This is a genomic window from Marinobacter sediminum, assembly GCF_023657445.1.
GTDB lineage: Bacteria > Pseudomonadota > Gammaproteobacteria > Pseudomonadales > Oleiphilaceae > Marinobacter > Marinobacter sediminum_A.
The window spans coordinates 2,064,849-2,290,194 of record NZ_JAGTWY010000001.1 but is presented as its reverse complement, the minus strand read 5'-3'; the positions used below and the strand labels follow the sequence as shown (position 1 = coordinate 2,290,194).

Annotated in this window: 221 protein-coding genes and 1 pseudogene (2 of these 222 only partly in view); 107 read left to right on the top strand and 115 right to left on the bottom strand. The window is 56.7% G+C overall.

The genetic code is table 11. The features are described from left to right. The 6 genes from KFJ24_RS10905 to KFJ24_RS10880 all read left to right on the top strand — a co-directional run. Positions 1-1,388: the 3' portion of a sensor domain-containing diguanylate cyclase gene (locus KFJ24_RS10905; protein WP_250831115.1), read on the top strand. Its footprint begins 133 nt before the window's first position; 1,388 of the gene's 1,521 nt are visible here — the last part of the coding sequence; its start codon lies off the left edge, out of view; it ends in the stop codon at positions 1,386-1,388. A gap of 111 nt (positions 1,389-1,499) precedes the next feature. Beyond that, positions 1,500-1,934 carry an SRPBCC family protein gene (locus KFJ24_RS10900; protein WP_250831114.1) on the top strand — a complete coding sequence of 145 codons (435 nt, stop codon included), beginning with the start codon at positions 1,500-1,502 and terminating at the stop codon, positions 1,932-1,934. Positions 1,935-2,097: 163 nt separating this feature from the next. After that, entirely contained in the window at positions 2,098-4,011 is a 1,914-nt protein-coding gene (locus tag KFJ24_RS10895) for a CocE/NonD family hydrolase (RefSeq protein WP_250831113.1), read from the top strand. 300 nt (positions 4,012-4,311) lie between these two features. Next, a complete protein-coding gene (locus tag KFJ24_RS10890; protein ID WP_250831112.1) occupies positions 4,312-5,184 on the top strand; it encodes a hypothetical protein in 873 nt (290 codons plus the stop codon). A 126-nt stretch (positions 5,185-5,310) separates the two neighbouring features. Then, positions 5,311-5,766 (top strand): DUF4112 domain-containing protein, encoded by a 456-nt coding sequence (locus KFJ24_RS10885; RefSeq protein ID WP_250831111.1) that lies wholly within the window; start codon positions 5,311-5,313, stop codon positions 5,764-5,766. 178 nt (positions 5,767-5,944) lie between these two features. Then, positions 5,945-6,940 carry an NADP-dependent oxidoreductase gene (locus tag KFJ24_RS10880; protein ID WP_250831109.1) on the top strand — a complete coding sequence of 332 codons (996 nt, stop codon included), beginning with the start codon at positions 5,945-5,947 and terminating at the stop codon, positions 6,938-6,940. Here the strand turns inward: KFJ24_RS10880 and KFJ24_RS10875 are convergent. From KFJ24_RS10875 to KFJ24_RS10855, 5 genes are all read right to left on the bottom strand, one after another. Further along, positions 6,937-8,835, bottom strand: coding sequence for a PHA/PHB synthase family protein (locus KFJ24_RS10875; RefSeq protein ID WP_250831108.1), 1,899 nt, complete (start codon positions 8,833-8,835; stop codon positions 6,937-6,939). The genes KFJ24_RS10880 and KFJ24_RS10875 overlap by 4 nt on opposite strands. Positions 8,836-8,929: 94 nt before the next feature. Continuing rightward, positions 8,930-9,673, bottom strand: a complete 744-nt coding sequence (gene fabG, locus KFJ24_RS10870) for a 3-oxoacyl-[acyl-carrier-protein] reductase (RefSeq protein ID WP_250831107.1) — start codon at positions 9,671-9,673, stop codon at positions 8,930-8,932. 124 nt (positions 9,674-9,797) lie between these two features. After that, a complete protein-coding gene (locus tag KFJ24_RS10865; protein WP_250831106.1) occupies positions 9,798-11,015 on the bottom strand; it encodes a polyhydroxyalkanoate depolymerase in 1,218 nt (405 codons plus the stop codon). A gap of 217 nt (positions 11,016-11,232) precedes the next feature. After that, positions 11,233-11,661, bottom strand: coding sequence for a VOC family protein (locus tag KFJ24_RS10860; protein WP_250831105.1), 429 nt, complete (start codon positions 11,659-11,661; stop codon positions 11,233-11,235). 84 nt (positions 11,662-11,745) lie between these two features. After that, positions 11,746-12,189 carry a YtoQ family protein gene (locus KFJ24_RS10855; RefSeq protein ID WP_250831104.1) on the bottom strand — a complete coding sequence of 148 codons (444 nt, stop codon included), beginning with the start codon at positions 12,187-12,189 and terminating at the stop codon, positions 11,746-11,748. A gap of 112 nt (positions 12,190-12,301) precedes the next feature. On the opposite strand from KFJ24_RS10855, the gene KFJ24_RS10850 reads away from it, so the two are divergent. The 7 genes from KFJ24_RS10850 (at position 12,302) to KFJ24_RS10820 (ending at position 17,397) form a co-directional block, all read left to right on the top strand. Next, positions 12,302-12,661 carry a hypothetical protein gene (locus KFJ24_RS10850; protein ID WP_250831103.1) on the top strand — a complete coding sequence of 120 codons (360 nt, stop codon included), beginning with the start codon at positions 12,302-12,304 and terminating at the stop codon, positions 12,659-12,661. A gap of 145 nt (positions 12,662-12,806) precedes the next feature. After that, positions 12,807-13,151, top strand: coding sequence for a PBPRA1643 family SWIM/SEC-C metal-binding motif protein (locus KFJ24_RS10845; protein WP_250831102.1), 345 nt, complete (start codon positions 12,807-12,809; stop codon positions 13,149-13,151). Positions 13,152-13,163: 12 nt separating this feature from the next. Next, positions 13,164-13,595 (top strand): DUF3010 family protein, encoded by a 432-nt coding sequence (locus KFJ24_RS10840; protein ID WP_250831101.1) that lies wholly within the window; start codon positions 13,164-13,166, stop codon positions 13,593-13,595. Positions 13,596-13,773: 178 nt separating this feature from the next. Continuing rightward, positions 13,774-13,974 carry a DUF1656 domain-containing protein gene (locus tag KFJ24_RS10835; protein ID WP_250831100.1) on the top strand — a complete coding sequence of 67 codons (201 nt, stop codon included), beginning with the start codon at positions 13,774-13,776 and terminating at the stop codon, positions 13,972-13,974. A gap of 9 nt (positions 13,975-13,983) precedes the next feature. After that, positions 13,984-14,844 carry an efflux RND transporter periplasmic adaptor subunit gene (locus KFJ24_RS10830; RefSeq protein ID WP_250831099.1) on the top strand — a complete coding sequence of 287 codons (861 nt, stop codon included), beginning with the start codon at positions 13,984-13,986 and terminating at the stop codon, positions 14,842-14,844. Positions 14,845-14,857: 13 nt separating this feature from the next. Next, complete coding sequence (locus KFJ24_RS10825; protein ID WP_250831098.1) at positions 14,858-16,954, top strand: FUSC family protein; 2,097 nt, start codon at positions 14,858-14,860, stop codon at positions 16,952-16,954. Between the two features lie 134 nt (positions 16,955-17,088). Continuing rightward, on the top strand, positions 17,089-17,397 hold the full coding sequence (locus tag KFJ24_RS10820; RefSeq protein ID WP_250831097.1) for a hypothetical protein: 309 nt from the start codon (positions 17,089-17,091) through the stop codon (positions 17,395-17,397). 9 nt (positions 17,398-17,406) lie between these two features. Here KFJ24_RS10820 and KFJ24_RS10815 read toward each other — a convergent pair whose 3' ends face one another. From KFJ24_RS10815 to KFJ24_RS10765, 11 genes are all read right to left on the bottom strand, one after another. After that, positions 17,407-18,168 carry an MBL fold metallo-hydrolase gene (locus KFJ24_RS10815; RefSeq protein WP_250831096.1) on the bottom strand — a complete coding sequence of 254 codons (762 nt, stop codon included), beginning with the start codon at positions 18,166-18,168 and terminating at the stop codon, positions 17,407-17,409. A 9-nt stretch (positions 18,169-18,177) separates the two neighbouring features. Continuing rightward, complete coding sequence (locus KFJ24_RS10810; RefSeq protein WP_250831095.1) at positions 18,178-19,065, bottom strand: alpha/beta fold hydrolase; 888 nt, start codon at positions 19,063-19,065, stop codon at positions 18,178-18,180. A 27-nt stretch (positions 19,066-19,092) separates the two neighbouring features. Further along, a complete protein-coding gene (locus tag KFJ24_RS10805) occupies positions 19,093-20,538 on the bottom strand; it encodes a glutamine synthetase family protein (protein ID WP_250831094.1) in 1,446 nt (481 codons plus the stop codon). 29 nt (positions 20,539-20,567) lie between these two features. Continuing rightward, positions 20,568-21,404 carry a creatininase family protein gene (locus tag KFJ24_RS10800; protein ID WP_250831093.1) on the bottom strand — a complete coding sequence of 279 codons (837 nt, stop codon included), beginning with the start codon at positions 21,402-21,404 and terminating at the stop codon, positions 20,568-20,570. 3 nt (positions 21,405-21,407) lie between these two features. Next, positions 21,408-22,481, bottom strand: coding sequence for a putative urea ABC transporter substrate-binding protein (locus KFJ24_RS10795; RefSeq protein WP_250831092.1), 1,074 nt, complete (start codon positions 22,479-22,481; stop codon positions 21,408-21,410). A 67-nt stretch (positions 22,482-22,548) separates the two neighbouring features. Next, the gene (locus KFJ24_RS10790) at positions 22,549-23,118 is read right to left on the bottom strand and encodes a hypothetical protein (RefSeq protein WP_250831091.1); all 570 of its coding nucleotides are present in this window, start codon (positions 23,116-23,118) and stop codon (positions 22,549-22,551) included. Next, positions 23,115-24,056 carry a hypothetical protein gene (locus tag KFJ24_RS10785; protein ID WP_250831090.1) on the bottom strand — a complete coding sequence of 314 codons (942 nt, stop codon included), beginning with the start codon at positions 24,054-24,056 and terminating at the stop codon, positions 23,115-23,117. Before KFJ24_RS10785 ends, KFJ24_RS10790 begins: the two co-directional genes overlap by 4 nt. After that, positions 24,053-25,105 carry an isopenicillin N synthase family dioxygenase gene (locus tag KFJ24_RS10780; RefSeq protein ID WP_250831089.1) on the bottom strand — a complete coding sequence of 351 codons (1,053 nt, stop codon included), beginning with the start codon at positions 25,103-25,105 and terminating at the stop codon, positions 24,053-24,055. The genes KFJ24_RS10785 and KFJ24_RS10780 overlap by 4 nt, the downstream gene beginning before the upstream one ends. 300 nt (positions 25,106-25,405) lie before the next feature. Next, positions 25,406-25,708, bottom strand: a complete 303-nt coding sequence (locus KFJ24_RS10775; RefSeq protein ID WP_284709179.1) for a 2OG-Fe(II) oxygenase — start codon at positions 25,706-25,708, stop codon at positions 25,406-25,408. 60 nt (positions 25,709-25,768) lie between these two features. Then, positions 25,769-26,389, bottom strand: a complete 621-nt coding sequence (locus tag KFJ24_RS10770) for a flavin reductase family protein (protein WP_250831088.1) — start codon at positions 26,387-26,389, stop codon at positions 25,769-25,771. A gap of 58 nt (positions 26,390-26,447) precedes the next feature. Further along, positions 26,448-27,008: a nucleoside 2-deoxyribosyltransferase gene (locus tag KFJ24_RS10765; RefSeq protein WP_250831087.1), complete on the bottom strand. Its 561-nt coding sequence runs from the start codon at positions 27,006-27,008 to the stop codon at positions 26,448-26,450. 379 nt (positions 27,009-27,387) lie between these two features. On the opposite strand from KFJ24_RS10765, the gene KFJ24_RS10760 reads away from it, so the two are divergent. Next, entirely contained in the window at positions 27,388-28,350 is a 963-nt protein-coding gene (locus KFJ24_RS10760; RefSeq protein WP_250831085.1) for a homocysteine S-methyltransferase family protein, read from the top strand. On the opposite strand, the gene KFJ24_RS10755 is transcribed toward KFJ24_RS10760, so the two are convergent. Next, positions 28,340-28,585 carry a hypothetical protein gene (locus KFJ24_RS10755; RefSeq protein ID WP_250831084.1) on the bottom strand — a complete coding sequence of 82 codons (246 nt, stop codon included), beginning with the start codon at positions 28,583-28,585 and terminating at the stop codon, positions 28,340-28,342. The two genes, KFJ24_RS10760 and KFJ24_RS10755, sit on opposite strands and share 11 nt — an antisense overlap. A gap of 197 nt (positions 28,586-28,782) precedes the next feature. Between KFJ24_RS10755 and KFJ24_RS10750 the strand changes: the two genes are divergently transcribed. Continuing rightward, positions 28,783-29,637 (top strand): LysR substrate-binding domain-containing protein, encoded by an 855-nt coding sequence (locus tag KFJ24_RS10750; protein WP_250832619.1) that lies wholly within the window; start codon positions 28,783-28,785, stop codon positions 29,635-29,637. A gap of 7 nt (positions 29,638-29,644) precedes the next feature. Here KFJ24_RS10750 and KFJ24_RS10745 read toward each other — a convergent pair whose 3' ends face one another. Continuing rightward, entirely contained in the window at positions 29,645-29,848 is a 204-nt protein-coding gene (locus tag KFJ24_RS10745) for a DUF3185 family protein (RefSeq protein ID WP_250831083.1), read from the bottom strand. 177 nt (positions 29,849-30,025) lie between these two features. Here KFJ24_RS10745 and KFJ24_RS10740 point away from each other — a divergent pair, with 177 nt between their 5' ends. Then, positions 30,026-30,400 (top strand): hypothetical protein, encoded by a 375-nt coding sequence (locus tag KFJ24_RS10740; RefSeq protein WP_250831082.1) that lies wholly within the window; start codon positions 30,026-30,028, stop codon positions 30,398-30,400. A gap of 22 nt (positions 30,401-30,422) precedes the next feature. On the opposite strand, the gene KFJ24_RS10735 is transcribed toward KFJ24_RS10740, so the two are convergent. Further along, a complete protein-coding gene (locus KFJ24_RS10735) occupies positions 30,423-31,550 on the bottom strand; it encodes a hypothetical protein (protein WP_250831081.1) in 1,128 nt (375 codons plus the stop codon). 116 nt (positions 31,551-31,666) lie between these two features. Here KFJ24_RS10735 and KFJ24_RS10730 point away from each other — a divergent pair, with 116 nt between their 5' ends. After that, positions 31,667-32,047: an STAS/SEC14 domain-containing protein gene (locus tag KFJ24_RS10730; RefSeq protein ID WP_250831080.1), complete on the top strand. Its 381-nt coding sequence runs from the start codon at positions 31,667-31,669 to the stop codon at positions 32,045-32,047. A 66-nt stretch (positions 32,048-32,113) separates the two neighbouring features. Here KFJ24_RS10730 and KFJ24_RS10725 read toward each other — a convergent pair whose 3' ends face one another. Continuing rightward, positions 32,114-34,135, bottom strand: coding sequence for an oleate hydratase (locus KFJ24_RS10725; RefSeq protein ID WP_250831079.1), 2,022 nt, complete (start codon positions 34,133-34,135; stop codon positions 32,114-32,116). A 222-nt stretch (positions 34,136-34,357) separates the two neighbouring features. Here KFJ24_RS10725 and KFJ24_RS10720 point away from each other — a divergent pair, with 222 nt between their 5' ends. The 12 genes from KFJ24_RS10720 (at position 34,358) to hypE (ending at position 44,701) form a co-directional block, all read left to right on the top strand. Continuing rightward, positions 34,358-34,681: a hypothetical protein gene (locus KFJ24_RS10720; RefSeq protein ID WP_250831078.1), complete on the top strand. Its 324-nt coding sequence runs from the start codon at positions 34,358-34,360 to the stop codon at positions 34,679-34,681. A 114-nt stretch (positions 34,682-34,795) separates the two neighbouring features. Continuing rightward, entirely contained in the window at positions 34,796-35,929 is a 1,134-nt protein-coding gene (locus KFJ24_RS10715) for a 4Fe-4S dicluster domain-containing protein (protein WP_250831077.1), read from the top strand. Beyond that, the gene (locus KFJ24_RS10710) at positions 35,926-36,396 is read left to right on the top strand and encodes a cyclic nucleotide-binding domain-containing protein (RefSeq protein WP_250831076.1); all 471 of its coding nucleotides are present in this window, start codon (positions 35,926-35,928) and stop codon (positions 36,394-36,396) included. Before KFJ24_RS10715 ends, KFJ24_RS10710 begins: the two co-directional genes overlap by 4 nt. After that, on the top strand, positions 36,393-37,217 hold the full coding sequence (locus KFJ24_RS10705; RefSeq protein ID WP_250831075.1) for an FAD/NAD(P)-binding protein: 825 nt from the start codon (positions 36,393-36,395) through the stop codon (positions 37,215-37,217). The genes KFJ24_RS10710 and KFJ24_RS10705 overlap by 4 nt, the downstream gene beginning before the upstream one ends. Before the next feature lies 1 nt (position 37,218). Continuing rightward, the gene (locus KFJ24_RS10700; protein WP_250831074.1) at positions 37,219-38,001 is read left to right on the top strand and encodes an oxidoreductase; all 783 of its coding nucleotides are present in this window, start codon (positions 37,219-37,221) and stop codon (positions 37,999-38,001) included. After that, positions 37,991-39,280, top strand: coding sequence for a Ni/Fe hydrogenase subunit alpha (locus tag KFJ24_RS10695; protein ID WP_250831073.1), 1,290 nt, complete (start codon positions 37,991-37,993; stop codon positions 39,278-39,280). Before KFJ24_RS10700 ends, KFJ24_RS10695 begins: the two co-directional genes overlap by 11 nt. After that, the gene (locus KFJ24_RS10690; RefSeq protein ID WP_250831072.1) at positions 39,273-39,752 is read left to right on the top strand and encodes a hydrogenase maturation protease; all 480 of its coding nucleotides are present in this window, start codon (positions 39,273-39,275) and stop codon (positions 39,750-39,752) included. Before KFJ24_RS10695 ends, KFJ24_RS10690 begins: the two co-directional genes overlap by 8 nt. Further along, positions 39,745-40,026 carry a hydrogenase/urease maturation nickel metallochaperone HypA gene (locus KFJ24_RS10685; RefSeq protein WP_250831071.1) on the top strand — a complete coding sequence of 94 codons (282 nt, stop codon included), beginning with the start codon at positions 39,745-39,747 and terminating at the stop codon, positions 40,024-40,026. The genes KFJ24_RS10690 and KFJ24_RS10685 overlap by 8 nt, the downstream gene beginning before the upstream one ends. Next, positions 40,023-42,359: a carbamoyltransferase HypF gene (gene hypF / locus KFJ24_RS10680; protein ID WP_250831070.1), complete on the top strand. Its 2,337-nt coding sequence runs from the start codon at positions 40,023-40,025 to the stop codon at positions 42,357-42,359. The genes KFJ24_RS10685 and hypF overlap by 4 nt, the downstream gene beginning before the upstream one ends. Further along, positions 42,332-42,559: a HypC/HybG/HupF family hydrogenase formation chaperone gene (locus KFJ24_RS10675; protein ID WP_250831069.1), complete on the top strand. Its 228-nt coding sequence runs from the start codon at positions 42,332-42,334 to the stop codon at positions 42,557-42,559. Before hypF ends, KFJ24_RS10675 begins: the two co-directional genes overlap by 28 nt. After that, positions 42,556-43,662 carry a hydrogenase formation protein HypD gene (gene hypD / locus KFJ24_RS10670; protein WP_250831068.1) on the top strand — a complete coding sequence of 369 codons (1,107 nt, stop codon included), beginning with the start codon at positions 42,556-42,558 and terminating at the stop codon, positions 43,660-43,662. The genes KFJ24_RS10675 and hypD overlap by 4 nt, the downstream gene beginning before the upstream one ends. Beyond that, positions 43,655-44,701: a hydrogenase expression/formation protein HypE gene (hypE, locus tag KFJ24_RS10665; protein ID WP_250831067.1), complete on the top strand. Its 1,047-nt coding sequence runs from the start codon at positions 43,655-43,657 to the stop codon at positions 44,699-44,701. Before hypD ends, hypE begins: the two co-directional genes overlap by 8 nt. Positions 44,702-44,717: 16 nt before the next feature. Here hypE and bhcD read toward each other — a convergent pair whose 3' ends face one another. From bhcD to bhcA, 4 genes are all read right to left on the bottom strand, one after another. Then, a complete protein-coding gene (bhcD, locus tag KFJ24_RS10660; RefSeq protein WP_250831066.1) occupies positions 44,718-45,722 on the bottom strand; it encodes an iminosuccinate reductase BhcD in 1,005 nt (334 codons plus the stop codon). A 66-nt stretch (positions 45,723-45,788) separates the two neighbouring features. Then, positions 45,789-46,952, bottom strand: coding sequence for a 3-hydroxy-D-aspartate aldolase BhcC (bhcC, locus tag KFJ24_RS10655; protein ID WP_250831065.1), 1,164 nt, complete (start codon positions 46,950-46,952; stop codon positions 45,789-45,791). Positions 46,953-46,978: 26 nt separating this feature from the next. After that, on the bottom strand, positions 46,979-47,941 hold the full coding sequence (gene bhcB, locus KFJ24_RS10650; protein WP_250831064.1) for a beta-hydroxyaspartate dehydratase BhcB: 963 nt from the start codon (positions 47,939-47,941) through the stop codon (positions 46,979-46,981). 29 nt (positions 47,942-47,970) lie between these two features. Next, positions 47,971-49,140 (bottom strand): L-aspartate--glyoxylate aminotransferase BhcA, encoded by a 1,170-nt coding sequence (gene bhcA, locus KFJ24_RS10645; RefSeq protein ID WP_250831063.1) that lies wholly within the window; start codon positions 49,138-49,140, stop codon positions 47,971-47,973. Between the two features lie 297 nt (positions 49,141-49,437). On the opposite strand from bhcA, the gene KFJ24_RS10640 reads away from it, so the two are divergent. Beyond that, the gene (locus KFJ24_RS10640; RefSeq protein ID WP_250831061.1) at positions 49,438-50,202 is read left to right on the top strand and encodes an IclR family transcriptional regulator; all 765 of its coding nucleotides are present in this window, start codon (positions 49,438-49,440) and stop codon (positions 50,200-50,202) included. Positions 50,203-50,290: 88 nt separating this feature from the next. Here the strand turns inward: KFJ24_RS10640 and KFJ24_RS10635 are convergent, their stop codons facing one another. Further along, complete coding sequence (locus KFJ24_RS10635) at positions 50,291-51,010, bottom strand: spondin domain-containing protein (protein WP_250831059.1); 720 nt, start codon at positions 51,008-51,010, stop codon at positions 50,291-50,293. A 14-nt stretch (positions 51,011-51,024) separates the two neighbouring features. Further along, the gene (locus KFJ24_RS10630) at positions 51,025-51,723 is read right to left on the bottom strand and encodes a spondin domain-containing protein (protein ID WP_250831058.1); all 699 of its coding nucleotides are present in this window, start codon (positions 51,721-51,723) and stop codon (positions 51,025-51,027) included. A gap of 211 nt (positions 51,724-51,934) precedes the next feature. Here KFJ24_RS10630 and KFJ24_RS10625 point away from each other — a divergent pair, with 211 nt between their 5' ends. Both KFJ24_RS10625 and KFJ24_RS10620 read left to right on the top strand, forming a co-directional pair. Beyond that, complete coding sequence (locus KFJ24_RS10625) at positions 51,935-52,318, top strand: DUF2750 domain-containing protein (protein WP_250831057.1); 384 nt, start codon at positions 51,935-51,937, stop codon at positions 52,316-52,318. Positions 52,319-52,605: 287 nt separating this feature from the next. After that, positions 52,606-53,571, top strand: a complete 966-nt coding sequence (locus tag KFJ24_RS10620) for a zinc-binding metallopeptidase family protein (RefSeq protein ID WP_250831055.1) — start codon at positions 52,606-52,608, stop codon at positions 53,569-53,571. Between the two features lie 152 nt (positions 53,572-53,723). On the opposite strand, the gene KFJ24_RS10615 is transcribed toward KFJ24_RS10620, so the two are convergent. Beyond that, positions 53,724-54,731: a zinc-dependent alcohol dehydrogenase family protein gene (locus tag KFJ24_RS10615; protein WP_250831054.1), complete on the bottom strand. Its 1,008-nt coding sequence runs from the start codon at positions 54,729-54,731 to the stop codon at positions 53,724-53,726. A gap of 82 nt (positions 54,732-54,813) precedes the next feature. Beyond that, positions 54,814-56,307 (bottom strand): M17 family metallopeptidase, encoded by a 1,494-nt coding sequence (locus KFJ24_RS10610; RefSeq protein WP_250831053.1) that lies wholly within the window; start codon positions 56,305-56,307, stop codon positions 54,814-54,816. Between the two features lie 142 nt (positions 56,308-56,449). Between KFJ24_RS10610 and KFJ24_RS10605 the strand changes: the two genes are divergently transcribed. Together KFJ24_RS10605 and KFJ24_RS10600 are read left to right on the top strand one after the other, a co-directional pair. Next, positions 56,450-57,331, top strand: coding sequence for an alpha/beta fold hydrolase (locus KFJ24_RS10605; protein WP_250831052.1), 882 nt, complete (start codon positions 56,450-56,452; stop codon positions 57,329-57,331). A 66-nt stretch (positions 57,332-57,397) separates the two neighbouring features. Then, positions 57,398-58,096 (top strand): crotonase/enoyl-CoA hydratase family protein, encoded by a 699-nt coding sequence (locus tag KFJ24_RS10600; protein ID WP_250831051.1) that lies wholly within the window; start codon positions 57,398-57,400, stop codon positions 58,094-58,096. Here KFJ24_RS10600 and KFJ24_RS10595 read toward each other — a convergent pair whose 3' ends face one another. Beyond that, complete coding sequence (locus KFJ24_RS10595; RefSeq protein WP_250831050.1) at positions 58,097-60,256, bottom strand: LemA family protein; 2,160 nt, start codon at positions 60,254-60,256, stop codon at positions 58,097-58,099. A gap of 243 nt (positions 60,257-60,499) precedes the next feature. On the opposite strand from KFJ24_RS10595, the gene KFJ24_RS10590 reads away from it, so the two are divergent. From KFJ24_RS10590 to KFJ24_RS10580, 3 genes and pseudogenes are all read left to right on the top strand, one after another. Further along, positions 60,500-61,150 carry a dimethylsulfonioproprionate lyase family protein gene (locus KFJ24_RS10590; RefSeq protein WP_250831049.1) on the top strand — a complete coding sequence of 217 codons (651 nt, stop codon included), beginning with the start codon at positions 60,500-60,502 and terminating at the stop codon, positions 61,148-61,150. 32 nt (positions 61,151-61,182) lie between these two features. After that, positions 61,183-61,377, top strand: a pseudogene (locus KFJ24_RS10585) (hypothetical protein); the annotation flags it as partial. Positions 61,378-61,425: 48 nt separating this feature from the next. Beyond that, positions 61,426-62,463 carry a threonine aldolase family protein gene (locus KFJ24_RS10580; RefSeq protein WP_250831048.1) on the top strand — a complete coding sequence of 346 codons (1,038 nt, stop codon included), beginning with the start codon at positions 61,426-61,428 and terminating at the stop codon, positions 62,461-62,463. 97 nt (positions 62,464-62,560) lie between these two features. Here the strand turns inward: KFJ24_RS10580 and KFJ24_RS10575 are convergent, their stop codons facing one another. After that, on the bottom strand, positions 62,561-62,833 hold the full coding sequence (locus KFJ24_RS10575; protein ID WP_250831047.1) for an alpha/beta fold hydrolase: 273 nt from the start codon (positions 62,831-62,833) through the stop codon (positions 62,561-62,563). 182 nt (positions 62,834-63,015) lie between these two features. On the opposite strand from KFJ24_RS10575, the gene efpL reads away from it, so the two are divergent. Beyond that, complete coding sequence (gene efpL / locus KFJ24_RS10570) at positions 63,016-63,582, top strand: elongation factor P-like protein EfpL (RefSeq protein ID WP_250831046.1); 567 nt, start codon at positions 63,016-63,018, stop codon at positions 63,580-63,582. Positions 63,583-63,600: 18 nt separating this feature from the next. Beyond that, on the top strand, positions 63,601-64,785 hold the full coding sequence (locus tag KFJ24_RS10565) for a YbfB/YjiJ family MFS transporter (protein ID WP_250831045.1): 1,185 nt from the start codon (positions 63,601-63,603) through the stop codon (positions 64,783-64,785). Positions 64,786-64,811: 26 nt separating this feature from the next. Here the strand turns inward: KFJ24_RS10565 and KFJ24_RS10560 are convergent, their stop codons facing one another. Further along, a complete protein-coding gene (locus KFJ24_RS10560; protein ID WP_250831044.1) occupies positions 64,812-66,854 on the bottom strand; it encodes an alkyl/aryl-sulfatase in 2,043 nt (680 codons plus the stop codon). 129 nt (positions 66,855-66,983) lie between these two features. Further along, positions 66,984-67,451, bottom strand: a complete 468-nt coding sequence (locus KFJ24_RS10555; protein ID WP_250831043.1) for a hypothetical protein — start codon at positions 67,449-67,451, stop codon at positions 66,984-66,986. Positions 67,452-67,625: 174 nt separating this feature from the next. On the opposite strand from KFJ24_RS10555, the gene KFJ24_RS10550 reads away from it, so the two are divergent. After that, positions 67,626-68,117 carry an acyl-CoA thioesterase gene (locus tag KFJ24_RS10550; protein ID WP_250831042.1) on the top strand — a complete coding sequence of 164 codons (492 nt, stop codon included), beginning with the start codon at positions 67,626-67,628 and terminating at the stop codon, positions 68,115-68,117. Between the two features lie 76 nt (positions 68,118-68,193). After that, the gene (locus KFJ24_RS10545) at positions 68,194-68,961 is read left to right on the top strand and encodes a hypothetical protein (protein WP_250831041.1); all 768 of its coding nucleotides are present in this window, start codon (positions 68,194-68,196) and stop codon (positions 68,959-68,961) included. On the opposite strand, the gene KFJ24_RS10540 is transcribed toward KFJ24_RS10545, so the two are convergent. Beyond that, complete coding sequence (locus tag KFJ24_RS10540) at positions 68,942-69,394, bottom strand: Lrp/AsnC ligand binding domain-containing protein (RefSeq protein ID WP_250831040.1); 453 nt, start codon at positions 69,392-69,394, stop codon at positions 68,942-68,944. The two genes, KFJ24_RS10545 and KFJ24_RS10540, sit on opposite strands and share 20 nt — an antisense overlap. A gap of 160 nt (positions 69,395-69,554) precedes the next feature. Here KFJ24_RS10540 and KFJ24_RS10535 point away from each other — a divergent pair, with 160 nt between their 5' ends. Continuing rightward, entirely contained in the window at positions 69,555-73,067 is a 3,513-nt protein-coding gene (locus KFJ24_RS10535; protein ID WP_250831039.1) for an NAD-glutamate dehydrogenase, read from the top strand. Positions 73,068-73,237: 170 nt separating this feature from the next. Beyond that, positions 73,238-76,867: a bifunctional proline dehydrogenase/L-glutamate gamma-semialdehyde dehydrogenase PutA gene (putA, locus tag KFJ24_RS10530; protein WP_250831038.1), complete on the top strand. Its 3,630-nt coding sequence runs from the start codon at positions 73,238-73,240 to the stop codon at positions 76,865-76,867. 14 nt (positions 76,868-76,881) lie between these two features. On the opposite strand, the gene KFJ24_RS10525 is transcribed toward putA, so the two are convergent. The 10 genes from KFJ24_RS10525 to KFJ24_RS10480 form a co-directional block, all read right to left on the bottom strand. Continuing rightward, positions 76,882-77,826, bottom strand: coding sequence for a biotin-dependent carboxyltransferase family protein (locus tag KFJ24_RS10525; protein WP_250831037.1), 945 nt, complete (start codon positions 77,824-77,826; stop codon positions 76,882-76,884). Further along, positions 77,816-78,508, bottom strand: a complete 693-nt coding sequence (gene pxpB / locus KFJ24_RS10520; protein ID WP_250831036.1) for a 5-oxoprolinase subunit PxpB — start codon at positions 78,506-78,508, stop codon at positions 77,816-77,818. Before pxpB ends, KFJ24_RS10525 begins: the two co-directional genes overlap by 11 nt. After that, positions 78,505-79,239, bottom strand: a complete 735-nt coding sequence (locus KFJ24_RS10515) for a 5-oxoprolinase subunit PxpA (RefSeq protein WP_250831035.1) — start codon at positions 79,237-79,239, stop codon at positions 78,505-78,507. The genes pxpB and KFJ24_RS10515 overlap by 4 nt, the downstream gene beginning before the upstream one ends. Before the next feature lie 31 nt (positions 79,240-79,270). Further along, complete coding sequence (locus KFJ24_RS10510; RefSeq protein ID WP_250831034.1) at positions 79,271-80,578, bottom strand: TRAP transporter large permease; 1,308 nt, start codon at positions 80,576-80,578, stop codon at positions 79,271-79,273. Beyond that, a complete protein-coding gene (locus KFJ24_RS10505; protein ID WP_250831033.1) occupies positions 80,578-81,096 on the bottom strand; it encodes a TRAP transporter small permease in 519 nt (172 codons plus the stop codon). Before KFJ24_RS10505 ends, KFJ24_RS10510 begins: the two co-directional genes overlap by 1 nt. A gap of 63 nt (positions 81,097-81,159) precedes the next feature. After that, positions 81,160-82,125: a TRAP transporter substrate-binding protein gene (locus KFJ24_RS10500; protein ID WP_250831032.1), complete on the bottom strand. Its 966-nt coding sequence runs from the start codon at positions 82,123-82,125 to the stop codon at positions 81,160-81,162. Positions 82,126-82,180: 55 nt separating this feature from the next. Then, positions 82,181-82,996 carry a putative hydro-lyase gene (locus tag KFJ24_RS10495; protein WP_250831031.1) on the bottom strand — a complete coding sequence of 272 codons (816 nt, stop codon included), beginning with the start codon at positions 82,994-82,996 and terminating at the stop codon, positions 82,181-82,183. A gap of 66 nt (positions 82,997-83,062) precedes the next feature. Beyond that, on the bottom strand, positions 83,063-83,995 hold the full coding sequence (locus KFJ24_RS10490; RefSeq protein ID WP_250831030.1) for a LysR family transcriptional regulator: 933 nt from the start codon (positions 83,993-83,995) through the stop codon (positions 83,063-83,065). Between the two features lie 180 nt (positions 83,996-84,175). Next, the gene (locus tag KFJ24_RS10485; protein WP_250831029.1) at positions 84,176-84,766 is read right to left on the bottom strand and encodes an HD domain-containing protein; all 591 of its coding nucleotides are present in this window, start codon (positions 84,764-84,766) and stop codon (positions 84,176-84,178) included. A gap of 13 nt (positions 84,767-84,779) precedes the next feature. Continuing rightward, positions 84,780-85,550, bottom strand: a complete 771-nt coding sequence (locus KFJ24_RS10480; protein ID WP_250831027.1) for a class II aldolase/adducin family protein — start codon at positions 85,548-85,550, stop codon at positions 84,780-84,782. 125 nt (positions 85,551-85,675) lie between these two features. On the opposite strand from KFJ24_RS10480, the gene KFJ24_RS10475 reads away from it, so the two are divergent. After that, positions 85,676-86,371 carry a Crp/Fnr family transcriptional regulator gene (locus KFJ24_RS10475; RefSeq protein WP_250831025.1) on the top strand — a complete coding sequence of 232 codons (696 nt, stop codon included), beginning with the start codon at positions 85,676-85,678 and terminating at the stop codon, positions 86,369-86,371. Positions 86,372-86,440: 69 nt separating this feature from the next. On the opposite strand, the gene KFJ24_RS10470 is transcribed toward KFJ24_RS10475, so the two are convergent. Further along, on the bottom strand, positions 86,441-86,971 hold the full coding sequence (locus KFJ24_RS10470; protein WP_250831023.1) for a hypothetical protein: 531 nt from the start codon (positions 86,969-86,971) through the stop codon (positions 86,441-86,443). A gap of 260 nt (positions 86,972-87,231) precedes the next feature. On the opposite strand from KFJ24_RS10470, the gene KFJ24_RS10465 reads away from it, so the two are divergent. Further along, on the top strand, positions 87,232-87,813 hold the full coding sequence (locus tag KFJ24_RS10465; protein ID WP_350455589.1) for a LysE family translocator: 582 nt from the start codon (positions 87,232-87,234) through the stop codon (positions 87,811-87,813). A 13-nt stretch (positions 87,814-87,826) separates the two neighbouring features. On the opposite strand, the gene KFJ24_RS10460 is transcribed toward KFJ24_RS10465, so the two are convergent. Then, a complete protein-coding gene (locus KFJ24_RS10460) occupies positions 87,827-88,537 on the bottom strand; it encodes a lytic transglycosylase domain-containing protein (RefSeq protein WP_250831021.1) in 711 nt (236 codons plus the stop codon). A 111-nt stretch (positions 88,538-88,648) separates the two neighbouring features. Further along, the gene (locus KFJ24_RS10455) at positions 88,649-89,170 is read right to left on the bottom strand and encodes a YHS domain-containing (seleno)protein (RefSeq protein ID WP_250831020.1); all 522 of its coding nucleotides are present in this window, start codon (positions 89,168-89,170) and stop codon (positions 88,649-88,651) included. A gap of 14 nt (positions 89,171-89,184) precedes the next feature. Between KFJ24_RS10455 and KFJ24_RS10450 the strand changes: the two genes are divergently transcribed. The 3 genes from KFJ24_RS10450 to KFJ24_RS10440 all read left to right on the top strand — a co-directional run bounded on the left by KFJ24_RS10450 (position 89,185) and on the right by KFJ24_RS10440 (position 91,988). Then, positions 89,185-89,712: a shikimate kinase gene (locus tag KFJ24_RS10450; protein WP_250831019.1), complete on the top strand. Its 528-nt coding sequence runs from the start codon at positions 89,185-89,187 to the stop codon at positions 89,710-89,712. Positions 89,713-89,780: 68 nt separating this feature from the next. Next, positions 89,781-91,343, top strand: a complete 1,563-nt coding sequence (locus KFJ24_RS10445) for a BCCT family transporter (protein ID WP_250831018.1) — start codon at positions 89,781-89,783, stop codon at positions 91,341-91,343. Positions 91,344-91,511: 168 nt separating this feature from the next. Further along, complete coding sequence (locus KFJ24_RS10440) at positions 91,512-91,988, top strand: hypothetical protein (RefSeq protein ID WP_250831017.1); 477 nt, start codon at positions 91,512-91,514, stop codon at positions 91,986-91,988. A gap of 28 nt (positions 91,989-92,016) precedes the next feature. Here KFJ24_RS10440 and KFJ24_RS10435 read toward each other — a convergent pair whose 3' ends face one another. From KFJ24_RS10435 to KFJ24_RS10425, 3 genes are all read right to left on the bottom strand, one after another. Beyond that, complete coding sequence (locus tag KFJ24_RS10435) at positions 92,017-92,661, bottom strand: DsbA family oxidoreductase (protein WP_250831016.1); 645 nt, start codon at positions 92,659-92,661, stop codon at positions 92,017-92,019. Positions 92,662-92,723: 62 nt separating this feature from the next. Further along, a complete protein-coding gene (locus KFJ24_RS10430) occupies positions 92,724-94,076 on the bottom strand; it encodes a dicarboxylate/amino acid:cation symporter (RefSeq protein ID WP_250831015.1) in 1,353 nt (450 codons plus the stop codon). Positions 94,077-94,198: 122 nt separating this feature from the next. Then, positions 94,199-94,894 (bottom strand): pseudouridine synthase, encoded by a 696-nt coding sequence (locus tag KFJ24_RS10425; protein WP_250831014.1) that lies wholly within the window; start codon positions 94,892-94,894, stop codon positions 94,199-94,201. Positions 94,895-94,948: 54 nt separating this feature from the next. Between KFJ24_RS10425 and KFJ24_RS10420 the strand changes: the two genes are divergently transcribed. The 5 genes from KFJ24_RS10420 to rarD all read left to right on the top strand — a co-directional run bounded on the left by KFJ24_RS10420 (position 94,949) and on the right by rarD (position 100,075). Continuing rightward, complete coding sequence (locus tag KFJ24_RS10420; protein ID WP_250831013.1) at positions 94,949-95,185, top strand: TIGR02647 family protein; 237 nt, start codon at positions 94,949-94,951, stop codon at positions 95,183-95,185. Positions 95,186-95,248: 63 nt separating this feature from the next. Beyond that, positions 95,249-95,983, top strand: a complete 735-nt coding sequence (locus KFJ24_RS10415) for a TVP38/TMEM64 family protein (protein WP_250831012.1) — start codon at positions 95,249-95,251, stop codon at positions 95,981-95,983. Continuing rightward, positions 95,980-98,175, top strand: a complete 2,196-nt coding sequence (locus tag KFJ24_RS10410) for a hypothetical protein (protein ID WP_250831011.1) — start codon at positions 95,980-95,982, stop codon at positions 98,173-98,175. Before KFJ24_RS10415 ends, KFJ24_RS10410 begins: the two co-directional genes overlap by 4 nt. A gap of 102 nt (positions 98,176-98,277) precedes the next feature. Then, entirely contained in the window at positions 98,278-99,165 is an 888-nt protein-coding gene (locus KFJ24_RS10405; RefSeq protein WP_250831010.1) for a DMT family transporter, read from the top strand. 19 nt (positions 99,166-99,184) lie between these two features. Next, entirely contained in the window at positions 99,185-100,075 is an 891-nt protein-coding gene (gene rarD / locus KFJ24_RS10400) for an EamA family transporter RarD (protein WP_250831009.1), read from the top strand. A gap of 14 nt (positions 100,076-100,089) precedes the next feature. Here the strand turns inward: rarD and KFJ24_RS10395 are convergent, their stop codons facing one another. From KFJ24_RS10395 to KFJ24_RS10385, 3 genes are all read right to left on the bottom strand, one after another. Next, the gene (locus KFJ24_RS10395; protein ID WP_250831008.1) at positions 100,090-100,980 is read right to left on the bottom strand and encodes a haloalkane dehalogenase; all 891 of its coding nucleotides are present in this window, start codon (positions 100,978-100,980) and stop codon (positions 100,090-100,092) included. 48 nt (positions 100,981-101,028) lie between these two features. After that, positions 101,029-101,766 (bottom strand): maleate cis-trans isomerase family protein, encoded by a 738-nt coding sequence (locus tag KFJ24_RS10390; RefSeq protein WP_250831007.1) that lies wholly within the window; start codon positions 101,764-101,766, stop codon positions 101,029-101,031. Positions 101,767-101,840: 74 nt separating this feature from the next. Beyond that, a complete protein-coding gene (locus KFJ24_RS10385) occupies positions 101,841-102,899 on the bottom strand; it encodes a GlxA family transcriptional regulator (RefSeq protein ID WP_250831006.1) in 1,059 nt (352 codons plus the stop codon). Positions 102,900-103,019: 120 nt separating this feature from the next. On the opposite strand from KFJ24_RS10385, the gene KFJ24_RS10380 reads away from it, so the two are divergent. Next, on the top strand, positions 103,020-103,925 hold the full coding sequence (locus tag KFJ24_RS10380) for an alpha/beta fold hydrolase (protein WP_250831005.1): 906 nt from the start codon (positions 103,020-103,022) through the stop codon (positions 103,923-103,925). On the opposite strand, the gene KFJ24_RS10375 is transcribed toward KFJ24_RS10380, so the two are convergent. Continuing rightward, positions 103,922-104,434, bottom strand: a complete 513-nt coding sequence (locus KFJ24_RS10375) for a DUF2244 domain-containing protein (protein WP_250831004.1) — start codon at positions 104,432-104,434, stop codon at positions 103,922-103,924. The genes KFJ24_RS10380 and KFJ24_RS10375 overlap by 4 nt on opposite strands. Positions 104,435-104,594: 160 nt before the next feature. Between KFJ24_RS10375 and mtgA the strand changes: the two genes are divergently transcribed. The 3 genes from mtgA to KFJ24_RS10365 all read left to right on the top strand — a co-directional run bounded on the left by mtgA (position 104,595) and on the right by KFJ24_RS10365 (position 106,194). Beyond that, the gene (gene mtgA, locus KFJ24_RS10370; protein WP_250831003.1) at positions 104,595-105,296 is read left to right on the top strand and encodes a monofunctional biosynthetic peptidoglycan transglycosylase; all 702 of its coding nucleotides are present in this window, start codon (positions 104,595-104,597) and stop codon (positions 105,294-105,296) included. A 21-nt stretch (positions 105,297-105,317) separates the two neighbouring features. Next, the gene (locus KFJ24_RS18255) at positions 105,318-105,425 is read left to right on the top strand and encodes a Solitary outer membrane autotransporter beta-barrel domain (protein ID WP_350455574.1); all 108 of its coding nucleotides are present in this window, start codon (positions 105,318-105,320) and stop codon (positions 105,423-105,425) included. Positions 105,426-105,531: 106 nt separating this feature from the next. Continuing rightward, positions 105,532-106,194 (top strand): NAD(P)H-binding protein, encoded by a 663-nt coding sequence (locus tag KFJ24_RS10365; protein WP_250832617.1) that lies wholly within the window; start codon positions 105,532-105,534, stop codon positions 106,192-106,194. Positions 106,195-106,216: 22 nt separating this feature from the next. Here the strand turns inward: KFJ24_RS10365 and KFJ24_RS10360 are convergent, their stop codons facing one another. From KFJ24_RS10360 to KFJ24_RS10350, 3 genes are all read right to left on the bottom strand, one after another. Further along, complete coding sequence (locus tag KFJ24_RS10360; protein ID WP_250831002.1) at positions 106,217-106,837, bottom strand: LysE family translocator; 621 nt, start codon at positions 106,835-106,837, stop codon at positions 106,217-106,219. A 94-nt stretch (positions 106,838-106,931) separates the two neighbouring features. Then, complete coding sequence (locus tag KFJ24_RS10355) at positions 106,932-108,599, bottom strand: GMC family oxidoreductase (RefSeq protein WP_250831001.1); 1,668 nt, start codon at positions 108,597-108,599, stop codon at positions 106,932-106,934. Between the two features lie 42 nt (positions 108,600-108,641). Further along, positions 108,642-110,153 carry a CoA-acylating methylmalonate-semialdehyde dehydrogenase gene (locus KFJ24_RS10350; RefSeq protein ID WP_250831000.1) on the bottom strand — a complete coding sequence of 504 codons (1,512 nt, stop codon included), beginning with the start codon at positions 110,151-110,153 and terminating at the stop codon, positions 108,642-108,644. Between the two features lie 186 nt (positions 110,154-110,339). Here KFJ24_RS10350 and KFJ24_RS10345 point away from each other — a divergent pair, with 186 nt between their 5' ends. Next, complete coding sequence (locus tag KFJ24_RS10345; RefSeq protein WP_250830999.1) at positions 110,340-111,308, top strand: LysR family transcriptional regulator; 969 nt, start codon at positions 110,340-110,342, stop codon at positions 111,306-111,308. On the opposite strand, the gene KFJ24_RS10340 is transcribed toward KFJ24_RS10345, so the two are convergent. The 6 genes from KFJ24_RS10340 to KFJ24_RS10315 all read right to left on the bottom strand — a co-directional run bounded on the left by KFJ24_RS10340 (position 111,258) and on the right by KFJ24_RS10315 (position 117,778). Next, positions 111,258-112,031 (bottom strand): ZIP family metal transporter, encoded by a 774-nt coding sequence (locus KFJ24_RS10340; protein WP_250830998.1) that lies wholly within the window; start codon positions 112,029-112,031, stop codon positions 111,258-111,260. The two genes, KFJ24_RS10345 and KFJ24_RS10340, sit on opposite strands and share 51 nt — an antisense overlap. An 8-nt stretch (positions 112,032-112,039) precedes the next feature. Further along, positions 112,040-112,324 (bottom strand): SelT/SelW/SelH family protein, encoded by a 285-nt coding sequence (locus KFJ24_RS10335; RefSeq protein ID WP_250830997.1) that lies wholly within the window; start codon positions 112,322-112,324, stop codon positions 112,040-112,042. Between the two features lie 198 nt (positions 112,325-112,522). Further along, the gene (locus KFJ24_RS10330; RefSeq protein WP_250830996.1) at positions 112,523-112,975 is read right to left on the bottom strand and encodes a hypothetical protein; all 453 of its coding nucleotides are present in this window, start codon (positions 112,973-112,975) and stop codon (positions 112,523-112,525) included. Positions 112,976-112,998: 23 nt separating this feature from the next. Continuing rightward, positions 112,999-114,684: a L,D-transpeptidase family protein gene (locus KFJ24_RS10325; protein ID WP_250830995.1), complete on the bottom strand. Its 1,686-nt coding sequence runs from the start codon at positions 114,682-114,684 to the stop codon at positions 112,999-113,001. Between the two features lie 63 nt (positions 114,685-114,747). Further along, a complete protein-coding gene (locus KFJ24_RS10320; RefSeq protein ID WP_250830994.1) occupies positions 114,748-115,809 on the bottom strand; it encodes a PA0069 family radical SAM protein in 1,062 nt (353 codons plus the stop codon). A gap of 91 nt (positions 115,810-115,900) precedes the next feature. Next, on the bottom strand, positions 115,901-117,778 hold the full coding sequence (locus KFJ24_RS10315; protein ID WP_250830993.1) for a methyl-accepting chemotaxis protein: 1,878 nt from the start codon (positions 117,776-117,778) through the stop codon (positions 115,901-115,903). Between the two features lie 105 nt (positions 117,779-117,883). Here KFJ24_RS10315 and KFJ24_RS10310 point away from each other — a divergent pair, with 105 nt between their 5' ends. Then, on the top strand, positions 117,884-118,660 hold the full coding sequence (locus tag KFJ24_RS10310) for a TSUP family transporter (protein ID WP_250830992.1): 777 nt from the start codon (positions 117,884-117,886) through the stop codon (positions 118,658-118,660). 13 nt (positions 118,661-118,673) lie between these two features. Here the strand turns inward: KFJ24_RS10310 and KFJ24_RS10305 are convergent, their stop codons facing one another. Then, positions 118,674-119,339 carry a hypothetical protein gene (locus KFJ24_RS10305; RefSeq protein WP_250830991.1) on the bottom strand — a complete coding sequence of 222 codons (666 nt, stop codon included), beginning with the start codon at positions 119,337-119,339 and terminating at the stop codon, positions 118,674-118,676. A 190-nt stretch (positions 119,340-119,529) separates the two neighbouring features. Here KFJ24_RS10305 and KFJ24_RS10300 point away from each other — a divergent pair, with 190 nt between their 5' ends. Further along, on the top strand, positions 119,530-120,186 hold the full coding sequence (locus tag KFJ24_RS10300; RefSeq protein ID WP_250830990.1) for a protein-L-isoaspartate(D-aspartate) O-methyltransferase: 657 nt from the start codon (positions 119,530-119,532) through the stop codon (positions 120,184-120,186). Positions 120,187-120,210: 24 nt separating this feature from the next. Here the strand turns inward: KFJ24_RS10300 and KFJ24_RS10295 are convergent, their stop codons facing one another. Both KFJ24_RS10295 and KFJ24_RS10290 read right to left on the bottom strand, forming a co-directional pair. Further along, positions 120,211-121,017: a DUF1338 domain-containing protein gene (locus KFJ24_RS10295; RefSeq protein WP_250830989.1), complete on the bottom strand. Its 807-nt coding sequence runs from the start codon at positions 121,015-121,017 to the stop codon at positions 120,211-120,213. Beyond that, the gene (locus KFJ24_RS10290; RefSeq protein WP_250830988.1) at positions 121,007-122,128 is read right to left on the bottom strand and encodes an arginine N-succinyltransferase; all 1,122 of its coding nucleotides are present in this window, start codon (positions 122,126-122,128) and stop codon (positions 121,007-121,009) included. The genes KFJ24_RS10295 and KFJ24_RS10290 overlap by 11 nt, the downstream gene beginning before the upstream one ends. A gap of 116 nt (positions 122,129-122,244) precedes the next feature. Between KFJ24_RS10290 and KFJ24_RS10285 the strand changes: the two genes are divergently transcribed. Both KFJ24_RS10285 and KFJ24_RS10280 read left to right on the top strand, forming a co-directional pair. Beyond that, on the top strand, positions 122,245-122,673 hold the full coding sequence (locus tag KFJ24_RS10285; protein ID WP_250830987.1) for an Lrp/AsnC family transcriptional regulator: 429 nt from the start codon (positions 122,245-122,247) through the stop codon (positions 122,671-122,673). Between the two features lie 347 nt (positions 122,674-123,020). After that, positions 123,021-124,703: an AMP-binding protein gene (locus KFJ24_RS10280; protein WP_250830986.1), complete on the top strand. Its 1,683-nt coding sequence runs from the start codon at positions 123,021-123,023 to the stop codon at positions 124,701-124,703. Between the two features lie 108 nt (positions 124,704-124,811). Here KFJ24_RS10280 and KFJ24_RS10275 read toward each other — a convergent pair whose 3' ends face one another. Continuing rightward, positions 124,812-125,006, bottom strand: a complete 195-nt coding sequence (locus KFJ24_RS10275) for a hypothetical protein (protein ID WP_250830985.1) — start codon at positions 125,004-125,006, stop codon at positions 124,812-124,814. Between the two features lie 133 nt (positions 125,007-125,139). Between KFJ24_RS10275 and KFJ24_RS10270 the strand changes: the two genes are divergently transcribed. After that, the gene (locus KFJ24_RS10270) at positions 125,140-126,039 is read left to right on the top strand and encodes a LysR family transcriptional regulator (RefSeq protein ID WP_250830984.1); all 900 of its coding nucleotides are present in this window, start codon (positions 125,140-125,142) and stop codon (positions 126,037-126,039) included. A 5-nt stretch (positions 126,040-126,044) separates the two neighbouring features. On the opposite strand, the gene KFJ24_RS10265 is transcribed toward KFJ24_RS10270, so the two are convergent. Then, positions 126,045-126,701 carry a lysozyme-like domain containing protein gene (locus tag KFJ24_RS10265; protein ID WP_250830983.1) on the bottom strand — a complete coding sequence of 219 codons (657 nt, stop codon included), beginning with the start codon at positions 126,699-126,701 and terminating at the stop codon, positions 126,045-126,047. Between the two features lie 152 nt (positions 126,702-126,853). On the opposite strand from KFJ24_RS10265, the gene KFJ24_RS10260 reads away from it, so the two are divergent. Both KFJ24_RS10260 and KFJ24_RS10255 read left to right on the top strand, forming a co-directional pair. Further along, on the top strand, positions 126,854-127,684 hold the full coding sequence (locus KFJ24_RS10260) for a DUF2059 domain-containing protein (protein ID WP_250830982.1): 831 nt from the start codon (positions 126,854-126,856) through the stop codon (positions 127,682-127,684). A gap of 118 nt (positions 127,685-127,802) precedes the next feature. Continuing rightward, positions 127,803-129,005 (top strand): M24 family metallopeptidase, encoded by a 1,203-nt coding sequence (locus tag KFJ24_RS10255; RefSeq protein WP_250830981.1) that lies wholly within the window; start codon positions 127,803-127,805, stop codon positions 129,003-129,005. On the opposite strand, the gene KFJ24_RS10250 is transcribed toward KFJ24_RS10255, so the two are convergent. Together KFJ24_RS10250 and KFJ24_RS10245 are read right to left on the bottom strand one after the other, a co-directional pair. Then, the gene (locus KFJ24_RS10250) at positions 128,978-129,928 is read right to left on the bottom strand and encodes a succinyl-CoA synthetase subunit beta (protein WP_250830980.1); all 951 of its coding nucleotides are present in this window, start codon (positions 129,926-129,928) and stop codon (positions 128,978-128,980) included. The genes KFJ24_RS10255 and KFJ24_RS10250 overlap by 28 nt on opposite strands. Continuing rightward, positions 129,928-130,206 carry a peptidylprolyl isomerase gene (locus KFJ24_RS10245; protein ID WP_070964993.1) on the bottom strand — a complete coding sequence of 93 codons (279 nt, stop codon included), beginning with the start codon at positions 130,204-130,206 and terminating at the stop codon, positions 129,928-129,930. The genes KFJ24_RS10250 and KFJ24_RS10245 overlap by 1 nt, the downstream gene beginning before the upstream one ends. A gap of 183 nt (positions 130,207-130,389) precedes the next feature. On the opposite strand from KFJ24_RS10245, the gene KFJ24_RS10240 reads away from it, so the two are divergent. The 4 genes from KFJ24_RS10240 to KFJ24_RS10225 all read left to right on the top strand — a co-directional run bounded on the left by KFJ24_RS10240 (position 130,390) and on the right by KFJ24_RS10225 (position 134,407). Then, positions 130,390-131,976, top strand: a complete 1,587-nt coding sequence (locus KFJ24_RS10240) for an ABC-F family ATPase (protein WP_250830979.1) — start codon at positions 130,390-130,392, stop codon at positions 131,974-131,976. A gap of 38 nt (positions 131,977-132,014) precedes the next feature. Further along, positions 132,015-132,578: a DUF1415 domain-containing protein gene (locus KFJ24_RS10235; RefSeq protein ID WP_250830978.1), complete on the top strand. Its 564-nt coding sequence runs from the start codon at positions 132,015-132,017 to the stop codon at positions 132,576-132,578. Between the two features lie 178 nt (positions 132,579-132,756). Then, a complete protein-coding gene (locus KFJ24_RS10230) occupies positions 132,757-133,488 on the top strand; it encodes a spermidine synthase (protein ID WP_250830977.1) in 732 nt (243 codons plus the stop codon). 16 nt (positions 133,489-133,504) lie between these two features. After that, positions 133,505-134,407 carry an NAD-dependent protein deacetylase gene (locus KFJ24_RS10225; protein WP_250830976.1) on the top strand — a complete coding sequence of 301 codons (903 nt, stop codon included), beginning with the start codon at positions 133,505-133,507 and terminating at the stop codon, positions 134,405-134,407. Between the two features lie 4 nt (positions 134,408-134,411). Here KFJ24_RS10225 and KFJ24_RS10220 read toward each other — a convergent pair whose 3' ends face one another. Together KFJ24_RS10220 and KFJ24_RS10215 are read right to left on the bottom strand one after the other, a co-directional pair. Then, positions 134,412-135,824: a sodium-dependent transporter gene (locus KFJ24_RS10220; protein WP_250830975.1), complete on the bottom strand. Its 1,413-nt coding sequence runs from the start codon at positions 135,822-135,824 to the stop codon at positions 134,412-134,414. 84 nt (positions 135,825-135,908) lie between these two features. After that, on the bottom strand, positions 135,909-137,009 hold the full coding sequence (locus KFJ24_RS10215) for a Leu/Phe/Val dehydrogenase (RefSeq protein ID WP_250830973.1): 1,101 nt from the start codon (positions 137,007-137,009) through the stop codon (positions 135,909-135,911). 620 nt (positions 137,010-137,629) lie between these two features. On the opposite strand from KFJ24_RS10215, the gene KFJ24_RS10210 reads away from it, so the two are divergent. The 3 genes from KFJ24_RS10210 (at position 137,630) to KFJ24_RS10200 (ending at position 139,307) form a co-directional block, all read left to right on the top strand. Continuing rightward, positions 137,630-138,172: a hypothetical protein gene (locus KFJ24_RS10210; protein ID WP_250830972.1), complete on the top strand. Its 543-nt coding sequence runs from the start codon at positions 137,630-137,632 to the stop codon at positions 138,170-138,172. An 89-nt stretch (positions 138,173-138,261) separates the two neighbouring features. Next, complete coding sequence (locus tag KFJ24_RS10205) at positions 138,262-138,999, top strand: AzlC family ABC transporter permease (RefSeq protein ID WP_250830971.1); 738 nt, start codon at positions 138,262-138,264, stop codon at positions 138,997-138,999. After that, the gene (locus KFJ24_RS10200; protein ID WP_250830970.1) at positions 138,996-139,307 is read left to right on the top strand and encodes an AzlD family protein; all 312 of its coding nucleotides are present in this window, start codon (positions 138,996-138,998) and stop codon (positions 139,305-139,307) included. The genes KFJ24_RS10205 and KFJ24_RS10200 overlap by 4 nt, the downstream gene beginning before the upstream one ends. Positions 139,308-139,324: 17 nt before the next feature. On the opposite strand, the gene KFJ24_RS10195 is transcribed toward KFJ24_RS10200, so the two are convergent. Beyond that, entirely contained in the window at positions 139,325-140,095 is a 771-nt protein-coding gene (locus KFJ24_RS10195) for a DUF3750 domain-containing protein (protein ID WP_250830969.1), read from the bottom strand. A 205-nt stretch (positions 140,096-140,300) separates the two neighbouring features. On the opposite strand from KFJ24_RS10195, the gene KFJ24_RS10190 reads away from it, so the two are divergent. Beyond that, positions 140,301-140,516 carry a dodecin gene (locus KFJ24_RS10190; RefSeq protein WP_250830968.1) on the top strand — a complete coding sequence of 72 codons (216 nt, stop codon included), beginning with the start codon at positions 140,301-140,303 and terminating at the stop codon, positions 140,514-140,516. Here KFJ24_RS10190 and KFJ24_RS10185 read toward each other — a convergent pair. From KFJ24_RS10185 to KFJ24_RS10175, 3 genes are read right to left on the bottom strand one after another with little or no spacing between them, the layout of a single operon-like run. Beyond that, positions 140,503-141,174, bottom strand: a complete 672-nt coding sequence (locus KFJ24_RS10185) for a hypothetical protein (protein ID WP_250830967.1) — start codon at positions 141,172-141,174, stop codon at positions 140,503-140,505. The genes KFJ24_RS10190 and KFJ24_RS10185 overlap by 14 nt on opposite strands. A 48-nt stretch (positions 141,175-141,222) precedes the next feature. Next, positions 141,223-142,389, bottom strand: a complete 1,167-nt coding sequence (locus tag KFJ24_RS10180) for a GNAT family N-acetyltransferase (protein ID WP_250830965.1) — start codon at positions 142,387-142,389, stop codon at positions 141,223-141,225. 57 nt (positions 142,390-142,446) lie between these two features. Next, on the bottom strand, positions 142,447-142,821 hold the full coding sequence (locus KFJ24_RS10175) for a hypothetical protein (protein ID WP_250830964.1): 375 nt from the start codon (positions 142,819-142,821) through the stop codon (positions 142,447-142,449). Positions 142,822-142,998: 177 nt separating this feature from the next. Here KFJ24_RS10175 and KFJ24_RS10170 point away from each other — a divergent pair, with 177 nt between their 5' ends. Next, positions 142,999-143,685: a response regulator transcription factor gene (locus tag KFJ24_RS10170; protein ID WP_250830963.1), complete on the top strand. Its 687-nt coding sequence runs from the start codon at positions 142,999-143,001 to the stop codon at positions 143,683-143,685. After that, on the top strand, positions 143,682-145,001 hold the full coding sequence (locus tag KFJ24_RS10165; RefSeq protein ID WP_250830962.1) for a sensor histidine kinase: 1,320 nt from the start codon (positions 143,682-143,684) through the stop codon (positions 144,999-145,001). The genes KFJ24_RS10170 and KFJ24_RS10165 overlap by 4 nt, the downstream gene beginning before the upstream one ends. On the opposite strand, the gene KFJ24_RS10160 is transcribed toward KFJ24_RS10165, so the two are convergent. Beyond that, the gene (locus tag KFJ24_RS10160) at positions 144,960-145,169 is read right to left on the bottom strand and encodes a hypothetical protein (RefSeq protein WP_250830960.1); all 210 of its coding nucleotides are present in this window, start codon (positions 145,167-145,169) and stop codon (positions 144,960-144,962) included. The two genes, KFJ24_RS10165 and KFJ24_RS10160, sit on opposite strands and share 42 nt — an antisense overlap. A 15-nt stretch (positions 145,170-145,184) precedes the next feature. On the opposite strand from KFJ24_RS10160, the gene KFJ24_RS10155 reads away from it, so the two are divergent. From KFJ24_RS10155 to KFJ24_RS10140, 4 genes are all read left to right on the top strand, one after another. Next, a complete protein-coding gene (locus KFJ24_RS10155) occupies positions 145,185-145,790 on the top strand; it encodes a YigZ family protein (protein WP_250830958.1) in 606 nt (201 codons plus the stop codon). 78 nt (positions 145,791-145,868) lie between these two features. Beyond that, entirely contained in the window at positions 145,869-146,396 is a 528-nt protein-coding gene (locus KFJ24_RS10150; RefSeq protein ID WP_250832615.1) for a DUF4136 domain-containing protein, read from the top strand. Between the two features lie 37 nt (positions 146,397-146,433). Continuing rightward, positions 146,434-146,790 (top strand): translation initiation factor Sui1, encoded by a 357-nt coding sequence (locus KFJ24_RS10145; protein ID WP_250830957.1) that lies wholly within the window; start codon positions 146,434-146,436, stop codon positions 146,788-146,790. 140 nt (positions 146,791-146,930) lie between these two features. Next, positions 146,931-148,184 carry a D-amino acid dehydrogenase gene (locus KFJ24_RS10140; RefSeq protein ID WP_250830956.1) on the top strand — a complete coding sequence of 418 codons (1,254 nt, stop codon included), beginning with the start codon at positions 146,931-146,933 and terminating at the stop codon, positions 148,182-148,184. A gap of 71 nt (positions 148,185-148,255) precedes the next feature. Here the strand turns inward: KFJ24_RS10140 and KFJ24_RS10135 are convergent, their stop codons facing one another. The 15 genes from KFJ24_RS10135 to KFJ24_RS10065 all read right to left on the bottom strand — a co-directional run bounded on the left by KFJ24_RS10135 (position 148,256) and on the right by KFJ24_RS10065 (position 162,106). Beyond that, a complete protein-coding gene (locus tag KFJ24_RS10135; protein ID WP_250830955.1) occupies positions 148,256-149,899 on the bottom strand; it encodes a fatty acid--CoA ligase in 1,644 nt (547 codons plus the stop codon). Between the two features lie 154 nt (positions 149,900-150,053). Then, complete coding sequence (locus KFJ24_RS10130) at positions 150,054-150,335, bottom strand: pyrimidine/purine nucleoside phosphorylase (protein ID WP_070965058.1); 282 nt, start codon at positions 150,333-150,335, stop codon at positions 150,054-150,056. A gap of 67 nt (positions 150,336-150,402) precedes the next feature. Next, complete coding sequence (gene mnhG, locus KFJ24_RS10125; protein ID WP_250830954.1) at positions 150,403-150,813, bottom strand: monovalent cation/H(+) antiporter subunit G; 411 nt, start codon at positions 150,811-150,813, stop codon at positions 150,403-150,405. Beyond that, positions 150,806-151,078: a monovalent cation/H+ antiporter complex subunit F gene (locus KFJ24_RS10120; protein WP_250830952.1), complete on the bottom strand. Its 273-nt coding sequence runs from the start codon at positions 151,076-151,078 to the stop codon at positions 150,806-150,808. The genes mnhG and KFJ24_RS10120 overlap by 8 nt, the downstream gene beginning before the upstream one ends. Before the next feature lie 8 nt (positions 151,079-151,086). Then, positions 151,087-151,560, bottom strand: a complete 474-nt coding sequence (locus tag KFJ24_RS10115) for a Na+/H+ antiporter subunit E (protein ID WP_250830951.1) — start codon at positions 151,558-151,560, stop codon at positions 151,087-151,089. Beyond that, complete coding sequence (locus KFJ24_RS10110; protein ID WP_250830949.1) at positions 151,557-153,071, bottom strand: Na+/H+ antiporter subunit D; 1,515 nt, start codon at positions 153,069-153,071, stop codon at positions 151,557-151,559. Before KFJ24_RS10110 ends, KFJ24_RS10115 begins: the two co-directional genes overlap by 4 nt. After that, positions 153,068-153,415, bottom strand: a complete 348-nt coding sequence (locus tag KFJ24_RS10105; protein WP_250830948.1) for a Na+/H+ antiporter subunit C — start codon at positions 153,413-153,415, stop codon at positions 153,068-153,070. The genes KFJ24_RS10110 and KFJ24_RS10105 overlap by 4 nt, the downstream gene beginning before the upstream one ends. A 34-nt stretch (positions 153,416-153,449) precedes the next feature. Next, complete coding sequence (locus KFJ24_RS10100) at positions 153,450-153,875, bottom strand: Na+/H+ antiporter subunit B (RefSeq protein WP_250830947.1); 426 nt, start codon at positions 153,873-153,875, stop codon at positions 153,450-153,452. Further along, the gene (locus KFJ24_RS10095) at positions 153,872-156,181 is read right to left on the bottom strand and encodes a putative monovalent cation/H+ antiporter subunit A (protein ID WP_250830946.1); all 2,310 of its coding nucleotides are present in this window, start codon (positions 156,179-156,181) and stop codon (positions 153,872-153,874) included. The genes KFJ24_RS10100 and KFJ24_RS10095 overlap by 4 nt, the downstream gene beginning before the upstream one ends. 115 nt (positions 156,182-156,296) lie before the next feature. Further along, entirely contained in the window at positions 156,297-156,629 is a 333-nt protein-coding gene (locus tag KFJ24_RS10090; RefSeq protein ID WP_250830944.1) for a Na+/H+ antiporter subunit G, read from the bottom strand. Between the two features lie 42 nt (positions 156,630-156,671). Continuing rightward, positions 156,672-156,941 (bottom strand): K+/H+ antiporter subunit F, encoded by a 270-nt coding sequence (locus KFJ24_RS10085; protein ID WP_250830943.1) that lies wholly within the window; start codon positions 156,939-156,941, stop codon positions 156,672-156,674. Further along, entirely contained in the window at positions 156,938-157,426 is a 489-nt protein-coding gene (locus KFJ24_RS10080) for a Na+/H+ antiporter subunit E (protein WP_250830942.1), read from the bottom strand. Before KFJ24_RS10080 ends, KFJ24_RS10085 begins: the two co-directional genes overlap by 4 nt. Then, positions 157,426-158,943, bottom strand: a complete 1,518-nt coding sequence (locus KFJ24_RS10075; RefSeq protein ID WP_250830941.1) for a monovalent cation/H+ antiporter subunit D — start codon at positions 158,941-158,943, stop codon at positions 157,426-157,428. The genes KFJ24_RS10080 and KFJ24_RS10075 overlap by 1 nt, the downstream gene beginning before the upstream one ends. Further along, positions 158,940-159,305, bottom strand: coding sequence for a Na+/H+ antiporter subunit C (locus tag KFJ24_RS10070; protein WP_250830940.1), 366 nt, complete (start codon positions 159,303-159,305; stop codon positions 158,940-158,942). Before KFJ24_RS10070 ends, KFJ24_RS10075 begins: the two co-directional genes overlap by 4 nt. Then, positions 159,305-162,106: a monovalent cation/H+ antiporter subunit A gene (locus KFJ24_RS10065; RefSeq protein WP_250830939.1), complete on the bottom strand. Its 2,802-nt coding sequence runs from the start codon at positions 162,104-162,106 to the stop codon at positions 159,305-159,307. The genes KFJ24_RS10070 and KFJ24_RS10065 overlap by 1 nt, the downstream gene beginning before the upstream one ends. A gap of 365 nt (positions 162,107-162,471) precedes the next feature. Between KFJ24_RS10065 and KFJ24_RS10060 the strand changes: the two genes are divergently transcribed. Beyond that, positions 162,472-164,523 carry an NADPH-dependent 2,4-dienoyl-CoA reductase gene (locus KFJ24_RS10060; protein WP_250830938.1) on the top strand — a complete coding sequence of 684 codons (2,052 nt, stop codon included), beginning with the start codon at positions 162,472-162,474 and terminating at the stop codon, positions 164,521-164,523. A 47-nt stretch (positions 164,524-164,570) separates the two neighbouring features. Here KFJ24_RS10060 and KFJ24_RS10055 read toward each other — a convergent pair whose 3' ends face one another. Both KFJ24_RS10055 and KFJ24_RS10050 read right to left on the bottom strand, forming a co-directional pair. Continuing rightward, the gene (locus tag KFJ24_RS10055) at positions 164,571-164,738 is read right to left on the bottom strand and encodes a hypothetical protein (RefSeq protein WP_250830937.1); all 168 of its coding nucleotides are present in this window, start codon (positions 164,736-164,738) and stop codon (positions 164,571-164,573) included. Between the two features lie 108 nt (positions 164,739-164,846). Further along, entirely contained in the window at positions 164,847-165,833 is a 987-nt protein-coding gene (locus KFJ24_RS10050) for a GlxA family transcriptional regulator (RefSeq protein ID WP_250830936.1), read from the bottom strand. A gap of 110 nt (positions 165,834-165,943) precedes the next feature. On the opposite strand from KFJ24_RS10050, the gene KFJ24_RS10045 reads away from it, so the two are divergent. From KFJ24_RS10045 to KFJ24_RS10015, 7 genes are all read left to right on the top strand, one after another. Then, positions 165,944-167,746 carry an acyl-CoA dehydrogenase gene (locus KFJ24_RS10045; protein ID WP_250830935.1) on the top strand — a complete coding sequence of 601 codons (1,803 nt, stop codon included), beginning with the start codon at positions 165,944-165,946 and terminating at the stop codon, positions 167,744-167,746. Continuing rightward, complete coding sequence (locus KFJ24_RS10040; RefSeq protein ID WP_250830934.1) at positions 167,746-168,525, top strand: crotonase/enoyl-CoA hydratase family protein; 780 nt, start codon at positions 167,746-167,748, stop codon at positions 168,523-168,525. Before KFJ24_RS10045 ends, KFJ24_RS10040 begins: the two co-directional genes overlap by 1 nt. Positions 168,526-168,646: 121 nt before the next feature. Continuing rightward, positions 168,647-168,904 (top strand): hypothetical protein, encoded by a 258-nt coding sequence (locus KFJ24_RS10035; RefSeq protein WP_250830933.1) that lies wholly within the window; start codon positions 168,647-168,649, stop codon positions 168,902-168,904. Positions 168,905-168,996: 92 nt separating this feature from the next. Further along, positions 168,997-169,290, top strand: a complete 294-nt coding sequence (locus KFJ24_RS10030; RefSeq protein ID WP_250830932.1) for a hypothetical protein — start codon at positions 168,997-168,999, stop codon at positions 169,288-169,290. A 173-nt stretch (positions 169,291-169,463) separates the two neighbouring features. Next, positions 169,464-171,488 (top strand): PhoX family protein, encoded by a 2,025-nt coding sequence (locus tag KFJ24_RS10025; protein ID WP_250830931.1) that lies wholly within the window; start codon positions 169,464-169,466, stop codon positions 171,486-171,488. Positions 171,489-171,705: 217 nt separating this feature from the next. After that, the gene (locus tag KFJ24_RS10020) at positions 171,706-173,346 is read left to right on the top strand and encodes a methyl-accepting chemotaxis protein (protein ID WP_250830930.1); all 1,641 of its coding nucleotides are present in this window, start codon (positions 171,706-171,708) and stop codon (positions 173,344-173,346) included. A gap of 69 nt (positions 173,347-173,415) precedes the next feature. Next, entirely contained in the window at positions 173,416-173,781 is a 366-nt protein-coding gene (locus tag KFJ24_RS10015; protein WP_250830929.1) for a DUF4870 family protein, read from the top strand. 617 nt (positions 173,782-174,398) lie between these two features. On the opposite strand, the gene KFJ24_RS10010 is transcribed toward KFJ24_RS10015, so the two are convergent. After that, positions 174,399-175,715, bottom strand: coding sequence for an MFS transporter (locus KFJ24_RS10010; protein ID WP_250830928.1), 1,317 nt, complete (start codon positions 175,713-175,715; stop codon positions 174,399-174,401). A gap of 195 nt (positions 175,716-175,910) precedes the next feature. On the opposite strand from KFJ24_RS10010, the gene KFJ24_RS10005 reads away from it, so the two are divergent. Genes KFJ24_RS10005 through KFJ24_RS09995 form a run of 3 tightly spaced genes read left to right on the top strand, consistent with a single transcriptional unit; the run spans position 175,911 to position 178,868 of the window. After that, a complete protein-coding gene (locus tag KFJ24_RS10005) occupies positions 175,911-176,750 on the top strand; it encodes a 23S rRNA (adenine(2030)-N(6))-methyltransferase RlmJ (RefSeq protein WP_250830927.1) in 840 nt (279 codons plus the stop codon). Between the two features lie 34 nt (positions 176,751-176,784). Continuing rightward, positions 176,785-178,056 carry a hypothetical protein gene (locus tag KFJ24_RS10000; protein ID WP_250830926.1) on the top strand — a complete coding sequence of 424 codons (1,272 nt, stop codon included), beginning with the start codon at positions 176,785-176,787 and terminating at the stop codon, positions 178,054-178,056. Between the two features lie 11 nt (positions 178,057-178,067). Continuing rightward, positions 178,068-178,868, top strand: a complete 801-nt coding sequence (locus KFJ24_RS09995; RefSeq protein WP_250830925.1) for a mechanosensitive ion channel family protein — start codon at positions 178,068-178,070, stop codon at positions 178,866-178,868. Here KFJ24_RS09995 and dctP read toward each other — a convergent pair. Beyond that, the gene (gene dctP, locus KFJ24_RS09990; RefSeq protein ID WP_250830924.1) at positions 178,845-179,942 is read right to left on the bottom strand and encodes a TRAP transporter substrate-binding protein DctP; all 1,098 of its coding nucleotides are present in this window, start codon (positions 179,940-179,942) and stop codon (positions 178,845-178,847) included. The genes KFJ24_RS09995 and dctP overlap by 24 nt on opposite strands. Before the next feature lie 97 nt (positions 179,943-180,039). Between dctP and KFJ24_RS09985 the strand changes: the two genes are divergently transcribed. Then, positions 180,040-180,948 (top strand): DMT family transporter, encoded by a 909-nt coding sequence (locus KFJ24_RS09985; RefSeq protein WP_250830923.1) that lies wholly within the window; start codon positions 180,040-180,042, stop codon positions 180,946-180,948. Next, complete coding sequence (locus KFJ24_RS09980) at positions 180,938-181,216, top strand: GIY-YIG nuclease family protein (protein WP_250830922.1); 279 nt, start codon at positions 180,938-180,940, stop codon at positions 181,214-181,216. Before KFJ24_RS09985 ends, KFJ24_RS09980 begins: the two co-directional genes overlap by 11 nt. Here KFJ24_RS09980 and KFJ24_RS09975 read toward each other — a convergent pair. Continuing rightward, positions 181,194-182,087, bottom strand: a complete 894-nt coding sequence (locus KFJ24_RS09975; RefSeq protein ID WP_250830921.1) for an alpha/beta hydrolase — start codon at positions 182,085-182,087, stop codon at positions 181,194-181,196. The genes KFJ24_RS09980 and KFJ24_RS09975 overlap by 23 nt on opposite strands. A gap of 78 nt (positions 182,088-182,165) precedes the next feature. Between KFJ24_RS09975 and KFJ24_RS09970 the strand changes: the two genes are divergently transcribed. Then, positions 182,166-183,197 (top strand): alpha/beta hydrolase, encoded by a 1,032-nt coding sequence (locus tag KFJ24_RS09970; protein WP_250830920.1) that lies wholly within the window; start codon positions 182,166-182,168, stop codon positions 183,195-183,197. Between the two features lie 19 nt (positions 183,198-183,216). Next, the gene (locus KFJ24_RS09965) at positions 183,217-183,873 is read left to right on the top strand and encodes an OmpA family protein (RefSeq protein ID WP_250830919.1); all 657 of its coding nucleotides are present in this window, start codon (positions 183,217-183,219) and stop codon (positions 183,871-183,873) included. 74 nt (positions 183,874-183,947) lie between these two features. Here the strand turns inward: KFJ24_RS09965 and KFJ24_RS09960 are convergent, their stop codons facing one another. Both KFJ24_RS09960 and serA read right to left on the bottom strand, forming a co-directional pair. Then, positions 183,948-184,250, bottom strand: coding sequence for a hypothetical protein (locus KFJ24_RS09960; protein WP_250830918.1), 303 nt, complete (start codon positions 184,248-184,250; stop codon positions 183,948-183,950). A gap of 207 nt (positions 184,251-184,457) precedes the next feature. Continuing rightward, complete coding sequence (gene serA, locus KFJ24_RS09955; RefSeq protein ID WP_250830917.1) at positions 184,458-185,687, bottom strand: phosphoglycerate dehydrogenase; 1,230 nt, start codon at positions 185,685-185,687, stop codon at positions 184,458-184,460. Between the two features lie 192 nt (positions 185,688-185,879). Between serA and KFJ24_RS09950 the strand changes: the two genes are divergently transcribed. Then, positions 185,880-187,283 carry an FAD-binding oxidoreductase gene (locus KFJ24_RS09950; protein ID WP_250830916.1) on the top strand — a complete coding sequence of 468 codons (1,404 nt, stop codon included), beginning with the start codon at positions 185,880-185,882 and terminating at the stop codon, positions 187,281-187,283. Then, positions 187,283-187,960, top strand: a complete 678-nt coding sequence (locus KFJ24_RS09945; RefSeq protein WP_250830915.1) for an SIR2 family NAD-dependent protein deacylase — start codon at positions 187,283-187,285, stop codon at positions 187,958-187,960. Before KFJ24_RS09950 ends, KFJ24_RS09945 begins: the two co-directional genes overlap by 1 nt. A gap of 122 nt (positions 187,961-188,082) precedes the next feature. On the opposite strand, the gene KFJ24_RS09940 is transcribed toward KFJ24_RS09945, so the two are convergent. The 5 genes from KFJ24_RS09940 to KFJ24_RS09920 all read right to left on the bottom strand — a co-directional run bounded on the left by KFJ24_RS09940 (position 188,083) and on the right by KFJ24_RS09920 (position 192,770). Next, complete coding sequence (locus KFJ24_RS09940) at positions 188,083-189,393, bottom strand: ABC1 kinase family protein (protein ID WP_250830914.1); 1,311 nt, start codon at positions 189,391-189,393, stop codon at positions 188,083-188,085. Between the two features lie 47 nt (positions 189,394-189,440). After that, a complete protein-coding gene (locus tag KFJ24_RS09935) occupies positions 189,441-190,103 on the bottom strand; it encodes a fumarylacetoacetate hydrolase family protein (protein ID WP_250830913.1) in 663 nt (220 codons plus the stop codon). A 24-nt stretch (positions 190,104-190,127) separates the two neighbouring features. Beyond that, entirely contained in the window at positions 190,128-190,670 is a 543-nt protein-coding gene (locus tag KFJ24_RS09930) for an adenine phosphoribosyltransferase (protein WP_250830912.1), read from the bottom strand. 30 nt (positions 190,671-190,700) lie between these two features. Further along, on the bottom strand, positions 190,701-191,999 hold the full coding sequence (locus tag KFJ24_RS09925; protein ID WP_250830911.1) for an NCS2 family permease: 1,299 nt from the start codon (positions 191,997-191,999) through the stop codon (positions 190,701-190,703). A 153-nt stretch (positions 192,000-192,152) separates the two neighbouring features. Then, positions 192,153-192,770 (bottom strand): trimeric intracellular cation channel family protein, encoded by a 618-nt coding sequence (locus KFJ24_RS09920; protein WP_250830910.1) that lies wholly within the window; start codon positions 192,768-192,770, stop codon positions 192,153-192,155. Positions 192,771-192,969: 199 nt separating this feature from the next. Between KFJ24_RS09920 and KFJ24_RS09915 the strand changes: the two genes are divergently transcribed. Further along, positions 192,970-193,536 (top strand): BLUF domain-containing protein, encoded by a 567-nt coding sequence (locus KFJ24_RS09915; protein ID WP_250830909.1) that lies wholly within the window; start codon positions 192,970-192,972, stop codon positions 193,534-193,536. A 164-nt stretch (positions 193,537-193,700) separates the two neighbouring features. Continuing rightward, entirely contained in the window at positions 193,701-194,681 is a 981-nt protein-coding gene (locus KFJ24_RS09910; protein ID WP_250830908.1) for an NADPH:quinone oxidoreductase family protein, read from the top strand. A 174-nt stretch (positions 194,682-194,855) separates the two neighbouring features. Here KFJ24_RS09910 and KFJ24_RS09905 read toward each other — a convergent pair whose 3' ends face one another. The 7 genes from KFJ24_RS09905 to KFJ24_RS09875 form a co-directional block, all read right to left on the bottom strand. Beyond that, complete coding sequence (locus KFJ24_RS09905; protein ID WP_250830907.1) at positions 194,856-196,685, bottom strand: long-chain-acyl-CoA synthetase; 1,830 nt, start codon at positions 196,683-196,685, stop codon at positions 194,856-194,858. A gap of 18 nt (positions 196,686-196,703) precedes the next feature. Continuing rightward, complete coding sequence (locus KFJ24_RS09900; protein WP_250830906.1) at positions 196,704-198,674, bottom strand: acetyl/propionyl/methylcrotonyl-CoA carboxylase subunit alpha; 1,971 nt, start codon at positions 198,672-198,674, stop codon at positions 196,704-196,706. Positions 198,675-198,717: 43 nt separating this feature from the next. Continuing rightward, positions 198,718-199,539 carry an enoyl-CoA hydratase/isomerase family protein gene (locus tag KFJ24_RS09895; RefSeq protein WP_250830905.1) on the bottom strand — a complete coding sequence of 274 codons (822 nt, stop codon included), beginning with the start codon at positions 199,537-199,539 and terminating at the stop codon, positions 198,718-198,720. 154 nt (positions 199,540-199,693) lie between these two features. After that, entirely contained in the window at positions 199,694-200,854 is a 1,161-nt protein-coding gene (gene atuD, locus KFJ24_RS09890) for a citronellyl-CoA dehydrogenase (protein ID WP_250830904.1), read from the bottom strand. Positions 200,855-200,965: 111 nt separating this feature from the next. Continuing rightward, positions 200,966-202,582, bottom strand: a complete 1,617-nt coding sequence (locus KFJ24_RS09885) for an acyl-CoA carboxylase subunit beta (RefSeq protein ID WP_250830903.1) — start codon at positions 202,580-202,582, stop codon at positions 200,966-200,968. Positions 202,583-202,592: 10 nt separating this feature from the next. After that, positions 202,593-203,459 (bottom strand): SDR family oxidoreductase, encoded by an 867-nt coding sequence (locus KFJ24_RS09880; RefSeq protein WP_250830902.1) that lies wholly within the window; start codon positions 203,457-203,459, stop codon positions 202,593-202,595. After that, positions 203,456-205,276, bottom strand: coding sequence for an acyclic terpene utilization AtuA family protein (locus KFJ24_RS09875; RefSeq protein WP_250830901.1), 1,821 nt, complete (start codon positions 205,274-205,276; stop codon positions 203,456-203,458). Before KFJ24_RS09875 ends, KFJ24_RS09880 begins: the two co-directional genes overlap by 4 nt. Positions 205,277-205,429: 153 nt before the next feature. Here KFJ24_RS09875 and KFJ24_RS09870 point away from each other — a divergent pair, with 153 nt between their 5' ends. From KFJ24_RS09870 to KFJ24_RS09850, 5 genes are all read left to right on the top strand, one after another. After that, positions 205,430-206,050: a TetR/AcrR family transcriptional regulator gene (locus KFJ24_RS09870; RefSeq protein WP_250830900.1), complete on the top strand. Its 621-nt coding sequence runs from the start codon at positions 205,430-205,432 to the stop codon at positions 206,048-206,050. Between the two features lie 230 nt (positions 206,051-206,280). After that, complete coding sequence (locus KFJ24_RS09865) at positions 206,281-208,953, top strand: S8 family serine peptidase (RefSeq protein ID WP_250830899.1); 2,673 nt, start codon at positions 206,281-206,283, stop codon at positions 208,951-208,953. Further along, a complete protein-coding gene (locus KFJ24_RS09860) occupies positions 208,950-209,429 on the top strand; it encodes a protease complex subunit PrcB family protein (protein WP_250830898.1) in 480 nt (159 codons plus the stop codon). Before KFJ24_RS09865 ends, KFJ24_RS09860 begins: the two co-directional genes overlap by 4 nt. Before the next feature lie 67 nt (positions 209,430-209,496). Beyond that, positions 209,497-211,392 carry a DNA topoisomerase IV subunit B gene (gene parE, locus KFJ24_RS09855; RefSeq protein ID WP_250830897.1) on the top strand — a complete coding sequence of 632 codons (1,896 nt, stop codon included), beginning with the start codon at positions 209,497-209,499 and terminating at the stop codon, positions 211,390-211,392. Positions 211,393-211,487: 95 nt separating this feature from the next. Next, positions 211,488-213,263, top strand: coding sequence for an SLC13 family permease (locus KFJ24_RS09850; protein WP_250830896.1), 1,776 nt, complete (start codon positions 211,488-211,490; stop codon positions 213,261-213,263). Here KFJ24_RS09850 and KFJ24_RS09845 read toward each other — a convergent pair. Continuing rightward, complete coding sequence (locus KFJ24_RS09845; RefSeq protein WP_250830895.1) at positions 213,250-214,545, bottom strand: EAL domain-containing protein; 1,296 nt, start codon at positions 214,543-214,545, stop codon at positions 213,250-213,252. The two genes, KFJ24_RS09850 and KFJ24_RS09845, sit on opposite strands and share 14 nt — an antisense overlap. Positions 214,546-215,070: 525 nt before the next feature. On the opposite strand from KFJ24_RS09845, the gene KFJ24_RS09840 reads away from it, so the two are divergent. Together KFJ24_RS09840 and KFJ24_RS09835 are read left to right on the top strand one after the other, a co-directional pair. Continuing rightward, positions 215,071-215,616 (top strand): cytochrome b, encoded by a 546-nt coding sequence (locus KFJ24_RS09840; RefSeq protein WP_250830894.1) that lies wholly within the window; start codon positions 215,071-215,073, stop codon positions 215,614-215,616. Between the two features lie 67 nt (positions 215,617-215,683). Further along, on the top strand, positions 215,684-216,265 hold the full coding sequence (locus tag KFJ24_RS09835) for a YceI family protein (protein WP_250830893.1): 582 nt from the start codon (positions 215,684-215,686) through the stop codon (positions 216,263-216,265). A gap of 380 nt (positions 216,266-216,645) precedes the next feature. Here KFJ24_RS09835 and KFJ24_RS09830 read toward each other — a convergent pair whose 3' ends face one another. Next, the gene (locus tag KFJ24_RS09830; protein WP_250830892.1) at positions 216,646-216,888 is read right to left on the bottom strand and encodes a hypothetical protein; all 243 of its coding nucleotides are present in this window, start codon (positions 216,886-216,888) and stop codon (positions 216,646-216,648) included. 225 nt (positions 216,889-217,113) lie between these two features. Between KFJ24_RS09830 and parC the strand changes: the two genes are divergently transcribed. Further along, positions 217,114-219,405, top strand: a complete 2,292-nt coding sequence (gene parC, locus KFJ24_RS09825) for a DNA topoisomerase IV subunit A (RefSeq protein ID WP_250830891.1) — start codon at positions 217,114-217,116, stop codon at positions 219,403-219,405. Next, positions 219,398-220,630 carry a phosphoserine phosphatase SerB gene (gene serB, locus KFJ24_RS09820; protein WP_250830890.1) on the top strand — a complete coding sequence of 411 codons (1,233 nt, stop codon included), beginning with the start codon at positions 219,398-219,400 and terminating at the stop codon, positions 220,628-220,630. Before parC ends, serB begins: the two co-directional genes overlap by 8 nt. 79 nt (positions 220,631-220,709) lie before the next feature. Here the strand turns inward: serB and KFJ24_RS09815 are convergent, their stop codons facing one another. From KFJ24_RS09815 to epmB, 3 genes are all read right to left on the bottom strand, one after another. After that, positions 220,710-222,794 carry an EAL domain-containing response regulator gene (locus KFJ24_RS09815; RefSeq protein ID WP_250830889.1) on the bottom strand — a complete coding sequence of 695 codons (2,085 nt, stop codon included), beginning with the start codon at positions 222,792-222,794 and terminating at the stop codon, positions 220,710-220,712. A 194-nt stretch (positions 222,795-222,988) separates the two neighbouring features. Next, the gene (locus KFJ24_RS09810; RefSeq protein ID WP_250830888.1) at positions 222,989-224,794 is read right to left on the bottom strand and encodes a GTPase; all 1,806 of its coding nucleotides are present in this window, start codon (positions 224,792-224,794) and stop codon (positions 222,989-222,991) included. 223 nt (positions 224,795-225,017) lie between these two features. Then, positions 225,018-225,346: the 3' end of an EF-P beta-lysylation protein EpmB gene (epmB, locus tag KFJ24_RS09805; protein WP_250830887.1), read on the bottom strand. 709 nt of this gene lie beyond the right edge of the window; the window shows 329 of its 1,038 coding nt (coding positions 710-1,038); its start codon lies beyond the right edge, outside the window; it ends in the stop codon at positions 225,018-225,020.

Below are 225,346 nucleotides of genomic sequence, written 5' to 3'. Positions count from 1 at the left end.
TGTTAGCCGCTCTTCTGAGCCAGCCTCCCCGTCGCTGGTGGCCTCTGTTAGTGGTTGTCCTGGCCTCGGAAGTTGCTGCAGACATTCCGGTGTTTACCGTTACTCAGGCTCTGCTGTTCGGTGCAATTAACATCACGGAGTGCCTGCTGGCTGCCAGCCTCATTCGTTTCTTCCTGGAACGGGAGGTGGGCTGGCACGAGCCTAAAGACCTCAGTCTTTTTCTGGTCACCGTGTTTTTTATCGCCTCTCCCATTGCCGCCCTTGGCGGTGCGTCGGTCTATTCATTCCTGTTAACCAGCGACACACCCTTCCTCACGTTCTGGCGGCTGTGGTGGATTGGTGATGCAACCGGGTTGATTATCCTGACGCCTTTGCTGCATATGGCATTCAGCCCGGGCCTGCTGCAACGAATGGCCGGGGGCACGTGGCCATGTCGCCTGGAGCTGGCCGGGGCATGGGTGGTCAGCCTGATAGCCTGCTACGTGATCTTCGTCCTGGACCTGCATTTTGAGAAGTATCTGGCCCTGTCTCCGCTGGCCGTCGTCGCCGTGCCCATATGGGTGGCCATTCGTTTTGGCACGCTGGCAGGTTCGTCTCTGGCGACTGCGGTTGCGCTCTTCGTAGCTTTTGCCACGGCCTCAGGGCTGGGCCCATTTGTTCGTGAGCAGCAAGACCATAGCGCCCTGCTGACGCAGGAATTCACGGTAGTGTTTATTGCAACGGTGTTGTTCGTTGCCGCGTTTGTGCACCAAAACCGTCGAAAATCGGGCGAGCTTCACGAGGCTCTGGTGAAGGTCAGGCATTTGAATCACGAATTGGAAGAACGGGTCCGCCAGCGTACCCAGGAGTTGTTTGATACCAACCAGCAGCTGCAAACACTGGCGTTAACTGACGAGCTGACTGGCATTCCCAATCGAAGGCGGATGAAAGCGCTGGGTGAAGAGGAAGCAAAACGCAGTGAGCGCAGCGAGCGGCCTTTCAGCGTTATCCTGCTGGATATCGATCATTTCAAACAGGTCAATGACCGTTACGGACACGCTGTGGGCGACGAGTGCCTGAAAGCCTTTGTCCGGGCCATTGCACCATCCCTGAGGTCGATCGATCGTTTTGGTCGTTGGGGCGGTGAGGAGTTCATAATTGTCGTGCCGGACTCGGATCACGTAGACCTGGTACGCCTCAGCGACAAGCTCCTGAGGTGTATCCGGGCTGTGGTAGTGACGGTTGGTGACGACCAGATAGACATGACGGTATCCATTGGTGTTGCTGAGTGGCACCACGCCAGCTTTGATAAATTGGTGTCAGAGGCTGACGATGCCCTTTACCGGGCCAAAGCGCAGGGCCGGGATCGGGCGGAGATCAATGTGCGGGGACTGCGCGTTATTGAATAGGAGTTTTTGCTCTGATGGCAGGTGTGTAATCCCAACACGGCCTCCGCAATCCGCTAGACTAGGCTTCTATCGCACGGGCACGCTTTCTGTGCCATTTATTAAGGACCCCTCATGTTTCACATTCACGTTGAGCGCACCCTCGCCAAGGACATCGACACTGTTTTTGAAGCTATCTCCGACCATGGTCGTTACGACCGGTTTCCGGGAGTAGATAAGTCCGTCCTGGTTGAAGAGGGCAGGGATGAGAAGAACGGCACCGGGGCGCTGCGGATTATCGGATCAGGACCGCTTGAACTGACCGAGCGCATTACACAGTTTGAGCGGCCGACGACCATGCATTATCGCATTGAAAAATCGAGCCCGTTTTCTGTCCTGCATACCAGGGGTGAGATCACTTTACAGCCTGATGGTGAGCGAACACGGGTGATCTGGATATCCGAAGGCCGCATGCAGACCCCATTGCTTGGTCGGCTGCTGGACAAGGTCGCCGAGCGCAGTTTTACCAAGGTCTTCAATTCTCTGCTCAAGGCTGTTGAGCGACTCTAGGCAGCCGCCTTTGAGCAAAGGCCTCATGCGCCACAACGCTGACGGGCAGATCATGCGGATCTGCTGTCTTTTCGGGCCATTGTCGAAGCGCAACGGAACATTATTTGAGTAAGGCACGTGAATCCCGGTTGGTTTCTTTGCAAAACAACAAGGAGAACAACCGATGCCTTACCGCACACGCTTTACGTTATACCGTCACCTCTTGATTCCATTTGCTCTGGCCCTGGCGGCTGCCGGGTGCGTGGAAACGAACTCTGAACAAAGCGCGCCTCAAGCCGGCGCCGCTGAACAGGCTTGTGAGAATCCGGGGGCGGGTGCGCCTCCCCAATGCAAAACGGCCCCGCCCGTGTCCTGTTCTGGCGATACCTCCACCGGGGGTGGTCGCAGCTATCCGGTAATGCTCACGTCGGCCAGCGGTGAAACCATTGCGTTCCAGGTGCTTGAGCCGATTGGTGGCGTCGACTGTGCGCAGGGTCACCCGCTGGTCCTGCATGGTCACGGTTTTGGTGGATCACGGAATACGGAGGGGTTCGAGCGCTATCGCGAAGCGGGCTTTGTGGTCATCTCCATCGACCAGCGGGGGTTCGGTGAAAGCACCGGTTCGGTCCGGGTGATGGATCCCGAGTTCGAGGGCCGCGACCTGATCCAGATTCTTGATTGGGCCGAGGCGAACCTGGATTACCTGCAGTACCGCAATGAACCCACCCTGCCTGAGGCCCTGAACCCCAATCTTGTGGCGGGCGCAATTGGTGGCAGTTATGGCGGTGGGTTCCAGCTCCTTCTGCACGGCCAGGATCCGCGCCAGAGACTCGATGCCATGGTGCCGGATATCACCTGGTATGACCTGCGGTACAGCCTTAATCCCGGTAATGTCATCAAGACGGGATGGGATCTTGTGCTGGCGGCCGGAGGCGAAGCAGGCTCCACCGGCAAGGGTAATGAGGGTCTGGATCCGATCATCCGCGAAATCCTCACCCAGGGAGCAACAATAAACCGCTTCCCGGAAGCCGGCCTCGACTTCTTTTACTATCACAGCCCGGCGTATCGCTGCACCGGCGAGCCGGTTCAGGTCTCTGATGCGCCCGGTCTGCTGAGCTACCAGATCAATCCGCCTGCATTCGATGTTCAGCCAACGTCCTACCCGGAGGTGGATGTGCTGTTCACGCAGGGCATGAAGGACACGCTCTTCAACTTCAATGAAGCCTGGCGGAACTTCGAATGCCTTAAAGCCCGTGGGGGTGATGTACGTCTGCTGACCCACCAGACCGGCCATGTACTGCCCGTTGAGGCGCCAGAGGAGTTGCAGCCAGCGGAATATGTGGATCCGACCGCAGGCTTGCTGGAAATACCGGGGTTTCAGGGGGCGGCTGGTCAGTTTGCCTGTGGCAACCTCTCGATTTCAGATGCAACGTTGAATTGGCTGGAACATCACCTGCAGGGTAAGCCGCTTGCCGGCTACTTTGATGGAACCGACACGAACGTCTGCCTGTCATTGGCGGATGGTCAGTCAGTCAGCGTGCCCATGGATACCTTTCCAGCGCCGGACCTGAAGGGCGGGGTACTTCAGGGCGCAGCCGTGGTCGAACGTGCCGTGGCCAGCGAGCTGCCGGTTGGTTCCGGGTACGAAGCGGTAGCAACCGCAGCCAACCCGCCGGCAGCGCTGGTCCTCGGGCAGGCCGGGGCGGGTGGCATCACCTTGGGCGGTATTCCCACTGCCAGGCTCACGGTGTCCGACCTGGCAGGACGTTCACACTGCGAGGAGGCGCTGGATCCCTATGCGGCGGGCTGTGACCCGATTGTGTTCGTCGGCCTCGGCAAGCGCATTTCGGGAGAAAGCCGATGGCAATTGATTGATGATCAGGTGAAGCCGGTACGGGGCCTCAAGGAAAAGGCGGTGGTCGAGCTGGTCGGTGTGGCAGAAGCTCTGGCCCCCGGCGATGAGCTTGCGTTGCTGGTTTACGGATTCCACCCACAGTACCCCGCGAGCTGGTCACGGGATGCGCTGGTGCCCTACGTCAACCTTGAGGGAACGGTACAGGTGCCGGTATTGGAGGGCGTGCTGGAAGGCGGCATGTGATCCCGGGTGCAAGTCTTGTGTTCGACCAGGGCCAGGGAGGGCCCGTGATTTTCCGGTTAACTTTGCGCCTCACAGGTTTTAGGGAATCGAAACCGTAAACCGCAGACTATACTTCAAAGGCAAGTCCGCTCCGTGTCGATGACCTGATAAGACATCGTTACTGGAAACCTACTCCACCGCTGCGCGCCTCCCGGTTTTACGCAACGCTATGCGCTGGCCTCATGCAAGGCCCAGGATTTCCGGCAGGCGACGAGCGAAACCCGTCGCAGTCAGCTGGTCTCCGGGGAACTGGAGGGCGACATGACAAACAAGCGTCGGGCAGTGCCGGGCGTTTTTGTCTGGCTCAGGGTAACGGCAACGGTAGTGGCCTGGCTCCTTCTCGTTGCTTTCATTCACCGGCTGGCACATGCGTACCAATCGGACATAGTTGAAATCCTGAACCTCCCGGCGTTCCGGATCGCAGCGACAACGTTGCTTATTAGCGCTTTGGTGTATTTCATTGCCATCAGCTTGCCGTGGGTGCCAAACCCTGGGTTTCGCAGCGTTTGCATGATCTTTGTGTGGGTGGCGCTCCTCGTTCTCGGGCACTCCCTGTCGCATATGGGGTTCCACGATGCGCAGTCCATGCTGTTCTCGATGCGTGAGGTACTTGGCCCCGCTTCGATAGTATTGCTTGTGATTGTGTATGGGGTGGTGCTCGCGATGCCTTTTCTCCCGGGCGTCGAATTGGGCCTGCTCATCATGGCCGTATTCGGTCCTGCTGGCGCTTTGGCGGCGTACGCGGCGACTCTTGGCGGACTGATACTGGCCTATGCGGTGGGGCGAGCGCTTCCCGAGCAGGTTGTTGCGAAGTTGCTGGAACGCATTGGTGTTGTTGTGCCTCGCGATGGGATGGTATCCGGCACTTTGGTCAATCACCGCCATCTGGCACTGGCTGTTTGCCTTAATTTTCCGGGCAATGCCGCGCTTGGCGGGGGCGGCGGAGTTGCGTTGCTTTGCGGCGTGAGCAGGCAGTTCAGCTTGCGCGCCTTTGTTTTAACCCTGGCGATTGCCATATCGCCGGTTCCGATTCTTGTACTGACGGGTTTGCTGAGCACAGAGCCATTAATGGAACATCACGGTTTTCTTCACGATGCACTAACGAATATCGAAGGGCTGTTCATCCACAACTGATTTTTTGTTGAGAGACCGGGACGGACTTTAATTCTGAATTACTCCACCCACTATGGAGAGTGTGTTGAGTGGGATATTGGCGGCATCCTTCGATTCTGCCCATTGGTTGTACTGTCTGGAGATGTAATGGTGAAGCCTACGGAAGCCCAGCAACTGGCGATCCTCGAGCGGCTGGATAAGTTCAGCCGGTTTACCGACAGCAGCATCAGCATTCCTTTCACCCGAGTCACAATTGGCGTAGAGGCCATTATTGGCTTGCTGCCAGTGGTAGGCGATTTCGCCGGACTGGTGTTGTCTGGCTATGTACTTATCGAAGCGCAACGAGCGGGTGCCAGCAAGGATGTGAAGCTGCGGATGCTGCGCAATATGGGCATTGATTTTCTTGGTGGACTGCTGCCAGTGGTGGGGGATGGCTTTGATGCCATCTACAAGGCCAATACCCGTAATACCCGGTTGCTGAGAAACTATCTCGAAAAACAGCTCGCGGTGGAGCCGCCTTCGCCAGCGTTTCCCTGGAAGACTCTGATCGGGTTGTCCATTCTGTTTGCCGTTATTACGGGTGGGCTGACGCTCGTTCTGTAAGCCCCCGCCGAAACACCGGTGCAGGGTGTTTGGTTGCCTGTCGTTTCTTACCTGTAACCTGTGGGCCAACGGCGGCAGGAGCACGGTTATTTCCCGGTTTGGCGTGAGTGCTACTATGAACCTAACCGTATCACTGGCCACTAAAGGTTCCATCAATCACGAAAGGAGAAATGTCTCTATGAGTACCTATAAAGCGATTAACCTGATAAAGCGGCCTGAGGCGAATATAGGGCCGGAGCTTTTCGAGGTTGTGGAAAAAACGGTTCCGGAACCCGCCGAAGGCGAGTTTGTGGTCAGGCAGACCTATATGTCCCTCGACCCCGCCATGATGGGCTGGATGAGCTCCGATACCGACAGCTATATTCCGCCAGTGGAGCTTGGCTCAGTTATGCGCTCGTCGGGCATCGGCGAGGTGGTTGCCTCCAATCACCCGGATTTTGCCGTGGGCGATCAGGTCATGGGGATGTTTGGCTGGCAGGAGATGGCTCTGTCGGATGGCACGGGCGTGAACAAGCTGGACAAAAACCTGCCGCCGGAAATGGCGCTGTCGGTATTCGCGCTCCCGGGGCTTACAGCCACCCAGGGCCTGTATGGCTGTGGTCATCCCAAGGCGGGTGAAACGCTGGTGGTGTCCGGTGCGGCCGGCTCTGTCGGCTCAATCGTAGGCCAGTTGGCCAAGGCCGATGGCCTGCGGGTCATTGGTGTGGTGGGCAGCGATGAGAAGGCGGACTGGATTGTCAACGATCTGGGCTTCGATGGCGCCGTGAACTACAAGACCGACGACCTGGGCGCGAAGCTGGATGAATTGGCGCCGGATGGCATCGACGTTTATTTCGAGAACACCGGCGGCCCGATTCAGGACTTTGTGTTCGAGCGGATGAATGCTCACGGCCGTATCGTGGTATGCGGAATGATTGCCGATTATACCTCCGCCAACCCGCGCCCCGGCCCCAACTGGATGCGTATCATCAAGAAACGCCTGTCGATCCAGGGGTTCACCATGCCAGATCACCTGCACCGGACGCAGGAGCTGATGGCCAAGCTCGCCCCCTATGTCCAGAACGGGCATATTAAATATCGGGCCCACGTTCTGGAGGGGCTGGAGTCGGCCATGAGCGGTCTTACCCTGTTCCTCTCCGGTGAGAACAAGGGTAAGTTGATGGTGAAGCTCTAAGTACTTGTGACTTTCGCAGGCGCCGGTTTCCGTTTCCGTGTCGCTGTTTTCTGACGCGGAGTTTGCCGGCGCTTGCTCACTGTCGGAGTCGGTGGCGCCGGTTCATTTCGCACATAGGCTCCGGGAGCCGGCTCGATCACCGGGAGTGCCCCTTTTTCGGCAGAGCGGGCTTCCACCTCGCCACCACCAAACTGTTCAGCCCAGGCGACCCAGTCGGGCCACCAGGAGCCTTCGAACTGTTCAGCGCCCTGTAGCCAGGCATCCGGATCCAGATTGCTGTCCTCGTTTACACGGTAGCCGTACTTCTTCCGTTCGGGGGGGTTGATGATGCCAGCTATGTGCCCCGAGCCGCCGAGGATAAAGCGTACCGGGCCGCCCAGATTGCGGGAACCCTGATAACAGGATATCCAGGGGGCGATGTGGTCCTCGATGGCCGATGCAAAGTAACTCGGCACCTTGACCTTACCCAGGTCGATCGGCGTGCCCGCCAGTTCAATACCGCCGGGCTCACGCAGCCTGTTGTGCAGGTACATGTTACGTAAATAGAAACTGTGCATGGCCGCAGGCATGCGGGTGGCGTCCGCGTTCCAGTACAGCAGGTCGAAGGGCGCGCTATCGCGCCCGAGCAGGTAATTGTTGACGAAGAAGGACCATATCAGGCTGTTGGCCCGAAGCATGTTAAAGGCGGTCGCCATGGACGCACCCTCGAGATAGCCCTGTTTGTTCATGGCTTTCTCAAGCTTGCTAACGGCGTCTTCATCAATGAACACTTCCAGGTCGCCGACCTCGGAGAAGTCCATCAGGCTGTTAAGGAAGGTCGCGCTCTTGACCCGGTCATCGCCGCGGGCCGCCAGCCAGGCCAGAGTGCAGCCAAGCAGGGTGCCGCCAATACAGTAGCCGACGGTATTGAGCTCACGCTCGCCCGTGGCTTCTTCGATGGCGTCCATGGCGGCGACAGGCCCTTCCAGCATGTAGTCTTCAAAGCTCTTGTGTGCCAGCTCCGCTCCCGGATTCACCCAGGAGACTACGAACACTGTATGGCCTTGTTCTACCCAATAGCGGATGAACGACTTTTTCTCACCCAGGTCGAGAATGTAGTACTTGTTGATCCACGGCGGGATCACCAGCAACGGCCGCCGGTGCACGGTTTCGGTGGTTGGCCGGTACTGAATGAGCTGCATCAGCTCGTTCTGGTAAATCACGTCGCCCGGGGTGTTGGCCAGATTGTCACCAACCGTAAAGGCGTCCGGGTCGGACATGCGAAAGGGCATGGGCCCCTTGCCTTCATCCAGATCACGCAGCAGGTTGGCCATGCCGCGCAGCAGGTTCCTGCCCCGGGTCTGGATCGTCGTGCGCAGCACTTCGGGATTGCTCAGGATGAAGTTGCTCGGTGCCAGGGCGTCGGTCATCTGGCTGGTGAAAAACCGCAGCTTGCGTCTGTTGTGATCGTCCAGGCCACGCACATCTTCGATGGTGTCCATGATCCAGCGATTCGACAGCAGGTAGGCCTGCTTGATGACATTGAACGCCATTACCTCATTCCAGGCCTGGTCGCGGAAGCGCCCGTCGCCCGGCTCTGGTTCTGCCACGGCCAGTGGCTTATTGCTGATGCCGCTGGTCAGCAGGCCCGCCCAGAATCTGGTGCTGTCCTTGATCAGACGCATCTGGGCGAAGATCACGGTGTCGGGCTGGGTTGCGAGCTTGCCGGTCAGGGAAACAAAGGGTTTGGTCATGCTCTTTACACTGACCGGGTTGGGCTCGCCCCCACGCAGCCTCCGCATAATCGAGCGCTTCAGAAGATGGCTTCCATGCACGCCTGCGCGCATCAGGGACTTGGGCACGACGTTGGGCTCGAATTCAGGAGGAGGCGTGATTTTAACCGGTTTTTCAGACATTTACACAGTCTCCACTACGCGGCCACTACGACCGCGAGTCTTTCAGAAACGGCGAAGGACGCATGTGTTCTATGCGTCTATCCGCGACATGGCGTTACATATACACGCCGCCGTTAACATTAATCTGCTGGCCAGTGATGTAGTCGCCTTCGGCTGCCAGGAACACAACCGCCCGGGCGATTTCCTCGGGTTGACCAAACCGTCCCATTGGCACTCGAGCAATGATCTTTTCGCGGATATTCTCAGGTACCTGGGCCAGCATTTCGGTCTCGGTAAAGCCCGGGGCAATGGCATTGACGGTAATGTTGTTTTTAGCCATTTCCAGTGCCATGGTTTTGGTGAACGCAATGATGCCACCCTTACTGGCTGCGTAGTTAGCCTGCCCGAAGTTGCCAGCCTGGCCGACGAACGAAGTGATGTTGATGATGCGACCGAACTGCTGCTCCATCATGAATTTCAACACTTCGGAACAGGTTGCGTACACGCTTCCCAGGTTGGTATCGAGCACTTCGTTCCAATCGTCGTCGGTGAGCTTTTTCATCGACTTGTCGCGGGTGATGCCGGCGTTGTTCACCAGTATATCGATGCGCCCCCACTGATCATGGACCTGACGTATCAGGTTGCGGGCCTCTGGCATCTTGGACAGATCCGCCTGGAAGGCCAGCGCCCTAACGCCGGTTGCCTCGATCTCCTTGAGGACCGCGTCTGCGTCGGACTGACGCGAGCGGTAGTTGATTGCGACATCGGCGCCGCGCTGTGCAAGCTGAAGCGCGATATGCCGGCCAATGCCACGAGAGGCGCCGGTGACAATGGCTACCTTGCCTTTGAGGTCTTGCATGACACTCTCCTTAAAATTGTATTGAGACGGAGTTTTGGTTGATTATTTTTGCTCATTTAAAACGTCACACTTGAAGCTAGCAGAGCCCCCACAACCTCACAAGAAATCAGCGCAAAGCAGCCGGTCAGGCCGCGCGGATGAAATCCCTTAAGCGCGGCGAAATGGATTCACGCCATTGGCTGCCGTTAAATACACCGTAATGGCCAACACCCGGCTGCAGGTGATGCAGGCGCCGGGATTCCGGAATATTGACACAAAGGTCCTGGGCGGCCCGGGTCTGTCCGGGACTGGAAATATCGTCCTTTTCACCTTCGATTGTCATCAGCGCGGTGTTGTGGATGGCGGCCGGATTCACCAGGCGTCCACGATGCCTGAAACAGCCCCGCGCCAGGTGGAACTCCTGGAAGACTCGCTGGATGGTATCCAGGTAATACGTTGCCGGCAGATCCATCACCGCCAGATATTCGTTGTAGAATTCACGATGGCGGGTGATCTTGTCGGTCTTTTTATCGCGAAAGGATTTGAACAGGCCGCGATAGGCACCAATGTGGCGGTCGAGATTCATGTTCATAAATCCGGCCAGCTGCAGAAACCCTGGGTAAACCTTGCGCATGGCTCCCGGATAGGGCGCGGGCACCGGGTGAACCAGGTTGCGTTTGAACCATGCCAGCTTGTGCTTGGTCGCCAGTTCACAGGGCGTGGTTGGATCGACCCGGCCGTCAATGGGGCCACTCATCAGAGCCAGTGAGCGAGGGGTCGCAGGGTGGCCGTCTTCGGCCATGATGGCGGTGGCTGCGAGCACGGGCACTACTGGCTGACAGACTGCCAGCACGTGAGTGTCGGGGCCCAGGTGGTCGATGAAATCAATGACGTAGTCGATGTAATCGTCGAGGCCAAAATCACCAGCTGACAGTGGCACCTGGCAGGCATCGCGCCAATCGGTAATGTACACGTCGTGTTCTGGCAGCATGGCCTCTACGGTGCCGCGCAGCAGCGAGGCAAAGTGCCCGGACAGCGGTGCCACGATCAGCAGTTTCGGGTCATCGGGCCGCTCCACACTGCGCTCAAAGTGTTTGAGCTGAGCAAACGGTTTGCGTTTGACAATGGCTTCACTGACGCCGACCTGCTCGCCATCACAGATGGTTGTGTGCAGATTGAAAGCTGGCTTCGGGTAGCGGCGGGTGAGGTCTCCAAACACTCCGTAGGCCGAAGCAATGCTGCGCGCCCCGGGAAGGCGGGACAAGGGGCTTAGTGGATGTCGGAGCAGCTTACTCTGAGCACCAGTCAGCATGCGTATAGGCATTAGCGCGGCGCGGCTCATCTCATGGGCAAAGTACATCATGGTATTGTCCTGCTTGAGTTCTGGGTTGCGGCATCGTCGAGCAGGTCCCTTGCCTCAGTCGCCACCTGACTGCTATTTCCCCGGCGTGGCTCCGATAGCACTGCCGCTGGAATAACGCCTGTGCTCCGGTATTTCCGGAGGCACCGTCAAAAATACACTAGCACATTTAGGGTGCCGGACAGCAATAATCTGCACTGCCCCCGCAGGCCTTTCAAACTCAGTCCTTTGCAAACAGCTGGCTCATATCCTTGAACGCTTTGAATTCGAGCGCGTTGCCACACGGGTCGAACAGAAACATGGTGGCCTGTTCGCCAACCTGGCCCTGGAATCGCACATAGGGCTCGATCACAAATTCAGTCCCCAGTGATTTCAGTCGCTCTGCAAGTGCTTCCCACTGGTCCCAGTCCAGTACAACACCGAAGTGGGGCACGGGCACATCGTGGCCATCCACGGAATTGCTGTGCGCGCTTTCCTGTGAGGCGGTTTTTGGGTGTTCGTGAATGACCAACTGGTGGCCATAGAAATTGAAGTCCACCCACTGCTCACTGGACCGGCCCTCTTCGAGTCCGAACACTTCGCCGTAGAAATTTCGGGCCGCAGCAAGGTCGTAGACCGGGATCGCCAGATGAAATGGTGAAAGGCTCATTAATTACTCCTGAATACTGCTTGTTTAGGATTGGCAAACGCCTGGTGCCAGAGCTGTCCGCGAGGGCTTGCTGCGGGAACCTTCCTATTTGGCGGTCGTGACGTATTTCAATACCTCAACAACCTGCTCCGGCGTCTGTGCCCAGGCCATGGCGGCAGCGTCTACTTCCTTGAGAGGGTGGACGATGTCGTCATTATGGAGCGTGACATAGGGGGTGCCCATTGCAGCGCAGTAGCCCGCATCAAAGGCCGCGTTCCATTGCTTGTATTTGTCACCGAAGCGGATCACGGCCAGGTCGCATTGCTCCAGCATGGTCTTGGTGCGAATGCCGTTAACCTTGGATGACTGGTGATCACGCCAGAAAGACACGTCCGGCTCGCCCAGTACGTCCCCGGCGGCATCGCTGGCCTCGTGGTTGGTGACCGGCGCGGTGAATTCCACGGGCAAGTCAGCAGCTTCCGCCCCGGCCTGAATCTGCTCACGCCAGTCGGTATGAATTTCGCCAGATAGATAGACAGTCCAGATCATGGTGGTTTCCTCAGTTGTTATCGGAACAGGCCGGCTTTACGACCACGTAATGGGGAATCGATATGATACGTGAGCGGCGGGCAGGATGCCTCTCTGAAGAAGAGGTTGTTTGGTGACCGGCATTACAACTGCTCCCGCGGCGGCCGAACCAAACAGCCTGAACCTGGCCACCGATGAGGCCTTCGGCAGGTTTGATCCGGGTGACAGCATCGGCTTTTCCCTCGGGATGGCCATCGCACTGAACCTGAACAGCTCGCTATCGTTCGCCTATGATCATCAATTCACCCGGCGGTCGTCGGTTAACAGCCGGCCAGTGCCGGGCTCTTACCTCACCACCGGCGTGCTCTCAGCAGGCAGCTCTTATGTATTCAGTGACTCCGTCTCAATGGACGTTTCCATCGGCGTCGGTGTCACCGTGGATTCGCCGGACGTGCAGCTCGGCTTCTCGTTGCCGTTCCGGATGCGTCAGTGATTTTGACTTGTTCAATGCAGGCATCAGTTTTTTCACACCTTGCTATATAACCTATCCCGTAAGCATGCTAAAAGATGTCCGCTTCAACGGCAGCCAGCGTTTCCGTGAGAGCCCGTTTTCCTCCTTAAGCCATCAGGGTTTCACTATGTCAGACAAATTTTTCTACAAAGGCCGGCAGGATGCACGCCAGCATCACACGACCTATGGCGGCTTCCAGACCAGTGCCAGTAAAAAGAGTGGCAGCAAGAAGTATCCGTTAACGCTTGTGGTTACCAGTGAAGCCCGCAGGCAGGAGATCGAAGCACAGGTTGCGGAGGCAAAGCTGTATGCGGACATTACCCTTGATACCCGAGACGGGGCAGTGGAATCCATTTCGGAGCTGACCGCACTGCTGAACAAGGGGGAGACCGTCAAGCAGGCCAAGGTTCCGTCACGTAACGATCCATGCAGTTGCGGTAGCGGCCTTAAATTCAAGAAGTGCTGTGGCTAGAGAGGCATTTACATGATCATTTGCGGTGTTGAACTGACCGGCAGCGATGCCGTTGTGTGTTTGCTGAACCTGGATCAGGGCCAGTTCAGTCTCCCGGAGTGCAAGGTACGCAAGCTGTCACTCAAGAAGAATCACACACGTGAAGACCTGTTGCAGTTTCAGGCATCTTTTGCCGAACTGATGGCCGAATACGGCGTTAAAAAGGTCGTGATCAAGGAACGGATGCCGAAAGGAAAGTTTGCCGGTGGCGCTATCAGTTTCAAGCTGGAGGCAGCCATTCAGCTCATTTCCGGTATCGAACTGGATGTTGCCCTGATCTCGCCGGCGCTCATCAAGTCCACGCTGGCCGCAAACCCGCTGCCCATCCCTTTTGCCGAGACCGGTTTGAAGGTGTTTCAGGAGACAGCCTTTACCTCAGCCTATGTGGGGCACATGGCGAAATAGCTACTGTCTGGCCTGCCACCGGTTAGAGAAACAGTCCGGGGTCTTGCAGCCTCAGTGGTCGTCAGAAAATGCCGATTGTAAGGGGGATACGGAAGTTTTCCCCGGTATGCTGCCAATTTGACTATCCTTTCTTTCAACATCTTGATTCGTCAAGTCACCATCTGACAACAAGGAATGCATGCTTCACGAGCTGGGTTTTGGCGGAATACTGTTCAGTCCATTGGTGGTGCTGATGCCGATGGCGTTTATTTTGACTGCCGTCACCCGGCTGGCTACGCATTACCTGGGTCTGCGTCGTTACATCTGGAAGGAAGCCTGGTTCGATGTTGCCGTGTTCGTGTGCTACCTGGCGGTGATTATTTACCTGTTTGGAGATTAGGAAAGCCTGATGGCAAAGCTACTGCGTGTAGGTATTACGTTGCTGGTGGTTGCGGTTGCGATTGTTGCCGGTAGTTGGGTCTGGAACTATTACCTGTACTCGCCCTGGACCCGCGATGGGCGGATACGCGCCGAGGTGATCACGGTTGCGCCGGACGTTTCCGGCTGGGTCACGCAATTTAACGTGGAGAACCACCAGGCTGTGAGCCAGGGAGAGCTCCTCTTTACCATCGATGATACGCGCTATAAGGCTGCGCTTGCGGAGGCCGAGGCCAAGGTGGCGCAAGAACGCAGCGCCTGGGAACTGGCCACGCACCAATATCAGCGCCGGCAGGGACTGTCTGACAGCCCGGCCATCAGTGAGGAAGATCAGGTAACCTACCGCATTAACATGGAGTCTGCGAAGGCCAGTTATGAACTCGCCAGGGCAGCACTGGCGACGGCACGAATTGATCTGGAACGCACGCAAGTAGTGGCGCCGGAAGACGGTACCATCAGCAATCTCCATCTGCGCCAGGGCAATTACGTCACCCAGGGGGCGGCGGTACTGTCGCTGGTGAAAGACGATTCGTTTTATGTCACCGGGTACTTTGAAGAAACCAAGCTGCAGCTGGTTCATGTGGGGCAGTCTGCCCGGATGACGCTGATGGGCGGGGGCCGTGAGCTTACCGGCGAGGTCGTCAGCATCGCCCGCGGGATTGCCGATACCAACACCAGCAGCAACGAGCAGATGCTTCCCCAGGTGCAACAGACATTCAACTGGGTGCGTCTGGCTCAGCGGATTCCGGTGGATATTAGGCTGGACTCAGTGCCTGAGGATATACATCTGAGTGCCGGGATGACGGTTTCGATTTATCTGGACGCCGAGTAGCGGGCCAGTGCCTATGCCTCCCCATCCGTTACTGCCACAACTCCTGATGCCTGGCCGGTACGCCTTGATCTTTGCCATCAAAGGCGTGATTTCTATGGCGCTGGCGTTGTTGGTGTCGATGTTTCTGCAACTTGACCGCCCCTATTGGGCGGTGGTTTCGGCGGTCTTTCTTCAGCTTCGCCCCGAAAGCGGGCTGGTGATCGAAAAGGCGTTGTGCCAGATTGCGGGTTCGGTGATTGGAGGCGGCTTCGGTATTCTGGTGCTGGCGTTCCTGACCCCTTACCCCCTTCTGGCACTGGGCTTTTTAACCCTGTGGGTCGGCCTGAACTCGGCGGCCTCTTCCATGGTTCACAACAACAACTATATCTACGCCTTCGCAATGGCCGGGATGACTGCAGGGTTGGTCGTTATTCTGGTGATGGCGGATGCCAGCACAACCAGCAGCCAGTCGGTTTTTGCCATCGCCCAGGCCCGGATCAGCGAGATCGCGACCGGTTCTGTTTGCGCCATGCTCGTCAGCCGTTTGCTATGGCCGGTGACGGTAAAGGATGGCCTGCGGGTGAATGCCCGCATGGTGATCAACAAAACGCTGGAATACCTCACCCTGGAGCTGGAGCCAGGCAGTTCCCACGAGCAGCGCCACCAGCACGCTGACGAGATTCTCGAAAACCTGGTGGCGCTCAATGACGACTCCAGCGCCGTCACCTATGAAGGCCCGGAAGGCCCTGGCCGTAGCAGGGCGGCCAATTTGTTGTGTAATAGAGTGATGTCGCTGCTGGCGGTTACCCAGATTATGGGGCGCTTTCACCGGAATCATGAAAATCTGGTGTCACCCGCCTTCAGTGAGGTGTTGAGCCAGATGCGCCGCTACTTCAGGGAAATCGCGGAAGCCAACAGCTACGAGGAGGGTTACCGCCTTGCCCATGCGCTGCGGCGGTCCCTGCTGGATCAGCGGGCCGGATACACCAATGAGTCCGCCATTGTCACCCGCCTGACCAAAACAGCACTGGAACTGGTAGGCGATCTGGTAGTGGTACTACGGGCTTATAACGCGCTGGAGAGTCGCGACCGGACGCTGCTCAAGGCATCCAAGCTGGAAACCCACCGTGATCCTTTGGTCGCCCTGATCAATGGCTTTCGTACGGCCATGATGTTTATGATCGGGGCAGTGATCTGGGTCCAGACGGCGAGCGCGGCGGCCTTGATGATCATGATCATGCCCGTTGTGTTTTCCGTGATGTTCGCCCGGTTCTCGCTGGCTGCGCTGACGCTTATTATGCGCCGGGTGCTCGTCGGCGCGACGGTGGCCATTCCTGTAGCCCTGTTCTTCGGGCTGGGGCTATTATCGCAAAGTAGCGGTGATTTTGAGCTCCTGGTTCTAATTCTGGCAGGGCCTTATTTCATCGGCTTGCTCGCCCTCGCCAGTCGTCCCACGTTGCCTTACGGTCTGGGCTTCTGTATTCCCTTCACCCTGATCACGCAGCCCAGCAACAGCATGACATTCGATGCCGAGAACGCGGTTAATATTGCGCTGGGCCTGTTTGTTGGACTCAGTATTCTCTATTGGGTGTTCAAACTCATTACCCCGCCGGACAGCCGGTTTATGCAGCGTCGTCTGCTGACATCGACGGCCCGCGATCTGACGGCGATTGACGATCACGAGAGGCCGGAAAGCTGGTTCAATGGTCGTATGGGTGAGCGCCTGCTGCGGCTCGCCAATTATGATCAGAGTTCCGGGCGCAGCGATCGTTATATGACGGATCTTGGTTTCACCGGGCTCAACATCGGGCACCTGTCCATTCGCCTGCGCAAGCTGATCCAGGATCATCGCAGCCCGGCGGTTGATGCACTTCTGCAGGAGTGGCAGCAGGCCCTGGCGGACACCTACCTGATGAGCTCCCGGGGTGAGGTCAACCCGGTGTTCCGGGAGGCCAGTGCCAGGCTGCTTCAGGCAATTCATGCTTACAGGGAACCGGATCAGAAAACGGTCATTATTGAGGGGATGTTCGAACGGCTGGCCCTGACGTTTGAGAGGACCGCGCGAACGGCGGCCGAGGCAATAGGCGAAAGCCCCCGGCATGGAGGCGTGGGGCGTAGTCAATCAGCCTGAGTAGTGATCACACTGGCCACAATGCCAGTGCCAATCACCGGCAATTCCCGGAATTGTCGGGCATGCGCGGTGCTGAGACTGGTAGTATTCTGAAAAGCTTATCCTTGTTGTTTTAATCCTGGAGATTGTTGCCTGTGAAGTGTTCTTTTCTGTTTGTCATTGCAACTGCCACACTCCTGTCTGGCTGCCAGACATCCACCTACATGAGCTCCGCAGCGACGGACGGTGATGGTGTCACCTGCAGTGAGATTTACCAGGCGTTTGATGCGTATCAGCGGGACCGGCAATCTGCGGATGCATTGGCGCAGCTGAGCAGGCTCGTAAGTCCCGCTGCTGGCAGCTATGCCGAGATGGGTGTCAACTCGGCGTCCAAGTACTACGAACAGATCAAGGCCAGTGCAAATATTGCGCTCGCCGTTCGTGGTTGTCAGCCGGTCAACTGACCGGCCGTTTCAGCGGCTATGCAGGTACTGATCAACCAGTTCCTGCAGGCGCGCCTTGCCAAAGCTGGGATCGTGGCCGCCGTGAACCACGTTGACGGGGAGTTTCCGCAATCGTTCCATGGTTCTTCTGTATGCCTGCCGGTCGGCGCCCTCGATGTCATCCAGCAATGGGCCGTCGTAGATCGCGTCACCGGAAAACAGGGTTCCGGTGGCTTTCTCCCACAGGCCGATGCTGCCAGGGGAGTGTCCTGGCAGGTGCAGGACTTCAAAGGCACTGTTGCCGAGATCCAGCACGTCGCCTTCATCGATAAGTTTGGTCGGCTCGGTCTTTGTTGCGCTAAAGGCCATGGGATCGAAGCCTTCGTGGGGGTATGCGTCGATCATGAGATCCGGCACTTCATAACCCTGGCTTTGGATAGACTCGCGCAGGCCGGCTGGCCAATGGCAGCTGCAGAGCACGGGAAAGGTGTCCGGCTGGTTTAACTGTTCGGCTTCCAGCGGGTGAATAAGGCGATGATCGAATTCATGCAGGCTGCCCACATGGTCTGTGTGACTGTGCGTTGCAACAGCAATGAGCGGCTTATCTAGAAGTTCGGCCATCGCCTCTTTCAGACTGCTGATACCCATTCCCGCGTCCACCAAAAGGTCCGCATCGCGGCCGCGAACGTGCCACATGTTGCACTGGTCCAGTCGGGCAACGTGGGGCTCCCATAGTAATGTGATTCGATCGTCTACGCGTTTTGTTTCAAACCATCGGTCGGCAATGCGCATTTTTGCTCCTCACATCAGAAAATTCATCACGGCTGTGTTGAAGGCGTCAGGCGCATCCTGCGGCAACCAGTGGGATGCACCATTGACCGCCTGAAATCGTGCGCCGGGAATCTCCCGGGCCAGTTGCTGGCCGTCCTCGGCGCTCTGCCAGGGGTCATCCATGCCCCAGAGCACGAGGGTGGGCGCTTCGATGGTGCCGTGGCGATCCACCAGTGCCATGGTCTGGTTGGCATTAAGCGCAGAGGCATTGCGGATCAGGCTGAGCTTACCTTCTTCGCTGGACCAGGGCGCCAGGATGCCGGCGCGGAATTCCGGGGTCAGCCGGGTTGAATCCGATAAGCCCATCGCGAGGCTTTCCTCCAGAGCTTCCATCAGGTCTGAGACTGGCCGTGGCTTCCAGCGCATGGGATGGCCGAAGTCGAGCATGTCATCGTCAAAGCGGTCGTAACAGACCGAATTGCAGATCACCAGCCGGTCGATCAGGTGGCGGTGCTCTATGGCCAGGATCAGACCTGCAGCCCCGCCGGTGTCATGCCCCACCAGGTCGACACTGGTGAGCCCCAGGTCCGAGAGCAGCGCCACGACCATGCGCGCCTGATCCTGAAAGGAGCGGTCAAAGCAGTCGCGCCGGTCGGAAAAGCCATGGCCCAGAAGGTCGGGAGCAATCACCCTGAACCCGGCATCCACCAGAGCCGGGATGGCCTCGTGAAACAGGTAGCCCCAGGTGGGGATGCCGTGTAGCAGAACGACGGTTTTGTCGTTGGCTGTGCCAGCATCGATATAGCGAATCTTCACCGGAACATGGGCCACAGAACCAGCGGGCAGCTCGGTCTCCCGCTGGGCCTGATAGAACGCTTCCCAGTTGTGCCAGTTTTCGGTGGCTATGGTTGAGGACATGAATAGTGTTCCGCCAGGTTTATTGGATCAGATGTGCGTCAGCTTCTGTTCCCGGTGTTCCTCGTTGATGGTGTAGAACGCGGACTCCCATTCACCCAGTTTTTGCTTCAGGTAAATCTCCTTGAAGTCGCCGAAAATCTCTTCCACGAGCGGATCGTCATCGAAGGCTTCCAGGGCATGAAGCAAAGTACGGGGCAGCAGGTGCTGGCGTTTTTCCCGCAGTGTGTTGCCCAGGGTGTAGGCGTTCTCGTTGTGCGGCGCTCCGGGGTCCATGGCCTGATCGATACCCTCAAGGCCAGCGGCAATGTGAAATGCAGCCGCCAGATAGGGGTTGCAGCTCATGTCCGGCACGCGGTTCTCAACACAGTAGCGGTTGGCCGGCAGTCGCAACATGGCCGAGCGGTTGTTCTGGCCATAGGACATCAGCACCGGTGCCCAGCTCATATCGGCCATATCGCCCTGGGCAATCAGGCCCTGATAGCTGTTGTAGGTGGGGCAGGTCAGCGCGGTCAGTGCCGGTGCGTGTTTGAGCAGGCCGGCGGTAAAGTGCAGGGCCTTGTCGGCGAAGCTCAGTCCGTAACGCTCGCCGAGCTCGCCGGGGCCGTCCGGGCCGGGCGCAAAGATGTTCTTGCCGGTCTCGATTTCCTCCAGTGAGATATTGAAATGCGCGCCGCTGCGGAAGTCATCGGCAAATGGCTTGGGCATAAACGTGGCCACGGCATCATTGTCATGGGCCAGCCGCTTGAGCATCAGCCTCAGAAAGATCAACTGATCACTGCTGGAGAGTACATCGGTGTAACCAAAATCGAACTCGTACTGGCCCCGGCCGCCTTCCTGATCGAAGGAGTAGAGGTTCCAGCCCAACTCGTCCATATACTGGGCGAGTTGATTCAGCGTATCGAGCACTTCCGTGGTTTGATTCAGGTCGTAAGCCGGGCAGACGCCCTTGAAGTCTGAACCGAGTGGCGTCAGGTTGCCGTCTTCATCCCGGCGAAGAAGGTAGAACTCGGGTTCGATACCCAGATTCACGCGGTACCCGCGCGCCTCCGCCTTCGCAACCATGCGCTTGAGAATACTGCGGCTGTCATTCGGATAGGGCTTGCCATGATAGTAGAGCTCACCCGTGAACCAGGCCTGGGTTTTGTCCCAGGGGAAGATGGTGCAGGTATCCAGGTCCGGCACTGCTGCGCACTCGTCTTCCTGGGGGCCGGTCAGCCCCATACCTTCCAGGGCGCCGACGGTGAACAACTCAGAGCCGGCACACATCTTCTCGAATTTTTCGATGGGCGTGCATTTGGCTTTGGGAACGCCATGCACATCGACGAAGGAGGCGTAGCAGTACTGCACACCAGCGTCCATCAAGGTCTTTTTCATGGCCGCGACACGGCCGTGATCGATTTCCAGATCGGGACCGACACCGGGAGACGGGCTGCCGGCGTCGATCAAACGGTTCTTAGGCGAACTTTCAGACATGGGATTATTCCAGTATCAGGTGGGCAGCGTCAGGGACGACTGCCCGAAAAGGGATAGACGGTGGGGTGACCGGCGGACTGAGTCTCGAGCGGTGCAGTCTCGGTCCGGGCTTTTATCAGCAGCGACGTGAGAGCCTCTCCCATCTCCCGCAACAGTTCTCGTCCACGTTCGGCCGTGCCTTCACTGGGTCGTCCGGTGACGCCGTTTTTGCTGGTGGCCGGCACCAGGTAGCTGAATACCGTGCCCTCCGTGCGATCCGGATCGTCCTGAACGGATGCCATGTCGCAGGCCTCCGGGTCCAGGTACAGCATCAGGTCGGTTTCGGCCCGGTTGGCGTGGATGTCCTCGCCGTCGCAGGTGAAATAGTCTTCAATCTCCCGGGTCAGGGCGTAGGAATTTACCAGGCCAATCTGGATGAGTTCCCGGTAGTCGAACCGCAGGCGGTCCACTGCCACAGACAAGGTGGCGTGGTTACCAAAATGCGAGTTAACCAGAATGATCCGGCGCCAGCCCTGGGCTACCAGCCAGCCCACCATCTCCCGGACGCTCAGAGCGAGCGTCTCGTGCAGGAGGGAGACCGTGCCAGGCCATTGTTCCGTGTGTCCGACCGACACCCCGTAGGACAGGGTCGGCAACACCGGCACACGGGCCCGGGCCGAGCCATAGGCGCAGACTGCGGTGGCAATGGCCGTGTCGGTTGAGACCGGCAGATGGGGGCCATGCTGCTCGGTCGCACCCACGGGCAGGACAACCAGTTCCTCACCCTGTTCGCGAAGCTGCTGCAAGCCGCTCCAGGTCAGACGTTCCCAGACAACTGGGTCAGCGCCGGCCAAGTCGGCCGCGCGCTGGTAGTAGCCCGAATACATGGTTTACAGCTTCCCTTCGGCCGCCATTTTTACGAACTGGTGGTCGAAGCGCATTTTGACGTTGTCTTCGTTGCCCCAGATGGAGCCATCAGGCAACTCGATACCGATGGCGTCCGGTGATTGGGCACCGGCGCCCAGCAACCCGTGCTTGAAGGAGAACTTGGTCACGAAGTCCATGGTTTCGCGCACCCGCTTGGTGGTCAGGAAGTCGAGTTTCTCCTGAGGGGTCTCGAACATGTGAGTGGCGGCCAGTTGCAATTCGAAGCCGTCCAGATCGGTTCCGGACGCATCGCCCATGTAGGTTTTGGCGGCGATGGCCTGCTCGCTGTCGCCATGCATGACGCTCATGGCCTCGAACCAGGCTCCAGTCACCGCCTTGCCCAGCTCCGGATACTTCTTCAGGGTTTCAGAGTTAACGCCCATGATGTCGAGGATTTCACCGGGGATCTGGGTAGAGTCGAATACCTTGACGGCATCGGGTTCCTGCATTGCGGTCTGGAGTTGTGGGTTCCAGAGAGTGGCAGCTTGCACGTCGTCGGTCGTGAAAGCGGTGGCAATGTCGGCATCCGAGGTGTTGACCACGTTGATGTCGCGCTCACTCAGACCGGCCATCTCCAGGGCGCGGGCCAGTGCGTAGTGGGATACGGAAAGCTCGAGCAGGTAAACATCCATACCCTTGATGTCTTCCATGCTGTCACGGCCTTTCAGAACAACAGCATCATTGCCGTCGGAAAAGTCACCGGTGATCAGCGCGGTGGTATCAACGCCTGATGCCGACGGAATGGTCAGCATGTCCATGTTGGTCATGGTGGCCCCATCGAACTCCCCGGCGGTGTAGAGGTTGATGGCTTCGATGTAGTCGTTGACCTTAACAAGATCGACTTCAATGTCGTACTTGTCGGCCCACTTGTCCATGATGCCGGACTCATCCATATAGGCCCATGGCATAAAGCCAACATAGATCGACCATGCGAGAGAGAACTGTTTCCGGTCCTCCTCGGCCTGGGCGGATGAAGCGCCAAGTACAAATAGCGCGGAGAGAACTGTAGCGGTGATGGTTCGGTTCATTAATTTCATAGTTGAACTCCTGGTTTCGAGTCGATAAAGCAAAAGGCCGAGCGCGTGCGCTCGAGGTAGGTTCATGTCAGTCCCCGGTAGCGGATGGATCTGCGATCATCCGGATGCTGGCGTAGTAATTGGGTATGTCGGCTTTCTCCCATTGCGTGAAAGGTATGAATCGCCCCGGCCATGCAACGGATCTGAAGGGCCAGTCCCGGCTGACCCAGCCAATGACTTCGTCTTCGATCAGGTTTGCCTGAGAGGCAGTGAGTCCGATATGGGTCCAGAGATAGGCTTCGGCATCATGGTTTCTGCTGGCCGTTGGATACAGGTAAAGACAGCCCAGGCAGCGTTGCCGGTCGTGGCTCAGCAGGTGATAGGCGAATGAGCTGCGGCTTGAGAATTCCCGTGCATGCCAGGCCAGGTCGGCCTCGTCCATGTCAGCGTCGAGATCATCGGGTGGCCAGTCGTCCCGGGGGCCGAAGATATGCTTGAGTTTGCTGCGGCTTTCGATCACCGCCGCGTAGTCCAGTTCGACCCATTCGGGGGCGGCGGGAACCAGCAGGGCCCACTCGCCACGCCACATCGCCGGGACCGGAAAATCATTGATCGGTAGTGGTCGGAAACCTTCGTCCCGTAAGGCGAGGGCAGTCATAACAGTACCTCGGTGTAGCGGCCAAGTGTGTTGGACTCGCGCTGGAACCATCCGTCGGCCTCCTCGCTGGATGGCGTCTCCAGGGCAAACCCATGGCTTGGTTCGATAACGTCCACCTCAAACACCCGAACCCGGTCCTGCCCGTCGAGAGAGAAGGTCTGTTCCACGCGCCTGGTGTCTTCGATCCAGTCGAACTTGCCTGCTGGGAGCAGCGGTTGGCCCACGCGGCCGGGCCGGGTGGAATGAAGTACCGTGTATCCCTGCGCCAGTGACCCCGATGCCACGGACGTTTCAAAGTCGAACAGCGGCTGCAGGCGCTCCCGGTCTCCGACGGCGCCGGCCGCCCGCTCTGGCAAAGACGAAGTGGTATCGGCGATGGGCCCGGACCGTCCCAGCACCCAGGCGGCGTGATCACCACAGATGATCAGGCCTCCGTCGCGGGGAAATCGTTGCCCTGTATCCGGGTCATACTCTTCCACCAGTCGAAGGCCAATCAGTGGTCCAGACTCCGACGGCTGCAGGCGCCAGTCCTCCACGTAGGCGCCACTGGGCGCGAACTCGATCATGCAGTTGCCAATGCGGTGCAGCTCGGCCGGTTCCGGCCAGCGGTCTGTGGTCTGCAGCGCCGTGCCGCCGTGCCAGGACATCTTTTCGTCGGTCCAGTCACAGGACGCGACCCAGCCTTCATAATTTGCCAGCACCGCCAGTTCGGTCGCGCTGTAATCCTCCAGTTCCGCTGCACGTACCTGCTCGACCCCAAGGGGCAGACGCAGGTCGATCGTGAAGTTCCGGCTCTGAAACCAGAACACGATGGTCTGGTTATCTGACTCACCGTTGGCGAAGCTGATGCAGCGGCGTCGGAAGCAACCCAACATCCAGTCCGGCACGCTGTGGCTCGGCGAATACGTGAATTGGTCGACCAGTGCTTGCAGGCTCATCGCTGGCCTCCGGCTTCCCGGCCGAAGGATGACAGCCCCTTGCTGCCTTTCGGCAATTCCAGTTCGCCACTTTCCAGGCGTTTTTTCAGGTATTGGAAGGTCTGGGCTGTCTGGGCAAAAAGGTGCTCGCCACAGACCTGGGGCTCATAACGGGCAGGGCGCTCTTCGCTGACCAATTGCGGCAGCGGTTCAATTCGAGTGTCGTAATCCAGGTTGCAGAACATGGGGAAGGCATAGCGCTCTTCAGCGACCTTGCGCACCCGGTGTGAGGTCGCGATGAACAGGCCGTTGCTGAGGATCTCCATCATATCGCCGATGTTGATCACAAAAGCGTCTTCTAACACCGGAACATCGATCCATTCTCCGGCCCCATTCATCACCTCCAGCCCTGGGGCTGTCGGCCTGAGGATGGTGAAGCACTCGTAGTCCGTATGAGCCCCGATGCCGGGCGCATCCGTCGGAATATCGGGGTTATAGGGGTAGTGAATCAGGCGCAGCTGGCTGGGCGGTCGGTTAATGTGTCGGGTGAAACTGTCCTCGGGAAGCCCCAGGGCCAGGGCAAAACCGCGGAAAAGCAGGTTGCCCAGCTCGAAGACGGCATCGTAATAGGCCTTGATGTCAGTCTTGAAACCGGCCATCTCGGGCCATTGGTTGGGGCCAAGCATTGGGCGGGCATGCTCTGGCTCGAGCATGTCGAAATTGACATCGTACGCTTCTTTCCGGTCCGGCATCGCAGCCCCGTAGAACTGCTCCTCGCCCTCGGGGACATAACCACTGTGGTTTTCCGAGCGCCCGATATACTGGCGCATTTTTTCGTCGTGGCTCTGCCGGAAGTACTCGCGGACCCTCGACCGGAAGCGATCAACCAGATCAGATGGAACGCCATGCCCGGTGATGTAAAGAAACCCCGCATCGCGGGCTGCCTCACCCAACGCCTCTGCACTGGACTGGCGCACCTTGGGGTCGGGTGACTGGAGCCCGGACACGTCCACGACAGGTAATGACTGGAACGCACTATGGCCCGTGGGCTCGGGGGTTGTTACTGACATCTCGATAACCTCGCTGTGTCAAAAGGTCATCTGGTCGTCCAGACAGTAAGGCGGCTGTCAGAGCCGTCCGGGTCGTCCCGGAAGCAAAAGCAGGAACCCGGGCATCGGGTTTCCTCCGTCACTTTCTGTAAAGCGGAATCTGTGCCAAAACGCTATGGCAGTCGGAGAATGGCTTTGTGGACAAGGGCTTGCAGATCAGATCTGAAGGGGCAGCGTCGTGCTATTTCATGGATATCAGAATGGTGCGCCTCAAAAGAAGGCAAAAGCAGGGTGAGCATGTTTCATGCTGGTGCAAACTGGTTAGGGGGTAGTCAGCGCAAAACTGAGCAGCCACCGGTTCCCTCGTTCAATTCTCGAGACCTGGTGCTGGTATAAGTCGGGGCGAAACAGGACGACCCGCCCGAACAGGTTGAAGATGTTTTTCTCACACACAAACTCGCCTCCTGATTTGGGCTGTGCAAGCACACAGTTAAGCTTGTACAAGCTCCCATGGGAGATCATGTCCAGATGAGGACCCACTTTGTGGCCTTCCGGATAACGCACCAGATAGATATTAAGGCGCTTTGACCGGAAGAGAATTCGTGTTTTTACGTTCGCTGTCATAATGACAATGTTCGCATATTCGTTCAGCTTTCGCAGCCAGGTCCTGAACTACCGGTGGTTCTATTTCGGCCGATGCATCTGAAACTTTTGTGATTCAGTCACTGTGAAGTAGTCCGCTGGCCCGCCACCACGCAGTATCGGTTCGGCCGCTGCCGTGTCGTAAACGCCATCCCGAAGCAGGTGTTGCGCGATATGTACACCAACGACCTCACCGAAAACCATCCAGGTATCCACGTTCTGCCCGTCGGCGCCCGCAAGCTGGAGTACCTGGGAAACCCGACACTCCAGGGTTACCGGGCTTTCCGCTACATGTGGCACTGAGATAACCCGCGATGGCGCCGGTGTCAGGCCCGAGAGGGCAAATTCATCAACGTCCGGCCCGACAGGGGCACAGGTTTGGTTCATGGCCTCACCGAGTGGGCGCGTTACAAGGTTCCAGCAGAACTCGCCGGTTTCCTCAGCATTACGAACGGAATCCTTGTAGCCGATGCTGGAGAATCCGACGATGGGCGGGTGGTAGTTAAAAGCGTTGAAGAAACTGTATGGGGCGAGGTTAAGCACACCGTCACGGCTCTTGGAGGATATCCACCCAATCGGACGAGGAGCTACCAGGGCATTGAAGGGGTCATGAGCCAGCCCGTGGCCATTGGCGGGTTCGTAAAAGTGGATATCGTCTGGCATAAAACGTTCCTCAAAAGGTTTATCGTCAGGTTGGATACGATGGCTATCCAGTGCGCGTTCACATCAGTTTGAGGCTGGCGGCTTTCAGTGCCTCAACGCAGCATTGAAAAACATCACTGGAAAAATAGCTATGCTCGGCTCCGGCTTGAACCGCAAAAATCTGGCCGCCAGATTCGGCAATCCCGCAGTCAATCATCAGGTTATCACCCAGCTCAAAGTCTTCAATCATATATCCGAGCGGGTCTTTGGGATTTGAACCTGCGCGCTCCCGGTAATTCCGGTTATCCAGGGTGAAGCCAAAGGCTGGTTTGCCCTGGCCGATAATATACCCCACCTCGAACACGGTGCCGGGGTCTGCACTAATGCCCCTGAACGGTGTGAGGTTGGCGATAATGGCGTCGCAGCTGTCCATCAGTTCGCGGTTTGCCCGGTAAATCCGAAACCCGTGATCCTGTTTCGATTCATGCTCCGCTAATGTCAGATCCGTGTCCAGCGGGTCTACTCCCTCGAAACCGTGTTCCCGGAGTATTCGCTTTTTCTCGGCAACAATGGCGCCATGTTCTTCACGTGAGAAGAATACTTCCGGGCCGGCCAGGTAGATGCGTTTTGTGTTGTTCAAAGGAGCTCCTAATTGGCTGCTGGCTAATTCCCACAAGCACATGCCCTTTATGTGGTCGGCAATCCCGGCCAGGTGGGCCGGCTTAACCTCTCTCGGGTTATACGCAACCAACCAAAACAGTTGAGGCCATTATGCGAGTTACGTTCAGACAAGTCATCGCTGCGTATACTCTGACAGCCCTTTCAAGCGTCGCGTTTGCAGCCGCGCACATTGCCGAGATGAAAAACGCCGGGGCTGGCAGGGCACCATCAATCAGGAAATTACTGTTACCCTCGACAAAGAAAGTGCGTATGTCTATAAATGCTCGCCTCATGCGGCTCTCAATAGCTGCGTGGTAAGCGGCCATCTTCAATCAAATGCTTAAGGAAATGAAAGCGCTATGCGATCCGTTGTGCTTCTCGATGGTGGTCTCGGCCAGGAAATATACCGGCGCGCCCGAAGCGTCAGTTCTCCGCTTTGGTCCGTCGCGGTGATGCAGGAACAACCCGAGGTAGTAACAGCGGTGCACGCCGACTTTATTCGGGCAGGGGCAAAAACCCTGTCGCTGAATACCTACGCTGCAACGCCGACCCGCTTGCGCGAGCAGGGCCTGCTGGACCAACTGGCGACCATTCATCAGCAAGCCTTTGACGTATTGGGGCAGGCGATCAGGAACACGGGTGCTGAGGTGGATATTGCCGGGTGCCTGCCGCCCTTAACCGGAAGTTATCGGCGTCAGCCCGAGAGGTCCTTTGACGATTTACGCGATGAGTACTCAACGCTAGTCCGGCTGCAGGCCGCTGCGGATGTGTTTCTCATTGAAACCATAACTAACAGCCTTGAAGCGCGGGCTGCGTGTGCAGCAGTCAGGGATCTGGGCAAACCCTACGGTGTGGCGTTTCGCCTGGAAGCGGATGGCAAGCTCAAATCCGGTGAAACCCTGGCTGAGGCGGTTGCGGCGGTTTCTCCCTACGGGCCAACCGCGATCATGTTGAACTGCTGCGATCCGGAGCTGATTTCTGCCGCGATGCCTGAACTGGTGGGTCTGTACCCGGTCGTCGGTGGTTATGCCAATGCTTTCAAGTCTGTTGAGGCGGTGGCGACTGGTGGATTAGTCGATGCCCTGGAAGCGCGGAATGATGTCTCGCCGGCAGTCTATGTAGAGCATCTGCGAAGCTGGCTAGCGGATGGTGCGAGTGTGGTTGGCGGCTGCTGTGAGATCACGCCTGGGCATATCCAGCACATTACAGACACATTCGCCGGGGAATTTGCGTTTATTCGGTTTTCCCAGCTGGGTCAGACCGACGGGAAAGGAGGGGGGGAGTTAAGACTCCCGCCTCTCCCGGATGGTTCTAATCTCTGAGCCTTCGCTTTGAACGACGTTGCTCCACGTAGGCTAATGCGTCAGTTTTCATGGGAAGGCCGAGTGCGCCGAGGAGTTCCTGCCGTGAGTATCCGAGGTCGGAAATAATCTCATCACGCTCCCCCAGGAGTGTTGATGCGATACGCCGGAATTGCTGGCGACGGGAATAGTTCTCCATCCATGAGGAGAGAGGCCGCAGCCCGGTGGTGTGATGATTGCTTCTATGAGCCAGCATTGTCGTCACCTCTCTTTGATAGTGTCTGAATTTAATTGCACCCGGTTGAGTCGAGCAAAGCGATTAACCAAGGCTTCTTGACATTAGAATGGAGATTTTTATGCCTTCAATCAAACGAAAAGAATTTAACTCTGCTTTCAGTTATGCTTAAGTGAAGTTTGATGGTTTATTTTTAGGGAAGGTTCGTTCAAGTGACTATGCCGCTGCTCGATAATGACGTGTTGAGAACCTTTGTCGCGATTGCAGAATGCGGAACGTTTACCAGTGCGGCAAAGATGGTTCACCGGACGCCTTCGGCTCTGAGTATGCAGATCAAGCAACTGGAGCAGAACCTGGGCAAGACTCTTTTTATTCGTGAGCCTCGGCAGGTCCGGTTAACCACAGAAGGTGAGGTGTTGCTGGGCTACAGCCGTCGGTTGTTGAGCCTCAACGAGGAGGCGGTCCAGCATTTCGTTGCGCCTACGCTTGAGGGTAAGGTGGGTATCGGCACATCGGACGACGTCGGCACCCGAATTCTGCCTGAAGTGCTTGCACAATTTGCCCGCTCGTATCCGGCCGTGCTGGTGAATGTTGTTGTCGGATCAAGCAAGCAAAATCTGGAGCGCCTGGATGCGGGAGAACTCGATATGGCGCTGGTCACTGTTGCCGATGGGGTCAAAAAAATTCGTGGTCAAGTCGTGCATGAGGAGCCTCTGGTCTGGGCTGCCCGGGAAGGAGCCTCCGCGTTCCAGCGGACGCCACTCCCGGTTGCCGTGGCGCATGAGGGGTGTTCCTGGCGCCGGATGACGTTACGGGCACTTGATCGGGCCAGTACACCGTACCGGATTGCATACACCTGTGAGCACTGTTCTGGCCAGGAGGCCGCCATGTTGGCGGACCTTGCCGTTGCACCGTTTCCCCTAAGTCTCGTGCGCCCGCCGCTGAAGCAGGTTGTCAGCGACAATTTGCCCGAGATCGGCTCCTATCAGCTGGCTCTGGTCCGCCGAGGATCCAACCGTCTAAACAATGCTCTCGCGAGCCATGTGAAAAGCGCGTTTGAGAGCCTGCAGTAACGCCCCTTTATTTTTTGAAGAGGGTGAGGAAGGCGCCGGCTGCGGCAGCTGCGGCGCCGCCAATCAGGTACCACATGGTTTCATCGGTAAAGCGGCCTGTGACGGTCTCGGTTAGCTGGTTGCCAACGGACTGCGTGGATTGGTAACCGAAGTAGAGCAGGGCAACACCAACCACGAGTAGAACGACACCGACGAGTTTTGAGCTTCCCATTGAAAGGTTCCTTGTAGAGTTAAGTTGGGCATCTGTTTGAAAGTACTGGGAAGCTTGACAGCAGACAGGGTACTCGGCAAGGGCATTGAGAGTGAATTGTGAGAACGCGCCCGCTTGGCGTGGCGCTGCAGAGTCTTTATCATCGCCGGCTCACGTCAACAACCCGGACAGCCTCCCATGAAGTTCCCTGCGGTTACCGTCACTCTTGTTTCAGCGGCACTGATTTTCGTGGTTTGGGAACAAACCCGGGAACAGCCAGAATCTGTCGACGCCAGTCGCTTCACGCACCTGGCCTCGGATCCGGTGGAGCTCAGTGTTGTCCTGGGTTACCTGACTGGCCAGGTTCCTGCCCTCTGTGAGGAAGCTACCGGCCACTCCAGAGGCAGCGAAGAGTTTTCTGCGTGCGTTAAAAACAGCGAGGCGCGAGAGCCTGCCTGCCGTCGGGCCATGGCTGACAGGTTCCCAAGTATTGTCGCGTCCGATGCTGTTTTCCGGGATGTCTCGATAACGATGATGGGTTGCCTGGTTCAGCAATCCGGGCTGATTGACTAGCCACTCACCTTGCTTCTTTGCGTCATAGCTCCCCGTACCCGGAAGCACGACGTCCCCTGCCACTAAGCCTGGCCAGCGTAAAGTGAGCTGCGCGCAACAACCCCATAAACAGCGGGCCCAAAAGCCAAATCAGCCAGCTACTGAGATAAATGACCGGAACCAATAGCAAAAACCAGCCCGCAAACTGAACAGCCAGCACGGGATAGCCCAGCACATCCGCAATGCCTGCAAACACGTCGCTGATAAGGCTGGGGTGGGTAATCACGAGGTAACCGGCACCGATAACCACGGGCCACTTCGCGTAGCGGGCGCTGTTCAGAACCATACGCCCACCCTGGCTTACCCGGGCTGCAAAGGCCGCCGACCGTGTGCCGCGGCTGGCGTTCCTGGTGGTCACTGCTGCGGCACGTCCCACGCGGAGAACTTTCACCGCACTGGCGAATACCAGCACGTCGACCGATGCCCAGCCAATATCGCCAGCGGTAAGCTCTTCACCTGAGCGGTAGCTGGTTTCCAGGCCGCGTATGCCACTGGTGAAAAACTGGTTCAGTCCTTCCAGCATGCGTTCCGTGACGATCCACTGGGTTTCACCCTGGGCATCCACAATGAACTGGCCGAGGAAATCATGGCCCTCACTCTCAATGAAATTGACGGCGTACCAGCCCCGTTCTTCCGGGGAAAGCTCCTGGTACTGGCCAGGCGCTCCGTTTGCGGTGTTGCCGTTATCCTCATTGCCGGAAAAGAATTGTTTGATTGCCTGGTAGCGCTGGGCAGTCTGGTTCATCAGCTCAATGGTGCCGATAGGCCGTGTCAGAAAATGATGGATCGGTGGCAGAATCATCTCCCCATAACGCCGCAGAATTTCCTGAAATTCCGGCTCCGTGCCATAGAGCGAAAACACTTTGCGGGCCATGTCCGGATAGCGAATAAATGCAGCCTGCGCCTTCAGGAGCAGCAGCGGATCGTCGGCCATGTCCAGCAGTATCGCCTGAATCCCGACCGGCTCTTGTTCGATGCCGGGGAAATCTTCCAGCATATCGCCGGCCTGGATCTGTATCAGTTTGTGCTCGATAGGAACCGGACGGGCGAACACACTGAAAACAGTCGCCAGTATCAGGGCCAGGCCACAAATTATGAAAAGTTTCTTCACGCGCTCACCAATCAACATTACCCGACAGCCGTGGGCAAATCTGGACTGTTCCGGATCTACAATAGTTAACTGTACACTGATTTGGGAACAAGGGACTCAGGAAGGAGGATCTGGAGATGAGTATAAAGCGGCATGGCGTGTCCATTGGCATTGAGAGAGTCGATGACAATGTGTTTTTGTCCTTCAAGGCACGGGGAAAGCTGACCCACGATGACTTTGGCACGATCAGCCCGATGATTGATGGTGCCCTGAGTGGGATTAAAAAGAGAAAGGTGAAAGTTCTGTTTGATGTGACAGAACTCGAGGGGTGGGAGGTCCGCGCGGCCTGGGATGATTTCAACCTGTCGTTAAAACACGGCCTGCAAGTCGATAAAATCGCGGTTTTTGGTCACAAGGTCTGGCAGGACAACATCGCGAAGGTCGGTAACTGGTTTATGGCGGGCGACCTGAAGTTTTTCGAACATGAGGCCGATGCTGTTAACTGGCTGAAAGAATGAGCTTCCGGGGGAATCTGCGGAGGTCAGCCCCGTGTAACAACGGGGCCTGACCTCTGACCTGACCTCTCAGCGACGTCGGCGCAGGTTGTCTATTGCCCCCTGAACCCATTTTTTAGCAGTGTCCAGCGTGTGGCTTTCCTCAATCAGGCCGCGCAGGGTGTCCAGTTGCTGCTCGAACAGTCCGTGCGTGCGCAGGTCAGAGGGGGTCTCGTCGGGGCCAAGGGGCAGGATGTTTTCCAGATAAGTTCCCCCCAGAATGCGACGAAGGATGCCTTCGCCCAGAAACGCCTCGTTGTTGTTCAGCGTTCGTGTTGCCCTTAACAGACGGCGGATATCGTATTGGCCGGGGTAGATGTCGGGCACCTGTTTCTTGATTCCAAGCAGGCTATAAACCCCGGTACGAGCCGTGCGAACTGAACTCTCCAGTGTGAACACGACGTCGTTGTGGGTTTCGACAAACTGACCCAGGCAGGCGAGGTTGGTTGACCCCTCCGGAACTGCCCACGGGCGATCTCCGCTGGCGCGGGGCATGAACTGGGCTGTGATGTAAGGCATCAGCGCGGTGCGGACTTTGGTGGCTGCAATCACTTCGTCCACCTGATCGATAAGGCCGAGCTGGTAACACAGCTCGGTCAGTATTTCCTTGCCAGTGCATTCTGGCATTGGCTTTTTCACATAATCGCCGGGTTTGTCCACCAGTAAGGCATACACCCAGGGCACAAGGACGTCATCAGGCTGGTCCGGAAAGTGTGGTTGGCGGTTCACGGTTAAACTCATTAACCAGGCCGAGTCGGTGAACGTGACGATGCCGCCGGTGACCGTTTTGCCAGAATAGGGATCGTTGACCGCCAGTTCCTTCAGCTTTTCTGTCAGCGGTGAGGGTTTGCAGGTCAGTGTTGCCGACTCCCATGTTGAAGCGGGTACGTCGGCGCAGAATTTCTCGGGTCGGCCAAAGACGGGGGATTTCCGGGCCAGATTCTTCCAGAGTTGCCAGCTTGAGCCAACCTGCGGGTCTGGGGTGTTCACATTCAGTTCGGGCGCCGTGTCATCATCGCCGTAGGCCGTGTCCTCGACAATGGAGCCGACAGTCACGAACACCAGATCCTGCGGATGGACGGTGATCGTCTTGTCGCCATTGCTGGTGTGACACTGGATTGCAGTGGTGGTTTTGGTTTCGCCGCTGACATCCATCTCCAGGTCAGACACGATTGTGTCGTACTGGACCCTGACACCCTTGTCCTTCAACCAGGCCATTAATGGGCGAATGAAGCTGTCGTACTGGTTGTATTTGGGAAAGACGAGCGACGTCATGTCGTTCAGTCCGTCCATCAGATGCAGGAAGCGATGCATGTACAGCTTCATTTCCAGCACCGAATGCCAGTTCTGGAAGGCAAACATGGTGCGCCAGAAGGTGTAGAAGTTGCTGTTAAGAAAACCTTCGCTGAACCAGTCTTGCACCGTGATGTCATTCAGGTCTTCTTTCCGCGCCAGAAACAGCCGCATGAGCTCCAGCTGCTGAAGCCGGCTAAGCCCCATGGTTGAAAAGTCCCGGATCTGGCCCTGTTTTTCCAGAAGCCGGGCTTTTGACCAGTTCTTGTCCGCATCATTTACGATCCGGTACTCGTCGAGCACGGTGAAAGGCTCGGGTAGTTCCAGAGCGGGTATTTCCGAGAACACATCCCAGAAATTCTGATAGGTCATCTCCATCTCGCGGCCGCCACGAACGATGTAGCCATCCTCGGCATTACCGGCACCATCCAGCGCGCCGCCCTCAATCTTCTGCTCTTCGATAATCGTAATGTTGCCCGCGGGCATATGACCGTCACGGATCAGGAAGAAGGCCGCGGACAGGCCTCCGATGCCACTGCCAATGATGTAGGCATTGCGATCGTTAACGCCTTCGGTCGGCAGGGGGCGGTGATTGACATAGCTGCCGTGCAAGTCCGCAGGCGGGAGTGGCGTGTCGACACCATTGTGTAAATGCCGGGATGAGGCGTCCGGGGTTACGTCCACGTGTTGTTCCGCCATGGCGTCAATGTGGGTTTTCAGGCGGGAGCTGTCGATTTTTGGGGTACTGTCGTGTGTCATGGTAGTTTCCTTCCTGGAGAGCTTTCTCTGGTGACAATTGACGCGCTTATACAGCGACCGGCTTTCGGCGCTGAACTCGCACGCGCTTCTGACCCGGACTGATTCATTGTTTCAGGTTGTACCATGGGCAGGCTGACGTCTGTCTGATCAGCGTCAAAAGGGCTGGGAATTCTCCATAATCCACGATGTCTTGCTTGTGTCTTTCAAAACAGGTCGCGCCGAATGTCTGAAGATCCCCTCAAAACCTTGTCCGACATGGCCAGCGATGCCCACGCGCGCATCCAGGCCACCCACGAAAACATCAATCCGGTGGTTGAAGTGCGCCGCGGCATGCGCGATGCCGGCATTCCCGCCGATGTCATGACCCTCGACTGCCTGCGCACCCGCCGGCGCATTACCCTGATTCTGCATGATGAACAGCCCGGCACGTTGCTCTATCAGTTCGTGACCATGGAAGACGAAGTTGGCGACAACTTCCAGAGTATGGTTTTGGCGGATGTCAGTGCTGGAACCCTGTTTGACTGGATGCAGGATTACTTTGGCTGACCCGTATCTTTTAACGTCTGCAGGCATTGACAGAAATCCCCTCTGAGCTAAAGCTTGTCTCAGGCAATGACTTGATGGGCGATGTCTTCATCGCCAGCGATGGAAGGTTGGGGCATGGACGATAAGGGCGATTATTCGGTTATCACTCTGGACGGCTTACAGTGTCTGCTGGATGTATTGACCGAGCGAGGTTATGAGGTCGTCGGGCCGAGGGTCCGCGACCAGGCCATCGTTTATGAAGAACTCTCCCGCATTGAAGATCTCCCCTCCGGCTGGACCGATGAACAGGACGGCGGTCACTACCGGCTGAAACAACGCGCAGATAACGCGCTTTTTGGCTATGCAGTGGGGCCTCACAGCTGGAAACGTTTTCTGCACCCACCCCGTGTTTCCCTGTGGCAGGCGACCATCAATGAAGACCAATTGCACTTTGCGCCTGTTCGGGACGACCCGCCGCGTTATGCATTTCTGGGTGTGCGCGCCTGCGAACTCGCAGCCATAGCCATTCAGGACCGAGTGTTGATGGGGGATAACGCCGATCCCCATTATCGCAGTCGCCGGGAACAGGCCTTTCTCGTCGCCCTGAATTGTTCCGAGGCTGGTGGTACCTGCTTTTGCGATTCGATGAACACGGGGCCGGATGTCAAAAGCGGATACGATCTGGTGCTCACAGAATTGCTGGGGGAGGAATCCCACGGTTTCCTGATTCAGTCAGGTTCAGAAGAAGGTGCTGCTATCCTGGCTGAATTGCCAAAAGAGCCGGCAACCGAGGCCCATCTTGCGGCCGCCAGAGGCGTGGTAGAGAGAACTCGTCGAAACATGGGTCGCAGTATGCCGCAAACGGCCATTCCTGCGCTGTTGATGGACAACCTGGAACATCCTCGCTGGGACGATGTCGCCGAGCGTTGTTTGAGTTGCTCTAACTGCACCATGGTTTGCCCAACCTGTTTTTGCACCACGGTAGAAGATACCTCTGATCTGGAGGGCGTCACCGCCGAGAGCAGTCGACGCTGGGATTCCTGTTTCAATGCCGATTTTTCTTACATTCATGGCGGGAGTGTTCGCAACTCGACCCGGTCCCGTTACCGTCAGTGGATGACCCACAAACTGGCCACCTGGGTGGAGCAGTTCGGTACGTCGGGCTGCGTCGGATGCGGCCGATGCGTCACCTGGTGTCCTGTGGGCATAGATATCACCGAAGAGGTGCGCGCCATTCAGGGTGATATCCCGCCAGGAGAACAGACATGAAAAACATCGCTCAGATTGTATGTGAACACCCGTTCTTCGAAGGCCTGAACAGCGAGTTTTGTGACCTCATGTGCGGGTGCGCCCGAAACGTCCGCTTCAATCCGGGGGAATATCTTTTTCATCAGGGCGAAGATGCGGATTACCTGTACCTGGTTCGCCACGGCCAGGTGGCACTTGAACTTGCGGTGCCGGGAAAAGCGCCGGTCAGTTTTCAGACGCTCCATGACGGCGACGTGGTGGGCGTATCCTGGGTCCTGCCCCCCTATCATTGGGCCTCGGATGCCCGTGCTATGAGTTTGACACGGGCCATTGCGTTGGACGCTCATTGCTTGCGGAAAAAATGCGACGAGGACCCGGCTTTGGGCTATGCAGTCATGAAGCGATTACTTCCGATCCTGACAAGCCGGCTTCACGCAACACAGATGCAAATTCTGGATGTTTACGGCGCTCCGGAGCAGCCTCAATGACCTCACAGGACCTTTGGGTGCCCGAGCCGGTCCGGGTTCTGAGCCGAAAGCAGGAGTTGGAGAGCACCTGGACTCTGGAACTGGAGCAGGTCGGCAAGCGGTCTTTTCTGCCGGGGCAGTTCAACATGCTGTATGTCTTCGGCGTGGGTGAAGTGCCTATCAGCCTCAGTGGCGACACCAGCCTGACAGAGAGCCTGGTTCATACGATTCGGGCGGTAGGTCCGGTCTCAAGCCAGCTCGCGGCTATGCAGCCGATGGCGGCCGTGGGTTTACGCGGTCCCTTTGGTACAGGATGGCCGATGGCTGCTGCGGAAGGGTCGGATTTGCTGTTGATTGCCGGTGGGTTGGGGCTGGCACCACTGAGGCCCGCCATCTACCACGTGTTGCGCAATCGGGAACGTTACGGTCGTGTTGTGTTGCTTTATGGAACGCGCAGCCCCGACGATATCCTCTATCGCGATCAACTGGAGGAATGGAGCAGGCTCCCGGACTTCGACGTCCACATTACGGTTGATCACGCCGGTAGCGATTGGCAGGGCAAGGTAGGGGTGGTCCCCACGTTGATTCCGACGTTGGCGTTCGATCCGGAAGACACGGTGGCCATGGTATGCGGTCCGGAAATCATGATGCGGTTCACCGCGAGCGCTTTGCGCGATGCCGGCGTTGAAGATGAAGCGATTTATCTGTCCATGGAGCGGAACATGAAGTGCGCCCTGGGACACTGTGGTCATTGCCAGTTCGGATCGACGTTTGTCTGCAAGGATGGCCCGGTGCTCCCATTTAGTAAGGTCCGTGGGCTGCTGAGTCTCAAGGAGTTCTGATATGCCCGTCACTGATCACAAACCACGCCTCGGTGTCTGGAAATTTGCCTCATGCGATGGTTGCCAGCTGAGTTTGCTCGATTGTGAGGATGAACTGCTGCGCGTTGCCGGAGTGATCGACATCGCCTATTTCCCGGAAGCGACCCGCAGCAGTATTCGGGGCACTTACGATCTTTCGCTGGTAGAGGGCTCGATCACCACTGCCCATGATGCCGAGCGTATCCAGGAGGTGCGGCGGCGCTCGCGAACCCTGATCACGATCGGCGCCTGCGCCACCGCCGGCGGAATCCAGGCATTGCGTAACTTTGCCGACATCGACGATTTCCTTGCTGCCGTCTATGCGCACCCTGAATACATTGAAACCCTGTCCACATCCACGCCAATTTCCGATCACGTGGCCGTGGACTTTGAATTGCGTGGTTGTCCGATCAGCAAGTCGCAGTTACTGGAAGTCGTCTCCGCGTTCCTGCGTGGCCGGCGACCCGTTACACCGGCACACAGCGTATGCCTGGACTGCAAACTCAAGGGCAATGTCTGCGTGACGGTAGCTCATGGCACGCCTTGCCTGGGGCCCGTGACTCACGCTGGCTGCGATGCCCTGTGCCCGTCGTACAATCGTGGCTGTTACGGTTGCTATGGACCCAAGGAAAATCCGAATGCGCCGGCCCTGAGTGAGCGTCTGGATCAACTGGGGATGAATCAGGACGAGCGCCTGCGCTTTTATCGGACCTTTAATGCATGGGCCGATCCTTTCCGGGAAGAGAGCGAACGTCATGACTCGTAAGACCATAAAAGTGAACTATCTGGCGCGGGTTGAGGGCGAGGGTGCCCTCAATGTGACGGTTCGGGATGGTCAGGTCAGTAGCGCCGAATTGCAGATTTTCGAACCGCCGCGCTTTTTCGAGGCGCTGTTGCGCGGTCGGGATTATTCAGAGGCGCCTGATGTCACCGCCCGCATCTGCGGTATCTGCCCGGTGGCCTACCAGATGAGCTCTGTACATGCGATGGAAAACGCACTGGGTATCGAAGTGGGCGGGCCGCTGCGGGCATTGCGACGGTTGCTGTATTGCGGTGAATGGATTGAAAGCCATGCTCTGCACATCTACATGCTGCATGCACCGGATTTTCTGGGTTACGCCGGGGCGGTGGACATGGCCCGGGATTATCCCGACATCGTCAAACGGGGCCTGGCCCTGAAAAAAGCGGGTAATGCCATCATGGCGCTGGTGGGTGGCCGCGAAATCCATCCTATCAATGTGCGTGTGGGTGGCTTCTATCGTACCCCGACCCGCAAGGAACTGGCGCCTCTGGCTGAAACCTTGAAGCAGGCCCGCGAGGATGCATTGGCAACGGTGCGCTGGACGGCCACCCTGGACATTCCGGAAGCCGAACGTGACTACCATCTGGTGGCGCTGCACCATCCGGATGAGTACCCCATGAATGCCGGGCGAATCATTTCCAGTCGTGGTCTGGATATCGCCGTTGAGGATTACAATCAGCACTTCGTGGAGTCCCACGTCCAACGTTCGACGGCGTTGCATTCGCACCTGCGAGAGCACGATTGCTACCTGGTCGGACCCCTGGCGCGCTACAGCCTCAATTTTGACAAGCTCTCCCCCCTGGCCCGGGAGGCCGCTAAAGAAGCGGGTCTGGGTGCCACCTGTAACAACCCATTTCAAAGCATTGTGGTGCGCAGCATTGAAGTGCTGTACGCCTGCGATGAAGCGCTGCGCCTGATAGCTTCCTACGAGGAACCCGAACAGCCTTTTGTACCACATGAGCCGAAGGCCTCTGAGGGCTTTGGGTGCACCGAGGCGCCGAGGGGGCTGCTGTTCCACCGCTATCAGCTGGATGCGGAAGGCCGAATCCTGGAGGCGCAAATTGTGCCGCCCACATCGCAGAATCAGCCCAGCATCGAAGCCGACCTGAAGGAACTGGTAGGCGGCTGGCTCCATTTGCCGGCCGATGCTCTGCGCGAACGCTGTGAGCAGACCATTCGGAACTATGACCCCTGTATCTCCTGTGCAACGCATTTTTTAAAGCTGGATGTTCGACATGAATGAATCCTTGAAGCCTGTCAGGATCATTGGCATTGGTAATATGGATCGGGGAGACGATGCGGTCGGGCCGGCGGTGGTGCAGGCGCTGCAGGGCCGGCTGCCGGAATCCGTCAGTGCCTTTGAACACAATGGTGAAGTTGCGGGGCTGATGGATTGTATGGACGGAGCCGAGGCTGTGTATCTGGTTGATGCCGCAGCAATGGGGCTGGAGCCTGGCAGCCTTCGGGCTTTCGATGCCAGCAACAAGCCCTTACCGTCACTGGGTGGTGCGTATTCGTCTCATGCGTTGGGGCTGTCCGAGGCTGTTGAGCTGGCGCGGGCCCTGGACCTGCTGCCCCCGGTGTGCCGCGTTTTTGCAGTGGAGGCCGCCACGTTTGAAGCGGGTGAGGGGCTATCGGTGCCCGTTGATGCGGCCATTCCCGAGGTAACTCAAGCCTTGCTCGATGCCATTGCACAGGAGGATGGACATGCATGAGACGGCGCTGGTCAAGAACCTGATCCATAAGCTTCAGGCGATTTGCGCCGAGGAGGGAGCAGACCGGGTTGTGGACATCGCGGTCTGGTTGGGGGCGCTTTGCCACATGTCGCCGGATCACTTCAGCGACCACTTTCGACAGGAAGCAGCAGGTACTTGTGCTGAGCGGGCCCGCTTGCAGATTGAGACCTCTGACGATATCAACCACGCCAATGCTCAGGATGTCCTGTTGCAAAGCCTGGAGCTGGAGACGGACGACGAGGCGCTGCAGTGACGCAGGATAGCACCGCCGAAACACTCCTGACTCGTTGGCGGGTCTGTGTTCGAGGCGTTGTCCAGGGCGTGGGTTTTCGCCCCTTCGTCTATCGTCAGGCTACGGAGCTGGGGCTCACAGGATGGGTTGGAAACTCACCCGAGGGTGTGGAGATTGAGGCTGAAGGTCATCCGGTGGTGTTGGAACAGTTGGTCTCCGCGTTGATACAGCATGCTCCGGCCAATGCCCGCATTGACGATGTTCACACAGAACCCGTTGCCCACCCCGGGGCGTTTCGGGAATTCAGCATCCGGGAGAGCGAAAAGCGGGGGGAGGCCTCCGCGCAGTTGCCTGCAGACTGGGCCACGTGTCAGCAATGTCTGCAGGAGTTGTATGACCCCGATAACCGACGCTACCGGTATCCCTTTATCAATTGCACGGATTGCGGCCCCCGTTACAGCCTGATTGAGGCGTTGCCCTATGATCGTGCGAATACTGCGATGAGACATTTTCAGATGTGTGGTCGTTGTCTGGCGGAATACCATGACCCGGCCAGCCGCCGGTTCCATGCCGAGGCTACGGCCTGCGCGGACTGTGGTCCGCGCCTGGCTTTTTTCCCAAGTGATGGTGACATCCTTGCGCAGGATGAGGCGGCACTGGATGAAGCGGCTGGCCGTCTGGCAGCGGGGGAGATCATTGCCTTCAAGGGACTGGGTGGGTTTCAGCTTCTGGTCGATGCCCGCAACGTGCAATCGGTTCGAATGCTGCGGGAGCGTAAAGGGCGGCCCGACAAGCCCCTCGCGGTTATGTTCGGTTCGCTGGAGTCGCTGCAAGGGGTTTGCCCGGTATCGGCGCAGGAACGCCAGTTGCTCACCGGTCCGGAACGGCCGATTGTTCTGTTGCACACACGCAACCACGGTCTGGCAGACAACCTCGCCCCGGGCAGGTCGGACCTGGGGGTGATGTTGCCCTCTACTCCGTTACATGAGCTGTTGCTGCGGGATCTGGGATTCCCTGTTGTCGCCACAAGCGGCAACAGGAACGGTGAACCGATTGCGATCGATAACGATGAAGCACGGGCACGTCTGGTCGATATCGCTGATGGTTTTCTGGTTCATGATCGCCCGATTTTACGTCCACTGGATGATTCCGTGGCCCGCGTGGCGGCTGGGTGCCCGCAACTGCTCCGCCGAGCGCGTGGCTACTCGCCGAACCTGGCTTTGCCTCTCCCTGTGCCTCCAGGGTGGGGAGCCACCGGTGGCCACCTTAAAACCACGGTGGCCCTGAGTACTGACAGTGGGGTGGTGTTGAGCCAGCATCTGGGGGATATGGACAACGCCCTGGGCCGGGAGGGCTTCGACCGCACGGTGGACAGCCTGCAAAGAATGTTTGCTACACGGCCCCGGTGCTGGGCTCACGACGGCCACCCGGATTACTACACAACACATCAGGCGCTGGAACTGGGTCCGTTGCATTGCGCTGTCCAGCACCATGTGGCTCATGTTGCCGCGGTTATGGCTGAGCACGGGCTCAGTGAGCCGGTACTGGGCGTGGCGTGGGATGGCAGTGGTTTCGGTGACGATCACACGGTATGGGGCGGGGAATTCCTGTGTGTGGGTCCTCAAGGCTACCAGCGCATGGCGCACCTGAGGCGGTTTCGCCTGCCCGGTGGCGAAGCAGCCATGCGCGAACCCCGCCGTTCAGCCTTCGGTCTGTTATACGCGTTGATCGGCGAGGAACTCACGGAGTGTGAGGCCTTGCCGCCGGTGAGCGACTTTACCCGTGCCGAGAGAAAGCTGCTGTTGCAGGCCCTCAAGGCGGGACTTAACGCTCCGGAAACCTCCAGTGTTGGCCGGCTGTTTGACGCCGTGGCCGCGCTTGCAGGAATCTGCCAGAAGGCCAGTTACGAGGGCCAGGCGGCGGCTGAGCTGGAAGCGGTGCTGGATCGTGAGAGCACACCGCAGCCATACAGGTTTGACCTGTCAGCTCCAGACACCGATCGCCCCTGGCAGGTGGACTGGGCGCCGGTGATAGAGGGCGTGCTGGCGGACATTGCCCGTGGCGCATCGGTGTCCGAGATTTCCGCGGCCTTTCACGGAGGGCTGGTGAACGTCATTGTCAGCATGGCGAAACAGTCGCAGTTATCCTGTATTGTTTTGGCAGGTGGGTGTTTTCAGAACAGCTACCTGTTGGAGTCCACCATACTGGCCCTGAAGGCCGCGGGTTTTCAGGCTTTCTGGTCGTGCCAGGTACCGGCCAATGATGGCGGTCTGGCTTTGGGCCAGCTGGCCTGGGCTAGCCGATTGAATCAAGACAGGGAGGCGCCATGTGCCTGGCCGTACCGGGACGCGTGATCAGCATTGACGGTGATGACCCGCTCACTCGTCAGGGACGGGTGGATTTCGGCGGTGTCGTCAAGTCGGTTAATCTGGCCTACGTTCCGGAAGTGCAGCCCGACGATTATGTATTGGTGCATGTGGGTTTCGCCATCACGGTCGTAGATCCGCGCGAGGCTGAACGGGTTTTCGAGTACCTGGAAATACTGGAACAATGAAATACCGCGACGAATACCGCACGCCTGAGGCGGCCCGGGCTTATGCGGATGCCATTGCCCGCATCACCACACGCCCATGGACGTTAATGGAGGTGTGTGGCGGACAGACCAACGCCATCATGCGCTTCGGGATTGACCAGCTGCTACCGCAAGAGATCTCCCTTATCCATGGTCCGGGTTGCCCGGTCTGTGTGACCCCCATCGATTACATCGACAAGGCTCTGGAAATCGCCGGCACACCGGGCGTCATTCTCTGCACCTTTGGCGATATGCTGCGTGTGCCCGGAACGCACTCGGATCTGGCCGCCGCCCGCGCCCGGGGCGCCGATGTCCGGGTGGTTTATTCGCCGATCGAGGCGCTCGCGGTGGCTCGCCAGCATCCGGGTCACGACGTGGTTTTCTTCGCGGTCGGATTTGAAACCACGGCTCCGGCCAATGCCATGGCTGTCTACCAGGCCGAGCGGGAAGGGCTCGAGAATTTTTCGGTACTGGTCTCGCAAGTGCTCGTGCCACCGGCGATACGCAACCTTCTGGAACGTCCCGGTAACCGCATTCAGGGCTTTCTGGCGGCGGGCCATGTCTGCGCAATTACCGGATACGAAGAGTATGAGCCGATTGCGCGCCGGCACCGGGTGCCGATCGTGGTGACCGGATTTGAACCGCTGGATATCCTGGAAGGGGTTTATCTCTGCGTGCGCCAGCTGGAGCGGGGCGAGAGCTCTGTTGAGAATCAGTATAGCCGGGCAGTTCGCCGCCCCGGCAACAAGCCGGCCCAGCAGGTGATGCAGGCTGTGTTTGAGGTGGTTCCCAGGCAGTGGCGCGGGATGGGGGAGATCCCCGAGAGCGGCCTCGGGTTATCGCCGGCTTATCGAGCCTTTGACGCTGAAACGCGCTTTGGTGCGGTAACCGGCCAGGATGAGGGCCGGGGGGAGTGCTCCAGTGGTGCGGTTTTGCGCGGCGAAATCCGCCCCGACCAGTGCCCGGCCTTCGGTACCCGCTGCACGCCCGAACATCCCCTGGGCGTTACTATGGTGTCTGAAGAGGGTGCCTGTGCCGCCTATTACCGCTATCGCAGACAGTCCGGAGGTCCGTCGCATGAATGAAGGCAGCGGGGATCACTGCCCACTGGCCAACGATGACCAGGAGGTTGTGAAAATGGCCCACGGTGGCGGCGGACGGGCGATGGCCCAGTTGCTCGACAGTCTCTTTCGTCCGGCATTTGATAATCCCTGGCTGGAGCGCCAGCATGACGGCGCGGTGCTGGACATGGCCGGAGCCATCGCATTCACGACCGACTCCTATGTGGTCAGGCCACTATTTTTCCCGGGCTCGGATATCGGCGCAATGGCAGTCCACGGCACGGTGAACGATATTGCCATGTGTGGGGCAGAGCCGCAGTATCTGAGCGCGGGTTTTATCCTGGAGGAAGGCTTGCCGTTGGCCATCCTGCGGCGTGTTGTCGGTTCCATGGCCGCCGCTGCCAGAGAAACGGGTGTGCGGATAGTCACCGGTGACCTGAAGGTAGTGGAACGTGGCAAGGCAGACGGTCTTTATATCAATACCGCCGGAGTGGGCCGGGTGGTGGCACCCCACCCGATTGAGCCCGGTCAGGTGAAGCCAGGGGACCGGCTATTGCTCAGTGGCGATATCGGCCGGCACGGCATTGCGGTGATGGCTGCACGGGAGAAACTTGACCTGGAATCGGCGATTGAGAGTGATTGTGCGTCGATTGCGCCGCCGGTTCTGGCGCTGCTCAATGAGGGCATAGCCATACGCTGCCTTCGGGATCTCACCCGTGGCGGCCTCGCCAGTGCATTGGTGGAAGTGGCTGAAACCGCGGGCCTGGCGGCCCAGATCCGGGAAGCGGATATCCCGGTGCGGGAAGATGTTTCTGCGGTCTGCGAGCTGCTGGGCCTGGACCCTTTGCATGTGGCTAATGAGGGCCGCTTTATGGCAGTCGTAGCGCCTGAAGATGTTGATCGGGCTATCGACATCCTCAGGCGTCATAGTGTGAGCGAAGCGACCGTCGATATCGGCCTGTTTCTGGAGGGAAACGCGGGGTTGGTCACCGCGCAAAGCCTTATTGGCGGCTCCCGTGTTGTCGACCGGCTTTCTGGTGAACAGCTGCCCCGCATCTGCTAGCGGTATAAAGCCTGCCTTATAGTGTGACCCTCTGGGCAAGCCCGCCGGCTTCGGCCAGCCTCGCAGCCTCTGATGCCACGGCCAGGTCTTGCAGACCGACGCCGGTGCCATCGAACAGGGTAATGTCTTCCTCTGATTGGCGGCCGGGGCTTGTACCGTTGATCACTTCTCCGATCGGCGTGATCTGATCCGCAGACAGGATTTTTGCGGCCACCGCATGCTGGGCCTCACCGATACTGATTGACTGGGCAACCTCATCGGTGAAAACCGTCGCCTGTGCCAGAAGCCTGTGATCAACTTCCTGCTTGCCCCTGGTATCCGTACCCATGCACGCCAGGTGAGTGCCCGGCTTTATCCAGTCAGCCTCCAAGAGCGGCTCAAAGGCGGAGGTGATGGTAATGATTACGTCCGACTGCGCTCCCAGTTCCTTTTGGGACACCCCTTCGAAGGGAATGCCTTTCTCCTCGCAAATGGCGGCCAGCCGGGCGAGGTGCTCGGGGTGGGCGTTCCATGCCACTACTTTTTCAAAGGCCCGCTGTTCAAGTGCTGCTTGCAGCTGAAACGTTGACTGATAGCCGGCACCGACCATTCCCAGCACTTTTGCATCCCTGCGGGCAAGGTGGGCAATGGATACGGCGGAGGATGCCGCGGTGCGGACGGCGGTCAGGTAGTTGCCGCCCACAAGTGCCTTGAGTCTTCCGGTGTCCGGATCGAAAAGCACGACAGTGGACTGGTGGTTGGTGAGTCCTCTGGCGGCGTTGCCTGGCCAGTATCCGCCGGACTTTACGCCCAGAACCAGTGCTTCGCGGTCAAATCCGGATTTAAAGCCGTAGAGCGCGTCGGCATGGCCGATCGCTTCACGGACAACGGGAAAATTATAGGCGCCCCCTCGGGCCATGGATGCGAACACGGCTTCGACCGCCTGAAAGGCTTCACGGCGCCCAATAACTTCCCGGCAGGCGTCTTCGTTCACGATCAGAATCTGATGCAGCTGGGACGGTTCTCTGGATGAGGTTTCCATCGTTATTCTCCTTCGGGTATCAGTCAGCCCACCCCGCTCGGGGGCCGGGGGACTCAGAAGCCTGGATCAGAACACTTTGCCGCGGGCGCTGATGGGCCAGAGGGCCTCGACCTTGCCGTTGCGAACACCAACGTACCAGTCGTGGACATTGCAGGTCGGGTCGCAGTGCCCGGGCACCAGCTTGAGTTTATCGTTCACCTTGAGAACGCCCTGGGGGTCACTGATCACGCCGTGCTCGTCTGAGCACTTGATGTACTCCACGTCGTCCCGCCCATAGATAAACGGTAGGCCGCTGTCGACCGACTGGGCCTTGAGGCCGGCATCGCAAATGGCCTTGTCGGCCTTGGTGTGGCTCATGACATTGGTCAGGATAAAAAGGGCGTTTTCCCATTCGCCCTGGTCGATACGCTTACCTTCCTTGTCGAGGATGCGGCCGTAATCGGCGTCCATGAAGGCGTAGGAGCCACATTGCAGTTCGTTGTAAACGCCAGAGTTGCTCTCGAAATAGTATGAGCCGGTACCGCCGCCTGAGACGAGTTCCGGCTCCAGGCCGACTGCTTTCAAGGCATCCACCGCGTCCTGCACCATGGCGATGGCGGCATCGAGTTTTGCCTTGCGCTCGTCGTAGGATGCCATGTGCTGCATCGCGCCCTGGTAGGCCTGGATGCCGGTAAATTTAAGGTTGGTGGCAGCATCAATGGCTTGCGCGATGGTGACAACCTCCGAAGTGGAGTTGACGCCGCAACGTCCTGCACCACAGTCAATCTCCACAAAGCAATGCAGTTCGGTGCCATGCTTCTGGGCGGCCGCCGATAAGTCCGCAACGTTTTCGATGTCGTCAACGCAAACGATGATCCGCCCGCCATGTTTGGGCAGTCGGGCGAGGCGGTCGATTTTCAGCGGATCGCGTACCTGGTTGGAAACCAGGACGTCCTTGATGCCAGCCCGGGCGAATACTTCGGCTTCAGAGGGCTTCTGGCAGCAAACGCCAATAGCGCCACCCAGTTTTTCCTGCAATCTGGCGACATCAACGGACTTGTGCATCTTGCCGTGTACCCGGTGTCGCATTCCATGCGCCTTGGCATAGTCGCCCATTTTCTTGATGTTGCCCTCCAGTGCGTCCAGATCGAGGATCAGACAAGGCGTCTGAATTTCGCTTTCATCCATGCCGATGGCGGCGGGGATGTCGTAACCAACTTCCAGTTCTTCGGGGCGTATAAAGGCTGTCATGATATGTCTCCTAATCAGATGTTGTTTTAGTTCCAGGGAAGTGCGTCCAGATCCACATTGCCGCCGGTGATGATCACGCCGACTCGTTTCCCCCGAAAGACCTCAGGATTTTTAAGGATGGCGGCCAGCGGCACCGCACAGCTGGGCTCAATCACAATCTTCATTCGCTTCCAGGTCAGTTTCATGGCGTCGATGATTTCCTCCTCGGTCGCGGTGAAGATGTCGGAGACGTAGTTGCTCACGAAATGCCAGGTCAGTTCTTTCAGTGGTACTTTCAAACCGTCCGCCACGGTATTCGGCGCATCATCGGCAATGATGTGACCGGCCTTGAGGGAGCGGGCTGCATCGTCGGCATTCAGTGGTTCGGCCGCATATATCTTCACGCCCGTAGCCTTGTTTGAAAGGGTCAGGCAGGTTCCGGAAATCATGCCACCGCCACCGATGGGCGCGATAACCGCATCCAGCTCCGGCACCTGGTCCAGAAGTTCCAGGGAGCAGGTGGCCTGGCCGGCGATAACCCTCGGGTCGTTGTAAGGGTGCACAAACTCTGCGCCGGATTCGGCCACGACCTCGGCAAAGACAGCTTCGCGGGAAGTGGTGGAGGGTTCACACTCCACGATTTTGCCGCCATAGCCTCGTACTGCATCCTTCTTGGCCTGGGGCGCAGTGTGAGGCATGACGACTGTTACCGGGATGCCGCGCCTGCCCGCCGCGTAGGAAAGCGACAGGGCATGGTTGCCGGAAGAGTGGGTAGCGACGCCGATCGCGGCTTTCTCGGCACTTAAGCCAAACACCGCATTGCAGGCGCCGCGCACTTTGAACGCGCCGGCCTTTTGAAAGTTCTCACACTTGAAGAACAGTTCTGCTCCGGTCAGCTCGTTCAGGAACCGGGATGTCAGTACCGGCGTCCGGTGAATGTAAGGTTTGATCCGCTCATGGGCCTCCAGAACATCTTCAAACGTCGGTATTTGGCTCTTTTGATCGCTCATGGTTCACCTCGTCAGTCAGCGTCGAGCGGTTATGCGGCCGTCGCGCGGAAATAGGATTGGGCGGCGCGAACGCCTTCACCCAGTTCGATGGGGTAGTCGAGATCCGCCATGGCCATCTCGATGGTTGCCAGCCCGGACAGAACCATGGTGTCTGTCAGGGATCCCAGGTGGCCGATGCGGAATGCCTTGCCGTGCATTTCACCCAGGCCAATGCCGAAGGAAACGCCGTACTTCGAGAACGCGTGGTCCGTCAGTTTGTTGCTGTCGAAACCTTTGGGCACGTATATGGCGCTAACGGTATGGGAGTAGAGTTCGGGAGACTGGGCGCACAGGTTCAGGCCCCAGGCCTTAATCGCCTGGCGAGCGCCCTCTGCCAGCCGGAAGTGACGGGCGTAAACATTGTCCAACCCTTCCTCAAACAGCATCTTCAGGCTTTCCCGCAGGCCGCAGATCAATTGCAACGGCGGCGTGTAAGGGAATCCGCCCTGGGCGTTGGCCGCCATCATCCCGCGGAAGTCGAAGAAAGCACGGGACAGACCGGCGTTTTCCATTGCGGCCAGTGCTTTCTGGCTGACCGCGAGGATAGCCATGCCGGTGATCAGCATGAAGCCCTTCTGGGAACCCGAAACGGCAATATCTACGCCCCAGTCGTCCATTTCGAAAGGCATGGAGGCCAGTGAGCTGACGCAGTCAACCAGCAACAGGGCAGGGTGAGCGCTGCTGTTCATCGCTTTGCGAACGGCGCCGATGTCACTTTTTACGCCGGTCGCGGTTTCGTTATGGGTTACCAGTACCGCTTTGATCTCTTGCTGGGTATCGGCGCTCAGGGCTCGCTGAAATTCATCCGCAGGTGCACCGCTGCCCCATGAGCATTCAATGATCTGAACGTCCAGTCCGTGCCGCTGGCACATATCAATCCAGCGATGGGAAAACATACCGTAGCGGGCTATCAGAACCTTATCGCCGGGGGACAGGGTATTGCAGATGGCAGCTTCCCAGCCTCCGGTGCCACTGGCGGGAAACAGGATGACTTCGCCCGACTGGGTTCGGAAAACTTTCTTGCAGTCCTGCAGCAGGGGGGAGAGAGTCTCAACAAAGTCCGGTGACCGGTGGTCGCTGCTTTGGACATTCATTGCGTGGCGCAGCCGGTCGGGGATATTGGTGGGCCCGGGAATAAAGATCGGGTTCTGGTCAGACATGAGGTTGCACTCCCTTCATTATTGTCATTACCGGAAGCCCCGTCGCCGTGGCTGCCTTTCCTGCTTCATGCCTTAACGATAGGCTCCCGAGTTATCTTTGCGCAATATGAGAAAATTCCACAATGTGGAATTATTGAGCGGAATAGCCGCCGTTTTTTTAACCAGTTGGTTTTAAAGAAGTAAAAATTTCTGTTGGTCATTAATAAAAATTCCACATTGTGAAATGTGTAATCCGTATTATAAAATGACCGTAGACTTACCTTGAACCTGACCTGGTCTTCTAATCCGGAGCGCCTGATGACTGATACCAAGATCGAACCACGCATTCAGGTAATTGACCGGGCCGCGTTGCTGATGGATGCAATTGGCCGTTATTCCAAGCCAGTCAAGCTGAAAGCGCTGAGCGCAGAGACCGGGCTGGCGCCGTCAACGGCCTACCGGATTCTTCAGTCACTGACCAGCAACCGGTTTGTTGAGCGGGACTCAAATGGGGATTACCGTTTGGGCCAGAGGTTGCTGCAACTGAGCAACCGTCTGCATTCGGATATTGACCTGCGAGCTGTCTCGCTCCCATACATGCAGGAATTGTGTGATCGATTGGGTGAAACCATCAATCTCACGATCCGGGAAGGTGATGTGGTGATCTATTTTGAAAAGGTCACGCCAAATCGCATGATGCATGTCAACCAGATTGTAGGCAGTCGCGCTCCGTTGCATGTCACCGCTGTGGGTAAGCTCATGCTGGGCCTTGCGGGGGAGGACGCGATTGAGAGCTACGCCCGTCGAACCAACCTGCCTGCCTACACCCGCAATACGCTGTCTTCGCTGGAGAAGCTTGAAGAAGCCTGTTTCATCAGCGTTCGACAGGGCTATGCGCTGGACAACGAAGAAGCTGAGATTGGCGTGGGTTGTATTGGTGTCCTGCTTTTTGAACAGTCAGGCAATGTAAGTGCTGGACTGTCAGTGTCTGCGCCCATCGAGCGGAGAAAAGATGAATGGATCGGTGAGTTGAGGAAGGCCGGGGAGGAGATTTCCCGGCATTTGGGGTACCGGCCCGGTTAGCGCCCCGGGGGTATGCCTGCCGAACTGTTGATAGAAAGAAGCGCCGCTGTTGAGAGCGGCGCTTCCTGTTTGTGGTTTTTTCAGAAGCCTATTGCAGCCTTTCAACCCGGACACTGGCAATCGGGTTGTCCCAGCGCTGACTTCCCCCAAGCATAGAGGTACTGAGGCCATCGTCCTGGGTCACTACGCCGGCATGGATGTAAACGGCATCTCTCACATCGTCCCGGGCGGCGTTAAAGCCCTCGGCCAGTCCGCTGGCGGCGGGCCCGGGTACAGTATCTGCAGATTCGCTGTTGGCTTCGGTGCCGGCATCGTAACTGATGGCCAGGAAGGTCTTGCTATCGCCGACCGCCAAACCGCTGAGATCCACACCGCGAACTGCTGCCACACCATCATTGGTGTTCACAGGCATTGAGGCCCAGCTCAGCAGCACCTCATCGTCGGAGCTAACCGAGGCCGAGGCCGTAATTTGCTCAGAGGCACCCGGGACGATAACACCCTGGCCGGACGCGGTGGATCGGACATTGCTATCGGCACCTGCTGCCGCTATGAAGTCACTGTTGTCTCCACCTTCGGCCAATGTCTCCAGCTCGACCGAGGCAGGTACACCCAGGGTAAAGGCCTGCCAGTCGGAACGATGAAGAACCACGGCGGCGGGGGATAACGGTTGCCCTGCGGTAAGGTTGGTGATGGTTACCTGATAGCGATATTCCCGGGCACTGGTCAGTGGGTTGTCGTTGTCAGAACTACAGCCGGCCACCAAGGCAGCCAGAGGCAGGAGTACGAGCATCTGTTTGCGAAAAAGCATGGTGCACCTCCTGTCTATTTCACTGTGACGGTCACGCGGGCCACCGGGTTCAACCACCGGTGCAGCGTGCTGACGATGTCGCTGTTGCCACCGGTGAGATCGGTATCGCCCAGATTGCCGCGGTGGATGTGTACATAACCTTCAGCCGAGCTGGCGGCACCTGTGCCATTGTTACCCAACACGGGATCCAGCGGCGGAGGTACTGGCATACCAGGCTGCCCGGGAGTGCCACTGCCGCGAACCTCATCGTTGGCTTCGGTGCCGGCATCATAAGCGTTCAGGTTGTAGGTGTAGGTGCCGGGTTCGGTGGGTACTTCCAGGTTGTTGAGTGCCAGAAAGCCATCGTTGGTAGGCAACAGCATTGCCACAATCGACAGCTGGGTATTGGCAGCGGCGTTGTCGGTATTGAGTGTGGCGGTCGCGCTAGCCCCTGGGATCAGCAGGCCAGCGGCCGGATCCTGGACTGTGGTCGCTCCGGCCGTATTCATTAGCGTGACCAGTCCGGAAATGTCGCCACCTTCTGCCATCGCCTGAAGCTCACTGGACGCTGCACTGCCAGTCTCAAACAGTGTGACACCCGCAGGGTGGGCAGTAACCAGCAGCGGGGTGAAGTACAGGCCGCGCGTCGGATTGTGTATCTCTACATCAAATTCGGCGGCCTGCGAGAGGATGGGCGCGGCAGCCAGTGCCAGTGTGATGATGACTCGTTTCATGATTCTGACTCCTGTCAGGGTTATTATTTCCAGTTTAGTATCCCTAAAGGCCGCAGGGGCATTCATCACAAAAGAGTCACGGTTCGTTCACTGTTTGGTACAGGCTGCTGCATCAGTGTTTCATGAAAACGCTAAATGGTTTCGGAGGAATACGTGATAGGCTCCCGGGCATACAGGTTCTGAGAGCAATCCATCGGAGTAGCGAAACATTATGAGCAGTGACCAGTTGACACAAATACTCGAAATGAATGGCGAAGATCGATACGACTACTTTCTGAGTGAAGTGCTCGAGGAGCGCGAGATCTGGATACTGGTCAATGCCGAGAACTTTTTTCTGAAGATTGTTTCCGAAGAAGACGGTGTGGCGCATTTACCGGTCTGGCCCAGTGCCGCGTTCGCGACGGAGTACGCGAAAGGATCGGACGATCTCTCGCCGAAAAGCATTTCCCTGCCTGACTTCTTCAAGAAGTGGGTGCCGGGTCTGACCAGGGACGGCCTGGAAATTGGCGTATTTCCGGGTGCCGACAGTACTCTCTGGATAACCGAGGCGGAAGAACTGAAGCGCGACCTGCAAGATGAGCTGTCCAGTTTCTAGGCCGGCTCACCTCCGGCCCGGTACCGCTGAACTGTTCGCCTATATGGCCGCATAGCCCCCCCACATGGGCTTCAGAATGGTACCAGTGGGATCGAATTGCAGCGGAACAGCGGCCTTGTTGAGCGGGTTGAGGGGGAGGGAATACCCTTACCGGGCCCTGAGAAGAGTTAATTGAGTTCTTTAATTCATTGAATGAGTTTGCCAAACGCCTGTACCGTGAGTGGTTACGGTACCGGGAATGATTCCCGGTCTCACGTCTCATGTCGCTCAGCTGGAGCACTTGCATCATGTTGGTATTCTCTAACCCCCTGGGTTCGGGCTCACTCTGGTTCGATAACCTGACCACCGCCGATGGTATGCCCGTCGCCTACGATCCGCAGGCGCGAGCCTTTCTTCCCATGCGGCCTTTCTGTGCAAATCGGGAAATCATCGGATGCAACTGGATTGCGCCAAAGGAAGGCGCCTTCTGCCGCTCCTGTGCGATGACTGCACTGGCACCGGATCCGAATATTTTCAACGCCATGCCTAACTGGGCTGAAACCGAAGCAGCAAAGCGCTGGACACTGGACAATCTCGGGCGCTGGCACTGGTTCCGACCGGAAGACCCCGGTACGCGCCCCGTTTTTCACATGCTCGCCGAGGGACTGACGCCGGTGGCCATGGGGCATGCTAATGGCGTGGTGACCATCAGTGTCGCGGAAGCCGATCCGGTAGTGCGGGCAACCCGGCGTCAGGCTCTTCAGGAACCATACCGCACAATGGTCGGCCATATGCGCCATGAGATTTCTCACATGCTCTGGTGGCGCCTCAGCCTGCGTGACGACTTTCTTGATGCATTCCGGGAGGTATTCGGTGATGAACGCAGGGATTATCCGGCTGCGCTCCAGTACCACTATCACAACGGGCCACCGCCCGAATGGAAGCAGTTTTACCTGACTTCCTACGCGTCTGCACACCCCCACGAAGACTGGGCCGAGACGGCAGCGCACCTGCTGCATCTGACGGACATTACGGACAGCTTTATTGCCGCGGGCCTGTCGTCACCGGAAGTGCCTGGCCCCCATTGGGACCCGTATGCGGAACCGGACACAGCCCGTCTGATTAACGTGGCAGCCTCATTGGCGATACGGGTTAATCACGTTAACCGGTCCATGGGGCTCTCGGATCTCTATCCCTTTGTGTTGTCGCAGACTGCCCAGCGTAAACTGGCGTTTGTACATGACTGGCTGCGCCGGGGGGCTCAGGGACGCTGAAACGTTAACAATAAGTTGCCCACAGAAACTGTGGATAACTTTGTTGGCAACACAAGGACAGGTGGCCCTGAGCGCCTGAAACCAGGCGCTCAGGGAATGTGACCGTTAATTGACCGGAATCGGTCGGTTAAGCGGCCCACAGCGATTTGAGATCAAAACTCCAGACAGATCTTTCCGAAGTGCTTGCCGGATTCCTCATGGCGGAAAGCGTCGGCAATCTCTTCCAGTGCAAAGGACCGGTCGAGGATCGGATGCATGTTGTTGGCCTCTATGGCGCGAATCATCTCGTGCTGATGCGCCCGGCTGCCTACGATCAAGCCCTGCAGGCGGGCCTGTTTGGCCATGAGTTTCGCCGTGGGAACTTCACCGGCGCGGCCCGTAAGAACCCCGATCAGAGAGATGTGCCCGCCAATGCGAACGGCTTCAATGGATTCCGGCAGCGTACCGGGGCCGCCCACCTCAACAACGTGGTCGACGCCCTGACCGTCAGTCAGCTCTTTGACCTTCTCTCCCCAGGCCGGTGTCGATGTGTAGTTGATGATGTGGTCCGCGCCCAGGGCAAGAAGCCGCTCCAGTTTTTCGTCTGAGGAAGATGTGGAAATCACCCGCGCCCCCATCATTTTTGCAAACTGCAGGGCAAAGATGGACACACCACCGGTGCCCAGGGTCAGCACGGTGTCGCCTGCCTTCAGGCCACCATCGACGACCAGTGCCCGCCAGGCAGTCAGCCCTGCGGTGGTGAGCGTGGCGGCTTCGGCGTGGCTGTAGCCTTTCGGCGCGTGGGTAAACCAGTTTGTGGGGCGGACCACCTGTTCTCGCGCGTAACCATCCTGGCCGTCACCGGGGGTGGTGCTGAAATTATCAATGGGTGCGGGGCCATCCAGCCAGTGGGGAAAAAAGGTCGACACCACATGGTCACCGACCTTGAATTCGCTGACACCCTCGCCTGTGGCTTCCACTACACCAGCACCATCGGCCATGGGGATACGACCGTTCTTGGTCGGGATTGCTCCGGAAACAACCGCGTAGTCGTGGAAGTTGAGGGAGCTGGCGTGAAGACGCACACGAATTTCTCCGGGCCCCGGTTCGCCTGGTTCCGGGCCGTTATCGAGGTGCAGCTGTTCGAGGCCGCCTGGTTCGGAAAGAGTAATGCGTTTCATATCAATGGCCTCCAGTATTCTTGGTTTGGACGTTATACGGGCATCAGGGTACTCGGTTCATGGGTAATCCGGCCCTGTGGGTTTACCGAGACTCACCGGCAATTCGTTTGAACCATTCGACGCCAAAGCGCACGCCGAATCCCTGAATGTCGGTAGGTATGTGCGCGAGTCCGCCCTTGTGAGTGCCAGTTGAAGCCATGTCCACGTGAACCCAGTCAACGTCCTTATCCACGAATTTCCCGAGAAACCTTGCCGCGTAGATATGATCGCCGGCTCCTGCGGTCCGGCACTGAAGCGTATCTGCGACATCAGACTTGAGGTCTTCGTCGTAATCGTCCTGGTACGGAAATGGCCAGACCCGTTCACCACAGTGCTCGCCGGTCTGGATGATGGGCTCAACCCAATGTCGCCGGTTGGTGATTGCGCCGGCCATGCGCTGGCCCAGGCTCGCGACTACTGCGCCGGTGAGCGTGGCGTAATCCAGAATGGCGCGGGGTTTTTGTCGGCAGGCGAGGGCGAGGGTGTCAGCCAATACCATGCGCCCCTCGGCATCCGTATTGATCAATTCGATGGTGGTGCCATTCAGTGCCGTAATGACATCATTGCACTTGACCGCCCGTGAGCCGATGTGGTTTTCCGCCAGGGCAAGCCAACAGTCTACAGGCTGGGAAAAATTGAGACGCGTCAGGGCTAGCAGGGTTCCAAGCGCCACGGCGCTGCCCTGCATATCGCCGTGCATACCCAGCATGCCGCCGCCCACTTTGAGGCTGCTGCCACCGGTATCGAAGCATATGCCTTTGCCAATAAGGGCAAGCGGCCGATCTTCAGCGCCCTTCAGTCGGTAACGCAGCCGTAGTATTCCGGCATCCCGGACAGGGCTGGCCTTAACCACGGATAAAAAAGCGCCGGCCCCCAGGCCTTCCAGTTGCTCCAGGTCGTAAAATTCAGCTTCCCAGCCTTCGGCCTGTGCCAGTGCTTCGGCGTATTCGCGGTAAATTCCCGGTGTCAGGTAATTCCCCGGCAGGTGGGTTAGCCATCGGGCCAGATTGTTGCCCTCGGCGGTCGCCTTGACGTAGCGAAAGTCAGCCGCCTCAAACGCGCCAAAGAAGTTCATGGCTGTCAGGGATGGTTTTTCAGCGGCTTTGTCAGAGATTTTGGGTAGCGGGAACAGGGCGGCGAAGGCCGCAGCGACCAGGGCTTCGGCCATGATGCAGGCAGCAGGTGACTGATCAAGCAGGGAGATTACATTGATCTTTTGGGAGTGCTCGGCCATCAGTGGTGCGATCAGTTTGCGCGCCTGGCTAAGGGATTTGAATCCGCTGACATCATCCGAGACAAAGGCAATGGCGGTGCGCGTGCCTCTGGGGCCGGAAATCAGTATCGGATTGGTGTCGTCGGGGAAATCAGCGAGGCGCAGTTTCAGGAAATCGTCCCAGGGGGTCTTCGCCAGGGCATTATGTTTTCCCTCCGGCACAAGGAGCACAAGGCTCACACCGGTGTCGAAATCCCAGGAAGCCGGTATGCGATGGTCTACGTCCAGCTTCAGTGCCGGCATTTGGGGGAGTTCAGGTTTCATGGTCGGGTGCTCCAGCGGTTTTGAATTTAGTCTCCTGTAAGGGTAGCTGTTATCCGTCTGGACATGGGAGGCTCACGACAATAGAGTTGGGTTTCGTTATGCAACCATATTGAATAATCCAAAACAGGGAACGGACCGGCGAATGTTTCTGAGCGATCCAAGGACACTGACCACACCTCGTGGCACCTTTACCTACCGCGATGCCGGCAGCGGAACACCGCTGGTGATGATTCATGGCTGGCCGGAAAGCTCCTATTGCTGGGAGCATGTCGGTCGTTATCTGAATGCAGGCTTCCATATTATTGCGCCCGACCTGCGCGGCCTGGGCGACAGTGAACGTACGGTCGGCAGGGAGCATTACCACAAGGCCGAACTGGCGCAGGATGTGATCAGCATGCTGGATGCCCTCGGCATCAACCGGTTTCAGCTGGTGGGGCACGACTGGGGCGGCGTTGTTGCGCAGGAAGTTGCTCTGGCGATTCCGGAACGGGTTTCGAGGCTGGCGATCATGAACATTGCCGTTATTAACAACCTGAAGGGCAACATGGAGGTTGTTGAAAAAGTGCGTTCGGGGAGTGGTAAAGCGTACTGGTATCAGCACTTCCAGCAGGCGCCGGGTATGGCGGAAGCGATGATTCCCGGAAACGAGGAAGTCTGGATCCGGTATTTTCTGAGAGGTGCGGAGCAGCCCGTACCGGAAGATTCCGTTGCCGAGTACGTGCGTATGTATGCGATCGCTGGCACGCCGGCCGCCGCAGCCAACTATTACCGTACCTTCGACAGCGACGCCAAACGTTGGGCTACCCTGTCCGATCACGTCTGGCCGATGCCGAGTATTTATATCTATGGCAATCGGGACCATGTGATCATCCCGGAGTACCTGAATCACATCGAGAGCTGCTTCACGGACATCCGGGTTGCAGAGGTAAAGGCCGGGCACTTTCTGCAGGAAGAGAAACCTCAGGAGGTTGCAGAGCATATGAATGCTTTTTTTGAGCCTGCATCGGTGGGAAAACAGGATTGAGAAGCTGCTGAGAAGGTGGCAAAGTTCACCGCAAAATTACGATAACCTGAACGAAAGGAGAGGCCGGTGACGGACCTTGTAGATTACCAATTCAATGACGGCGTCGCGACGATCACTATTGCCAACGGCAAGGCGAATGCCCTCAGCCATGAAGTGTTTGAGGCGCTGAACTCGGCGCTGGATCGCGCGGAGAGGGATGAGGCCGTGGTTATCCTGACCGGGCAACCGGGTATTTTTTCCGGAGGTTATGACCTCAAAGAGATGCAGAAAGGTCCGGATGAGGCGTCTGCTCTGGTAAGTGTGGGCTCAAAACTGACCCGCCGTTTGTCAGCCTTCCCGTTCCCGGTGATCGGCGCCTGCAGTGGCCACGCCATTGCCAAGGGTGCTTTCATCATGCTCTCCGTAGATCACCGAATTGGCATTGAGGGCGGTTTCAAACTTGGCCTGAACGAGGTTGCCATCGGCATGACCATGCACCATGCCGGTATTGAGATCGCGCGTCACCGGCTGGCTCCCGCACATTTCTATCGCTCAGTCGTGAATGCTGAAATCTATAGCCCCGAGGGTGCTGTGGAAGCCGGTTTCCTCGACGAAGTTGTAGCTCCGGAACAGCTGATGGTGCGGGCAAACGAGCTGGCGCAGCAATTCCGTAAGCTGAACATGCGGGCGCACAAGGAAACCAAGCTCAAGTCCAAGGCTGAATATCTGGCGCTGCTGGATCGTTGTATCGAGCAGGATGCCGCCAGTCTCGGTCTTAGCGGCTAATCAGTCCCCGGTCGGGAACTGTTTCGCCGCCCGGAACCGGAACAGTCTGGCCAGAATCAGGTCCGGAAACGACTGTATGCGTGTGTTGTAGATCATCGCGCTTTCGGTGAAGCTGTTACGTAGCAGGGACAGATAGTCCTCGGTCTCCGCCATGATTGTCATGAACTGACTGATCACCGCATTGTTCTTCAGGTCCGGATAATTTTCGATCCGGGCCTGCATGGCTCTCGTCACCTTCTGTTCAAATCCAATCAGTTTGTCTACCTGCCCTGCGTTATGGATCTCTGCCGGATTGGCATTGCGTAGTTGGGCGATAGCCTTCAGCAGTTGTTTCTCGTGGGCCAGGGAAGCTTTGACCACCTTCTCCAGGTTGGGCCACAAGTCGTGGCGCTGCTGGAGGATGGTGTCGATGTTGGCCCGGGCGCGATCGACTCGATTCTTCAGGAATACGATGTCGTTGTAGTGCAGGATGCCGATGTAAACGCAGAGCACCAGCGGTACTGTCAGTGCGGAAAGCAGCAGGTTGTCGGGGCTGAAATTACCATCGGCTGCAAACAGCGCCGTGGCCGCAAACAGGAAAAGGCCCAGACTGACGGCCGTGCCCACAAAGCCGCCCGCGCCACGCGCGAGCACAATGTCATCTTCCTCGTGGGTGCTGATCAGGAATGGCGCGCCATCATCCTGCTGAAGGGTAAGGCGGTCCGGCTGGCCTCGATCCAGACCCGCAAATCCCAGGCAATAGACGTTGACCAGGGTGTCCAGCAGCCTGACTGTGTAACGTCGTTCGCCGCGAGTTTCTGAATGGTGTTTTGGGTATTCGATGTTGGCCCCGTCCGGTTGGACCAGTACACGGCCCTGGTTGTCGTCAAGCCAGAAGGGCACGCATTCGGTCTGGTGTTCGATGGTGTGCCACTTTTCGTTTTTTCCGGATCCCCGTCGCTCTTCCACCTTGTAATCGAAGGCAACGCATTTTTCGTTCCGGAGCGGGTCATGAATGGGGGGGTGAAGGTCATCCACATCCACCATGCCTTTCAGTTCTGACAAGCCAAAGCTCAGACCTTTGGTGCTGCTGGTGGGTACGGCTTCAATCAGACGCTTGAACTTGACCGTGCGGATCGCGAAGAAAAGCAGTATCACGGCGAGTACCGAACTTCCGGCCGATAGCCCCCAACTCGTCCAGGTGTGCTGGAACCTGCCTCGTGGCTGGCTTTCAACGATCTGCTGCGCCCTCGCCTCCGTGCTGGCATCCAGTTCAGGCATAGGCAGGCGCTTTTCTACCACGCGCCGGAACATCCACCGGTCAAGCCATCCGCTGGTGCTTTGGCGAATGAGCTGTTGCAGGGCGGCGACGTCCGCGAGCACCAGAGGGTTGTCCCCGGCCCCGTTTAGCTGCTGATAGCGGGATTCGTAAAGGGTGGCGATGGCGGACCACTCCTGGTTCAGTTTGGCTACGCCCAGAGCGGAGAGGGTTCCCGAGATAGCGACGCACATCACCAGGACATACACCCAGAAGCGATGTATTTTGGCGGCGGTCAGCAGCAAGGCCAGGCCGAGGGCCAGCAGGCCGGTGGCAATGGAAATCCGGATGGCAGCATTGAACAGGCGGTCTCCGCCGTCTACATCCAGGGTAAAGCCTGAAACCAATGCCGGCAGGTTGAACGTGTCCAGTCCGGTGAACACCAGCTCCCGGTTTTCCCGGCTGTAGCGCCCGATGACCCTGACGGTGTCACCGGGTGTTAATGCCCATTCCGAATATATTTTTCGCCCGGTTTGCGAGCGATAGCTGCGCTCCAGGCTCCACTCGATAGCTGAGAGATCATGGCCAGGTGCAATGGTAACGGCGTCACTGGCATCCCGGAGCAGGAAGCTTCCACCCCGCTGACCGGATTCGAGTGTGCGGGTTTTTAAGTCGCCATCGGAATCCCGGTACTCCTCCTCAAGCTTGTATCGGTAATAAACGGCTTCGGTATTGGAGTAGGGAGTGATGAGCGTACCCGTGTCCTCGCCCGCCTGCCCGGCGATGACATAGGGCCCCTTGGTCAGAGCAGCAATGGGTGTCTCGGGCATACGCTCTATCTGGCGGGCCTGGGCAAGCTGGTTAAGTCCGGTTTGCATGAGGTGGTAGGAGCCAGCCAGGCAGGCCAGTGCGAGCACTGCCATAATGATACGGCCTGGCATGCTCGCAGGATTAAAGCGCCTCATGGGTGTGCAACTCTCTCTGTCGATGATTTCGGGAAAGCGGGAGTATATAACATGGGGGCCGCCTCTTATGTGCGCCCCTCGGGTTTTCCGGGTTTTCTGTTGCCCGCCGTTTCGTCCATTCTGCCTTTTTAGAGAGGCAAGACAGGTGGTCAGGCTCTGGCATCTGACGTCCGGATTGGTGATTAACTCAGGAGCGATAACGTGGATAAACTTTCCGACCATGTCGACTGGCAGTATGTATTCCGGGAATTCTGGCACCTGTACCGGTTTGGTTCGGCAGGCGGTAACCGGGTTATTCGCTCTCACCTGAAAGAAGTGCGCAATCGCCTGAACGCAGAACTGGAAACGAATCCGCGGGTGGCATTTGACCAACCGAACAGTTTGCCGGTTTGTGCCTGGTTGGGGCGTGCGATTGATAAGGGGCTGGGCGAACGCACAGCGCCAATGGTTCGCTCTTTTGTCCGTGTGTCAGGTCAGCTTACCTGGCGGTATGGTTATGAGCGCATGCGGAAGGGGCTTGCCCGGAAATACGCCTATGCCGAGTTGATGGGACCCAGTGGCCCGGTTATCAGCAATAAGCTGATTCTTGGTGTGGTTTTGTTCGCCCCCAAATGCACTTATCCGGAGCATAGCCACGACGGCATCAGTGAATCCTATATTTGCCTGAGCGGTTCAATTTCCGACAGCAACTACAGTGTGTTTACCCCGGGCTCACTGCTATTTAACCCGCCCCAGCGGGCGCATCGAATGACGACAGGGGATTTCGAACCGACCTTGCTCGCTTATGCGTGGACCGGGGATGAAGACAAGCTGGCCCACCAGAAAATGAACTTTTCATTGAAAAAAGGGTGACTCTGGGCCTGATAACCCAGGCGGTACGCGGTTTACGTCACTATGATTATGCGCCCCAGTTACCCACCGGCTATGCGGGTATGTATGTGCTCGCTCTGATTCCACCGCTTTGGTTTCGGGTGATGAATCCCCGGGTAAGGGCTTATTACCAGGGCGATGGGTGGCAATTATCCGCAAAGGAGTTTGAACAGTCGGTCAGCACTGACGATTCACCTCAAATCGTGTAACTTGAAGGGTTTACTGAGCCCTTGAATAAACGATAGAGGAGTGCCCTCGTGCCCGTGTCAGAGCAGTTCGCCAGCGATAACTACAGCGGTGTGTGTCCGCAAGCCTGGGAGGCAATGGCAGCCGCCAACCGAATGGACGAGGCGGCCTACGGCGAAGACAGCTGGACGCAACGTGCGGCAGACGGGTTGAGGGCGCTGTTTGATACGGACTGCGATGTCTATTTCGTTTTCAATGGCACCGCGGCGAATTCCCTGGCGCTGGCATCAATCGGCCAGTCGTTTCACAGTGTGATCTGCCATGAGCTGGCCCACATTGAAACGGACGAGTGCGGCGGCCCTGAGTACGCATCCAATGGCGCGAAACTGTTGTTGGGGCAGGGCGCCGACGGCAAGCTGACCCCGCAGAGTATTGAACATCTGGTGACCAAGCGCTCAGATATTCATTACCCCAAACCCAAGGCCTTGAGCCTTACGCAGGCTACCGAAGTGGGCACGGTTTATACGCCTGAGGAGCTGAAGGCTATCCGCGCCGTGGCCGATCAGTACAAGCTGAACATTCATATGGACGGAGCCCGGTTTGCGAATGCGGTGGCGGCGCTGGATGTGCACCCTTCCGAGATTACCTGGAAGGCCGGCGTGGACGTACTGTGTTTTTCCGGTACCAAGAATGGTCTGGCGCTGGGTGAAGCGGTGGTCTTCTTCAACAAGGCACTTGCAGAGGATTTCGAGTGGCGCTGCAAACAGGCGGGGCAGTTGGCTTCGAAGATGCGATTTATTTCAGCGCCCTGGTGCGGACTCCTGGAAGGCGACGTGTGGCTGGCCAATGCCCGGCATGCCAATGCCTGTGCGGAGAGACTCGCCAGTGGTCTGGAAGGTTTGCCGGGTATCGAACTTCGGTATCCAAGGCAGGTAAACGGTGTCTTCGTGGAAATGCCAGAACCGGTGCAGACAGCGCTTCGGGCCAAAGGATGGCGGTTTTATAACTTTATTGGTGGCAGCGCTCGTCTGATGTGTTCCTGGGCGACGACGACAGAGCAGGTTGATCGCTTCCTCGCGGATGTCCGGTCGTTGTTGGCCCGGTCCTGAGTCAGGCCCGATCAATTTATCATCATGACGCTGAACCCGCTGTCTGACACGGGTTCAGGTCACCTGTCCTTGCCCTGCTAACAAAGTTATCCACAGTTTATGTGGGTATCTCAATGCCGAGGTGTGACAAGAGCGCAGCCAGATCATTCGCCGAGTCATAGTAGGTAAAGGGTTCGGGCGCCTCCACCGCTGTCTGACCATGCCCCCGCTCGTCCCAGACGATGCAGCGGAAGCGGTCACGAAATGCGTCGACCTGGGGCGCGAACATCTCATGGTCCATCATTAAACCATGACAGAAGACAATCGCCGGTCCGGTGCCACCGGTATCCTCGTAGTACAAACGTTGACCATTCAGATCGGCAAAAGCCATAACTCATCCCTATTGTTGTTTGATTACGGTTAGGAGACTATCTTTATCCAAACGTGTCGGTTTTCAAGTCTGTTGAAAACGGCCGGCTATTCATACAACGGTGCATCGTGGTATCGATTGTCGCCCGCCATCGTGGTATATCAGCAGGTTTGTTGTCCCATTTTTACTCTGGAATCAAAACAATGCCAAGAGCAAGTGAAATCAAGAAGAATTCTGCGGTTGAATACGAAGGTCGTGCCTACTTTGTAAAAGACATTGAGCGCTCCGTGCCCCAGGGGCGTGCCGGTGGCAGTCTTTACCGGATGCGCATGTACGATGTGGTGACGGGGAACAAGATCGACGAGACCTTTAAAGACTCGGACATGCTGAACCTGGCAGACCTGATCCGGCGACCGGCCACCTTTTCCTATGCCGACGGCGATGAGTATGTCTTCATGGACAGCGAAGACTTCTCTCAATACAGCCTGAACAGGGACGCCATTGCCGATGAGCTGCTTTTCATCAGCGAGGACACGCAAGGCATCATGGTGATTCTGGTCAGTGATGCGCCCGTTGCGCTGGCCCTGCCGCCGACCGTTGATCTTGAAATCTCAGAAACGGATCCGTCCATCAAGGGCGGCTCTGCAACGGCGAGAACCAAACCCGCAACACTCTCTACCGGGCTGGTCATTCAGGTGCCTGAGCATATTTCCACCGGAGACTGCATCAGGATTAATGTGGAAGAGCGTAAATTCCTGGGTCGCGCCTAGTCCGAAGCAGGGAAGTCCATGAAACCAATAGAGACAATCAAGGTACTGGCTGCCAGTGTGATCGCGGTTGTAGTCATGGTGGGTATTGCCCGGTTCTCGTACACGCCGATGATCCCCGAGATGATGGAGGCCCTTGGGCTGAGTCAGTCCGTGGTCGGTATGCTGGCAACTGTAAACTACGCCGGCTACCTCACCGGAGCGCTTTTGATCACCAGGATTAGTGATCTCGGCCTCAAGGTAAGACTGTATCAGCTGGGGCTCGTTGTGGCGGTAGTCTCCACGGTCCTTATGGGGTACACCAGCAACGTCTGGTTGTGGTTTGTTCTGCGCTTTGTCTCCGGGCTGAGCACCTCGGCGGGCATGTTGCTCGGTGCTGGTTTGCTAATGAGCTGGCTGATCAAGAACAACCAGAAATCCGAGCTTGGCGTGTTCTTTTCTGGCATCGGGCTCGGAATTGTACTGACTGCAGTGCTGGCAGAGCTGATCAAGGAACCTTTCACCTGGGATCAGCAGTGGGTGGTTTATGGGCTGGTTGCACTGGTGCTGTTGGTTCCTGCCTGGCTCTGGATGCCCGATTACAGGGCCTGCGCCCTGCCTCGAACCGGGGATGCGGCTGCCGGGGATGAGCGGGGCCGGTTTATTCGGATCCTGCAGCTGGCCTACTTTTGTGCCGGCGTGGGTTATGTGGTTACGGCAACCTTCCTGGTGGCCATTGCCGAGTCCATACCGGAACTCGCTGGCCACGGCTGGCTGATCTGGCTTATTGCCGGCCTTTCGGCCACACCGGCCTGCTGGCTCTGGGACGTGTTCTCGCGCCGATGGGGGCAGTGGGTGGCACTTTATCTGGCTTACACGCTTAACTCGGTGAGTATCCTGATGTTGATCGTCAATACCAGCCTGGCCAGCGTGATGCTGAGTTCCGTGATCTATGGCATCAGCTTCATCGGTATTGTCAGCATGATGCTGGCGATGGTGGGCCGCGTGTTCCCGGAAAATCCGTCCCGGCCCATGAGCCGGCTCACCTTCAGCTATGGTATAGCACAGATGCTGGCGCCGGCTGTTGTGGGCTATCTGGCGGATGCCGAGGGTAATTACACCCACGGACTATGGCTTACCCTGGTGGTGATGGCGCTTGGCGTGGTTGCGCTTCATCTGGCACGCCGGGCCACGGAGAACGAAACGAAGCCATCCCTCTCAGGTTAACTCCGGGAGGGTGGTTTCGGGGAGCCTTATGGGGTCACGATATTGAATTTACCCTCCGGCTTATCCAGCATGCTGAAGAAACCCAGGAGGTCCAGCCTGCTTCCTTCAAAGCTGAGTTCATCACTGAACAGCATTTCCTTCAATCCGGCCTCGCCGATCAGAATGTCCACGAACAATGCTCTGGTAAGCTTCAGGGTGGCGTCGGCCGGCGTGTCGCTGCTGGTTTTACGGTTGTGCAGGACCGAGTTTCCCAGGGTTAACAGATAGCTTTCCCGTAAGTCAGTAAAGGTCACTTTGATGCTCAGGGACTCTCCTTGAGCATCGTCCGCGTTGAGTCGCACGGCCATGCTGTCGAAGAACAGCGAGACTGGCGTGTTGAGTAATACGTCTTTCATTACCGCGGGTTTGATGCCTTCTTCTGGCCCGCCATGGCGCAGCTCATAAGCGCCAGAAAGATAGAAGTCGCGCCAGGGCGCCGATTCAGCCTGATACCCGAGTTGATCGTAGACCTTTGCCAGCAAGGACGTAGCCTGTTCATTGTCTGGCTCGGCAAAGACAACATGATTCAGGAGTTCCGCCAGCCATCGGTAGGTCTTCCTGCCCTCATCTGTCTTCATGTCAGTGGCGGCGTCAAAGTCGCTCCGGGCCTTCTCCAGAATGCTGTCAGCACCGCCCATCATTTCAACGTAACGCGCTGCCGCTTCAGGCTCCGGCAAAGGGTTCAGTTTTGCAGGATTGGCGGTAAACCAGCCCATGTAGTTCTGGTATACCGCCTTGGCATTGTGGGCGACGGTTCCGTAGTAACCCTGGTTGTGAAAATCCTCTTGCAGAGCGGCGGGGAGTTTCACGCTCTCGGCGATTTCGTTGGGGGTGAAGCCCCGGTTCATCAGGCGAACGCTCTGATCATGAATGAATTTGTAGGTGTCCCGCTGTTTGACCAGGAAGTCCTGAATCCTGTCTTGCCCCCACAGCGGCCAGTGATGGCTGGCAAAGTAGACTTCCGCGTCGGAAAAGCGGTTCCGGGCCTCGTCAATGTAGGCACTCCAGATACGCGCATCGCGTACCTTGGCGCCGCGCAGGGTATAGAGATTGTGCATGTTCCGGCTGACCAGTTCGGCGCCACAGAACGCCTTGTGTTCGGGCAGGTAGAAGGTGAATTCGGAGGGGGCTTCGGAGCCGGAGACGATCTGGAAGACCATCTGGACGCCATCAATGGTCAGTTCAGTACCCGTCTTGCTGACCAGTTGGGTGGGTTCTGCAAAGCCAAAGGTGCCGAACGCCGGGCCCTTGCCGAGGCCGGTTCCCACGTGACCGCGATCATTGTGTTCCAGCCGTTTGCCATACATGTACATGGCACGCCGCGTCATTGCAGGGCCCGCTATGATGTTTTCGCTGGTGGCCTCTTCTTCAAACCCCTCCGGTGCGACAATCCTAAGGTCGCGCTTTTCCTCATCCGGGAGATGCTGGAGTACGCCCTGAACGCCGCCAAAGTGATCGATATGGCTGTGGGTAAAGATGATGGCCCGCACGGGCTTTTTGCCGAGGTGTTCCTGTGCGAACAGGAAGGCTCTGCTTGCGGTTTCGCGTGCGGTCAGCGGATCCACCAGAATCCAGCCGGTGTCGCTTTCAATGATGGACATATTGGCCAGGTCATAGCCGCGGACCTGGTAAAGGCCATCGGTTACCTTGAACAACCCATGGATGTTGTTGAGGGAAGCCTGGCGCCAGAGACTGGGATTGACTGAGGCAGGGGCATCCTTGCCATCGTCATCAATGAAATCGTATTCAGGCATATTCCAGATACCATCGCCGTTCTGATTCTCGACGACCAGGTTCGGGTCCTGGGCAACCAGGCCACGGCGCGCGTTCTCGAAGTCTTCGCGATTGCTGAAGGGCCGCTGTTCAAGTATCTCTTCATTGAATCGGCTGGTGATGTCCGTAGGGGCTGTATGGCCGGCGGCATAGGCTCCGGCTTCCTGGCCTGGTCCGGAATCGCAGCCGGCGACGCCCAGGGCAACTGCAATAATCGGCAGGATGATCTGCTTCGGGTAAATGAGTTTCGGTTTCATGGCGGGCCTGTTGTTATTGAGCAGTAGACCCTGGGAAGTTTAGCGCGTTAAAGCCTGGTCTATCGCTGTATGCAGCAACAGGAGGTTGAACAACCGAGATTTTTGAGTAAAAAATGGCTGCCAACCGGTTCAGTACGAACCGGTCTGATCTCTTGGTGCCATCTTCAGGAATACCCCCAGAGCAGCCAGAAGCAATGCCGTACTCACGATGATCGCCACCGGATAGTAAAGGTTTCCAGCGAGCTCAAGCTGGCTGTATTTGATGATCATGATCAGGCCTTCGAGGGACATCGCAACGCACACGGTTCCAATAAATCTGGGCAGTGTGCGCCTCATCATGGTGATGACATCGTGAGATTCCGATCGTCCGCTGTATTCCGAACGAATCACCATCGCCAGTTCGTAAACCGCCAGAGCAATAATGCTGCCGTTGACGCCTTTGATGAGCGCTTGCATGAGTGGCTGCCCCGACTGTATCTGGCTGACGACTTCCATGACAGTTGCACTCACCAGAGTAAACGCGAGGGCGAAAAACACCAGTGAAAACAGCCGGGCAAACAGGGCCCTGACGGGAATTGATGTCAGCATGTTGATCATTGAGCGAGACCTATGTGTCGATACGTGCAGGTACAGGCTATATATAAATGATAGTGATTTCGCTTAAAAATCGCTCATTGATCAGTAACCTTTCCGGCCCAGCCCGGCAATGAGTGTTTCATGGCGTCTGTCCTGTAGTAACCTTTGGGTAAAGCCAACGAGAGAAAGGATTCCATGTCTGAAATGCTGTCGAAACCCGTGTCCGCATCCGCCGTTGAAAAGCACGTTTACAAAGTTTTCCCCAATGACATGAATGCCCACAATACCGTCTTCGGGGGCATGATCATGGCAAAGTGTGATCGCCTGGCTCTGGTGGTTGCGGAGCGCCATTCGGCGCATGTTTGCGTAACTGCCGCAGTGGATTCCATCCATTTTCGGGCGCCTGCCAAGGGTAATGATACCCTCCTGTTCAGCCTGTCTCTTAACCGAAGCTGGGGTTCTTCCATGGAAATCGGTGCGAAAGTCGAGGCGGAGAACAGTTACACCGGCGATACCCGGCACATCCTTTCTGCGTTCTTTACCTTTGTTGCTCTGGACGAGAACGATAAGCCGGTAAATGTGCCGGCGGTTGTGCCGGAAACCGATGAGCAGCATCGCCGTTTTGAGAACGCCGAGATTCGGCGGGAAGGGCGCCTGAAAACGCGGGAAAAGCTCTCGCGGGCGTGACAGACATCCGGGGTTGTGTCGGACCACCCGGATTGCAGCTACACTTGAATCAGGCTTGGCCACACGGGAGGTGGGGATGCAGCTTCCATCAGGAGGCGCCCAGCACTACATTCTCATGTTGATTCCCACGCTGCTCCGTGAAATCGAGGAGCTGGGGCTGCCTCATATTATCCGGACTTCCGGTTTTTCCGAACGGGAGGTCACGACTCTCTACTTTGAATTCGTCTCCATCAAACGGGTGCTTCCGGCCGATCCTGAGCGAATCGCTCCGGAGATTTGGGAACACCTGCTCTATTGTGTTCAGGTGATGAGTGCCATGGTGAATGCGGCATCTCTCAGTGAGCTGGTGCAGGCCCGTGAGCAGGCGATCCGGAAGTTTTTGCCGCACGCCCGAAAAGCTATTGAGACGGAATATCGTGAACAATGCCGGGAGGGTGCGGTTGATCTCCGGTTAGCCGGGATGCTGCGTGAGAAAACCTCGCCCGAGCATTCCCGGGAGTTATGTATGGAAGCGATCCGATTGGAACGGGAGCAACGTCTCGAATCGGTCAGGGCATTGTCCACGTCATTGCTTGGCCACCACTCGGCTCATGTCGTGGAAGCCGCGAAGGCATGGGTTGTGCGGGAAAATGCTGACCCGCCGGAAGATTTTGGCGCGCTGGATCTGGTTATCCGGCTACTGGACCTGTTGAAACTGGTGCTCGCGCTAGAGGGGGATAGCAACGCCAAGGCAGCCATCCCGGGAGATTTTTCGGTGGACAACATCGTTCTGGGGATTGGCAATGCCCTATACCGCAAGGAGTTGGGCCTGCAGTCTTCCCTGGTCAGATTCCCGCATCCTTGACGTTTTCCATCACCACGAATGTGCTGGTCTGCAGCACATGTGGCAGAGCGGAAATCTGTTCACCCAGTACCTGCCGGTATTCCGCCATATCCCCGGTTCTGACTTTCAGCAGGTAGTCAAAGTTGCCTGCGATCATGTGGCACTGCTCTACCGCCGATATTTGTTTTACTGCCTTGTTGAACGCCGCGAGTGCATTACTACTGGTGTCATTAAGGGTCACCTGGGCAAAGGCAATATGGCTGAGCCCCAGCTTGGTCTGGTTGACCAGCGCGGTATAGCCCGTGATGTAGCCCTGTTCTTCAAGCCGGCGCATGCGAACCTGACACGGCGTTTTGGACAGGCCGACCCGGGAGGCGAGTTCAGTAACAGTGATCCTGGAATTCTTTTGCAGCTCCCGGATGATGGAGTGATCAATTCTGTCCAGTTCGACCATATTTTCGGTTCCTGGTTGAAGTTAGGGCTATATCAAAAGCTGAATATAATCAAAATACCTGTTATTTAAAACTATATGGGCAAAGCGACTTCCGGTACTTGAGTATACTGAGTTTACGCCAGTCGTAACCCGCAATGATGGATTCCCCCGGAGATTTCCGATGACCGATTCCCGCGCCCTACAAAAACAAACCCTGCTGGAACAGCTTACTCGCGCTTTACAGGAGCAGTCACCCGACAACGATGACTCCAGAGAACTTCGTGAAATCGTTGCCAGAATGGTGGAGGAGTCACGCTCCTGGGATGATGATTTGCATGCCGAGCTGGTCGAGGCGTATGGCGAAACGCTCGGAGGTCGCTATTCGCAGGTGTTCAGCGGCGGTTTCCCGTCCGCCTACCGTGCGCGTTTTTCAGTAGGTGAAGCCATCTCCGATATCGACCGGGTTCAGTCGATTGCGGTCAGCTCTGATGTGCCTATGAGATTTTACCAACCGCGGGACCCCTCGGAATCCGGACAGCATTTCAAACTTTACAGTCAGGGCCACCCGGTTGTGCTTTCCGACGTGATTCCCATTCTTGAGAACCTTGGAATGCGGGTGCTGGGAGAACATCCCTACCGGATTCAGCGAAGAGACGGCGAGACGTTTGGTGTCAGTGACTTTACCGTGGATGTTCACGCTCGTTGTCGTGAGACCGATCTTGAGAGCGCGAAGCCGTTGATTCAAGACGCATTTCGGGAGATCTGGAATGGCTTTGCCGAGAATGACGACTTCAACCAGCTTATTATGATCTCTGGCCTGGGCTGGCGGGAAGTCGTGCTTCTCAGGGCGTATTCACGCTATATGAAACAGCTTCGATTCGGCTTCAGCCAGCCTTTCATTGCTGAGACCCTGGCCCGTCACATCGATATTACCGCGATGCTGGTTGCGCTCTTTAGGGCCCGGTTCGATCCGGATGTGCCGTCGTCGAAACAGCGTAATGCCTCGGTCAAGAATATTGAGCAGGAAATTGAGGCGGCACTGGAGGCGGTCGCAAGCCTGGATGATGATCGCATCCTGCGGCGTTTCTACGTGCTGATGAAAGCCACGTTGAGAACCAATTATTATCAGCGCCAGGAAACCGGCGAGTTTAAAAATTATCTGGCGCTGAAGTTTGATCCATCGTCCATTCCTGATATTCCCAAGCCCCGTCCGAGATTCGAGATTTTTGTCTATTCACCCCGTGTAGAGGGTGTGCACCTGAGGGCAGGTCCTGTCGCCAGGGGTGGCTTGCGATGGTCGGACCGAATCGAGGATTACCGCACTGAAGTGCTGGGGTTGGTGAAGGCGCAGCAGGTCAAGAACTCGGTGATCGTACCCGCTGGTGCCAAGGGTGGCTTCGTTGTGAAACAGCCGCCACAGGACGGCTCCAGGGAAGCTTTTCGGGCTGAAGGTGTTACCTGTTATCAGATCTTTATCCGTGGGTTGCTGGATCTGACAGATAATCTGGACAGTGGCGTTGTGGTGCCGCCGGTTAATGTGATTCGTCACGACGATGACGATACCTATCTGGTCGTGGCGGCAGACAAGGGCACCGCGACCTTCTCTGATATAGCGAATCGACTGTCAGAGGAATACGGTTTCTGGCTGGGTGATGCCTTCGCCTCGGGCGGCAGTGAAGGGTATGACCACAAGAAAATGGGCATTACGGCTCGAGGCGCCTGGGAGTCCGTAAAACGACACTTTCTGGAAAAAGGGGTGGATACCCAGTCGGACGAGTTTACCGTCGTGGGCGTTGGTGACATGGCGGGTGATGTGTTTGGAAATGGCATGCTGCTATCCAACAGGATTCGTCTGGTTGGTGCGTTTAACCACCAGCATATTTTTATCGATCCGGTGCCTGACGCTGCGACATCTTTCGACGAGCGCCGGCGTCTGTTCGAACTCTCCGGATCAACCTGGGCTGATTACGACAGCCGCCTGATCAGCGAGGGCGGCGGTGTGTTTTCCCGGGCACTGAAGTCGATTCCGGTATCGGCCCAGATGCGGAAGGCGCTGGGCATCAAAGCCAAGAAGTTGTCCCCGAACGAGCTGATCAGTGCCCTGTTGAAAGCGCCGGTGGATATGCTCTGGAACGGTGGCATCGGCACCTACGTGAAAGCGCGGACCGAATCCCATGAAGATGTCGGTGACAAGTCCAATGACGGTTTGAGAATCGACAGTAATGAGTTGCGTTGCAAGGTGCTGGGTGAAGGCGGCAACCTTGGTGTGACTCAGCTGGGTCGTATTGATTTTGCAAGGTGTGGTGGCTCAGCGAACACAGACTTTATCGACAACGCCGGAGGGGTCGATTGCTCGGACCATGAAGTTAACATCAAAATCCTGTTGAACGACCTGGTGCATCAACAACGGCTGGCGCTTCCGGAGCGAAATCGGATGCTCAGAGCCATGACGCCTGAGGTGGCCGAGCTGGTTTTGAAAAATAACTATCGTCAGGCAATGACCCTGAGCCTGGCGGAGAGTGGAACGGTGGCTTCCGGGGACGAATATGAGCGCCTGATGAGGCGTCTGGAGACTGAAGGAAAACTGGATCGTAAACTGGAATTTCTTCCGGATGACGATGAACTTCAGGAGCGCCGGGAACGCGGTCTCGGGCTCACTCGTCCGGAACTGTCTGTACTGGTGTCCTATGCCAAAATCGAACTGAAACAGGGGCTGCTCAAGGCGTCCATTGTTCATGATCATCGGTTTGCCCCAGCGTTGTATTCCGCATTTCCCGGTTCGTTGCTGGCCGCCTTTCCCGAGGCGATTGAATCTCACCCACTGCGGGCAGAAATCTCGGCTACCCAGATTGCAAACGATATCGTCAATCGCATGGGTATCACCTGGGTCGACCGTATCCGAAACGCAACCGGGGCCGATTTTGGTCAGATTTCCGCTGCCTACCTGATCTCCCTGCGGATTCATGACGTAGACGCCCAGTGGAAGCATATTGAAGCGCTTGATGGGAGCGTCGATTGGGCGGTTCAGGCCCAGATGTTCGGCGATGCCATCCATCTGGTGACCCGAAGTGCCAGTTGGTTGCTGCATAACCGGCGCAACGACCTGGATCCCGTTGCCTGTGAGGCACATTACCAGAAGCCTCTGGCAGAGGTGGTGGCATCCAGGGAGCGGCTCGAATCGGTGATCCCTGCAAGTCGTTGGCAGGGAAGCTATGATGAGTACCTTAAACGGAAGGTGCCCGAGGGCGTTGCCGCGTGGTGTGCTTCTGCCGCAAGTCGGTACTGGCTGATGGATATAATCGACATATCCCGCCAGCTGGGCCAGGAGCTGGAATCGGTGGCCTGGGTGTATTTCCGGCTCGGTGAGAGTCTCAATCTGACCTGGCTGGACGGCCAGATGAAGGTTTTCCGGGCGAGGGGCCACTGGCAGGTTCTGGCTACCATTCATTACCGGGATGAGCTTGATCACCAGTTGCGGAATCTGACGTCGAGTGTGTTTTCCACTGATGCATCGGGTGCCCCGGGCGAGGGGGCTCCCGAGCAGTTGCTGGAGGCCTGGCGTGATGACAAGCAGCCGCTGTTGAGTCGCTGGAAACGGATGTTAAACGATATGCAAACCGCCAAAGATATGGATTGTGCTGTTTTCGCGGTTGCCCACAGTATGCTCAGAGAGCTGGCTTTGAGGGCTGGCTAACAGTTTTTGTTAAGGCGAATCGTCTAAAAATTAATTTCCATTAAGAAAATGGGTAAATTTTATTTAAGGAAAAAGCCGGAACGGTTTGCTTGACCGTTTTTTATAGGCAAATAGTCTTTGTCGATCTCGGTAGAATGCGGGAGAGACAAAACAACTGAGAGGGTACAGCTATGAGACCGCAGCAGTCACAGACTCCCGAGCTTGTCGATAGCCGGCAGGCGATACGCGACTACTACCTCGCTGATGAGCACAAGGTGATTCACGAGATGATTGCTGGCGCTCAGTTGTCCCGTGCCGAGCGTGAGGGGATCTCTGCCCGCGCGGCGGATCTGGTTCGCGGTGTCCGCAAGAATGCCAAGTCCACTATCATGGAGAAGTTCCTCGCGGAATATGGCCTCACCACCAAAGAAGGCGTTGCCCTGATGTGCCTGGCTGAGGCGCTGCTACGTGTGCCGGACAGCACGACCATCAATGACCTGATTGAAGACAAGATCACTTCCGGCGCCTGGGGCACCCACATAGGTAAAGCGTCTTCTCCGCTGATCAATACCGCGACCGTTGCGTTGCTGATGACCAGCAACCTTTTGAAGGATTCCGAGCGTAACAGCGTGGGCGATACGCTCCGTAAACTGCTCAAGCGGTTTGGCGAGCCGGTGATTCGCACCGTGGCTGGCCAGGCCATGAAGGAGATGGGGCGCCAGTTCGTCCTGGGGCGGGACATCGAAGAAGCCCAGGATGAAGCCAAAGACTATATGGCCAAGGGCTACACCTACTCCTACGACATGCTGGGCGAAGCAGCCCGAACAGACGACGACGCCAAGCGCTACTTCGATTCCTATTCCAATGCTATCGACAGTATTGCCAAGGCCTGCAAAGGCGATGTGCGCAAGAACCCCGGTATTTCGGTCAAACTGTCTGCGTTGCTGGCCCGCTATGAGTATGGCAACAAAGAACGGGTCATGAGCGAGCTGTTGCCCCGGGCCCGTAAACTGGTGAAGAAGGCGGCAGCCGCCAACATGGGTTTCAACATCGATGCCGAGGAGCAGGATCGACTGGACCTGTCTCTGGATGTTATCGAAGCGATTGTGTCAGACCCGGAACTGGCCGGCTGGGACGGCTTTGGCGTTGTGGTTCAGGCCTACGGCAAGCGCTCCTCCTTCACGCTGGACTGGCTCTATGGTCTGGCCGAGAAATACGATCGCCGCTTTATGGTGCGCCTGGTGAAAGGCGCCTACTGGGATGCTGAAATCAAGCGTGCACAGGTTATGGGCCTGAATGGCTTCCCGGTATTTACCCGTAAAGCCTGCAGTGACGTTTCGTTCCTGTCCTGTGCGACCAAGCTGCTGAATATGACCAACCGGATCTATCCGCAGTTTGCCACCCACAATGCCCATTCGGTATCGGCCATCCTTGAGTTGGCGAAGTCCGGGGGCGTGGAAAATTATGAATTCCAGCGTCTGCATGGCATGGGTGAATCGCTGCACGATGAGGTACTGAAAGCCAGTGGCGTGCCTTGCCGTATTTATGCGCCGGTCGGCCCTCACAAGGATCTGCTGGCGTACCTGGTCCGTCGTCTGCTGGAAAACGGTGCCAACAGTTCATTTGTGAACCAGATCGTTGATAAGCGCATTACGCCGGAAGAGATTGCCAAAGACCCGATTGATTCGGTCAAGGAAATGGGGAACAACATTTCCAGCAAGGCAATCGTGCACCCCTTCAAGCTGTTCGGGGAGCATCGTCGTAACTCCAAGGGCTGGGATATTACCGATCCGGTCACGGTGAAAGAGATTGATGCAGGGCGCGATGCCTACCTTGACCACCGCTGGAAGGGTGGCCCTGTGATTGCCGGTGAGGTGGCCGGTACGGAAGTCCAGATGGTGCGTAACCCGGCCAACCCGGAAGACACCGTTGGTCACGTCACCCAGGCGTCCGAGGATGACGTGAACACGGCCATTACAGCAGCTCAGGATGGTTTCAAAGCCTGGTCTGCCAGGACTGCTGAAGAGCGGGCGGAATGCCTCCGCAAAGTGGCTGATCTGTACGAAGAAAATGCCTATGAGTTGTTCGCCCTGGCCACGCGGGAAGCCGGTAAGTCGCTGCTGGATGGCGTTGCCGAGATTCGCGAGGCGGTGGATTTTGCCCATTACTATGCCAACGAGGGCGTGCGTTACAAAGATAGCGGAGACGCACGCGGGGTCATGGTGTGTATTTCGCCCTGGAACTTCCCGCTGGCCATCTTTACCGGCCAGATCATGGCGAACCTGGTAGCGGGTAATGCGGTTCTGGCGAAGCCGGCCGAGCAGACATCACTTCTGGCTGTGCGCGCTGTCGAGCTGATGCACCAGGCGGGCATTCCCAAAGACGTGATCCAGCTGCTGCCGGGCACCGGTGCCACGGTTGGTGGGGCTCTGACCTCCGACTCCCGTGTGTCCGGCGTGTGCTTCACCGGTTCGACCGCAACAGCCCAGCGCATTAACAAGGTGATGACCGAAAATATGGCGCCGGATGCACCGCTGGTAGCGGAAACCGGTGGCATGAATGCCATGATCGTGGATTCGACCGCACTGCCGGAACAGGTGGTCCGGGATGTGCTGGCTTCCTCCTTCCAGAGTGCAGGGCAGCGCTGTTCCGCACTTCGCATGCTGTATGTGCAGAAGGACATTGCCGGTCATCTGCTGGAAATGCTTTATGGCGCAATGGATGAGCTTGGTATCGGCAACCCCTGGCTACTGTCCACCGACGTCGGCCCGGTGATTGACGAGACTGCTCGAAAGAAGATCGTTGATCATTGCGACGAGTTTGAGGCCAAGGGGCGCCTGCTGAAGAAGATGCCGGTCCCGGAAAATGGCACCTTCGTGTCTCCGGCCGTTATCAGCGTCAATGGCATCGAGGAGTTGGAAGAGGAGATCTTTGGACCGGTGCTGCATGTGGCCACGTTTGCTGCCAAAGACATCGATAAGGTCGTCGATTCCGTCAACGCCAAGGGCTACGGCCTGACGTTCGGTATTCACAGCCGGGTTGATCGTCGTGTTGAGCGTATTTCAAGCCGGATCAAGGTAGGCAACACCTACGTTAACCGGAATCAGATCGGCGCGATCGTAGGCTCTCAGCCGTTTGGTGGTGAAGGCTTGTCCGGCACTGGCCCGAAAGCCGGTGGTCCGCAGTATGTCCGCCGGTTCATGAAAGGCAAGACCGTTGAGGTTGCGGCGGACTCTGGTGGCAAGAAGGTCGATGCGAAGAAGCTCCAGGGCCTTATTGGCAAGCTGGATTCGCTCAAGACTCAAAAGCCCAAAGCGCGTATTGAAGCAATGAAGCCGATCTTTGGTGACGTGCCCGCTCCCCTGGACGCCCATGCGGAAGAGATGCCGGGACCGACTGGTGAGCTGAACCGCCTTTCCAATCATGCCCGTGGGGTTGTTCTGTGCCTTGGCCCGGACAAGGCCACGGCCCTTGAGCAGGCCGCAACGGCGTTGTCGCAGGGCAATAAGGTGGTTGTTGTTGCACCGGGTGTTGAGGGGCAGGTCAACGAGGCTGCGAAAGCCGGTTTGCCAATTGTCGGCGTTGACGGGCAGTTGGAGCCAGAGGCACTGGCAAGCGCGAATGGCTTTGAAGCGGTTGTGAGCTGTGCCGAGCGACCGATGCTGCGTGAGTACCGCCTGGCCCTGGCGAAGCGTGAAGGCGCATTGCTGCCGTTGATTACGGAGCACACTCTGGACCAGCGGTTTGTGATTGAGCGTCACTTGTGTGTCGACACCACCGCTGCCGGTGGCAACGCCAGCCTGATTGCTGCGTCGGAGTAGTGGCCTGGCTGGTATCAGTCGCGACTGATACCAGCCGCTCCCTTTTGGAGGCGACGGTTAAAGAGCATTCGACTGGCTTCTGAGTCGGCTACATCCGACAGATAGAAACTGACGGATGCTCCCGGTCCTCTCTGAGCCAACTGCCCTGCGTCGAGTGCGCTCAGGCAGCCTATTTTCGGATACCCGCCTATGGTTTGGCGATCCTTCATCAGCACAATCGGCTGTCCGTCACTGGGCACCTGAATGGCGCCGTAAGCGATACCCTCCGAAACAATCCCGTTCAGCTCGGACTGAATGGCGTCGCCGCTCAGGCGGTAGCCCATCCGGTCGATGTTCTGGCTCACCTCATAGTCGCAGGAGAAGAATTTCATCCGTTCGAATGCTGAGAAGTGTCGATACTGGTAGCCAGGTATCACCCCCAGACGAAGCGGTTGACGGTAATCCGGGAGTTCACTATCTGGTACGGTCGCGACTATTGACCCTTCATATGCATCAAACTCAAGCCGGTCGCCCTTGGTCAGCTTGGCGCCATCGCCATCAAGCCCGCCGAGGCCTTCGCGACTGACGGTAGCACAGCTGCCGAGTTTGAGGGTTGCTTTGAAGCCGCCACTCACTGCCAGATAAGCCCGCAATCCGCTCACCGGCATTGTGAATTCGATCCGGTCACCCCGGCTGATCTGATACGTCTGCCAGGGCAGAACGGGCTGATCGTTAATCCGCGCTCCGAGGTCTGCTCCCGTAATTGCGATACAGGCATCCTCGTGCGCCAGCAGGCGCAGTTTGCCGAAGGTGATTTCTACCTGAGGCGCATGGAGTTCATTATTGAGCAGGCGATTCGCCCACAGGAAAGCGTGTTCATCCATGGGCCCTCCGGTAGTGACGCCGATATGCTGGTAGCCGTAACGACCGGTATCCTGGATCAGAGCCAGCATACCGGGATCTAAAACCTCAAAGCTCATCGAAGCTACCTCCCAGGTCAATGAACTCTTGCCGGTCGATGGCGCGAAAACGTACCTGGTCGCCCACCTGGACCAGCGCCAGAGACTCGCTGTCCCAATCAATCATTTTTTGCGGAGTGCGGCCGATAATCTGCCAGCCACCCGGGGTCGAACTGGGATAGATTGCTGTTTGTGTGCCGGCCAGGCCCACACTCCCGGTAGGAACTTTCAGTCTGGGAGTTGATTTTCGGGGGATGGCAATGCGCTCATCGGTGCTTCCCAGATAGGCGAACCCGGGCGCAAAACCGATGGCATACACCTGGTAGACCTGCTGACTGTGGATTTTAATAACCTCTTCGGCTGACAGCCCGGAGTATTCACAGACAGCGTCCTGATCAAGGCCAACTTCCGGGCCGTAATAGACCGGGAGTTCGACAATGCGTGACGAGTCGTCGACCGGGGCGGCGTCTGAAATCTGGTCAGTTGCAGCACTGAGCATCCGGACGATTCCGAACCGATCAACCTTCTCGAGATCATAGGACACCAGAATAGAGGTGTACGACGGCACAAGATCTGTCACCACGTCAGCCATGGAACGGTGAATGCTTTCCGTGGCCAGTTTGACCAGCCGGGCAGACTCATCGCCGATGCTGTCGCCAAAATACACGATACAGGTATTTTCGTTGACGGACTCAATCCTCATAGGGACTCGACGACCTGTCGCATATGGCGAGCGGCATCCACGGCATGGTAGCTGTCGCCGTGAATGCAGATGGTATCGGCTTTAATCGGAATACGTTTGCCCGAAATGGAGGTGACGGTTCCTTCCTGGATGATCTGAGTGACCTGCTGCTCGATCGCTTCAGTCGTCTCATGGACGGCGCCCCTGACCGAGCGTTTCACCAGTCTGCCTTCATCACTGTAGGCACGATCCGAGAAAGCTTCGAACCACACCTCGATACCGTATTCGTCAGCACGGTCCTTGACCTGTTCCCATTCCGGGGTGGCCATAACCACCAGAGGGCAGTGTGGTGCGTAGGACCGCACGGCGGACATGACGACAGACAGTGTGGTGTTGTCCACCATCATCTTGTTGTAGAGCGCGCCGTGTGGTTTGACGTACTGAATGGCTGTGCCGTGTACCTGGCAGATACCGTCCAGAGCGCCCATCTGGTAAACCAGAATAGCCTTGAGGTCTTCAGGGTGGCATTCGAGTTCCCTGCGTCCAAAGCCCAGCAGGTCAGGATAGCCTGGGTGGGCACCGATGGTGACATCCTGTGCCAGCGCCATTTTTACTGTGCGCTCCATAGTCAGGGGGTCTGATGCGTGGAACCCGCAGGCTATGTTCGCCATATCGATGTAAGGCATGACCTCTGAGTCCATTCCCTTGGTCCAGGTGCCAAAACTCTCGCCCATATCACAGTTGAGTTTCATTGCGTACCTCCAGAAAAATGCACTTGGCGCGTTATCCCTGACTCATCGTCTGCGGCAGATAGGTGACAATCTCGGGGAACCAGCCAATCAGGAAAAGCGCTGACATGATCAGCAGGAAGAAAGGCAGCGCGGCCCGCGCAACGTAGAGAATGTCCTTGCCGGTCAGGGACTGAATAACGAACAGGTTGAATCCCACGGGAGGGGTAATCTGTGCCATTTCCACAACCAGGACGATAAAGATACCGAACCAGAGCATGTCAATACCGGCCTGCTGGACCATTGGCATGACGACCGCCACGGTCAGAACGACTACTGAGATCCCGTCGAGGAAACAACCCAGAATTACAAACAGGACAGTCAAACACACCAGCAACTCGAAAGAAGAGAGTGACATGCCACCGATCCACTCGGCCAACTCCCGGGGGATGCCCAGAAAGCCCATGGAAAGAGTCAGGAAATGTGCCCCGACCAGAATCAGGCCGATCATACAGGAGCTTTTTACCGCGCCGAGCAGGCTGTCCTTGAAGCTCCGTGCGTTCAGGGAGCCGGTTACAGCGGCTAGTAGCAGAGCACCAAAGACGCCGAGAGCCGCCGCTTCGGTCGGGGTTGTAAAGCCGGCATAAATGGAGCCCAGAACGAAAATAATGAGGCCGACGATCGGGAGCAGCATTCGCAAGGCCTTGAATTTGGCCGCGAAGGATATGTGCTCTTTCTTGTCTACCGGTAACTGGTCCTTGTTCATCAGCGCCCAGATCATGGTGTAGCCCATGAACATGATGACCAGCATAAGTCCGGGCAGGGCGCCCGCAATGAACAGCCGGCCGATGGAAACCTCGGCGGCGACACCGTAGACAATCAGAATGATAGACGGAGGTATCAGGAGGCCCAGCGTGCCGGAACCTGCCAGAGTGCCTACGGCCATGCGATCGCTGTAACCCTGGGCTTTGAGTTCAGGCAGCGTCATCCGGCCTATGGTTGCGGCTGTGGCGGCAGAGGAGCCGGAGACGGCGGCAAAAATACCACAGCTGAGAATGTTTACGTGCAGGAGTTTGCCAGGCAAACCGCCCATCCACGGGGCCAGCCCCTTGAAAAGGTCTTCGGACAGACGGGTGCGGAACAGGACTTCGCCCATCCAGATAAACATGGGCAGAGCGGTTAACGACCAGCCGGTACTGGCACCCCAGCTTGAGGTCGCAAACAGCAGTCCGATCTGGTCGTTACCTGAAAGCAGCAAGCCGAGAACGCCGATGCCAACCAGGGTTAGTGAGACCCAGACGCCGAGCGCAAGCATCATAATCATGGACGCGGCCAGTACAATGGAGAGAATCGCAATATCCATTACACTTCCTCCAGATTGATCTCGTTTTCATGCTGCTGGTAGGACGGCGTGCCTTTTCCCAGGACGGCAACAAGATCGTCCAGGATAGCAATGTTGAGGGCGAGCATGCCCAGCCCAACGGGGATCTGTGGTATCCACAGGGGGATGGGGATGTAGCCATGGGAAACCTCCTCGAAGATGTAGGATTCCCAGACCATGTTCCAGCAGTAGTAAGTCATATAGCAGGCGAGCCCGAAACCGAAAATCAGTACGGCCAGTTCCTGGAAAAAACGTGTGCGCCCTGACCATTTTTGAATAACCAGAGTGACCCTGATGTGGCCGCCTTCATGAAAGGTGTAGGCAAGACCGAAAAAGGTGGAGGCAGCGAGCGCATATCCTGACACGTTTTCCGCTGACGGAATGATAAAGCCGAATATGCGGCCAACGATCTGCATAAGAATGACGACCATGATCAGAGCGATGCAAAACCCTGCCGCGTAACCGGATGCCAGGTAAAACTTGTCTCGAAGAGAACTCATGAACGATGCCTCCCACGGGAGTTCCCCCGACTATTCGGGGGAGAGCTCCTTGTGAATTAACTCTTAACGGTAGTTGGACAGAATCGCGCCCACTTCCTCGGGAGCTTCTTCTTCCCACTCCTTCACCATGATGTCGCCGATTTTCTGCAGCTCGCTCATCAGTTCATCGGATGGTTCGGAAACGGTGATACCGTTTTCTGCCAGGGTTGCAGTATCCTCTGCGGCGGTTACACGAACACCCTTCCAGCCTCTGGCCTCGGCTGCTGCCGCGGCATCACGGATAACCTGTTGCTGTTCGTCGCTCAAACGAAGGAATGCGCGCTTGTTGGCGACCACAACGTTTTTCGGAATCCACGCCTTGATGTCGGTGTAGTGGGAGAGGTAATCCCAGGCCTGACCGTTGGCACCCGTAGAGGGCGATGTAATCATGGCGTCGATGATGCCGGTACTGAACGCCTGTGGAATCTCAGGAACCTGTACCGTTGTGGGCGTGGTGTTCATCAGGTCTGCAAGACGAGAAGTTGACGGGCTGTATGCGCGCATTTTCAGACCTTCAAGGTCTTTCATGCTTTCGACCGGGGCCTTCGTATAGAGGCTCTGAGCGGGCCAGGGCACGGCATACAGCAAGGTCATGCCTTCTTTGTCCAGCTGCTTTTCAATTTCTGGTTTGGCCGCTTCCCAGAGGCGTTCGGCATCCTCGAAGGTGGTTGCGAGGAACGGAATGTTATCGTGCTTGAAGACCGGGTGGGTGTTTCCCATGATTCCGATGAAGATCTCACCGAGCTGAACCTGGCCGGTTCTTACCGCTCTTGGGATTTCCGGGTGTTTGACCAGAGACGCGCCAGAGTGAACGGTAATGTCGATGTCACCATTCGTCTCATTCTTGATCTCTTCGGCAAACTCATAGGCAATTTTGGTCGGCAGGTTTGCGTCGCCATAAGGTGTCGGCATGTGCCATTTATCGGCCTGAGCCGTTGAGGCGAAGAACGCTCCTGTTAACAGGGTCGCCGTTGCAAGTTGCTTGAACATATTGAATCTCCCCTTCGTTTGCTTCTTATTTACCTTGATAACGAACGTGCAGTGCTCAAAGCACCGCAAGCTCTTCGTTTAACCGCTCGGTGAGCAGCATTTTTCCAGGTACGTGAGTGATGGCTATGGGTGGCCGTGCGTTTTCCAGTGCAATCTGTGGGGTGACCCCGCACGCCCAGAACAGAGGCAACTCGTCGCCGTGGACAGCGACCGGGTCGCCGAAATCCGGGGAGCTGATGTCCCTGATCCCAATCAGTTCCGGGTTGCCAATATGCACGGGTGCCCCATGGGCCTTGGGAAGGCGCGTAGTGACCTGAATGGCACGAATGGCATCGGCGCCTCTGAAAGGCCGCATGGATACCACCATGTTGCCGTGGAATCGTCCGGCGGGTCTTGTTGCCAGATTCGAGCGGAACATGGAAACGTTTGCGCCTTCTTCAACATTTCTGACGGAAAGGCCTGCTCTGATCAGCGCGTCTTCGAAGGAAAATGAGCAGCCCAGGACGAAGGTCACGAAGTCGCCCTGCCACAGGCTCTGTATGTCATTTACTCTCTCTGCGCGTTCACCATCCCGGAAAATCTGGTATTCCGGGATGTCCGTTCTGATGTCGATATCGCGTCCCAGGTCAGGCAGTGCGGGATCACCGGGGCTTGAAATGCCGATCACCGGACAGGCAACCGGGTTGCTCTGGCAGTACAGGAGGAAGTCTGCAGCCCAGTCAGCAGGTAGAATCACCACGTTGCCCTGAAGCAGGCTTTGAGCCAGTCCACTGGTTGTGCCTGTGTGGGCTCCCGAACGAATACGGGAGCGCAGTGATGATGCCTGCTCAAGCAAGCCATTCTTGAAATCCGAATACTCACCTGTCTGCATGCCGGAAACCCCTGATTGAATCTTTGTAAACGTTCTATTAAAGATTATCCATGGCAGTGAAAAAGTCTAATTATGGTTTTTTACGTCATGCGATAACTTTTTGTGATCACCAGAGGTTGAATACTCTTCGGAGACTTTAACGGCGAGGTTTGCGGCCAGTTCGGCGATCGGGTTAAAAGGAACGCTGGGGTAAGACGCGGTGAATGCCAGTTGCGAGGGGGTCCAGACGGCCTCCAGCTCGACCAGAGTGCCGTTCTTCAGTTCATCCGCAATGACGCTCAGAGGCAGTGTTGAGACGCCAATGCCATCTCGGGTCAATCGTCGGCAGGCGGCCAGAGAACTGGATGAAAAAAACCGGGCAGGCAAGTCATCCAGCTCGCTGAACTTCTGGCTGATTTCCGCAAACGGTTTGGTGTTTCTGGCATAGGTAATGATCGGCCAGTTTGCCAGTTCCTCAAGCTTCAGAATCCTGTCAGGCAGGTTCAGGTCAGGGCTGGCCACCCACAGTAATGGAAAGCTGCACAGGTCCCGGTTCTCCACTTTTGGCTCGGAGACGGGACCCATAAGAAAAGCCAGGTCCAGTGTGCGATCCATCAAACCGGTGCGAAGGTTTCCGGAAACATCAACGGTTATTTCCACATCAAGGTTCGGTATTGTCTCGTGCAGTTCCCGGAAAAAAAGGGGTAGCCAGGAGTGCACGATGGTCTCAGATACTCCGAGTCTGAGAATCCCTGACAGGAGGGCAACCTTGTCAGCTCGCATGCGAAGCTGTTGCGACATGAAAATTATTTTTTCGGCATAAGGGAGTAACTCCTGCCCCTTGGTCGTTAGCATTGAGCGCCCTGATTCGCGATCAAACAGCTTGACGCCAAGCTCCTCCTCCAACGCGGCGACCCGGGTGGAGATGGCGGGCTGGGTTGTATGTTGACGTTCTGCTGCCTTACGAAAACTCCCAAGGGTGGCGACCCAGATAAAGGTTTCCAGATGTTTAAAGTTCATCGCATCTCTTTGGTAATGGGGACAGGATTCCGGTCGTAATGAAGCTGGTTGGGCTTACCGGTTGTTAAAGCATAGTTCAGGGTGGGTGATCGGGCCTTTCTTTCGCCCGGTATGGTCTTTGTACCTGGGCTTCAATGGCCTGGGCACATGAAAAAAGGCCCTTGGAAGGGCCTTTGTGGTTCAGTCAATGTTCGCATCTTTGTAAAGTGACCGCACTGGTTCGGCAAACACCTTCCTTACCATGGGCTCGAAGTACGACAGGGGCAGAGTCTCGGCGTCCGGGTCGAACGCCGGTGAGTCGTATTTGCTCACAAATTCGATGGTCTGCATGAAGTGCGGATGGTCCTTGTAGTTGTCCCGCAGGTTGCGGTCCATACCCAGGTAGTGGAAAAAGTAGTAGCCCTGGAAGATGGCATGGTGCTTGACCATCCAGTGGTTTGCTTCACTGACAAACGGCTCCAGCAGTACCGCCGCGACATCCGCATGATTATAGGAGCCGAGGGTATCACCGATATCGTGGAGCAGGGCGCACACAACGTACTCGTCGTCCTTGCCATCACGGTGGGCGAGGGTGGCGGTTTGCAGACAGTGCGTCAGCCGGTCGACCGGGAAACCGCCAAAGTCTCCTTCCAGCAGTTTCAGGTGATCGAGAATCCGGTCCGGCAATCCCTTGGCAAACTTGCCAAATGAGCGAGCGATGATTTGCCAGTCTTCTGCGGTGCCGTCTTTCATGTGGGTGAAGCTGGCGGATGGGGCGATTATATCGTTCATTGTCTTTCCTCAATCAATCCCGGAAGCCCGGATCGACGCGGTCCAGTTTGCGCAAAAGGCCTGGCCAGGCGAGTTTTCCGCCCATACCACGGGTGACCTGTTCAGCCTGCTGGCGGATGGTATCTACAATACCGGCCGGAATTGGCGTCAAGTCACGGTTGCCGGACAGTGCCTGGATCTGCACTTCGCAGGCGCGTTGCAGGATGTACATGCCCAGGAATGCATCGGCGATGCTTCCGCCTGTGGTGAGCAAGCCGTGGTTGCGCAGAATCATGAAGTTACTACTCCCCAGGTCTTTCTGCAGCCTTGCTTTCTCGTCTTCACGCAGGGCGACGCCTTCGTAATCGTGGTAGGCCAGGTTGGACAGTGGAAACAGGCTTTGTTGTGAGAGCGGCAGAAGGCCTTCTTTCTGCGCCGAGACGGCCACGCCAGAGGTCGTATGTGTGTGCATGACACAGGCGGCATCGTCGCGAACGGCATGAATGGCGCTGTGGATGGTGAAGCCTGCCGGGTTGATGTCGAAATCGTCCGGGTTGATTTTGTTTCCTTCCTGATCGACCCGCACAAGGCTGGAGGCGGTGATTTCCTCGAACATCATGCCGTAGGGATTGATCAGGAAATGGTGCTCGTCGCCCGGAATGCGAGCCGAGACGTGGGTGAAGATGAGGTCGTCCCAGCCGTAGAGTGCAATCAGGCGGTAGGCAGCCGCCAGATCGACCCGGAGTTGCCACTCCTCGGAGCTGACTTCCTCTTTCTTGGACGGCGTTGCGATACGTTCAGGCATCGTGGGTATCTCTCGTTTTGTTGGCTTGTTTTTGATGGAGCATAGTCATTAGTTTAGGCAGTTGCACGAGCACAAGACTGTCAAATCGTTTACATTCTTGAGACTGTCTTTTTGAGTGTCCGGGTATGTCTGATCTGAAAACGGTATTGCGAGCCTGTCCATTATTCGCAGGGTTGCCTGGCGCAGGGATTGCGGAAGCGGAAGCTTTGGCCCGGTGGCGCTATTTCCAGTCGGGTGAACCGATTTACGATAAGGGTTCGATGCAGTCGTCACTGTGTGTGATCGCCAACGGCACCGTGCGAATCAGTTCGGTGAATTCGGAGGGGAGGGAAGCAACGCTGATCATCTTTGGTGCTGCGGCCTGGTTTGGTGACACGGTTTTTTCACCCGGTACACCGCGGGTTTATGGGGCTACGGCACACGATGCGACCACCATCGTCGAAGTGCCCGGTGAGGGTTTCCGGCAACTGCTGGCGCGCTACCCGGAAGCCTATCCCGTGGCACTGGACCTGGTCAGTCGTCGCCTGTGGTCGGCCATGTCGATCATTGCTGATGATGCGTTGCGGGGAATCGACGCCCGGGTCGGGCGCCGATTACTGTTTTTGACCCAGATCCAGGGGTATGACGAATTCGACTCCCGACCGATGACCTTTCGGCTCACCCGGGAACATATTGCCAACATGATGGGTATGACACGCCAAGGGATTCACCGGGTTATCCAGAGGTTTGAGCGGGCAGGATTGCTGAAACTGGAGTACGGCCGGGTAACCGTTAACGACCCACGCGCGTTGCAGGCTTATCTCACGGCTCTGCCGGACTGACGTCAGTGGGATGACAGAGGCTGGCTCCTCTTGGAGAGGCCAGCATCTGTTTCGCGAGGGATATTTCCGTTACTCCGCGCTCACCGGAACCATGATGTGCGCATAGTCGGTTCCTTTCCACATGACGTATGGCCCGCCGTTATGAGGATCGGTCGGCAGGGAGTCGAGGTCTTTCGGGTCCGGGACAATAACCATCAGGTGCGGGCCTTCCTTGATCCACTGGTTGTCGTCGGTTTTGCCCTCGGCGTAGGGGTCGATGTTACTCGCTCCTTCGTCACCGGCCAGCATGTAAGATATGCCGAGCGCGGGTGATGTGAAGGGCTGTTTGTTCATCCATGCTGATGCCCACTTCTGCCAGGGGCCATCCAGGCACATGGGGGCCGTGCCTTGAAGGGTCGGCGGGGTGGGGAAGCAGACATAATTATTGCTTCCCTCCTGAAGCACATTGTTATCCCAGTCCATGACCGTGACCTGGTCGCGAAGCGAGGCAGGCGCTGCGCTCAGGGCATCGTTGAGTAGCTGACTGCTATCGTCTGATGCCACCTGGGTCGCAGGGGTTATCAGAACCAGAGCGGTCAACAGGCTTTTAGCTGTGTTCATGTGTCTGATCCTCGGTGTGTGTTGAAGTCGGATACTGCGTTAAGCAAGTATGAGCGATTCCTGTGAGACCATAGGACCGATAGACTCTTAGCGTTGACGGGAAAGCGCCAGATCGTATAAGCGTTTGTTGCTTTCGTGCTGTCGACCAAAACCCGGGAATTCATAAGGGGTTCCCGGAAAACCAATATTTACTGTGCGAGTACTGTGCTTTGTTGTCACTGAACTGGTCCCTGTTATCTGTTTTTATCCCCACCTTTTTTGTGGTGTCGATTACCCCAGGCATGTGTATGACACTGGCCCTGTCCATGGGTATCACCATTGGTGTGCGCCGGGCGCTCTGGATGATGGCGGGTGAGCTGGTGGGGGTTGCGGTCGTGGCAACGGCCGCCGCCATTGGTGTGGCAACGTTCATGTTGAAGTACCCGACGGCGTTCGCGGTCTTCAAATACGCCGGCGGGGCTTATCTTGTCTGGCTGGGCGTTCAGATGTGGCTATCCAGGGGCAAGATGGCCATGCCGGAAAGTGAGGATATGGCCGTCGTGCAGGCCTCCCGCGGCCAACTCGCCATGCAGGGTTTTGTTACCGCTATTGCAAACCCGAAGGGCTGGGCGTTTTTCGTGGCCTTGTTACCGCCATTCATTGATGGCCAGCTCCCGATGGCGCCGCAACTGACGGCACTCATCCTGATCATTCTGTCACTGGAGTTTCTCTGCCTTCAGCTTTATGCCCATGGCGGTCGAGGACTCCGCAAGCTGCTGCGGCAGGGTGGTGGTGTCCGCACCGTTAATCGTGTTGCGGGAAGTCTGATGGTGCTGGTGGGAGTCTGGCTGGCATTCGGCTGAAGGCAGCGACAGTCTAGTTGGTCGCGTAACGCTCATGAAGGATGCCGACCCGACGCACGTAAGCCTTGGTCTCGGCATAGGGTGGAACACCCCGGTAGCGGGCGACCGCCCCGGGGCCTGCATTATAGGCGGCGGTCGCCAACCGGATATCGCCGTCGAACTGTTTCAGCATTTTGGCCAGATAGTTCACCCCGCCGCGAATATTCTCGCCAGCAACCAGAGCGTTTTCGACTCCCAGCTCCCTTGCCGTGCCTGGCATTAACTGCATCAGACCCTGAGCGCCCACCGGTGACAGGGCCTTTTCATTGAACGCAGATTCTGCGTGAATAACGGCGCGCACCAGCGCGGTATCAACACCAAACTCCCTGGCGGCCGTTTTGATTTCTTTGCGATAGGGGCGGGTGAACAGGGGGGTCTTGTGCCAGTCGACATGGGAGTCAGGGTCACAGGCGTAACAGTGAAACCGAATCACATCAAAGTCTGCCGCAGCCGGCCGGATACTGCTGTAGGCGACGACTCCGTGGTCGTCCTTGTAGCGATACACGGTATCGTTGCCACTGGAGGCCCGGGGTTGAGCGTCTTTGACGTTGGTGAACTCAACGGTGCCGTCCGGATGGACAATTCGTTTGATGCTGTCTGCCTGTGCCGAAGACGCAATGAGCGTCCCACTCGCAAGAGCAAGCAGGATGAGGGCGAGGGCAGCTTTTGTCTGGCCTGGTCTCATTCGGTATCCGTGCGGTTCCGGTCAATGTTCAGAGATCGGTCACCAACCCCTGCTTACCCGAGTATACGGCTTTATCCTCGCGATGAAACCGCACGAATTGTCGGAAAACTGTTACTTTTCGAGTACTGCCGGCCAGTACTCATTGGCAAGACGAATGAAGTTGTCGGTATCCTGCAGCCAGCGAGTTTGAATCTCCTGGTTGTAGTTCAGGTAGAGCTTGCCCTCCCGGACTGTCCAGTACTCCGGATCGCCCTTGGCAAGGTAGCCCTGACTGACCGCCCAGGCACAATAGCCACCATACACCGGGGCATACTTCTCCGGGTTGGTCTCGAACTCGGTCTTGTGCTGGGCGCTGGCGAATCGCCAGGTTGTACCCAGGTACTCCGCGGTATGCTTGGATGAGCCCTTGATGGCTTTTCCAGCGTCAAAGTAGCTCACCACGTCGTATCCGCCGGCGCCGGTACTGGAGAGCAGACCGGTGTAAACCGGATCTTCGCCGGCGGCCGCGTAGCCGGTGGTGATGATCAGAAAGAGTGACAGTGCGATGGCTCGAAACATGATGTAATCCTCCCGGGTGTCGGTATAGTCTTCAGACAGATATCGACTCCAGTTGTTACAGCCGGCACCAGACATTTTTTGGAGTTCCCATGCCCCAGACTGACCCCACCCGAAACATCGTCCTGATTGGCATGCCTGGCAGTGGCAAGAGCACCGTCGGCGTATTGCTGGCAAAACGGTTGGGTATGGGCTTTGTGGATACCGATCTGCTGATTCAGGAAAAGGCCGGCCGCACTCTTCAGGACATCGTCGACCAGGAGGGCTATAAGGAACTTCGGCACATCGAGGAGCAGGTGCTTCTTGACCTGAACGTGCAGCACCAGATCATCAGCACAGGTGGCAGTGCGGTCTACAGTGCCGAAGCGATGCAGCAGCTCAAGGCAAACGGCGTTGCGGTGTTTCTGGACATCCCGCTGAAGCTGGTTATTGAACGCATTGGCGACCACAGTGCCCGTGGCATTTCCCGACGGCCGGACCAGTCACTGCATGCGCTGTTTGAAGAGCGTCTTCAACTCTACCGCCGATACGCCGATCTGACGGTGTCTGGCGAAGGCCGGAACCAGGATGAGGTTTGCGAGGCAGTCGTCAAGGGGCTTTGCTCAGATCCGGTTCGGTAGAAATACCGATAGTAACCTTATCATTGCGTGAGTAGGGTGCCCGGCCCATTCAAAAACCGGCGAGTTTCATGTCCTCAAGTAGTACAACATTTCCGCTTAAAGATGCCACTGGGCTTCAGCGATTGGGTGATCCTGTCGTGCTGGCCCTCACCATGGGGTTCATCCTGCTGTTTGTCGGGTGGTCCCTGAATGATGCCGAAGGTCTGGCAGCGGTGATTGGCGAAGGATTTGGCTGGACCGCCAAATACCTTGGTTCCTTCTTCCAACTGCTTTTGTTGTTGACCTTCTTTATTTCCATTGGTGTGGCCGTGAGCCGCGCTGGTTCAGCCCGTCTGGGCGGTCTGTCCCGGCCTGAAATCAGCACCTTCCGCTGGTTGTCCATGATTCTCTGTACCCTTCTGGCTGGTGGCGGCGTATTCTTCGCGGCCGGTGAGCCGGTCTACCACTTTGTGGTGTCACCACCGGTCTTTACCACCGAGGCGGCAACGGCGGAAGCCGTGGCACCGGCCATGGCACAGTCGTTCATGCACTGGGGCTTCCTGGCATGGGCCGTTTTGGGCTCGCTGACCGCGTTGGTGCTGGCACACGCGCATTACGTTCAGGGTAAACCCCTGCAGCCTCGCACGCTGCTGTATCCTGTCCTGGGCGAGAGGGTGATGACGGGCTGGTTTGGCGGCCTTGTCGACGCGCTGTGCGTGATTGCTGTGGTTGCGGGTACCGTTGGCCCCATCGGTTTCCTGGCGACCCAGATGAGCTTTGGTCTGCATCAACTCTTTGGTGTTGCGGATGACTTCTCGACACAACTGATCATTCTCGGGCTTCTTGCCGGTGTTTACATGACCTCTGCGGTCAGTGGTATCCATCGTGGAATCCAGATGCTGAGCCGCTTTAATGTTGTGTTGGCTCTGGTGATTGCGGCGGCCATTTTCGTGTTCGGACCCACGCTGTTTCTGACCAATACCTACCTGTCTTCCGTGGGCGAGTATCTTTCGTCATTTTTTGCGATGGCAACTGTGACCGCAGACACGGCTCCGGACTGGTGGATGAAGTGGTGGACCGTCTTCTTTTTCGCCTGGTTCATTGGCTACACGCCGCTGATGTCCATTTTTGTGGCGCGGATCTCCCGAGGTCGCAGTATTCGCGAAACCATTCTGGCTGTCGCGGTACTTGCGCCAATCGCCACCTCTATCTGGTTCACTCTGCTGGGTGGCTCCGGCATTTATCATCAGCTGGCAGGCACCTTCGATCTGACCGAGGCGCTCAACAGCTTTTCCTTTGATGTTGCCACACTGACCGTAGCAGAGGCTCTACCCGGCGGCACAATCATGGCTGCAGCTATCCTCTTGCTGACCACTATTTTCGTGGCAACAACCGGGGACTCCATGAGTTATGCCATTGCCACGGTAGGTGCGGGTCATGATGAGCCACATTACCTGGTGCGCGCCTTCTGGGGCGGGGCCATGGCTGTTATGGCCGCAATCCTGCTTTATATGGGGGCAGGCCAGATTAGCGTGTTGCAGCAGTTTATCGTGCTCACCGCCATTCCGGTGTCACTGATCATTCTGCCGTCCTTGTGGACCGGACCAAAGGCGGCATTTGCGATGGCCCGGTCTCAGGGCCTCACTGATTAGGATCAAAGCAGGTCCGGGGTCCCTAAAGCTTGGGGCCCCGGAATATTGCGTGCAACCTGCTGTTTTCAATCATTTCCTGGAATTCTTCTAAGCTCTGGTTAAGGTTCGCTAAGGTGCATGTGGCTGGGCAACGGTGCTATTGTTCAGAAAATTGTGCAGGAGCATTGAATGATGTTTAAGCCGTTAGCTTACGCGTTCGCCTTTGTGTTTGTGGCCATGTGCTCGTGGACCGTTCAGGCGGAGCCCGCGGATTCCTCCGTTGAGGAACTGAAAAGGGAGACCCGCGAGCTCGGAAACGCTCTGAAGGATTATGGCTCCGACCAGAAGGGCCAGGCAGAAGAGTCCATCAATCGAACACTGTCCGCCCTGGACCAGCGCATTGATGAGCTGGAGCAACAGCTGTCTGAGAACTGGGACGATATGAGCGAGACCGCCCGGAAACGCTCGCAGAAGAGCCTGGAATCATTGCGGGAACAACGGGAGCGTGTGCAGAGCTGGTATCAGGAGCTCAAGGCCAGTTCAGCATCAGCATGGGAACGTGCCCGCCAGGGTTTTTCCGATGCCTATGACGCGCTTGCGGAGCAGTGGGATGACACCGAGAAGGAGCTCGATAACGAGTCGGGCAAACAGGCTGACAGCATCTGACCCGCTCGTTACCATTTCCTGAGGTACCTCAGCTCTCTGAGGTAATTTCCCGGAACGCTCCGATAAGGGTGTCCGGTTCCTGTGCGCCGGATACCAGGTATTTCTGGTTGACGATGTAGGCCGGCACGGCGGAGACGCCTGCCTGCTGATACCTGGCTTCGTCTTCCCGAACAGTGTCCGCATAGCGGTCAGAAGCCAGGATTTCCCGCGCTGCGTTGCCATCGAGACCAATGGCTTCAACGCATTTAACCAGCACGTCCGCATCGGAAATATTCTCGGCGTGGCCGAAGTAGGCGTCGAAGCACGCCATCTTCATTTCCGTCTGTTTGCCCTGTTCGCCAGCCCATTTCACCAGCCGATGGGCATCGAAAGTGTTGCGGGTGTAACGCTCCTGGAGTTTATCGAAGTTAAGCCCGAGTCCTGCGGCAATCTCCATCATGTTTGCCTGGGTGGCCTGCATTTCCTCGGGGCTACGCCCGTACTTTTGGCTGAGGGCCTGGAGAATGGGTTCGCCGTCGCCGGACGGATCCGGGTTCAGCTCGAAGGCGTGCCATTCAATGTTGAAATCCATCTCGTCCTTCAGCTCTTCCATGGCCTTTTCCAGGCGGGCGTAGCCGATGGCGCACCAGGGGCAGGCGATGTCGGAAACGATATCAATTTGTACGGTTGTCATGGAAGCTCCCGGTTAAAGTGTCTTGCCTTCAGGGTACCGGAAAGCCTTGGGCATTGTCGTGCTCAGGACTCCTGGGTAGCAGGCTCGGCTGTCAGTCGGGTGCCGGACCAGTTTTCCATCAGCCGACAGGTGACCAGGTCTCCGGTAACGTTGATGGCAGTACGACACATATCCAGAATCCGATCGACGCCCATGATTAATGCAATACCGCCGGGTGGAATACCAACGGTTTGCAGCACCATTGCCAGGATCACAATACCCACGCCCGGCGTGGCCGGCGAACCAATGGAAGCCCCCACGGCCATGGCGACGACCAACGCCATGCTTCCCATACTGAGGTCAATGCCGTAAACCTGCGCCAGGAAGACGGTTGCCACAGCCTGGTACAGGGCTGTGCCGTTCATATTGATGGTGGCGCCAAGCGGGATGACGAACTGGGAGACTGAGGGGCGCACCCCGAGCTTGTCTTCAGCGGTGCGAATCGACAGTGGCATCACCGCGGCCGAACTTGAGGTCGAGAACGCGAGCAGCAAAACGTCGCGGCTGTCCTTGATGAACTGGACGGGGGGTTGGCCGGCCAACAGCTTCAGGATCAGCATGTACACTCCGAGCATAAGGAGAAGCCCCACCAGAACCGTTGCTACATAGGATGCCATGCCTAGCATGGCCTGGAAGCCTATGGTGGTAGTGAGCTGTGCCATCAGTCCGAACACCGCAAACGGAGCCAGCCTCATGGCCCAGCGCACGACGGTCATGCAGACCTGTTGCAGGGAATCCAGCAGGTCCAGCATCGGCCGCGACTTTTCCGGGGCCATGCTGACCAGGGCAATGCCGACAATAATGGAGAAAATTACCACCTGCAGCATCTGACCCTCGACCATGGCGTCCAGCGGGTTGCCCGGAAGCAGGCCAATCAGGGTTTTCGGAAGTTCGTCCACACTGGGCATGGCAGCCGTGGTGACAGTGCTTTGCTCCGCCCCGGCAGATGTTGCCAGGCCAGTCATCATGCTGCCGGGATTCATCACGCTGCCGATCCAGAGCCCTATGGACGCTGCAATAGCCGTGGTGATGACAAAGAAACCGGTGACCCGTAACCCCAGTTTTCGGAGTTGGTCCAGGTCTTCGCTGGCGGCCAGACCACGAACAACCGAGGCAATCACAAGGGGAATGACGATCATCTGGATGGTGGCCAGGAAAAGCTGCCCGGGAAAGGCCAGCCAGTTGCCGACCAGTGTGCCCGTTGCGGGCTCCACAAGGCCAACCGAGGGCCCAAGCAGGGTGCCTACAACAAGCCCCAGAAACATGCCAACCAGTACTTTCAGCCAGAGTCGTCCCTGCACCAGCCCCGACAGATAGCTACTCAGATGACGGAGTGGGCGGGGGTAGTAGTTTGAGCCGTTGCCATTGCTGGTCATGGTGATCACTCGCCCGTGGTTCGTGGTATTGCCTGCAAAAAAGCATAGTGTATTTGACAACATCCCCGGGTCTGGGAACCTGAGCTGGATCAACCTGATCGGTAAAACCAAAGAATCTGCCTTTACCGGACGGAACTGATCTCTTCTTTTGTTAGCGGGCGGTAAGCACCGGGCGAGAGGCTGTCATCGAGCCGAATGTCGCCCATTTTCTCCCGGTGCAGGGCAATTATCCGGTTGCCTACGGCATGAAACATGCGCTTTACCTGATGGTATCGGCCTTCGTAGATGGTTACCCGAGCTTCCCGCAGGCCGAGCATTTCGATCTGGGCGGGTGACGTCCAGAGCCGCTCGGGTTCAAACCAGATGCCCTCGGCAAAACGTTCAGGCGTTTCCGGGGTGATCGGGCGGGCGGTGGAGACCCGGTAGACCTTTGGTATCTTGATTTTCGGTTCGGTCAGCCGTCGCGACCAAATGCCATCATTGGTCAGAATCAGCAGGCCGGTGCTGGCCCGGTCCAGCCGGCCAGCGATGTGCAGATCGCTGTGCAGCTTGGATTCAATGAGATCCAGAACCGTTTTATGAGTGTCATCAACCGTTGCGCTCAGATAACCAGCGGGTTTGTAGAGCATGAGATAATGAACGGCGTCTCCCGCCTGGATGATCGCGCCATCTGCCTTGACCGTCGAAAACCGGTCAACTTCCTGTGCGGGTTCACGGCAGATTCCACCACTTACGGTAACCCGTCCAGCCGCAATCAGGGCGTTGGCCTGTTTGCGACTTACACCGTTCTGATTACTGAGAATTCGGGAGAGCTTCATGGAATTCGTCGACTATGCTTAGTGTAAACACAGACAATAATACGAGGAAATGCCATGCCATTCTCTGCTGATCACCTTGCCGAACTCAACCTTCTGGGTCAGTTTCCGTCCACATCTTCCCAGGAGGGCATCAAGGTTCATGCCCATTCGGCAGCGCCGGAAACGGTCAAGGCAGCCGAAAATCTGTTCAAAAGGGGCTTGATCAGCCAGAAGGATGGCGGTTACCTGACCCCTCTGGGCGCCGAGGCAGTGGAGCTTACCCAGAAACTTCAGTCCATCCTGAGCGCTTGAGAAATAAACCGGCCAGACTCTGTCATTTTGAGCGGTGAGGCGCTCCAGCGTTAGGATGAGCGCATGAGCAACTGGAAGAAATCGCCGGCGCTTTGGATGGCCGGCTGCATTGCCGGGGTGGGGGCAGTTGTTGGGCTGCTCTATGCCTTTGGTGTGCACCAGCAAGTGGTAGAGCTGTTGCGGTGGTTTGATTCCCTCGGAGCCTGGGCGGCCGTCATGTTTATCGGCATCATGGTGGTTGCTATGGTGCTTTTGCTGCCGGGCGTCTTGCTTACCACGGGCGCAGGCTTCGTTTTTGGCGTCATGGAAGGCACGGTATACGTGGTGATAGGCACGACTCTGGGGGCTGCCATCGCCTTCCTGATTGGCCGACATTTTCTGGGTGATCATGCCCGCATCTATATCCGTAACCGCGCCCGGCTCTCAATGGTAAGTGATGAGATGGCGCCCCATGGCTGGAAGATCGTCCTCCTTACTCGACTGATCCCGTTCTTCCCCGGCAAACTGTCCAATTTCCTGTTTGGCCTTACCAGCTTTTCCTTCGGCGGATTCGTGTCCGGGACTTTCTTTGGGATTATTCCGTTCTCGCTGCATAACGTGTATCTGGGCTCGCTGGCCGCAGATTTGTCCACTCTGGGCGTCCGGGAGAGCACGCGTTCGCCGTTGGAGTGGACGATATACGGGGCAGGGTTCATAGGCACCGTTCTGGCGGTTGTGTTTCTCAACCGTCTGGCCCGGCGCGCGCTGGCACGTTACAAGGTAGAGACAGAATCAACAGAAACGGAGAGCGTGGAATGAGCTGGATGAAGTGGCTGCCATGGCGTTATCTGGTCAAGCGTATGGCCCACCGACATGGTTTTCTGGATCCGATTGCCCTGTTGGGGAAACTCCACAGCTTTGCCCAGCCCTCGGAAGTCGGGGAGCCTATAGAGCTGCTGAGGGCCGGGGTTGTGTTTCATGCCCGTGGCCTGATCAACAGCCGCGTTATTCAGCACAACCTGGATTGGGTCTGGCCGTACTGGGTCGAACGGCAGTTTGACCCTGAGGATATTGCGTTTATTCCCAGGGCCTTTTCCATTACTCACATCAATCTGAGTAACCGCAACTGGACGGCCATCGGGCAGCCGGACCTGGATGAGTTGCCGATTGTCGATCCCCGTGGTTTGCTGACTGTGCTCTACGACGGCTGGTCCCTTGATGGATGGCTGTTGGCCGATGATGGCCGCTGTCTGCTGCCATCCCGGTGCAAAAGCAGCCGTCAATGGCAGGAGCTGGAGGACAGTCCCTGTGTGGTGACCGAGTCGGTGATGGATGGAATCAAATTGACCAGTCGCGCCCGGGTGGTGGTGGAAGATGGTCAACCCGTTTGCCAGTTGGTGCTGCAGGGGGAGGCCGATGTTTCCGGCTCACTGGTTTTGTCCCTGCGCCCGGCCAATCCTGAAGGCGTCGCGTTTATCCACCGGGTGAGCCTGTCGGAAAAGCGAGACGCCTGGCAGGTGGAAGATAAACAGTCTGTGTTCTTCAGTCAGCCTGCCAAAAGCCATCACGTTTCGGATTACCTTCAGGGTGATGTCCACATTCATCTCGCCGACAAGGCGGATCAGACCGCAGGCGTGTGCGATGTCGGTATGGTGACGGCAGCGGCTTTATTTCCGGTTACTCCAGGCAAGACGACCGAGCTCATGGTCACAGTGCCATTAACGAAAGGAGCGATTACCCGGGCTCAGCCCGATACCTGGCAAAAAGCGCTCGAGGGTCATGCCCGGCTGGAATGTCCGGATGACACCTGGCAGTTCCTCTACGATGCCGCAATCCGGTCATTAGTGCTCCATTCTCCGGAGGACGTGTACCCGGGCCCCTACACCTACAAGCGCTTCTGGTTTCGGGACGCCGCGTTTATCATTCACGCGCTGCTGTGTGCCGGTATGACCGATCGGGCCGAGCGAGCCCTGGAGCAGTTCCCGGCCCGCCAGCTCAAGAACGGGTATTTCCGTTCCCAGGAAGGGGAGTGGGATGCCAACGGGGAGGTGCTGTGGATTTTACAGCGATTCCAGGCGATTACCGACCGGAAACTGCCCATTGACTGGTTTGAACCGGTGAGTAAAGGTGCTCACTGGATACAGAAAAAGCGCCTTAGCGACACCCTCGACAAACCCCACGCGGGTCTGTTGCCGGCAGGTTTCAGTGCCGAACACCTGGGACCCAACGATTATTATTACTGGGACGATTTCTGGGGCATCGCCGGCCTCAAGGCGGCATCGGAACTGCTTGAGAGGGACGACCGGAAAGCCAGTGACATGTTTGCAGCGGGCGCCCGGGAATTTACCCAGGCGGTGGATCGGAGTCTCTCCAGCTGCGAGCGCCGACTAAAACGACCCGGTATGCCAGCATCCCCGTATCGACGACTGGATGCCGGTGCCATTGGCTCCCTGGCCATGGGTTACCCGACCCAGCTTTGCCAGCCTGACGATCCCAGGTTGCTGGACTGCGTCGAATTCCTGCTTGATAACTGTTTCGTGAAGGGCGCGTTCTACCAGGACATGATCCATTCCGGACTGAATGCCTACCTGACCCTGCATGTGGCCCAGGTCCTGTTGCGGGCCGGCGACCCCCGTTACCTTGAGTTGATGGACGCGGTGGCTGCTCTGGCATCACCAACAGGTCAGTGGCCAGAAGCCATCCACCCCGGAACAGGGGGCGGGTGCATGGGCGATGGTCACCATGTCTGGGCGTCGGCCGAATGGGTGCTGATGGTGCGCAATTGTTTCGTGCGGGAGGAGGGTAACCGGTTGATTCTTTGTGCCGGTGTGCCCGAGCGCTGGCTGGATCAGGATAAGCCCATACGGTTCGGGCCGGCGCCCACGAGTTTTGGCGCGATTTCCATCACCATCCAGCCCCGACCGGACGCAGCGCCGGACGTAACCTGGCATGGGGACTGGCATGTTGAGGAGCCAGCCATTGAGGTAAGACTGCCAGGTAGGTCGTCATGATGATCTGTACTGGTTGTTAAACCAGTTTTCTGTATCTGTTTTGTTTGCCTGCTAAATACTAAAGTGCCCATACTGAAAAAATACTGACTCCGGTTGCGACGCATGCGTTCATTTTTTTATTCATTCTTCGTTCCCGCTCTGTTTGTCTGGCTCTGGAGCACGGGATTCATCGGCGCCAAATACGGCCTGCCATTTGCTGAGCCGTTTACGCTGCTGCTGATTCGTATGCTGCTGACACTGGTGTTGCTGGTGGGGCTGGCCTGGCTGATGAAGACCCGTTGGCCGGGCTGGCGGGGAGCCGGTCATCTTGCTGTCACCGGTATTCTGGTCCACGGCTGTTATCTCGGTGGCGTCTATTCCGCGATTCAGAGCGGCATGGCCTCCGGTGTTGTGTCGCTGATTGTTGGTCTTCAACCACTCGTGACTGCAGCCGCGGCTGTTGTGTTCCTGAAAGAAACCGTCAGTCGCCGCCAATGGCTGGGACTGACCCTGGGGCTTGTGGGTGTGTCACTGGTGCTGGTGGAGAAGTTCAGTGGGAGTGGCTCGGGTGTGGGCTTTTCGCCCTGGGCACTTCTTTGGGCCGTGTTCGCGCTGGCGGGCATTTCTATGGGCACGGTGTATCAGAAACGGCACGGTACCGGGGCCGACCTGGTGGCGGGAACACTGATCCAGTATGGCGCCGCTGCCACCTTTTTCGCCATTGGCGCCTTTGCCCTGGAGTCCCGTGAGGTTGAGTGGAGTCTTCAGCTGCAGTTGTCCATGGCCTGGCTGGTATTGGGTGTCTCCATCGGTGCCATCCTGCTGCTAATGTGGCTTATTCGCCAGGGCGCAGCCTCCCAGGTGGCGAGTCTGTTCTATCTGGTGCCGCCGGTCACGGCGCTGGAAGCCTATCTCTTGTTTGATGAGCGCCTCGGTGGCCTGGCAATGATTGGAGGCCTGGTCGCCATCACTGGCGTGGCGCTCGTTGTTACCCAGAAAAAAACGGCATGAGCAGGAGCGGGCGAGCGCTATGAGCGATGTTACCCGCGGCGTTTGGTACGGCCTGTCTGCCTACACCATCTGGGGCTGCTTTCCGCTGTTTTTTGCCCTGTTTGAGGGGGTGCCGGCCTTTGAAATCCTGGTTCACCGGATCATCTGGTCCTGTGTGTTCCTGGCGCTTGTCATCAGTGGGTTACGCAGGTGGCCGGCGGTGCAGGCGGCACTCAGGAATCCCGCACAGCTATGGCGGGTGCTTGGCTGTGCGCTGCTGATTGCGACCAACTGGGGCATTTACATTTATTCCGTGGAATCCCGCCATGTGCTGCAGGCCAGCCTCGGCTACTTTCTGACTCCACTGGTCAATGTGGCGCTTGGAATGCTGGTGCTGCGCGAACGGATGGGGCGCTGGCAGATGGCGGCGGTTGTGCTGGCAGCCATCGGCATTCTGATCCAGCTGGTCATGCTGGGCGAGTTGCCATGGATCACACTGGGGCTGGCCATCAGTTTCGGCACGTACGGCCTGCTGCGAAAACAGGTGGTGCTGGACGGTTTGTCGGGGCTGTTCGTGGAAACCCTGTTGCTGTTGCCGGTAGGGTTGATGACGTTTGGCTGGCTTGGCTATGCAGACCTGTCCCATTACGGCGACAACTTTTACACCGGTGCCCTGCTCATGGCCAGTGGTATTGTCACCGCCATCCCACTGCTGCTGTTTGCCGGAGCCGCGAGGCGCCTGCGACTGGCTACCGTGGGCTTTCTGATGTACATCAACCCGACCCTGCAATTCTTCATCGCTATTTTGATCTTCGGCGAACCCCTGAGTCAGGTGCAGCTGGTCAGTTTCGTGGTTATCTGGATTGCACTGGGCATATACAGCTGGTCGTCCTGGCACTACCGACCGCGCGTGCCGGCAGGCCAGAACTGAGTCTCCAGCCCAAATCAGGCCAGTGTTGCCAGGAGGTCGTTGATAGCTCGGGCAAACGGCACTGGCGAATCCTCCTGAAGGAAGTGGCCGCCCTTGAGCGTGACGTGGGACTGGTCTTTGGCCCCGGGAATCCGCTCCTGCATATGGCGGTCGCCGCCCCGGAAAATAGGATCGCCGTTGCTGAAAGTGGTCAGAAACGGCTTTTCCCAGCGCTCCAGCACTTTCCAGGCGGCCCGGTTGGCCTCCGTGGCCGGGTCATTCGGAGTCATCGGAACCAGCCGAGGAAAGGCCCGGGCGCCCGCCTTGTATTTTTTGCCCGGGAACGGAGCATCATAGGCACGTAGCTCATCCGGTCCGAGTTTGCGGAACGAACCGGTATTGATGATCCGGGCAATGGGGAACCACGGGCTGTGCAGGGCGAAATTCTTCCAGATCTTGAACGCCGGGGGTGCTTTCTGATCCCCGGTAGGCAGCATGCCATTACCCACCACAATGGCGCGGAACCGATCCGGGTTTTCGGCTGCCAGTCGCAGCCCCAGCAGTGAACCCCAGTCCTGGCAAACCAGTGTGATGTCATTCAGCCCCTGTTGGTCAATGAACGACTGCATCCAGTCCATGTGTTGCTGATAGCTGTAGTTGTCGATCGAGGTGGGTTTGTCGGACTTGCCAAAGCCGATCAGGTCTGGCGCGATCACCCGATGGCCTGCAGCAGCACAAACCGGAATCATGTGGCGGTACAGGTACGACCAGGTTGGCTCACCGTGCATCATCAGGATCGGTTTGGCGTCTGTCGGCCCTTCATCTACATAGTGCATCCGCAGACCCTCGAGATCGGCGTAATGGGGTTCAAAAGGGTAGTCGAGCAGGCGTTCGAATCGGTTTTCGGGAGTTCTGACGAAATCCATGGCAGTTGCCCTGTTGTCGATTATTCCTCCGGCTGAGGCCGGGCGGCTTCAGAGTTCTGTGGCGAAGAGTGTGCCCAGTCCCTTTTGAGGCGTCAATTTGTGACACAGGCGGAGGCCCTCCCAGAAACTCACCTGATTGGCCGTAAGCACAGGTTTACCGGCTGCCACCTCCAGGTCTTCCAGCCAGTTGGCCGAGTGCAGTGCAGTGTCGGGAATCAGCAAGGCATCAGCATCCGGATGATTGTTGTCCCGGGCGAATCGCAGCACGGCATCCTTGCCCAGTGTGCCGACTTCGGCCGCCGTGACGATTCCGTGACTTGCCATACTGACGACTTCGATGTCGAAGTGTTCCAGAAACCGCTGGAACAGCTGGGCAACGTCGTTCGGATAGGTGGCGGCAATGGCCACCCGGTGGGCGTTGACTGCGCTAACCGCCCGGGCGAATGCCATGGCAGTGGTTGATGCAGGAACCTGTAACGCTTTTTCCAGGGTATCGATCTGCTCCCGTATGCCATCCAGCCCGCGTACAAAACTGGCGCTGGTTGACGTCCACATAACTGCTTCAATGCCGGAGTGCTGAAGGTGTCCGGCACCATCGATCAGCCGCTGGGGGCTGCCCATTTCTGTGAGTGCCTCAACCGTGTGGGCATCCTCGACGAAGTCGGTATGCACCACCTGTACGTCGGCAACCGGGCGTACCATCTGCGCCAGTTGTGGATAGTCGTCCTCGGCCGCGTGGCCGGGATACAGGAACCCGATGTGAGCGGTGTAGCCATTGTTGTCCATACCGTAACCATAGTCGTGAGACGGGGCGGGAGCCAATGGGTTATGGCTTGACGGAAAACCGCGCCGCCGGTGAGCTACAGAGCATCGCGACTCGCTACGGGTAGAGAGTCTGACGCAGTGGCACCCGGCGGCGTAATGCGCCCTGGTGTCACGTAGCTAAAGCGCCGCCGGTATTCCTCCATGGTGCAGCCCACGTTCCGTTTGAACAGGCGCCGGAAGGAACTGGCGTCTTCGTAACCGATATCCCAGATAATCTGGGCGGTTTGGCGTCGGGTCGACTCCAGCTCTTGTTTGGCTTCTTCGATTCTCAGGTGTTGCAGGTAACTGAGAGGCGTTTCGCCCGTGGCCTCCTTGAATCTGCGCTTGAAGGTACGAGGCCCCAGTCGTGCCCGTTGGGCCAGATCATCGATCGCGATGGCATCTGCGTAGTGTTGTTCAAGCCACCCCTGAATGCCTTCAATTACTTCATCCCGATGGGCTCGGCTGCCATAAAAGTTGCGGTAAGGCGCTTGGTCGGCTCGCCGCGCATCCAGAATCAGCAACTTGCTGCAGGCGACGGCGAGGGCGGGAGAGCCCAGCCGCTCAACCAGATAAAGGCACAGATCCATGAATGAGGTGGCGCCGCCGGCACAGATGATCTGGCCGTTATCGACCAGTAACTGCTCTGCTTCAAGCCGAAGCTCCGGATAGCGTCGCTGAAAGGCGGGGGCCGCCCGCCAATGGGTTGTAGCTACATGGTGTGTCAACAGTCCTGCTTCCGCCAGCACAAAGCTGCCAGTACAGACGCTGGCTACAATAGCGCCCTGCTCGATGGCTGAGCACAGCCAGGGATGGAGGGGGCGGGCCTGGTCCATGGCTGCATCGATGTGACGGTCACCAAGCACGGCTTCTGTGGCCGACCCTACAATGATTACATCGGCCCGGTAATCCTGCCTTCGCACGGTTGGCGCGATGGGTATGCCACTGTAGGAGTGAACAGGCTGGTCGTCGACGGTAACGATCTCGCAATCAAACGGGGGCTCGTCGCGAGGTGTGGCGCGGTCACAGAAATTGGCAGCGGCAAAAAAATCCATGACTCCGACAATGCCACTGCCATGGCAGAAAGGTAGGGCAACAACGGCAATCCTGACCATGGGAGTTGTCCGTTTCAGCATCTAGAGTGTCAAATATGACACTCCGGAACTTCATTGGCAAGTCGTAACCTGAGGGGGTAGTAAGGATGGCGCTACGCCGATACAAAACGAGGGATTGTCATGACTGCTCAATTCAAAACGCATACAGATTCAGCGACACGGCTGCCCCGAAGCGTGGTTGTTCCGCGCCAGGGCCGGCGGATTGTCGCGAAGGGCATGGCTCTGAAATTGCTACGCCGGCTGTCACCGGACGCCGCTGGAAAGGTTGTCGATAACCTGTTCTTTTCACCCCGGCGGCTCCCGTTACCGATCCCCTATGAATACCTGCTTGATGAGGCGACGAGCTATACCCAGCTTCAGTACGGTGCCTATGTCATCCCGGTATACAGCTGGGGCGATGGCCCGGTGGTAATGATGGTGCATGGCTGGTCCGGGGGCGGTATCCAGTTCGGGGCCTTTGTGAAACCTCTGGTCAAGGCGGGCTACCGGGTGGTGGTGTTTGACGCTCCTGCTCACGGTCGTGCCCAGGGAAGCCAGACCAATCTCTACGATATGGCGGATGTAATCTATAAAGTGGCTGCAAGCGTGGGGCCGGTCGAAGCTATGATCACCCACTCCCTTGGTAGCCTCGCTGCCGCGCGGGTTGTGGTTGACGGAGTCAGGGTGCAGCACCTGGTCATGCTGGCGCCGCCCCGGGATCTGGATTCAGTGGTAACGTGCTTCGGCGCTGCCCTGGGACTTCCTGCGGCCATGGTGTCGGAGCAACGCAGGCGGATGGAACAGAAATTCGGGCTCGATGTCTGGCGGCAGTTCTCGTTCGACGAGTTGGCACCGAATCTTGCCACCCATGGCCTGGTGGTGTTTGACAGCGATGACGAGTCAGTCCCGGCCAGTCACAGTGGCCGTGTCCACCGGAAATGGCCGGGCTCGGAAAAGCTGCAGACCGAGGGACTGGGGCACCACGAGTTGCTTTCGCACCCGTTCGTGGTGGAGCGAGTCCATAACACCCTGGCTACAGCCGCCTAGAACCAAAGCCCGATCTCCGGATCGGGCGCTTTCCGTTCAATCACCAGTCCCCGGGATTCCAGTAACTGAATGAGCGTGTCGGTATCCTCAATGTTCAGGAAGCTGCCCAGTGGCACATTGTTTTCCCGGTGGATCAGCTCCAGCTTGGGGGGTGTGAACGGATGACGGGGTGCATGCAGGCGCAGGCGAGCATAGTGTTTTGGTAAGGTCCATTCTGCCAGCTTCCTGGCCCGGCCCTTTTCCAGATGTATGTCGGTGTCATCAATGGTCAGCACTTCCCGCCTCTGACAGGCCCTTGAGGTCAGGTAAAATCCGGTCGCAAGCGCGGCCAGTTCCAGTCCGGCAAACGGGATGATCACCCAGGCTCCGGCCAGGGACATGCCAACGGCAATCACTGCCGAGATTGCTAACAGGCACAGCCAGATCCTGACATTGCCACGCCAGCTCAGAGAGTGATTGGGGGTCAGCAATAGCCGGATACCGTCCGGGTACTTGAGATGCTCCACCATAATCCGGTGCCTTTGAAGTCAGGCCTGTTCGGTATACGACGAGTTGCGGTAGTTCGATGATCGGGCCAGCCTGAATGATTGGTAATTCAAACAGGGGGCAAACCACGACATACTGCCCGCCTGTCTTTGATGATAGTCAAAACTCTCCGGTGATGAGACTGTGGCGCGAAAATCCCTGATTCAAAAATTCCTGAACACACTGGCATGGTCGCTGGTGGGTGCTCTGCTGTTGATCCTCGCCGTGATCTCTCTTTTCCGGTTTGTGAATCCGCCCACCTCGAGTTTCATGCTCGGTTATCGATTGGCGGAGCCGGGGCAGGCGTTGCACCAGGAATGGGTTGGTCTGTCGGACATTTCGCCCTGGATGCCACTGGCCGTTGTCGCCAGTGAAGACCAGCGTTTCCCCCATCATTGGGGAGTGGATTTCAGCGCCATACGAAAGGCGCTGGCCGAGTATACGGCGGGCGAGGGCCTGCGGGGTGCCAGCACCATCACTCAGCAGACCGCCAAGAACCTCTTTCTCTGGAACGGGCGGAGCTTTGTCCGCAAGGCGCTGGAGGCCGGGCTGGCTCTGGGTATTGACTCACTCTGGCCCAAGAAACGCATCCTTGAGGTGTATCTCAATATCGCCGAATTTGGCCCGGGAATCTATGGGGTGGAATCGGCCAGCCAACTCTATTTTGGCATTCCGGCCAGACGGTTATCCCCGGTTCAGGCGGCAAGACTGGCGTCGGTGCTGCCCAATCCGAAGGTGCTGAGTGCGATGAATCCCTCTCCCTATGTCTGGGACCGGGTGGCCTGGATTCAGGGCCAGATGTCCCAGTTGTCCGGCTTGAATTACTTGCGCGGAGTGTTGAAGTAACGGCGCTGGTCACGTCTGAAGTTGCCCGGGGATATCAGTTTTATAGACAACATATCTGTTGGCATTAACCTGAATTATGGCAGCGTGCTCCGGGGCGGCCCGCTGGTTTTGTTATTCAACGAAGGCTGATTTCCCCGACGTTTGCGGGCATCAGTTACGGGGGAATGTTAGTCTTCGTTAAAACTCTGAATGGTTGGCATCGGATCGTATGACAGGAGGCAGAACTTTGAAGGTTATGGTTTTGGGAGCGACCGGGCTGACTGGCGCCAAGGTCGTCGAAGGGTTGCTCAAGCGGTCGGAAATTGAGGCGGTGGTCACGCCGGTTCGGCGTAAGGCTGACATGGCGCACCCTAAACTGACCCAGTGTGAAGTCAACTTTGATGATATGGATGCATCCGCCGGCCTTTTCGACGTTGATGTGATCGTATGTTGTCTTGGCACCACCATTAAAAAGGCCGGTTCCAGGGAGCAGTTTCGCAAGGTGGACTACGGGTATTGCCTGAAAGCAGCCGAACTTGGCCGGGCAGCTGGTGCAAGTGCTTTCATTCTGATGTCTGCCATCGGTGCTACGTCATCCTCAACAATTTTCTATAACCGGGTAAAGGGTGAGCTGGAAGATGCTGTCCGGAGCCTGGGCTATCACTACCTTTCGATTTATCACCCGAGTCTTCTGCTGGGCGAACGTGCGGAGCAGCGGACGGCCGAGGCGCTTGGTATCCGGGTGATGCCCCTGGTTAATCTGGCACTCATTGGTCCGCTGGAGAAATACCGGGGCATTGAGGCCGCAACCGTGGCCACTGCCATGGTCAACGAAGTCTGTGCTCTGGCGACTGAACCAGTGGCGGAGCAGGTGGTTCAGGTTCGGGAGTATCCGGACATTGTTGATCTGGCAAACTAGCCAGGTTGTAAGTCAGGACGATTTATTTGCCGTTCAGGATGCCAAACACAAGTCGGCCAGCCAGGCCCACCAGAAAGGCCCCGAAGATTCGTTCGAACCAGATGGCTTTGTGCTTCAATTGCTCCAGCCACCTCGGATTAGAGAAGAGCCAGGCGACTATAAGGTACCAGGTGCCATCGATCACCATGGCTGTGGTTGCATAGCCGAACTTCGCCAGCATACTGGTATCAGTGCCGACTACCTGGCTGAACAGGGCCAGGAAAAAGACGGCAATTTTAGGGTTGAGAAAGGCAATGAGAAATCCGTCCCGGGCTGCGCTGGCCGTCGTGGGTGCATCGGGCAGCTCCGAATCACCGCTCTGTTTGGCCATCAAACCTTTTAGCCCAAGCCATGCCAGATAGAGCGCACCACCCCATTGCAGGACCGAGAATGCTACCGGGGAAGCGGTAATAATGGCGGCCAGACCCAGGATGCTCAGAAATGCATAGAGGCCGACGCCAAGGCCGTGGGTGATGGCGGTCGTCATGCCATGGCAACGTCCACCGGTCAGGGTCTGCTTCAGCACGATGGCCAGGGAAGGTCCGGGTGACATGGCGCCGAGAGCACAAATGGTGACAACGGTCAGCCAGGTGGCGAAGGTCATTGCAGAAGCATCCTTATACAGCAGATACGGGCTGCAGAGTTTAGCAGCCCGTTGCCGTCAAAAAATCTCAGAACTGCAACTAAATTGACGCGGGTTACTTGCCAGTCAGAATCCAGCCGGCCGCCTTTTCCGCAATCATCAGAGTCGGGGAGTTGGTATTGCCGCTGGTGATGGTTGGCATCACGCCGGCATCTACCACCCTAAGCCCGGATACGCCCCGCACACGAAGATACGGATCCACTACCGCCAGCTCGTCATCGGCACGCCCCATCCGAGTGGTGCCCACGGGGTGAAAAATGGTGGTGCCAATGTCACCGGCCAGCTTGGCGAGTTCATCATCGGTCTGGTATTGCAAACCGGGTTTGAATTCTTCCGGCTGGTATTGTGCAAAGGCCTGTTGTTCAGAAATTCGACGGGTAACCCGAAGCGAATCCGCGGCCACTTTCCGGTCCTCAGGGGTGCTCAGGTAATTGGGGGCGATCGCCGGTGCGTCTTTCGGGTTCTTGCTGCGAATGCGCACGGTACCGCGACTGGTTGGGTTGAGGTTGCACACGCTGGCGGTGATCGCCGGGAAGTTGTGCAACGGTTGTCCGAAGGCATCCAGGCTCAGGGGCTGAACGTGGTACTCAATATTTGCGTAGTCAAATTCTTCGGAGCTGCGGGTGAACAGGCACAGCTGTGATGGTGCCATACTCATGGGACCGGACCTGGTGAGCAGGTATTCCAGGCCGATACGGGCCTTGCCAATGAGAGAGTTCGCCATGGTGTTCAGGGTGGTTGCGCCCTGCACCTTGTAGACCGAACGAATCTGCAGGTGGTCCTGCAGGTTCTCGCCTACGCCCGGCAGATCGGCCACCACCGGAATGTCATGTTCCTTCAGTAGATCGGATGGCCCGATACCCGAGAGCTGCAATAACTGGGGGGAACCAATGGCACCGGCAGAGAGAATGACTTCCCGTGTTGCGCGGGCGAGCACTTCACCCTCGCTGGGGCGTTCTACCCTGACCCCGGTACACCGGGGCTTCTCGCCGGTCATCATCTCAAGGCCGAGAACGTGGGTCGAGTGCCAGAGGGTCAGGTTGGGACGCTTCTCGGCGGATCGCAGGAAGGCTTTTGATGTATTCCAGCGCCAGCCGGCGCGCTGGTTGACCTCGAAATAGTCCACGCCTTCGTTGTCACCTCTATTGAAATCCCGGGTGCGGGGAATACCGGCCTGAATGCACGCCTCGGCAAAGTCCTCCAGAATTTTCCATTTCAGGCGCTGACGCTCAATGCGCCATTCGCCACCATGGCCATGGTAATTGCGGTGCTCCGGATCGGCATCACCGCCGTCATCCAGCCGGTAATGATCTTCGTGACGCATGAAATCCGGCAGGCAGTTGTCCCAGTTCCAGGCATCTTCGCCGGTAATCTCGGCCCATTGGTTGTAGTCCCTGGCCTGACCGCGGATGTAGAGCATACCGTTGATGCTGGAGCAGCCACCCAGGGTCTTGCCCCGGGGGTAGATCAGTGTGCGGCCATTCAGGCCCGGGGTCGGGTCGGTCCGGAAACACCAGTCGGTCCGGGGGTTGTCGATGCAGTAGAGGTAGCCCACCGGAATGTGGATCCAGTGGTAGTTGTCCCTGCCACCGGCTTCGATCAGCAGCACCCGATTGGCGGGGTCGGCACTTAGTCGGTTGGCTAGCAGGCAGCCAGCAGAGCCTGCGCCCACTACGATATAGTCAAACTCAGGCTGTCCCTGTGCATTGTTGTTGTCGGACATCGCTGTTCTCCGGATTTTCTTTTGGTCGTTGCTGGTCCAGCGTTACTTGGCGGTTGGCATCACAAACTCGGCGCCGGCATCAATAGAGTCGGACCAGCGCTGCATGATGGATTTCTGGCGAGTGTAAAAACGCACTCCTTCCTCGCCATAGGCATGGGTATCACCAAACATGGAGCGCTTCCACCCGCCAAATCCGTGCCATGCCATCGGGACCGGAATAGGCACATTAATGCCAACCATACCGATCTGGATGCGCCGGCCAAACTCCCGTGCAACACTACCGCTTTCGGTGAAGCAGCTGACGCCGTTGCCAAACTCGTGGTCGTTGATCAGGCGGATCGCGGTAGCAACGTCCGGGACACGGACACAGACCAGCACTGGCCCGAAGATTTCCTCCTTGTAGATGGTCATCTCCGGAGTTACGTGGTCAAACAGGCTGCCACCCATCCAGAAACCTTCACCGCAACCGTCGCCGGTTCGGGCACCATCAAATTCACGACCGTCGACGATCAGCTCGGCGCCTTCCGCCACGCCTTTTTCAATGTAGCCGGTAATGCGCTCGTGTGCCGCAGCGCTGACGATTGGCCCCATCTCGGCATCCAGCTCCATGCCGTCCTTCACCTTGAGGTCGTGCGCCCGTTCGGCCAAACGCGGCACGATCCTGTCCGCGACATCGCCAACGAGCACCGCCACGCTGATGGCCATGCAGCGCTCGCCCGCACTGCCATAGGCAGCGCCGATCAGGGCGTCGACAGCCTTGTCCATATCGGCATCGGGCATGACCACCATGTGGTTCTTGGCGCCGCCGAGGGCCTGGATTCGCTTGCCATGACGGGCGCCGTTTTCGTAGATCCGGTTGGCAATCGGCGTGGAGCCAACAAAACTCAATGCCATCACATCGGGGTGTTCGATCAGTGCTTCCACGGCGGTCTTGTCACCCTGAACCACATTGAATACGCCGTCTGGCAGCCCGGCCTGCTTGAGCAGATCGGCGATCATCAGGGACGCGCTCGGGTCGATGGGGCTGGGCTTGAGGATGAATGTGTTGCCGGCGGCAATGGCCAGCGGAAACATCCACATGGGCACCATGACCGGGAAGTTGAACGGCGTGATGCCGGCCACCACGCCCAGGGGCTGGCGGGTCGTCCAGTTGTCGATACCGGTGCTAACCTGCTCGGTGTAATCGCCCTTCAGAAGCTGGGGAATGCCGCAGGCAAACTCCACAATGTCGATGCCGCGGGCAACTTCGCCCTGGGCGTCGGTGAAGACCTTGCCGTGTTCAAGGGTGATGGCTTCGGCCAGCTCATCCTTGTGAGTATTGAGCAGTTCGAGGAACTTGAACATGACGCGGGCACGGCGAATCGGTGGCGTGTCGGCCCAGCTCGGGAACGCGGCATTGGCGGCGGCTACAGCCTGCTGAACATCGTTGTGATTGGCGAGAGCAACCTGCCCCGTCACTTTGCCAGTGGCCGGGTTGAAAACGTTCTGGTTTTGTCCAGAAGTGCCTTCTGACATTTGCCCATTAATATAATGCTGGATCGTCGGGTTGCTCATTTTGGCTCATTCCTGCTCGGGTCTGTTGTTTTCTTCTATCTCTATAGTAACCGGCATTACTGGTTTTAAGTATCATTGGCGAAGAATTGATCACTCAAATTAGTGCCAGACGGCTACCAAAGCAATTGAGATTTTTAAAATCATGATATAAATATTACTTATAACCAGTTGATCAAGGAGCCAGTGATGCAATATCTGCAGGGATTACGGGCGTTTGTCTCGGTGGCCCGTGAGGGTAGCGTGTCCCGGGCGGCTGAACGCCTCCATCTCACGCAACCCGCAGTCAGTCTCAAGCTCAAGCATTTGCAGGATGACCTGGGGTTGAGACTGTTTCGAAGAAGGCCCCAGGGCCTGGCGTTGACTGAAGATGGTCAGAGTCTGTTGCCGGTGGCTGAGAAGGCGCTGGCTGGGCTGGCGGCGTTTGAGCAGAGTGCCCGCGCCCTTCACAGTACCATTCGCGGTCGCCTCAAGATCGGCACCATTGTGGATCCGGAATTCATTCGTCTGGGGGCATTTCTTCACCGGCTGGTAGCCCGGGCGCCGCAACTGGAAACCGAGCTGCACCAGGGCATGAGTGGGAGCGTTCTGGAGCAGGTCAGGAATGGGTCCCTGGACGTGGGGTACTTTCTGGCGCCACCCGGAGCCGGGCCCGGCCCGGATCTGTCAGAGCTGGCGCACCGGGAGCTGGCTCTGTTCGATTATCACGTGATTGCACCTGCGGGGTGGTCATCCCGGGTTGCCGACACGCGCTGGCCAAGCCTGGCCGCGCTGCCTTGGATTGTGACTCCGCCAGACTCGGTGCATAACCGCCTGCTGGCCAATGTGATGGAGCCCCGGGGGCTGACTCCGCATGGGGTCGCCCAGGTTGATCAGGAAGCATGCATGCTGGACCTGGTTCGTGCCGGCGTCGGCCTCAGTCTGGCGCGGGATGCCCTGGCGATGGCCGAGCGCCAGGAGCGGGGCCTGGTGGTGGTGGACGGCGTTCGGCTGCCCTGCGCCCTGAGCTTTATCTGGCGCAAGGACCGTGAGGATGAACCGGTGATCGCAGAAGCGCTGGAGGCGCTGGCCGGTGTCTGGCTGCTGGATGCCCGCAACTCATCTGGCTCAACCCAGAGTCGCATCCAGGAACATCATGACCACGAAACCACCGAGTAGGGAGAAGGTGGCCAGGGTTTTGTACGAATTCCGGTGGGTTTCGGGGATGATCTCGTTACTGATGATAAACAGCATGGCACCTGCCGCAAAGCCCAGTGTCCAGGGCATAATGGGTTCCGCGAGGCACACCAGCGCTGCGCCAAAGATGCCGCCAATCGGCTCGGCCAGCCCGGTAAGCAGGGCAACGCCAAAAGCCCGGAACCGAGAGTAGTTGATCGAAAGCAGCGAGAAAGCGACCGCCAATCCCTCAGGGATGTTCTGAATGCCGATGCCGGTTGCCAGCACATAGCCGTTTTGCACATCTCCCCCGGCGAAGCCGACACCGACGGCCATGCCTTCGGGAAAGTTGTGCAGGGTGATGGCGATAATGAACAACCAGATCCGCCGTATTTGGTACGTATCTGGCCCTTCGGGTCCGAGATTGAAGTGCTCGTGGGGCAGTTTTTGGTGGATGAAGTACAAGGCCCCCGCACCCGACAAAACGCCTGCGATCACGATCAACGCTGCAGCCCAGGTCGTACCTGCCAGACTTTCGCCATAGGCGAGGCCCGGAAGTAACAGGGAAAAGAACGATGCGGCCAGCATAACGCCAGCTGCGCCGGCGAGCATGCTGTCCTGCACGCGATCGGACAGAGTTTTTATAAAAAAGACGGCCAGTGCGCCTATGCCTGTAGCGAGGCCTGCTAAAAGGCTGGCCAGAGCTCCAAGCCAAACAATATCCACACTGTTGATCATGGCTCGGACTTTTTATCGGAATGGCCGAGTGAGCGATCCGGATCAATCTCATCACGGACCAGTTGCTTGAGCCTGGTGATTTCCGGAAATCCCTGCTGTTCCTTGCGGGACCAGATCCGTTTGCCGTTTACCCAGACTTCGAAAATTCCTCCGCTGCCCGGGTGTAGGGTGAGTTCGGCCAATTCTCCCTCGAAGGTGGTGAGCAATTCCTGCGCCATCCACGCTGACCGCATTAGCCAGCGGCACCCTGTGCAGTAATGGATGTCGACCCGGTTTGTCATGGTATCTCCCCGTTGGCAGTGGTGTTGTTCAGATGCTGCCGCATTCGCCTGGACAGTCAGACTGTGATACTCACGGCCAGTTTCACCAGACCGGGGCTGGAGCGGGCCAGTCTGGGGCCGGGCCAACGCGTACCCTCAATCAGGTTGTCCGTTTCGATTGGCGATGCAATGACGGCATTCCTTTTTACAAGGTACCGGTTAATCCGTTTTGTTTGCAGGGTACACCGAACGCGAGAGCGTCGGTTCACAGCCAACGACTTGTCTTGCCTGCTTGTGAGCATGAAGATACCAGCGTACGCCGGGGCGGGTAAAAGTCTGACCGGTTATCCTGAACTCTGTTGTTTCCATCGTCGCCGGTATGGGAGAGCCGTCGGCGTGCCGGTAGACACAGCTGGTACCAATCACCGCCGGCGTTGCGACAGGTAGCTCGACAAACCCGTCTTCGCGAACCTCTGGCGGTTTTCCGTCTACGGTAATGATCTTGAGGCAGGGACCATAGTGAACCTTTTCCAGTTCCTTCACATATTCTCTGAGACAATGCTGTGCGCTCAGAAAGACGGTGTTATTGCTGCTATTTTCCTGCCCTGGCGAAGGGGACTGGCATCCCGCGAGGACCAGCAGGCAAAGCAGGAAAGGCACTGTGCGGTTCATGGCTGCTCCTCCCGAATAATTTGCTAACGTTGAGCTGATGCGGCAACCGGAGTTGGACGATATGAGTCACCATCCGGTGTTTCCCGTAGTCTCGATATCAGGCGATTGTCCCGGTTATAGATGTCGTTGCGAAGCTGCAGCTGGTCGTTGTCATCCACCCATGCTGTCCAGTACTGAATATAGACTGGCACCGGCGCTGGAAGTACAACGGTTACTGGCTGCGACGCTGCTAAAACATCATTGATTGTTTCCTGGGACCAGTCGGGGTCCTGGGAGAGCAGGTGCTCCGCCAGGTCGAAGGGCTGCTCGACACGAATGCAGCCGGAACTGAAAGAGCGCTCGGCCCTGCTGAAAAGACCTTGTCCCGGGGTGTCATGCAAGTATATGTCGTATTGATTGGGGAACATGAACTTGACCTGGCCGAGGGCATTTCGGGGGCCCGGTTCCTGCACCAACTGGTAGGGAAAATTATTCGCGGTCAAGGAGGCCCAGTTGACCGTCGTCGGATCAATCCGCTTTCGGTTTGCACCCCAGCCCTGGTATACGGTGATATTCAGGCGATCAAGGTAGCCAGGATCCCGGATGATCAGAGGCAGCTGATCTTCAATCATCAGTTTCCTGGGAACGGTCCAGGTGGGGTTAAACACAAGATATCGGATGCGGTCGCTGAATACCGGTGTTTGCCGGAAGGGCTGGCCGACGATGACCCGTTTATTCAGGATTTCCTCGCCATTCTCGATCATTTTCAGTTCGTAACCCGCGATATTCACGATGACAAACTTGCGCCCCAGAGATTCTGGTAACCAGCGCCAGCGCTCAAGTGTGGCGTCGATTTGTCGAACCCGCTCAACCGGCATCATGTTCAATGCGGCGATGGTCTGGCGGCCAATAATTCCGTCCGGTTCAAGACCGTGCCGGGTTTGAAATGCAGAGACAAACCTCTCCAGTTCATTGCCATAGCGCTGTCGGTCGCCGTTCAAGCCGGTTGTCGCTGTTTGGTCGGGCAGGTCGCCCAGCACTGCCATTCGGTGGCGGATTTCCGGCAGGCGTTGATCCTGATCACCTGGGCGGATTGACGGCGCCGCTGCCAGAGGTAGCCATGGTTGACCAAGCAGGCGCGTTATTCTGTACCGGGCCTGGACCAGCTTTCGATAGGCTTCGTGAGACGGCCGCAACTCATCCAGTGCAACGCTGATATCTTCGCTGGCGATGGCGTTGGCCAACACCGATTCCATTTTTCTCTGCCGGCGGTTTGCTGTCCACTCGGCGTGGACGTTCTGCGGGTTCACCTTACCCTCCAGAAGGTGGGAGCCAAGCATCAGGAACGCGTCCGAAAACAGCAGGTCCAGATCTGCCTGCAGGTCTTCTGAAAGTTCATCCATGCGCCGCAGCGCCAGTTCAGAAAGCACGGCTGCATGGTAGTCATCCGGATTCAGGCCATCCTTGCTTGCCTGTTCGACCGCCTCAATCAGTTGGTGACGTTGCTCGGGGGATGTCCACGCGGGTTGATAGCCTCTAGCTTCATAGAACTCTGAGAGCGCGTGGCGGGCAAGTAACGAGTCACCAAGAATCTTGACCGGGAAACCGGCGTCCAGTGCCTCCGTTCTTGCGACGATGGCTTCATTAGCCGCAGCACAGAGCGGGAGCCAGGCGATGGTTACCGCAAAGAGCAGTGAAGCTGCATTGGCAAAAACGCTTCGTCTGGACATGGTCTTCTCCGGTCCATCCATGAACAATATCGGATGACGATTGGAATACGGTGTACCTGAATTTTACCATAACCCCATTTGTTCTCCGGCGGGTCTTCTGAATAAATCGCTTCGTAGCGATTCGGGCTTATGCAGGTTCATGCCAAGTTGCCTGGCCTTTTTCGAGAAGCGCTGGCGAATCAGATCGGCATAGGGGCCGGTACCCGTCATTCTGCGCCCGAAATCGGAGTCATAGCTTCTGCCGCCCCGTAAATCACGGATTCGGTTCATCACGTGGTTGGCTCGCTGGGGGAAGTGCCGGTGCAGCCAATCCTGAAACAGTTCGTCCAGCTCCAGTGGTAATCGCAGCATGATCCAGCTGGCACGGGTTGCGCCGGCTGATGCTGCGGCCGTTAGTATGGCTTCGATTTCCTGGTCGTTTATGAACGGGATCACTGGCCCCAGAATGATTCCGGTGGGTACGCCGGCTGACGAGAGTTGTTCGATTATTTTCAGGCGCGTTGAAGGTGCTGCGGTTCTTGGTTCCATGCGCCTTTTAAGATCATTGCTCAAGGTAGTCAGGCTGATGCTGACCGAACACAGGTTCTGGCTGGCAAGCTCCGAGAGTAAATCGAGATCCCTCAGGATAAGGGCTCCCTTGGTAATGATAGAAACCGGATGGCGATATTCCGCCAGGACCTCAAGCAGTTGACGGGTGATCCGCCGCTCGCGCTCCAAAGGCTGGTAGGCATCGGTATTCATGCCCAGAGCGATGGGTGAGACCTTGTAGCCGGGCTTGTCCAGCTCATTCCTTAATGTTCGCGCAGCATTTGCCTTGGCAATAAGCCGGGTTTCGAAATCCAGGCCCGGAGACATATCCCAGTACGCGTGGGTTGGCCGCGCAAAGCAGTAAATGCAGGCGTGCTCACAGCCACGGTAGGGGTTAATGGACTGGTCGAACGGCACATCCGGCGAGGAGTTCCGGCTAATGATGCTACGCACCTGTTCGTCCATCACCTCGGTTGCCAGTGAGTCGGGATTCAGGTCGTCTTCCGGAGCCTGATACCAGCCGTCGTCAAAGTCCCGATCCGTGGCAATGGGCTGAAAGCGGTTATGAGGATTGAGGTCGGTCGCACGTGTTTTCATGAAGGCACCAGATACTGTTTATATGTACAGTACTGGTCATGCTACCCTTGCGGCAGATGACGCGCAAGGGGTGGTGGTTTGGCGGTTGTTTCTACAGGCGGAAACCCTGAGACGCCTGGGTTAGTGAGGCGGTTTGTGCGGATAGCCGTTCGATATGGGCATTGAGTTGCTGCCGGATATCTGCAGTTTCACGGGTATGGCCATGAATCTGCTCTACTTTCTGGGCGATTTCCTCGGTGGTGGTGGAAATGCCATCGACAGAAGACACTACCTGGTTCATGTCCCCGGCCAGTTGATTGATGGAGCCGGTAATCTGGTCGATCGCCTGTGCGGCTTCCTCGGCGCTTTTCTCGCCTTCGCCGGCAGAGTGGAGCCCTTCCTTCATCATGGTTGTGATGGCAGACGTCTCCCGGTTCAGGGAATCCACAATTTCGGCAATGCCATTGGTGGCCGATACGGTTTTTTCAGCCAGTGACCGGACTTCATCCGCTACTACGGAGAACCCTCGGCCTGCCTCGCCCGCCCGGGCTGCTTCAATGGCTGCATTCAGAGCCAGCAGGTTGGTCTGTTCGGCCAGGCTGTTAATTACATCCACAATGGAGTTGACCTTTTCACCGGTTTTGCTGAGCTGGCCGATCTGGTCATGGGTTTGCTGGATGCGCTCGGCAAGAGCACTCATGCTGTCGGCGCTGCGCTTGACAACCTTTGCACCGGACTGGGCTGCACCGTTGGCGCTCTGGGCCGCTTCGTTGACGGACTGGGTATACTGGGCAATATCGATCGCGGTGTGGGAAATTTCCTGAACGGCCGTGGCTGTCTGCTCGGTTTCACCCTCTACCTGTTCACCGTTTCGGCCCAGCTGTACAACCAGGGAATCCAGCTCACCCTGGAGGCTGGACAGGGTTCTGTTGCCTTCCACAACCTGTCCGATGACGCTGGAGACATCATCCAGCATTTTGTTGGTAGCTGTGCCGAGGCGATTGAATTCGTCCCTGGTATTGCTGCCTGGTTGGAGGCGTTGGCTGAGATCACCCGAGGCGACGCGGGTCAGCAGCTCAACGACTTCGTTCAGACGCCTGACCAGGGTACGCGATGCAGCGGTCAGCGTAAGAATAAGCACAATCAGAACGGCTGCGGATGTTGCAATGATAAGCCAGGAAGACGCCGTACGGGCTTCTTCCGCCTGGGCGCTGGTGGATGCAATGATGCCGGTGCGAAGGGATTTACCCTGGCTGATAATCATTGCACGAATGTCAGCCCCGATCGTCTCAAGCCTGGTTTCAAGACCTGCAATGATCTTGACGATGTTGTCAGACTCCGCAAAAGCGTCGGCGAACCCCTGAACAGATTGGCCCATTTCGATCTCCTGCCAATCCATATCTTTAACCACTGCCTGCATGCGAGCCAATGCTTCGCGGGTTTTCTCGGCATAGGAGGTGTCGAAGGTGTCCAGGTAGTCCCGGTAATTGGAGGCGATGATGTTGATGTCATCGTTGAAGATGGAAATGCTGATTTCCCGGAGGTCACTCTCAACAATACCGGCCATTTTCGCTTTCAGACCATTGCTGTTGGTCAGGCCCAGTGTTTGGCTCAGCCCCAGCCACTCTCGCCGCAGTTCTGTATAGTTGTTGACGGCATCGTGGATTTCCGCCGCTGTTTCGGCGATGGATGGGTCTGAGAGCTTTGCCGCTGCGGTTGGCAGTTCGCCGGCCTGTGTTTCCAGCGATGCGAGTTGGTTCTGGAAGGAGTCGACCGTATCCGGAGTCAGGTTTTCGCTGAGACGATCTGCGTTAAGCCAATCGTTCATCAGGTGCAACGAAGCCGTTTCGTAGGACCTGGCCTGGCTGCGTGCTTCATACGCTTCTGACACTTTGCTGAGGCCACTCAGCGAGGCCGCTAGCGCAATAGCAAGGCCCACGAAGGTGGCTGCAATCAGGAAGGTAAACTTCTGTTTCCAGGACAGGGCCATTATTATTCTCCGGGGTTTAATCAATATCCGTCCAGTTTGTAGCTCACTGAATATATCGGCGCTATTTCAAATAACTGGAGTCAATATTCAGTAAAAAAGGAAGTTATGTCCGATCTCGGCATTGCCCAGTATGTTTTGATTGCTGTTATCTTCGTCTGGAGTGGATTTGTACGCTCCGGGCTTGGGTTCGGTGGGGCTGTTTTGTCGTTACCCTTCCTTTTGCTGGTACTCGACCAGCCTTTGATTTTCTTGCCGATCATTGCCGTACACCTGCTGGTGTTTTCTTCTTTGACCATTTGGATGAATAATCGGAAGCGCCCCGATTCAGCCGGCATGAAAACAGAGGGAACGGTTGACTGGCGTTATCTCTGGCGCATTCTTGCGATCATGATCGTGCCCAAGCTGGTCGGGGTGTTTGGCCTGATAACCATGCCTGGCGATATCCTCAGCGCCATCATCTTCGTGATTGTCGGCTTGTATTCGGTGTCCTATATCGTCAACAAACCGTTCCGAAGTGGCAGCAAAGCGGTGGATACGCTGTTTCTCATGGTGGGTGGTTATATCAGTGGTACGTCCCTGATCGGCGCTCCCCTGATCATTGCCGTTGCGGCGCAGCACCTACCGAAAGAGAAGCTTCGGGATACCCTGTTCGCACTCTGGTTTATTCTGGTTTTTATCAAAATGGGCGCATTCGTATGGGCAGGCGTCGATTTGCAACTGATTCATCATCTTTGGTTGCTTCCCTGCGCCGCGGTAGGACATGTCATTGGCCTTCGTTTCCACGACCGTATTCTTCGGGCAGAAACGCCGGTGTTTTTCCAGGTGCTCGGAACCGTGCTGCTGATTGTCAGCAGCATTGGTATGTTCAGCGTTCTGGCCTGAGGTAATGGGCCGCTTAACCGGCCCGACCAAAAACCCGCTCGAAAAATCCGGCCGATTTCACGTCTGGAACCGGCAGGTTGTCCAGCTCCTCCATTGCCTTGCGCCAGAAGTGTTGGGGGGCATCCTGGTCGGCCACCAGGCTCCGTTCTTCAGTGCTGTAATGGTTATGTTCGCCTTCCAGTCCCTTTCTCATCAATTCCTGTGTCCACAGGTAAATTGTGCCCCTGACCGTTCTTAACAGTCGGCAGTAGGCCTCGCGGCTCAGGTTGATAGCCAGTTCGGCGCTCAGGTTGATCTGCTTTTGCAGTGCCACCATGTCTTCCTTGTCGAGGAGTATCCGGTTTCCGTCTCCCTTCTTGCTGTTTACACAGATTTTCTCCAGTGCTTTTGTGCCCTCAATGAGATCGAGATGGCCGTATTCCTTTCCCTGTTGATCGTTTACTGGTGCGGGAATCCAGCCATACTGTGGGGAGCGGGCTACGATATGTCCGGGTAGGTCCCGGCGATAGGGTGGTGCGGACTCCTTGTCCTGATAACCATCGAATTCTGTGCGTAGCCATGCCGCCATTTTTTTATGGCGCAGCATCATGGCGAGGGTGATTGCTGATGGCATGATGTCTTCGAGCAGTTCGGATGATTCCCTGGTCTGCTCCTCAAGGTGATTGATGGATGCTGACATGTTTTCCTCCTTGGCAGCGGGCATGGAGCTTCTCCCGGCTGTCAGATTTTTGTTGTTGTGTGGCTGCCGAATGGTTGCCTGTCCGGCGTGCCATGTTTAAAAAGTAGACAGTGAGGGTGGGGCGCACCGTTGTAAAAAAGTTGCTCCTTTGTAACGGTCGGTAAGCGGCCTTTGATTCAGGAGGCAAGTCATGAACGAACAAGTGGATTTTGAGGCTCAGCGGGCCTCGATGGTGGATTATCAGATTGTCGCCAGGGGCATCTCTTCGCCGCTGGTGATAGAGGCGATGAGGCGGGTGCCCAGAGAAAGGTTTGTCACGCCCAGGATGATCGACTGCGCCTACGAAGATGGCCCCCTGCCCATTGGTGCCGGGCAGACCATCTCACAGCCTTATATTGTTGCGCTGATGGCGGAAGCGCTGGGCCTGGAGGGTGGGGAGCGGATTCTGGATATAGGGACAGGGTCGGGCTATGCAGCGGCAGTGCTCGCATGTATCGCGTCCCGTGTATTCAGTATTGAGCGCATTCCGGAATTGGCTGAACGGGCGGCCCACACACTGGCTGCTGAAGGCTATGACAATGTGGAGGTCCGCTGCGGCGATGGCACTCTGGGCTGGCAGGAACACGCGCCATTTGATGGCATATGCGTGGCGGCGGGTGCTCCCACTATTCCCGAAACCCTCAAACAACAGTTGGCCATCGGTGGTCATCTGGTTATTCCGGTGGGTTCCGAGCACTCGGTGCAGTCACTGCGAAGAGTTGTTCGGGTTTCGGAAACCGAATTCCACAGTGACAATTTCGGAGGCGTCCGGTTCGTGCCTTTACTGGGCGAAGAAGGCTGGTCCTGAGCCAGGGCCCTCTTCGCGAGTACCTTACATGGCTGCGTTGGTGCTCTCGAAAATCTTGTCTGCCGAGGCAGCGACAAATCCGCTGTAAAGAGCGCCGTCGGCCTTTGGATAGCGCAGGGCAAACTCGTAAAAGCAGCTGGGAATAGTTATTTCCTGGTCCGAAAACCGGACTGGCACGCGATCAGCCATGGTGGATGACTGCTCCAGCAGGTCCTCTGGTGATCCTTTCACTTCGCCTCCGGAGGCATTGACGGTATAACCGCTATCCTTGAGAAGCTGATTGATCTGTTCAACAGTCTCAAAGCGCTCCAGGTGATTAATGCTGACGGTGAAATGATTCGCCCGATAACCCCACGCTGCCATCCACGCCGCGTACTCGCTTTCCTCCAGCAGTTTCCGGTAGGTGTCGTAATCCACATCCCAATGTCGACCGGAATACAGAAAATTGTCAGCGGTGACGCTCTCAGGGGAAACCTGTGCAACCAGGTTCTTTACCGCCGCCTGCAGCTCCGGTGAACACTGTTCTACCAGCAATTCAGAAATAAAGACCTTTGGCGCCTCCGGGTCCGGATGCTCATAGTGCCGTGCATAGAGCTTCTTGGCTTCAAAGTGATATTCACCGCCCTGGCGATAGCCAAGGGTGAGAAAGTGTTCGGCGAGTGCGTCCAGTCCAACCGGGGGTAAATTGAAGGTGCGCAGTGCAATGTGATCATTGACGATGGCATCCCCCTCTTTGGCACCCAGAATTCGATGGATCTCGGCGGCCGAGGGCGTCACCGCTTCATAGCTCTGCCAGAGCTGGTCGAAAAGGGAGTTGCGATCAGTGTGCATATTGAACCTCCGGATAAATCTGTTCGATGCCTGCTGGTGCATTTTGGCTTTGGCCAACCAGGGGCAGTGCGCGGCAGATGCTGCCATTGTCCAGCCCAAGCCCAGTGGCATGGGTGCGGGGCAGAATCAGGGTTTCAGTGTTTCGCCGCGTATGAGCTGCGGTCATAACTGTGGCGCGGAAACCGGTCGTCTCAGTATTGGTTATAAGTAGGGGTGTATCAATCCATGTCTGCCGGCGGCTGCGGAATTCGGCGACCGGCGCATTCTCAGCGTAAGTCTCCACCGTCCAGATTCTGGAGTCACATATACTGCGAATGCTGGCAAGCGGACATTCTAACGTGGGGCCCGCATCGAACAGATCAACCAGGCCCTTATGCCTGAAACCCTCGCCTTCAAGCATGCGCAATGCCGGCCGGGTATGCTCGTGCACCTGACTGATTACTGCTCTGGCTTCCGGGCTCATCAGGCAGCTGTACAAAGGGTGTGAGGGCATCAGTTCATCAATGAAGTCGGTATAGCCTGCCCCGGCCAGGCTGGTAGCCGATGCGAAATCCATATCCACGAAGTGGGCTTTCACCCAGTCCCAGAAAGGCGACTGGCCAGATGCATCGGACACGCCGCGCATCTCCGCAATCACCGTGTCGGAGAAACGCTCGGGATGAAGTGCCATAAACAGGAAACGGACCCGTGACAACAGCTTTCCAGCATAGCCCTGGCGGAACTGCGGACGCAGATAAAGGGAACAGATTTCAGTGCACCCAACATAATGATTGCAACGGGTCAGGGTTTCCACGTTTCGACGCAGGCCCAGGTCCCGGGAGTGATGGGTAACCGCGTTACGACGAAAATGATAGAGCGGCCGGGAGTGTCCAACAGCGGCTTCAATGCCGGTCGTGCCCATGATTTCCCCGCTCGATTCGTCCTCCAGCACAAACAGATAGTGTTCGTCGGTGGGATGGGAGACGTTCCGGCCAAAGCTGGAAATTGAGTGTTCGATTTTCCGGGTCAGTGCATCCCGATCGGGCATCAGCGAGGTAAATCCCGGGCCTGATTCGATGGCGATCTGTTGGAGCGTGTCGAGATCTCTATGGGCAATGGGGCGAACAATCATGACCTGCGTCCTTGGGATGTTTTTGCACAGTATGAAGCTATAATCCGTCAGTTTGCAGTTTCAAAATGAGCTAAATGGTTTATGCTTTTAACGAAACGACAAAATGGATAAGCAAAATGATCGGAAAACAGGATCAGAAGCTGCTGATGTTGCTCCGGCAGAATGCGAGGGTCAGCATCACAGAGTTGGCCAAAACCCTGCATCTGTCGCGATCAACGGTTCAGAACCGTATTGCTCGCCTTGAGGCCAATGGGGTTATACGGGGCTATTCGGTAATGCTGGGAGGAGAGTTTTCGGCCAACCAGGTCGAGGCTCATGTGTCGATAAAAGTCATGCAGAAACTGACGGCACGAACCAATTCAGCTCTGGAAGGTATCAGCCAGGTATCACAGCTTTTTTCAGTGAGCGGTGAGTATGATCTGATTGCGATCGTACAGGCCCAGTCCCTGGAGGAGCTGAGCGCTGTCCTGGATGGTATCGGCAACCTTGAGGGCGTAGAGCGAACGAATTCCGCAGTGGTTCTGGAAACCCGGTTTCGCCGTTAGTAACAGGCCGTTTCAGGCCTGATCAGGAGCCCAGAAGTCCAGCATAAGCACAATAAAGAAAAGCACCGGAGCCGAACAGGATAAGGCCCCAGGCCGGGAAGATCAGGGAAGAGCGAGCGGGTGTACTCATAGTCACCTCCTAAAGTGATGCCATTGCATACGAGTCACTCTTCACTCTAGACCATCCTTGATTGATGTCACGAAACAAAGTGAGAGCCAGTTCTCAGAAGGAGGCGGATTGATCAGTCCGCTGGGTGTTGTTGTTATTGAGCACCTTGGGAATCCCGCTATTATTAAAGTATCACCCATGACAACAACACTATTACAACAATAATCAGGAGCCATGCATGGCGGTAGATCCCCGGAAACAGACATCCCTGCATTGCCTTTATTACTGGGCAGAAACCACCCCCGACAACGTATACCTGACCCAGCCGTTTGCGGACGGGCACCTAGAAGACATCACCTGGAAAGACGCTGCAGATCAGGTGTCCCGAATGGCGGGCCACCTGATCAATCTGGACTTGCCGGAGCGCAGCAACATCGCGATTCTGGGCAAGAACAGCGCACACTGGGTTCTTGCGGACCTGGCCATCTGGGCGGCCGGGCATGTGTCGGTACCCTTGTATCCGACCCTGAATGGGGATACGGCCGGGTATGTCCTGGAACACAGTGAGGCAAAACTGATGTTTCTGGGAAAAATGGATGGTACGGCGGATGGCTGGAACGACATCAAGGGGCATATCCCCGCAGACCTGCCCATTATTTCCCTGCCGATGTCGCCCAGGGACGATACGCCCAAATGGCTTGATATTGTCGCGCAGAACCAGCCGGCGGAGCTGAAAATGCCAGATCCTGATGACCTGGCGACCATGGTCTATACCTCCGGCAGTACTGGCAGGCCCAAAGGAGTGATGCACAGTTTTCGTACCATGATATCGGTGGCCGACGGGCTGCAACAGCTGTTCCCGGTGTCTTCGGATGAACGCATGTTGTCGTATTTGCCCCTCGCACACGTGGCGGAGAGGGCAGCCGTGGAAACCCAGTCGTTGTATTACGGATTTCATCTGTACTTCGCCGGCTCCCTGGACACGTTCCAGCAGGATCTGCAACGGGCCCGTCCCACGTTGTTCTTTTCTGTGCCGCGCCTGTGGATGAAGTTCTATCTCGGCATAAACGCAAAGTTACCGCCGAAAAAGCAAAAGTTGTTGTTCAGTATCCCGATTGTGCGCTCCCTGGTTAAGAAAAAGGTGCTCAAACAGCTCGGGCTTGATCACTGTCGCGCTGCGCTGACTGGCGCGGCTCCATTGTCTGCCGAGATTATCGGCTGGTATCGGGGCCTGGGGCTGGAGTTGCTGGAGGTTTACGGAATGTCCGAGAATTTCGGCTATTCCCACGCGAATCGACCGGGCCAGGCAAAAGCGGGGTCGGTGGGTATGGCTAATCCCGGTGTGGAGCATCGCATTGGCGAAGGTGGAGAAGTTCAGGTTAAAAGCCCCGGACAAATGCTGGGCTATTACAAGAACGAGGAGAAAACCCGGGAAGACGTTACCGACGATGGCTTTTTGAAAACCGGTGACATGGGCGAAATCGATAGCGATGGCTGCCTCCGTATCACTGGCCGGGTCAAGGATCTCTTTAAAACCTCGAAGGGCAAGTATGTGGTGCCGGTACCTATCGAGAACCGGTTCAACCATCCAAAGGCCGAGGTGGTCTGTGTGGCCGGTGCCAACCAGCCGCAGCCCTGCCTGATGGTGTTGCTGTCAGAGGAAGCCCGGGATGAGTTGGAGGCGGGGGGGGATCGTGAAGAACTGGACCGGGAGCTGGCGGCTGAGCTGGACGCCGTGAACGCGGAGTGCGAGGCCCATGAAAAACTGGCTTTTTTGGTAGTGGTCAGCGAGCCGTGGACCATGGAAAACGGTATGTTGACGCCCACCATGAAAATCAAACGGAATGTGATTGAGGAGTTTTACACTCGCAAGATGGACGAGTGGTTTAACGAGAAGAGGAAGGTTGTCTGGGAATTCTGATCCCCACAACGTAAAACGCCGGCGGCTCCTTGAGGTGCCACCGGCGCGTTATCAAATCCCTATGCATCTTAACTAGCCTTCCGCAGCCTGTGTGTCTTCAGATAAGGTTCAGTGACCGCCGTGGAGCTGAGTCATATCTGGAGTAACGGTTGCGGTTTTCCTGTTCCAGGAGCGCAATTTGCGGCTGATAAACTGGGCCGCCTGCTTTGATGCAGCACGGGTATGCTGGCGCCGGGCCTCAACACTGTTGTGGAGGATGCTGGACGGCAGGGGGTGTACGGTTGCGATATGGTTCTGAGTCATAACGCCTTCCTCCTTTGTATGGTGGATTGAACTAGTTAGCGATCTATCTTTAATTTCAAACAGACTATAAGGGTTCTTTTTTGCAGTTTGAATACGTTAAAATCCGTACTCATGTTGCAAATATGCAGTAATTATGGACTGGGATTATCTTCGTTTTGTACGCGCCCTGGCACTAGGTGGAACGCTTGCCAAGGCCGGGGAATTGCTGGGTGTGCACCAAACCACTGTTTTACGTCGACTTGACCAGATGGAAGAGTCGCTGGGTGTGCAGTTTTTCGAACGTAACAGGGACGGATTACAACTGACCCCTGTGGGGGAGACGGCCTTTCGAGAGGCTGAAAAACTGGCAGTTGTAATGGAAAATCTTGAGCGCAAGCTTGTAGGGCAGGACTCGGCTCCGGTCGGTAAGGTCCGGCTGGCGGCCGAGGATTCGATGATGAACGAAGTGCTCAGCCCGATCCTGGCTGAGCTGGTTCGGGAGTTTCCTGATATAGAGCTGGAAGTGTTGACGGATAATGATGTCGCCAACCTGAGCCACCGGGAAGCGGACCTCACTCTGCGTCCTGAAAATAGGCCTCAGGCGACGCTGGAAGGCCAACGGATCGCCGCCATTGAGTCTGCGGTCTACGGTTCCGCCCGGTACTGTCGACGCCACCGCGAAATGGATATTGAGAACAGGCCGGAGGATTGCCTCTGGATTGTTCCGGATGAAACGTTCAGCCATCTTGCCACGGGCCGCTGGTACCGAAAACAGCTCAAGAATGCCAGGTCATTCATCCGATGCAACAGTCTGCAATCCATGTATGCGCTGGTAAGGGCGGATGCGGGCCTGGCGGTGTTGCCTTGTTACCTTGGCGAAAGTGCCAAAGAGCTTCGCCGGTTGTCGGCTCCTCTGGAAGGGGAGAGCGTGGACCTCTGGTTGCACGTTAACCAGGACACTCAGCAGATGGCCAGGGTCCGGATCGTCATGGAATACCTGGTGGAACGGCTTCAGGCCCTTGAATCGTCGATTGAGATCAGCGTAACGCTCTGAAGGGCTCAGCCGCAGAAAGGCCAGAACTGATACCAGCGCCAGCACTGGAACTCCTGCTCGCAGGTCTTGAGCTGGATATCGTAACGGAAGGCCCGGGTTTGCACTCGGGCTGCGAGGGCTGTGACATCCGGTTTTTGGGCATAGGACTGCCGGCTAAAGCCACCTCGTCCCTCGTGGTAGGCCAGATAGAGTTTCCGTGGGTTGTAAAAGGGAATCCCTAGCTGCCGATGTGTCAGATGATTGTACCAGCCGACAAAATCAAGGGCGTGTTCCATATCCGTTCGAACGGTAAACCAGCCATCCCCGTTTGCTTCGAGGTATTCACCCCAGGCGGGATCCAGCGCCTGGGCGTAGCCATAGGCGGTTGTGGGCCGTGTCCATGGAATGAAACCCCAGAGACGGGTTCTGGGAGGCTTGGCATGGCTGCGAAAGGATGACTCGTAATAGACGAATGCCATTTGAGTGGCGATCGGCGTGCCCCACCGTCGCTCAGACTCCCGGGCATAGTCATACCAGACCGGGTGTTCCCGGAAGATCTCGCACATATTGTCAGCGTTGGCTGGCGGCCCTGGAGCCAGCAGGCTAAAACGCAGGGTTGCCCAGGTGCCAATAAGGAGCCCGAGTACCGGTAGCCCGTACCATTTTGCGCGTGATCGCCACAAATTAAAGCCTGTCTGGCGCCGCCGCCGGGGCCTGCGCCATGGCTTCCTGAATTTCCCTACCAAACTGTCATCTCCGGAGCCCATGGTTTTCTTGCTGAAATAGCGGCACACGTGTCATAAACGGGGCATCCACATAACGGGATGATAGATAAATGAAGCTTGTTACCCTAGTTAAACCTCTTTTAGTCGCTGGTCTGTTGGTTGCCAGCCCCGCCATGGCTGCTCCCGATGCACGGAAGGTTCTGGCAGTATCGCCGATTGATGACATCGTTGCCCAGTATCCGGCCATGATGAGCCAGGGTATTCGAGAAGGATTAAAGCGCAGTGGGCAGATGCCGCCCATGGTGGCAGAGACCATTGGCCATGTGGTCAGCAGTAGCTTCAGCGCCGCACAAATAGAACAGCAAATTGTGGAAGGCCTCGAGGAACGGCTCAGCGACAAACAGCTTGAAGCCGTCGGTGAATGGTATGAGACGCCGGTGGCAAGAAAGATTTCGGCGGCCGAGATTGCGGCCTCGGCACCCTCGGCCTGGCAAAACATTCAGGCGCGGGCGCCGGAACTGAACCGGAAGTACAAGGGGACCGACAGGGCCCGCATGTTTGACCGGTTTGATCGTGCTTCCCGGGCGACGGAAAGCGCAGTAGATACGACCATCGCGGTGCAGCTGGGACTGGCTACGGCCATGGCAGCGTTTAGCAGTGATTCAGTGCATTACGATCAGCTTAAACAGGGCATTGAAGATCAGCGCAGCATGTTGCGAGGGGTTGTTGGCCAGCAGGTTTATGACAGCTATCTCTATACGTATGAGGGCATTGGCGCCCAGGAAATGAATCTGTACCTGGATTTTCTGGAAAGCCCGGCCGGAACCGCATTTTCGAAAGTGGTTACCGAGAGCATTCAGCAGGCAATTACCGACCCGATTGAGTCCGTTGGTGCTCAGCTCGCCCGGTTTCTTTCTCCGGCACCAAAAGGCAGTCAGTAAACAGGGCGATACAGAAAGCTTTCATCCTGGAATGGATTTCGGTTGTTATACCTGAAAGTTGTACAACTGCGAGTTTGGGTCCACTCTTCATACTTACAGGCGACTGAGGATTGCGCCCATGGATTTCAATGCCTACCAGAAAGCGTTGCCCCCGGAGCTGCGAGGCTCCGAGTGTCCTTTTGCTGCAGAAGAGTTTGATCGGCGGCTCGCCAGAGTCAGGGAGCGAATGGCCGGTGAGGACATGGATGCCCTGTTGCTGACTGATCCTTCCGATATCTTTTACCTCACTGGCTACAGCACCTTTGAAGTATCGGTTCATGTGGCTCTGCTGGTCACCAGCTCGTCTCTGTTGCTTCAGGTTCCGTCAATCGAAATGGGACCAGCTATGGTGACAACACGTGTCGCCAGGGTCACAGGGTACCGTTGGGAAGGTATCGGCGAAGTACTGTCCCCGTTAATTGATGCGTTGAATGGTTCCGCGGATATTGTCGGTATTGATTCGTGGCACGGGTCGCTCCGACAGGGTGTTCTTGAAGGGCTGAAAGCCCGGCTATCCAGTGTTCGCTTTATTGACAGCGGCGGTCTTGTGAAAAAGATCCGTATCGTTAAATCTCCGTCGGAAATCGAATATCTCCGTCAGAGTGCGAGGATTACTGGTGAGGGTTTGAAGGCGGCTGTGGCCGAAGTGCGCCCCGGTGCAACGGACAATGATATTGCTGCGGCTGGCGCCAGGGCTTTGCTGGAGGCTGGCAGTGAATTCATGAGTATGCAGCCCATCGTGACCACCGGTCGCCGAAGCAGTGTTATTCATACCAACCATAAACGATGCCGGATCGAGCAGGATGAGCCGGTCTTTCTGGAGTTTGGGGCCGCGTGGCATCGGTACACCGCACCGATGATGCAGACGGTTGTGGCCGGAACGCCGTCAGCGGAGATGGGGCGGGTGTTTGATGGCTGTCGCCGAGTTGTTGATGCGCTGCTGGCGACGGTCAAACCCGGTGTGACCTTTGATACGGCCGCGCAGGCGGCGGAAAAAGCGCTTGCTCCCCTGGCTGACGACGTGTTTTTCTCAGGCGTGTTTGGCTACACCGTGGGCGCCCAGTTTCCCCCTTCCTGGGTAGAGGGATCGGGATTTATCGCCAGAGGTGGAAATGTTGACTTTAAACCGGGCATGGTGTTTCACCTGCCGATCTGCCTCCGTGTCCCTGGCCAGTGGGGCATAGGCTGTAGCGAAACGATTCTCGTCACGGCGCACGGAGTCGAGCCGATTACGTCCAACCCCTGGACGCTTGATCATTCAAGTCGCAATTCCAGCAGGTAAACAGTCTCTGGTTCGGACAGTCGGGTGGCAAAAAGCCCCAGTCTTCGCACGTTGTCCATGTCCATGGATCTGTGAGCCGGCGCGCTTTTGATATCCCCAAGGTCGAGGGTAAAGGTACTGAACTGCGGTTCTAGGATCAGCCGGGTGTTGTAGCGATCGTTGTAGGCGTTTTCGCCCAGGTCGTGTTCCACATCATTGACTCGCAGGGTCAGTTTCAGTGCTTCCGGGCCGGGATTATATAAAGTGATTACGAGTTTTTTGTAGCCACGCCAGTCGGCTGGGAGGTTATTGAGAGACACGCCAGAGTAGGTCTCTGTGCCCAGGTTAATCCGAAGGCTCTGGCTGTGGTTTCGGGCATGACTGATCGATGGGGTAAGCCGGCCACTCCAAAAAGGTGCGGGATCCTCCTGCTGGAAGTCGTATAGCATCGGTAGTTGGTGGCTGACTTGAAACTGCCGGATCGCGACCAGGCCTGTAGAGCCGAGTTCAACCACCAGTAACAGGGCGCTGAGGGCGGCCAGGGTGCGGGATTGGCTGTATTCTCGGGGTTGGCGGGACAGATAGGGCTGCCAGGCGAGAACCAGCCAGGTGCCGATAAGGTTTCTCAGAACGTCGTGCCAGTCCGCTTGCCGGTTTAATCCGGACTGCAGAACTTCGATAAGGATTCCCGCCAACAAAACGACAGTGGTCATTGCCAGCCACATCGACCAGCCCCTGAGCCGCCGCCATGGTTGGAGCGCAAAGGTGAATATGGCGAAAAGGCCGATATGGCCGAGGTTCCATGCTGACTTGTAAAGCGGGCTGGCTGTCCATTCCGGACCGCCGATGAAAAGTAATGGGGCAATAAAGAGAACGCCCACCACGGCCAGAACACGCAGTTGCCAGCCGCCCAGGGCGCGCTCCTGGATCGCTCCGGAACTCATCAGCTGCGGCTGGTCACTTCCAGCAGGTGATATCCGAACTGGGTCTTGATTGGTCCGAGCACGGTGTTCAGTTCGCTGTTGAATACAGCCTTGTCGAATTCCGGAACCATCTGGCCCGGGCCGAAAGAACCCAGGTCCCCGCCGTTACGGCCGGATGGGCAGGAGGAATGCTGTTTCGCCACTTCGGCGAAATCCTGGCCACCCTCAATGGCTTTCTTCAGTTCTTCACATTTTGCTTCGCTGTCTACCAGAATGTGGCGTGCGGTTGCCTGTGCCATGGTCAGTATCCTTAAATAAAATGAATGGGGACTTCAGAGGGGGAATGCTGCCCGTACCATTAGCCGGAGGCAAGCGGTTTTTATCCGTGTTTCTGCGGCCTCACGTTACCCCCTGCAAACCTGTACAATGCCGGCTTTATTTCGCCGGTGCCAGAACCGGCCCCACGTCTATAGGTTTGTTTCTTGATCTCCACCGCCAATATCACCATGCAGTTCGGGGCCAGGCCCCTGTTTGAAAATGTGTCTGCCAAATTCGGCAATGGCAACCGTTACGGCCTGATTGGCGCCAACGGTTGTGGAAAATCCACGTTGATGAAGATTCTCGGTGGCGATCTTGAACCCTCCGCCGGCCAGGTGATGCTGGAACCGAACGTTCGCTTGGGTAAGCTGCGTCAGGATCAGTTTGCCTACGAAGAGTGCACGGTGATGGATACCGTGATCATGGGCCACGAAGAACTCTGGCAGGCGAAAAAGGAACGGGACCGGATCTATTCCCAGGCCGAAATGAGCGAGGAAGACGGCATGGCCGTGGCGGACCTGGAAGTCCAGTTCGCCGAAATGGATGGTTATACCGCTGAAGCCCGTGCCGGCGAGTTGCTGTTGGGCCTCGAAATCCCTCTGGAGGAGCATGACGGCCCCATGAGTGCCCTGGCACCGGGCTGGAAGCTGCGGGTGTTGCTGGCCCAGGCCCTGTTCTCTGATCCTGATGTACTGTTGCTGGATGAGCCCACCAACCACCTGGATATCAACACCATTCGCTGGCTGGAAAACATCCTGGTGGCCCGGAACAGCACCATGATCATCATCTCCCACGACCGCCACTTCCTGAACAGTGTGTGCACACACATGGCGGATCTGGACTATGGCGAGCTGCGCCTGTTCCCTGGCAACTACGATGAGTACATGACTGCAGCCACCCAGGCCCGTGAGCGCATGCATGCTGACAACGCCAAGAAGAAGGCGCAGATTGCCGAATTGCAACAGTTCGTCAGCCGTTTCTCAGCCAACGCCTCAAAGGCAAAACAAGCCACCTCCCGGGCCCGCCAGATCGACAAGATTCAGCTGGAAGAGGTGAAGCCGTCCAGCCGTGTCAGCCCGTTTATCCGCTTCGAACAGGGTAAGAAACTGCATCGCCAGGCAGTGACCCTGAAGGATCTGACCAAAGGCTTTGATAACAAACCTCTGTTCGACAAGCTGAACCTGCAGGTGGAAGCCGGTGAGCGGGTGGCGATCATCGGGCCCAATGGCATCGGTAAAACCACGCTGCTGCAATGCATGGCCGGTGCCTATGAGCCGGATGACGGCGAGGTGAAATGGACCGATAGCGCCGAGGTTGGCTACTACGCCCAGGACCATACCGCCGACTTCGCCGAAGACGAAACCCTCACCGACTGGATGGCCCAGTGGACCACTGGCGGCGAACAGCTGGTGCGGGGCACTCTCGGCCGTATGCTGTTCTCCGGCGACGACATCGGCAAATCTGTACGGGTCATCTCTGGTGGTGAGCAGGGCCGGATGCTGTTTGGCAAGCTGATCCTGCAGAAGCCTAACGTTATGCTGATGGACGAGCCCACGAACCACCTGGATATGGAGTCCATCGAGGCGCTGAACCTGGCGCTGGAGAATTATCCGGGCACACTGATCTTTGTGAGTCATGACCGGGAGTTTGTATCTTCTTTGGCGACCCGCATTATTGAGCTTAAGGCCGATGGGGTTACGGATTTCAGTGGGTCTTATGACGACTATCTTCGGAGTCAGGGGTACCTTTAACCCTTTGCGTGGCCCTCAAATCTGTAAGAGAAGAGAACATGGCTGAGACAGAGATTATTAACGCAACCCGCAAATGGGTCGAAGATGTTGTGGTCGGCTACAATCTATGTCCGTTTGCCAAGAAGGAACTGGTTCGGAACCGGGTGCGGTTTGTCGTTTCTGAAGCCGAGACGGAAGACGAACTCCTGCAGGCCCTACATTCCGAACTCCAGCGTTTGCAATACGAGCCCGACATTGAAACTACCCTGTTGATTCATCCGGATGTATTGAAGGACTTCGCGCCCTACAATGAGTTTCTGGATGCAGCCGATGGGCTGTTGGCGTACCTGGATATGGACGGCATCTACCAGATCGCCAGTTTCCACCCGGACTACCAGTTTGAGGGCACGGAGCCGGGCTCTGCGGAGAACTATACCAATCGTTCCCCATACCCGATGCTTCACCTATTGCGTGAAGCCAGTCTGGAAGCTGCGATTGAAAGTTATCCGGACGTAGATAGCATTCCGCAAAGAAACATCGAGCTGATGGACGAACTGGGTGCTCAGAAAATGCGGAATATCCTGCTCAGTTGTATTAACGCTCCGGAGAATACTGGGGAGTAGAACAAAGAGCAGGTGGCTAGCCCCTCCCAAAACTGTGCGGAGCCATGGATGGCGGAGCTCAAGCGCCACATGGACGTGCTTGAGCGGGTTTTGGGAGGGGGTAGCCAGCTGCGATAGCACGGAGTGAACGTAGAAAAGGCCTAAGGCCAGCCACCATCGAAGACAAAGAGGCAAAACCGTGGGACTGCTTTTCGAGCAAATTGACAGCCAACCCTCCGAAATCGGCGAGATCACCCTCCGGCGCCGAAGGATTCCTGCGATTGGCGAGCGCGATATCTTCGAGGTAAAGCTCGGCGAAGAATTCCTGATGTCCAGCATGTTCGTGGATGCCGAGGTCGCCCTGTCGGACCTCGGCCTGAACGAAACCGAAGGCGACGACCTCAGTGTGGTTGTCGGCGGTCTGGGGCTGGGCTATACCGCCGTGGCTGCACTCAAGCACGAGCGGGTGGGCGAGCTGTTGATTGTCGAATACCTGGAGCCGGTCATCGGCTGGCACCAGCAGGAGCTAGTGCCGCTTGGCAAGGACATCAATGCCGATGCCCGCAGCCGCTATGTCCATGGCAGCTTCTTCGACCTGGCGATTGCCGAGCCGGAAGCCGGTGGTTTTGACCCGGAAGCTCCCGGCAAAACGTTTGATGCCATCCTACTGGACATTGATCACTCGCCCCGGGCCTTGTTGCATGACTCCAACGCCAGCTTCTATACCACGAACAACATTCGACAGATGGCCCGACAGCTGAAGCCGCGGGGAATCTTTGCCATGTGGTCCAATGAAGGCGAAGATGACGAATTCATGGCGGTGCTTCGGGAAGTGTTCACCGATGTGGCTTGCCATGTGGTGACCTTTTTTAATCCGTTCCAGAACAGGGAATCGTTCAACACCGTATATGTTGCCCGGAAGCCGGGCTGAGCTATTCGGAGTTTGTATGCCTGTGACGACGCACCGTACCCGCCCCTTCAGCTCCAGTCAGCGGCTGCCGGAGACTGATGACATACCGGTTCTGCACGAACCGGAACAAGCCGGAGGCCTGCTGGCAGACTTTATTCACCGGCATCCCGGCTTGCTCATTCTGACCGGTGCGGGTGTCAGCACGGATTCCGGGATTCCCGATTACCGGGATGGCGATGGTGCATGGAAACGCAAACAGCCGGTCCAGCATCAGGCATTCATGGAAAGCTTCGAAACCCGACAGCGGTACTGGGGCCGGAGCCTGATTGGCTGGCCGGTGATGCGTAACGCCACTCCCAACCCCTCCCATCATTACATCTCCGACCTGGAGCTGCTCAACCACAGTAACCTGGTCGTCACCCAGAACGTTGACCGGTTGCACCAGAAAGCCGGTACCGGGGCCGTTACTGATCTGCATGGCCGGGCTGACGAAGTGATTTGCATGAGCTGTGGTTACCGGTGCCCGCGGGATGAAGTGCATGACCGGTGTGCTGACCTCAATCCGGGGTTCAGTCACTACCGTGCAGACACAGCCCCTGACGGCGACGCGGACCTGGAGGTGGATTTTGGCGATTTCCGGCCGGTGGATTGTCCAAAGTGTGACGGTATCCTGAAGCCGGACGTGGTGTTCTTTGGCGACTATGTGCCGAAGGAGCGGGTTTATTCTGCGTTGGACATGCTCAAAGCGAGTGATGGCCTGCTGGTTATCGGTTCATCGCTGATGGTGTACTCGGGTTTTCGGTTCTGTCGGTACGCAAACGAGTGGAACAAGCCCATCGCCACGCTCAACCTGGGGCGGACCCGGGCGGACGAGTTGGTGGATTTGAAACTCAACGCAAGGATCGGGGAGACCCTCAAGGCCTCCCTCGATCAGCTATAACGAATCAGAGCAGATTGTAAATAAAGACGGTAGCCACAGCGACCGGCGTTATGTAACGCACGGTGATGTACCACAGCTTGAACATCGGTGCTGACAGGGACAACTCGTTTTCAACTGCCTGTCGCGACATTACCCAACCAGCAAATACCGCAACCATCAGGCCGCCCAGCGGCAGCAGGATGTTGGCGGTAAAGAAGTCCAGCAGATCGAAGATGGTCTTACCCTCAAACATTGCGATGCTTCCCAGCGGTGTGAAGTCTGACCACAGATTCAGGGACAGGATCGACGCAATGCCCAACGCCCAGCAAACGATGCCCGCGCCCAGTGTACTGACGGTGCGGTTCATGCCTTTTTGCTCTTCCAGCCATTCCACAATGGGCTCCAGCAGTGAAATGCCCGAGGTCCAGGCGGCAAAAATCAGCAGTACGAAAAACAGAGTGCCGAACAGGCTGCCCATGGGCATTTGACCAAAGGCCAGCGGGAGGGTCTGGAAAATCAGCCCAGGGCCTGCGCCTGGCTCAAGGCCATTGGCGAAAACGATCGGGAAAATCGCCATACCGGCCAGCAGAGCGACGCCGGTATCGATCACGGATACGGCAATGGAGGTTTTGGCGATGGAAATATTTTTCGGCAGATAAGAGCCATAGGCCATCATAACGGCCATACCCAGGCTCAGCGTAAAGAACGCGTGGCCAAGAGCCACCAGAATGCCCGAGGTGGAGAGTTTGGAGAAGTCCGGCTGGAACAGGAAGCTGGCGGCGCGACCGAATTCGCCGGTGGTCATGGCGTATCCCACCACAATCAGCAGCAGGACAAACAAGGCCGGCATAAGGATGCTGACGGCCCGCTCAAGGCCTCCGCGTAAGCCTTTTGCAACCACGACCATCACCAGTGCCATGAATACGGTATGCCAGGCCAGCAATGTACTCGGATCACTGAGCAGTCCGGAAAAGATTGCACCAATTGCCTCCGCGGACTGGCCGACCAATTGGCCGCTTGCCGCCGTGCCTACATAAGAAACGGCCCAGCCACCGATCACGGAATAGAAAGACAGGATCAGGAAGCCGGCGAGTACCCCGACAGCACCCACCATGCGCCAGGCTGGTTTCAGCCGGTCACGCTCAGCGATGAGTCTCAGACTGTTGACCGGACTCCGGCCTCCGCGACGGCCAATGAGCACTTCCGCCATCATGATCGGCAGACCCACAGCCGCAATACAGACCAGGTAGACAAGCACGAAGGCACCGCCACCGTGTTCACCGGTGATGTACGGAAACTTCCATATATTACCCAGGCCAACGGCTGAACCAGTGGCGGCCAGAATGAAAGCCAGGCGTGAGGACCAGAGCCCCCGCTTGGCGGTGGAACCTTCGAGCGCACCTGAATAGGTGGCGGAACCTGATTGTGATACAGACATAGCTGTCTCCTGCTTAGAACTTGTTTTTGTTTGGGAAGCAGAGGCCGCGAGTAGTCACGGCCTCAAAGACATAACAACCCGGTGTTATCCGACCTGGGTCAGACGCTCCGGGATCTCCTCGATGTGAGCCGTGTGCTTGCGAAAACGTTCTTCGGCCATTTCGTTGGCAATGGCGCCGGTGGGGCGATCACTGCGGTCGGCTCGGGTGAAGATTTCCATCAGGGTGTCACCGATGGTGTCTACATGGGCGCGGACCGTCTCGGGCGATGCCCCGTTGCGCTCGTAAAACACATCGATGATGCCGCCCGCATTGATGGCGAAGTCCGGCGCATAAAGAATGCCCCGGTCTTTCAGAGCCTGATCGTGGTCCGGGCGCTCCAGCAGGTTGTTGGCGGCGCCGGCCACCACGGTGGCTTTCAGTTGCGGAATACTCTCGTCGTTCAGCACCGCCCCCATCGCGCAGGGCGCAACCACATCCACGGGCAGGTGCAGGATATCCCCGGCAGAGGCGGGCGTGGCGCCCAGTTCATCCACAGCGCGCTGCATGTTGTCGGCAAAGATGTCGTATACCCACAGTTGCGCACCAGCCTCTTTCAGGTGCCGGGCCAGACGAAAGCCGACGTTGCCGACCCCTTGGATGGCCACCTTCAGGCCTTTCAAATCATTCCGCCCCAGCTTGTGCCGGACGGCAGCTTTGAGCCCGATGAAGGTGCCATAGGCGGTGGCTGGTGACGGGTCACCGCTGCTGGGCTGGCCATCAAAGCCAATGCGCTCGGCGATACCGGCGACGTGCTGTGTGCGCCTGCCCATGACCTTCAGATCCGGTACGCTGGTGCCCGAATCCTCGGCCGCAATGTACTGACCGCCCAGGCTTTCCAGGTGTTTGCCCATGGCTTCGAGCAGGGCTTCGGTCTTGTGTTTGCGCGGATTACCGATAATGACGGATTTACCGCCCCCCAGATCCAGATTGGCCAGGGCAGACTTGTAGGTCATACCCCTGGACAGGCGAAGTACGTCGCGCAGTGCCTCTTCGTCGGTAGCATAGGGGAACATCCGGCAGCCGCCGAGGGCGGGTCCTCGAGAGGTGTTGTGGGTCGCAACGATGGCTTTCAGTCCGGTTTCCGGGTCACAGAAAAAGGACAGGTGTTCGTGGTTGTCGAACTCGGGATGGCTGAATACGTTCATGGCGTTTCACCTTTCTTCCTTAGCCACCGCTACCCTTGTGGGGCCTGCGGCAGCCGGGATTCAGTTTGTCATCAGGACGGCAGACACACTCAGTCGAAAAGGTGGCTGGCGATGTCGCGGGCTGCTAACTGTGAAGCTGCAATTCGGGGCCGGGCTGGCCTTTGGAAACGGAAAGAGTCGGTAGCGGTCGACGGGCACGATTGCGCTGGACGCATTCTGCCCTGGGGGCGTGCTGAATATGGCATGTTGAAATCCTCTCCACCTGGGCCGGATCTCGGCGTGAGTGGCTGTGTTATTTTTGTCGTCCGGCTTGTGGCCGGCGAGTTGATTTCATGCGTCCGTTTTCCGGGTAAGGAAATGCCCTTTCAGGGTCGGACCGGAGTAAATTAGTGTCTTTTGACGTTAACGTCAACGCGCAAAAGTTAATCAATACGAATGAGAGGGGACAAAGTGCCGCAAGGCTTTGGGCCGCGGCGAGAAAAAATTTAGAGGAAATGGCTATATTCCCGCTGTTGTTATCGTGAATCGTTTTCACGCCTTCGGCACTGGCAGCACCCGGCTGCGTTATACTCGAAATGAAAGCTGTGGTTGCCCGCTCGGGTTGAGCGAAGGAGGGAATCATGAAACGGCTTTTCTATCTGGTCGATTCTATCGACAGCGTTGAGAGCATTTCCGACGATCTACACAAAGACGGCATCACCAACTGGCGCTTTCACATTGTCAGCAAGGATGAGGCCGGGCTTTATACCCACCGCCTTCATTCCGCCAGTGTTCTGGATAAGACCGATCTGGCCCGGTTCGTGGAACGCGGACTGATCATCGGCGGCCTGTTTGCCCTTTGCTTTGTATTACCACTGGCACTTTGGGGTGGCCTGGACTGGCCGGCGTCCGCGTTTGTGGCGATGGGCGTATTCATGGTGCTGGCCGGCGGTTGGTTAGGTGGCTTTGGCGGAATTGGCACCGAAAACTATCGAATCAGACGTTTCCACAAAGACATTGAAGCCGGGAAATATCTGGTCATGGTGGATGTGTCGGGGGCTCATGTGAAGCAGATGGAAGCGCTAATGGCGCAGAACCATCCGGAAGCGGCCTTGCAGGGCGAGGGCAGCAGCTTCAACAACCCCTTTGCGGCTGCAGACGGTCGGGTTCATGTGTTGCATTAGTGCACAAGATAGGACCTTAGTCTGAGGAAAGCGGCAAACTTCGGTAATTACCTATACGAGATCGGGGGGATCTACCTTAGCTTCCCCTGATGTCTGTCGCTTCCTATTCTTACCAACTGCAATCGCAAAAGATCCGTCAGGAATTTGTGCGGCTTTTTCCCATCTCCCTGTTTGTGGTGGCGTTTGGTGCTGCGTTCGGTTTGGCGGCTACCCAAAGTGGCCTGCTCCCGCTGGAAGCATTGCTGATGAGCATCACGGTGTTCGCCGGCGCCTCGCAGTTCGCTGCCACGGATATGTGGGGAAGTGAGGTCTCGATCCTCCCATTGATGGCTGTTGTGTTTGCCATCAACTCCCGGCATTTGCTCATGGGCGCGTCTTTGTACCCCATGCTGAAAGATCTTACTCCGGGCAAACGGTATGGTCTGCTGTTGCTGCTAACGGACGCGAACTGGGCAGTATCCGCCCAGGATTACCAGAACGGGAAGCGAAATCTGGAAGTCATTCTGGGTGGCGGGCTGGTGCTCTGGCTGGCCTGGATTGTCGGAACCTGGCTTGGGGTCTACTTTGGCGGACTGCTACAGAACCCCAAGAGCCTCGGGCTGGATATGGTGCTGGGCTGCTTTATGCTGGCGATGGCCCTCGGTGGCAAAAAATCCCCCCGGGTTCTGGTTGCCTGGACGGTGGCGGCGCTGGCGTCCCTGGCAGCATGGAAATGGTTACCACCGAATACCCATGTTGTGGCGGGTGCCCTCGCCGGCGGCTTGGTCGGGTACTTCTGGCTGGACAAAAAACCGATTAATGCCGCGGCCGAGGGAGACGATGCATGACCATTGAAACCTCAACAGCCGGTGTTCTGGCCCTGATTGCCATCATGGCTTCCGTCACCCTGGTGACCCGCTTTGGTGGCGTATTCATTATGTCTTTCCTGCGGATAAGCCCCCGCATCGAGAGCTTCATCAATACCATGGCCAGTTCGGTGCTGATCGCCATTGTCGTGCCCATGGCTTTCTCGGGTGACGCGGGTGCGATTGCCGCGCTGTCTGTTACTACCGTCACCATGCTGGCGCTCAGGAAACCGTTGCCGGCGATTAGTGCCGGCATAGCGGCGGCCGGCTTGGTACGTTACCTGTTTTAGGCATTTCGAACCCTTGCCTAGTGAGTGGCCTCATACACAGGGTTGGTGTTGCGCAGACCCAGTTCGCCGATACCGGGCAGCTTGATGCCGAGGGCCAGAGGGTTTACCCCCAGTGACAGGCCCAGAATGTTCAGCTCCAGGCCTTCGCGAACGCCCGCAAGCAATCCGAAATAGCCACCCAGTGAAAGCTGATAGCCAGCACCGCCGGGAACCGCAGCGAATACACTGTTTCCAAGGTAGTCCTTGCCGATGGCATTGCTGGGCAATGCAACCTCCAGTCCCGGTACTTCACGTATCACCCATGCAATAAACGTATTGCTGTTCGGACCGGGCCAGGCTTCGTACTCGGTGGGGTAGGGGTAGGCTTTCACAGCCTCATAGATGGCCGGAATCAGTTTTTGGGCCTCTCCGCCACGAATGTCCGCATAGAGCTCGGGTTCGGCGCCATACCATCGCCTGTCCGGCTCGCCTGGCCGTGAATTCACCACATAACGCCGCCATCCGGTGACCTCGTGTACCCGATACTCACTGGCACCCTTTTCCTTGGTCGCAATCCATGTATGAACTGCGAAGTAACCTCGCCAGCTCCAGGCGCGCGCTCCGTATACCTGGACAATGGCTTCCTGGAACTGTTCCGGGCGAGGTGCAATCCCTGCGCTGTCCCGGCTTGCGGTTTGCCAGCTTTCCGCACCCTGGAGGCTGCCGCTGGTGGCGAGGAGCAACGGGCCGGCCAGAAGCAGGAAAAGACCGCCGAACAACCAGGCGGGGTACTTGAAGGCACGTTTCATATCGGGATCCCGGTACTCGAATAACTACAGACACTAAAAGACCCGGTTACAGGGAACAAGTTCCGTGTACTTGGTGACTGTTGGTAATCGAAGATACGTTTGGCTGGCATTGCCGGATTGATGACAGCGTGTGTGAACGGTTTGCCGGGGTCCGGCTTGTCTTCTAGGATCAAAGTAACAGTCATCATCGATCAGGGGTGCCGGTATGTCGGATCATCATGTTTACAAGAAAGTGGAAATAGTCGGCTCGTCCAAAAAGAGTATTGAAGACGCGATTGAAAATGCTCTCGAAGAATGTGGCAAAAGTATCCGTAATATGGAGTGGTTTGAGGTAGTGGAAACCCGCGGCCATATTGTTGATGGCAAGGTTGGTCACTACCAGGTCGTGATGAAAGTCGGCTTCCGGATTAAGGAGAGCTGACGTTGATTACCCGAGCCCTGATCGCGCTGGCGAGACGATTCATCAGGTCCCGGGCGTCGCCTTCGTACAAGGCGTTGCACTTGTCCTGCAGCACCCTACGGTCATGATCAGAGGGTTTCGTTGAAACTTCCTTGAGAAGATCGAGGTATTGGCACGCTGCCAGGTGTACCTTTATTTCAGTATCAATGAAGCGCGTAACCAATTCCGCTACGGTCTCGTTGCAGAAAGGCCGGTTGCGGTTTAGCAGGTTTCGGGCTTCCAGTGCTGCGTTGCGTGTTTCAAGCCGGAGCTCCCCGGGAGCTTCTCCGCCTTCTACTGCCCGTAAAAACATGCCCAGCCGGTCGTGGAGGTGCCAGACCTGAGGCCAGATTCGGTCATAGGCCTCCTTCTCGGCCAGGTAACGGGCGGTATCGTTCTCCGGGACTGCGGCAGAGTGACTGTCCGGGGTCTGTCCATTGAAATGGCTTACCCGGAGATCATCCACTTCCCGGCCGAGCAAGCCGGTTTTCTGGCGCAGGGCTTCAACTTCCCGTCGGGTATCCGTCCCGGCTCTTGCTGCAAGCCACAAGGCGATGACTGCTATCACCAAGGCGCCAGCTGATAGCAGAAGTGGCAGGTTCTCTCCGGCGAGAAAACTGAAAAGTGGGTCCGCATCCATGGTATCTGGCCCCCGTCAAAAGCCTGCTTTGGACTTTCAGTATAGAAGCTAATCACCGTTCTGTTCCCGAAATGGCAAAAGGGAACCTGCCTCTTCAAAATAGCCCAGAACCTGTTCCGCTTCGTCCTCCGTGAAAGCCTCTATGGCTTCACGGAAACCAGGGTGGGCAATGCCGTGCCATGAGTGTGTGATGACCGGCTCGAAACCGCGTACGAGCTTGTGCTCGCCCTGGGCGCCCGCGTCGAAATGTTGGAGGCCAAGCTCGATGGCAAGCTCTATGCCCTGGTAGTAACAGGTTTCGAAATGCAGGTGGTTGTACTCGTCAATACAGCCCCAGTAACGACCATAGAGCGTTTCTCCTCCGGCCAGGAAAAGGGCGCCGGCAATCATCTCGCCGTCACGGATGGCCATGGTCAGGTGCAGGTGCTCTGGCAGGGTCTCGCGCACCAACTCGAAGAAGCGTTTGTTGAGGTAAGGGCGCTGTCCCCGTTTCAGGTAGGTTGCCTGGTAAAACACGTAAAAAGCGGCGAGCACATGATCTGGAATATCCTGGCCTTGAAAGCGGGCAAAGGTGATGCCCTGTTCTGCTACTTGTCTGCGTTCCTTGCGGATGGATTTGCGCTTACGGGAGGTCAGTTCCGCAAGGAAGTCCTCGAAGCTCTTGTAACGACGGTTGTGCCAGTGAAACTGACAGCCAATCCGGTGCAGCTGATCATCGTGCTGTAAGAGTGCCTGGTCTGCGCTGTCCGGGAACAGGAGGTGCCACGAGTGAGCACCCAGGTGCGAAATCAATGTGTCCAGCAGGTCGTGAAGCCGCTGGGCGCGAAGTTGTTCGCGGAGTGTGTCATTCAGGAGTAAACGCGGGCCCTGGGATGGGGTAAACGGAACAGCAATCAGGAGCTTTGGGTAATAATCCAGGCCATAGCGTTGATAGGCATCGGCCCAGGCCCAGTCAAACACATACTCTCCCATGGAGTGGGATTTCAGGTAGGCGGGCGCGAAGCCGGCCAGTTCACCTCCAGTCCGGAAGATCAGGTGGCAGGGTTGCCAACCGGTTTCAGCTCTGGTGCAGCCAGACTGCTCCAGAGCCTGAAAGAATTCATAGCGGAGAAAAGGATTATCCCTGCCTGCCAGTTTCTCCCAGTCAGCCTGGGGAATATCGCCAATGGACTGGCAGGTTTCAATGGTCAGGGACTGCAATCCGGGTTCGGGCATGGTTCGGGCGACTCCTTGGGACACTCCCGATACCATACGCCAGAATCCGGTTTTTGATCACTGCTTCATGTTCTCGCAGCGCTTTTCGAGTTTCTCTTGCCACTTTTCCATGCGGCTCTGGTTCTTCTCGCGTCGCTCTTCATGGATCTGATTCCAGATCTCACGCTGTTCATCGTTCAGTTTCAGTCGGTCAGCCATTTCAGTCCGTCGTGCTTCCATTTTGGCGCGGCGTTCTTCCTGGTCAAAACGACCTTTGCCCTCTCGGAAGTCTTCGCACATTTGTTCCATATCGTGTTTGCCGTGATGATTACTACGGTGCTCCTTACCGCTGTATTCGCCGCCATGATGGTTGGCCAGGGCGAACGGAGTGGCAGTAATCAGTGCAGAGGCCAGGATGCCGGCGGCTATGATTGAATGCTTGCGTTTGTTCATGGTGTTTCCTCGTTTTGACGGCCGCATCTGCGGCGCTGGATCATTCGCAGCCATAATAGCGACGGAGTCCGTCAACGAGCGTCAGCCCCGTGTAAAGGTTCTGCAAAGGAAATTTCCCTGAATCAGCAGCTTGCGGGAGGCGTGTTAGACTGCACGCAGTGAATACGGAGGCTGGCTATGCAGAATCGGGTACTGCTCGTAGAAGATGATGACGAATTGCGGGAATTGTTGGCCCGTTACCTGACAAATCAGGGATTTACCGTGCGTGAAGCGGCCAACGGCCGGGATGGTCTGGCACTGGCGCTGGGACAGGGCTGCGATATTGTGGTTCTGGATATCATGCTCCCTGATATCAGTGGCCTGGAAGTGCTACGCGAGCTGCGCGCGGAAACCCACTTGCCGGTTGTGCTGCTCACCGCCCGGGGCGATGAAACAGACCGTATTGTGGGATTTGAGGTTGGAGCCGACGATTACATTCCAAAGCCCTGCAATCCCAGAGAGCTGGTTGCCCGCCTGCAGGCGCTCCTGCGACGTATTGCCTGGGACCAGAAAACCGAAGTGAACGCTGCCCGCGTGTACGGGGACCTGAAAGTGGAACCTGGTCACCGCCGTATTCTGCATAACGACTGCCCACTTGAATTGACCGCCACCGAGTACGAAGTCCTGCAGGTATTACTGGCTCACGCCGGCAGCGTGGTTCGCAAAACCGATCTGATGCAATGGGCTCTGGGAAGACGGCTGGAAGCCTATGATCGAACATTGGATATGCACATCAGCAACCTGCGGAAAAAACTGGGCAATGAAGACCCGCCCCGAATTGAAACCGTCAGGGGGTTGGGTTACAGCTATCGGGTGCCGGTGTGAAAAAACGGATGATGTTCCCGCTGTTCTGGCGGATTTTTCTGTCGATCTGGCTGGCGATGGCGATTACGGTCGTCGTCAGCAATCTGGCCACCAGAACCTTGCTGGACCGGGAGCGGCAGGCCATTGAGCGCCAGGTTGGCTTGCGGGAGCTGGCTCTGGAAGCCATTCGGGTTCGGGAAACTGAAGGTCGGGGCGACGCCTGGCGGTTTCTGAGAACCCAGGGTGAACGCCTCGAACTTCGTCTTATTCTGATTGAGCGGGATAGGCATGATGGGCGTTTGCCTTCATTCATTCGCGACCGTATGAAATCTGGCTGGTACCCCCAGAAACCCGCCGTGATTGACGTAACGGATAACTATAGTTTGGTTGCCTGGCCACGTGTAAACGGGGAGGGTTGGCTGGATCCGAAGTTTTTCCGTTTCATTGAATTGGGCCTGGCATTCGTGCTCATTACCCTGGCATGTTGGTGGATTGCCCGCATGGTTTCGCAGCCACTGAAACACATGGAAAGCACCGCGCAAAGGATCGCGGGTGGCAAGACGTCGCTGCGGGTCAGTGACAAAATCGCCAGTCGCCGTGATGAAGTCGGTCAGTTGGCCGCGGCTTTCAACGCTATGACCGAGCAGCTTTGCAGTCTGCTGGAACGACAAAAACATCTTCTGCGGGATATCTCCCATGACCTGAGAACGCCGCTCACGCGACAGCGTATTGCGATCGAACTTGCGAGCGACAGTGGCGCCGACGAACAGCTAATCGCGAGCATCCTGCGCCAGAACGAACGTCTGGAAGCCATGACCTCTCAGATCCTGACTCTGTACCGGGTTGCTGATCAGGGCGGGGATTTCGAGCGCGAGGCGGTGAAACCGGTAAGCCTGGTCAATCACGTCTTACGGGATGCGGCTGATTACGCAGAACACCAGGGTGTGGACTGCAAGCTTGTGGCTGAGTCGGATATGGCGAATGTTTCGGTGCTGGGGGATGCCGGTCTGCTGCAGCGGGCGTTCGACAATATTCTGCAGAACGCGCTGGACCATACCCCGCCCGGTAAACAGGTCCGGATCAGGGCATCCGTGTCTGATGGCTGGGTGAGCATTGATATCGTGGACGAAGGGCCGGGGGTTGATGATGAACTTGTGCAGCACCTGTTCGAGCCGTTCTTCCGGGCTGACAAGTCACGGGGTGGAAAGGGCTGGGGCTTGGGTCTTGCAATTGCCCGGGATATCATCAGCGCTCACGATGGCGAGATTCGGGCGGTCAATGGCCAATCTGGCGGGCTAAGGGTTACGGTTCGGTTGCCGGTGTTTACGATCGCCTGATTTCGCTTCTTCCTGCAGATCGTCATCACCCGGTTTGAGCTCGACAGCGCCGGAGAAGTCGATGCCCTCCTGCAGTTCATCCTCATCGAAGCGGATTCCGCAGGCCGCTTTTCTGATTTTTGCTGGTTTGGCAGTTCCAGGACTGCCGTTTTCACCGTCAGCTGACATAAGGTGCCCCGACCCATGAGTAAAGATTACCCCGTCCCGGCAGGATACCTTGAGCGGGAGACGGAAGTGAAGAAAAGCCGTTTTATTGCTCGTGTTGCACCGGTCAGCTCGAGGGAAGAGGTAAAAGCCTGGTTGGATCAGGCTCACCGTGACCACCCCGATGCCCGCCACGTCTGCTGGGCCTATCAGATTGGTCGACCGGGTTCTGCGGCAGAGGCGGCCATGAATGATGATGGTGAGCCTTCCGGTACGGCCGGAAAGCCGATCCTGAGTGTGATCCAGCACAAGGACATGGGTGATGTTCTGGTCATGGTCATCCGATACTTTGGGGGCATCAAGCTCGGTGCAGGCGGCCTGGTCAGGGCTTATGCTGGTGCCGCTGAAAGTGTTCTCTCTGCGGTTGAGCGAGTGGTCCAGAAGCCCGTGATCACCGCCACGGTAACCATGTCGTTCGCCGATGAGCAGCCCTTGCGGCACTGGTGCGAGGTACACGGTGGCGTTGTCGAGCTGGTTGATTATGGCGCCGTAGTGACTGCGACAATCTCTGTGCCTGAGGATCAGTCTGATGATTTTGGTGCGTTCTGTGAGGCCCAAAAACTGGATTACAGTTTTGAAAGATGAGGGATCGAAAGGGCATCGCCGCGCGTGTCGTGTGCGTATACTGAGCGTATAGGAACTCGATAACAGGAAGAACTCATGATGCGTTTTCTGATGATGTCCGTGATTGCTCTGGTGCTATCGGGTTGTGCCAGCAATGTGGTCACGGATTACAACTCCTCCGTGGTGTTCGGTACTTACTCATCCTGGGCTTTTGCTCCGAATGCGGGCAACTCCTCATTCGTTTCACTGGATGGCAACCGGGTGCAGGGTGCCGTCGAGCGGGAACTGAATCGCAAGGCATTGCGCAAGGTGCCCGAAGGCGAGGCTGATCTGCTGGTGAACTGGCAGATCGTGGAACAGGAACGGCTGGAGCAGTCCGGACTGGGTCTCGGGTTCGGTTTCGGCACTGGCAATTTCGGATGGGGACTCTCAGCGCCTCCTCCTATTCGTCAGATTCAGGAAGGTAAACTTGTGGTGGAACTCGTGGATACCAAGACCGACCAGATCGTCTGGCGCGCTGCCAGTCGTCGCTACCTCAATGAAAGCCAGTCCCCCGAGACTCGCCGTGAGCTGATTGATGAGGTGGTCGCGGAAATGTTTTCCAAGTACCCTCCGGGCCTTGATTAATCATGACAAGGTTAAGAGCAGAGAGCACGGAGAGGAGATGAAAAAACGATCTGAAGGCGGCCTGGTTTTTTCCACCGAGCAAGGGCGGATGTGCCCGGACTGTCGTAACCCGGTATCCGAATGTACCTGTGGACATCCCTCTCGCCCAGCCGGTGACGGTGTTGTGCGGGTTAGCCGGGAAACCAAGGGGCGCAAAGGTAAGGGCGTGACCCTGGTGACAGGTATTCCTCTGGATGACAAAGAACTCAAGTCGTTAGCCAAGGTATTGAAAGCAAAATGCGGTACTGGTGGCACGGTGAAGGACGGGGTTGTGGAGATTCAGGGCGATCAGCGCGATATCCTGGTTCCGCTTCTGCAAGCGAAAGGCTGGACGGTCAAGCGGTCCGGTGGCTGAGGGGTAAGGCACGCAATCGCTTGCTGCTCACGCTACAATAGCCTGCTGAGCATATATTCTGTTTACAAAACGACTGGAGCCTGATTGAAGAAGGCTGGATTCTTTTCCGGGCCTTGGGCTCGCTTTGACCGGAGGCAAGCATGCATATACTGGTTTTAGGTGCGGGTGTGGTTGGCACGACCACCGCCTGGTTTCTGCAGAAGCAGGGCCACCAGGTAACGGTGATCGACCGACAGAATCAAGCCGGATTGGAAACCAGTTACGCCAATGGGGGGCAGGTCTCGGTTTCTCACGCGGAGCCCTGGGCCAACCCATCCGCCCCCCTGAAAGTTCTCAAGTGGCTGACCCGGCCTGATGCACCGCTGCTTTTCCGCCCCCGTTTTGACCCGGCCCAGTGGCGTTGGGCCATCGCCTTTCTGACCGAGTGCACGTCTGCAAAGGCAGCACACAATATCCGCCAGATGGTTAATCTTGGCAGCTACAGCCGAAGCCAGCTTCAGGCTCTGCGTAAAGATGCGGATGTCGAATACGACCATCTGGAGAAAGGCATCATTCATTTCTACACCAATCCCGCTGAGTTTGACGGCGCGATAGAACCGACCCGGATCATGCAGGAACTGGGCTGCGACCGGCAGATTATTGATGCTGATCGAGCCATTGAGCTGGAGCCGGCGCTGAAGCCGATCAAGAACAGGATTGCCGGTGCCACCTATACCTCGGAAGATGAGTCCGGTGATGCCCTGATGTTCACTCAGAACCTCGCGAAGCGCTGTGTCGAGGCAGGTGTGGAGTTCCGGTTCGGCACCGAAATCCTTGGCTTCGAGCATGCCGGAGATCGCATTCTGGGCGTCCAGACCATCAGGGAAGGCCGCCACGAAACGTTGCGTGGTGACTCCTATGTTCTAAGTCTTGGCAGCTATAGCGCAATACTCGCCAGGAAGATCGGGCTGTTCCTGAATATTTATCCGGCCAAGGGCTACTCGATTACGGTTCCAGTCAACAATGAAGAGGCGGCTTATAACGTCAGTCTCACTGACGACGAATACAAGCTGGTGTTCTCTCGACTTGGTGACAGTCTGCGTGTGGCTGGCACGGCGGAATTGAATGGGTATAGCCGAGACCTCAACCTTAGCCGTTGCCGCGCTATTGTACGCCGTACGGCTGAAATCATGCCGGAGGCGGGACTCTGGGATCAGGCAGAATTCTGGACCGGACTGCGCCCGGCTACTCCCTCCAATGTGCCATACGTTGGCAAGAGCCACTTCGCCAACCTCTACCTGAATACCGGCCACGGCACTCTGGGCTGGACTCACTCCTGTGGTTCTGCTGCAGCACTGGCGGATATCGTCGATGGCCGCAAGCCGGAGGTGGATTTTACGTTCTCCGGTGTGTGATGTTCCCACTGAAACCAAAAAGGCCAGCTACATGAGCTGGCCTTTTTGGACTGAATGAATTCAGGCAAAGGTTACTTTAGCTGGTCCCGGATCAGCTTCTTGTTGATCTTGCCAACACTGGTCTTGGGAATATCCTCAACGAAATCCATCTGCTCAGGGATGGCCCACTTGTTGATTTCACCAGCTTCAACAAACTTTTTCAGGTGATTCTGGATATCTTCCAGACTTGCCTGCTCTCCTGGCTTAAGCATCACAAGTGCGTGCGGACGTTCTCCCCACTTCTCGTCGGGTACACCGACTACGGCTGCGCCGGCGACGGCCGGATGCTGACTGATCAGGTTTTCGAGGTCCAGTGAGGACAGCCATTCACCGCCGGTCTTGATCACGTCCTTGATGCGGTCCTTGATGACCAGTGTGTGGTCAGGCTCCATGGATGCGACATCACCGGTGTGTAGCCAGCCACCTTGCCACAATTCCTCACCCTTCTCTTTTTCCTTGAAGTAGCTCTGGGTCAGCCAGGGCGCTCGTGCCACCACCTCGCCTTTGGCCTCACCGTCGTGGGCAACTGGCTTGCCGTCCGGGTCGAAGATATCAAGCTCCACCATGGGCGCTGCAATGCCGGTCTTGACCCGTGTGGCAGTCTGCTGCTCCAGTGGCAGTTCCATGTCTTCCGGGGTCAGATGGGTAGCGCTCAGCAGTGGGCAGGTCTCGGACATGCCGTACGCGGTGTACATGTGAATGCCGAGCTTGGCACCGGCGTCGCACAGTCCCTTGGTCAGGGCACTGCCGCCGATCAATACATGCCAGTTGCTCAGGTCTGCGGTTTTAATGGATTCGGTCGCCATCATCATCTGCATGATGGTCGGTACGCAGTGAGAGAAGGTGACCTTGTGCTCCTTAAGCAGGTCGACCAGCAGTTCCGGTTCATACCGGCCTGGATACACCTGTTTGATGCCCATCATGGTGGCGGCGTAGGGAACGCCCCAGGCATGAACGTGGAACATGGGAGTAACCGGCATATATACCGAACTGGAGCGAAGAAGCGGCATTTCATCGTGCGCAGAGAGTGAACCGGTCATCGCCAGTGTGTGGAGAACCAGCTGCCGATGGCTGAAGTAAACGCCTTTCGGGTTGCCAGTGGTGCCGGTGGTGTAAAAGGTGGTTGCGACACTGTTCTCGTCAAAGTCCGGAAAGTCGAACTCTGTGCTGGCGCTGGAGAGCATGGCTTCGTATTCGCCGGCAGTCTCCAGCTTCGTGGACTTGGCGGATGCCTCATCGGTGAGCTGAATATAGGTTTTGACTGTTTTGATTTCGTCTTTGACTGAGTCAAGAATCGGCAGGAAATCATCGTGTACCAGGACCACATCGTCTTCGGCGTGGTTCATGGTGTAAACGATCTGATCCGGTGAAAGGCGTATATTAATCGTGTGCAGAATCGCGCCAATCATTGGGACTGCAAAAAAACACTCCAGATAGCGGGGGGTATCCCAGTCCATCACAGCCACGGTGTCGCCTGCTTTTACGCCCGCATCGGTCAGGGCGTTGGCCAGGCGATGAATGCGTTCTACCAGGTCGGTGTAGGTGTACTTGCTGCGATTGGCATACACGATTTCCTGATCTGGCGAGTAGCGCGGACCGGATAGCAGAAGTTGCTTGATCAGCAGCGGATACTGATAGGCATTATCCGCCGGCGGGAGAATTCGGGTCTGTGCCATCACTTGCTTCCTCTTTCTCAGTTGTTGATGTTATCGCGAGAAACAGAAGTAAATCTGACACAGATTGATTGAAACGTGAACCTTGGGTTGTGAAAAAAACCAGAATTACCCGGCATTTAAATGAAACGCCGGGTACGCTCTGCGAACGCTTATGTTATTCGTAGGTGCAAAGGTAGGCTGTATCAATATCTGTTTTTGCCTTGAAGCTGGATTGACCTGCGACGTCGAAACTTTCGCCTGCGCCATAGGTCATCCATTCTTCAACGCCCGGCAAAAGCACCGTCAGGGCGCCGCTGATCACCGTCATGGTTTCTTTTTTGCTGGTGCCGAACTCGTACTCGCCCGGGCTAATCACGCCAACGGTGGCTGGCAGGGTCGAGGTCTGAAAGGAAATGGACTTGGCCTGGCCGTCGAAATATTCATTTACTTGCAGCATACGCTGGGCTCCTCAGAAGAGTTTGGGAGCCTACTATACGGCAATTTTATACACTTCCAATGACAATTCATTGGTCAGAGCCGTCCTGTGCCCGAGGAGCGGTAGACCTCGCCGTTCTTTCTTCTAGTCCGCTATAAAGCTTGTGGCTGTCGGGATCATAGCGCTCACGCAGCTCGTCTTTGGTTGTCCCCCCCCATAGCTCTATGCCAGTGAAATAACCTGCCCTGCCTATGACATGAGCTGCAATCGGTGCAGTCAAAAGAATAAATACGATAAAAGCGACCGCCCTTGCGACGACAGCGCTGTCTGCAAAGTGAAGCGCAACACCGGCCATGGTGAGCATGGCACCCAAAGCGCCTGCTTTGGTGGAGGCATGCATGCGGGTAGGCAGGTCAGGCAATCGAACAATTCCGATGGCCGCAAGAACCATGAAAGAAGCCCCTGCCAGCAGCAGAATAGAGACGAAGATTTCACTCATTCTTGAGACCTCCCCGTTCCAGGAATCTGGCGAACCCAATCGCCGCAAGAAAGGCTGTCAGGGCGATGACGATTGCGACATCAAGAAAACTGGAGACCCCGGTATCAATGGCGTGTACTCCGACGTAGCCAACCACAACGGATGCAATCAGCTCCAGCGCGACGACCCGGTCAGCCAGGGAAGGGCCGCGGGTCAGCCGGATGAACGCAAAAAGCAGCGCCAGAGACAGCATGAAATAGACAACATTGATTGCAACGTCAAGCATGGCGGCCCCTATCGCATTACCTTCAGGATTCGGTGTTCCAGTTCCCTCAGGTCATTTCTGAGTTGCTCCTCGTCCTGAAGAAACATGGCGTGGATGAACAGCACCTGCCGATCATCGGAAACATCCAGGCTTAGCGTACCCGGAGTCAGGGAGATAACACTGCTGACAAACATAATCTCCATGTCGGTCTTTGCATTGAGAGGAAACGCGATCACACCGGGCTTCATATGCCAAACCGGTGTTGCGACATCGTAAGCAACCCGTACGTTTGATTTCACCAGCTCTTTCAGAAAAAAGAACAAAAAAGCCAAAACCCGCGGAATCCTGCGGGAGTATCCATTTAACGCGGGTACCTGCTTCTGCAGTACCATGAGTGCGATGTAGCCAAAGCAAAAACCTGCCAGCAGATTCATGGCAGTGACGCTGCCACTGAGAGTCACCCAGGCCAAAGCCAGCAGCAAATTCCAGAAGAGACCGATCACTTCGACTGCCCTCCAAGAACTGCTTCAATATACAGTTGCGGGTTCATCAACTGGTTGGCGGCCGTTTCGGCGAGCACGTAAACAGGCTGACCATAAAGACCAATGATCAGTGTACACATGGCGAGACCCACGACAGGCACATAATAGGCCCAGTTGTGTTTGTCTTTGACGTCGCCATTGAGCCTGCTCACATCCGCCACATGTTCCGGGACCTTTTTCCAGAACACTTCTGCCCAGATCTTGATCATCGAATACAGTGTCAGCAACCCCACCAGCAAGGCGATAGCTGTGATGACATATTCGCTGGCTTCAAGGCTTGCACGCACAACAATGAACTTGGCGAAAAAGCCGGACAAAGGCGGAATACCGGCGAGCGACAACGCCGGAATCAAAAACAACAGGGCCAGGTAAGGACGCTGACGGTAAACACCACCCAGATCTTTCAGTTCATAGCTGCCCAGCAGGCGATAGGTGATGCCGCTCACCAGGAACAGGTTCGTCTTCACGATGATGTGGTGCATGATGTAAAACACCCCACCAATCAGAGCCAGTGGCGTGAAAAGGGCAAGGCCCAGAAGCATGTAGCCAATCTGACTGACGATATGGAAAGACAGAATCCGGCGGAACTCAAACTGTGCCGCGGCCCCGAGCACGCCCGTCAGCATCGTGAGGGCGGCGGCCCAAAGCAGTATGGTGTGGGTGTACGCGACATCCTGTGTGAAAATTAACGTGAATACCCGATAAAGCGCGTACACCCCGACCTTTGTAAGCAAGCCCGCAAACAGCGCCGAAACCGCGACCTGAGGGGTGTGGTAAGAAGCAGGGAGCCAGAAAAACAGAGGGAACGCCGCCGCCTTGATGCCGAACGACATCATAAACATCAGGGAAACCACCGTAACCATCCCGGGATCTTCAACGCTGTTTAATTTTTGGGCGATATCCGCCATGTTCAGGGTACCGACCATGCCATAGAGCAAACCCACGGCAGACAGGAAAATGGCAGATGAAAACAGGTTCAGGGTCACATACTTGATGGCACCCTCCATCTGAGCGCGCTCCCCGCCGAGGGTTAGCAATGCAAACGAAGCGAGCAGCATCACCTCAAACCAGACGAACAGGTTGAATATATCACCGGTAAGGAAGGCTCCGGCTACCCCGGCAAGTAACAGGTGCATCAGTGGGTAATAGCCGAATTTTTCGTGGCCTCTCGGCGTTGAGGCGAGTGAATAGATGGCGATGGCGAGGCCGATAATGCCGGTGAGCACGATCATGATGGCGCCAAGCATGTCGGATACAAGTACGATGCTGAATGGAGCAGGCCAGCTGCCCATTTCCGCCACAAGAAAACCTTGCTCGATGGTCGAGCGCATCAGCCACACTCCGGATCCGAGCAAAAGCCCAGTGGCAATGACTGCAAGCATGCGCTGTAAGCGGACGGAGCGCCAAAACGCCAGGGACAGGGCACCGGCGGTCAGTGGTATCAGGATCGGGAGAACGAGTTCCGGGTTCAAGTATCCGTATCCTTCATCTTGTCAAGATCATCGGTTCCAACCACTTCGTATGCACGCCGGATCAGAACCACTGCGAAGGCCAGTACGCTGAATGCAATCACGATCGCCGTGAGGATGAGCGCCTGGGGTAGAGGGTCAGCCACTGCCCCGACGACTTCGTTTGCGCCGTCAGGAATGAGTGGCGGTGCGCCTCGTGTCAAACCTGAGACTACGAAAATCAGCAGATTCGCTGCATTGCTCAGAATGATCAGACCGATGACAAGTTTTACGATGGAGCGCCTCAGCATCATATAAATGCCGGCAGCAAAAAGGACACCAACGACGTAGGCCATCATGGTTTCCATCGAGGCTCTCCCTCCTTGCAAAATGGTATTCGCGTCATTCTTCAGACTCCATCAGACCGATCACAAAGGTCATTAGCGTGCCCAGGACGGCCAGGTAGACGCCAATGTCGAAAACCAGCACGGTTGATAACTTCAGATAGCCTTCACCGGGTAGCGGAACTTCCCACCAGTGAGCGGTGAGCATGGTCTGGCCAGACCATAACGCGGGGATGGTCGAGGCCAGGCCAAACAGTAATCCAGCCGCCAGAAGATCTCGTGGACTGACGCGCAGTATCTTGCGAGTTGATTCAGCCCCGAAGGCGAAGGCATAAAGCACGAAAGCGCTTGCGGCAACCAGCCCGCCGATGAACCCACCGCCGGGTTCGTCGTGTCCGCGCAGGAGCAGGAACACTGAAAACATCAGTTGCAGCGGCATGATGGCCAATGCTGCGGTGTGAAGAATGAGGGTGTTGGATTTCATGGCTTGTGCTGATCCTCCGCCCTGAGCTTGATCATGGAGTAAACCCCCATGGCGGCAAGGGCCAGAACAAAGATCTCCCCCAATGTGTCCAGTTGCCGGAAGTCCACCAGAATCACATTGACTATGTTCTTTCCGAAGGCCAGGCCATAACTGTTCTCAATGTAGTAACTTGAAATGCTGTCAAAGTACTGGATATCCAGCACGGCTAGCATGAGCAGGGTCATGATCACGCCTGCAAACACTGCGACCGCCAGGTCACGGTAACGTTCCCACGGGGATGAAAGATTGACGAACGGTGGAAGTTTGAAGAGCACCAGTACCAGTAGGATGACGGTGAGAGTCTCAACGAGGAGTTGGGTAATTCCCAGATCCGGGGCACTGAAGTGGATGAAGATCAACGCTACCCCGAAACCGAGTACACCGACGGAAGCAACCGATCCGAGCCGGGACCTGGTGACACTGGCAAATACGGTCGCGGCCACGATTAGAAGTGCGATTCCAAATTCGTAAAAATAGCCGTCGCTGAAATCAAAATCCAGATGGAAGCCGTGCCGGGTAAGCAGCGTGTAGCCGGTCGCGCCGAAGGTCACAAGGACGGTGATCAGCAAATAGATCCCGAGAACACCATTTTGCAGCAGCCGTGTCTGCCAGTTTGCTACCTGGGTAATACCGAGCATGAAACGGAAATATCCTGCCTCCGGGCCAACGCGGCTGCCAGCGGTGTTAATGGCATAGAGCGTCGGTTGGAGCCGCTGCCAGGCATAAAGAAGTAATGATCCTCCCAGCAGGCTGGCGGCAGAAAGCATCAACGGGACATTAACTCCATGCCACAGAGCGAGGGAGCTCTGCACTGTGCTGCCATAAACTGAGGAAATCGCCGCATCCAGCACGGAAGTTGCGGGCAGAAACGGCGCTATGCCGAAGATCAGGGCAATCAGGGACAAGACAGCCGGGCCAACCAGCATGGCGAAGGGAGCATCATGGGGTTGTTTCGGGGTGGTTCGGGTTGGCCCGAAAAAGGGCTTTATAAACACCAGGCCAGCCACGGTAACGACCAGAATTGACGAGGCGACAGCAGCCGCCAGTAGTCCCCAGGACCACAAGGGCGAATTGATCAGCGACTCAAACATTAATTCCTTGGCCACGAATCCAAAAAGTGGCGGGAGACCTGCCAAAGACAATGCAGCCAGACAGGTAATCATTGCGGTCTTGGGCATGCTGCGCCAAAGGCCACCCATTTTCGTGATGTCTTTGGTGCCGGTTTCATGGTCCAGTGCACCTGCGAGCATGAACAGCGCACCCTTGTACAGAGAGTGAGCGACCAGGACACAGATAAAAGCCGTGATTGCCAGTTCCGTTCCAACCCCTATCAACATGGTGAGGGTGCCCAGAGCCATCACCGTGGAGTAGGCCAGAACCTTTTTGATGCCGGTGCTGCTGAATGCCAGGTATGCGCCAGTGAGCATGGTTGCCGCACCAAAAATCACCAGCGCATAGCTCCATGGCACCCCCTCACCCATGGAAGGATTCAGGCGTGCCAGCAAATAGATACCGGCCTTGACCATGGTTGCAGAGTGCAAATAGGCCGAAACCGGAGTCGGCGCGGCCATGGCGTTCGGAAGCCAGAAATGGAAAGGCACTTGGGCTGACTTGGTAAACGCACCTATCAGTATGCAGACGACGGCAGCGAGGTAGAAGCTGTGTTCTTGAATCGGTAAATCTGAAGCAAGAATTTCAGAAAACGAATAACTGCCGGTGATAAAGATCAGCAGGATCAAACCAGCCATTAAAACCAAGCCGCCGCCCGCTGTGACAAACAGGCCCTGGAGGGCACACTTTCTCGCCTCGGCATCTTCATGGTTGAAGCCGATCAAGATGTAGGAGGTGATGCTGGTTAGTTCCCAGAATACGAAAAAAGTTATGAGATTATCGGACAACACCAACCCGAGCATCGAGGCCATGAACGACAACATGGTGACGTAGAACCTGGCGAGATCCTTATGACCTTTGAGGTAAGAACCGGCATAGATAAGGATGAACGTGCCGATACCACTGATCAGCAGAGCAAAAACCAGAGACAGACCATCAACCATGAAATCGAGGGATACCCCGAGGCCGGGCATCCACTGGTTTTCAATCAGAAGGATTTCACCATCGCTGATTGCGGGGATCAGACTGGCAAAATACGCGGTAAGCAAAGCCGGCAGCAGTGCCAACACCCAGCCGATGTAGTGGCCTGTCACACGATGAAGCGCTGGTACAGCGACCGCCAGCAGAAAACCGGATAGCACAGCCAGTAACATCATTCGAGGGTGCTCCTTTAAGACCCAAGCTAAAACGTTCTGCAGTTAACGGCGGTTTAAATCAGAAGTCTTGTATACGATTCCATGGCACAAAAAGTTCTAAAAATTCTCGGATGACTCATTGATCCCAGGGGTAGCCCCGAGTATTTTCTGTGGTTTTGACCTTCAAATGCATGGCGGCTTTCGCCAGGAAGTTGGCACTTATGGGCGCGGTCATGAACAGAAAGGCCGTGATCAGGATTTCTTCAATACCAATGCCTTGTCCAAGCGTGCTGAAGTAGATCACTGAGCTGATCACGATGGCGCCTACTCCAACCGTGGTGGCCTTGGTTGGTCCATGCAGGCGTGTAAAAAAGTCCGGGAGGCGGGCGAGGCCAATGGCGCCAATCAGGGTAAACGCACCGCCGATTAGCAGCAGCAGGCAAATAGCGTATTCAGCGAACGGGTTCATTCAATGTTTCCTCCAGGAGCGGGGGTTGTGCTTGGCATGGGCTTACTCAATGACACTGCCCCGTTTCAGGTATTTTGCCATGGCGACGGTCCCGACAAACCCCATAACGGCAATAAGCAGGGCAGCTTCAAGGTACATCCGCGTTCCTAGCGTTATGCCGAGTAGAATAATCAGCGCGATGGCGTTGATGTAGAGTGTGTCGAGGGCCAAAACTCTATCCGGTGCGTCCGGGCCTTTGATCAGTCGGTACACGTTCAAAAGCGCAGCCAATGTGACCATGGCAATGGTGATGTAGAGAGCGGTAACCATCATTGGAACATCTCCAGCAGAGGCTTCTCGTAACGGTGTCGAATCGTGTCGACGACTTCCTGATCATCTTCCGCGTCAAGCGCATGAATCAGCAGCAGCTTGTTGTCATCGCTGACATCAGCGCTCACGGTGCCGGGCGTCAGGGAAATGGTGCTGGCCAAAATGGTGATGGCAAGGGGGTGCTCCAGCTCCAGGGGATAACAGATGAACGCAGGGCGCGCCTGGCGCGGGCCGAGTATGAGTTTTGCCACTTCGACGCTGGCCACGACAATATCCCAGACTACTCGCAACAGGTACGCGGGCATTCGCCAGGCCTTGATGAATGCTGGCGGATCAGGCCAAAAACCCTGGGTCATCTGCGGTATACCCCACGCCAGGATTATGCCCAGTACGACACTGCCGCCGCTGATACCATCACTCAGAAACTGCCAGGTGACAAAAAGGATCAGGCTCAGCCAGGGCTGGGGAAAACTGAGGCGATCAAGCATTAGCTATCCTCCCTGACCATGGGCGTTTGCAAAATTTCGATATAGGCATCGTTATTGTGCAGCTGCGCCGCCGTTGCATCGGTGTAACGTGTAATAGGTCCGGCGAGCACAACCATCACCACCGCCAGTGCGGTAAGTGCGCCGGCTGCAACAGAAATCCGGCCGTTGAGCGGGTCCGGTGTTTCCAGATGGCCATCGACCGTGCGCCAAAAAACAATGCTGCCAGCGCGACTATAGGCGATAACGGTCAGGAAGCTGCCGATCAGAAGTACTGACCAGAGCCAGGCCATCTCGGTTCCCGGCTCAACGGATTGTAGGATCAGTACCTTGCCGAAGAAGCCACTCAGGGGTGGCAGGCCCGCTGCAGCAACGGCCCCAACCAGGAACAGGACACTGAGGAAGGTGCGGTTCTGCATTTTTGGCGCGGTAACAATACGGTCCTGGGCCGAGCCGCGCTGGTTAGCTACCAGCTCCGAAACAAGGAACAGGCCACCAACCGTCCAGGTGGTGCTAAGCAGGTAGAAAAGAGCAGCGGACAGGCCGGCTTCGGAGCCAAGTGCAATCGGAGCCAGCAATGTGCCTACAGAAATGATGACCTGCCAGGCGACCAGTGTTTTCAGACTGCCGGATCCCAGCGCGCCGATAACACCCATGGCAAGGGTAGCCAGGGCAATAGGGAAGAGCCAGTCCATGCCGAGATTGGCGAGCTCGCCGGCATCGTCGCCGAAAATCAGCAGATACACCCGCAAAATGGCGTAAATGCCAACCTTGGTCATCACTGCGAACAGGGCAGCGACCGGTGCGGTGGCTTTTGAATAGGCCCGGGGAAGCCAGAAGCAGAGGGGCAGGATAGCGGCCTTCAGACCGAATACCACCAGCAACATCATGCCACCGGCCTTGACGATGTTCAGGCCTTCGCCGGAAACCTGGGGTATCTTGACCGCCAGATCTGCCATGTTCAGGGTCCCGGTGACGCTGTAGATCATGCCGACACTGATCAGGAACACCGCAGAGCCAACCAGGTTCAGTACAACGTAGTGCAGGCCAGGAACGGTTCTTACCGTGCCGCCGCCATGCATCAACAAACCATACGAGGCAATAAGGAGCACCTCGAAAGCAACAAACAGGTTGAACAGGTCACCGGTAAGGAATGCAATGTTCAGGCCCATTAGCTGGAACAGAAACAGCGCGTGGAACTGGCGATTGCCCTCGTCGGCACCGCCGATAGAATAGATGTGACAGAACAGGGCCAGAACGGCTGTCACGATCAGCATCAGGGCGGCAAGGCGGTCCAGCACAAGGACAATCCCGAACGGCGGCTGCCAGTTGCCAAACGCATAGATCCGGTAGCTGCCGTCGTCCGCCAGTACCAGAAGCACTATGGCAGAAACCAGCATAAGGACTGTCGTAGCCAGTGCCAGTGTCCGGCGCAGACTGATGGGGGCATAGCCCATGAGGGCCTGAAGAATGCCGCCTAACAGGGGAATCAGAATAGGAGCGGTAAGCCAGTGGTTCATTTACCGGTTACCTCCCCTTCTTCCGGAGCGGGCGATTTGTAGGGTTGTTCTCCATCCACGTGGTCGTCCTCGTTGTCTGCCAGGTTACGCAGAGACAGCACGACAACGAACGCAGTCATTGCAAAGCCAATCACGATAGCGGTCAGTACCAGCGCTTGTGGCAGCGGATCTGAATAGCTAGCTGCGGTGCCGATGACCGGCTGCTGGCCCGTTGCCAGGCGTCCGCTGGAGAACAGAAACAGGTTCACGCCGTAAGACAGCAGGGTCAGGCCAACCACCACTGGGAAGGTGCGAGCCCGCAGAATAAGATAGACGCCGGATGCCGTCAGGGCGCCAATTACCAGTGCGAAAACAAGCTCCATTACGCACCCTCCTTTTTACTCTTGATGGCGGAGTGGGGAGACAGTCGGCCGATACTTACCAGTGCAAGCAAGGTTGCTCCTACAACCGTCAGATAGACGCCAAGGTCAAATACCAGGGCAGAGGCAACCTCGAACTTGCCTACCAACGGCCAGGTTATGTAATCGAACGTGGATGTCAGGAACGGATAGCCGAAGGCGAAGCTCCCGGCGCCGGCAATGGTCGCGAACAGCAGTCCCAGACCGATTACGTTGTGATAGCGGAAAGAAATTCTGTCCTCGGTCCAGTTCATGCCGGCGGCAATGTACTGGAGGATCAGCGCAACCGAGGTGACCAGGCCAGCGATGAAGCCACCGCCAGGCAGATTGTGGCCCCGGAGGAAAATGAACGCGGACACCATCAGTGCCAGCGGCAGCATAGGCCTGGCAATCAATCTCAGCATTAGCGGGTGGGCATCCCGTGTCCAGGCATGGCCCTCGCCATCGCTTGGCGGCGGTGTCAGGGCTGTGTTCTTGAGCATGGCGTAAATGCCCAGGGCTGCAATGGCGAGAACGGTGATCTCGCCCAAGGTATCGAAGCCCCGGAAGTCCACCAGAATCACGTTGACCACATTAGTGCCGCCACCGCCGGACTTGCTGTTTTCCAGGAAGAAATCAGAAATTGAACTGAAGGGTTGGGTCAGCATGGCCAGGCTGACCAGTGTCATGCCAATGCCGGCGGCTGCAGCAATGGCAATATCCCGGAGCCGACGACCCAGAGGTGTTTCAATTGGCGTCCAGCTAGGCATGTAGAAGATTGCCAGCATGAGCAGAACAATGGTCACAACTTCGACGGAAAGCTGGGTCATCGCCAGGTCCGGCGCCGAGAAACGGGCGAACGCCAGGGCCACAACCAGCCCCACCACGCTTAGCAGAACCAGCGCGTAGAACCGCTGCCGGTGCAGGGCCGCAGTTGCCAAGGCGCAAAGGATCAGCACACCGGCGGCGATAGCGGTTGGCATATCCACCGGACTGAGCCCGTTTTCGCCAACAAAGATCCCCAGACCAAGAAGCGGCATGGCGGCCACCGCAATGGCACTAACGACAAGCAGCATGACGTATCGCTGGAGTGAGCCATTCTCCATGAGCGTAGTAATCCTGTTCGCCAGATTAACCAGTCGCAACACGACCGCTTCGAATACGGCTTTCTCATCAACTTCCTTGAACCGCGCGTGGAAATCGAAAAAGCGTTGACGCTGGCTGTACATGAGCAAACCACCGAAAAACGCCAAAAAGCTCATGAACAGTGGAAGGTTGAAACCATGATAAATCGCAAGGGTGTATTCCGGCACATCACCGCCAAGCGTTGCTGAGGCTGCCATGAAGAGTAGCGGCCCAACAGAAATGGCGGGGAACAGGCCTACCATGATGCAGGCAAACACCAGGATTTCTACTGGAAACTTCATGTAGCGCGGCGGCTCATGAGGCGGGTAGATCGGAAGATCCACCGGCTTACCGTTAAAGAACACATCGTGAATAAATCGGGCCGAGTAAGCCACTGCAAATATACCGGCGAGGGTTGCGACGATTGGTGGCAGCCACGCCCAAAGTCCCGGGAGGTTTAGCTCCAGTGACTCGGCGAAGAACATTTCTTTGCTCAGGAAACCGTTCAGCAGAGGAATACCGGCCATGGATGAGGCGGCCACCATGGCCAGAGTTGCGGTGTGAGGCATGTAGCGCCACAAGCCATTGATACGACGCATATCCCGGGTGCCGGTTTCGTGGTCGATGATACCGGCGGCCATAAACAGGGAGGCTTTGAAAATCGCATGGTTAATCACGTGGAAGACCGCCGCAACGGCCGCAAGCTGGGTACCCATGCCGAAAAGCAGGGTTATCAGGCCCAGATGGCTTACTGTTGAATGGGCCAGGAGGCCTTTCAAGTCGTGCTTGAACATGGCGACGTAGGCGCCAATCAGCAGAGTGGCCATGCCGGTAAAGCTGACCATATAGAACCATTGTTCCGTTCCCGCCAGCGCCGGATAGAGCCGGGCCATGAGAAATATGCCGGCTTTGACCATGGTAGCCGAGTGCAGGTATGCCGAGACAGGCGTTGGTGCCTGCATGGCGTGGGGTAGCCAGAAATGGAACGGGAACTGGGCGGACTTGGTGAAGGCGCCGAGCAATACCAGGGTGAGGGCTATTGGATAAAGCGCATGGGCCTTGATCTGCTCACCGGCTGCCAGAACGTCATCGAGTTCAAAACTGCCAACAATGTTGCCAATGATTAGTATGCCGGCAAGTAGTGCAAGTCCGCCACCGCCAGTCACCGCCAGAGCCATCCGCGCGCCACGTCGGGCATCCTGTTTGTGGGTCCAGAAACTGATCAGCAGGAATGAGGTGAGACTGGTCAGTTCCCAGAAAATCATCATTAACAGTAGGTTGCTGGAGAGGACGATACCCAGCATTGAGCCTTTGAAGCACAGCAGCAGGGCGTAGAACTTGCCCACATTCTCGTGAGCTTTTAGGTAATAACGGGCATAGAGAATGATCAGCAGCCCGATGATCAGGATCAGCAGGGCGAACAATAAAGACAGTCCGTCCAGTCTGAAACTGAAGGACAGGCCAAGTGCCGGCAGCCATTCATAGCTGTGCAATACCACGCCGCCATCGGCAAGCGTTTCCCAATGGGGGAAAAGGGCTGCGAGTGCAATCAGTGCGGGTACAGAAGATGCGACGGCAATCGCCGTTCTGCCGCCCTGGGCGAATAGGGGTGCGAATATTGCACCCAGAAAAGGCAGTAAAGCAACCAGCGGTAGCGACATCGCAACCTCTTTATGGGTTCTTAATTATAAGTGGGTGGATACAGGTGTTTGCCTGAGTCTAGTCTCCGGCGAGCTCTCATGCATAATCCGATGACTTACGTTCATTACGGGGCTCGAGCGCGCGGTGAGATCAATCAGCAATGGGCGGGCGGATCCGGAAAGTACGGAAGACGGCCCCGGTGCCGCGCGATGTCAGCGGTAATGGGTGGGCGCTTGAAATGCATGCAGCCGAAGGACCTTTCGGTCATGGTTGCTCCGTCAGTCGAACTTGAAGGTCGATCATACGTGGCCCATCCCGAAGGTCAAGTCAACTTGCCATTGATCAAGTGTATAATCGTCATAAAATTTCCTGAGGTGACATTAAGATGGCAGCTTACCCGAATCTGTTAAAGCCATTGGACCTGGGCTTCACCGAACTCCGGAACCGTGTGCTGATGGGATCCATGCATACGGGCCTGGAAGACCGGTTCTGGAATATTCATAAACTTGCCCGCTATTTCGCGGAGCGGGCTGAGGGTGGTGTTGGCCTGATGGTGACGGGTGGATACTCGCCGAACCTTGCCGGGCAGCTCGCGCCACTGGCTTCCACCATGAACAACCGGGCCACCGCGCTTTTGCACCGGCATGTCACAGGTGCGGTGCGCGAAGCCGGCAGCAAGATCTGTCTGCAACTGCTGCACGCCGGGCGCTATGGTTACCAGCCATTGATTGTTTCCGCCTCCGCCACCAAAGCACCGATCAGCCCGTTCAAGGCGAGGGCGCTCTCGGCGAAAGGTGTCGAAAAGCAGATCGGTGATTTCGTCAATGCTGCAAAGCTGGCGAAATTTGCCGGCTATGACGGGATCGAGGTGATGGGGTCCGAAGGTTACTTCATCAACCAGTTTCTCTGTGAACGAACCAACAAGCGGACCGACAAGTGGGGCGGGTCGTACGAAAACCGCATGCGTCTGCCAATCGAAATCGTGCGTCGTATTCGTGAGGCCGTGGGCCCGGAATTCATCATCATTTACCGGCTATCGATGCTGGATCTGGTTGAAGGTGGCCAGACCTGGGATCAGATCGTGACACTCGGCAAGGCTATAGAGCAGGCCGGAGCCACCATCATTAATACGGGTATCGGTTGGCACGAGGCGAGGGTTCCAACCATTGTCACCTCCGTTCCGCGGGGCGGTTTTGCTGATGTGACGGCAAAATTCTATGGCGAGGTGGATATCCCGGTCTGTACCACCAATCGAATCAACACTCCTGAAAAGGGCGAAGAAATCCTGGCTGCGGGCAAGGCCGATATGGTGTCGATGGCCCGGCCGTTACTGGCGGATAGCGAATTTGTGCGCAAGGCCGAAGAAGACCGTGCCGATGAAATCAATACCTGCATCGCCTGTAATCAGGCGTGCCTGGACCATGCCTTTCAGGCCAAGCGGGCCTCCTGTCTCGTTAACCCGCGAGCCTGTCATGAAACCGAACTGGTCCTGACCGTGGCGCCAGTGGCCAGGCGAGTAGCCGTGGTCGGTGCCGGGCCCGCGGGCCTTGCAGCGGCAACAACCGCAGCCAAACGTGGACACCGGGTCACGCTGTTTGACGCGGACGGGCAAGTCGGTGGTCAGTTCAACTACGCCAAGCGGATTCCGGGCAAGGAAGAGTTCTATGAGACCTTGCGTTATTTCCAGCGCCAGATCGAGTTGCTCGACATTAACCTTCGACTCAATACCCGAGTCGACTCCGACCTCCTTGGCAGTGGCGATTTTGACGATGTGATTATCGCCACGGGTGTGAAACCTCGTATGCCGGATATTCAGGGAATTGATCACCCCAAAGTGCTTGGCTACCTTGATGTGTTGCGTGATAACAGGCCGGTCGGCAAAACCGTGGCGGTTATCGGCGCCGGTGGTATCGGGTTCGATGTCAGTGAATTTCTGACTCATGATGCCAGCCATCACTCCGAGGGCGAGCAGGTAAGCGTGGCAGACTGGCAGTCCGAGTGGGGTGTTAACCCGGAATTCGAGGGTCCGGGTGGGCTGGCGGAGCGAAAGCCGGCCTCGTCACCACGCAAGATCTATTTGATGCAGCGTAAAACCGGCAAGGTTGGCGCGGGTCTCGGGAAGACGTCCGGATGGGTCCATCGCAGCAGCCTGAAGCATCGGGATGTCGAAATGCTTCGGGGATGCAGCTATGAACGAATTGACGATGCCGGGCTGCATATCACCGTTGCAGATAAAGATGGCAAGGTTCAGGAAAGCAGGGTGCTTGAGGTAGATAACGTGGTCGTCTGTGCCGGTCAGGTGCCTTACCGGGAACTTTTCGATCAAATCGAAGCAAACGGTACCCGGGCCCACCTGATTGGCGGTGCCGACGTGGCTGAAGAACTGGATGCGAAGCGGGCAATTCGCCAGGGAACGGAAGTTGCCGCGAAGATTTAGCAGAAATGGCCCTGAAATAACCAGTTTCTGACGCTTTACGTCACTTGTTACCGGATGATGGATTTCAGGGCGTTGGAAATGGCTTCGGCCTCTGCCTCAAGGACCTGGCATCGCAGGCTGTTGCCCTGCTGAAGGGCCCGGGAGAGCTGTTTCTGCTTCATGTCATAGAGCCGGCTGAGAATATCGGTCTGGCTCTGTTTCAGTGGTGCGTTCATGGTTTACCTCTCCACTTTTACACCTATGTCGACAATATTTACGTTTGCCGTCGGATTTCGGTCTTTCACCCGTGAGCGATGCATAAGCCGGGCCATGTGTTAGCGGAGTTAACGGCCAAAGCGCGAACGGTAGGCTCCGGGAGCAAGGCCGGTGTGTTTGCGGAACAGCCGACTGAACGAACTCACGTCCTCATAGCCGACAGAGTGGATGATTTCGTCAATCGAAAGCCGGGATGTCTCCAGATGATGACGAACATGCTCTACGCGAAGCAGCTGCAGGTAGGTGTTGGGCGTATCTCCGGTTGCTGCCTTGAATCGCCGCAATAAGGAACGCTCGCTCAGTCCTGACTGCCGGGCCATCTCCTTCAGGGCAATGGTTCGTGCAAAGTGTGTGTCCAGCCAGTCCTGCAGTCTCAGCACCGTCGTGTCGGAGTGGTAGCGTTTTGCCTGCAGCGCACTGTAAGGGGCCTGGCTGGTTCGCCCGGCATCGATGACAAAGGCCTTCGCAAGTTGGCGTGAAACCTCCGGTCCGGCATACCGTTCCACCAGATACACACCAAGATCCCACCAGGCCATCCCGCCGCCGGCACAGGCAATATCGCCGTCAACGGTCACCAGCTTTTCTGGCCGGCAGATAACCTCCGGGAAGCGCTGCCGGAATTGATTGCTGAAGCCCCAGTGGGTTGTTGCCTCCTTGCCATTGAGTAACCCCGCTTCTGCCAGCAGAAACGCGCCGGTACAGTTGCTGGCCAGCAATGCCGGAGAGGCATCCTGCCGGGACAGCCAGTCGATCAGCTTCTGGTTCTGGTCCAGCACGTCCGGGATTGGCGCACCAATGGTTGGCACAATGATGACATCGGTGGAAGACTCACTCCCCGGGGCTTCACCCCAGCTGCCATCGGCCAGGAGTGTGATGCCGTTGATGCAGCGGCATGGCGCTCCGGTCCGGGTAAGCAGGCGGGTCCTGAACATCGGTTCCGGCTTTTCATCGTGGATACGCGCCCAGCTCACGCCGGCCAGGCGGAAGAGGTCAATGATCCCGGTAATCGCGCTGGCAAGAGCGCCATCAAAGCCAATGATTGAAACCGTATACATGGGATTCTCTGCACTCAAGTGGCGGTATCCACCAATATTATGTCATAAATGCCGGTTTTCTATCCTCAGTTCCTGTGACACTCTGTGGGCAATTAACGGGAGAACCAAGCATGACCGACACTCTGATCGATCGCCGTGATCTGGCGTTCCAACTCTACGAAGTCCTCGATACGGAAGCTCTGGCTGAACGCGAGCGCTTCAACGAGCATAGCCGCGACACCTTCGACGCTGTCATCGAAACCGCTGACCGCATGGCCCGAGACAAGTTCGCAACCCACAACAGGGCAGCAGACAAAGACGAGCCAAAGTTTGTTAATGGCGCTGTAGAAATGATTCCGCAAGTTAAAGAAGCCTTTGACGCCTACGCGGAAGCCGGTTTTATTGCCGGCCGTTACGATTATGATGTGGGCGGGATGCAGTTGCCGGAGTCGGTCATGGCGGCGTGCAATGGTTTCTTCACTGCGGCCAACGCGGGTACCGCTGGCTACGCCTTTCTAACCACTGCGGCGGCCAACCTCATTCGTGTGTTCGGTAATGGGCAGCAACAGGCTACCTTCTTGCCGCACATGCTCTCCGGCCGCTTCTCCGGCACCATGGCGCTGACTGAACCCCATGCAGGCTCTTCACTTGCAGACATCCGTACTTCGGCAACGCCGACCGAAGAGGGGGATTACCTGATCAAAGGCGCCAAGATCTATATCTCCGGCGGCGAACAGTCGATTACCGAAAACATCGTTCACATGGTGCTGGCCAAGATCAAGGGCGCTCCTGCCGGAGTGAAGGGTATCTCCCTGTTCATCGTTCCCAAGTTCCTGGTGGACGAAGACGGCAATCCCACCGAACGCAACGGCGTGAACCTTGCGGGCCTGATTCACAAGCTGGGTTATCGTGGTACCACCTCCACCGCACTCAGCTTCGGCGACGACGCGCCGTGCCACGGCTATCTGGTCGGCGAGCCACATCAGGGCCTGAAGTACATGTTCCAGATGATGAACGAAGCCCGCGTGGGTGTGGGATTCGGTGCTGCCGTGATTGGCTACCGCGGCTACATGCACAGTCTCGAATACGCCAGGGATCGCCTGCAGGGCCGAAAGCCATCCGAGAAGAACCCTGAGGCACCCCAGGTTCCCATTATCGAGCACGCCGATGTTCGCCGCATGCTGCTGGCCCAGAAAGCCTACAGCGAAGGCGGTCTGGCGCTTTGCCTGTATGGTGCCCGCCTGATGGATGACCAGCATACCCACCCCGATGAACAGAAGCGCATGGAGGCGGGCAAGCTGCTGGACCTGCTGACGCCGGTCATCAAGGCCTGGCCTTCGGAATACGGACCAAAAGCCAATGACCTCGCTATCCAGGTTTATGGCGGTGCCGGTTACACCCGTGAATACCCGGTGGAACAATGCTGGCGAGACAACCGGCTAAACCCCATCCACGAGGGTACCAACGGCATCCAGGCGCTGGATTTGCTCGGTCGCAAAATCTGGCAGGATCAGAGCCACGGCTTACAGTTGCTTATGCAACAGATGCAGGTCGATCTCGAAGCCGCCACAACCGACCGTTGCCAGCAGTGGGCCCTTTCCCTGAGCGAAACCCTTCAGCAGGCGGTAAAAGTCACCCAGAGCCTCGGTAAATCCCTGATGAGTGAAAACCCCGACAAGGTTCTGGCCAACGCTTCCTGCTATCTGCACCTGTTCGGACATATCACTGTGTCCTGGATGTGGCTCCGCCAGGCCAATGCCGCCGAAACGTCGCTGGCTGCCGCCAGTACTGACGATGAGCGCAATTTCTATCAGGGCAAGCTACAGGCGGCCCAGTACTTTTTCCACTGGGAGTTGCCAACAGTAGCGCAGGATCTGGTGTTGCTGAAAAACCAGGACGATACCTGCCTGAACATGAAATCGGAGTGGTTCTGATGACTCTGGTCAAGGTTGAAAAGCAGGGTCACATCCTGCTGATCGGCCTCAATCGGCCGGATAAGATGAATGCCATGAACCGGGCGATGTACCACGAAATTGCGGCGGCCTATTACCAGCTCGAACATGACCCGGAATTGAGGGTTGGCCTGCTGTACGCTGAAGGAGACCACTTCACCAGTGGCCTGCAGTTGGATGACTGGGCAGAAGTCTTCGCTGATGGTTCCGGCATCGAGCCGCGCGACGGCGAGCTCGACCCGTTTTACGTCACCGGCGATGCGCTGAGCAAACCGGTGGTTTTTGCTGCTCAGGGCATCTGCTTCACCTGTGGCGTGGAAATGATGCTTAACACCGATATCCGGGTCGCTGCCAAGGGGACCCGTTTCGCCCAGCTGGAAGTCAAACGGGGCATTTTTGCCTGTGGTGGTGCCACTATCCGGCTGCCACGGGAGATCGGCTGGGGCAACGCCCAGCGTTATTTGCTGACTGGCGACGAGTGGACCGCCGATCAGGCCTACCAGTGGGGATTGATCCAGGAGCTCGTTGAGCCGGGTGAGCAGTACACCGTTGCGCTGGCTATTGCGGAAAAAATTGCGAGGGCAGCGCCACTGGGTGTTCGCGGCAGCCTGAAGTCTTCAAAGCTCTCGGTCACTGACGGCCAGGAAACCGCGAAGCAGCGTCTGTTCCCGGACCTGAAGCCCGTGATGGCGAGTGACGATGTAAAAGAAGGCATCAAATCGTTCCTCGAACGACGGGATGCGGTATTCAGGGGGCGTTAAGGCGTAGTGGCGAAATCGGGATCTCTGGGCCAGACTCTCAGGGACGACCTATGAAAGTTTGTCTCGGCAAGTTGGGTTTAAAACGATAAAACACGAACTCGACCACAGGGATAGATTGGCCATGACAACATCCAGTTTGTCGTTCGCAATTGCGAATTCCTCAGTTCAGGATCTGCTTCGCCAGTACCTCACTTCCGGCAGGCTGGCGGAAGTGGTCTACCGGGACAGTGCCGGCCAGATTTGCATGGTCCACGATGTTATCCGGGACCTTTTCAGCCGGGCTGGCCAGGATTTTATCCTCCTGAGCCGGGGTAATATGGTGGGCATCGACCATGTGCTCACCATTGATGGCGAGAGCCTTCCAGTAAGTCACTACTAACTAAAGAGTAATTGGCCCGTAATTGTTTGTGGCAGGGAATGACCGTAACCTTGTCGGCCGTTGTAAAGACCGACCAACAGAGGGATATGGTGATGAACAAGTTCACAATAGGCACATTGGCATTCGTTATGAGTCTGGGTCTGGCTGCCTGCAGCTCAGAAGACAAGGACGGTATGGATGTAGAGCAGGCTGCCGATAACGCCGGAGAGATGATGGAAGATGCCGGTGACGCCACGGAAGAGACCGTCGAGGAAGCGACCGGGCAGGATGAAGGCGCTCTGGGCGAGCTTCAGGAAGGTGCCGAGGATGCGGGGGACGAACTGAGTGATGCTGCCGAAGAGGCTGGCGACTCCATGGAAGAGGGTTATGAGGAAATGACTCAGTAATTCCGTGTCCGTCTTCGGTGCGAGGTGGTTCCTCGCGCCGATACCTCCTCTAATTCCGGTGTTGTAAGAAAACATTAACCGTTCTGTCTTTTATCTGTTTAACGACTGTCACACTTCCCACCGAAACTGACCTCTCAAAAACATCAACCCGATAGCTTTGAGAGAGGCATTCCATGGCCAAGCACGACCTCGATCCGAATTACCTGGATCCCAACTACGAGCCGATAGTAAATCATTCCGACAACAGCCCTTTTCATGAAGTTCTGGCTGCACGCCTGCAGCGCCGTACGTTGATGAAAGGCAGTGTCGGCGCAGCACTGGCCAGCATCATGGGTGTTGGTTTCGCCGGTTGTGGCAGTGATGGCGACAACGGCACGACTAGCGCTAATGCAGCGGCAACTGACCTTGGCTTCAAGGCAGTCCCGACCTCCAACGCCAATGAGGTGGTTGTTCCCGAAGGCTACTCCTCTCAGGCATTCCTGCCATGGGGTACGCCAATCACTGGGTCCTACCCGGAATTCCAGGAGGATGCCTCCAACTCCGGTGCCGAGCAGGAGCAGCAGGTTGGCATGCACCACGACGGTATGCATTTCTTCCCGATTGACCAGAAGGCCGGTGGCAAAAGTTCCACCGAAGGATTGCTGGTGATGAACCACGAGTACATCAATCAGGGCGCTTTGCACACCCATGGACCTACCAACGCAGTGGACAATGGCGGCGTTCGTCCGGCCGATGAAGTTCGCAAGGAAATTGCGGCCCACGGTGTTTCCGTTGTGCATATCAAACGCGACGGGGGTGGGACCTGGGACATCGTGTTTGGTAGCCCGTTTAACCGCCGTATTACCGGTAATACAGAGATGGATATTCGTGGACCGGTTCGCGGTTACGAAAAGCTGTTCACCAGGTATAGCCCGGACGGCACAAAAACCCGCGGCACTCTGAACAACTGTTCCATGGGGCCAACACCCTGGGGTACCTATCTGGCCGCCGAAGAGAACTGGCACGGTTACTTTGCTAACGGTGCGAACTCCCAGCCGCGCGAGCAAACGCGCCACGGCGTGGGAAGCTCGAGTCGATACGACTGGGAACTGGCCGAAGGCTCCGCTGATCAGTACATACGTTTTGACATAACCCCGAGTGGTGGTGCCGCGACCGGGGATTATCGTAACGAGGCCAATACCTACGGCTACATGGTAGAGATCGATCCGTTCACCCCTGAGAGCAAACCCCAGAAGCGCACTGCCCTGGGCCGCTTTGGGCACGAAGGCGTGATCTTTGCGCCGGTGAAGGAAGGTGAGCCTGTTGTGTGCTATTCCGGTGATGACTCCCGTTTCGAGTATATCTACAAGTTTGTTTCATCCAAGCCGTATTACGCGGCTACTGCCGGTGGCTATTTGCTGGATGAAGGTACCCTGTACGTCGCACGCTTTAATGAAGACGGTTCCGGTGACTGGTTGCCGCTTTCGCTTAATGATGCAGGCTTCGCTGCGAAGGTTCAGGCGGTTGAGGGCACCCTGGTCGGCGAAGTTCAGTTTGATGGTTTCGCGAATCAGGCAGACGTGCTGCTGAACAGTCGTCTGGCGGCCGATATCGCGGGTGCAACTACCATGGACCGTCCGGAATGGGGTGCGGTTGACCCAAACAGTGGCGATGTGTATTTCACACTGACCAACAACTCCAACCGGGGTAAAGACGGTTATGATGGCATTAACGCCGCTAACCCGAACGAAATCAACCGTACCGGCCATATAATCCGCTGGGCTGAAGAAAGCAACGACCACGCTGCCGTGACGTTTAACTGGGATATTTTTGTCTTTGCTGGAGAGCAGGGCACTGAAACCGTTGTTAACGGTGAAGTCCTGGTCACCCTTGACGACGACAATATCTTCAACAGTCCGGATGGCCTGTGGTTCGATTACAATGGGCGACTTTGGATCCAGACCGATGGCTCTGATGCCGCGCCATACCAGAACAACATGATGCTGGCGGCAAACCCTGTTACGCGTGAGATCAAGAGGTTCTTCGTTGGACCACAGGGTTGCGAGGTAACCGGTGTATCAAGCACCCCGGACGTCAGAACCATGTTCGTGAACATCCAGCATCCGGAGGCGGACTGGCCGTTCGGTACCGAGGGCAGTCATCCACGCGATGCGACAGTGATTGTCACCCGAGTTGATGGGGGTGTCGTCGGCGTCTGACTGCCGCGTTAACTACAGTCAGTTGCCGCAAACCTGGCGGGTTCTGTAACCGGACCCGTCGGGTTTGCGGTTTTTTGTTTCAGAAATACTCAGGCCCGCCGATATCCTGAAAGGATGAACTAAAGTATGAGTTATTAGCTTACATCAATTCTATACGCTCCTTACGGGCCTTAAATAACAGAATGATGATTGAGACAATAAAAACGATGAGGTTGTTATGGCTTTACTCGATCGGGCGGCGATTTTCTGGGGGCTGGCAATTGCAGTCATTGTCGCCATTGCCTGTGTATTGGTGGCGCCTATGTTAGGACTTGAGCCGGCATCTTTACTCATTGGTCTGATAGTGGGGCTCGTGGTTGCAGGAGGGTTCCTTGTTTTTCGGGTGTTGGAGCCTGTCGAACAGGGGATCAAGAGTCTCAACGACGGTTCGCTCGCAGACGATCACCCGCTTCAGAAACAGTGTGCCGGCCTGCTCTCGGATGCCAGGGCAGGCCGTGCCCTTGTCCAGACCCTTTCGGGCAGTGCCGATCAGAATGCAATTTCCGCGGCCCAGGTGTCTTTCTCGGCGGATCAGTTGAAGCTGCGACTTGATCGCCAGGTGCAAGAGACCGCCCAGATGGCGGACTACGCCGGCCAGATTACGGAGACTGTCCGGGAGTCTTCCGGACAGGCAACCGAAGCCGCAACCATGGCGCATCAGGCCAGTGTTACCAGTGCTGAGGGCCGGCAGGCCCTGCTCGATGCCATCGAGAGTGTGCGTCTGGTGCATCAGCAGTCCGGCGAAAACCTCAAGCTGATTCAGGAGCTGAACGAGAAATCCAACAAGATTCAGGGTGTAACTACAACCATTCAGGGTATTGCGGAACAGACCAACCTGCTTGCCCTTAATGCTGCGATAGAGGCAGCGCGTGCTGGCGATCAGGGACGTGGGTTTGCCGTAGTAGCCGACGAAGTACGTCAGCTGGCGGGCAGGACGGCCCAGGCCACCGGTGAAGTTGCCGAAACCCTGCAGGAAATCCGTTCCGATACCACTCTGATTGTCTCCCGGATCGAAGACCTGGCCCAGAGTGTGGAAGAAGGGCTGAACTCCGTGGAAAATGTGGGTGAGCGTCTGGATCAGATCCGGGATCAGTCTGATCGGGTTCAGCAGCAGGTGGAAAGAATCGCGGAAATTGACCAGAACAACGAGCAGAGCCTGGAGCAGGTATTCTCAGCTATCGAAACCGTACGCGACCAGATTTCCGAGAGCGACACCAGTGTCGCCTCCCTCGCCGAACAGGCAGCGACCCTTATGGAGCTGGCGGAAAAGGCCAATGCATCTTTTGCGCTGAACAGTGATGCCAGTTACCACCGTTTTTTTTACGACCAGGCCAAGTCCGGAGCAGAGCAGATCGGGGCCCTGTTCGAAAACGCGATTCAGGAGGGCAAGCTCTCCGAGTCTGCGATGTTTGACAAAAAGCGGGATCCGATACCGAACACTCATCCGCCTAAATATACCAGTGCCTTCGATAAGTTCACCGACCAGTATCTGCCATCTGTTCAGGAGCAGGTGAAGAATTCCAACGATGCGCTGGTTTTTGCTATTAGTGCAGCGCCAGATGGCTATGTGCCCACTCACAATCGGGACTTCGCCCATGCCCCAACCGGCGACCCCAAGGTGGATCTGGTAAAGAGCAGGAGCAAGCGGCTGTTTAACGACCGTACCGGCATCCGTTGTGGAAGCCATAGCCAGGATATGCTCCTGCAAACCTACCGCCGGGATACCGGTGAAATCATGCATGACCTGTCAGTGCCAATCTACGTGAATGGCAAGCATTGGGGTGGTTTCCGTCTCGGTTATCGTCCGGAAAATCACTAACGTTTCAGGGCCTTCCGGCATGCGGGGCTGTGCTAGACTCGGGTTAGACTTTCAGAAGGAGACACTCTCTTGGCCGATCCCGAATACATCCCTGCAGATTCTGATCCTCTGGCTCGCCGTTCGGATCCCGCGCGCAACCTGGCAGTGGTGGTTTATATCCTTCAGGCACTCTCGTTTTTCTTGGGTGGGATTACCGGCCTGGTTGGCGTGATTATCAATTACGTCAAACTGGATGATGTCCGTAACACCTGGATTGAACGGCATTTCCAGTGGCAGATTCGCACCTTCTGGATTGGTATCCTCTGGACGGTGATCGGCATCGTAACCGCGCCCCTCATCATTGGCTGGTTTATCCTGTTGGGCATCTCAATCTGGATTATCTACCGTATTGTCAAAGGCGCCCTGGCGCTTAACGAGGGCAAGGCACCGATCTGAAATTTTATCGAGGATTGGGTGACCTAAAAAAGAACCGCAGAATGCGGCTCTTTTGCATTTTTATAATGAACTCACGTAGCTCAGTGCTATCAGGCTGAACAGACAGAACAGAGCGGCTCCAATGACTCGGTACCGGCGTCCCGGTTGCGGCAGGTTCCAATATTCCGGGGCTTCATAGGATTCGCGCTGACTCATTGGTTTACCACCCCTAACGTCCAGGGTATGGCCATCGTTTCCGCGCAAAGCCCACAGTTTGTTTTTTTGCATGTTTCCGAATCGTGGACATGAACCTTCGCCAGTCCCTGGCTTTTCCTGCTGTTGACGCCTCTATATAAATGTATGTGTTGGGCGAGGGCTTTTGAAGCACCGGCCGGTTCAGGAAAAGGGCCCAGGTCAGCCGTCTCACGGGTCAGGGCAAACCAGCCGATTGGCGTTTTTATTAGGCGTGTCAGATGTTCTTCAGGGATAACTGTGTCAGTTTTCATTTATCCACCCTCGCAAAAAGCATGTTGCCAGTCATGGGACAGCTCCCTGTCTTTTGTTGTAATCCGTTAGCTCGCCATCGCTGACACGGGTTTGAGGGATTAAGGTTCCATGGGTGGCTTGGCTTTTCGGGCCTACTCGTCCGTGGTCACCTCTTTCAGACGCACGGCACTGAACATCCCTGCCAGACCCATCAGTCCCAGAACGATGATAACCGCCACCTCCGATATCATGGATATGATGGCGGTCAGGCCTCCGGTAATGAGCAGTAAAATTCCGATGACCGTGTTGCTCACGGCAGTGTAATCAGTACGTTTGTTACCGCCCGCCATATCCACCAGATAGGTTTTGCGGCCCAGTCTTACTCCGGCATGAGCGATGCTCAGAACGAAAAATGCAATTGGATAGAACCAGACGCTGCCGATGTCCGTCCCGACAGAAAGTGCTGTAAAACCGACGATCAGGCACACACCGCTGGCCATGGCAGCACCACGTATCATGACCCTGCGACTGGATGTGTCCGCGGCCCAGCCCCAAAAGCTGGCGCTGAGAGAACTGGCTAGACTGCTGGCCAGCAGGAAAATGCCTAGCATCCAGCCAGTATCAGTCTCTTTCTGAGCAAGAACCACAAAATAGGGCGACGCCAGGGCCGAGCAGAGAAGCAAGGCCCGGGTGATCACGAAATTTCTGAAGGGGACATCGTCACGGAGCAGGGACAGACTGCGGAACGCCTCGTTGATGGCATTGCCGCCGCCGCCGGTTTCGCCCTCGTATTCCTGTACCCCGGCAAACAGCAAGCCTGCAATGACCCAAAGGATACCGGCTAAAAGCAGAAGTACGGTGTAAAAGGCGATCGTCGGGTCGCCCCTTTCCCAGAACAACAGGGCGGTCAGAACAACGGTTGCCGTGCCGCCGATCGTGGATGCAAGCCCCCCAAGCCTTCCCCGGCGGGTTTTGGGAATGCACTTGCCCTGAACATCTTTCATGGATACCGAACAGAATCCCCGGGCCAGCGAAAACACGATGAGGGCGGCAACGATTCCGGAGCCGGCGGCGTACCCCTCAAAAAACCAGACGCTCCCCGCAATAGCTGCAACACTGGCCGCCTGCCCAAAACTTCCAAGGGTCCAGAACCATTTTCGGACAGGTTTGCGGCGCACCCAGGCCGCAATGACCATCTGCGGGACGAGGGAACCGGACTCCCGGATCGGAACCAGCCAGGCGACGAGGGCCGGGGCGCCAACCGCGCTCATCAGCCAGGCGAGCACTGTTTTCGGGCTGATCAACAGGTCGCCGAGCTTGGTAAGGACGTTGCTGGCCAGAATCAGGAAAAAATTCCGGGGGACCTCCCGGCAGGCTTCCTCGGGGATGTCCTTGCAGACCCGGGCGTCCTCTTCATTGGCAATGAGGCCATAGAGCTGGTCGATGGTGTCTTTGTTCTGCTTGGGCAAGCCGGCGTCCTCGGTGCAAGTGTGAGTCAAGGATACCAGCACGCATGGTACCCCCTGAACCCCGTTTTACGGCGGTGTTTCCGGGGCAGACTTGTGTGATGGTTTCACTGCCTTTGCAGGAGGCGGGTCAGCCGCTGGCTTGCCTGGCGTCTGTTCATCGGGCCTAATGAGCGTCCGTAATGACGGAGCCGATCTATGCTGAGTTATCTGCATGCTTTCCATGCCGGCAATTTTGCCGATGTCCAGAAACACGCCGCCCTCACTCTCACGCTGTCCATGATGCAGGCCAAGGCGTCCGGTATCGCCTGTTTTGATACCCATGCGGGTAGCGCGATTTATGATCTGGACAGTGAACGGGCGAAGAAAACGGGTGAAGCCGATACGGGCGTCCAGAGACTGTGGAATGTTAGGGGGCAGGTGCGCTCCGGGGACTGGCAGCCTTTGCTGAAAGTGTTGTCAGAACTGAATGCCGGAGAAGGAGAACTGACGGTCTATCCTGGCTCGCCGGTCTGGTTTCGCGACTTCCTCAGGGACGATGATTCTCTGACAACTTTTGAACTGCATCCCGCAGAGGGTGATCAGCTTGCAGGCTGGGCCTCAGCGCAGCGCGTGCGTGTTATGAGGGAAGACGGTCTCAAGGGGTTGCTGAAACAGCTGCCACCGAGGCAGCCGCGGCTGCTGGTGCTGGTTGATCCCTCGTATGAGATCAAGTCCGATTACGCCGATGTGGCCTCAACGTTGCAAAAGGCATGGCAAAAGTGCCGCCATGGCGTCTATCTTATTTGGTATCCGATACTTTCCAGTGGCCTGCAGCAGGATTTGAAAGATGCTGTCCAGAACAGCTCTGTGCGCAAGGTGCTGTGCAGTGAGGTCCACCTGAACAACCCTCCGTCAAGGGGGATGACCGGCTCTGGCATGCTGTTGGTGAATCCCCCCTGGGGATTTGATGAGCGGCTATCCGCTATGATGGAAGATATTTCCGGCAGCGATGGCCTGGATGTGCGACACCAGCTTGATTGGCTGGTGCCGGAGTAACCACGTATCGTCGATCATTGCAGGAGCAGATTGTTTGACGGAAAAACAGCTTTTACCAACGGAAACTCCCTGCCTTCCCGGTGGCCTGATCCCGATGGACCAGTGGAAGCTGCCCGAAACGTCGGTTCGACGCTCAATCAAAGGAGCAATTCGCCATATTCTGTCCCAGCTTCGGGCGGGTATGTCGTCGGATGAAGAGCCCTTTGAAAGCCTTGATGATTTGCCGGTGCTTTCGGAGTCCCTACGCCGGCGTGTTGCTCCCGAACCTGACTTTTCGATCCAGGCCGCGGCCCTGGCTCAGGGCCTGGAGCAGATGAATGCTGACAGAGCGATAGTCCGTGATGTTGCGTTTCTGGTTGCTCCGCCTTTCTCCGGGATCCGTGAGGCACTCGTCCGCTTCCCCTGGCTGCACTCTGGTAGAGAGTCGGCATCGCCTGCGGACTGGTCGATCATCGCGCCGCCGGAAAACCTTTTGCTGGACGAGGATGAGGCTCGAAACTTTTGGGACGAGCAGGATTTGTCAGAACCCTGGGTGATTCCCGAACTTGCTGATTTCTGGCTGCGTCATATCTCCGGTCTGTCTCTGATACGGGAGTTGTTTCGGAGAATTTCCGCCCGTGAAACGGGCCGGGGAGTGGTCGGATGTTCCAGTTGGTGCTGGCAATTCTGGGAAAGCTATTTGCCCGAGGCCCACATGTCGCCCAGCACTCTTGCACCTCTGAATGCCAATTACCTCGGTATCTGGTTGGAATACCTGTCGCATCGCAATGGAAAGTTGCCTGTTAGTGCCAGAATGTCGAACGATGGCTTGTATGTCCTGCCCCCGCAGGATGAAAACGGTGACAGCAAGCCCAAACAAAGCGTGTTCCTGCGCGATCTTGCTGCCACCTCCCGAGGTATTCACGGTGTGGCCCTCGCTATCTGGCGGAGCGCACTGAGGGGTCGTCCGGAAGGCGATAGCGAGGCTGGAGAGCATCAGGAAGGCGCGGAGGGCAGAGGGCAGTCTCCGCATTGCTGGGTCGTTCCGCTGGATCAACTGAATTCCCCGGCCATGCCCCACAGCAACGACCGGACTCTTGGTTTCATCCTCCATGCCTTGCTGCTTCATGATGGCCTGGGGGAGGCGTCACTGTCTCTGGTGACCGGATTGTCAGCACATGAGTTGAGTCACGGGCTTTCAAGGTTGGCGCGCGCTGAAATCATAGTGCGTGGGGAGTCCGGAGGTCGCTGGCATGTCACTGCTTTGGGGTATCTGACAGTCAGGCGACACCTGAAAAGCTGGGGGTTCCCGGTTGATAACTTCTGAGGGTCGCCACCATGGGTGATTTTGGATTGAAAGAAGCCTTCTCCTCGATAACGTCTCAGGCGTTGCTCTATGCGCTCCTGGTTATCGCCGTCGCGTTTGTGATTATTTTTCTCATTCAGAAGCTGTTGCCGAGACTGGCTTCAAAAGTGAGCGGCAAGCCACGACTGTATCTACTTGCGCTGGTGCCCCTGCTTCGGTTGCTGATCATTATTGCCACCATCTTTGTCGTGGTCCCAATCCTGGTGGAACCCTCGGTTGAGAATATGGTTGCTATCTTTGGTGCGGTGGGTCTGGCGCTCGGGTTTGCGCTAAAGGATTATGCCAGCAGTCTGATTGCCGGTATCGTCACGCTCTATGAAATGCCCTATCGTCCGGGCGACTGGATTGAGGTAGGCGGCAAGTATGGTGAGGTGCGCTCTATTGGGACCAGGGCTGCGGAAATTGTTACTCCAGACGATTCCGTTGTCATCATGCCCCACGGCCATCTGTGGAGTGCCTTGATCGCCAACGGCAACGACGGTACGGACAATCTGATGTGCGTAGCCGAATTCCATCTCGAGCCCAACCACAACGTCCGCCGCGTACTGGATCTGTTGCGGGACGTAGCGTATACCTGCCCATGGACGAAAACCGGGCAGCCCATTGTGGTCGTGGTGGCCAACGAGCCGTGGGGTATGCACTATCGCCTGAAGGCCTATCCGCTGGAGCCCAGAGAGCAGTTCCGCTTTACGGCTGACTTGATCGCCCGGGGCGCCGAGGTCCTTGCGGGAGAGGGTGTCGGCTTTGTTTCAGCCCCCGTCACCGGGCGCTGAGTCAGCTTGTTGTGCTTCCAGCTCGTCGACCATCGCCATAATGCGATCCAGAATTTGCCCGCCCAGCGGGTCTGTTTGATCAACGTAGGTCTGCCTGACAGCCTGGCTTTTTTCCCTGAAAGCCGCGCGTTCCTCTTCGCTTAGCCTTACAACCTGCAACTGACCACCTTCCAGCATGCTTTGAAGACGCACCTGGTTTAGCTCCGCCTGGGTTTTCCAGGCTATTTCGCCAACGCCTTCAAGGGCTTCAGTGAGCCATTGTTTCTGTTTGCCCGGTAAATCGTTATACCAGTCCTGATTCGAGACAACCGAAGAAATGAACTGGGTCGGACGGGCCAGGGTCAAGGTGCTCTGTACGTCGTAAAAGTCCATCTCCTCAATCGCAAAGATCGGATTGCTCTGAGCATCGATGTTGTTCAACTGAAGGTCTGTATAAACCTGGGAATACGGAACCTGGCTGGGTTCCGCGCCGTAGGCCCGATAGGACAGGGTAGCTATATTGGAAGTCATGGTGCGGATACGCAGACCCTTGAAATCCTCCGGTGACCGTAACGGTTTGTTGGCAGTCCACGCCATCCACCCTTCAGGGACAAACGCCAGCAATTTCAATTGCTGACTGGCGTAGGCCTCATCGAACAGTGCCCGGAGTTCCGGGCTGGCAAGGAGCTGGCGGTTTACCTCTTCGTTATCTGACAGGAGATAATGCAGAGTGAATACGCCCGCCTCGGGGACCTCGTCCGCCAGGTGGCCGGGAGAAGCAAAGGCGAGATTGACCGAACCGTTCCGGGCCAGCTCTGTCAGTTGTTCCGAAGTGCCCAGAGAGCCATAGGGGAAAATATCGAGCTCGACCTTGCCGTCGGAATGCTCCTCAATTCGCTCCTTTAGGGCTTCAGCATAGGCGTGTTGTACACTGCCCTCTATTTCTTCCAGGGCAAAGCGCCAGGTGACGGGGTAATCGGGTGGCGAGGTCTCCGGCGTGGCGCTGCTCTCCTCGGACGGTCCGCTCTCGGAGCAGCCTGCCAGGGTGAACAGCAGGGTTGCCAGGAAGGGAAGCCAGAGGCTGGTAATGCGCATGTCCCGTTCTCCAGGGCCGGGGGTGAATGACGGATTGCCGCTAAAGTAACACACATGGGCAGCCGCCTTCCTGCCCAAACGTAACGGAGTTTCGACAATGGCAAACCAGAAGCAGGCGATGCTGTACGGACTTGCGACAGTCCTGCTTTGGTCTACCGTGGCTACTGCATTCAAACTGGCGTTGCGGGATCTGGCCCCGGTTCAGATGTTGTTGATTGCCTGCGCATCTTCTGTGGTGGTGATGGGACTGATTCTGGCATTCCAGCGCCGGTGGCACCTGGTTTTTTCGCTCAGTGGCCGACAGTATGCCCAGTCTTTCGGTATGGGCCTGATTAACCCCTGCCTGTACTATTTTGTGTTGTTCGGTGCGTTCGATCGCTTGCCGGCCCAGGAGGCCCAGCCCCTGAATTACACCTGGGCCCTGGTACTGGCTTACCTGTCTGTGCCTTTTCTTGGCCAGCGTCTCCGTAAACTGGATATCCTCGCCGGACTTGTCTGCTATGCCGGCGTGGTGGTTATTGCCACCCGAGGAGCAGTGACCTCCCTAAGCTTCTCGGATCCTCTTGGGGTTTCTCTCGCCATCGGCAGTACGCTGGTATGGGCTTCCTACTGGATCATTGCAACGCGGGATACGCGAGATCCGGTGGTGGGGTTGTTCCTCAACTTTCTGTTTGGACTCCCGGTTATCGCATTGATTTGTTGGCAGACGGAAGGCTTTAGTCTGCCCTCGGGCACTTCGCTGGCTGCTGCGGTTTATGTTGGCGTATTTGAAATGGGCATTGCCTTTGTTCTCTGGTCCTACGCTATGAAGAAGGCAGAAAACACTTCCAAGGTCAGTAACCTGATCTTCATCTCACCGTTCCTGTCGCTGGTCTTTATCTACTTCATTCTGGGGGAGCAGATACTGCCCTCCACCTACATTGGACTGGTGTTGATTATGGCGGGCCTGTGGCTGCAGCAGAAGAAGGTGCATGATCGGGAGCAGGCGCTGGCCCATGAATCCTGAATGGTCTGTGTACATGGTGCGGACCGTCAAAGGTGCGTTGTATACCGGTATCACCACTGACGTGGAGCGCCGGTTTGCCGAGCACCAGACCGGTGCCCCGAAAGGGGCGCGAAGCCTCAGGGGGAAGGGCCCGCTGGAACTGGTGTTCCGGTCGGCTGTGGGCGATCGAAGCCGGGCATCACGTCTTGAATGGCACATCAAGCAGTGGCCACGTACCCGCAAAGAGGCACTGGTCCGGGGGGAGCTTAGTCTGCCAGATGATGTTTGATGTGCGCGCCGGCCGCCGCAATGGCATCGGTGGCCCGGTCGAGCTGACCGCTATGCACCTGAAACACGTGCCAGAGACTGTTAAAGACCTCAAGGGTTGTCTGGACGTCGTCCCGTTTGGCTAAACTGGCAAGGCGCTCGGCATCATTGAGAAGGATTTCTTCGCTGCCGACCTGGATTAGCAACGGAGGCAAATTAGTAAGATCTCCGAATGCCGGCGAAATCAGCGGGTTGGTGAGTGATTCGCTGCCAGCGTATAGCTTGGCAGCTTTCTCTGTCCACGGGGCCTGAAGCACGGGCTCGCGCTCCGGAGAGTAGAGTTGCTGCTGGGTCAGGTCGATCCAGGGTGAGAAGACGGTGATTGATGAGGGGAGTGGCACTTGCCTGTCTCTCAGGCGCATGGCCAGGGCCACGCTCAGTCCGCCACCGGCGGAGTCGCCGGCGACCGCAATCTGTCCAGGCTGGAATCCCTGTTCCAGTAATGCCATGTAAACGGTTTCGGCATCGTCCAGGGCGGCGGGAAAAGGGTGTTCCGGCGCCAGCCGGTAATCCGGGACAATGACCTGACAGCCGCTGACTTTGGCAAGGTGGCCAGTGATGCCGCGGTGGGTGCTTGACGAGCCGATAATATAGCCGCCACCGTGTAGGTAGAGGATCGCGCCATTGGTGTTTTCGCCAAAGGTACTGCGTGTTGCCGGGACGCCGGAGATTGTATCCCTTTCAAACCGGCAGCCTCGGGGGGGCGTGGAGCTGCGATAGGCCTGAGTGATCAGCGTTCTCTGAAGAGCCACCGGGACGGCCGGAGTGAGGAAGGGTCGTACCAGGCGCATCATGGTCGTGCGCAGTGTGGCCTCAAGAACTTGTTGCAGCATCTGTGTTCTACCCCCGCTATGGGTTAGGATTGCAGTTCAAAAACTTATTCATCAACCATGACAGGCGTTTAACTCTACGTGTACTGGAAAACAGATACCATAGAAATTCCGGATTGGGACAGACACTCCCTGCTTGAGCGGCTTGAAGCCTTCGAACCTGCCTGCAAGCGGGACTTGAGTCATGAGATGGTGGCCTACTGCCGTTTTTATGGTCTGGATCTATGGGTAGAACACCCGGATGTGGCTTATCATCAGGGATACGTCGAGGCCGGACGCCATCAGGTTATGGTGCATTATTACCGGTTGCCCGACACCTGCGGTGAGCGTGGAACAGTCTTTATTCTCCATGGGTACTTTGATCATGTGGGACTCTACAGTCAGTTGATTGACCGGTGTCTGGGTGCCGGCTTTGACGTGCTTGCCTATGATCAGCCAGGGCACGGGCTGTCGAGTGGAACGCCGGCGTCGATCGGCAGTTTCCTGGAGTACCAGGGGGTTCTCGCCGATGTGATGGCGCATGTGAAGGGAAAAGTAAGGGACCCCTGGTTTGCCGTAGGGCAGAGTACGGGAGGCGCAATCCTGATCGATTATTTGTTGTCCAATCATCATTCCCGGGACACATCTGACTTTCGGAAAGTCGTGCTGCTTGCGCCGCTGGTAAGGCCCATGGGTTTCCTGGGGGCTAAAATTTTACACAGTCTGGTGAAACCATTTTTCACCCGCTGGCGTCGGGTCTTTGGGGCAAACAGTGGTGATACCCGCTTTTTGCAGTTTCTCCGGGATCATGATCCCCTGCAGGCCCGGGCAGTACATGTAGATTGGGTCAGCGCATTGCGCAAGTGGGTGCCCCATATTGAATCTGCGCGTCCGGTGGACTTTCCTGTTACGGTTGTTCAGGGCGAGAAAGATCTGACGGTGGATTGGGAACACAATCTACGGATAATCCGAAATAAATTTTCCTCTGTGGAGGAGCTCAAAATTCCGGACGGGCGTCATCATCTGGTGAACGAAGCCCAGGATTTGCAGGCGACGGTATTCAATACCATCATTGATACATTCATGAATGAGACGGCTCGGCCTTATGCGGAAGCAGAGGGATGCCGGGAATAACCAGGTACAGGAGAATGCTGTGAAGAAAACAGTTCTTGCGTTTGTGATTGCTACGTTCACTCTGAGTGGTTGCATGACCTATGACCCGTATACGGGTGAGGAAAAAACTTCAAGCGCTACCAAGGGTAGTATTATCGGTGCTATTGGCGGCGCAGCAATTGGGGCAGCAACCTCCAGTAAAAGTGATCGTGGCAAAGGTGCCCTGATCGGTGCGGCCAGCGGTGCAGCTATTGGCGGTGGTATCGGTTACTACATGGACAAGCAGGAAGCAGAACTGCGCCGTAAGCTGGAAGGTACCGGTGTGCGTGTGGTCCGTAATGGAGATCAGATTGAGCTGGTAATGCCTGGCAATATCACCTTTGATCTGAACCAGTCTTCCATCAAGCCATCCTTTTCCGGCACCCTTGAATCGGTATCACTGGTGCTGATGGAATATGACAAGACCATCATTCAGATTGAAGGTCATACTGACAGCTCAGGTTCCGATAGCTATAACCAGCTCCTTAGTGAACAGCGGGCCAGCTCGGTTCGGGACTTCATGCTGAACCAGGGGATTGAGCCCAAGCGTACCCGGGCCGTTGGCTATGGCGAGCGCTATCCTGCTGCTTCCAACGATACGCCTGCAGGACGTGAGCAGAACCGTCGCGTTGAGCTGACGCTGGTGCCGATGCAGTAATTGGCCCGTGGCCCGGCGTGTCCGGGGCGAAAAAAAAGCGCCGCCACCAGAAGGTGACGGCGCTTTTTTGTATCCTAGCCTTGTCGGCGGCTGCTGTCGTCGTTGTCTGACAGCCAGCTGTCGATCTGATCTTTTATTCCCGAGAGTTTGTCTTCACCCGATTCTCTGATTTCGGCCAGCTTGCTCACGGCGGAATCGATGTTGTTCTCCAGATCCTGGATTTTCTCCGAAAACTGCTTCTGGATCTCGGCTTCCGCCTGCTCGTCCTTCGCTTCGGCTTTTCGGGTCTCGGCATCCTGCTTCAGTTTGTCGACCTGTTTGCGCCAGGCATCAGTCTGAGTCTCAAGCTTTTGCTGCAGTGAATCTTTCAGTGACATAGTGCTCTCCTTTGGCGACACGTTGAAATTTAACGCGCGGTAAAAAATACTCCTGTACTACGCAATAACTGGACTCAGCAGCCGTAATATCAAGGCGTGGGCAGATTAAGGTTTTGTCAGGACAGGTTTTGACCGAAAGGCAATTAAGGTTCGGGGCATAAAAAAACCGGAGCAGACTGCTCCGGTTTTTTTAATCGCGGGTGCGGATCAGAAAAGCACACGGCAGCGAATTGTGCCTTTTACCTGGAGCAGCTTTTCAAGTGCCAGCTCACCGTAGGCCTTGTCCACATCAACCACAACATAACCAATGTCTTCCTTGGTCTGGAGGTACTGGCCACAAACGTTGATGCCATTCTCTGAGAACACCTGGTTAATCTCGGACATTACGCCTGGTACGTTCTCATGAATGTGCAGCAGGCGATGCTGGTTCGGATGAGAGGGCAGGGCCACTTCGGGGAAGTTTACAGAGGAGACTGAGGTGCCATTGTCACTGTACATCGCCAGCTTTTCTGCCACTTCCCGACCGATATTTTCCTGGGCTTCGATGGTGGAGCCGCCCACGTGAGGCGTCAGGATAACGTTGTCAAACTCTCGCAGCGGAGAGACGAATTCTTCTTTGTTGGACTTTGGCTCGACCGGAAACACATCGATGGCGGCGCCCAGGAGTTTACCGCTCCCGAGAGCGTCGGCCAGGGCGTCGATGTCGACCACGGTGCCGCGGGAAGCGTTCATCAAGACAGAGCCCGGCTTCATTTGCGCCAGCTGCTCGGACTTGAACATATACTTGGTGGCCGGGGTTTCCGGAACATGCAGGCTCACCACGTCGGCAATGTTCAGCAGCTCCTGCATGGTACCTACCTGGGTGGCGTTACCGATGGGCAGTTTGGAAACCACATCGTAGAAATAAACGTCCATGCCCAGGCCTTCAGCCAGAACACTGAACTGGGTGCCAATGTTGCCATAGCCAATGATGCCCAGTTTTTTTCCGCGGATTTCATAGCTGTCCTTGGCGGACTTCAGCCATTCACCACGGTGCGCTTTGGCATTTTTCTCGGGAACGCCACGCAGGAGCAGGATCGCCTGAGCCAGTACCAGCTCGGCCACACTCCGGGTGTTAGAGAAGGGTGCGTTAAAAACCGCGATACCGCGGCGGGTGGCAGCCTGCAGGTCTACCTGGTTGGTGCCGATGCAGAAGCATCCCACTGCCACAAGCTTCTTGGCAGCTTCAAATACTTTCTCGGTCAACTGGGTGCGCGAGCGAAGACCTACGAAGTGCGCATCGGCAATCTTCTCAATCAGGTCTTCCTCGGCCAGCGAGTGAGTCAGATACTCGATGTTGGTGTAGCCTGCAGCGTTCAGGGTATCAATGGCAGATTGATGCACGCCTTCCAGCAGCAGGATCCGGATTTTGCTCTTTTCGAGAGACGTATTTGACATGGGCTTGCTTCCGAACCTTTCGTCACGTGAAATGACCTGTGACCAGTGATCGTCAGGGCTGGCTCACAGAACAGGGGCGGTATGATACCATAAACATAGAATTTCACAGCGCGCCGGATAGCCTTAATCAACTGCCCTGGCAACGGCCAGGTTTCAGGCTGCCGGCCCAACCTTGATGAGACAGACGCATTCATGAATTCCGAACAGATCATTGCTTCCCTGAAAGAGCTGGTTGCCACCGGTGCCGCGGCCGGAAAAGTGCTGACCGATCCCGCTGATCTTGAAAACTATGGCAAGGACTGGACCCGGATCTATCCGCCGAAGCCACTGGCGATTGTGCTGCCGAAGACCACGGAACAGGTCCAGGCACTGGTAAAGTTTGCCAATGAAAACCAGGTGGCACTTGTGCCCTCGGGTGGCCGCACGGGCTTGAGTGCTGGCGCGGTTGCGGCCAATGGAGAGGTGGTGGTTGCCTTCGACAACATGAACCAGATTCTGGATTTCAACGCCAGCGACCGGACAGTGCGGTGTCAGGCGGGCGTTGTGACCGAACAGCTTCAGAACTTTGCTGAAGACAATAGCCTCTATTACCCGGTGGATTTCGCGTCGGCTGGCTCCAGTCAGCTTGGTGGCAACCTTTCCACCAACGCAGGCGGTATCAAAGTGATTCGTTATGGCATGAGCCGTGACTGGGTGGCCGGACTGAGGGTGGTGACCGGCAAGGGCGATATTCTCGATCTGAACAAGGAACTTGCGAAGAACAACACCGGGTACGACCTGCGTCATCTGTTCGTCGGAGCGGAAGGCACACTGGGCTTCATCACGGAAGCGACCATGAAGCTGTCACGAAAGCCGGACGATCTGACCGTACTGGTGCTGGGCCTTAACGACCTGACTAACACCATGGATGTGTTAAAGGCTTTCCAGAAGCAGATCGACCTGACTGCCTATGAATTCTTTTCGCACGAGGCCATGGGGCATGTTCTCGCCCATGGCCAGGTGCAAGCTCCGTTCGAAACCGAGGCACCTTATTACGCGCTGCTGGAGTTTGAGGCAGTATCCGATCAGGTGATGGACGACGCCATGAGCCTCTTCGAGCAGTGCGTGGAAAACGGCTGGGTACTGGATGGCGTGATCAGCCAGAGTGAAACCCAGGCTCAGAACCTGTGGCAGCTGAGAGAGCGCATTTCCGAGTCCATTGCCCCGCGCACGCCCTATAAGAATGATGTCTCTGTGGTGGTTTCCAAGGTCCCCGGTTTTCTGCAGGAAATTGATGCAGTCGTGACTGAGCACTACCCGGATTTCGAAATTATCTGGTTTGGCCACATTGGCGACGGCAACCTGCACCTGAACATTCTCAAGCCAGAAGACATGGCAAAAGAGGATTTCTTCGAAAAGTGCCAGCAGGTCAACAAGTGGGTGTTCGAAATTGTCGAGCGGTACCAGGGCAGTGTCTCTGCCGAGCACGGTGTGGGCATGACCAAGAAACCCTACCTGCAATACACCCGCAGCGATGCGGAGATGGCCTACCTGAAGGGCATCAAGCAGGTGTTTGATCCGAACGGCATCATGAACCCCGGGAAGATCTTCGACTGATGCAGGAACATATCGTTGTACTGACCGGCGCTGGCATCAGCGCCGAAAGCGGTCTCTCTACTTTCCGCGACAACGGCGGCCTGTGGGAAGAACACAGTGTCTACGATGTGGCAACACCGGAAGCTTTTGCCAGAAATCAGGAGCTTGTTCTGCGGTTTTATAACGACCGCCGCCGCCAACTCGAATCGGCACAGCCCAATCAGGCCCATCGCCTGCTGGCAGAACTCGAGGCTCGATACCGGGTGACCATAGTCACCCAGAACGTAGACGATTTGCATGAACGTGGCGGGTCCAGCACGGTGATTCACCTTCATGGTGAACTCACCAAGGCCCGAAGCTCCCGCTACCCCGAGCTGATCTACGACATTGGTTACCGTGAGATCCAAGCCGGAGAAACCTGTGAGCGGGGCGCTCAGCTTCGTCCCCACATCGTCTGGTTTGGTGAAGAGGTGCCGATGCTGGAAACCGCGGCGGATATCGTGCGCACTGCCGACCATCTGCTTATCGTCGGCACTTCGCTGCAGGTATATCCGGCGGCCGGACTGGTCTACGAAGTGGATATGGATGTACCCATCACCGTGATTGATCCCGGTGAACCCGCTTCCTTATCCCGTGCGAGGGTTATTCGCAAAGGTGCCGGTGAAGGTGTTCGGGACTGGATTCAAAGTCTGGTGTGAATTCGGTGCATGGAGGTCTATTGGGGAGGGCCTTCCAAAACTGTGCGGAGCCATGGATGGCGGAGCTCAAGCGCCACATGGACGTGCTTGAGCGTGTTTTGGAAGGCCCTCCCCAATAGACCTCAGTCCTCGAGCCCGAGATATTCCCCCAGCTCTTCCCGAAATGCCGCTTGAACCCCCAACCGCTTCAGCATCCAGTAATGCCCCGCAATCATCCGGTCAATGAAGATGCTCTCTACCGGCGGCTTGAAGTACTCAAGATATTTGAACACCGTGCTGGTCTTGGCTGCCACATGTTTGTGGATGTCTGACTGTGCAAAATCGTAGGGTTTATCCTGATCGAAGGGAACAATCAGAATATCCCGCCACATGGCGTAATAGGCCTGGTCCACTGCAGGCTGATTTTCTACCCGGGCTCCCAGGTCGATCAGGTGACGGTCCAGCGCCTGGTAGTCTTCCTGTAGCGCCGCAATGAGCGCCTTACGGTAGGCTTCGACGATTTCCGGCTTCAGCTTTTTCACGCAGCCAAAGTCGTACATGATGATTGAGCCGTCGGGACGATAGGCAAAGTTGCCTGCGTGGGGGTCACCGTGGATGCACTGGAACCGGAAAAGCTGGTCGGCCATGGTGGTGAAAATCCGGTGGCCAATCAGGTTGATGGTTTCCTGATCATAGTGCTCCGGTGTGACCTCACTGACATGATCACCCTCTACCAGCTCCAGAGTCAGAATCCGGCGTGTCGAGTGGCTGTCGATCACCTCGGGGATAATGACCCAGTCGTCTTTCTCGTGAAACCTGCTGAAAAGTCTCAGGTTCTCGGCTTCGTTTTCATAATCGAGTTCTTCTTTCAGACGCTCCCGAATCTCACCAAACAACTGGTCGACCGTTTCCTTCGGCATTTTCAGCAGCCCGCCGAGCCTCAGGGCCATTCGAAGCTGCTTCAGATCCGAGTCGCAGGATACATCCACACCGGGATACTGTACCTTCACGATCACATCGGTACCGTTGTAGAGCCTGGCGCGGTGTACCTGGCCGATGGACGCTGCGGCATAGGGCGCTTCCTGAAGGTATTCGAAAAGCTCAGAAACAGGCTTGCCCAGCTCCGATTCGATCTGCCCGACAATGATTTCGAATGGCATGGGCGGGGCTTCTTTCTGAAGCTTTTGCAGGGCATCTGAGAATTCTTTTGGCAGAAAGTCCTGGGTCTGCGAGGCGATTTGCCCGACTTTCATGACCGCCCCCTTGAGTTCGCCAAGCGTGTCCGCGATCTGGCCAGCCATCCGGGTGTAGTTTTCGCTCTGGGCGCCCTGATCATTTTCGCTTCGGAAAACACGACGAGCTCGCTCGCCCGCATATCGGCCGGCCACGGAGGCTGTCATGCCTGCGAGTTTCAGGAATCGTCCGCTGCGGGAAGTAACCGGTTTCTTTGCCATGCCAGATGTACGTCCTTAACCGGATATGGGTTTGCTGTTGCTGAACGTTAAACGACTTTGGTTTCGACGAACAGCAGGTCTTCCATTTCCAGCGAGAGTGTTTGGCCGGATTGAAGCGGGCCCACGCCCTTGGGTGTGCCGGTCAGAACCACATCCCCGGGCTGCAGCGTGAACAGACTGCTGATGTGTGCAATCAATGGGACAACGGGGTTGAGCATATCCCGGGTGTCCCCGGTTTGCTGACGATTGCCGTCGATATCCAGGGTGAAATGAATGATCTCTTTGCCAAGCTTTTCCGCAGCCACAAATGGCGACAGAGGGCAGGCGCCGTCGAAAGCCTTGGCCCGCTCCCAGGGCTGACCTTTTTCTTTGAGCTTGCTCTGGATATCCCGGAGAGTCAGGTCGAGTGCCAGCCCATAGCCAAGAATGGCGGCTTCCGCTTCGCTGGCAGAGGCATTGGTCAGGGGGCGGCCAATAAGGACGGCCAGTTCGGTTTCAAAGTGAACGGAGCCGCGATCACGGGGGAAATCAAGGGGGCGGGTGATATGCACCGCTGCTGTTGCAGGCTTGATAAACAGCAGCGGCTCATCCGGAACCGGGTTGTCCAGTTCCCGCGCATGTTCCGCGTAGTTGCGGCCAATACAGACAATCTTGCCAAGCGGAAGATGCACCGGAGTGCCATCTTTCCAATGGTGTTGGTAGTCCTGCATAGCCTTCTCCTGTTTGCCTTGGGTCTATTCCCCTTCGAACGAGCAAACAGTATAAACCTGAAGCCCCTCCTCCTGAAGCTTCCGGGAGCCGCCGAGATCGGGCAGGTCAATCATCGCTGCAACCTCAACGATCTCCGCGCCAATCCGGCGGATCAGACGGGCCGCCGCCAACATGGTACCGCCGGTGGCGATCAGGTCATCCACCAGAACCACCTTGTCGCCTGATTTGAAGGCGTCTTTGTGAAGTTCAACGGAGGCGGTGCCGTACTCGAGCTCATAGTCCTCGACCAGGGTGTCAAAGGGCAGCTTGCCTTTCTTGCGGACCAGTACCAGTGAGGCGTTGAGCTCGTACGCCAGGGCAGAGCCTATGATGAAGCCGCGGGCATCGACTGCTGCAACGGCATCAATATCATGACCATGATAGCGGTGGACAAAGGCATCGATCAGCTTTCGAAATGCTGTTTTGTCCTGAAGGACCGTCGTGATGTCCCGAAAGGCTACGCCAGGCTTTGGCCAGTCCGGCACAGTGCGAATGGCTTTTTTGATGCTTTGCGAAAAATAATCCATGACAGATCCGGTAATCGTTCTGGACGCGGCTCAGGCCGCGTCCAGGAAGATGAATTTCAGAACGAATACAACGGCGATGGTGACGACGCTTGGGTTCAGGTCAGACCACCGGCCACTCAGTGCTTTCACAATGGCATAGGTGATGAAGCCCAGCGCAATGCCGTTGGCGATGGAGAAGGTCAGCGGCATCATTAATGCGGTAACCACTGCCGGCGCAGAGTCGGTGATGTCGTCCCAGTCGACCAGCTTCAGGCCGCTGGTCATCAGCACGGCTACATACAATAACGCAGGCGCTGTGGCGTAGGCCGGGATGATGCTGGCAATCGGAGACAGAAGCAGGCACGCCAGGAACAGAGCGGCTACTACGACAGCCGTAAGACCGGTCCGGCCACCAGCGGAAATACCGGCTGTGGATTCAATGTAGCTGGTGGTGGTGGATGTACCCAGCGCGGCGCCGGACATGGTCGCTACGGAGTCAGACATCAGGGCGCGGCGAAGTCGTGGCAGCTTGCCATCCTTATCCAGCAGGCCGCCACGCTGGGCCGCGCCGATCAGTGTGCCGGAGGTGTCGAACAGGTCCACGAAGAGGAACGCGAAAACAATGCTGATCATGCCCACGTTCAGGGCACCTGCGATATCCAGCTGCATAAAGGTTGGCGCGATGCTTGGCGGCGCGGAAACAAACCCCTTGTATTCCACCATGCCGAGCATCATCGCGATGACCGTGACAGCAATGATGCCGATCATTACCGCACCGGTTATACGGCGAAAAGACAGGGCGCAAATCAGCACAAAACCACCAAAAAACAGCAGGCTCTCAGCGGTCTTGATCTCGCCCAGGCCAACCAGGGTGGCAGGGTTATCTACCACGATACCGGCATTTTTCAGGGCGATCAGTGCCAGGAAAAAACCGATACCGGCAGAAATGCCGAAGCGCAGGGACATGGGGATGCTATTAATGATCCACTCACGGATTTTGAAAATGCTCAGCAGGAAGAAGATGAGGCCTGACAGGAACACGGCCCCCAGTGCGACCTGCCAGCTGTAACCCATGCTGCCGACGACGGTGAAAGAGAAAAAGGCATTAAGCCCCATGCCCGGCGCCAGGGCAATCGGGTAGTTGGCCCAGAGGCCCATGATCAGGGTGCCGATGGTGGCCGCCAGACAGGTGGCGACAAACACAGCACCGAAGTCCATGCCGGTGGAAGACAGGATGCTTGGGTTGACCACGATGATGTATGCCATGGTCAGGAAGGTAGTGATGCCCGCAACCAGTTCTTTACGAACAGTTGTGCCGTGGGCCTGGAGTTGGAACAGTCGTTCAAGCATGACGGGAGTCTGCCTCTCAGGATGCCAAAAGTTGGGGTTAGGGAATCAGTGTCAAACGGAAAACGTGGATTGCGTGAAAAAACGGCAATCTTACCGACTGTGGGCCTTCAGGCCAAGGGATGATTGACAGTTTGCTATTAATGAGGTGCCAATTCAGCGCTGTTTGGGATCTCGCTGCAAACGGATGTCGAAGCGCACCGCCAGCATGCGGACGGACGTTATAAACAGCAGTCCGATCGTTAGCGCTATGACGTCGTTGGCTAGGTACCACTGGCAGACGAAATATAGCCAACAGCCGGCGAAGGAGATAGACGCATAAACCTGGTCCTTCCGGAATATGTAAGGGACTTCGTTGCAGAGGGTGTCGCGAAGTGCGCCGCCGAAGGTGCCGGTCATGACGCCCAGCAGTGAGGCGATGAACCAGGAGTGGCCGAGATCCAGGGCCAGTTGTGCACCCAGAATTGAGAATACTCCCAATCCGATAGCATCCGGGAACACGATTCGTGAAGCCCGGATTCGTGCGGCCCGATTCCAGTAGCTGAAGACAATCGCCAGGGCGAGGATCAGAATTGGCTGCTCTTCATGCCTGATCCAGTACACCGGGTGGTTGTCCATGATCAGGTCCCGCAAGGTGCCACCGCCCAGTGCGGTGATGAACCCGATGGTAAATACCCCCACCGGATCCATATTTTTGGAGCGTGCGGCCATCATGCCTGAGATGGCAAAGGCGACGATCCCAATCATTTCAAGCAGGTAGATAATATCGAACATGGTAAACCCTGAGGGGGATTACAGAGGGCAGTTTTAACGCTAAAAACGAGTGGTCGAAGAATAGCGGAAAACAGCTTTTGATTCACCCTGGGGAGCTGCTCAGTTGGTTCGTCTATTACGTCATCTGTGATCCATCACGACATACCCGGACGTATCTTGCATCCAGCTTACATTTAGTCTGGTTTACGGAGTTTCTGATATGTCCCTGATGCGTCTGGCTTATGCCAGTGAAGCCACGTTCGAAGCCAAGCCGGTGGAACAAGGTGTAGAACCCCACGTGGCCCGGATTCTTATGACCTCCCGTCGAAATAACGGCAAAAGCGATCTCGTTGGAGGTCTCTACTACGGGGACAATCATTTTTTCCAGTACCTCGAGGGTGAGGAGGAGGATGTCCGGAAAACCTACGCACGAATTCAGGGAGACAGCCGACATCGTAATATTACCACGCTGATCGAGGAGCCTCTTGAAAATCGGACGTTCAGCAACTGGTCCATGAAGTATGTGCCGCTTTCCTCGGATGTTCGCCGGTTCCTGGAACGCCATGGCCTGGAAAGGTTTGATCCTGCGTCGTTCACTTCAAGACAATGTGAAGAAATGATCGAGCTGGTCCGAAATTCCAGCCAGGGCGATAAGCTGGTTAACTACGATAGCGCCGCGATGTCGGGCGCGAAGGTGCAGGCGTTTTCTCCCGGCCTGCGAGCGGGGCTGCTTGTTGCGGCAGCGTGCCTGATGGGCGCTTTATTCTATGCCGGCTCACTGCTTTAGGCCGCAAAGACCACGTATAAATGCGGCTTATAAAATTGGATAAAGGAACTTTATTTGCTTCATGGGGCGAGTCTGTTTAGCTTGGTGGAATTCGGAAAACGGGCAGGTCTCTGTCTGGCCAGATTCAAACAACGCCAAACAACAACGTCGTTACAGGAGTTTCCATGAAAGCCATCCTCTGCAAAGAATATGGTCCGGCTGAAAAGCTGGTTATTGAAGATGTGCCAAGCCCTGAAGTCAACGGACGCGGTGTTAAGGTGCGCGTCAAAGCCGCCGGCCTGAACTTCCCCGATACTCTTATCATCGAAGGTAAATACCAGCTCAAGCCCACCATGCCGTTTTCGCCGGGCGGAGAGATGGCGGGCGAAGTCATCGAAGTCGGGGAAAAGGTAACCCGGTTCAAGCCGGGTGATCGTGTTGCAGGTTTGACCGGTTACGGATCCTTTGCAGAGGAAGTGATTGTCCCTGAACAGAACCTGTTGCCGGTACCGGATGGCATGTCGGATGAGAAAGCCGCTGCCTTCACTATGGTATACGGAACCTCCTATTACGCACTGAAGCAGCGTGGGAATCTGCAACCGGGAGAAAGCCTGCTGGTTCTTGGTGCCAGTGGTGGTGTTGGTCTGGCCACTGTGGAGTTGGGCAAGGCCATGGGGGCACGTGTAATCGCAGCGGCGAGCTCTGCGGAAAAGCTGGCGATTGCCAAAGAAGCTGGCGCTGATGAACTTATTAACTACACCGAAGAGCCTTTGAAGGAAGCGGTCAAGAATCTGACCAAGGGCAAGGGTGTGGACGTTGTTTATGACCCGGTAGGTGGTGATTTCACCGAGCAGGCATTGCGTGCCATGGGCTGGAATGGCCGTCATCTGATCATCGGTTTTGCGGCCGGCGAGATTCCGAAGGTTCCGGCCAACCTGACGCTGCTTAAGGGCTGCTCTGTGGTTGGTGTGTTCTGGGGTAGCTTTACCCAGCGCGAGCCGGAGGCCAGCGCCCAGAACATGATGGAGCTGATGAAGCTTTACGCCGAAGGCAAGATTGATCCTAAGATCAGCGCAGTGTTCGAGTTTGAGGATTACGCCAAGGCTTTGGGGGCTCTTACTGAGCGTCGTGCTACCGGTAAGGTGGTGCTCAAGGTCGGCTCCTGAGTCTGCTCCGGATCGTAGCCTGTTGGACCTGGTGGTAACGCCATGTCGGGCAGGCCTTCCCAAAAACCGCTACGAGCACGTCCATGTGCGCTTGTAGCGGTTTATGGGAGGGGGTTCCCACCAGTGCAGTCCCCACTGATCTATCAGGCTAGGGCCAAAACATCCCTGCCAACATCAAAAGCTGACCTTTCCACCATCTATATCGGCAACCAACTCAGGCGTCAGCCGCGTATAGCCTTCGGTTTTTGGTAACCAGGCAAACACCTCTTCGTTGTTCCGGTCCAGTGAGTAACCCGCTTTCTGGATATCCACCTTACGGTATTTGAAGGTCCCCGTTTTCTCGATGGCGCGGGTTATCCGCACGAACACGGGAATAGCGTAGGCGGGCAGGTTGGCCTTGAGGTAGGCGAACAGTTTGTTGACGTCAAACTCGCTGCCATTGCTGTGTGGCACCAGCGTCACCATCCCCGCCTTACCGTTGGTTTTCGGGATCTCCACGCCATAGACAATGGCTTCTTCGACCATGCCGGAGCCGTCAATGATGTTTTCCACTTCGTTGGTGGATACATTTTCACCTTTCCAGCGGAAGGTATCGCCCATGCGGTCGACAAACTGAAGGTGGCAACAGCCGATTTCTTTCAGGACATCTCCGGTGTTGAACCAGGCGTCGCCTTTCTTGAATGCATCGCGGAGGATGGATTTTTCCGTGGCCTCTTTCTGGGTGTATCCCTCAAATGACCACTTTTTCGTGATCTCGCCAATCAGCAGTCCCGGTTCGCCCTTGGGCACTTCTTCCGTAAAGCCTTTTTTATTACGGATGGGATCTCGGGTGCCTTCGTGGAATTTCACCAGTTTATAGGGAGCTGTGGAGAAGCCAACGGTGTTGTCCATATTGAAGAAGTTACTGAAACCAATGTTGCCCTCGCTCGAAGCGTAGAGTTCGGCCACGGTTTCAATACCGAAACGTTCCTTGAACTCCTTCCAGATCGAGGGGCGCAGGCCGTTGCCGATCATTTTGGTCAGGCTGTGATTGCGGTCCTGATCGCTGGCTGGCTGGTTTAGAAGGTAGCGGCAGAGTTCGCCTACGTAGCCGAATGTGGTGGCATGGTAGCGGCGCACGTCGTCCCAGAAGGCGCTGGCGGAGAATTTACGGCGCAAGGCGATGGCCGAGCCTCCGGCCAGAACAGAACCCCAGCACACCAGCAGAGCCGTGCCGTGGTAAAGAGGCAGGGTACAGTAAAGAACGTCCTCGGGTTCCATAGCGAGAGACATCAGGCCGAAGCCACCATAGGCCATGATGAACTTGCGGTGTGAGCCGGGGGCGGCCTTCGGCAGGCCGGTTGTGCCCGAGGTGAACAGATAGATCGCGGTGTCACCCATTATGGGTGGGTTGCTGAGAATGGGGTTGTCGCTGTTGAACGCGCTTACCTTCTCGGCCATGTTGAGAAAGCCGTCAGGAGCATCGCCAAAGGCGTTCATGGTATTCGTGTCGGCAAGGAACAGGAAGGGGTTGGCGTGGCTGGTGGTCAGGTCCGCCTTGATGCTGTCAAAGGGCTCAGTGAGTTCCTCACCCACCACCACCATTTTGGGTTCTACCAGGTTTATGCTGTGCTCAAGTACCTTCCCTTTCTGGGAGGTATTGAGCATGGCGCAAGCCACGCCAAGCTTGGCTGCGCCAGCAACAACGGCCAGGAGTTCCGGGCGGTTTTCCAGAAAGACAGCAATCGAATCCCCTTTGGCCAGTCCCTGGTCCCGGAAAAAGTGGGCAATGCGGTTAGCCCAGGCATTGAGTTCGCTCCAGGTGATGCTGCGATCCTCAAAGAGGACGGCGGGCCGATTGCCGTATTTTTCGGCATTGCGTTCAATCAATGTGCCAAGGGTGAGTTCGCTTCTCTCATTTTTTACCGCGTAGTAGTAAAAGCCGCGGGCGATGAAGGGGAGGCGCCGAAGCACGTCAGGAAGACGGCGTGCAATGTCGAGGGCGTTTATGTTGTCTTGGCTCATGCTCTTTCCGCAGGTTCGTTATGGTTGTGTCTTCTGTTCGGCCGGCTGCTCGGCGGTAATTTCAACCAGTAACTGGCTGCGTCTCACCTGATCACCTTTGTTGGCGAAGACCTGGCCAATAATGCCATCGCGGTCTGCCTTGACCGGATGCTCCATTTTCATCGCCTCAAGTATGACCAGTGCCTCGCCCTGACGCACACTTTGGCCCGGCTCCACCAGTACTTCAATGATACCGCCGTCCATGGATGCCTGCACACGGCCACTACCGGCAGCGTCTGCGCCGGCTGCCGGCTGATGGGTCACGTCCCGAACCGACCATGATCGGCCAGACGTCTGCAAATAAAGGGAAACGCCTTCGCGGTGATACTGGCAATGCTGACGGACGCCGTTGTCGATAATGCACAGTAGGCCATCCTGCTGACTCTCAAGAACGAGGTCATGCCGGGTATCATCCATGGTGAAGGTCAGTCGCTTGCCGGTCCGGCTGACCAGGAGCTCAACGATGGTGTCGCCGCTTTCAAGCTTCATCGGTGTCATGGTTGCTGGTGCATTGCTCCAGGCGGTCTGGCCCGAAGTGCCATGATCGAGCACGCAGGCAGCCAGGGCCAGTTCACGAATATCGGGTTTCTGCGGCTGGAGTGAGGGGTCGTTGCTGAATCCCTGTTGCAGGAACGCGGTCGTGGCTTCGCCGGCACCGAAGGTTTCATCGGCGATGATGCGGCTGAGAAAATACCGGTTGGTAGTGACCCCGAACACAGTCGTATCTTCCAGTGCACGGATCAGGCGACGACGGGCTTCATCGCGATTTTCACCCCAGGCGATGACCTTGGCCAGCATGGGGTCATAGTGGGGCGTGACGGTATCGCCTGAGCGTACACCGGTATCGAAGCGCAGGCCTTCGCTCTCGGCGGGTTTAAATTCATAGAGGGGGCCGGTCTGAGGTGTAAAGCCGTTGGCGGGGTCTTCGGCGTAGAGTCGCACTTCGATCGCGTGGCCGTTCAGTTGAATCTCTTCCTGCCGCAGGGGCAGGGTGCGGCCCTCAGCGACGGCAAGCTGCCAGGCTACCAGATCCTGACCGGTAATGAGTTCGGTGACCGGATGTTCTACCTGCAGCCGGGTGTTCATTTCAAGGAAATAGAAGTTGCGCTCCTTGTCGACCAGAAACTCCACCGTGCCTGCACCCTCGTAGCCGCAAGCCAGGGCCGCCTTCACCGCAGCCTCTCCCATGGCTGCGCGAAGTTCCGGGGTTACATACGGGGAAGGGGCCTCCTCGACTACTTTTTGATGCCGGCGCTGGACAGAACAGTCCCGTTCCCCGAGGTACACCGCATTGCCATGGCGATCTGCGAACACCTGAATCTCCACGTGGCGGGGTTCGATGACGGCTTTTTCCAGGATCAGCTCGTCGTCGCCGAAGGCCTGTTTGGCTTCGGAGCGGGCCCGTTTGATATTGTCTGTCAGTTCTGACTCATGGTTCACCAGGCGCATGCCGCGGCCACCGCCACCGGCGGAGGCTTTGATCATGAGCGGGTAACCGATGTCAGCTGCGGCCGCGATAAGCTCGTCATTGCTGGCATTGTTACCTTCATATCCGGGAACCACCGGCACGCCGGCTTGCTGCATGGCAATCTTGGAGCGGCGCTTGCTGCCCATCAGTTCAATGGCTCCGGAAGGCGGCCCGATGAAGACCAGACCGGCTTCCTTACAGGCGTTCGCAAACCCGGCGTTCTCGGAGAGGAAGCCGTAACCCGGATGAATGCAGTCAGCGCAGGTTTTGCGGGCAGCGTCGATAACGGCTTCCGCGTTCAGGTAGGAAGCAGCAACCTGCGCCGGACCAATGCAGACGGCTTCGTCGGCCAGTTCGACGTGAAGGGATCGGGCGTCTGCCTCGGAGTAGACGGCCACGGTTCGGTATCCAAGGGCCTTGGCGGTGCGAATAATCCGAACCGCGATTTCACCACGGTTGGCAATCAACAGTTTACTCAGCATTTTGTTGTTCTCTTCCTTGGGTGCAGGTCCGCGAGCTCCGCAATCATTCAGAATCGCCTGCCCAGGCTGGCGGACGCTTCTGCATGAATGCCATGGTGCCCTCGGCGCCTTCGCTGCCACGGATGGCTTCGGAAAATTTCTCTGCGGCGCTGTCGAGCAAGCCGCTCATGGATTCCTCACCCACCCGGTGGAGCAGGGCTTTGGTTTCTGCCGTGGCGGCCGGTGCGCATTGGCGAACACGATTCAGTGCCTGTGTGAGCATTTCTTCCAGCCCGTTTTCCGATTCTGCAGCCTGGTGAACAATACCCAAACGGCACGCCTCGCCTGCGTTGACACGCAACCCAAGAAGAGCCAGGCGGCGTGCCTGGGTGAGCCCGATTCGTTCGACCACAAAAGGGGCAATCTGTGCGGGAATAACGCCCAGGGAGGTTTCTGGCATGCCAAATTTCGAGGTAGGCCCTGCAAGGGCAACATCAGAAACGCATACCAGGCCGAAACCACCCCCCATGACCGCACCCTCGGTCACGGCGATGACGACTTTGGAGGATTCGTTGACCTGCTGGATCATCTGGCCAAAGGCCCGGTTTAGTCGGTAAAACGGGTCAGCTTCGCCCTCGGCGGGCTTCTGGCCTCGGGCGCCGGCCATGTCTTTGATGTCGCCACCTGCACAGAAATGCCCACCGGAACCGCGAATGACGACAGCGCGAATGTGTAGATCGGATTCAACTTGTGAAAACACCGTCGACAGCTCCGCTACCATCTGCAGACTCATGGCATTCCGGACGTCCGGGCGGTTAATGGTGACGAACAGAGTCGGGCCCTGCTTTTCCAGAAGTAGTGTTTCGCAATGAGGTAAAGATTCCATAAAACGACTCCACGAGTGATATCTGGGGCCGGTAGCTCGGTGTTGCTTTCCAGGACCGTTGAGGGCCATGGATGGCCCGAATCGAGCCCTACAGGGACGTACTCGAGGGCGTGTTCTGGAAAGCAACACCGGGATGCCGGTCTTGCACCACGGTTCAGTCTTTCCGTTTGCCGGGCAGTGTCCCCATAAGCTTGCAGATGATCCCCAACATGATTTCATCGGCCCCGCCACCGATGGAAACCAGGCGAACATCCCGGTGCGCGCGGGAAATCGGGTTGTCCCACATGTATCCCATGCCGCCCCAGTATTGCAGGCAGCTATCCGTCACTTCCCGCCCCAGCCGTCCTGCTTTCAGCTTGGCCATGGACGCAAGCCTGGTGACGTCCTTGCCTTCGATGTGAAGCTCGCAGGCCTGATAGGTCAGGGCGCGCAGGGCTTCGACTTCGGTTTGCAGTTCAGCCAGCCGGAAATGAATCACCTGGTTGTCGATCAGTGGCTGGCCAAAGGTCTTGCGCTCGCGGCAATAGTCGATGGTCTGGTTGATGCAGTTCTCCAGTGCCTTGATGACGTTGGCGGCACCCCAGAGCCGTTCCTCCTGGAATTGCAGCATCTGCATCATGAAGCCGGTACCCTCGGCACCGATGCGGTTGCGCTGGGGAACGCGGACATCGTCGAAGAAAATCTGGGCGGTTTCCGAGGAGCGCATGCCGAGCTTGTTCAGGTGCGGGCTGAAGGAAATGCCGGGGGATTTCATGGGCACGACAATCAGCGACTTGTTCTTGTGGGGCTTGTCATCGCTGGTATTGGCCAGAAGACAGATGAAGTCTGCTTTCGGGCTGTTGGTGATCCACATCTTGGAGCCGTTGATGATGTAATCATCGCCGTCTTTCTTTGCGGTGGTTTTCATGCCGGCCACGTCGGAACCTGCGCCCACCTCACTTACGCCGATACAGCCAACCATGTCACCGGCGATGGCCGGAGCCAGGAAGTCCCGCTTTAGTTCATCCGACCCAAAACGTGAAATCGCAGGGGTACACATGTCGGTCTGTACGCCGATGGCAAGCGGCACCCCGCCGCAATGAGCCATGCCCAGTTCTTCCGCGGCCACCAGGTTGTAGCTGTAATCAAGGCCCATACCGCCATATTCTTCCGGTTTCTGGATGCCGAGAATGCCGAGTTTGCCGAGTTTCTTGAACAGTTCGTGAATCGGGAACTCACCGGCTTCTTCCCATTCGTCGCAGTGAGGGTTGATTTCCTTCTCCACAAAATCGCGAACGGTTTTTCTCAGGGCTTCGTGTTCGGCTGTGAATTTCACGTTCTTGTTCTCCTGGTTGTTAGTTCGTGCTTTTTTATTTTGGGCACGTTTTTTAGCTGGGGCGGCAGGGGCGAGGGACCCCCAATGCCTGAAAATGGGGCGTTGCCCGGCTCACAGGCGGGCAACGCCAAACGTGTTAGCCCGCAACGGCCGAACCTCTGCCTCCCGACAAACATCCAGCACCAGCGCCACAACACGCCGGGTGTCCCGGGGATCAATCAGTCCGTCATCCCATAATCTCGCGGTGCCGAATAAAGCGGTAGAGCCGTCTTCCAGTTTTTTAGCCGTCGCCTGTTCCAGAAAATCCAGCGTTTTCGGGTCAGGCTCGATTCCGCTTCGGCGCTGTTTGTCTTCAGCCACGATGCGCATTACTTTTCCGGCCTGGGCCGGCCCCATAACGGCGGTTCGGCTGTTGGGCCAGGCGAAGATAAAGCGCGGGTCCAGTCCGCGCCCGCACATGGCATAGTTACCTGCACCATAGGAACCGCCGATCACAATTGCGACTTTTGGCACGCGGCAATTGGCCACGGCCTGAATCATTTTTGACCCGTGTTTGATGATCCCGTTCTGTTCGGAGTGTGTGCCCACCATGAAGCCGGTGGTGTTATGCAAAAACAGCAGAGGGGTGCCGGCCTGGTCGCAGAGCTGGATAAACTGTGCAGCTTTTGCCGAACCGGCGGGGGTAATCGGACCATTATTGCCGATGATGCCCACCGAATGCCCTTCGATGCGGATGGTGCCGCACACCGTTTGATCGTCGAATTCATTCTTGAAGTCCATGAACTTCGAGCCGTCGGCAATGCGTGCCAGGATCTCGCGGACGTCATAGGGCTTTTTGGCATCGGAAGGAATAACGCCCAGTAGCTCGTCCGCCGGGTAAAGCGGTTCTTCCCACGACAGTTTCCACCGGGGAGGCAGCTGTTCGTTCCAGGACAGGGCTTCCATGACGTTGCGCGCCTGGCGGATACCATCGGCGTCATCTTCTGCCAGGTATTCGGCGGTCCCGGCAACCTGCGCGTGCATTTCCGCACCGCCGAGTTCCTCGTCGGTGGCGACTTCGCCCGTTGCAGCTTTCAAAAGCGGAGGGCCGGCCAGAAACATCTTGGCTTTGCCACGTACTGCAATAACATAATCCGACAGGCCTGGCTGATAAGCGCCACCGGCGGTGGCGTTACCGTGCACGACAGTCACTTGCGGAATACCGGCTGCGGACATGCGGGCCTGATTGGCAAAGCCCCGGGCACCCTGTACGAAAATGTCAGTGGCATAGTTAAGATTGGCACCACCGCTTTCAGAAAGTGACACCACCGGCAGTTTGTTTTCTGCAGCGATCTGTTGCAGGCGCAGGGTCTTGTCCAGGCCTGCCGGGGTAATGGTGCCGCCCTTGATGGCGCTGTTGCTGGCAACCACCAGGCAACGAATACCACTGACGATGCCGATGCCGGCGATGATGTTGCCGCCAGCCAGACTGCCATCCTTGTCGTCGTGCATCTTGTAACCGGCCAGTGAACAGAGTTCCAGGAACGGTGTGCCCCGGTCCAGCAGGCGGTTGATGCGATCCCTTGGGAGCAGTTTGCCGCGCTTGATGAACTTTTCACGGGCGGCTTCGGCCAGGTCCAGAACCTTTTGCTCCACCTCCCGGAAGGTTCGGGTATGGGCATCCATGGCATCCGTGTTGGCCCGGAATTCGTCAGACTGGGGATTCACGCTGGTTTCCAGTACTTGCATGGTGGTTTCCTCAGTCCTCGCTCAGCACTTTTGGTGTTGTCGCCCGGTGAAACCCGTTGAACGGCTCGTTGTTCTTCGCTTTCGGGAAAGGCCACACGCGCCCACCCTGGGAGGCGGCGCCATCGATACGCAGGCAATCACCGCTGATAAACGCTGCGCCGGGGCTGAGCAGAAAGCAGATGGCGGCGCTGACTTCCGATTCGGTGCCCATGCGCTTGATGGGCACGTTGTCGCCCAGGCTGCGAATCCACTGCTTCATGTGTTCCGGATAGTTATCCATGCCACTGGAGGCAATCCAGCCGGGTGCCACGGCATTCACACGCACACCGGATGCACCCCATTCCACTGCAGCGGTCTGGGTGAAATTCACCATGCCAGCGCGGGCGGCACCAGAGTGGCCCATGCCGGGCATTCCGCCCCACATATCGGCGACGATGTTGACGATGGCGCCGCCGGTCCTGGATAGCGCCTGGGTGTAAGCTTCCCGGGCCATCAGGAAGCCGCCGGTCAGGTTGGTACGGACTACCGTCTCCCAGCCCTTCTGGTTAATACCGGCCAGGGGCGAGGGAAACTGCCCCCCGGCGTTGTTGACGACGCCGTTCAGGCCACCATGTTCGGAGATAATCGCTGTTACGGTCGCCTTTACCGATTCCTCTTCCCGGATGTCGCACACGTGGGCGGTGGCGAGGCCGCCATCCTCGATAATCTCGGCTTTCACGCTCTCTACTTTTTCCGACTTTCGGCCAACGAGCGCGACCCGGGCTCCAAGGGCGGCAAGCTCGTGAGCGGTACAGCGGCCAATGCCGGAGCCACCGCCAGTTACGATAAAGACCTGATCCTTGAAAAGGTCAGGATGAAAGATGGATTGATAGCTCATGACTGCTGTCCTTTCTCCAAAACGGCCTGGCTGATGGGAACGGGGAATTCGAGAAGCTGCTGGGCAAAAGCCTTGCCCTGAGGATCAATGCGCAGGCTGGCGACGCCGCCGCCACCGAGGCTGTGTTCCAGCAGGTAATTGAAAGCATGAAGGCCCGGCATTGCCCAGCGAGTGACCTTGCCAGTCTCCGGATTCAGGGTATGGGCCATCCACTCGGTGACGGCCGCCTCGGTAAGAGCCGCTTCCAGAAATGGTACAAAGTCCGGGTGGCGGGCAATGACACCGATGTTGGTGTGGTCGCCTTTGTCCCCGCTGCGGGCCCAGGCCAGGTTGACCAGCGGAACGGTGGTATCGGTTTCCGGTTTTTCCGGTACGTCTGGCTCTGCAGTAAGCTGGGCTGCGTCAAAGCCACCGTCGAGTGCGACGGTAACCGGCTGCTTTTCGCCCGCCAGATCCATGGATACGGCCACCTCGGCTTTAGGCACGAGGCAAGAATACAGTCGGATCTTGGGCCACACGGTGGGCCGGCCACCAACGATGCCGGTGATGCCTGGCGCCATGCCAGTGGCGGCCTGGGCTATTTCACGGGAAAACAGTACCAGCGCCTCTTTCTTCGGGTGTGCGGTACTGATCTTGACCACGACCTCCCGGCAATCGTGCATTCGGCTGTGGTGGCCATAGGTGGCTTCAGTGCCGAGCAGCTCGACGCTGGTTTCGGAGTAGTCGGGCAGGCCCCGTTCACTGAACAGTCGGGATGTTTTCGTCAGGATGGCGTTGGCAACTTTCTGTGCCTTGGCCGGGGCATTCATACCAGCCAGCAGGAAGGTAACCGTGCACTTGAAACCGTCGGGCCAGGTGCCCGAAACCTTGTAACTGTTGGTGGGCGGCAACCCCTTCGCACCCCGGACAGAAACCTGGTCGCTTCCGGTCTCCTCCAGTGAAACGCCAGTGAAGTCACAGGTAACGTCCGGCAACAGATACGCCCGGGGATCGCCGATCTCATAGACCAGTTGTTCTGCCACCGTGCCCCGGGTTACCTGGCCGCCGGTATTTTCCGGTTTGGTGAGAATAAAATCACCGTTTTCGCTGACTTCGGCAATCGGGAATCCCATATCGGCATAACCATCAGCCACCTCTTCCCAGTCGGTAAAGTTGCCGCCGGTAGATTGCACACCGCATTCAAGCAGGTGACCGGCGAGGCTGCCCTGAGCCAGCTTGTCATAGTCTTTCCAGTTCCAGCCGAATTCGTGGACAAGTGGTGCCAGCACCAGCGCGCTGTCAGCCACACGACCGGTGATCACGATGTCCGCACCCTGCTCCAGGGCGGCTACCAGCCCGGGAGCCCCCAGGTAGGCGTTCAGGCTGACCATCATCGGTGGCATGGGCTGGCCCGTGGACATTTCGATAACGCCTGCATCGCCAAGTTTCTTCTTTTTCGCCAGCACATCGTCGCCCAGAACCAGGGCGATCTTCATATCAACGCCCGCCTTCTCGCAAAGTGCCTGGAGCGCATCGCGGCAGGCTATGGGATTCACGCCGCCGGCATTGGCCAGAACCCGGATCCCTTTCTCTTTAATCTCCGTGAGCAGAGGGCCCATGACGGTCTGCACGAAATCCCGGGCATAGCCCTGAGATGGATCCTTCATTTTTTGTCCAGCGAGAATGGACATGGTGATCTCGGCCAGGTAGTCCGCCACCAGGTAGTCAATGTTGCCCTTGCGGATCAGTTGCGCTGCCGCAGTTTCGGTATCACCCCAGAAAGCGGCTGAACAGCCGATACGGATGGGTGACGCGGTATTGTTGTCGGAATCTACCATCTCTGTTTGCCTTGTTGTTCTTTCGCCGGCCTGAGGTGTGACTGATCGGCACGGTGCTCTAAGATAAAATGACAATACCAAGCAAGCGCTTGGTTTGTAAACAGGGGAATGTGAGGTAGTATTATTGGTCTGTTTCGACTGCTGGAAACCTCCGTGAATCAAACCGATATTCTGCAAACACTGATCGCTGAAAACCTTGTCTCCGACCCCAATGGCGCCCGCGGACGGTTGTTGAAAGAAGCAGCCCGCCTTTTCCGTGACAAGGGCTATGAGCGTACAACTGTCAGGGATCTCGCAGCAGCAGTTGGTATTCAGTCGGGCAGCCTGTTTCATCATTTCCGAACCAAGGAGGAAATCCTGAAGGCTGTCATGGTGGAGACCATCCGCCTGAACACGGCTCTGATGCAGGCAGCCGTGGATGCTGCCGGCTCTGCAAGGGAAAAGTTGCGGGCGTTGGTGCGGGCCGAACTGGAGTCCATCAATGGCCAGACTGGCGAGGCAATGGCGGTGCTGGTGTTCGAGTGGCGGAGTCTGTCGGAGGTATCTCAGGCGGACGTACTCGAACTGAGAGACATCTACGAGAAGCTCTGGATCGATGTTCTGGAGTCATTGAAGCAGGAAGGGTCTCTTGTAGCAGATCCGTTTGTGGTGCGCCGGATGCTGACGGGTGCCCTGAGCTGGACGGTTACCTGGTATAAGCCCGGGCGTGGTGGGCTGACTCTGGACGGGCTGACTGATGAGGTCATGGCTATGATGGCCTTGAAGCGCGTCTGATGATTCTGCCGCTGGCGGTCATGGGGTCAACCCTGTGACTGGTTGCCTTTGTGCCGATGCTTTTCTACGCGCTGTAACCTTTTATTGATATGCTGAAAGCCGTCGGCCGGATAACCTGCCGGCGGCTTTTACCATCCGGGGCTGGAGGCTTGGCGTATTGGTTAACACTCGGTAAATAAACCGGGTGACAGGTTGATGTATGCTTTGTCAAAGCGCGGGGAATGTTGAACATGCGGGCAAAATCAGGCAAAAAAATAGCCCTCAGAGTGGTAGGCGCCGCCAGCATCTTCGCGGCTCTAGCCGGGTGTGGTGGTGGCTCTGGTGGTGATGTCGACTCTGTCGACTTTGCCCTGTCCGGTCTCATTGATATTGAAAGCGGAACCCGGGTGGATAGTGACAGTGCTGATGTGCTGGCGTTAACTGGAGCACCACTTGGCAATTCTCAGCTTTTACCTCAGGAATATATCCTGGCCGGTTATGTCAGTGCTTCAGCGGACAGCTACCCGGCCATAAACGGATTGGCAGACGCCAGTTACTTTGCGGATCCGGACGATGAGTTTGCCATGCGCCTGCTTGCGGGCCAGACAGTTTCTTTGCAGGCCTTTGCTACCCGTGAGGGCGTTTCGTCTCTGAGCTTGTCCCTGTTGGATGATAATGGTGTCATCGCCTCGGCTTCCACTACGAGCCAGACGAACCAGGTAAGCGTTTCACTGCCTGATACCGCCGCTGACGGGACATACTCGGTTCTGGTTGAGGCCGTCGGCGTAAATCCCATGCTCTATATCCTTTCCACGTCGGTAGCCGACACCGTCAATGGCCTGTCGTTCCGCTGGGCTGATTATGATTTTGTTGAAGGCGAGGCCATTGTGGCTTTTCAGAATGGCTCCGGTAGAGTGTCTGCGCAATCACTAACGGCCCTAAACAGTGTTGAGCTCAAACAGGAGCTGGCTCCGGGGGTCTGGCAGATACAGTCGCGAGTTCAATCCACGCTTGGCGCGCCGAATGGGAAGTCAGCGACGCTGAACTGGATTCGGGGGCTGAAGAAAGAGCCGGAATTAATTTCCGCGACGCCGAACTACCGGATGCTGACGATGGAAACACCCCTGGATGAGCCCCTTTATCCGGAACAGCAATGGCACTATGGTTTGTTGAATGCTCCGACGGCCTGGCAATTTGCTACTGAAGGAGGTGCGGGCGTTACGGTTGCGGTCATGGATACCGGGTTGTTTTCCAGCTCCCAGGGCTGGCATAGCGACATTTTGGCTAACGTTCCCCCGCAGTTGCCAGCGGGTACCGATTTTGTCTCCGCAGAGTTTGATAATGATGGTGTTCCCGGGCCAGACAATGATCCAACGGATCCAGGAAATGATGTGGGGAGTAGTGTTTATCATGGTACCCATGTTTCCGGTACCGTTTCCTCTGTGGTGAATAACTCTGGTGGAGCTGGTGTCGCCTATCACTCCACAATGCTGCCCGTTAGGGTTCTGGGTGAGGGCGGTAGCGGTTCGTCGTCCGACCTGCTCCGGGCTCTGCAGTGGGTTGCCGGGCCTGAAAACGGGTCGCCTCTGGCGGATATCGTCAATCTGAGCCTTGGTGGTTTGCCCTATATCCAGTCCTTGCAGGATGCCATCAACGTGGCAACAAACCGCGGAGTCATTTTTGTCGCAGCGGCCGGTAACTCCGCGACAGATGTTCCCTCCTATCCGGCCGCTTTCAACAATGTATTTGCAGTTAGTGCTGTTGATGGTGCAGGGGAGTTGTCTTCCTATTCCAACTTCGGCAGCTGGGTCGATTTGGCTGCGCCGGGGGGTGACGCCAGTCGTGACGGCAACGCGGATGGCCGCGGTGATCTGGTCGTCAGCACCAGTGCCAGCGTAATTGACGGAACTCTTCGAGAGACATATATCGGTCTGCAGGGCACTTCCATGGCTGCCCCCCACGTATCTGCGGTGGTGGCGTTGATGAAGAACCTGAATCCGGCGCTCGGTTATGCTGACATCAATGCGTTACTGATGGCTGGGGATTTGACAGTAGCGACGTGTGATGCGGAGCCATGCCCCCGGACAACCCGGCTCGGGTGGGGATTGATGGATGCCGGTAAATCGGTTCTGGCCGCCTCCAGTGCTGTTATTCCGGACATTCTCACGGCAACGCCCGCAATCGTGACTTTATCGTCTGAAGGCGTGCTCTCTGCAGTCGTTGCTCTGGAGGTCTATGGCGCAGATCCCGGTAATATTACCATCGATTCAGTATCGGTCCCCCCTGATTGGCTAATCCTCGATGCGGCCCCTTCGCCTGGTGACACCGGCACGACTTTTGAGGTTGCAATGACCCTCGACCCGGATGCTCTGGAACCTGGCATTTCCGAGCGAGCCACCATCTCTGTGGAGTACACCAGCGACCAGCCCCGTACTCTTGAGATTCCGGTAGTGGGGCAGCAAGTGACCGATCAGCAGGCCCGGAATGCCGGCCGGCATTTCGTTCTTCTGGTCGATCCCGATCCTGAGGGGGATTTCTACAACACTGTGGCCCAGGTGAGCGTGGTCGCAGAAGACGGCCAGTACCCATTTGCTTTTGTGCCTGATGACGGCGTGGAGCCACGATCACTCAATGAGGTTCCGCCAGGGAACTATATTCTGGTTGCGGGAACCGACCTGGATAACGACGGACTGATTTGCCACGCAGGTGAAGCCTGCGCCGAATACCCCGTTGCGGGGCTCCGGGAAGAAATTTTGATTGAGGCAGGTCAGTCCGTTGAGGGCGTTCGCATGACAACCAGTTACGCCCGACCGTCCATTTCCGCTGCCTCTCCTGGTCAGTTACCGAGGCCCGATTTCAGGGGATACCGGTTACTGTCACCAGATGCTGATAGCGCTAACCAGAAGGCTGTTGCCCGACCATGACCCGCTTACGCCAAGTTATTACCAGTGCTGCGCTGGCGGCGGCTACCCTGAATGCGGGTTGTGCCGTCAGCCAGACTGAGACGACTGCGGGTGCTCCTCTGGCGAGGCAGATCGCCCAATCGGCGCATTGTGGACTGACTGCGCCGGGGCATGTGCATCTGAAGAGCGAGGCAGACGTGGGGCGTCTTGAGGCGTTGCCTGCCAGAAACATGTCACTGGAACCGCTCAGGGCCATTGATTTCGAAAGCGAGCACGTTGTTCTGGCTGCGCTGGGCCAGAAACCGACTGGTGGTTTCAGTGTCACCCTCGCCGGCTCAAAGATTGTAGACGAGCGACTTGAGCTGGCGGTGAGCGTTCGGGAGCCAGAGCCGGGAATGATAGTAAGCCAGGCGCTGACGACGCCGTGCGCTGTCATCGCAGTGACAGCGTCCGGCTGGAATGGCATACGCATCACGCCGGTTGAAAACAACCGTTGATCTTTCCCGACGAATCCCTAAGCTATGGCTCAGTTTTCTATTCCAATCGCGGAGTGACTTCCTGTCTATGAGCCAGCAACAATACAACGCCGATGCCATTGAAGTACTGAGCGGCCTGGACCCGGTCCGCAAGCGGCCGGGGATGTATACCGATACCAGCCGCCCCAACCACCTGGCCCAGGAAGTTATCGATAACAGTGTGGACGAGGCGCTCGCCGGCCATGCCCGCAGGATTGATGTGATTCTCTACAACGACGGGTCTTTGAGTGTTGAGGACGATGGCCGTGGGATGCCGGTTGATGTTCACAAGGAGCACGGGGTGCCGGGCGTTGAGCTGATTCTCACCCGGCTCCATGCCGGTGGTAAATTCTCCCAGGGGAACTACAACTTTTCCGGTGGCTTGCACGGGGTCGGCGTATCGGTGGTCAACGCCCTTTCGACGCATCTGGAAGTCACCATCAAACGGGATGGCCAGCTGCACCGGATGACCTTCGCGAATGGCGATAAGGCCTCAGAGCTGGAAGTGATTGATACGGTCGGTAAACGCAATACCGGCACCCGCCTTAAATTTACGCCGGATATCAGATACTTCGACAGTCCAAATTTCTCGGTCAGCCGTCTGCGACATAATCTGCGCGCCAAGGCTGTGCTTTGTCCGGGGCTGACGGTTACCTTCCTGCAGGAAAAAACCGGAGACAAGGACGAGTGGTGTTATGAAGGTGGCCTCCGGGATTATCTCCGCACTGCGCTGGCGGACATTGAAGCCGTTCCTCTGGATCCGTTTACCGGAAGCTTCTCCGGGAATAAGGAGGCAGTGGACTGGGCTATTCAGTGGCTGCCCGAAGGCGGTGAAGCCGTCGTGGAAAGCTATGTAAACCTGATTCCGACCGCACAAGGCGGCACCCATGTTAACGGGTTGCGGACAGGCCTGCTGGAAGCCATGCGTGAGTTCTGTGAGTTTCGGAACCTGCTCCCCCGCGGGGTCAAACTCTCACCGGAAGATATCTGGGAGCGAGCAGCGTATGTGCTCTCATTCAAGATGCAGGAACCCCAGTTTTCCGGGCAAACCAAGGAGCGCCTATCTTCCCGGGAAGCCGCTGCCTTTATTTCCGGTGTGGTCAAGGACGCGTTCAGTCTCTGGCTGAACCAGCATACGGATGTGGCTGAGGCCCTTGCAGAACTGTTTATAAATAATGCCCAGCGCCGTCTGCGCGCCAGCAAAAAGGTTGCGCGGAAAAAGGTAACCTCGGGCCCGGCGCTGCCGGGTAAGCTGGCAGATTGTTCTGGCGGCGACACCGCTCGCTCGGAGCTCTTTCTGGTGGAGGGTGACTCAGCGGGAGGATCTGCAAAACAGGCCCGTGATCGTGAATTTCAGGCGGTTATGCCGCTGCGGGGCAAGATTCTGAATACCTGGGAAGTGGATCCCAGTCAGGTTCTGGCATCTCAGGAAGTTCATGACATTGCTGTTGCGATTGGTGTTGACCCTGGCTCAGACCAGCTCGAAGGCCTGCGCTATAACAAGATCTGTATTCTTGCCGATGCGGACTCGGACGGTCTGCACATTGCTACGCTCTTGTGCGCGCTGTTTGTGAAGCATTTCCGGCCCGTGGTTTCCGCCGGTCATGTATTCGTTGCCATGCCACCGCTGTATCGGGTGGATCTGGGCAAGGAAACGTTTTATGCACTGGACGAGCATGAGAAGCAGGGCATCCTTGATCGTATCGCCGCGGAAAACCGCAAGGGTAAGATTTCAGTCACCCGCTTCAAAGGGCTTGGTGAAATGAACCCGCTTCAGCTGCGTGAAACGACCATGGCGCCTGATACCCGTCGACTGGTCATGCTCACCATTGAAGACGGTGACGACACCGACAGCCGTATGGATATGTTGCTTGGCAAGAAGCGTGCGTCTGATCGCCGGGCCTGGCTCGAGACCTATGGCAACATCGCGGATGTCGCGGTTTAGTATTCCTTAAGGTACTATAAAAAGCATCCTTTATTCTTTCTAAGTATTCATTAAACTCGTTATCCTGCCAGCTTTGTAATCGGGAAGAACCGTACATGGACTGGCAAGGCTGGTTTGCGCTGGGCCTGGCGGGCACAGCGCTAATACTGATGAGTGTTGGGCGATTTGCACCCCATATGGTGATGATGGGCGTGCTTGTGGTGCTCAGTGCCAGTGGTATCGTCTCGGCCGACCAGGCCCTTGCAGGATTCAGTAACAGTGGTCTGATTACCGTTGTTGCCATGTTCGTGGTTGCTGCCGGCATCAATCATTCCGGCGGTGTTGACCTGCTTGTTCACCACCTTCTCCGAAACCCCAAAACCATTCGCAGTGCCCAGGCAAGGATTGCGCTGCCAGTCTCTCTGCTAAGCGGCTTCCTCAATAACACGCCAGTGGTCGCCACCATGATCCCGGCGGTGCATGCCTGGTCACGCAAGATTGGTATTGCGCCATCGAAGCTGATGATTCCTTTGAGCTACTCCGCAATTCTCGGCGGTACCCTGACCCTGATTGGCACCAGCACCAATCTGGTGGTGAATGGCCAATATCAGCAGCTGACAGGAGAGCCGGGCTTCTCGATCTTTTCCATTACCGCTGTCGGCCTGCCTGTAGCGGTTATTGGTGTTGCGGTGATATTGCTGGTGATGCCAAGGTTTTTGCCAGACCGGAAAGACCAGCACAAGTTTGGATCCATGCGAGAGTTTACCCTCGAAGTGGCCGTGTCCTTCGATGGCCCGTTGGTGGGTAAGACCGTCGGTGAGGCCGGGTTACGTGAGCTGGAACGGCTTTATCTGGTTGAAATTGAGCGGGATGGCAGTGTTGTAACCGCTGTTCCCTCGGAAGAGCGCCTGAGGGGAGGGGATCGACTGGTCTTCGCCGGCGACACTCAGGCCATTTCGGATTTGCTGCGCATTAACGGCATCGTTCCCTCTGTACACGAAGATGAACCCAGTCTGAGCAAAGACCGGGCAGAGCGTCGCCTGGTGGAGGCGGCCCTGTCGCCACAGTCTGATGTGCTTGGCCTGACTATTCGTGATGCCCGGTTTCGGGATCGTTACGGAGCGGTCGTGCTGGCGGTGGCGCGCGGAGGGGAGCGGGTATCTGGCAATCTGGGCAATATCCGGTTGAAGCCCGGGGATGTGTTGTTGCTTGAAGCTCGGCCGGCCTTCGTCAGTCGGCAGCGCTATAACAAGGATTTTCTGCTTATTAACGATCTGGAAACGGAAAGGCCGCGCCATGACCGGGCGTGGCTTTCGTGGGGTATCCTGCTTGTCCTGGTTGGCCTCGCAGCCTGTGGTGTTGTGAGCATGCTGAATGCGGCACTGCTGGGTGCGGCTCTGATGATTATTTCAGGCTGTTGCTCCGTAGGGCAGGCGCAAAAAGCGGTGGATGTCCCGGTAATCCTGACCATTGCCGCCTCCTTTGCCCTCGGGGCGGCGCTCCAGGAGACCGGTGCAGCGAATTACATGGCCGAAGGTATTCTCGGGCTCAGTCAGGGGCACGTTCTGCTGGCTATCCTGTTGGTATACTTTGCCGTCTCCGTCCTGACCGAAGTCATTACCAACAATGCCGCTGCAGTGCTCGTTATACCGGTGGTGCTATCGATGACAGCAAGTATGGGCGTGGCCTCGGAACCTTTCGTGATTGCTGTGATGATGGCCGCCTCAGCCAGCTTCGCAACGCCACTGGGCTATCAGACCAATATGATGGTATTCGGACCAGGAGGGTACCGGTTTGGAGACTTCGTACGCGTCGGTCTGCCGATGAATGTCTTTATCGGCGCCGTCACTGTGTCGGTTATTTCGGTGGTATACGGAATCAGCCCTGGCTAAGCGAGTAGGGCGACGGGTTTGCGAGAATATCGCAGCACAGCACCCTGAGTTCACCGTTGTGGTAATAGCCCCGGGACAGAGTGACACACATATAGGCGCCGGTCACACACAGGTAAGGGGCCGTTACATGCAGGCTTTCCGGCTGGGCCAGAGCCTGTCGCAGGTATGTCTGGCGGAACCAGTCAGCACTCGTTGTGCTCTCCAGTGGTTTGAAGCGAGGGTCGAGGGTCCGTATTCCGGCGTCGGAAATCAGGGTGTCGTCAATCTGAATTCCTTTACTGTCCACCAGGTAGCAACGCGAGACAGCTGGATGATTCAGGATTTCCACGCATGCCTGGCCCATATCTGACCCGCCGCAAAGCCTGTCCACAGCATCCTGGAATATGCCGGTAAAAAATTCTACAAGTTGCCGTGTGGGATCCTGAGTTACCTTGTTTCGGGTCTTGTATTCCCGAAGAAGTTCGTCCAGATCCGCCGGGGCATGTCCCAGCTGACCCAAGTCAATGCTTGGTTTTTTAAAGAAAAATCCCTGAACGAAGTCCACACCCGCATCAATGGCAATCATGGCCTGGTCGCGGGTTTCAACCCCTTCAAGCAGCACCAGACAGCCTGACTGATGCAGGAGAGAAGCGATGCCATTGAGTATCTGTCTCGCTTTGTGGTCTTCCGTGGCCCGTGTCAGCAGAGTGCGATCCAGCTTGACGATGTCCGGCGACAGGTTCCAGATGCGCTCGAAATTGGAGTGCCCGGCGCCGAAATCATCGATCGCTGTCAGGCAGCCGAGCTTCTTGTAGTAGGCGACGGTCTCTCTCAGTCTCTCGGCATCATCGGTGGGCTGTTCGACAATTTCCATCACGATCCGGTGTGGAGGCAATCCCGTCTTTTCCAGCAATTGTCCGAAAAACGAATCCGCCTGACTTCCGCTGGTGACGACACGCGGTGAAACGTTCAGAAACAGCCAGTTTAGCTGGTCGCTGATGTCGCTGTAGTTTCGAATATGAAGGTATCGGCACAGACGATCGAGCAGGAGGTTCTCTGCATCGGACGAGGGCAGTTCGAAAAGGTGGAGTGGCAGAACCGCTGAATTATCAGTGTCGAACGCCCGGATCAGAGCTTCGTAGCCCACAATTCGCTTGTGAGAAATGCTGTAAATCGGTTGAAGTGCCGTTCGGAGCTTGAGTCCCTGGAAATCAGCCGTCCACGAGTCACCCTCCTTGTTAAGCATAGGAGAAAGCAAGTCAAGCTCGGGGGCCGACAGCTTTTCGGGGAGGGTTTTTGACATATATTATTCTGATTGGTTGAACGAACCCATCGGAGCGCCTCAGACGGGACGGCCGAATTGTCTGCAATCAGCACAGGTGCGGCTCCTGGCGGAGGTGGTCCTGTCGATTTATGTCCGAAGAGTGCCAAAAAACCGGAATTTTTACCACTGTTTCATGTCGAAATATGGGACTGTCTGCGTCTTTTTGGGGGGCAAGAGACGGGAAGTTAAAGCTCAGCGGCCCGGCGGGCCGCCAGAGAATCAATTGTTGCTGGGGACGACAACGCTTTCGTCAAATTCGAATTCCATGTCTTTCTCCTCTCATTCAATGAGGCCCTGTGACAGGGCTACCAGATATGTATAGAGTTTATCGTTGTTATAATTTTGAACAATCCGTAAAACCCGTATGCGACCAAAGGCATACTTCCCGGGGTTATGGTCAGAAATTCTGATGTTGGAGAGCAAAACATTTCGTTTTTTTTCAGGGAGCGGAGTTTCTACACTTTGCTGATTGTTCAATGACAGGGAGCGAGGTCATTTGTCGGTATGAAGTTCCGTAATTCCTCATTCAGCTATGGTTTTGTTGCTGTCGCCATGCACTGGTTTATGGCGGTCGTTGTCATTGGGATGTTTGCCCTCGGTTTCTGGATGGTGGACCTGACGTACTACCACGACTGGTACAAGCAGGGGCCAGATATTCACCGAAGCATTGGAATCCTGTTGTTTGGATTGATGGTTGTCAGGGTGTGTTGGCGTGGCGCTAATAAAAACCCGGATCCCGTTCCGGGCCACAAGCGTTGGGAAGTACTCAGTGCCCAGGCGGCCCACGGGCTACTCTATATTCTACTGTTTGTTGCGATGGTTAGCGGTTACCTGATTTCCACTGCCGATGGTTCTGCCATAAGCGTTTTTGGCTGGTTTGAAGTGCCTTCGGTTACCGGTCAGATAAAAGGGATGGAGGATACCGCAGGCGAGGTCCACTATTGGGCGACATGGGCGTTGATAGTGCTTGCGGCGGTTCATGCCGCCGGTGCCCTCAAGCACCACCTGATTGATCGTGATAACACACTCCGCCGTATGCTTGGTCAATGATCATCGCGGCCTGGGACAGATTTAAAAACGCTCCGGTTGAGGAGTTGACTTGAAAAGGGAGAGATTCATGAAAAAACTATTGCTTGCATCCGCCGTTTCCGTGGCGCTGGTCGGTGCTGTTCATGCCGACGAGCACAGTGGGACCTATGCCTTCGATAACAAAGGCACTCACCAGTTTATAACCTTCAAAATTTCGCATCTGGGATACAGCTGGCTGTATGGGCGTTTCAACGATTTTGATGGCGAGTTTGCGTACGATGCGGCGAACCCTGCGAACAGTTCCGTCAATGTCACCATCGATACGTCGAGTGTTGACTCCAATCACGCCGAGCGTGACAAGCATTTGCGCAGCGAAGACTTTCTGTACGTGGACGAATATCCCGAAGCCAGCTTCAAAAGTAAGCGTGTCGTTGTTGACGAAGAGGGTGAAGCCGACATTATCGGTGACCTGACTCTGCGTGGTGTGACCAAAGAAGTGACTCTGGACGCCGAGATGATTGGCCATGGTGCGGACCCCTGGGGCGGTTACCGCATGGGCTTTGAAGCCGAGACGGAGTTGCGTCTTAAGGATTTCGGCATCCCGATGGACCTGGGGAAGGCCTCCGAGACCGTAGATATCATCATTTCTGTCGAAGGTATTCGGCAGTAACCCTGGCGGACCCCCGCCAGGACAGGTTCCGGGTCTATGCCCGGAACCTTCAATTGCTTTTTTGATCCCGCCAATACTTCCTCCGAAGGCAGTGCTGTCCTCGCGCATTTTTTTGACAGCCTTTAGCTATGAAATCCGGGCAACGAGAGCTTGATACAGGTCTCGTTCGGCATTAAGAACTTCGCTCAGAGGCAACAGGTAGTTTTCTGCAATATCGTGAGTGTGTTGTCTGAGGTTTCGGATAGCGCTGAGGTTTTACAGGCCTGTAAAAAGTAACGCAAAGGAGATGGTGGTTAACGGAGGGTCAATTGCTGTTCCGGAAGTTTTCAGGGGCGTATGCCCCTGATTAAAAGGCTGAAATTTCCGGCTATTGGAGTGTTTTAATGTGAGTGGCCGCCAGATTCCTGATGTGTGTTATAGGAATTGCACAGATGGCGCTGCCTCCAGAACTGACCTGCAAATATAACCAGCCAGATGAGCAACCCTGCCCAAAGGTAGGGCTTTGGAACCTGAAAAGTCCCGCTGATTGCAAACTCCACGAGGAGCATCAGGGCGACTGCAAGTACCGCATTTACCATGGCCGTGACCATGGCTTGCCCGCAGGCTTTGAGGTTGGGTTTCATAGTGTTCCGCTTGTTTGGGAAGTAAAACGGTCTTCTATTCATTGAGGGCAGCATACGGCTCGTATTACAGGCTCTCCATGCGGGAATTCCGCTATTGGAAATTGGTGTATCCGGGCCCGCGTCCATATAATGTTGCCTCGCCCCAAGGTCCGTGATTATTTCGGGCTCAGAGGGTAGCATCACCAGCGCAATTCAACACAGGCAATACAGGCAAAAGAGGCATCCATGCCAGAGTTTCAGACTACGGATGAAGGCTTTGAGCGGGTTTCACTCAGGGACTACACGGAAAAGGCCTATCTCGACTATTCCATGTACGTCATCCTCGACAGGGCCCTTCCCAACGTGGGAGACGGACTGAAGCCGGTTCAACGGCGGATCGTTTACGCGATGTCGGAGCTGGGTCTCAAGTCCACCTCCAAGTACAAAAAATCCGCGCGAACAGTCGGTGACGTTCTGGGTAAGTTTCACCCTCATGGTGACAGCGCTTGCTACGAAGCCATGGTGCTTATGGCCCAGCCGTTTTCCTACCGCTATCCGCTGGTCGATGGTCAGGGAAACTGGGGGTCTCCTGATGATCCCAAGTCCTTCGCGGCCATGCGCTATACCGAATCGCGGTTGGCGCCTTTTGCTGAAGTCTTGCTCAGTGAATTGGGGCAAGGCACCGTAGGTTGGGTGCCGAACTTCGACGGCACCATGGATGAGCCTTCAGTTTTGCCGGCACGGCTACCTCACGTCCTGCTGAATGGCACCACCGGTATTGCGGTTGGTATGGCGACCGACATTCCTCCCCATAACGTACGGGAAGTGACAGCGGCGTGTATCCGGTTACTGGACAATGCGGATGCAACTGTTAATGAGTTGTGCGAGCACATCAAGGGGCCGGATTTCCCGACCCACGCAGAGATCATTACCCCTCGCAAAGATATCCGGCAAATGTACGAAACCGGTCGCGGGTCTCTGCGCATGCGCGCTCGCTGGATTCGTGAGAGCGGCGAAATTGTCGTCACGGACCTGCCTCATCAGGTCTCAGGAGCCCGCGTCCTTGAGCAGATTGCCCACCAGATGCAAACGAAGAAGTTGCCCATGGTGGCGGACCTGCGGGATGAGTCCGATCATGAGAATCCAACCCGCCTGGTAATTGTGCCCCGGTCTAACCGGGTCGACCTGGATGGTTTGATGGCACATATGTTTGCCAGCACGGATCTCGAGAAAACCTACCGCGTGAACATTAACGTGATCGGCAATGACGGTCGTCCGGGTGTCAAGGGGCTGCATCAAATCCTGACCGAGTGGTTGACATTCCGGTGGGCGACCGTCACCCGTCGATTGCAGTATCGTCTGGACAAGGTTCTGGCGCGGTTGCATCTCCTGGAGGGTTTGCTGATTGCCTATCTCAATATTGATGAGGTGATCGAGATCATCCGTAATGAAGACAAGCCCAAGGTCGAACTGATGTCCCGGTTTGGGCTGTCTCCGGAGCAGGCGGAAGCCATCCTCGAACTTAAATTGCGCCACCTGGCGAAACTTGAGGAAATGAAAATCCGGGGCGAGCAGGATGAACTTGCGGCCGAACGTGATGAGCTACAAAGTATTCTGGGCTCCGAAGACAGGCTGCGGGAACTCATCAAGAGCGAACTACAGGCCGATGCAGAAGCTTTCGGTGATGACCGTCGCTCACCCATTGTTGAGCGCGAGGAGGCCCGTGCCTTCAGTGACGTAGACCTGGTGTCCAATGATCCGGTCACGGTTGTTCTGTCCGAGAAGGGCTGGGTGCGCGCCGCAAAGGGGCACGATATCGAACCTGAGGGCTTGAGTTATAAAGCCGGTGACCGCTTTGCCCTGGCTGCGCATGGCCGTAACAACCAGCAAGCGATCTTTCTCGATTCGACCGGTCGGGCCTATTCTCTTATGGCGCATAGCCTTCCCTCGGCACGAGGGCAGGGGGAGCCGATGACAGGGAGGATTAATCCACCCTCGGGTGCCACCTTCGCCGGACTGATGATGGGTGACCCGGCTCGCAAGACGCTTCTGGTTACGGACGGTGGCTATGGGTTTGTTGCGTCTCTGGACGACATGATAAGCAAAAACCGGAATGGCAAATCGGTAGTCAGTGTGCCGAAGGGCGCGAAAATCCTGCCCCCGATCGCCATTCCCGCGACCGAAAAGGAGCTGTACCTGGGCGTCGTTTCCAACGAAGGGCGAATGCTGGTGTTTCCGCTCAGCGAGTTGCCGGAATTGGCCAAGGGTAAAGGCAACAAGATCATCAGCATTCCCTCTGCCCGTGTTCAGAACCGGGAAGAGTTCGTGGTTGCGGTGGCCGTGTTTGCCCAGGACGACCAGCTGGAAATCCGGGCTGGTAAGCGCAAGATGGGGCTCCAGTTCAGCGATCTTGAGCATTATCTGGGCGAACGTGGCCGGCGTGGTCATAAGCTGCCACGGGGGCTTCAGCGCGTCGATGCCATTGATGTGATTCCCTCCGCGGCCCGGGCAGAAGAGGAGAGCTCTGAGAGTGAGTGAACTGGTATTGATTAACGTATCCGGTCGAGACAAGCCCGGGTTGACGTCGGAAATAACCGGGATCATGGGCCAGTATGCCGTCCGGATTCTCGACATCGGTCAGGCGGTGATTCACGATCACCTGACCTGGGGGATACTTATTGAGATTCCCGATGAGTCCAAGTCCTCGCCGGTGATTCGAGATCTACTGTTTCGTCTTCACGCGCTGGATTTACAGGTCCGGTTTGCCCCCATTACGATTGAGGAATACCAATCCTGGGCCGAAGGGCGAAATCGGGCCTGCTATATCGTCACCCTGCTATCGAGAGATATCAAGGCGGAACAGATTGCGAGGGTGTCAGCGATTACCGCTCGTCATGGACTCAATATTGATAACATCAGTCGTCTGTCGGCCAGGCCGTCATTGAACTCGTCTGAAAACCGCATTGCGTGCGTTGAGTTTTCCGTTCGCGGCACGCCGTCGGATCCCGAGACGTTACGCGCCGATTTTCTTCATATTGCCGGCGAGATGAACGTGGATATCGCCTTCCAGGAAGACTCGATTTTCCGGCGGAACCGGCGTCTGGTGGTGTTCGATATGGACTCCACTCTTATTGACGCTGAGGTCATTGATGAACTCGCCCTTGAAGCCGGTGTCGGCGAACAGGTGGCGGAAATCACCGAGCGGGCCATGCAGGGCGAACTGGATTTCAACCAGAGCTTCGCCGAACGTCTGGCATTACTGAAAGGCCTGGACGAATCGGTTCTGGAAGGGATTGCCGCCCGTCTTCGCATGACTGAGGGTGCCGAGCACCTGATCAAAAGCCTGAAGGCGCTGGGCTATCGTACGGCGATTCTGTCCGGTGGCTTTACCTATTTTGCCCGCCATCTGCAAAGCAAGCTGGGCATTGACTACGTTTACGCCAATGAGCTGGAAATCGAAAACGGCAAGGTCACCGGGCGCGTTGCAGGTCAGATCGTTGATGGCAAGCGTAAGGCAGAGCTGCTGCAGGAAATCGCCGAGAAGGAGCACATTTCCCGGGAACAGGTTATTGCCGTGGGAGATGGTGCCAATGATCTGCCAATGCTGAGTCAGGCCGGCCTCGGTGTGGCTTTCCGTGCCAAACCGCTGGTCAAGGAGTCAGCACGCCACTCCATCTCGACTCTGGGGCTGGATGCGATTCTGTACCTCATTGGCTTTCGGGAAAGTGACACGAATCAGGGGTTGGAGAGGGCCGGGTACTAAGTCAGTTAGAGGCGTGCCATTAAAAAATACCGGCGTCCCTTGGGGTCGCCGGTATTTTTTGCGCTTGGCCGGCCCAGTATCAGCTGTCGCCGAAGTCGTAATTCATTTCTGGTACCGGCGCCTGCAGGTAGTAGCCCTGAATGTAGTTTACTCCGGCCTGCCAGAGGGTCGCCAGTACGCCAGCGTTCTCGACCAGTGGAATGATCGTGAGCTTGCCCGAGCTCTGCAGAGTCTTCACCAACTCCTTGACCTGCTCCTTCGCCGCATCGCTCTTCTGGATCTCCTCGGTAAATGACCCGTCAATCTTCACGTAATCGGTATCGATATGTTTGAGGGTATTGAAGGGGTTAAGGGCGCATCCAAACTGTGAAATGGACACTTTGCAGTGGAGCTCATGCACCGCCTTTGTGAATTCTTTCGCCTGTTTCATGTAATTGTTGGCGTCGCCCTCACGTATCTGGAAGATCAGGGAGTCACCGGGAAGTCGGGCGGCTTTCAGGGCGACGCTGAGCCAGGGCGTAAAGGTTTTGTCTTGCAGGGTTTCCCCTGTGACGTTCAGGAACAGGCGTGTGTCGTGTCCCCTTGAGCGATGACTGGAGAGCTGTTTGATGGTCTGCAGAATGACCCATCGGTCGATCTTGATGGCAGTGTCTGAGGGGCCCATCGGGGGTAGGAAATCGTAGGGGGAGACTTCCTCGTCATCTTTGTCGAGCATGCGGACAAAAGCTTCGTAATGCTCTTCACCTTCGCCACGAAGGTTGATGATCGGCTGGAAGAGTAGCCGGAACCGGTTTTCTTCCAGGGCTTTCTGAATGGCCTCTATCGAGTTGCTTTCATCCAGTGACTCGAAGTCTGCCGGGCTGTAGACAAGAACACCGTTGCCGCGCTCGTGGCCTTCCTGTTTACGCACCTCCGCTGACGCAGTATGAGCCCTCGCCATCAGCTCTTCGGCTTTGGGCGAGTTCTCGGTAATCGCAGCTACGCCAATGCTGACCGTTAGCTGTACCGTGCGGCCATTGATATCAAAGAGGTGGTCTTCCACTGCCTTGCAAATTCGCTCGGCATGACCGGCCATGGCCTTTTCATCACACGGCTGGCTCATCAGGCAAAATGCGTCATCGCTTAATCGCGCGAGGACCAGGTCGTCGCTCGCCTGTTCCTTGAGAGAATTAGCCAGGTCCCCAAGGAGAAGGTCTGCTCCGGCAATGCCGACCTGGCCCTTCATGCTCATGAAATCATCCAGCGCAATGTAAGCCAGCGCGCCGGACTCGTTATTCTTGCCCGCCTGAGCAATATTCTCCGCGAGTGCATCCATCAGGTACTGGCGGTTATAAAGGCCAGTCAGGAGATCCTGACTGCTTATCTGGCGCAGCTTTTCTTCCAACTCGGCATCACTGTGTTCCGGTTGCAGGACAATTTGTGTGCAGGCTTCGCCATCGTAGGTGGCGGCGGAGACTGACATGGTTACATTCAGTTCGTGGTCATCGCTTCGGCGGGCAGTACAGTTCAGGGTCATGCCATCTTCGCCTTTCTCGGCAAAGGCTTTCATGAATTCCTTGTATTTATCCTGGCTTTCCGGTGTGAGGGTGTCCAGCACCGGAATACAGATCAGTTCGTCGATATCGTCGTAACTGAGAAACTCCATATAGGATTGGTTAGCATAGATATGCATGCCGTCGTTGATGTAGGCAATCGCGTCCTTGGAGCTTTCCAGCAGTAGCTGGCAGCGTTGCTCCGCTTCCCGCAGGTGAGAGTCGAGGACTCGCCGGCGGCGGCGCTCATCAAGAGCAGCCAGTTCGCGGTTAACCACGAGCACCAGCATATCGGTATAGTTGAACGGCACGGTATCCTGGGCGCCGGCCTTCATCATTGCGACTGTGCGCTCGCGACTTTCGTCTTCTGTCAGCAGAATGAAAGGGATGTCTTTGTCCATACGACGGACCATGGCCAGGGCGTCATCGGCCCCGAATTCCTGCTCCAGGTCCCGGGCCAGCAACAAATCCCAGTTGCCAGACTTGAGCGTTTCCTCAAGGTCTTCCTCGGAAGTGATGCGGTGGGCGCGCGTGGCCTTCCCGGAATTTCTGAGCAGGCTGACCAGTGATTCGGCATCATTTTGCGATGGGTCAAGAATCAGCAGGTGTACGGTCGCGTTCTTTTTCTGCATTCGTAAAACGTCTCGTGAAACAGATTGGGCGGAGCCGACCCCGCAGCAGGAAAACTATCTGCTTTTATAACAGTACCTTGTGGAAAATGTTCCTGTGGCGGCTGCGGGCCGGATGGTCACATACGCTGAATGATGCAGGGGTTACGCTTCAATAACAACCCTGGCAATGGCTGGCGATTTTCCACAAGCCAGCCCTACAGCGACGGCCAGAGTGAATCAAATTCGTCCTCACTGGCGCCCGACGATGCTGGCTGTCTGGCAGTGTTCAAAGCTGTTGTATTCTGCAGCTTCAATTCAAACTGGCTGATGCTTCCGGTTGAAGATACCTTTTTCGAGAGATGACCCTGATCCTCGCGGCCATCATGCAGCATGGAAATGCGGCTGCCAGACTGGAAGGGTAGCCGTGGAGTGATCAGTGTCGCTGATTGATTTACCACGCTAATCTCCGGCAGAAGCAGGCCCCGAAGGTACTCGCTGTTATTTCCAATTTTCTGGATTAGCCGGACACCGCAGGGCGAAGCGCTGGGAGCGAGCAGTTCGATCCCGACCTGCGTACCCTGGTTCTTGATCTGCCGAATCCAGCGCACAACAGCGACACTCCAGGGATGGGAGCGCTGTTCACGCACACCCAGTACTTCGCCGGCCTGCAGTGAAGGCGGAATACTGCTTTCCCAGACTACGCAGTACCCACCGGGACTCGTGTTTACGAGCAGGGCATGGTGAGATCGAGGTCGATTCTTGTCAGCAACGTTTGTCGGTGATGTACCGTAGTTGCCGCGAAAGGTGATCGGCGCATCGGGGGAATGCAATGCCTCATCGCTGGGTGCGGCGTCATGGGCTCCCGCCCAGGCATCTTCATTCGTGCGGGATGAACGCGCAAAAAAGTTAGCCTCGTCGTGATGCGCATTGTCGTTACCATTCACGAATTCGGTAAAGCTTTTCTCACCGGCAACAAAATAGTGTGCGGCCGTCAAACCGACGCAAACCTCAAGGGTGCCCCGGCTGTCTATCCGGTTAAAGTTACGTTTGGCAAGGATTCCGAGGGCCTGGCTCAGGTGGAGCAACAAGTTGTCGCCGATCTTGGTCGGGATATGCAGGTCACTCTCTGCAGTGGTGTTGTTCCGCCGTGCGTGAAGCGTATCGGAAACCATAGCGGATAAATCCCGGCTATCGAATCCGAAGCTTTCTTCTCCCGGTATGTGATCGAGCAGACTTCGGTAAATGGGTGGGTTATCTCGTTCCATGTTGACAACGAAAAGACTGTTGTCTTCGGTGTCTGTCCCACAGTCTGTGTACTCGCTCCAGGTTTCAAACAGCTCATAGACCTGTGCCAGCTCTGACTGGCGGAGCTGGTTGGGGCGGGCGCAACCCAGAAGCAGGATCCGCTTGTAGCTGTCGGCTACCGAACTTGAGTGACGATGCTGAAGTGTATCGTCCTCGATCTGGGTTACCGAGAGTTTGTTGTGGTGCGCAAACCGGAACAGGCGGTGGCATTCCAGCCAACTCTGGGCCGGGCTGGGGCAGTAAAGCTGATGCGACCGGACAATCGTCGCTGCCAGCTCCGAGATGGCACGGTGAATGGCCATGGCAATCTGCCGGCGGTTCTTGTCAGCCCCGCCGTTATCGAGAAACTCCAGCACACAGAGCTTGTACCCGGAGGCCAGGTGCAACTGAAGAGCCTGAGACAGGTTGGCAATCTTGCGTTGTTTTTCAGGCAGCGCGACGGCGAGTCCCAGGTAGTGCCGGGAGAGCTCATTGCAAACGAAATGAATCTTTTCACGAATCAGCTCCAGGAGCTGCATGCGTTGTTGCGGCGGGCTGAAAAGGTGGTTTAGTTCAATGACAGCGTGGTAAAGCTGGCGCGAGACTTCCCCTGTGTTGGCCATCGGCAGCTGGTTTATCCAGGCCCGAAATGCCTTCGGTGTAGTATCGCAGAACGACAGGCTTGACGTTTTCTGCTCGGGGACTCGGAGATCGGGTTTCAGCATCATGCCTTCCATGAGTTCACGCCACTATCAGGACCATGGTTGGTATCCCGGGTTAGCCTTGCGCAGCAAGGCAGAAGGCTCCGCACTTTGCCGGCTTGTCAGGAAAACACCGTAAATACATATTGTAACGTTAAACATTACCGGACTCTAAAATAGCAAACCAGTAACAAAAAGCGAGAAAATCACGAGTTCACAATGTTTGACATGTGATTTCACGCCCGGTTTGAGAAGCCTATCACGCGGAAAGGTCGATTGGAGTCTTGCTTTCGCTTCCGGGGACTTCTCGCACAAGTTTTGGGACCAGGAACCCTGGCAGACGCACTAATAATTCGCGTACCAATGCTTGAGCCTCGTTGTCAGTAACATCGAAATGGTGGGCTCCGGCTACCGGATCGAATGCATGCAGATAATAAGGCAGAACTCCGGCATCGAACAGCGTTTCGCTCAGTTCTTCCAATACATCGGCATCATCGTTGACTCCACAAAGAATCACGCTCTGGTTTAAGAGGGTAACGCCTGCTGTCCGCAGGTAGCTGAGGGCTTTGCGCGTTGCATCATCTATCT

Bases quoted from the DNA above. Each gene is read 5' to 3' on its own strand.
- KFJ24_RS10805 (WP_250831094.1), bottom strand. From the start codon at position 20,538: ATGTCTGAAAGTTCGCCTAAGAACCGTTTGATCGACGCCGGCAGCCCG.
- KFJ24_RS09975 (WP_250830921.1), bottom strand. From the start codon at position 182,087: ATGCTGCAACAAGTTCTTGAGGCCACACTGCGCACGACCATGATGCGC.
- KFJ24_RS10300 (WP_250830990.1), top strand. From the start codon at position 119,530: ATGAACGAACAAGTGGATTTTGAGGCTCAGCGGGCCTCGATGGTGGAT.
- KFJ24_RS10385 (WP_250831006.1), bottom strand. From the start codon at position 102,899: ATGGTCAGGATTGCCGTTGTTGCCCTACCTTTCTGCCATGGCAGTGGC.
- KFJ24_RS10510 (WP_250831034.1), bottom strand. From the start codon at position 80,578: ATGGATATTGCGATTCTCTCCATTGTACTGGCCGCGTCCATGATTATG.
- KFJ24_RS09915 (WP_250830909.1), top strand. From the start codon at position 192,970: ATGTCCCTGATGCGTCTGGCTTATGCCAGTGAAGCCACGTTCGAAGCC.
- KFJ24_RS10470 (WP_250831023.1), bottom strand. From the start codon at position 86,971: ATGAACACAGCTAAAAGCCTGTTGACCGCTCTGGTTCTGATAACCCCT.
- KFJ24_RS09935 (WP_250830913.1), bottom strand. From the start codon at position 190,103: ATGCAGGACTACCAACACCATTGGAAAGATGGCACTCCGGTGCATCTT.
- KFJ24_RS10065 (WP_250830939.1), bottom strand. From the start codon at position 162,106: ATGTCGCTACCGCTGGTTGCTTTACTGCCTTTTCTGGGTGCAATATTC.
- KFJ24_RS10635 (WP_250831059.1), bottom strand. From the start codon at position 51,010: ATGCTTTTTCGCAAACAGATGCTCGTACTCCTGCCTCTGGCTGCCTTG.
- KFJ24_RS09900 (WP_250830906.1), bottom strand. From the start codon at position 198,674: ATGCTGAGTAAACTGTTGATTGCCAACCGTGGTGAAATCGCGGTTCGG.
- KFJ24_RS10760 (WP_250831085.1), top strand. From the start codon at position 27,388: ATGCGATCCGTTGTGCTTCTCGATGGTGGTCTCGGCCAGGAAATATAC.
- KFJ24_RS10290 (WP_250830988.1), bottom strand. From the start codon at position 122,128: ATGATTGTTCGCCCCATTGCCCATAGAGATCTCGACACGCTCCAACAG.
- KFJ24_RS09920 (WP_250830910.1), bottom strand. From the start codon at position 192,770: ATGTTCGATATTATCTACCTGCTTGAAATGATTGGGATCGTCGCCTTT.
- KFJ24_RS10135 (WP_250830955.1), bottom strand. From the start codon at position 149,899: ATGGCACAGACCCGAATTCTCCCGCCGGCGGATAATGCCTATCAGTAT.
- KFJ24_RS10690 (WP_250831072.1), top strand. From the start codon at position 39,273: ATGAATGAATCCTTGAAGCCTGTCAGGATCATTGGCATTGGTAATATG.
- KFJ24_RS10155 (WP_250830958.1), top strand. From the start codon at position 145,185: ATGAGTAAAGATTACCCCGTCCCGGCAGGATACCTTGAGCGGGAGACG.
- bhcA (WP_250831063.1), bottom strand. From the start codon at position 49,140: ATGTCTGACCAGAACCCGATCTTTATTCCCGGGCCCACCAATATCCCC.
- KFJ24_RS09995 (WP_250830925.1), top strand. From the start codon at position 178,068: ATGGGTGATTTTGGATTGAAAGAAGCCTTCTCCTCGATAACGTCTCAG.
- KFJ24_RS10150 (WP_250832615.1), top strand. From the start codon at position 145,869: ATGCGTTTTCTGATGATGTCCGTGATTGCTCTGGTGCTATCGGGTTGT.
- KFJ24_RS10875 (WP_250831108.1), bottom strand. From the start codon at position 8,835: ATGTCTGAAAAACCGGTTAAAATCACGCCTCCTCCTGAATTCGAGCCC.
- KFJ24_RS10445 (WP_250831018.1), top strand. From the start codon at position 89,781: ATGTCCTCAAGTAGTACAACATTTCCGCTTAAAGATGCCACTGGGCTT.
- KFJ24_RS10840 (WP_250831101.1), top strand. From the start codon at position 13,164: ATGATCATTTGCGGTGTTGAACTGACCGGCAGCGATGCCGTTGTGTGT.
- KFJ24_RS10260 (WP_250830982.1), top strand. From the start codon at position 126,854: ATGAAGCTTGTTACCCTAGTTAAACCTCTTTTAGTCGCTGGTCTGTTG.
- KFJ24_RS10625 (WP_250831057.1), top strand. From the start codon at position 51,935: ATGAGCAGTGACCAGTTGACACAAATACTCGAAATGAATGGCGAAGAT.
- KFJ24_RS09880 (WP_250830902.1), bottom strand. From the start codon at position 203,459: ATGAGCTATCAATCCATCTTTCATCCTGACCTTTTCAAGGATCAGGTC.
- KFJ24_RS10545 (WP_250831041.1), top strand. From the start codon at position 68,194: ATGCAGCTTCCATCAGGAGGCGCCCAGCACTACATTCTCATGTTGATT.
- bhcD (WP_250831066.1), bottom strand. From the start codon at position 45,722: ATGGAAACCTCATCCAGAGAACCGTCCCAGCTGCATCAGATTCTGATC.
- KFJ24_RS10795 (WP_250831092.1), bottom strand. From the start codon at position 22,481: ATGAAATTAATGAACCGAACCATCACCGCTACAGTTCTCTCCGCGCTA.
- efpL (WP_250831046.1), top strand. From the start codon at position 63,016: ATGCCAAGAGCAAGTGAAATCAAGAAGAATTCTGCGGTTGAATACGAA.
- KFJ24_RS10270 (WP_250830984.1), top strand. From the start codon at position 125,140: ATGGACTGGGATTATCTTCGTTTTGTACGCGCCCTGGCACTAGGTGGA.
- KFJ24_RS10490 (WP_250831030.1), bottom strand. From the start codon at position 83,995: ATGAACTTTAAACATCTGGAAACCTTTATCTGGGTCGCCACCCTTGGG.
- KFJ24_RS10730 (WP_250831080.1), top strand. From the start codon at position 31,667: ATGAGTATAAAGCGGCATGGCGTGTCCATTGGCATTGAGAGAGTCGAT.
- KFJ24_RS10350 (WP_250831000.1), bottom strand. From the start codon at position 110,153: ATGAGCAACCCGACGATCCAGCATTATATTAATGGGCAAATGTCAGAA.
- KFJ24_RS10365 (WP_250832617.1), top strand. From the start codon at position 105,532: ATGGTTTTGGGAGCGACCGGGCTGACTGGCGCCAAGGTCGTCGAAGGG.
- KFJ24_RS10390 (WP_250831007.1), bottom strand. From the start codon at position 101,766: ATGGACAACAATGGCTACACCGCTCACATCGGGTTCCTGTATCCCGGC.
- KFJ24_RS10485 (WP_250831029.1), bottom strand. From the start codon at position 84,766: ATGAACGATATAATCGCCCCATCCGCCAGCTTCACCCACATGAAAGAC.
- KFJ24_RS10605 (WP_250831052.1), top strand. From the start codon at position 56,450: ATGTTTCTGAGCGATCCAAGGACACTGACCACACCTCGTGGCACCTTT.
- KFJ24_RS10775 (WP_284709179.1), bottom strand. From the start codon at position 25,708: ATGACAGCGAACGTAAAAACACGAATTCTCTTCCGGTCAAAGCGCCTT.
- KFJ24_RS10890 (WP_250831112.1), top strand. From the start codon at position 4,312: ATGACAAACAAGCGTCGGGCAGTGCCGGGCGTTTTTGTCTGGCTCAGG.
- KFJ24_RS10030 (WP_250830932.1), top strand. From the start codon at position 168,997: ATGAACAAGTTCACAATAGGCACATTGGCATTCGTTATGAGTCTGGGT.
- KFJ24_RS09895 (WP_250830905.1), bottom strand. From the start codon at position 199,539: ATGGAATCTTTACCTCATTGCGAAACACTACTTCTGGAAAAGCAGGGC.
- dctP (WP_250830924.1), bottom strand. From the start codon at position 179,942: ATGCGCATTACCAGCCTCTGGCTTCCCTTCCTGGCAACCCTGCTGTTC.
- KFJ24_RS10185 (WP_250830967.1), bottom strand. From the start codon at position 141,174: ATGGATGCGGACCCACTTTTCAGTTTTCTCGCCGGAGAGAACCTGCCA.
- KFJ24_RS10675 (WP_250831069.1), top strand. From the start codon at position 42,332: ATGTGCCTGGCCGTACCGGGACGCGTGATCAGCATTGACGGTGATGAC.
- KFJ24_RS09905 (WP_250830907.1), bottom strand. From the start codon at position 196,685: ATGAGCCAAGACAACATAAACGCCCTCGACATTGCACGCCGTCTTCCT.
- KFJ24_RS10615 (WP_250831054.1), bottom strand. From the start codon at position 54,731: ATGAAACGCATTACTCTTTCCGAACCAGGCGGCCTCGAACAGCTGCAC.
- KFJ24_RS10215 (WP_250830973.1), bottom strand. From the start codon at position 137,009: ATGAACGTATTCAGCCATCCCGAGTTCGACAACCACGAACACCTGTCC.
- KFJ24_RS10060 (WP_250830938.1), top strand. From the start codon at position 162,472: ATGGCAGCTTACCCGAATCTGTTAAAGCCATTGGACCTGGGCTTCACC.
- KFJ24_RS10450 (WP_250831019.1), top strand. From the start codon at position 89,185: ATGCCCCAGACTGACCCCACCCGAAACATCGTCCTGATTGGCATGCCT.
- KFJ24_RS10250 (WP_250830980.1), bottom strand. From the start codon at position 129,928: ATGAGTTCCGGAGCGATCCAGGAGCGCGCCCTGGGCGGCTGGCAACTG.
- KFJ24_RS10205 (WP_250830971.1), top strand. From the start codon at position 138,262: ATGTCTGTCGCTTCCTATTCTTACCAACTGCAATCGCAAAAGATCCGT.
- KFJ24_RS10245 (WP_070964993.1), bottom strand. From the start codon at position 130,206: ATGGCACAGGCAACCGCACGCCACATTCTGGTAGACAGCGAAGCAAAA.
- KFJ24_RS10480 (WP_250831027.1), bottom strand. From the start codon at position 85,550: ATGCCTGAACGTATCGCAACGCCGTCCAAGAAAGAGGAAGTCAGCTCC.
- KFJ24_RS10505 (WP_250831033.1), bottom strand. From the start codon at position 81,096: ATGAGTTCTCTTCGAGACAAGTTTTACCTGGCATCCGGTTACGCGGCA.
- KFJ24_RS10815 (WP_250831096.1), bottom strand. From the start codon at position 18,168: ATGCGCATTGCCGACCGATGGTTTGAAACAAAACGCGTAGACGATCGA.
- KFJ24_RS10540 (WP_250831040.1), bottom strand. From the start codon at position 69,394: ATGGTCGAACTGGACAGAATTGATCACTCCATCATCCGGGAGCTGCAA.
- KFJ24_RS10865 (WP_250831106.1), bottom strand. From the start codon at position 11,015: ATGATGTACTTTGCCCATGAGATGAGCCGCGCCGCGCTAATGCCTATA.
- KFJ24_RS10895 (WP_250831113.1), top strand. From the start codon at position 2,098: ATGCCTTACCGCACACGCTTTACGTTATACCGTCACCTCTTGATTCCA.
- KFJ24_RS10195 (WP_250830969.1), bottom strand. From the start codon at position 140,095: ATGAAACGTGCCTTCAAGTACCCCGCCTGGTTGTTCGGCGGTCTTTTC.
- KFJ24_RS09840 (WP_250830894.1), top strand. From the start codon at position 215,071: ATGAAGTTCCGTAATTCCTCATTCAGCTATGGTTTTGTTGCTGTCGCC.
- KFJ24_RS10140 (WP_250830956.1), top strand. From the start codon at position 146,931: ATGCATATACTGGTTTTAGGTGCGGGTGTGGTTGGCACGACCACCGCC.
- KFJ24_RS10630 (WP_250831058.1), bottom strand. From the start codon at position 51,723: ATGAAACGAGTCATCATCACACTGGCACTGGCTGCCGCGCCCATCCTC.
- bhcC (WP_250831065.1), bottom strand. From the start codon at position 46,952: ATGACAGCCTTTATACGCCCCGAAGAACTGGAAGTTGGTTACGACATC.
- KFJ24_RS10100 (WP_250830947.1), bottom strand. From the start codon at position 153,875: ATGAAATCCAACACCCTCATTCTTCACACCGCAGCATTGGCCATCATG.
- KFJ24_RS09865 (WP_250830899.1), top strand. From the start codon at position 206,281: ATGCGGGCAAAATCAGGCAAAAAAATAGCCCTCAGAGTGGTAGGCGCC.
- KFJ24_RS09910 (WP_250830908.1), top strand. From the start codon at position 193,701: ATGAAAGCCATCCTCTGCAAAGAATATGGTCCGGCTGAAAAGCTGGTT.
- KFJ24_RS10425 (WP_250831014.1), bottom strand. From the start codon at position 94,894: ATGAAGCTCTCCCGAATTCTCAGTAATCAGAACGGTGTAAGTCGCAAA.
- KFJ24_RS10305 (WP_250830991.1), bottom strand. From the start codon at position 119,339: ATGTCAGCATCCATCAATCACCTTGAGGAGCAGACCAGGGAATCATCC.
- KFJ24_RS10220 (WP_250830975.1), bottom strand. From the start codon at position 135,824: ATGTCTGTATCACAATCAGGTTCCGCCACCTATTCAGGTGCGCTCGAA.
- KFJ24_RS09845 (WP_250830895.1), bottom strand. From the start codon at position 214,545: ATGTCAAAAACCCTCCCCGAAAAGCTGTCGGCCCCCGAGCTTGACTTG.
- KFJ24_RS10785 (WP_250831090.1), bottom strand. From the start codon at position 24,056: ATGAGCCTGCAAGCACTGGTCGACCAATTCACGTATTCGCCGAGCCAC.
- KFJ24_RS10395 (WP_250831008.1), bottom strand. From the start codon at position 100,980: ATGGATTTCGTCAGAACTCCCGAAAACCGATTCGAACGCCTGCTCGAC.
- KFJ24_RS10830 (WP_250831099.1), top strand. From the start codon at position 13,984: ATGGCAAAGCTACTGCGTGTAGGTATTACGTTGCTGGTGGTTGCGGTT.
- KFJ24_RS10705 (WP_250831075.1), top strand. From the start codon at position 36,393: ATGACCTCACAGGACCTTTGGGTGCCCGAGCCGGTCCGGGTTCTGAGC.
- KFJ24_RS10405 (WP_250831010.1), top strand. From the start codon at position 98,278: ATGCGTTCATTTTTTTATTCATTCTTCGTTCCCGCTCTGTTTGTCTGG.
- KFJ24_RS10375 (WP_250831004.1), bottom strand. From the start codon at position 104,434: ATGGTGGAGCATCTCAAGTACCCGGACGGTATCCGGCTATTGCTGACC.
- KFJ24_RS10160 (WP_250830960.1), bottom strand. From the start codon at position 145,169: ATGTCAGCTGACGGTGAAAACGGCAGTCCTGGAACTGCCAAACCAGCA.
- KFJ24_RS10695 (WP_250831073.1), top strand. From the start codon at position 37,991: ATGACTCGTAAGACCATAAAAGTGAACTATCTGGCGCGGGTTGAGGGC.
- KFJ24_RS10180 (WP_250830965.1), bottom strand. From the start codon at position 142,389: ATGCCCGAACCCGGATTGCAGTCCCTGACCATTGAAACCTGCCAGTCC.
- KFJ24_RS09815 (WP_250830889.1), bottom strand. From the start codon at position 222,794: ATGCAGAAAAAGAACGCGACCGTACACCTGCTGATTCTTGACCCATCG.
- KFJ24_RS10455 (WP_250831020.1), bottom strand. From the start codon at position 89,170: ATGTCTGGTGCCGGCTGTAACAACTGGAGTCGATATCTGTCTGAAGAC.
- KFJ24_RS10535 (WP_250831039.1), top strand. From the start codon at position 69,555: ATGACCGATTCCCGCGCCCTACAAAAACAAACCCTGCTGGAACAGCTT.
- KFJ24_RS10145 (WP_250830957.1), top strand. From the start codon at position 146,434: ATGAAAAAACGATCTGAAGGCGGCCTGGTTTTTTCCACCGAGCAAGGG.
- KFJ24_RS09980 (WP_250830922.1), top strand. From the start codon at position 180,938: ATGAATCCTGAATGGTCTGTGTACATGGTGCGGACCGTCAAAGGTGCG.
- KFJ24_RS10200 (WP_250830970.1), top strand. From the start codon at position 138,996: ATGACCATTGAAACCTCAACAGCCGGTGTTCTGGCCCTGATTGCCATC.
- KFJ24_RS10045 (WP_250830935.1), top strand. From the start codon at position 165,944: ATGACCGACACTCTGATCGATCGCCGTGATCTGGCGTTCCAACTCTAC.
- KFJ24_RS10225 (WP_250830976.1), top strand. From the start codon at position 133,505: ATGCCTGTGACGACGCACCGTACCCGCCCCTTCAGCTCCAGTCAGCGG.
- putA (WP_250831038.1), top strand. From the start codon at position 73,238: ATGAGACCGCAGCAGTCACAGACTCCCGAGCTTGTCGATAGCCGGCAG.
- KFJ24_RS10005 (WP_250830927.1), top strand. From the start codon at position 175,911: ATGCTGAGTTATCTGCATGCTTTCCATGCCGGCAATTTTGCCGATGTC.
- KFJ24_RS10295 (WP_250830989.1), bottom strand. From the start codon at position 121,017: ATGCACACTGATCGCAACTCCCTTTTCGACCAGCTCTGGCAGAGCTAT.
- KFJ24_RS09860 (WP_250830898.1), top strand. From the start codon at position 208,950: ATGACCCGCTTACGCCAAGTTATTACCAGTGCTGCGCTGGCGGCGGCT.
- KFJ24_RS10285 (WP_250830987.1), top strand. From the start codon at position 122,245: ATGATCGGAAAACAGGATCAGAAGCTGCTGATGTTGCTCCGGCAGAAT.
- KFJ24_RS09875 (WP_250830901.1), bottom strand. From the start codon at position 205,276: ATGGTAGATTCCGACAACAATACCGCGTCACCCATCCGTATCGGCTGT.
- KFJ24_RS10275 (WP_250830985.1), bottom strand. From the start codon at position 125,006: ATGACTCAGAACCATATCGCAACCGTACACCCCCTGCCGTCCAGCATC.
- KFJ24_RS10050 (WP_250830936.1), bottom strand. From the start codon at position 165,833: ATGTATACGGTTTCAATCATTGGCTTTGATGGCGCTCTTGCCAGCGCG.
- KFJ24_RS10825 (WP_250831098.1), top strand. From the start codon at position 14,858: ATGCCTCCCCATCCGTTACTGCCACAACTCCTGATGCCTGGCCGGTAC.
- KFJ24_RS10725 (WP_250831079.1), bottom strand. From the start codon at position 34,135: ATGACACACGACAGTACCCCAAAAATCGACAGCTCCCGCCTGAAAACC.
- KFJ24_RS10595 (WP_250831050.1), bottom strand. From the start codon at position 60,256: ATGGCAGTGCTCGCACTGGCCTGCCTGGCTGGCTCCTACCACCTCATG.
- KFJ24_RS10410 (WP_250831011.1), top strand. From the start codon at position 95,980: ATGAGCTGGATGAAGTGGCTGCCATGGCGTTATCTGGTCAAGCGTATG.
- fabG (WP_250831107.1), bottom strand. From the start codon at position 9,673: ATGCAAGACCTCAAAGGCAAGGTAGCCATTGTCACCGGCGCCTCTCGT.
- KFJ24_RS09885 (WP_250830903.1), bottom strand. From the start codon at position 202,582: ATGCAAGTACTGGAAACCAGCGTGAATCCCCAGTCTGACGAATTCCGG.
- KFJ24_RS10575 (WP_250831047.1), bottom strand. From the start codon at position 62,833: ATGGCTTTTGCCGATCTGAATGGTCAACGTTTGTACTACGAGGATACC.
- KFJ24_RS10555 (WP_250831043.1), bottom strand. From the start codon at position 67,451: ATGATCAACATGCTGACATCAATTCCCGTCAGGGCCCTGTTTGCCCGG.
- KFJ24_RS10620 (WP_250831055.1), top strand. From the start codon at position 52,606: ATGTTGGTATTCTCTAACCCCCTGGGTTCGGGCTCACTCTGGTTCGAT.
- KFJ24_RS10900 (WP_250831114.1), top strand. From the start codon at position 1,500: ATGTTTCACATTCACGTTGAGCGCACCCTCGCCAAGGACATCGACACT.
- KFJ24_RS10315 (WP_250830993.1), bottom strand. From the start codon at position 117,778: ATGGCCCTGTCCTGGAAACAGAAGTTTACCTTCCTGATTGCAGCCACC.
- KFJ24_RS10855 (WP_250831104.1), bottom strand. From the start codon at position 12,189: ATGATCTGGACTGTCTATCTATCTGGCGAAATTCATACCGACTGGCGT.
- KFJ24_RS10560 (WP_250831044.1), bottom strand. From the start codon at position 66,854: ATGAAACCGAAACTCATTTACCCGAAGCAGATCATCCTGCCGATTATT.
- hypE (WP_250831067.1), top strand. From the start codon at position 43,655: ATGAATGAAGGCAGCGGGGATCACTGCCCACTGGCCAACGATGACCAG.
- KFJ24_RS10495 (WP_250831031.1), bottom strand. From the start codon at position 82,996: ATGCAGACAGGTGAGTATTCGGATTTCAAGAATGGCTTGCTTGAGCAG.
- KFJ24_RS10175 (WP_250830964.1), bottom strand. From the start codon at position 142,821: ATGAACAAACGCAAGCATTCAATCATAGCCGCCGGCATCCTGGCCTCT.
- KFJ24_RS10790 (WP_250831091.1), bottom strand. From the start codon at position 23,118: ATGACTGCCCTCGCCTTACGGGACGAAGGTTTCCGACCACTACCGATC.
- mnhG (WP_250830954.1), bottom strand. From the start codon at position 150,813: ATGAGTGAAATCTTCGTCTCTATTCTGCTGCTGGCAGGGGCTTCTTTC.
- rarD (WP_250831009.1), top strand. From the start codon at position 99,185: ATGAGCGATGTTACCCGCGGCGTTTGGTACGGCCTGTCTGCCTACACC.
- KFJ24_RS09810 (WP_250830888.1), bottom strand. From the start codon at position 224,794: ATGGAAGGCATGATGCTGAAACCCGATCTCCGAGTCCCCGAGCAGAAA.
- KFJ24_RS10055 (WP_250830937.1), bottom strand. From the start codon at position 164,738: ATGAACGCACCACTGAAACAGAGCCAGACCGATATTCTCAGCCGGCTC.
- KFJ24_RS10720 (WP_250831078.1), top strand. From the start codon at position 34,358: ATGTCTGAAGATCCCCTCAAAACCTTGTCCGACATGGCCAGCGATGCC.
- KFJ24_RS10755 (WP_250831084.1), bottom strand. From the start codon at position 28,585: ATGCTGGCTCATAGAAGCAATCATCACACCACCGGGCTGCGGCCTCTC.
- KFJ24_RS10330 (WP_250830996.1), bottom strand. From the start codon at position 112,975: ATGAACCGCACAGTGCCTTTCCTGCTTTGCCTGCTGGTCCTCGCGGGA.
- KFJ24_RS10800 (WP_250831093.1), bottom strand. From the start codon at position 21,404: ATGTATTCGGGCTACTACCAGCGCGCGGCCGACTTGGCCGGCGCTGAC.
- KFJ24_RS10750 (WP_250832619.1), top strand. From the start codon at position 28,783: ATGCCGCTGCTCGATAATGACGTGTTGAGAACCTTTGTCGCGATTGCA.
- KFJ24_RS10360 (WP_250831002.1), bottom strand. From the start codon at position 106,837: ATGACCTTCGCCACCTGGCTGACCGTTGTCACCATTTGTGCTCTCGGC.
- KFJ24_RS10565 (WP_250831045.1), top strand. From the start codon at position 63,601: ATGAAACCAATAGAGACAATCAAGGTACTGGCTGCCAGTGTGATCGCG.
- KFJ24_RS10685 (WP_250831071.1), top strand. From the start codon at position 39,745: ATGCATGAGACGGCGCTGGTCAAGAACCTGATCCATAAGCTTCAGGCG.
- KFJ24_RS10845 (WP_250831102.1), top strand. From the start codon at position 12,807: ATGTCAGACAAATTTTTCTACAAAGGCCGGCAGGATGCACGCCAGCAT.
- KFJ24_RS10550 (WP_250831042.1), top strand. From the start codon at position 67,626: ATGTCTGAAATGCTGTCGAAACCCGTGTCCGCATCCGCCGTTGAAAAG.
- KFJ24_RS10025 (WP_250830931.1), top strand. From the start codon at position 169,464: ATGGCCAAGCACGACCTCGATCCGAATTACCTGGATCCCAACTACGAG.
- KFJ24_RS10885 (WP_250831111.1), top strand. From the start codon at position 5,311: ATGGTGAAGCCTACGGAAGCCCAGCAACTGGCGATCCTCGAGCGGCTG.
- KFJ24_RS10880 (WP_250831109.1), top strand. From the start codon at position 5,945: ATGAGTACCTATAAAGCGATTAACCTGATAAAGCGGCCTGAGGCGAAT.
- KFJ24_RS10780 (WP_250831089.1), bottom strand. From the start codon at position 25,105: ATGTCAGTAACAACCCCCGAGCCCACGGGCCATAGTGCGTTCCAGTCA.
- KFJ24_RS10345 (WP_250830999.1), top strand. From the start codon at position 110,340: ATGCAATATCTGCAGGGATTACGGGCGTTTGTCTCGGTGGCCCGTGAG.
- KFJ24_RS10040 (WP_250830934.1), top strand. From the start codon at position 167,746: ATGACTCTGGTCAAGGTTGAAAAGCAGGGTCACATCCTGCTGATCGGC.
- pxpB (WP_250831036.1), bottom strand. From the start codon at position 78,508: ATGAGGATTGAGTCCGTCAACGAAAATACCTGTATCGTGTATTTTGGC.
- KFJ24_RS10035 (WP_250830933.1), top strand. From the start codon at position 168,647: ATGACAACATCCAGTTTGTCGTTCGCAATTGCGAATTCCTCAGTTCAG.
- KFJ24_RS10235 (WP_250830978.1), top strand. From the start codon at position 132,015: ATGGCTGAGACAGAGATTATTAACGCAACCCGCAAATGGGTCGAAGAT.
- KFJ24_RS09985 (WP_250830923.1), top strand. From the start codon at position 180,040: ATGGCAAACCAGAAGCAGGCGATGCTGTACGGACTTGCGACAGTCCTG.
- KFJ24_RS10090 (WP_250830944.1), bottom strand. From the start codon at position 156,629: ATGAACCCGTTCGCTGAATACGCTATTTGCCTGCTGCTGCTAATCGGC.
- hypD (WP_250831068.1), top strand. From the start codon at position 42,556: ATGAAATACCGCGACGAATACCGCACGCCTGAGGCGGCCCGGGCTTAT.
- KFJ24_RS10085 (WP_250830943.1), bottom strand. From the start codon at position 156,941: ATGATGGTTACCGCTCTCTACATCACCATTGCCATGGTCACATTGGCT.
- KFJ24_RS10255 (WP_250830981.1), top strand. From the start codon at position 127,803: ATGGATTTCAATGCCTACCAGAAAGCGTTGCCCCCGGAGCTGCGAGGC.
- KFJ24_RS09960 (WP_250830918.1), bottom strand. From the start codon at position 184,250: ATGTCACTGAAAGATTCACTGCAGCAAAAGCTTGAGACTCAGACTGAT.
- KFJ24_RS10525 (WP_250831037.1), bottom strand. From the start codon at position 77,826: ATGAGCTTTGAGGTTTTAGATCCCGGTATGCTGGCTCTGATCCAGGAT.
- KFJ24_RS10810 (WP_250831095.1), bottom strand. From the start codon at position 19,065: ATGTCCTCAACCATAGCCACCGAAAACTGGCACAACTGGGAAGCGTTC.
- parE (WP_250830897.1), top strand. From the start codon at position 209,497: ATGAGCCAGCAACAATACAACGCCGATGCCATTGAAGTACTGAGCGGC.
- KFJ24_RS10380 (WP_250831005.1), top strand. From the start codon at position 103,020: ATGACTGCTCAATTCAAAACGCATACAGATTCAGCGACACGGCTGCCC.
- parC (WP_250830891.1), top strand. From the start codon at position 217,114: ATGCCAGAGTTTCAGACTACGGATGAAGGCTTTGAGCGGGTTTCACTC.
- KFJ24_RS10170 (WP_250830963.1), top strand. From the start codon at position 142,999: ATGCAGAATCGGGTACTGCTCGTAGAAGATGATGACGAATTGCGGGAA.
- KFJ24_RS10610 (WP_250831053.1), bottom strand. From the start codon at position 56,307: ATGAAACCTGAACTCCCCCAAATGCCGGCACTGAAGCTGGACGTAGAC.
- KFJ24_RS10715 (WP_250831077.1), top strand. From the start codon at position 34,796: ATGGACGATAAGGGCGATTATTCGGTTATCACTCTGGACGGCTTACAG.
- KFJ24_RS10335 (WP_250830997.1), bottom strand. From the start codon at position 112,324: ATGACAAACCGGGTCGACATCCATTACTGCACAGGGTGCCGCTGGCTA.
- KFJ24_RS10515 (WP_250831035.1), bottom strand. From the start codon at position 79,239: ATGAAACTCAACTGTGATATGGGCGAGAGTTTTGGCACCTGGACCAAG.
- KFJ24_RS10120 (WP_250830952.1), bottom strand. From the start codon at position 151,078: ATGCTTGACGTTGCAATCAATGTTGTCTATTTCATGCTGTCTCTGGCG.
- KFJ24_RS10105 (WP_250830948.1), bottom strand. From the start codon at position 153,415: ATGGAAACCATGATGGCCTACGTCGTTGGTGTCCTTTTTGCTGCCGGC.
- KFJ24_RS10435 (WP_250831016.1), bottom strand. From the start codon at position 92,661: ATGACAACCGTACAAATTGATATCGTTTCCGACATCGCCTGCCCCTGG.
- KFJ24_RS10325 (WP_250830995.1), bottom strand. From the start codon at position 114,684: ATGTCCAGACGAAGCGTTTTTGCCAATGCAGCTTCACTGCTCTTTGCG.
- KFJ24_RS10770 (WP_250831088.1), bottom strand. From the start codon at position 26,389: ATGCCAGACGATATCCACTTTTACGAACCCGCCAATGGCCACGGGCTG.
- KFJ24_RS09850 (WP_250830896.1), top strand. From the start codon at position 211,488: ATGGACTGGCAAGGCTGGTTTGCGCTGGGCCTGGCGGGCACAGCGCTA.
- KFJ24_RS10430 (WP_250831015.1), bottom strand. From the start codon at position 94,076: ATGACCAGCAATGGCAACGGCTCAAACTACTACCCCCGCCCACTCCGT.
- KFJ24_RS09925 (WP_250830911.1), bottom strand. From the start codon at position 191,999: ATGCTTGAACGACTGTTCCAACTCCAGGCCCACGGCACAACTGTTCGT.
- KFJ24_RS10475 (WP_250831025.1), top strand. From the start codon at position 85,676: ATGTCTGATCTGAAAACGGTATTGCGAGCCTGTCCATTATTCGCAGGG.
- KFJ24_RS10020 (WP_250830930.1), top strand. From the start codon at position 171,706: ATGGCTTTACTCGATCGGGCGGCGATTTTCTGGGGGCTGGCAATTGCA.
- KFJ24_RS10440 (WP_250831017.1), top strand. From the start codon at position 91,512: ATGATGTTTAAGCCGTTAGCTTACGCGTTCGCCTTTGTGTTTGTGGCC.
- KFJ24_RS10210 (WP_250830972.1), top strand. From the start codon at position 137,630: ATGAAACGGCTTTTCTATCTGGTCGATTCTATCGACAGCGTTGAGAGC.
- KFJ24_RS10860 (WP_250831105.1), bottom strand. From the start codon at position 11,661: ATGAGCCTTTCACCATTTCATCTGGCGATCCCGGTCTACGACCTTGCT.
- KFJ24_RS10075 (WP_250830941.1), bottom strand. From the start codon at position 158,943: ATGAACCACTGGCTTACCGCTCCTATTCTGATTCCCCTGTTAGGCGGC.
- KFJ24_RS10190 (WP_250830968.1), top strand. From the start codon at position 140,301: ATGTCGGATCATCATGTTTACAAGAAAGTGGAAATAGTCGGCTCGTCC.
- KFJ24_RS10080 (WP_250830942.1), bottom strand. From the start codon at position 157,426: ATGCTTGATCGCCTCAGTTTTCCCCAGCCCTGGCTGAGCCTGATCCTT.
- KFJ24_RS10095 (WP_250830946.1), bottom strand. From the start codon at position 156,181: ATGATGTTACTGGCTGTGCTATCCGGTTTTCTGCTGGCGGTCGCTGTA.
- KFJ24_RS09835 (WP_250830893.1), top strand. From the start codon at position 215,684: ATGAAAAAACTATTGCTTGCATCCGCCGTTTCCGTGGCGCTGGTCGGT.
- KFJ24_RS10710 (WP_250831076.1), top strand. From the start codon at position 35,926: ATGAAAAACATCGCTCAGATTGTATGTGAACACCCGTTCTTCGAAGGC.
- KFJ24_RS10640 (WP_250831061.1), top strand. From the start codon at position 49,438: ATGACTGATACCAAGATCGAACCACGCATTCAGGTAATTGACCGGGCC.
- KFJ24_RS10355 (WP_250831001.1), bottom strand. From the start codon at position 108,599: ATGTCCGACAACAACAATGCACAGGGACAGCCTGAGTTTGACTATATC.
- bhcB (WP_250831064.1), bottom strand. From the start codon at position 47,941: ATGAGCGATCAAAAGAGCCAAATACCGACGTTTGAAGATGTTCTGGAG.
- KFJ24_RS10420 (WP_250831013.1), top strand. From the start codon at position 94,949: ATGCCATTCTCTGCTGATCACCTTGCCGAACTCAACCTTCTGGGTCAG.
- KFJ24_RS09940 (WP_250830914.1), bottom strand. From the start codon at position 189,393: ATGGCAAAGAAACCGGTTACTTCCCGCAGCGGACGATTCCTGAAACTC.
- KFJ24_RS10415 (WP_250831012.1), top strand. From the start codon at position 95,249: ATGAGCAACTGGAAGAAATCGCCGGCGCTTTGGATGGCCGGCTGCATT.
- KFJ24_RS10700 (WP_250831074.1), top strand. From the start codon at position 37,219: ATGCCCGTCACTGATCACAAACCACGCCTCGGTGTCTGGAAATTTGCC.
- KFJ24_RS10500 (WP_250831032.1), bottom strand. From the start codon at position 82,125: ATGTTCAAGCAACTTGCAACGGCGACCCTGTTAACAGGAGCGTTCTTC.
- KFJ24_RS10280 (WP_250830986.1), top strand. From the start codon at position 123,021: ATGGCGGTAGATCCCCGGAAACAGACATCCCTGCATTGCCTTTATTAC.
- KFJ24_RS10740 (WP_250831082.1), top strand. From the start codon at position 30,026: ATGAAGTTCCCTGCGGTTACCGTCACTCTTGTTTCAGCGGCACTGATT.
- KFJ24_RS09950 (WP_250830916.1), top strand. From the start codon at position 185,880: ATGAATTCCGAACAGATCATTGCTTCCCTGAAAGAGCTGGTTGCCACC.
- KFJ24_RS09930 (WP_250830912.1), bottom strand. From the start codon at position 190,670: ATGGATTATTTTTCGCAAAGCATCAAAAAAGCCATTCGCACTGTGCCG.
- KFJ24_RS10130 (WP_070965058.1), bottom strand. From the start codon at position 150,335: ATGCTGCAAGTAAATGAATATTTCGACGGCCAGGCCAAGTCCATTTCC.
- KFJ24_RS10835 (WP_250831100.1), top strand. From the start codon at position 13,774: ATGCTTCACGAGCTGGGTTTTGGCGGAATACTGTTCAGTCCATTGGTG.
- KFJ24_RS10745 (WP_250831083.1), bottom strand. From the start codon at position 29,848: ATGGGAAGCTCAAAACTCGTCGGTGTCGTTCTACTCGTGGTTGGTGTT.
- KFJ24_RS10070 (WP_250830940.1), bottom strand. From the start codon at position 159,305: ATGGAGCTTGTTTTCGCACTGGTAATTGGCGCCCTGACGGCATCCGGC.
- KFJ24_RS09830 (WP_250830892.1), bottom strand. From the start codon at position 216,888: ATGAAACCCAACCTCAAAGCCTGCGGGCAAGCCATGGTCACGGCCATG.
- serA (WP_250830917.1), bottom strand. From the start codon at position 185,687: ATGTCAAATACGTCTCTCGAAAAGAGCAAAATCCGGATCCTGCTGCTG.
- KFJ24_RS10320 (WP_250830994.1), bottom strand. From the start codon at position 115,809: ATGAAAACACGTGCGACCGACCTCAATCCTCATAACCGCTTTCAGCCC.
- KFJ24_RS10310 (WP_250830992.1), top strand. From the start codon at position 117,884: ATGTCCGATCTCGGCATTGCCCAGTATGTTTTGATTGCTGTTATCTTC.
- KFJ24_RS09945 (WP_250830915.1), top strand. From the start codon at position 187,283: ATGCAGGAACATATCGTTGTACTGACCGGCGCTGGCATCAGCGCCGAA.
- KFJ24_RS10460 (WP_250831021.1), bottom strand. From the start codon at position 88,537: ATGAGACCAGGCCAGACAAAAGCTGCCCTCGCCCTCATCCTGCTTGCT.